The sequence below is a fragment of the Planococcus versutus genome (genome assembly GCF_001186155.3).
Classification (GTDB): Bacteria; Bacillota; Bacilli; order Bacillales_A; family Planococcaceae; genus Planococcus; species Planococcus versutus.
In genome coordinates, this window is sequence record NZ_CP016540.2 from 2,524,168 (window position 1) to 2,754,853 (window position 230,686).

Here is a 230,686-nt window from a genome sequence, read left to right on the forward strand (position 1 = left end):
ATCAATATGGGCATTTAACGGGAGTTCATCTAAATTCAACATGGCTTGTGCCGATTGGTTCATCGACGTGATTCTGCCATCTTGGTCAATCGCCACCACGCCTTCAATAATAGAAGCCAATAGCGCTTCGCGATCGCGAAACAACGCCGCAATTTCTCTCGGTTCTAGCCCCATCGTTTCTTTTCGAATGTTTTTGGCTAGTAAAAAACTGCCGATAACCCCGACGATTAAAGCCAACAACGCAAAAAGAACCAGTTCAGCGATGTTCTTTAAAATCACGGCGTAAATATCGTCGCTCATATACCCGACCGAAACAATTCCAATTCGTTCGCCTGTGTTGTTATAAATCGGAGCCTTTCCTCTTAAACTCCGTCCCATTGAACCGGTAGCTTCCGAAACGTAGCTTTCACCATGCAGCAGTGCGCGGTCGTTGTCTCCACCTACCATTTTTTTGCCGATTTTAGCGGGATTGGGGTGAGAATACCGAATGCTGTCCATATTACCAACCACAATAAATTCTGCTTCTAGCTGACTACTTATGTACTTGGCAATAGGTTGGATGATGTCTTCAGGATGCTCATCGTCCATGGCATCGACAATGCTCGGCATATTCGCGATGGTCACTGCCGTCTCCAATGCGCGTATTCCAATCGCTTCTTTTGTTTCGGTTACTTCTTTATAAGCCAAAATCGAGCCATACATGGTGGTGCTCACCAAAATGACAAACGTACCAAACAACAAAATTTTTGTGCGAAGAGATAAAATTCGAGCCATCCTCGTCTCAACTCCCATAACAAGTTATACTTCAACTTTAGCACAGAAACTTTACGTTTTGAGAATAATTAGAACATTTGACCTATTCTCTTACCGATACAAAAAAGCCTTCTCAGAAATCCTAGGATTTCTGAGAAGGCTTTTTTAACATTCTTTCTTACCGCTCACACGCAATCAAATCTTTGTCGCGGTCGCTTTTTTTGTTGGCATCGTATAACGCTTTTGAAACAAATGGCTTGTATTTGGTTTTGCCGCCTTTGTTTTTTACGGTTGATGTGCGGGCAATGCCGCCTTTGTACACTTTATTGATTGCTGTACAGTTGGCATATGTTTTTGCTTTTACTGCTGCCGCATCTGTTGGCATTGGGGCTGCGCTAACGGTAAAACTAATAACGACCATCAACGACATGATGGCCACACCCATTTTTTTCATCTTTATTTCCTCCTCGTCCCAATTATTCGCGCTGAACCCTCTCGTTGAACACCATCACCCACCGAGCTAATTCATCCAAATATTGTTAGTTAGCTTAGTTTAGCAGGTAATCACATTCTTGAATATAGTAGTTTTCAGTGCTTTTTATTATTTTTCATACGTTCAGTCATTACATCCCCTGCAATCCGGTCGTGAAGCGATTAGAGATAGAGCCGCTGGTGATAGAATGACTATTACCACTCATCATACATATAAAAATGCCATCTTCGAAATCAATTGATTTCACAGAAGATGGCATGTTCGATATGCAAATTTCTTGTGTAGACGGAATTGTGTTGTCCAAAGGGTATGATTACCTGTTTTGAATCTCCGGATACAGCTTCTTTTGTATAGGATTGCTATGCATCACTTGCGTTATTCTTGACCTAGAGCTCTATTTCAATGAATGACATCGAATGAAAAAGAACTGCCCTGATCTAATACGTTTCTTTCACACCTACATAATTCAAATCTTTTTTCCCTTTCGTCAAATGATACCCAATACCAGACTCCACCACTTGCCCTTCAAACCGCATCGTTTGCGCTTGCATTTTGTAGCGCAGTTCGTAGGCCCGCTGGATTTTCTTGTTGAACGTGTGGAAGCTGACATCGAGGCGAATGGTGCTGCCGTTGCTCAGTTCGACTCGAGTATGGCTAGCTCCTGAACGCTTGTAAGTTCTGACGTGCCTGAGCGACAACCAAACACAGTCTTCTCGGAACGGCGACTTGCTGGGAAACAAAATAATGTCGCGTTCATTATCGAGAATCACTGGGTTCATGTACGCTTTATCCAAGAGAGTCCGAGCTCCATCCAATGCCCCTCTCATGCTAGAACCGCGAAACCGTAAATTGGTGTCGATCAAGTTGAAAGGACTCAAGCCAGCCTGCGTAATTCCATCTTTCTTGCAAATCAATGCGTTCAAAAATCCATTTTCATCAAAATCCGGCAAGATGACAATCGTCTCGGAACTGATGGCATACTCGGCTTTCATTTCACTGTTTTTAGTTGTTCTCTGTCTCACTTGTAGTCCTCCTTTTAATTTAACCCTTAAAGTTTAAAGTCTTTTGGAGTATACTAACAAGTAGTTGGTATACTCCAGCTATTCTCCCTCGGGTGACCGTTGTCCAGACTGTCACACCCGGGGGTTTTCTATTGACGTTACTCTTTTCTTCACATCTTCCTCACCTCCTTCGAGTTGCAGCCAAGCATGGTTGTCATGTGGTTGTCTTGCTGGATGAAATACAGACGCCGATCGGCTAATGAACGATGGTCTGTTTTTCCGTAAAACCTTCGTCTACCTTCTCGCAGCATCGAAAAACAAAGTTGTGTGGATAATTTCTCTTACCCAACTGACTATAGCTAGATCTTTTGATGGTCGTTCCTACTCCATTCCGCTAACATGCCTTTCTTCCTATTTGCCACTCAATTTATTATATATTTATACCCATTAAAAAGTCTAACTATTTTAAATACTTTTTTAATAACTTTTTGGTGCTATTTTACTATTTGTTGCATATACTCGGTTTTTCACTTACATCTTTACAGATTTTCTTTTAATCGAATAAAATAAGGTGCTTTTCCGCTCAACAATCGCCATCATCTTTCGTTGATCAAACAGAGAAGGCCCTTCCGATTTTCATCGGAAGGGCCTTCTCTGTTATTTCGTCTCCATTTTGTTTCTTACTCCCAGCGAACTGCATAATTCACAATCGTATAAAACTCTTCCTTTCCTGAGACACCATCTCTTACAACCATGCTACATTCCATCCGCTTTCACCCACTGACACCTGGACTTCTCGGGCAACTCCCCAGCGGCCTTTGTCTTTCTTAAAATCGTTCAACTTGATCTCTAGATTTGCTTGAATCCATTCAGTGGCCCGTGTGACATGCCAGTTGAACGGAAAGCCACCAAGCATCTCGTCCCCTTCAACTGCTATGTAAGGAATGAAGTCCGGATTCTCTTTTAGTTTCTTCATGAACGGTATGGGCATGTCGGACAGATTTACCAGAAACGCTATTTTGCTAAAGAAGTCGATTCGCGGCTTGGATTGCTGACTGTCAGCAGCTATATTCAACGCAATCCGATTCAAACCAAAAACCGATGGTCGAGCGATTGGAGCTGTATCCGTATATTTCGTTTCCACTGTATTGGGACGATACGCTTCCTGCTCCCGCTTTTTTAGACCGGGAGTTGTTGCGGGGCTTGCTGCCAGAGCCGTTTGAGAAAAACAATATAGCCTATTGCATGTATTATCCAATTGTTACCTGTGTATGGCTCAGTTATGACTATTTATCCTTCTCCATAAATAAACAAAAGCCAGTTTCGAAATCGATTGATTTCACTGAAGGTGGCATTTTCTTTATATATTTTTTTGTATGGGTAGAATTGTTTCGCATACAGGGACGCGGTTTATGGAAAATATTCTCCAGATGGCCCCTGTGTACGGTTCAATTATGACTATTTATCAATCTCACTAAATATACAAATACCACCTTCGAAATCTATTGATTTCACTGAAGATGGTATTTTCTCTATTCAATCTGTTTGTATAATTGAGTTGTTTCGCTCACAGGGGCGCGATTCACAGGGGCGCGATTTCCGGGTGTCCGGATGCCTCTCACTTATAAAATTACATTTCCCCGCTTAATTCAACGAGAATTTTTGATTGGGATTTGTCATTAGTCAGTGCTTCGAACCCTTTTTCCACGATGTCGTCCAATTCAATCTGGGAAGTGATGACACCTTGTGGTTTCAACTGTCCTGTACCGATCAAATCAACCGTTTGCTGGAATGTTGTAGGCGTGTAGGCAATAGACGATGTCACTTTTACGCCTGTACTGGTCAATTGCATAGGATTCCATTCGATCGGGCGTGCAAAAATCGATACAATGACCATTGTGCCCCGTGCACGCGTTACATCAATAGCCTGTTTAAATGTCGGTGCGACACCGGCCACTTCGAAAGTTACGTCCACACCTTCAGGGATTACATTTTTCAACGCTTCTACAGGATCCACCTGGCCTGAATTGAAGACGTGGGTAGCTCCCAGTTCTTTGGCTTTTTGCAAGCGCTCTTCAGACAGATCGAATGAGAAGATTTTGCTTGCGCCAGCCGCTTTAGCAGCAATAATGGTAAGCAAACCAATCGGACCTGCACCGAATACTGCGACGGTGTCACCAAATTGCATATTGCCTTCTTTAACGGCTTGTACAGCCACCGCTGTCGGTTCGACCAACGCGCCATCCTGCAATGTCATACCTTCTGGCAATTTATAGACAAAACTCTCACCGGCGTTTACATACTTGGCAAATCCACCATCAGAGCCCAAACCGATGAATTGGAAACCATCATAGGCATCCACATCTTCCGGCTTGTTGCCGAATGTGTACATAGGGTTAATCGCAACACGGTCTCCTTCTTTGACAGATGTCACGTCTTTCCCAACTTTTTCGACTACCCCCGCAAATTCATGTCCCATTGTGAGAGGAGCCTGTTGGCCAGTCAACTCATTATTTTCCTCAACAGGGATGATAACAGGACCTTCCTGATATTCATGCAGATCCGAACCGCAAATGCCAGCCCACGCTACACGCACAGTTACTTCATTGTCCTGCAAAACTTTTAGTTCACGTTCTTCCACCCGGATGTCTTTTTCTCCATACCATACTGCTGCTTTCATTTTCCTACCTCCCAGTTTTTATAATCCGATTCACTATTCTTTCAGTAAAATAGTAGCATTAATATATTTAATTCAAGATAATTGTAACACTATGTATTTTACCATCCCAGGAATATGCTCGACCAGCGACAAAAATATTTGCAGTATTCAATGAAAACACCTTATCTTAAAGCTCTTCCTGTGATTTTTTTATGTTTTTACTTGTAGGAGAATTGCTGTAAACGCTAAACTGGATTGGTTCTTACACTCTTTTGAGGATGCTTTTTTTGAATGCTTTTCGGATATAGAAATACCAAAAACCTGAAAGGTCGTTGAACGAAATGAGTATCCCGATGGCAGACGTGATTTCCCATTTAGATGGAAACCTTCATCTTCTTTATCAGGAATAGACCGAGGAACACTTATTTTTCATCGTCGAAGTCCGTTCCTCTTCAGCCTGATGTCCTTCTTGTCACTACATTTCGCATCGTGCCCACAGCCGGTACTATCGGAACGTGGATGATTTGCCCGTTTCGGACCGGCATGTTCATCTTCAAGTCCTTCTTCACGAATGGTTTTGTGATGACTCGGATTGCCCAGTGAAAGTTTTTACAGAATGAAGAAAAATGATGGAAGCGAATCCAGCAGGTGCAGTCACTATTCAAAGAAGGGTACTCCGTCACCGCCATGGCACGAAAACTTCATCTTTCGCCTGGAACGATTTACTGTGACCTTCGACAAACCGAAAAACCGAACCACCAGCGGGCTTCGCCTTATAATCGATTTCGTTTTCTCATTCGCTCATTAATCTAAGAAGAACAGATTTTCTGCTCCCAGGGAACCGCACAATTCATGACAATTCCACTTCCTGCATAAATAGCAAAACTCCATTTCCTAGAACCTTTTGTTCACAGGAATGGAGTTTCTCTTTCATGCAATTGTCGTGAATTGTCAAAACCGTTTAGAATTTTTTCTTCCCCAGGGACGCGAAATGTTTTTCCCAGGGACTTAAATTTAAATTTTATAAGGATTACAACGCATTCAAATCATCAGGGTAGCTACGTCACACGCGAAGCATTCTAGGAAGTCGTCTGCCACTAAAGCTTCAATTAGCTCATGGCTGCCGGCAATCACGGAAAAATCCAGGTCCGTGTCTGTATAAACACACCACGCTTTATTCGCTGGCCACCAATAAGTCGGCGTCCCTCGCAAGCCGGCACGTGTTGACAACTCCATGACTTCACTCAACTTGCCATGAAACAAAGCAGCAGCATACTCCTCCATCTTCAACCCTTCATACCAAAAACAACAGCTCTCTTTTCCACTGAACTGGTGCAGCACCCGAACCAAGGCGTTCAAACTGTCCGGCTCGATTTCCCCTTCATCGCCTGTAATCAAATAACGGGGAACTGCGTTTAACTTCTGCATCAGTGACGCCGCTGACAACTCTTTTGAGCAGTCTACCTCATACTTTTTAGCAAGCGCTGCAAGTCTCACCCGTTCACCAAGTTGAATGGCCTCCGCTTGTTTCGGTGTGCATTCGCTCCATAATAGGTGTTCATCTTGAATTTGTGGATCTCGGTACAAAGGATGGATCATCTTGCAATAATGCGTGAAACGATTGGGCAGGAAGTTCTCCACTCGGATTCCTTGCCGCTTATCCAATAACATCTCTACCGTTTCTTCACGAATCCATTCGTACTCTTCCTGACTGCTCAGCTTCTTCATCGTTTCACCTCTTTCCCATCAACTGGCAACAGGGTATGTTGCTTCTTCCTACTTTTTCTATCCATCGCAGGCGCCCACTCAAACCCGGACTTCCCCGACAACTCCCCAACGCCCTTTGTCTTTCTTAAAATCTTTCAACTTGCCATTCCAATACTCCACGTAGCGCTTGTTCATCTCCATGGATGTGAAAAACTGGGGGTGTTGTTCTTGCGTTAAGTAATAGGCCGGCAGTTCTTTTACGCCTTCTCGCCTCGCTTTTGCTACGCGGTGGTTGCCGTCGATCAATCGGAAAAATTCTGGACGCATACGAACCATGATGATTGGACGGGTGAGGTTTGCTTTTGGCAAGAACTCTTCATCCAACTTTGATGAATCCGCTCCTATCCCCGGTGGACCAATCTGTACGACCGACCGTTCGACTTGTTCTAAATTATTTTGAATCCGTTCAATGGCACGAGTGACATGCCAGTTGAATGGAAAGCCGCCGAGCATCTCGTCGCCTTGAACTGCTATGCAAGGAATAAAATCCGGATTCTCTTTTAGTTTCTTCATGCAGCGCACCTCATTTTTTCTGTAATCATTTCACTTTAGCATATTTCATAAATGAGCAGATAAACCTGTTCAGAGTCTACTCTCTATAATTTCAGATTATTTAGACAACCGCATTATCTTCTACTATACTGAAACAGTAAACAACTATTCCAAAGAAAAGAGGGATTCTCATAAGTAATTACATTTACAGTGTCGGCATGAGCGGATTAACCGGTCAGGTCATTCGCGTTGAAGCGACCGTGCGAGAAGACAAAGAACAATGCATCATCATCGGCTTGCCGGATGCGTCGATCAAAGAATCGAAAGAACGGATTCTGAATTGCTTGCACGCTCTCAAAAAAGACATTGATATGAAGAAAATCACCATTCACTTGTCGCCTGCCGATGTGAAAAAGCAAGGCACTTCTTATGACGCGGCGATGCTACTAGCCGTGTTGCAAGCGATGACCAAAAAACCGTTCGACATACCCGATAAGACTTGTTTTATTGCCGCGCTTACGTTGAACGGTGAACTGACCACGTTTCACAGCATGATTCCAACGATTCACCAAGCCATATTGCTCGGCTTTAAACGCATTTACATTCCTCCCATTGAAATTTCTCTTTTTGCGCAAGCTGCGGATGTTGACTTGATTCGTATGCCGGACATGCCTTCTTTACTTTCCCACTTAAGCGGAAAACCTTCCTTGTTTGATGAAGACCTCACGCTATTAGCACCCGAAATAGTTTACGAAGATCATGAAAGGGTTCCTCACGTGTGTTTCTCTGCAATTCGTGGTCACGACGAGGCGAAGCGCGCGCTGTTGCTTGCGGCGGCTGGTGGTCATCACGTATTGATGAGCGGTCCCCCAGGATGCGGGAAAAGCTTACTCGCGAATGCCTTTCACACGATTCTGCCTGACTTGGCGCATGATGAAATGTTAGAAGTTTATAGCATTTACCAGTTGGCCAAACAAGCACGATCACTATCAGAACGTCCGCCTTTTCGCAGTCCGCATCATTCATCTTCTGAAGGGGCAATTATTGGCGGTGGCCGGTATCCGAAGCCCGGCGAAATGTCGCTGGCGCACCGGGGAGTCCTGTTTTTAGATGAGTTGGGACATTTTCCGCGTCGTGTGATTGATACGTTACGTCAGCCCCTCGAAAGCGGGTTTGCCGTTGTCAATCGTGTGGAAGGATCCGACCAGTTTCCGGCAGCGATCAACTTAATCGCCGCGACCAATCCATGTCCGTGCGGTTATTACGGCTCTCTCGAAAAATATTGCACGTGCGGAGATAAAGCACGGTTGAAGTACATGCAGAAAATCACCGGTCCTATCATCGACCGGGTGGATTTTGTGCTGGAGATGAAAAATCAGGGTGTGTTGGCACAACCAACTGCCGTTACGTCAGAAGAACTACGCAAGCTGACAGCATCTGCACGTACTTGTCAACGCATCCGTTACGGGGCCAATTACACCAATGCCATTGTGCCGATCAAGCTGTTTGAAGAAAAGACCCATTTCAGCACAGCACAGCTGGCACGAATTGAGACAGTCAGTTTCCAAGAAAAACTAAGCAGTCGTGCCACGATGAAAATCCTGCGGCTGGCACGGACGATTTCGGACGTCGCAGGCGACGATCAGGTCACGGACACGGCGGTCGATGAAGCGCTCGAGTGGAAAATCAGTGCTTCGCATACCCACAGTTCGCTGATGAGGTGAGCCATGACACGAAAACGAGAATTTAATCCTCATTCTTATTACCATGTCATCATGCGCGGCAATAACCGGCAACCGATTTTCAAAACAAAAGAAGACATGTTCGAACTGAAACGCGCCTTTCAGCACATTTATATGGATTACCCATTTAAGATTCTCGCTTATTGTTTTATGACCAACCATTACCACATGTTGATTAAAGCCGAGCGTGATCCTCTTCACAAAATCATGAGTCTGGTCAATCGCCGGTATTCCATGTCCTATGCCAAGCGTTATCGCCACATCGGACGGATTTATCAAAAACGCTATTTTGCGAAAGAAGTCGATTCACGTCTTGGCCTTCTCACGGTCAGTAGTTATATCCACCGCAATCCGATTCAAACCCAAAAACCGATGGTGGAGCGATTAGAGCTGTATCCGTACAGTTCGTTTCCACTGTATTGGGACGATACGCTTCCTGCTCCCGCTTTTTTAGACCGGGAGTTGTTGAAGGGATTGTTGCCGGAGCCGTTTGAGAAAAATAATACAGCCTATTGCATGTATTGCCTGACTTATGCACAGAATGCGGAAGAAGATCCGCATGTGGAAGATATGAAGCCGCCGGTGATGTAACATTGATTATTTGCTCTTCTAATGGCTTTACTGGAAAAAATCACCCATTTACTCCCTGTGTACGGTTAAATTATGACTATTTATCAACCTCAATAAATATACGAATGCCATCTTCGAAATCTGTTGATTTCACTGAAGATGGCCTTTTCGATATGTAAATTCTTTGTATAGAGTGAATTGTCTCACTCACAGGGGCGCGATTTTGAGCGTTATCGCCACATCGGACGGATTTATCAAAAACGCTATTTTGCGAAAGAAGTCGATTCACGTCTTGGCCTGCTCACGGTCAGTAGTTATATCCACCGCAATCCGATTCAAACCCAAAAACCGATGGTGGAGCGATTAGAGCTGTATCCGTACAGTTCGTTTCCACTGTATTGGGACGATACGCTTCCTGCTCCCGCTTTTTTAGACCGGGAGTTGTTGAAGGGATTGTTGCCGGAGCCGTTTGAGAAAAATAATACAGCCTATTGCATGTATTGCCTGACTTATGCACAGAATGCGGAAGAAGATCCGCATGTGGAAGATATGGAGCCGCCGTTGATGTAACATTGATTATTTGCTCTTCTAATGGCTTTACTGGAAAAAATCACCCATTTACTCCCTGTGTACGGTTAAATTATGACTATTTATCAACCTCAATAAATATACGAATGCCATCTTCGAAATCTGTTGATTTCACTGAAGATGGCCTTTTCGATATGTAAATTCTTTGTATAGAGTGAATTGTCTCACTCACAGGGGCGCGATTTTGAGAGTAATTGCTTGTTAAAGAGCTGAAAATTCGTTAATATCGTTATAATAAATAGAATTAGTTATAACTATTGAGTTAAAATGTGAGGAGGACTTCTAATGACTGTTACAGAAAGACGTATCACACAAATCGGCAACTCACTGGGTCTGACGCTTCCACATGAAACATTAAAGGCTTTGAACGTAAAAAAAGGCGATAGAGTACAGATTAAATTGGTTGGCAATCAGGTGATTATTAAAAAGGTTCCTCAAATGATTGAGTTGCCGGATGGCATCCCCAACGATTTTTTCACGTTGCTTGAAGAAGAGATGGAAGCTCATCACAAAGCGTTGAAAGGACTCGTTGATCGATGAGTCCTTTTTTTCTTACTGCTGAAATGGCGATTCTCATTAATCATAAAGTCATATTGGAACATTCCGCAGATGAACAAACAGGCGTGAAAGATCATACTTTACTGGATTCCGCGTTAAAAAGACCGCAACAATCGTTGTTTGGCGAGGACGCTTACCCTTCCGTTCATGGGAAAGCGGCTTCTTTGCTGGAATCACTCGCTCAAAATCACGCGTTTTACAATGCCAATAAACGAACCGCACTTATGTGCACTGCCGTTTTTTTCCGATACAATGGCTACCACATGCGTTTTTCGTCTCCTCAAGTGGAAGAGGATTTCATAGTAGATGTGGTGAACCATCGCTATTCTCTGGATGAGATTGCTGCACTATTAGAACAGAATACCTTCATACCATAAGTTATCCCTTGGCTAGACAATCGGCCGAACAAAATCGGTGCACACATTGAATTCCCAGCCGTTCCCAGATGGTCCCTGTGCACGGTTCAATTATGACTATTTATCAACCTCAATAAATATACGAATGCCATCTTCGAAATCGATTGATTTCAATGAGGATGGTATTTTCTCTAGTCAATCTGTTTGTATAAATTGAATTGTTTCGTTCACAGGGGCGCGTTTTTTTCTCAATTTTAGTGTACAGGTTCGAAGCATCGTTTCCAACCCAGGGTGACACACCAGATCCGGTTTTATTTATAAGAGGGAACGTTTTTTTCCAGCAGTTCCCAAGTGGTCCCTGTGTACGGTTCAATTATGACTATTTATTAATCTCAATAAATATACGAATGCCATCTTCGAAATCTGTTCATTTCATTGAAGATGGCATTTTCTCTATTCAACTTCTTTGTATAGACAGAATTGTTTCGCTCACAGGGGCACGTTTTTGTGATTCAATTTCTTTGTATAAATTGAATTGTTCCGCTCACAGAGGCGCTATTTTTTAAAAATAACCTGGTAAGTTCTCACAGATGAAAGTATTATATTTACTAACTAACTCCATAGAAAGGAGAATTTTATGCATAACATAAATAAAGATACAAAAGCAGCCATATTATGGTTTATTATCCTATGCAGTTTTATTTTCTTTATCCCAGCATTTGCTCTTTTAGTTAGGAATGGTTTTGAAGCTGGCGGAATTTTACTCTTTGGATTTTTCTTCTACGATCCATTTTGGCTCGCATCAGTAATTATCTTCTCAATGCTTGTAGACCATGCAATATCTAGCACATTTATTAAAAATAAGTCAAAAATTGTTATTATTACGCGTGAACTTATTAGAGGTGGATTTTTGACTTTCACAATTCTATTATTTTTTCTTATTTTTATTTCTTCGAAAATGATTATAATATTCGGTGAGGAAGCCACTTTCACAAAGATTTCTTTTGTTGGTTTATTTTTCTTTTCATTTCTCGGCACCCTATTATTCTATTTTTTCTATGAGAAATTTAATTATCAAAGAAAAGCTTTTAAACTTGCTAAAAAAAGTGATGAAATCGAACTTATACTACGAAGAAAAATTCGCAGAAAGTCAAGAAAACAATTAAAATGGATGTTCCGAAAAAAAGGATTTTGGGTGGTTAGATATTTCTTCGGTTATGTAAAACCAATAAAAATTAATGAAATTCCTGATTTAAGGGAATATAAAAAATATAGAAAAGAACTATTGAATATATATGAAATCTTAGGAACCGTCACAACAGCAGCACTTTTATTTACATCTATTTATACCTCTTTTAACACAAACAGCTTTGAATACGTAGATGATTTTTCCAACGAGTTAGAGTTTTTACTTCTATTAATATTTATGCCTGTTTATATACAAACAGTCTATTACAAACTGCCTCTTAATTTTTTAGATAAACAAAAAGAAAAATCTGAATAATTATAAAGCAAATTTTATCATGAACATTAATTATACGAATATTATCTGAAAAATACATCGGTTTTATTGAAATAGCTTTTCTCTATATAGTTCTCTCGCTACCAGGGAACCGTACACTATGCCAAGCGTTATCGCCACATTGGATGAATATACCAAAAGCGCTATTTTGCGAAAGAAGTCGATTCACGTCTTGGCCTTCTCACGGTCAGTAGTTATATCCACCGCAATCCGATTCAAACCCAAAAACCGATGGTGGAGCGATTGGAGCTGTATCCGTATTGTTCGTTTCCACTTTACTGGAACGATACTCTCCCTGCTCCGGCTTTTCTAGATAGGGAGTTGCTTCGGGACTTGCTGCCAGAGCCGTTCGAGAAAAACAACACAGCCTATTGTATGTATTGCCTGACTTATGCACAGAACGCAGAAGAAGATCCGCATGTGGAGGATATGGAACCGCCGGTGATGTAGCGTTTATCATTTGCTCTTCTTATGGATTTACTGGAAAACATTCTCCAGTTGTTCCCTGTGTACGGCTCAGTTATGACTATTTATCAACCTCAATAAATATACGAATGCCATCTTCGAAATCGGTTGATTTCATTAAAGATGGCATTTTCTCTATTCAACTTCTTTGTATAGACTGAATTATTCCGCTCACAGGGGCGCGGTTTGATCAATCAATTGAAGGAAAGCCGGTCCGAACGGACCTTACGCTCTTTCGAATTGCGATTTGAGAAGTACGACCTCGTCACCATTGATGAATTGGGCTACATTTCCTTCGATAAAGAAGGAGCTGAATTACTCTTTACGCATTTGTCATTGCGCGCGGGTCGATCTTCGACCATTATCACGAGTAATCTGTCGTTTGCGAAATGGGAAGAAGTGTTTCATGATCCCATTTTGACTGCCGCATTAACGGATCGCCTAACGCATAAATCGCATGTGGTAAATATGGTCGGTCCTTCTTATCGAATGAGAGAAACGCAAAAATGGCTCGAAAACAGCCATTCATAAGTGGCTCAAAATTAAATTGCGTTGTGGCTCAGTTTTCAGTTGCGAAATACAGTTTTCGTTATTCAACTTCTTTGTATAGACTGAATTGTCTCGCTCACAGGGGCGCGATTTCTACTTGTTGCGCCAGCCAGTGTTCATCAAACGCTTCGAATTCCATGATCCATTCCCCGACAAAAAAGCCTCCACCGTATTCATAGACGAACCGGTTCTGAAGCGCCGCTTTTGCTAGTCCTCCTGCAAATGGATCTTGAATCCACGCCTTGATTTCCTCAACTGCTATGCTCTCTTTATTTTGGCTTGAAATCACGTTCGCCACTTGCTCAAAGGGCACAATGCCATATAAATTAACCATCGCTGAGATATAATCCACCCAGGTTTTACTATCCATGTTCCCACTCCGTTCCTGTCGGTTCTATTTTATTTTAGTGTACAGGTTCGAAGCATCGTTTCCAACCCGGGGTGACACACCAGATCCAGTTTTTATTTATAAGAGGGAACGTTTTCTTTTTTCCAGCAGTTCCCAAATGGTCCCTGTGCACGGTTCAATTATGACTATTTATTAATCTCAATAAATATACGAATGCCATCTTCGAAATCTGTCGATTTCATTGAAGATGGCATTTTTTTTATTCAACTTCTTTGTATAGACTGAATTGTTTCGCTCACAGGGGCGCGTTTTTTTCCATGCTCTCTTTATTTTGGCTTGAAATCACGTTCGCCACTTGCTCAAAGGGCACAATGCCATATAAATTAACCATCGCTGAGATATAATCCACCCAGGTTTTACTATCCATGTTGCCACTCCGTTCCTGCCGGTTCTGTTTTATTTTAGTGTACAGGTTCGAAGCATCGTTTCCAACCCAGGGTGACACACCAGATCCGGTTTTTATTTATAAGAGGGAACGTTTTTTTCCAGCAGTTCCCAAATGGTCCCTGTGCACGGTTCAATTATGACTATTTATCAACCTCAATAAATATACGAATGCCATCTTCGAAATCGGTTGATTTCATTGAAGATGGCGTTTTCGTTATTCAACTTCTTTGTATAGACTGAATTTTTTCGCTCACAGGGGCGCGGTTTCTCATCTTCTGTTCTCAGTTTGAACCAGGCGGTTGGTATGAACAAATTGGCGAAGCAACATTGGCCGATGCGATTCTCGATCGGGTAATTCATAGTTCACATTCCATTTTCATTGACGGAAAGATTTCCATGCGTGAAAGACTAGGGATTCACTCATAAGAATAAAAAGCCGCCCTCGGGCGGCCTTCTTATTCTTATGAGTGGTTCTCTGATGTCCGAATTGGTTCTCAAACGTGTCCGCCTTGGTTCTATTTTATGGCACGACTGGTTCTCGAGCTTGTCCTTCTTCATACATATCGAGACAGATCATTGCATCATTACGAAACTACCAGTGTTTTCATCTAGAGGATTTGAATGCGCGGATCTTTGAAAAGTTGGAAGAAATCAATACGATGAACTTTCAGAAGCGCGAAGGTTCTCGATTCAAAGTGTTTGAAGAAGAGGAGAAGAGCCACCTTCATCCTCTGCCCCTAACAAGGTTCAAGATGACGGAATGGGCAACTGCCAAAGTCCAGCCGAATTACCATGTTCAAGTGGACTATAAGTTTTATTCCGTCCCTTATGAATACGTCCGCGAGGATGTCGATGTCCGAATCACTGCGGATGTAATTGAATTGTACTTTAAAGATGTGCGCATTGCATCACATCCTCGTAAAAAGAAATCAGAGGATCCATATGCCACAAATCCCGATCACATGCCAGACCACCATCGACTTTACCTTGATCATAATCCAGAAAACAACCGGAAATGGGCGAGGAATATTGGACCGAATATGGAGCGACTGGTTGAACATATCCTGAAAACGAATGTCGAAAAGAAGGCGTTGAACATATTAAACGGATTGAGAAGTACGGCTTCTAAAAGAACTGACACAGAGCTTGAGGCAGCGTCTAAGACCTTACTCGAGATATCCTCGCATCCAACCGTTGCCGTTTTGAAAAGCATCTTGGAGAGACAAAAGAAAAAGCAAGCGGATAAACAGCTAGTTCGGGAACCACAGAAAGAGGACTATGGTTTCACCAGAGGCGCTACCTATTTTGGGAGGGATAAAAAATGATCAATCAAGAAACCTTACGAAAGTTAATGGACATGAAGATGAGTGGAATGGCGGATTTATATCAACTACAGAATGAAAATAAAGACTTCCAAGGCATGGATTTTGATGACCGCTTTAACCTATTGGTGGATACAGAATATGATCGCAGAAGGTCCAATAAACTGGAGCGTCTGATCAAACAGGCGACGCTTGATGACTCGAGCGCAGCCGTTGAACTGATCGAGTATCACGCTGACCGTAAGTTGGATAAGCAGCTAATCTTAGAGCTGGCATCCGGCTCCTATCTTCAGAAGCATCATAACATTATCCTTATGGGCGCTTCAGGAAACGGGAAGACGTGGATATCAAATGCCTTCGGCATTCAGGCCTGTCGGCAGTTCTACAAGGTGAAATATATTCGCTTGCCCGAATTATTGGATGAACTCGCAGTTGCCAAACATGAGGCAGATGGAAGTTTTCGCAAACTGATTCAAAAATACAGATCCATCGATTTATTGATATTGGATGAATGGCTTCTGAGTGAGCTATCTCAAGATCAAGTACTCCATGTTTTAGAAATAATCGATGCGAGGCTCAAACGGACTTCTACCATCTTCTGTTCACAGTTCTCACCCGAAGGGTGGCATTCCAAACTTGGTCAAGCCCAGGTGGCCGATGCGATTCTTGATCGGATTGTCCACGACTCCTATAAGATATTGATCGATGGCGAGATCTCAATGCGTGAACGACATAGTCTAGTCGCTCCTCGCTGACCATATAAAAGAAGAGAGTCACTGGCAAAATCTAGCCGGTGGCTCTCTTCTATGCATTCAATGGCCACATTTTCCGCAATTGGTGGCTCAAATCTCCGCACACGTGGCTTTTTCGTTCCGCAATACTCAGATGCAAAAGAACGATTGAAAATACGACAAAAAGACAGTCAGCCTGTGCTGGATGCTTATTTGGTATGGCTAACTGAACAAAAAGAAATCATGCGCCGCAATCGGCAACCGGCAAAGCCATCACTTACTCGTTGAATCAATGGAACAAGTTGACAACGTTCATGAAAGACGGACGTATCGAGATCGACAACAATCGCGCGGAACGGTCGATTAAACCGTTCGTCATAGGACGAAAGAATTGGCTGTTTGCCGTATCGACGAATGGGGCGAAATCAAGTGCCATCATCTACAGTCTCGTAGAGACAGCCAAAGAGAATGGCTTGAATCCATTTTTCTACCTTCAATTTCTTTTCGAAGAACTTCCGCAGTTGGATATGACGGCGGACCTGAACATCGATCATCTCATGCCCTGGTCGAAGGAACTTCCAAAAGATTGTTATATCCAAAAGAAAAAATAACAAAAATGCCTTTCCGACAAAAAATCGGAAAGGCATTTTCTTTTCGAAGAAACTAGGTGTTCGATATTGGACGCTTACCATTGAAGATGGCGTTTTCGTTATTCAACTTCTTTGTATAGACTGAATTGTCTCGCTCACAGGGGCGCGATTTCATTAAGACTTATTTTGAATATTGATTTTCGAAATAATTCTGATATTCTCCAGAAATAATTCTTTCCCACCAGCCCTTATTATCAAGATACCATTGAATTGTCTGTGCAATTCCTGTTTCAAATTTATAAGTGGGCTGCCAGCCTAAGCTTTCTAACTTGCTTGGGTCTATTGCATAGCGTTTATCGTGACCTAAGCGATCTTTCACATATTCAATCAAATCTTCTGATTTACCTAATGTATTAATAATTGTTTTTACAACTTCTAAATTCGTTCGTTCGTTATGACCGCCTACATTATATACTTCGCCATTTTCACCTTTATGCATTACCAAGTCGATAGCTATACAATGATCAATTACATGAAGCCAATCACGAATATTCTTACCGTCTCCATAAACCGGTACTTTTTGATCATTTAACACTCGAGAAATAGTCAAAGGTATAAGTTTTTCTGGGAAGTGATAAGGACCATAGTTATTAGAACATCGTGTAATATTAACCGGTAAATTGAATGTTTCATGATATGCGCGAACTAATAAGTCAGATGATGCCTTACTAGCACTATATGGACTATTCGGTTGGATAGGGGTATCTTCCGTAAAAAATGTAGTAGGATCGAAATCTAATTCACCATAAACTTCGTCAGTTGATACATGCACAAATTTAGTTATTCCAAATTCTTTAGCTGCCTCTAACAATACCTGTGTACCTAAAACATTCGTTTGCACAAAAATACCAGGATCAGTTATTGAACGATCCACATGACTTTCGGCTGCAAAATGAATGACATAGTCAAAGTTATGAACACTAAATAATTCATTAATTATCTTCTCGTCAGCAATATCAGCTTTTAAAAAATGGTAATTAGATTTTTTTTCGATTTCTTTATGTTTAGTTAAATCTCCAGCATAAGTTAGTAAATCCAAATTATAAATTTCATAATCAGGATATTTTTCTACCATATATTGAACAAAGTTCCCACCGATAAATCCAGCTCCACCCGTTACTAAAACTTCTGTCCCCATTAACTTTTCACCTCTAATTGAAGTTCTGCAACATACCTCTTCACGGCATCCTGCCAAGGAGGTAATTGCTTAAAACCGTTATCTAGTAGTTTTTGTTTGGACATGCGTGAATTTTTGGGACGTACAGCAGGTGTCGGATACTCTTCAGTATTAATAGCATTCACTTTGATTTCTTTTCCTGCTTGTTTAAATGACTCTGTAGCCAAATCTGACCAACTACAGAACCCTTCGTTAGAGGCATGATATAATCCGTACTTTTCACTTTGAATCATATCAATTAAAAGAACTGCTAAATCGTATGTGTAGGTAGGTGAACCAATCTGATCTCCCACTACGTTTAATTCATTTCTTGTTTCCGCTAGCTTGAGCATTGTTTTAATAAAATTTTGGCCGTTCATTCCAAAAACCCAAGATGTCCGAATGATAAAGTGTTTTTCAATTAATTCTCTTACTTTTTTCTCGCCTTCATACTTGGTTACTCCATAATAACCTTGCGGATTAGGTGTATCAGTTTCAACAAAAGGTGTTTGACCTTCTCCGTCATACACATAGTCTGTGCTGATGTAAATGAATTTCGCATCTATTTCTTTCGCAATAGCTGCTAAATACTCAGTCCCGCTCACATTCACGTTCCAACAACTCTCGCGATCTTCCTCAGACTTGTCAACGGCTGTATATGCTGCACAATGAATGATTGCATCTGGATGCATTTCGCGAACAAAAGTTTCAACATCCGTATTAATTGTTAAATCTAAGTCTTCTCTATCGATGCCAACCATAGTTAATCCTTGTTTTAATCCCTCTTGAACTACATCGTATCCAAGCTGCCCATTATAACCTGTAACTAAGATTTTCATTTACTCAACTCCATACGTAAAATTATTATCTGCATCTTTTAACAAGGGGGCTTTTTCATCTTTTCCTGAAAGAATTGGCATTAAGTTTAATGGCCACTCCACACTTATTGTTGGATCATTCCAAATAATTCCACGATCATTTTCTGGTGAATACAATTCATCTACTTTATATTGAACTTCCACATTATCTTCTAAAGTCATGAAAGCATGCGCAAAACCCTTAGGTACTAGCAATTGTTTTTTATTTTCCGCTGTGAGCTCAATGCCAAACCACTCGCCATAAGTGGCGCTTCCTTTTCTTATATCAACAGCCACATCAAAAATCGAACCTTTTGTACATCTCACTAATTTGGTTTGAGATTTAGGTGCTAATTGATAGTGCAAACCTCTTAAAGTACCTTTAGATGCTGAAAACGAGTGATTATCTTGAACAAAATCTAAATTCAATCCAGCTTTTTTAAAGCTTTCTTTATTATATGTCTCAGTAAACCACCCGCGGTGATCGCCAAAAAGGTTTGGTTCAATAATGAAGACTCCATCTAATTTTGTTTTAATAAAATTCACCCTAATACCTCTTCTCTCTTTAATATATCCACATGTTGGTCAGCTAGTCTAAGTAAATATTGGCCATACTCATTTTTCTTTAATGGTTCTGCAAGAGTGATTAACTGTTCTTTAGTTATATAACCTTTTCGATATGCGATTTCTTCAAGACAAGCTATTTTTAGACTTTGACGCTTTTCAATCATTTCAATATATGAAGATGCTTCAAGAAGTGTTTCGTGAGTTCCTGTATCTAACCATGCAAAACCTCTGCCTAATAATTCAACATGTAAATCATCCAACTGAAGATACTCTTTATTGATATCTGTTATTTCTAATTCACCACGTGCTGAAGGTTTAATTTTCTTCGCAATATCAATTACACGATTGTCATAAAAATATAGCCCAGTTATTGCGTAAGTTGAAATTGGAAATTCAGGTTTTTCTTCTATAGATTTAACTTTTCCATTCTCATCAAATTCTACTACTCCGAACCTCTCTGGATCTTTTACGTTATACCCAAAAATTGTAGCTCCACCTTTTCTTGACGCTGCATTTTCTAATAGGCTAGTAAATCCATGTCCATAAAAAATATTATCACCCAGGATTAAAGCAACACTATCATTACCAATAAAATTCTCTCCAATAATAAAAGCTTGTGCTAAGCCATCTGGAGAATCTTGAACTGCATAGTTTAATTTAATTCCAATACTTTTCCCATCACCTAATAAATCTTTATAATTCGGAATATCTTGAGGAGTTGAAATAATTAAAATATCTTCAATTCCAGCTAACATTAATACTGATAATGGATAATAAATCATGGGTTTATCATATATCGGCAACAATTGCTTAGATATAGTTTTTGTAAGAGGATACAGCCTTGTTCCACTACCTCCAGCTAATATTATACCTTTCATCTTTAAACCTCTTTTCCTTATATCTCTGAGATTACAGAAAAAACTTAACTTACTTATATTTTATTCTAAATATATAGAACAACGAACACGCCATAAACACGTTTACAAACACACTAGTTATTGCTAGTCCACTTATTCCAAATGTAGGAATTGCAAATATATTGATGCTCACCTGCAAGAGTATCCCTACAATTGATATATACAAATTATATTTTATTTGGCCCATAGACGATAAAAGGTGGGCTGTGGTAAAACGAAAAGTAGCATTTATAAGGGAAGAAAATATTAGTATTCTCATTATTGGAACAGTACTTATATATTCAGAACCATATAATCCGCTTACTATTTGAGGGGCAAAAATAAATAAAAACAATGCAATTGGAGCTATCAATGAAAAAACAATAAATAAAACTTTTTTATAATTTTTCCATACCCATGTTTTATCATTTTCATGTTTTATAAAGTAGGGGCCAATAAAAATACCTATGGCAGTACTTATAATTGCCAAGTTAGCTGGAAGAACATAAGCAACTTTAAAATCAGCTACTAATAATGCACTTCCTGACAATATTCCTAACAACATTATGTCATTCAGCATAAATATTGACCATGCACCGCTGGTAAACATGTACTGAATAGAATATATGTTTATTTCTTTTTTTTCCTTTTTCTCTAATTTAGTCTTTTTTATTCCCTTAAAATAATAATTATAAGAAAAATAGCATACTCCCAATCCCATAATTATATTTGCTGTGATTTTTAAAAAAACTACTCCTTCTAAATCAAATAGCACAGCTCCAGCATATTGGAAGATAATTAATAAAATCGAAAAAGTTAGTCCCACTCCAGCATATAATTTATTGTCGAACATCGCTCTAAAATTTAAAGTGTTTTCTATGAATAAGTATTCAAATGGTAATGTAAAAATAACCATTATTATTAGCATTATCCTAATTGATTCAAATTCTGCTGGATGGGGATATATAGTTAACACTAAAATTATTATAGCAACATAAAAAAAGTTATAAATTGAAGCTGCTTTGACTGTGTACAAATAATAAGTAAATTTCTCATGAATATTTTTCCCTAATATAACATACCGTAAAAGGCCATTACCCAAGCCCATTCCAGCAAATATAAATAGGTAACCATAAATATTTTCCATATAACTTAGTAGACCATAGGATTCTTTAGACATTACTCTAATGAGAAATATTGTCCCAAAAAAAGACACAAATTTTGTTACGAAGCTTCCTATGATTATATGAAATGCACCTTTATTCCACAGATCAGCCAGCTTTTTTATCAATATTTTAAAATATCTAGACAGAAGAATACCTCTTTCCAATCTATAATGTTAATTAAAGACTCCAATATTCAAACTCGTTATCAAGAAATGAATCTTTGTCAAAAATCCCTTTAACGTCTATTAAGATTTTATTTGCATCATTTTTGTTCTCTGTCATACTCTTCAGTTCTTGAATTTTTAAAGCCTTAAATTCTTCATGACCTACAGCAAATACTAAACAATCCGCTTCTCTTATATCTTCTTTTTTCACTAAATTGATTCCATATATGTCTTTTGCTTCTTTTATATTTGCATGAGGATCTACAAATATAGGCTCAATTCCATATTCATTTAGCCTTTTTATAATATCAAATACTTTAGAATTTCTAATATCAGGACAATTTTCCTTAAAAGTAATACCAAAAACCACTACTTTAGCTTTTTTTACAATTTTGTTTGCTAAAATTAACTTTTTAATTACAGAGTCTGCTACAAATTCCCCCATGCTATCATTAATTTTTCTTCCTGAGAGAATAATTTGACTATGATAACCTAATCTTTCAGCCTCATATAGAAAGTAGTAAGGATCTACTCCAATGCAATGTCCTCCAACTAATCCTGGAGAAAATTTTAGTGCATTCCACTTTGTATTCATAGCCTCTAGTACCTCATTAGTATCTATCCCCATTCTATCAAATACCATAGCTAGCTCATTCATAAAAGCAATATTTATATCTCTTTGACTATTCTCTACAACTTTAGCAGCTTCAGCTACTTTAATCGATTTAGCTTTATGTACTCCTGCTTTGATAACTATCTCATATACTTTTGCAATCTCATCAAGACTTTCTAAATCCATACTCGATACAATTTTCACTATATTTTCTAACTTATGTTCCTTATCTCCTGGATTAATTCTTTCGGGAGAATAACCAACTTTAAAATCTATTCCACAAGTTAAACCAGATTCTCTTTCTAGTATAGGTATACAAATATCTTCAGTAACGCCAGGGTATACTGTAGATTCATATACTACTATAGATCCTTTTGTAAGGTGTCTTCCAATTAATTTACTTGCTCCTTCAACTGGTGAAAGATTAGGTGTTTTGTCGCTATTTATTGGAGTTGGAACTGCTACTATATGGAACTTAGATTCCTTTAACTTTGTTTCATCAAAAGTAAAGTCTAACGTTGTGTTTTGAATAGCATAATTTCCAACTTCATTGGTAACATCTATTCCACTTTTATATAAGTTAATTTTTTCTTCATTAACATCAAATCCGATAACGTCAATTTTTTCAGCAAATGCAACTGCTAGGGGCATACCTACATAACCCAATCCAATTACTGATAATTTTTCCTGTTTATTTAACAAACGCTCATAGGCGTACAACTTTTCCATCAAATCACTCCTAGAAATTTTTAATAAAGTATCTCTTTCCAGTAGTTAAATTCCACAACTCTCATTCTGACTAATTTAAATTCAATATATTGATAAAATTAGACAATTACTCGAATCCAATATAATACTAGTTATTCAAACAGCAAGCAACCTTCACAGTACACTACCTCAGTCCTTTTCAAACGAGGTAGACTACTTAGCGAATATTAGTCTTTCAAGTTTAATATTCGCTATCTAGTAAATCCCGTTTATTGACATTGTAAGTGACTATGATATGGGATACTCTTGAGAAACAGAATATCAATATCTCCAGTACATTACAGCGTACATTCTCAACATCTAGATGGATACCATATAAGCTAACCAAATTATGCTATTGTACTAAAAACTAAATAATATAAATTCACAATACATAGACAAACACCTTTATTTTCTCTACTTCATCATATAAAACTTGACGAAGTAGAGCACATAGATGAAAGTTTAGAAGATTTAGAATTTAAATAAACTATTCATGTAAACAAACGATTACAGCTTTATAGAAACTATGATCCTTTAGAATAATTCAAATTTTCTCTTTAAAGTAATCAGTAACATTTTTCATCGCTGAATTCATACCGCAAGTTTTTTCAGCAAACTCTCTTATCTCTGTTATTATTTCTAAAGGAGACTTTTCTTGAGAATATATGTCATCATAAAAATCAAAAATACTTTCTAAAGGTACTTTAGAAGAATCGTTTGAAAATTCTTTGAAATATTTAATATTATGATTCTCAAATAAATCTATTTTACATCCAGAAATTATAGGCAATCCCTTTGCTAGATACTCTCTACTTTTTAAAGAATACGAAATTGTATTATTTTTTCTATACATCCCAAATACATCTACAGCTATATCCGATTTATCGTATACTCTATCTAACTCCTCACCTGACATTTCTCCATAGAATATTACATTTTTTTCAATATTGTATTTTTTTACAATTGTTTTATATTTTTGAGTCTCACTCCCGTTACCCACTAAATGAAAAACTACTTCTCTTTTACCACCACTACTGTAGTATTGGCCAATACTTTCAAGAATTCGATCGTATCCATGCCATTCAGCATACATAGCTACCGCTATTAAATTTACTGTACCATTTTTAACTGTAGGTTTCTTCATACTTATCGAAGACAAGTCGACACCATTTTCAAATTTTAAAGTTGGTATATCAAACAACTCTTTATCACCAGTCAAAGTTGCTATTCTATCGACAATTCCAGCTAACTTTTTTCGGTTGTGTCTATCTTTAATTAACAACGGAATATTTTTTTTATTAATAGTTAATTCTTTATCATATGGATAGGTAGGAATTTCTAAAACAATTTTTATACTTGGATTCCTTTTCTTGATTAACTTTAAAACGTTTATCGTATATTTTGTAAAAGCTGCAGGACGTCTAAGATACAAATAATCAATATTATCGTACTCATTTTTATATTCCCATTTTTGAAATGTATTAAAAAATGGGAATCTATAGAGCAACTTCTCTATTGCTCCACCACTAGAGGAGTTGATAGAAAATGAAAAATTTAATTTTTCTTGATTAAAAACATTTATTTGAGATTTTACTTTTTTATCTATACCTGAGACCTTGCTTTTACTAATATCTTTATAATATATAAAAAGCCCTTTCAATTATCAAAACTCCTTTTAATTAAAATTTAAACATTAAATTATTTTCTAAAATGGGTTTTATCGTACTGCTAAAAAACGGATATTGCAATATCATGTAAATTATCGCCATATAAACGACGACGATTAAAAAATATATTTTACTTTCTGCTTTATTTTTTATTGAATAACTCGTTATAGCTATCACAATATAATTCAAAATCATTAAGTTCCTCATAATTCTTGTGAAGTTTGAATTTAAGAGATAAAGAGGAAAATAAATGAATCCTAATACATTAATCCAATATACTAAATTAATAAATTGAAATTTAATATCTTTTCTAAGATCATTTATTTCGAACTTCCTATAAAGTTTTTTAGATAAAATAATCATAGAAAAAGTTAAAATATGAACAAACCAGTATAAAAGAAAGCCATAGTTAGTAGTTGTTTCAAAATAGAATGACAACTTATCACTCTGAGTTAAATCTGTTATTTTTTCTAAATAAGGAATTTCTTTATTGTTTAACAAAAGTATAATTGAAATCGAAATACTAATTAAAAAGATTATTCCAATTCCATAGTTTTTCTTTTTAGTATTAATAATCATAAACGGTAGAAAAGCTAAAGCTGATATTTGTATAGTACTTGCAATTATAATCAATATTAAATATTTGATTTTTTTACTTTCTACTAAAAATCTTACCGAATATATGAAAATAGCCATCATTAAAAAATTTCTGATTTGTACTATATCGAAAAATAAAGGGAATATGAAATACAATGAATATACGAAATTGTAATTTCCAGTAAATAACTTAACGGTTGAATGTATAAGATAGAAAGACAATAATGAGATTGTCATTAAAAACATTTCATAATTGAAACCAATAATGTTGAATAGCTTTATCAAAGTAATAAAGCCATATTCCAGACTATCGGTTGTATATTCTCCTTTTGAATTGTAAATAGATTGATACACACTGTAATCGGGATTATTATAGCTTCCCCAAAATAAAATCCATGCTAGGAGCATTAATCCGAAAGATAGACTATTCTTCTTCTTTTTGACAAATGCGTATAGAAGATTTATCAAAACTAAAACTATAGAGAGAATATATAACATTTTCTACCCCACTTCATTTCTAATAGTTATTTATTGTAACTTTCTAATATTTTAATAGATTTTTTTAAATTTCTAACATCATTTCTAAATAAATTGTATACTACAGTCTTTAATCTCAAATAATTAATTTCTTTTTCTAAATATTCGCTAAAGTTTTGATCATACTTCATACAATAATATTTTAATGAATTCATTCTTCTTTCGAGTGCATTGAAATTATTGTTAGATGATTTTCCTTCCAAATGTATTATGCGCTTTTCTTTAAAGTATGCAGTTTTATAGCCTTTATTTCTTAATCTTTTAATAAGATCACTTTCTTCGTAATACATGAAAATTTCTTCATCGAACATACCTATTTCAAAAAAGATATCTTTTAAAATAAAAATGTTCGCTCCGGAAATAAACATTTTCCCATCTATAAATATATCTAATTTATTACAGATTTTATTTATTTGAGATGGTACAAAACCAGCGCTATCTATTAAATAATATGACATATTTCTTTTAAATTTTTTATCAATTAATTTGAGACCAAATAATGCCACTTCTCTAGATTCGTCAAATTTTTCTAAGGCAAATGAAAATAACGGTTCCACTAATATTGTGTCTGGGTTTAAGAATAAAATTACATTACCACGAGCTATTCTGGCTCCAACGTTATTAGCTTCACCAAAACCGTTATTCTCATTCTTCACCACAATTACACTTTCCCACTCTTTCTTCACATAATTAATAATTGTATTTTCAGGACTATTATCTACTATAATAACTTCAAGTTCATTCCCAATATCGTTAAATTTATAAATAGAGCTTAAACAATCTTTTATTATATTTAAATTCATGTAGCTAACTATAATTACAGAAATTTTCTTCCCCAAAAAATTCTCTCCTTAATCTAAGTATTATTCGTAATTCTAGTTCTCCCTTCATCTTTAATAATTTCACAAACATCTTTCCAACTGTCAGTCTCTAATATGTCTTTATTCTCAAAAGTTTCTTTTCGAGTTATCTCTCCGGAAATAACTTTACTCATTAGTTTGGCCAACTGTGCAGGTTTGTGTGGATTAAAATAATAGGCGTTTTCATAATTTTTTAAAACCTCTTTTGAAAAAGGCATATCTGAAGCAAGTATAATAGAACTGTATTGTTTTGCTTCTAACAACGGCAATCCCAACGTCTCAATGTAAGAAGGAAAAATTAATGTTGAATATTGATATTTCTCATTAACCTTTTCACGAGAAATTTCGTTTAGAAAATTAATATTTTGAGTATCAGATTCTTTTTTAATTGTTAAATCTATATTATAATCTGTTATCCCTTCATTTTGAAGTATCCGTGTAGCCTCATATATACATCCATGGTTTTTATAAATACTTTTAGCGGCAGGATAGAAAAAATTTGTATAACTTTTTTCATTTCTTTTTATTTTTTTTATTTCTGGCAGCTTTTCAATATTTGGGAGAACTACAGAAATACTAGAGAGGTCAATGCCACATTTACTGACAACTTCTCTTTTAATCCAATCTGTTTGAACTATAGTATGGTTGGCTCGTTTTATAGAGCTAATAATTACACGTCCAATAACATGTTGATATAAAGCAAAAGTTCTTTCATCTTTTTTAAAAAAAGAAAAATTTTTCTCCTGCTGAAATGGTATTGCTTGATGCATATATAAGACTTGAGGTATTTTAAGTCCAAAAGAAATTGTATTTTGTAAAGAAAAAACTACATCTGGATTATACTTTGAGATATAAGTTTTGCCTTTTATAAAGTCAAAGTACAATCTTCTTAAAGGACTTTGCTTTCCTTTGTTAACTATTATTACTTTAATATTATCTGTTTCTTCAATATATTTATCATTAAGTAAAAATATCCATTCATTTTCTTTTTCTTCCTTCGAATTTTTTATATGATTATAGAAATTAGTTAAAATCGAAAGTGCTCCACCTTTACTGGTAGCTAAACAATTAACTAATATTCTCATTTTTCATCCACACAATTCTATTTATATAGTCCGTATATGAAATTATTATTCTAAGAACTTTTTCTGAAACGTTTGGCATTTTATAATCTTCTACTTTTCTGAGAGTGTTTCTTTTTTGCGTATTTAAAATTTGTAAACCTTGTAATACTCTCTCTTTTCCTAACCCTACCATCATTACAGAAGCCTCTTCCATCGCTTCTGGTCGCTCATGAGATTGTCTAATATTAAGAGCTTTAAAACCCAAAATAGAAGATTCTTCACTAATCGTCCCACTATCACTAAGAACTGCTTTAGATTTCATTTGCAACTTCACATAATCATTAAATCCAAGCGGCTTCATCGTTTGAATTAATGAATTGAATTTGATACCTTTTTCATCAATCATCTTTTGAGTTCTAGGATGAGTACTAATAATAATCGGCATCTCGTATTTTTCTGCAATTGCATTTAAACTATCACAAAGATCCAAGAAATTCTTTTCTGAACTAATATTTTCCTCGCGATGTGCAGATACCACAAAGTATTTATCTTCTTTCAAATTTAATCTTTCAACGATTTCTGATTTCTCAATGTCTTCTTTTCTTGAGTTCAGAACTTCAAACATTGGACTTCCTGTTTTAATGATCCGATCTGCTGGAAGGCCTTCTCTTAACAAATATTCTCGTGCAATGTCGCTATACGTTAAGTTAATGTCTGCTGTATGATCTACAATTTTACGATTCGTTTCTTCTGGAACACGTTGATCGAAGCAGCGGTTTCCGGCTTCCATATGGAAGATTGGGATTTGTCTTCTTTTCGCTGCAATTGCACATAGGCAGCTATTTGTATCGCCCAGAACAAGTAACGCTTCTGGTTTTACCTCTTCTAAAATCGGATCGATTTTCACAAGAATATTACCAATTGTTTCAACAGCCGTACCGTTAGCAGCGTTCAAGAAATAATCAGGTTTTCTTAAGTTAAAGTCTTCAAAGAACACTTCATTCAATTCATAATCATAGTTTTGTCCTGTATGTACAAGTATATGTTCAATCGCATTCGACTCTTCTAATTTATTGATAACTGCTGACAGTCTAATGATTTCCGGTCTTGTTCCTACAACCGTCATGACTTTTAATTTTTTCATCTTTATACCTCCAAATAATGAGTGTCCGGCTTTTCTGGATCAAAGCTCTCGTTTACCCACATGACTGTTACTAAGTCTGTTTTTCCTACATTCACTATTGAATGCGTATAGCCTGTTGGAATATCAACCACTTGAAGTTGATCCCCATTTACGTAGTATTCAATGATCTCTTCTGAGTCAATATTTCTAAATCTAATTAACCCATTTCCACTAACTACTAAAAACTTTTCGTTTTTTGTATGGTGCCAGTGATTGCCTTTTGTGATTCCAGGTTTAGAAATATTCACGGACACTTGTCCACGATCTGGTGTGCGCAGAAATTCAGTAAAAGACCCGCGGTTATCGACATTCATTTTTAAATCATATGAAAATTTATCTTCTGGCAAGAAACTTAAATACGTGCTATACAGTTTTTTTGTCAATTCATCACTCATCGTAAGCACCGCTAAAGACTTTCTACTTTCTTTAAAGCTTCTAATCCTGTCTGCCAAGTCGCCAAGTGTAACTTTGTACGTAACTGGAACAACACAGAAATTCTCTACGATAGTTGGATTCCCATTTAAAGCATTAAGGAATTCTTCCATCACATCATCAATATAAGCTAATTCTAAAAGTGCTTCCGAGTTATTCACTTGGATGTCTAAATCTCTCGCGATGTTGTAACAATATGTAGCTACAACTGTATTGTAATTTGGCTTACTCCATTTCCCAAATAAGTTTGGTAATCTGTAGACAAATACATTAGCCCCTGTTTCTTTAGCGTATGACAATAATTCTTCTTCTCCGGCTTTCTTACTCTTCCCGTAAGGATTATCTTTCTCGGCTTGAATAGATGAAGTAATTAGCACTGGAGCTTTATTGGCATTATTGATAAGAAGCTGAAGTAATTTTGATGTTAAGCCTTGATTTCCTTCCATGAATTCACTTTCATTTTGGGTTCGGTTAACACCTGCTAAATGAAAGACAAAGTCACAGTCTTTTGTAAATCGCTCAAGGTCTTCAAAAGAGTTATCTCTGCTAAAAAGATAGATCTCTTCATGACCTTGATTTTTTAGTTCTGTTACTAAGTTTTTACCGACAAATCCGTTGGCACCTGTCACTAAAATCTTGGTCATTGTGTAACACCCATTTTTGCTAATTCTTCTTGAACTACATATAGACTCAGTAAAAGTTCTTTAATTTCTTGAAGGTTTAGGCGATGTGTATTGTGTGAGTTATACTCCCAACCTTCTGATACTTCTTCTTCACCTTCAGTAAAGTATTTATTGTAGTTTAAATCACGGTTGTCAGCTGGAATACGGTAGTATCCGCCCATATCTGTCGCCACGGCCATTTCTTCTCTCGTCAGAAGCGTTTCATATAATTTTTCACCGTGACGCGTTCCAATAACTTCAATCGGATTATCCACTTTAAATAACTCTTTAAGCGCTTGTGCAAGTTCGCCAATAGTAGAAGCTGGTGCTTTTTGCACGAAAATATCGCCTTGGTTTGAGTTTTGGAAAGCAAACAGTACTAGTTCTACTGCATCTTCAAGAGACATTAAGTATCTCGTCATTTCAGGATCAGTGATTGTTAATGGTTTACCAGCTTTAATCTGCTCAATAAACAAAGGGATAACGGATCCACGAGAAGCCATAACATTCCCATAGCGAGTCCCTGTAATGTTGGTATCAGTTACATCAACAGTTCGAGATTTAGCTACCGTGACTTTTTCCATCATGGCTTTAGAAATTCCCATTGCGTTAATTGGGTATACGGCTTTATCAGTAGAAAGACAAATAACTTTTTTTACATCATTTTGAATAGCTGAATTGAGTACATTTTCAGTTCCTAATACATTTGTTTTTACTGCTTCCATAGGGAAAAACTCGCATGAAGGTACTTGTTTAAGTGCAGCTGCATGGAATACGTAATCCACATTTTTCATCGCTGTGTTAATACTATTGATATCTCTTACATCGCCAATATAGTATTTTACTTTTGAATTATTAAGTCTCTTACGAATATCTTCTTGTTTTTTTTCGTCTCTTGAGAAGATACGAATTTCTTTAATATCTGTGTCTAGAAATCTGTTTAATACTGCATTACCGAATGATCCAGTGCCACCTGTAATCAATAAAATCTTATCTTTAAACATAAAATAGCCTCTTTTCAATTCATTTAAAATGTCTCATGATTATTTCATAAGAATGTTTTGCAGTATAATTATTCTCTAAATACTGTCTAGCATTCTTACCAAGTATATCTCTTGCTTCTTTTTGATAAAAACACTCAATTTTCTGGTTAAATATTTCAACATTATTACTTTCACACCAATAACCGAATTGACCTTCTTCGATTACTTCACCTATATCTGTATTAACATCAGTTGTTGCCAAAACCGGCATTGACGCCTGCATGTACGAAAGTAACCTTGATGGGAAATTAGGTATTGTAAATCGCTTATCCAAAAATATTAACCCAACATCACAGGAATTGGCTAACACCTCATAATCTGTTTTAGGCATCTGACTAAACAACTGTGCGTTCTGTAGTTTATTTACTTCAAAGTATTTTTCTAACTTATAATATTCTGTTCCAGAACCTACAATTATAAAGTGAGCATCTCTGTTTTTTTTGTTAGATTCTAAACACTCAATTAAAAAATCTACACCTTGAGGCTTCCCTAAATTTCCACCATATATAAAAATAGTTTTATTATTTGGTATTTTATATTTCTCTCTAATTTTTTCTTTAGCACTTTCACTAATTTCTGTATAAGAAGGGTCAATTGAATTAGGACAAAGCTCTATCCTCTCATTTTGAAGATATGGATTGTGTTTCAATAAAAACACCTTATTAGCTTCGGACATGCAGCCGATATAATCTGAGGTCATATACAATTTTTTTTCTTTATTTCTAAGAACTGAATAAAGAATACGATGAATACCATTCTTTTTTATAATTCCAAGATCTACGGCATTTTGAGGAAAAATATCTTTTAACAATAAATAAGATAAAGCATTATCTCTTTTTTTGACGTACTCTACTGCTTTTTGCAACGTTATAGGTGGTGTAGAATAAAGAACTAAATCAAATTTGATCTGTCTAAAGTATTTATCAATGGCAGTAGTATATTTTTTTTCTAGAGTAAATGTACTAATACCCTTCTCAATTAAATTTGTTTTTTGTATATTTCCAATTTGCAATTTAAGTATTGTGCAATTCTCATCATATATTAAATGTGTTTTTTCATTTTTTCTCTTTTCGGTAGGAGAAATTATGTAGACGTTATGATCAGATTTAATGAATTCTCTCATTAAATCTGTATATATCCCATTTTCTTCAACTGTTTTGAAATCCAAAAGTGTTAAAAATAAAACATTCATTTAAAGTCTCCTTACTGGAACACCTACATACACTCCAGAATCATTTAAATCATTTATAACTGTAGCTCCAGCGCCAATTATGATATCTTTCGAAATATTCAAGTTGTTGTTTACGCTGCTACCAATTCCTATCCAAGTACTCTTTCCAATCTTAACTGTACCTGCAAGATTTGCTCCAGGAGAAATATGAACATAATCGCCTATTAGATTATCGTGATCCACAGTAGAACCAGTATTAATAATGCAACACTTACCAATTTTTGTAGAACAGTTTATGACAACCCCAGCCATGACTACAGTGCCCTCAGATATCTCGACTTCTTCTCCAATAACAGCATTTGGGTGTATTAACACTGGAATATTTGCATTCTGAGCTTCTAATTTTTCTTGAACTTTTTCTCTTATAGAATTATTGCCTATAGCAACAAAAACATCCCACTCATCAATATATATCTTCAAATCTTTTGAATCTCCAATCACATCAAGACCAAGAGATTTTTTTAAAGTTTTGTCATCATCTAGAAAAGCAACGCGTTGCCATTTTTTCATCTTAAGAGCTACATCAGCTACAACTTTCCCATGACCACTTGCTCCAATTATAAGGAGTTTGTCTTTTATAGATTTACTCATGCTTTTCAGATCCTCTAAACGCTTCCATTGTAACAGACGTATTTGAACTAATACCTTCTTTAATAAAAACTTTTTTCAATGTAAGAAAAATTATTTTCCAATCAACAATGAAGCTAATTTGATTAACATATTCTACATCTAGTTCAAATTTTTCTTCCCAACTAATCGCATTTCGCCCATTCACCTGTGCTAACCCAGATAAACCAGGCCTTACATCATGACGCTTTTTTTGTTGATCATTATATAAAGGTAAATACTGAACTAACAAAGGTCTTGGACCAATAATAGACATATCACCATTTAAGATATTAAACAGTCCTGGTAATTCATCTAAAGATGTAGATCTTAAGAATCGACCAAACTTAGTCAACCGAATGTTATCAGGCAACAAATTTCCTTCAGCATCTTTTTCATCCGTCATCGAACGAAACTTATACATCGAAAAAATCTTTTCGTTCAATCCAGGACGCTGTTGCTTAAACAAAACTGGACTTCCTAGTTTTGTTCGAACTAAAATAGCAACTACGACTAACACTGGACTTAGAAAAATAATCGCTATTAACGAAAGGACAAAGTCCATAGGTCGTTTAAAAAATCGTTGATATAGTCCGGCTTTAGATTTGCTCATCCTTATTCCCACAACCCTCGTATAATCTTTACAACTCTTTCTAACTGTTCATCAGTAATCTTCGAATCACTCGGCAAACAAATCCCATTCTCAAATAACTTCTCAGAAACATCTGTACCTACACAATCGTACTTTTCAAAATAAGGCTGCAAATGCATCGGCTTCCAAACTGGACGAGACTCAATATTCTCTTTTTCTAATGCTTCCATTACTTCAATCGGGCGAATCTTTCCGGTCAACGTCATAGCACTTAACCAATGGTTCGGTTGGTCCCATTCATTATTCGGCATGAATTCTACGCCTTCAAGATCGCTTAAATTGTCTTTGTAAAAATTATAGATGTAATTTTTCTTCGCCACTCGATCGTCTAATACTTTAAGCTGTCCTCTGCCAATTCCAGCAACTACATTGCTCATGCGATAGTTGAAACCTAATTCACTGTGCTGATAATGTCTCGCTTGATCTCTAGATTGAGTCGCCCAAAATCTAGCCTTTGCAATGCGCTCTTCATTGTTAGAGACAAGCATACCGCCACCAGAAGTGGTGATGATCTTATTGCCATTGAAAGAAAAGATCCCATAATCACCAAAAGTGCCTGTGTGCTGGCCTTTATAGTAAGTTCCTAGGGATTCTGCAGCATCTTCAATTAAAGCAACATTGTGTTTTTTACATAACGCAACGATTTCATCTAGATTTGCAGATGCACCATATAGATGAACTAATAAGACTGCTTTCACTTGCGGATATTTTTCAAAAGCTTCTTCTAACGCTTTCGGAGACATGTTCCATGTTTCGTAATCACTGTCGATAAATACTGGAATGGCATTTTGATAAATGATTGGATTTGCTGTTGCTGAAAAGGTTAGTGTTGAACAAAAAACAATATCGTCTTTTTTCACTCCGGCCGCAATTAGCGCAAGATGAATCGCTGCAGTACCTGATGATAACGCAGCTGCGGATTTCGAACCAACCTTCGCTGCTAATTCCTCTTCAAAGCCATTGACGTTTGAACCAAGTGGTGCAATCCAATTGGTGTCGAATGCTTCTTTTACAAATTCCTGTTCAAAGCCTTCATCGCTCATATGAGGGGATGAAAGTAAAATTCGTTCTGCCATTTTCTTGCATCCTTCCTTGACTTACTAATATCTACGCTAGCTTAATTGCTGACATTAAGTAGTTCTTTATCTTTCAAATCGATATTCTTTCTATTTGCTAAAGAAACCAAAACATCTTTCACTTCATCATTCCGCATCTCAGGCAACTTCTCCAACAAGTAAGTCAACTCACCCTCACTAACCGGATTCGCCTTCCCAATATAAATCTTCGGAAACACTTGCTCTGTCTGGATCTCGTTGTCATTCAACAATTCCTCAAACAACTTCTCTCCCGGACGAATGCCCGAAAAGTTAATGCCAATTTCGCCTTCTGCGTAACCCGACAAGCGGATTAAGTTTTGCGCAAGATCCACAATTTTCACTGGCTCTCCCATATCGAGCACAAACACTTCGCCACCTTCAGCGAGTGTACCCGCTTGAATGACTAACCGAGAAGCTTCTGGAATGGTCATGAAATAACGTGTCATGCGCGGATCGGTTACCGTAACCGGGCCGCCTGCTGCGATTTGTTTTTTAAATAATGGAATGACCGAGCCGCGAGAGCCGAGTACATTCCCGAAGCGCACCGCTGCGAATTTCGTCTCGCTACGTTTGGCTAAATTTTGAACAATCATTTCGGCAAAGCGTTTCGTCGCGCCCATAACGTTCGGCGGGTTGACGGCTTTGTCTGTTGACACCATGACGAAATTACCGACGCCGCTCATGTGCGCTGCTTCTGCGACGTTTTTCGTCCCGTAGACATTGTTTTTGACCGCTTCCATCGGATTGCTTTCCATTAACGGGACGTGTTTATGTGCCGCCGCGTGGTACACAACGTCTGGTTTGTATGTATTCATAATGTCTAAAATGCGTTCGCGGTCTTGAACGTCCGCGATAATCGGAATGATTTCAGTGTCCGGTGCTACGGTTTGACGCAGCTCCATGTCGATCAAGTAAATCGAATTTTCACCGTGTCCGAGAAGCAAGAGCTTTTTCGGTCCAAAACGCGCGATTTGACGTGAAATTTCAGAACCTATCGAACCACCCGCGCCTGTGACCAAAATGGTTTTACTCGTCAGTTGACTGGCGATTTTGTCCATATCCAGCTTGACTTCATCGCGACCTAACAAGTCTTCGATTTTGACGTCTTGAATATCCGTTACCGACACTTTACCGGTCATGATGTCTTCAATCAGTGGAATGGTTTGCGTACGGACACCTGAGTCCATGCACGTTTGAATCAGTTCGGCGGTTTCTTGCTTGCCGAGTGACGGAATGGCGATAATGATGGTGTCAATTTTGTTGTCGACAGCGATGTCGGCAATGTTTTTTGTATTGCCGTGCACCACACGGACGCCGTAAATATCAAGTCCTTGTTTGTTTTTGTCATCATCTACGTACAAGACTGGCAACAAACCGTTTTCTGGATTGGCGAGTAGTTGACGCGTAACCAAGCTGCCTGCTTTTCCAGCGCCAACGATTAACGTACGTTTCAAGTCTGTGTTTTTAGGTTTAATCTTATTATCACGAAGCAACCGCCACGACAAACGCGATCCCCCGATTAACAGCAAGTGCAACATCCACGTGATGATGAGTGCACGTACTAATACATCGCCTCGGTACAAATATTGGACTAGACCAATCGCGATAATGGACCACGTGACGGCTCTAAAGATAGAAGTTAGTTCACCAATAGAAGCGTATTCCCATACTTTTCGGTATAAGCCGTAGTACATAGCGAGTGCGTGATGCGCGATAAAAATGGTCAACGCACTCGCTAACAAGAATTTGTTTTGCAAGACATCGTTATACGGGTACAACACATAATAGCCGACAAAAATCGAGAAAAAGACGATTAAGGAATCGACGACGATTAATAACGAAACACGATTTTTCAGTGACATGGGGGTCAATCCTTTCGGTATCCAGTACTTTTGACTCAACTGGTTTAAAATCTTCCCTCATTTTAACATAGTAATTACTGGAAATGGAAGGATTTTATAAACAAATTAATACTTTTATGTTAGTTATCAAGTGAAAATTTTCCACCATTTCCCTTTAGAGATGTCTTCTGGCTCTAGAACGTGGAAATGTTCATCTCGTATGATTCGTTCATTGTTTTCTAAGAAAATGTCTACCATGTCGTGCTGGTTTTTCTTTTCTAAGTAATCGAGTCCTTCATTGAAAAGAAATGGTCGTTTATCTAAGCTGTGTACATCCGATCCGTAGACGTGGATCAAGTTGGCATCGATCAAACTCATCGCTGTGCGTTGAATGGCTTTGCCAAAACTTCCTGCGACAGACCCTGCCGTTACTTGCGCCATGGCACCGTGAACAAGCAATTTTTTCAAGCGTTCTGGTTTTTCGATAATGCCTTGGTTGCGTTCGGCATGCGCAATAATCGGTACGTAGTTTTTCATAATGAGTTGCTGAATGATAGGAACGGTATAGGCTGGAATACCGGATGATGGCAGTTCTAACAAGACATACCGTGACCCCGCTAGCGTTAATGCTTCTCCATTTACTAGTTTTTCAGGCAACTTTTCACCGAGACGGCATTCTTGGCCGCTGTAGATGGTAATGGGCAATTGTTCTTCTGCTATGTAACTGGTAACCAGCTCTACTTGTCTGTTTAATGCTGCGAGGTTTGTTTGAAAGTTTGGATGAAAGGCATGTGGCGTTGCGATAATGCCGGTTAACTGTTCGTCAATGGCTTTTTCTAACAGTCGTTTTGTTTGCTCTATCGTCTCTGCACCGTCGTCTAGTCCAGGCAAAATATGAGCGTGTGTGTCGATCATGAATTCGTCCTCCTTGTGCGCGTTAAAAAAAGTAAAAAGGAGAGCCTTTTTACTCTGTGTTTCCGTAATATTGGTAGTAATAGCTGTCTTTTGGCAAGGCGAAATTGTTCAAGACGGCACCGATCAAGCGACTATTTGACGATTCAATCGCTTCTTTTGCTTTGACCGCCATGTCTTTTTCCGTATTGCCTGAGCTGACAACCAAAATCGTGCCTTCGCATTTGTTTGCCAAAATCTGTCCGTCAGTTACGGACAGTACAGGCGGTGCATCGAAAATGATTAAATCATACATGTTTTTTAGTTGACCGATTAGCGTATTCATCGATTGAGACGCTAAGAGTTCTGCAGGGTTGGGTGGAATCGGTCCACACGTCATTAAGTCTAGACGTTCAACCGCTGTCGGGCGAATCACTTCTTGAATCGAGCTTTGACGGGTCAAAACACTTGATAAGCCGATGGTATTTCCCATACGAAATGTGTAATGAGTGGTTGGTTTACGCATGTCGCCATCGACTAACAACACTTTTTTGCCTTCTTGTGCAAACACCACTGCTAAGTTAGCTGACGTGGTCGACTTACCTTCTGATGGCGCTGCAGACGTGACAACGATTGTGCGGATTTCTGCATCGGGTGACGAGAAGTTGATATTGGTGCGCAATGTGCGAAATTGCTCGGATACAACTGAACGTGGTGTGGTAAATGTGATTAGTTTACGTGCAGTTTCCTGCAGTACTTTTTTCTTTCTCGCCATCGGTTAGCCCGCCCTTCTTTTAGATGATTTGTTTTCTTCTAGTTTGGCTTCTTCTTTGATCGGCGAAATCACGCCGAGTAACGGCACACCTAAAATGTCTTCAATGTCTTGTTGGTCTTTGATCGATGTATCTAAATACTCCAGTAAGAATGCAATCCCCACTCCAAGCATCAAGCCAATCACAGCGGCAATCGCCATGTTGAGCATTGGATTAGGTGCAACCGGTGACGGATTTTCTTTTAATACGGCCGGTGACAAAATCGATACGTTGTCGACATTCATCAATTCTTTGATCTCGCCTTCAAACACTTTCGCGGTGGTGTTGGCAATGTCCACAGCGAGCGCTGGGTCTTCGTCTTGTACGGTCACATTGACCACTTGCGAATTTTCAGCCGTTGCTACCGTGATTTTACTGTTTAACGCTTCGACAGACATATCAAGACCCAACTGACTGGATACTTGGTCTAGTATCGCTGGGCTTTTGATAATAACGGAATATGTATTGATCAATTGAAGATCAGTTTGAATGTTTTGGTTGGTCAGTTGAGACGCTTCCGTTTGTTCTTGGTTGACTAAGATTTGTGTCGAAGTCTCATACATCGGGGTCAATACTAAAAACGATACGACGCCTGCGATGGTGATCGCTAAAATGGTCAACAGTGCAATTAACCCAACGCGCTTTTTCAGCGTTTTAACTAAGTCTTGTAAGCTGATGGTTTCTTCCATATGGTAATGTGCTCCTTTTATTTTCATATTCTTATCATAGATGTGTCATAAACAACATAAAATAGTATAGCATAGGAAAGAGTCGAAAGAACTTCCATTTTTAAAATGTTTAATAGGCTATTAGGATGATTTATGCTATCTTTATTGATAGATTAATTGCTTTTGAGAGGAGTATCTTCATGAAACTGACTAAAATTGCAGCGATTGCGGCTGTTATTATTTGTATGATCGTCCTAGTATTTAGTTATTTAACGTGGCAAGACAAGCTCGAAAATGTACTAGAGCCTTCTGATTCCGCACAAGCTAAGACAGAGAAAAAAAGTACATCCGAAGAAAAAGAAGATCCAGCTCGAAAAGAAAGTGTCGATTTGATGAACATCGAAAAGTTGACCGCGAATATGGATCAAGACGTTCAAGACTTGTTTAGTGCGAGAGCTGACAGTGGCGAGAACGTGAAACTGCTCATTGCCGGTTCTGCTGCGCTCGAGTCGGGTGATCCGGGATATGCTGAACTATTGAAAACGTCGTTAGAAAGTGCCTATGCCGATTTTATCGAAGTGGACGTGCTTTCTATTGAAGGAACTTCTGATTCACTGAAACGCGCGGATCTTTCCAAAGGCTACGACGTCGTGTTACTCGAGCCGATGACATTGATGAACAATGACCGCATTGCTATTGAGCAAGAACGTGAACACATCAAAGCGTTTGAAGACAATCTTCAACGTGAAGTAAACGATGCGATTGTCATTCTTCATCCCCCGCAGCCAATATTCGGTGCTGGGTATTATTTAGCGCAAGTGTCTGCGTTAAGAGAATTTTCAACCATTTACAGCTATGATTATATTGACCACTGGTCGGCATGGCCGGATACAGATGATGACAAGTTAAAAGACTATTTGACTGAAGACGGTTTGCCTAATGACAAAGGCGCAGAACTATGGGCAACTGAATTGGAAACGTATTTTATCGCTAACTAAAGGGGATATCGCAAATGGCTAGAAGAGAAAAAAAGAGTAAAAAGAAAAAATGGCCGTGGGTCCTTGGCATATTGGCTCTTATCGTTATTGGTGTAGGTGTATATTTGTTTACCGTTTACACGAGTTTTACCAACACGTTAGAAGAAATGCACGAACCGATCGAACGCGAAGTGTCAGAAAAACGCGCAACGGACCAAAAAGTAACATTGAGCGAACAAGATCCGTTTTCTGTATTGCTGCTGGGAGTCGATGAACGCGAAGACGATCGAGGGCGTTCGGATACGGTGGTCGTGATGACAGTTAACCCAGCAGACAAGTCAACGAAAATGGTATCCATTCCGCGTGATACGTATACCGAAATTGTCGGACGTGGCACGACAGACAAGATCAACCACGCCTATGCATTTGGCGGCATTGAAATGTCGATGGCAACCGTTGAAAACTTATTGGATATTCCGATTGACTACGTGATGCAAGTGAACATGGAAGGTTTCCAAGATATTGTGGATGCTGTTGGTGGTGTGGAAGTAAACAACACATTGGCTTTTGACGGTTTTCAAAAAGGCACAATCCAGTTAGATGGCCATGATGCGTTAGGCTATGTCAGAATGCGCAAACAAGATCCGGAAGGTGATTTTGGACGACAAAATCGCCAAAAGCAAGTGATTCAAGGGATTATGAAAAAAGGGGCTTCGGTGAATAGTTTGTTGAATTACAAGCAAATTTTCACGGCGCTTGGCGATAACGTGCGGACGAACATGACGTTTGACGAAATGATGGATGTGCAGTCGAATTACCGGGATGCGATTGGTACGGTTGACCAGCTGATGGTAGAAGATGGTGTGGGCGAGACGATCAATGGCATTTGGTATTACATGATGGACGATGCGGAGTTAGCAGAGATTCAGTCGACGTTGAAAACGCATTTGAATATGTGAGAAAGATGAGCATGCCTTTGAGGGGTGTGCTTTTTTTGTTTGATCGTTTTGGTGGAGCTTCTATAGATTACGTGCTGACGAGTGTTGTTGTAATAGTTTGTTGTGGAGTACTAAGTCGCTTCGGGCGCTTTGGAGTGGACTCCCACAATAAGACGAGCAGCTGAGATGCGCTGCTCGTCTTATTGCTTCGCTCACTCCTTTTACGCGCCGAAGCTGGGGAGTGCTGTGATACTCAACAACATTATTAGTTCCGGTTGATAGTTTTTGGGGTAGGTTCTACAAACGCTTGGCGCGGTGTAAAAATAAGTGAAGCTTATATAGATTACGTGCTGACGAGTGTTGTTGTAATAGTTTGTTGTGGAGTACTAAGTCGCCTTCGAGCGCTTTGGAGTGGACTCCCACAATAAGACGAGCAGCTGAGATGCGCTGCTCGTCTTATTGCTTCGCTCACTCCTTTTACGCGCCGAAGCTGTGGAGTGCTGTAATACTCAACAACATTATTAGTTCCGGTTGATAGTTTTTTTGGGGGTTCTACAAACGCTTGGCGCGGTGGTGCACGCGCTTTCGCTGAGGGTAAAATGAGTGGATGGTGAGTTTTACCCGGGTATTTTGTGTTTCAATCCGTGTGTTGGCTTTTTATACATAGATCACGAGATGTCAGTCATTCAAAATTATATTATAAAGGTAGTGGCCCACTCTCCCACTACTAAAACTAAAACCTTTAGAAAGAGCGAAAGGTGGCGAAGTGCAAGGATGTGCTCCTGTATCGCTACGCTAGCTTCGTCGCAAAGACATTGCACGAACTTCATTCGTTCAACGTCTTTCCCGCGGAACAACGGAGTGATGAGACCCCGCAGGAGCTTGCGACGAGGAGGCTCAGCGCTGCGTCCGCAGGAAAGCGTCCACCTGCAGCGATTTCTGAACTTACAATCTTTTTTTAATCTCTCACCTTGCAAGCCCTTGGCAGCTAGCACCGCGACGTCCTGTCGCGCTAGCTGCATGACCCGCATCCTGTGGGCCCGAAAGCGTCTACCTGCAGCGATTTCTGAACTTACAATTTCTTTTTTTAATCTCTCACCCTGCAAGCCCTTGGCAGCTAGCACCGCGACGTCCTGTCGCGCTAGCTGCATGACCCGCATCCTGCGGGCCCGAAAGCGTCCACCTGCAGCGATTTCTGAACTTACAACTTCTTTTTTTAATCTCTCACCCTGCAAGCCCTTGGCAGCTAGCACCGCGACGTCCTGTCGCGCTAGCTGCATAGACCCGCATCCTGCGGGCCCGAAAGCGTCCGCCTAGAGCGATTTCTTCATTTCCCCCTTCTCAATTTGCCCATATAAAAAACCTATTCTTAAATTTCAAGAACAGGTTTTCACACAATCGTTTATTGAATCATTTGGCTATTCATTAAATTACTCATTTTTTTTTTATAATCGTCAAACTTGAGCTTTTTGAGCTCGTATTGATTTACAAAATAGACGAACACTCTTCGTGGAATTCCCAGTTCCTTCGCACTCACTGAAGGTCCCAAGTCTTTGCTCACGTAAAGCTCTTCCATCACATCGATTAAGGGTTTGTTGTACCGTTTTTCAACTTTCACTTTATAAGACTCGTATGCTGTCATAGGCTATAAACCCTTCCTTCCCCTAGATTCGCTAGGCATTTTACACATGTATTCTATGTCGTTGTTACTAGTATATTCTCTTTGTATAACAATTACTAGTCCAAATTACACTTTTTTTCACGTTTTATAGGTTACATGTACTCAGTGACAATGATTCAACTTTCTAAAAACTCCAAGTACAACTACCTACTGACTGCTAATGCAGCCGACTAACCGAATACGGATCAATTTCCGCTTGCTTGATGAAGTTTTCCATTACGTGATCACTTTCAAATTCGTTTGCTTTTAAACGACCTATTTGAGAAATTTTTTGGTACTCGATTTCACTTTCTAGCAAATGCTCAATTCGGTTTTCAACTGTAAACAGTTCTGTTTGCATAGAAAACGAATCCCCGCTTTCAAACGGTGGCAAGTCGTGAAGATAACCTTCTGTTAATCCCGTAGAATCATTAACTTTGCTGACGATGGCAGGAATTCCACTGCCCGCCGCTTCAATCAACGGGACACCGGTTCCCACAAAACAAAACGTATTTTGCAGCGCGTTTTTCTTTTCTCTATTCGAAATCTTGCCGTGCATGAAAATATGTGTACGTGCTGGGGAGTCCGCGATTTTCTTACGTAAGCTTGTTTCGCCTTGTCCTGTGCCGTAAATGTGATACGTAAATTCTGGATCAATTTGAATCAGTTTTTCCATAATGTCGACCATGTAATAATTATAAGTGCGAAATTGAGCAAGTAGCCCCATCGAAACGATGCGACGCGACTGGTGATTACCGAGTGTCTTTGTTGATTCGAGAAAGTCTAATGGCAATGGGAAGATTTTGTTGCCCAGTGATTCACCAATTGCTTTTTCTGTTCTAGTTTTAATCGTTGGATTCATAAACAGCAGCTTTTTGTAAAATGTGCGATCAATCAACTTCAAGGTTTTGTGTGCACTCAGCAAGCCTTTTGTTGAATAACTCTCCGGATGATAGACACCAGACAACCGCTTTTTGGCTGGCAATAAATACGACATCAAAAATGCATGGGGATCAAACGAGTACACCAAATCGAATTTTTGATCCCATCGTTTTCTCACCATTTTCGTCGCCATCCACATATTGATGGTTGGATCAGACGTGTCTTCATCAACAATAATGGTGACTCCTTTAACAGACTCCAAATGGCGCAGCATGGGACCTCCACTGCTGTATAAAAACAAGGTTACTTCGTAATCATGTGCACTTAACCACTGCGCCATGCGCACGATTAAGGTTTCGATGCCACCTGGCTTCATGTTTTTATGAACAAGCGCGATCGATTTGATCGGAGCTTGCGGCTTTTCAAAATCAAAAAAACGACCACTTGTTGATGTAAGCATGTCTTCACCTCACCTATCTCACTGTCTGCTACAGATTTAAGAACGCTTGTGATTTGTTTTTTGTGACGTACCAATCAAATGTGATGCGCAATCCTTTTTCAAACGATGTGGTTGGAGTGAGTCCTGGAAATTGTGCACCTGATGTTGGTTTTTGAGAGAAAAACGATGGATCTTCTTTCTTGTTGGTTCTTCCCAGCTTATTTCCCAGGAAATAGTCTTGAAGTATAGATGCGAGTTCCACGTTACTCATCCGCGCAGTTGATGCTAGCTCATATCGCTCACCAGGTTCTCCTAAGTGAAACACCGCATCGATGGCTTCGCATAAATCGCGGACAAACAACCAATTATGTTTGTGACTGTGGGTTCTTTTTTCGCTCACGGATTCGCCGTTTAAAATTTGCTGGATAAGTGCGGGAACCAGTCCGGTTTCTTTTTGCATTGGACCGAAAATTTCTGGACTGACGGTTGTCACAATGTTCAGCCCTGTTGACGTCTGGAATGCGCGCACCGCAGCGTCTGCTCTCCTTTTACTATCGGTATAAAGCGAAGGCATTGTACGATCGTCTAACGCAATTTGATGAAACCGAGAATTTACATATTGAGGTTTGGGTTGGTTATTTGACGTCATCCACGCCTGTTGTGCTGCTTGCAGTACATTGAGCTTGCCGAGCACATTGGTTTGTTCGTACAACCGAATTTCTCCAACGCTATCTGTATTGCGCGTTTCTGCTGCAAAATGAATGATGTCGGTGATGTCGTATCGCTCAAACAAATGACTGATTGCATAGGCATTGCGAATATCAATGCGGTAGAACGAATAGCGCGCTTTTTGCTGTGGACACGAGATGTTCTCAGGGCTTGCAGCCTCGGTGTTGTAATCAATATTCACAATTTGGTAATCCGGATATTTGTTTAAGTAATAATGAATAAAGTTCGAACCAATAAAGCCATGCCCTCCAGTGACCAATATGGTTTTTCCACTCACAACTGCTCACCTCTCTTATCCACCTTCTAACCAACACGTTTCTTCTAAGTATTTTTTCCTATAGACAACTGTATTTTGAACTAGTTATTCTCTTTACCATAAGTCGGCTGTGTTAAATCTAGGTTAAAAGATTTTATTTTCTAAATATTTACTCATTGTAACTCAAATATAGCTAATAAGCATCAGAAATCCTTATTTTTTTAGTAATTTGGTCTAGTTTCTTTATAAATAGTTAGGATTATTTATATATATGTAAAATATTTGATGTAAAATATCCTGGTTTTGACATGAATTGAGCCAAATTGAAACAGCTTGCATGTTCGATAGCAGGAGTGAAAAGTCTTTTATAGAAGAAGGTTTTGGAAAAACAAAAACCCCGTCTTCTTTTTAGAAGACAGGGTTTACGGAATAAGTCGGTTCATAAGTGGCAGTTTTTGCATAGCCAAAATAATAACAAACGAAATCACGAAGATCAATATCCACATAACTGGCACACCCACAAGTGGCGTGAGTGTCGTTTCGTTTAGTCCAAAAAGCTTGTTTAAATACGTTTGGATCAGTGGATGAATAATGTAAATGCCGAATGTGGCGGTACTGATTCGCGTGATGAGCGCGTTGGGTTTTATCTTTTTGGCCATGTGCTGGAAGCTGATAAAGATGAATAACGTGATCAGCACGTTGTTCGGGCGGTAATGCTCGTAGAAAAAATCATCAAATTCGTCTGCGGGTACGCCGATGTTCAACTGATATGTTCCCCACAATGTTGCGAAATACGCGAGCACAGCGAGTATTCCAAGTGGCCGCACGTATTTTTTGGGCACGGGATACAACACAAGATAGGCACCGAGCAAAAAGTAACCGATATACGGTTCGAACAAACCAGCTGCTAAAGCCATTTCAAAATCGAAAAACTTCGGAAGAAACGGCAAAAAGCTCGAGAATGCAATCCAAAACAACAAAAAAGCTTGGAAAGTTTTCTTATCCATGTGCTGAACGAGCAATTTCAAAAATGGCGCCATCAGGTAAAGACCTGTGATGGTGTAGAGAAACCACAAGTGGTAATAGATGTCGTCCGTTAGGAACTGAACAACAATTTCATAGGCGGTATAAGATTCGCCAAGTTCGTAAATATTGTAAAGCGTATAGATGAAACTCCAAAAAATTAACGGAATGACGACTTTGGCTAGACGTTTTTTTAGAAATTCCCAGACGCTTTCTTCTTTATCACGCGTTAATAACAATGCGCCACTCAACATGAAAAAAACCGGCACGCACCAGCGCAAGCCGGCATCAAAGACGTTGGCAAAATGCCAAATCCAGTCATCTGTCGTGGAGTTGTTGATGATTTTCGATACTATATGGATGCCGACAACGACAAAAATGGACAAGACCCGCAACCAATCCATATAGTCATATCTTCTAGTCATGATGGTCGCTCCTTCTTGTTGGTTATGAAAAAAACGTTCCGAGCGGACGCTTTCGGGCCTGCAGGATGTAGGTCATGCAACTGGCGCGACAGGACGTCGCGGTGCCAGTTGCCGCTCTCCACGTTTTCATCTAAGTTTGTTATTAATAGAAGTGCGTAATTGAAATTTGGTTATATAGAAGGAAAATTTTATATGAGTGCAATTTTTAGTGTTTGTGCTCTTATATCTTAGCTTGTTGGCGGGGTTTGAGCCACTACAAATTGATTGCAGTTGTGTTACTTTTTTAGTTGGTAACACAGCTGGCGGATTTGTGTGCTGTTGGTGTCGATGAGTTGTTGGCCGAGTTGTGCGAGTTTGGCGATGTTTTGAGGTGAGCCATCGTCTAGTTTTTCTGTGCCTTTTTCGAGTAGCTCGATTTGAAAACGGTAGTAGCGTTTGGCGTGTTGCCGGTCGGGTAAGACGTATTTGAGTTGGTAGTCGACGACATCGGAGCTGCCGTCCATTAATACGTACCAGAGAGGACGCGCCCAACTCAGCAAGCCCCACGTTCTGAACTTTTCAAACTTGAGAGTCAACTGCGGATTGCCAGTACCGAGTGAAACGATCAAGATGTCATCGTCTTCTGGAAACACTTCTGTTGCTTCGGCATAAGCACACATCGCGGGATTATTAGCGAATACGCCGCCATCGATAAAACGTGCGCCTGGGTACGCTTGTATTTTTTTCGGACTAAAATAAGTAGGTGCTGCCGACGCTGCGCGTGCCACATCGCTCATTAAGACATTTTTCTCTATTTTTTTCGTATTCACATCGCTGCTTTTAAAAAATGAGGTGTACCGGCCGTTTAGTTCGTAGCTCGGTACCACAACGTTAACAATCGCTTGCGAGATTAATATGTCTCCAAAATACGTTTGAAGTACCTTTTCAAGTGCTTGCGCGTGGTAGCGACTTGTAAAAAGACCCCGTGTAATTTTATAAAACCAGCTTTTATCAAAAATTGCGTGCGATTCATTTTGATAAAACCCGAGAAATTGTTCGGCTGTGTAACGCGGCTCTTTTTTGTTTTGGTGATGAGGTGCGACAAGGCCCAATGCTAATATGCCGCCCGTTGATGCCCCAACAACTAAATCAAATAGCTCAGAGATCGGTTTGCCGCTTTGTTTTTCCAGTTCTGCTAAAACCATTGCCGGGATAATGCCACGTACGCCTCCACCATCAATTGATAACACTCTTTTCATGACGACACCTCATTTCCAAACTATTCAGACTTTCAGTCATTGTATAAATTCTACCTCTTCTTGTCAAAATCCATAAGCCAACTATTATTGTAATCTCATTTACCGTGTAATTAAGAATAAGAATTTATTTTTTTGATAACTTATTGACTTAACTATAAGCCTCTTTCCGATTGCCTAGTAACAGGAACAGAAATTGTATTTTTTCGTTTTGTATCGGCAAAATAGAGCTGGTTTATTTTTAAAATATGTATTTATTAGGAGATTAGTTGTAACAATTCAACTACATTTTTCATATTTTCATGAATTTAAACCTTTTTTGCCGTTTTTTTTGATTTTTAAAACCTTGCTGTTACAAGGTTTTAGAGGCTTTTTTCACTTTGTTATACAACTGTAATATAACTGCAATTGAATTGACGTTGTTTTTAAACAGGTCTGTCTATATAGTAAATGACAGAGCAAAATATTATTAATTCATATTCTTGAATAATAAAAACTTGGAGGAACCAACAACAATGAAAAAACTATTTTTTACGCTACTAACAGCCGGATCATTGCTATTTGCTAACTCAACTGCAGACGTACAAGCTTCTCAACCTATTCAATCCCAAACCGCTTCATCATATGAAACAACCGATTCAACTGTGGTTCAAGTGGCTGCAAGCAAAGCTACTAAGAAATCAGGTACGTTCAAAATGAAATACAACTCAAATGTTCGCGCTGATGCGGGCACACGCAACAAAATTGTCACAATGGCTAAAAAAGGGTCTGTGGCGAAAGCGTCTTACCAAAAGAAAGTCGGCAAATCGACTTGGTACAAAGTATCGGTTAACGGCAAATCCGGTTGGGTGCTTAGCACATTGCTAACAGCGACTTCCGCTAAGAAAACATCGGTTAAACAACTGGCTTCAAGTAAAGCAACTAAGAAATCAGGTACGTTTAAAACAAAGTACAACTCAAATGTTCGTTCTGATGCAGGTACGAAAAACAAAGTTGTGACTATGGCTAAAAAAGGATCGATCGCTACTGCCACTCACCAAAAGAAAGTTGGCGGCACGACTTGGTACAAAGTAAAAGTTAACGGCAAAACGGGCTGGATTTCAGCTTCATTGCTAACGGCAACTACAGTGAAAAAAGCATCTGTTAAAAAAGCTTCTACTTCTTCTGTTGTTTCAGAAGCATTGTCATTACAAGGCATTCCTTACAAATTTGGCGGCACGACACGCGCTGGGTTTGACTGCAGTGGATTTGTGCAATACGCTTACAACCAAGCTGGTAAGAATGTGTCACGTACAACTGGTTCACAGTATGCTGAAACGTATAAAGTTAGCAGCCCACAACCAGGCGACTTGGTCTTCTTCGCAAACACGTACAAAGCTGGCATCTCGCACGTTGGAATTTACATTGGCAACAACCAATTTGTCCATTCAGGCGGATCTAAAGCAGAAGTGAAAAGCATGAACGACCCGTACTGGGGCAAGAAATTCCACAGCTACAAGCGCTACTAATCCCATCTTGAATTCCAAAAGGGCGACCCGAAAGTTTGCTAATAGCAGATTTTTGCCGGTCCCCTTTTTTGTTTGTCATTTTTTATTGGGCTTCGAAATCGCTGCAGGTGGACGCTTTCGGGCCCGCAGTAGGTGGGTCATGCATATCTAGGCTAGGTAGTTTTAACTGAAAAAGGAGAGTAGGTTCATAGAAATCACTACAGGTGGACGCTTTCCTGCGGGCTTGCGCCGAACTAACTCGGGCTCTGGCCCGAGTGGATTTCGACACTTCGCTTTCCCGCGGGAGTCGCCACCTTCCGCTCTTTCTTATGGTTTTCAGCTTAATAGGTGTTGAGTGGCGTTTATGCTTTTCAAAGTTGATGAATGGGTGATAGAGAGTGAGTTGTGTTTTTCACTTGCGAAAAACGGGCAACAGGACGTCGCGGTGCTAGCTGCCAAGGGCTGGCAGCGCTGAGCCTCCTCTTCGCAAGCTCCTGCGGGGTCTCATCACTCCGTTGTTCCGCGGGAGTCGCCACCTTCCGCTCTTTCTTATGGTTTTTAGCTTAATAGGAAGAGTGGCGTTTGTGTTTTTCACCGTTTATGAATGGGTGATTGATAGTGAGTTGTGCTTGTGCTTTGTTCTTGTGAAAAGTGGGCAACTTAAAGATTTAGATTTTGAGTTTCTTCTATAGAAAGTGTAAGTGTAAGTGTGGGCTAGTTAACAGAAATGTTGGTCTCTTTATCAGTACTCTACTCTTTTATATGGGTAAAGGGCCTGTAGCAGAGGCTTTTTGCGTGGTGAATAGTTTAATCTAGTTGTTATTCGCATTTCATCTTTCTTCGCTCACAGCGTCTTTGTGAGCTTTTTTTGAGTTTTTATATAAAAACTGTCTGTTAGGGAAAGAATGTAAAATTACGTTAAGAGCAGACTCTTTCGCTCTATCTATAAAATGGAAACATGTGCACAACTGGCATTCTATTCTAGAAGCACTCTCTTACCTATCCTTACTAACTTAAGATGTCGATTTTCTTCGCCGAGCCGCGTCCTCGGGCTAGGCGAAGTACTGAGACGAGTGTTTTTCTCGGCTTAGTGTGGGAGCCATGCCCAAAGCGGTCGAAAGCGGTTTTTAGAACTTTATTAAAATATTCACCCGCAAAAAAACAGGCTCTCACAAGAGCCTGCTCTTTATTGATTTATCATGTCTTCGATTTGGTAGTCACCGTACTGATTGATGGTGACTGTATAGACGCCTTGATGCGTGACACTTGATGACGTGTCGTTCTTTTCATCTTGGTAAGTGAGTTCGGCATCTGCTTCGATGGTGGCGCTGGTTTCATTGATATCAATGGCATTGATGGTTGTTTCGATGGTTTCGTAAGTGCGATCTGGTTGAGTGTATTCTTCGTCCATTTCGCTCGCTTTGGTTTCGGCTTTGCTACTCGGTGCGACGTATGGTGAGTAGTCGGAAGCAATTTCGTCGTTGAATGTATACGGAAGCATTTCGAAATAATCGGTGATGAAATTTGCTAATAGGTCTTCTTCAAAATAAGGATCTCGGATGTCTTGTAAGATGATTTCCTGTTCTTCGGTAACGAGCGGGTTGTTGATCCACTCGATTAGTTGCTCCCAGATGGTATACATGGGAATAGCGTAGCCGGATTCTGGTTTTTCTTGCAAAATGATGGAATTGATGCCAAGAATTTTCCCTGTGTTGGCAGAAATGAGTGGTCCACCGCTTGAGCCTTGTGCGATTTCAGCGGTCATTTCGTATAACTCGGTGTATTCGTATTCGTCCGAGAACTCGATGTTGGTGGCGGCGATTTCACCCGTGGTTACGGTATTGCTTTCGTCGTTGGGACTGCCAATTGCGATAACCGGCGTACCCACATCGACGGGTTCCATTTCTATTTCTAATGGCTCTTTGCCAGCTAACCGATCTACGCGAACTATGGCCAAATCTTCGGTTTCTGACATGCCGATGACCACGCCATTAAATTCTTGGCCGTCGCTGTTTTTAACGGTGATAAACGACCCGTCCAACACGACGTGTGCATTGGTTAAAATGTCCCCTTTGTTGTTGATGAGAAAGCCCGATCCTTGTTCAAGATCGGTGTACAACGTGTAGGCTTGCGTTTTTGCCTGGGCGACGATGGCTTCTAGTTGAGTCTCTGCTACTGTTTCTTCAGAGGCTGCACTTGATGGCGATGTCGCATTATTGTCTGGACTGAGGAACCAATAAAGTCCCCAAGCAACGACTACCAGTAGGAGCACTGTTAACACGGCGATGATTTGATTGGTTTTTGTAATTTTGGCTGTTGTTTTTGGGGTCATTGCACATCCACTCACTTTTTTTATGTCATTGGGTTTGGGTGTTGAAAAGCATTTTTTTTGAAGGTAAGTCTTTTTCTCTTATTATATACATATGTGAAACTAAAAGTTGAAAGAAATTTTAGTTTGGGTGGAGGGAATTTTTGGAGAGTGGTGATAGTTAGAAGACGGCTTTAGAAGTCGCCTTCGAGCGGGATGGATAGTCAGGTTCTAGAAGTCGCTTCGGGCGCTTTGGAGTGGACTCCCACAATAAGACGAGCAGCTGAGATACGCTGCTCGTCTTATTGCTTCGCTCACTCCTTTTACGCGCCGAAGCTAGGGATTGCTGTGATACTTAGTCATATTATGAGTTCTGATAGAAAAATTTTTTGGGGGTTCTACAAACGCTTGGCGCAGTGGAACACGCGCCTTCGCTTTTGGAATGAAAAATTACAGCGTTGTGGTTATACCCGGGTGTTCGCTTTTTATACATAAATCACGAGATGTCAGGCATTCAAAATTATGCTCCACAAGGAGTAGCCCACTCTCTCACTACTAAAACTAAAACCTTTAGAAAGAGCGAAAGGTGGCGACTCCCGCGGAACAACGGAGTGATGAGACCCCGCAGGAGCTTGCGACGAGGAGGCTCAACGCTGCGTCCGCAGGAAAGCGTCCACCTGTAGCGATTTCTGTGAACCTAAGATTTTTTTTACTACTATGCAAGCCCTTGGCAGCTAGCACCGCGACGTCCTGTCATACTAGCTGCATAACCTGCATTTTGCGTGACCGAAAGCGTCCACTTGCAGCGATTTCGCTTTTATTCCAATAAAACAAGCAAGCAATCCACTTTCTGACTGCTTGCTTGTTCGGTTTATTTCAGTAGCTTCATTTTGTCGAGGGCGCGGTAAAGCACGGCTGCGGTTTCGCCTCTTGTGATATTGGCTTTCGGATCGAAGATGTTGCCTTCGCGTCCGGTGATCAAGCCAAGTGCGTAGGCTTGTGACACAGCTGTTTCTGCGTAAGGACTGATATTCGAACTGTCCGCGAATTGATGCGTTGTGTCTAAGTCTTCGAGCAATTGAGCTTGCTGGTATTCGACTGCACGTATCATCATCACTGCTGTGTCTTGGCGAGAAATCGGCGCTTTTGGATCGAACGTATTTTTCGTCATTCCGAAAACGATGCCTGCACGCGCAGCGGCTTCAATTTCTAGTGAAGCCCATGTTTGGCTTGGTCCCGCGTCTTTGAAACGGCCTTCGGATTCTTTTAATGGCAATTTGAGTGTGCGCACGAGCAAGGCTGCAAATTCAGCACGTGTCAGTTGGGCTTGTGGGGCAAAAAGAAGAGCGGTTTTTCCTTTGATGATGTTTTGTGAAGCCAACACTTCAATTTGTTTTTTTGCCCAATGTGATTGAATGTCTGTAAATGCTGGGTTTGCTTTTTTCATCAAGGTAAATGGTTTTTTTGTGACGTTGCCGGCTGCATCCACAACTTTCAAAGTGAATTCGTGATCTCCTGGATCTTGAACCGGAACGTTGATGGTGATGTCTTTACTGAATGCGACTTCGCCATAAGGCTCACTCAAGTCATGGCTGTATACTTCACTGTCGGTCAAGTAGACTTTGATGGCGTCCATATTGTCTTTGACGTTGAATTTAACTGTTGCCGTGTCTTTAGTGGCTTCTAGTATGTCGGGCGCTTGTAAAATCTTCAATGTGGCAGGACTTGTGTCGATTAGTACTTGACTGCGCACTTCAAGCGCATTACCCGCTTCGTCTATTGCTTTGACAACAATATCGTGGCGGCCATCTTCCATTATCAACCTATGTTCGAAAAATCGACCGTCAAAGCGAAGTGCTTTTTCTTTGTTTACTGTGACAGAAGTGATGCGAGATGCATCTTCCACACTCCCGAATACTTGTACATTCTTGTTACTCAGTACTTCAAGAAGCATGGGTGAGAAAATGGAAATGGCTGGTTTTTGCGTATCAACGACAGCTCCTGTCAAAGGCACCATGGTTCTATTGTCCGCAGTGTCATAGAAAACAGCTGTTAACTCATCGCTTTTTTTGAGGTCATTTAGCAATACGTAAAGTGCTGTGCTTGGTGCCAACGTTTCGCTTTCATACGTTTCTGGATCGTCCGTTATCGAGGCACCGTTCAACCAAATTTCCCAACGGTCTGTTCCACTGCCACTTGCATTGTCTTTAAAATTTGTGACGGTCACTGTCTTACCTTTTAGGCTTGCTTTTGCAGTAGGCGCTACAGTATCGACTAAGATGGGTAGTGCTAGCGACTGCCATTCGGCATTTGGATAATCGATGACAGCGCGCAGTTGAATTTGGTACTTGCCGTCTTTGACTGCTTTGCCGAGCACTTCCCCGTTCCACTCATTCAACAAGTCGTAATAATAAGCAAACGAGTCATTGAAATTTTTCACTAAATTTTTTCCGGTTTGTAACGTTCGCAGTTTCTTGCCTTTTTCATCTAGTACATTAACCTCCATTTTTTTGGCATTGCGCAGCAATGAAAACACCGGAATCACTGACTCACGACTGCCATCGCCGTTGGGTGAAAAAGCAAAACGCGCTGGAACAAAGCCTTGCTGATGGCTGCCTCCGTTGATGATTAAGCCAAATTCGTCCGTTAAGAATGTCGAAGCGTAAAACGTTCCAGGGTCCCACGCCACATCGTCAAAAATAGACGCTTTGTCCCATTTTCCATTAAAACCGAAATACGGAACAACGAGCGGCGTGTTGCCAGTGACGTCTACTTTGGGATCTGTCAGCGTGATAAATCCATCAATGAAAAACCCATTGGTGAAAGCCGCAAATTCTGGACGTCCTGTTAATGTCGAGGCATCGATGGTGACGCTAATTTTCGTTACACCATTTGCTGGCACTGTCACAGTTTTAGGTGAGTTGATGTTGACAAGGTTTGTCACGACTGTCGCACCTGATAGATTGGGATCGGTGACGTTTGTTTTGCGTTCTTTGTGTTTGGTAACTGCATCTGCTTGAACATCGACTTTTACGGCATACGTCGCTGCTTTGTTTGAGAAGTTTTTGGCTTGCAATGTCATTGTGATTTTGTTGTTTTTTATTTCTTTTAACGCTATTTTGGCGTCGCCGCTCGTTTGGTCTGTCAACATGACATTGGTTGATAACGCATCATGCAGTTGCATCAGACCCGCTCCTTGACGACGTGGCGACACGTATTGCCCTTTTTTGAATTCAACTGGATTGGCTGTGTTCAACAGTATATTTTTTGCGAACGTTACACGGTCTCTGCCATCTAGTCCCAGTTCTTTAACTCGTTGGAACATCAACGCGGCACCACCTGCTACATGCGGTGCTGCCATCGATGTCCCACTCATCAAGCCGTAGCCGTTATTGTTTAGTGTGGAGAAGATATTGCCACCCGGCGCTGTGAGTTCTGGCTTAAAATCCAAATTGGGTGTAGGGCCCCAAGAGGTAAATTCGCTCATTTTGCCGGCATTTGAATTGGGTGTATCGAGCTTTTCTCCATCAAAGACGACCGTTACTTTTTTGCCTGCCTGTAATCCTGCCTTCATAGCAAGGCCATCTTTTTGCAGTGTCGACAAGTACGGAATTGTTAGAAATGGATCGTATTCCATGTTGACCGGACCTGCAACGTTATTGTAAATAATGACACCGGCAGCACCCGCGGCTTCAGCCTCATATGCTGCGTCGATAAAAGGAACAGCTCCTCGCACAATCAATGCAAATTTCCCGTTTACTTCTTTCCCTACAAAATCTTGAGGACGTCCTTGCCCCGCGTCTACGATTTGATAAGATTCATTGAGCACGGGCTTTACGTTGTTTGCTGGCAAGTAAATTGCGCGTCCCGCTTTTACGTTATTTAAGTTGTATACAAAGCTGTCCGCTGTAATGATGTCGTTTTCAAATGAAGCCACACCTAGCGAATCAACTGCCAGTCCCGGCGTCTCAATCAAGCCATAATCTTGATTTTCCGCGAATGGTGCTAAGTAGCCAGCGCCTAGTTTGTCTTCGTTGCCAGCAGAAATCGCGACCAATACTCCATTATTTGTGGCACGTTCTACTGCTTGTTGCTCGGGGTTTGCTGGATCTACAAATCCTGCTGTTGCCCCAAATGACAAATTGATAACGTCTGCGTCTAATTTGATAGCATCATCCATAGCTTTAATGTAAATATCGCCAAAAGTTGTTGCTGCATAAGCATCGTTGCCGAATACTTTTAACGCTAATAATTGTGCTTCAGGAGCAACACCTTTAATGCCGCCTTTTTCTTCGTTGCCATTGGCGCCAATCGTTCCTGCTACGTGCATGCCGTGCATCGACGCACTTGGTGCCACGTCACGAATTTCCGTATTGGCGTCCATGTAGTTATAGCCGAACGGTACTTTTGATGTGAAAAACGCACCTTTTTCAATGGTTTGACTCGAAACAACTGCTTCGACTTGCGCTTTTGTTAGTGCGGCTGTCTTGTTGTTGCTCAACACCATATCTCGGTGTCCTGGATCAATTCCTGTGTCAATAACTCCAATGATCATGCCTTCCCCTTTAAAGCCATAGTCGCGCCAAGCTTGTTGCGCTTGAACCAACTTTTTAGAATGTTTCATCAGCGGCTTTACTTCAGGCCGTTTGTACTCTGTCGCTTCGTATATGGCTTTGACGTTCGGCAGCTCAGCAATTTTAGCCACTTGTCGCGCTTCGACTTCTGCTGAGAAACCGTTGAATACTGCTGTGAAGGTTTGGAGATAGTTGATTTTTGGTGCCACTTTGGCGATGGCCGCTTGAACAGATTGTTGCTCTTCGGTGGCAGCGGCTTCCATTTGCGTCTTTTGTTTTTTGGATAGCTCTTTGTAGAGAATTCCTTTTTCAGTAGCGGCTTCAATTGTTGGCTCATCCGTTAGTTCGATGATGACCCGCACTTTCTCTTTTGGTGTTTGTGGCTTTAACAGTGTTTCTGTTAGTTTTCCTGTCGGATTGATCGCTCCCGACGCGTTGGTGCTTGTAAAACCGGTAAAACTGCTTACTAGTAACAACAAGCATAACCAGACACAAAACTTCTTCATGCGTGCTCCCCCTCTTATATTAACTAAATTTTCAGATAATAATATTAGCTCTATTTTTCCAGTATATTAACGAAAAGTCCATGGTTCCAAAGATACTGTTTTATGGATTTCTTGAGGTATTTGAAAAATTGGAATGGTTTTAGAAGTTGTCTCTGAATGGGGGACTTTTTGGGAGTGGGTTAGCGGATTTTAGAAGTCGCTTCGGGCGCTTTGGCAGAGGAGCGGGTTCTAGAGATCGCTTCGGGCGCTTTGGAGTGGACTCCCGCGCTAAGACTCGCAGCCGAGGGACGCTGCGGGTCTTAGTGCTCCGCTCACTCCTTTTACGCGCCGAAGCTAGGGATTGCTGTGATACTTAGTCATATTATGAGTTCTGATAGAAAGATTTTTTAGGGGTTCTACAAACACTTAGCGCAGTGGAACACGCGCCTTCGCTTAAGTTTCTTTTGAGAGAGTAGTGGGAGCTGTTATGTGGGATGAGAAGTCGCCTTCGAGCGCTTTGGAGTGGGCTCTCGCGCTAAGCCGGGCGCGCCTCGGCTGAGTATGGATTGACCGGATGCGTCTATAAATTGGTTGAAATAGATAGATGGAGAGATATTCTGAAGTCGCTTGGCGGCGATGGGACACGCGCCTTCGCTTCTAGAATGAAAAATTACAACGTTGTGGTTTCACCCGGGTGTTTTGTGTTTTAACCCGGGTGTTTGCTTTTTATACCCAGGTGTTCGCTTTTTATACATAAATCACGAGATGTCAGTCATTCAAAATTATGCTCCACAAGGAGTAGCCTACTCTCCCACTACTAAAACTAAAACCTTTAGAAAGAGCGAAAGGTGCGACTCCCGCGGGAAAGCGAAGTGTCGAACTAACTCGGGCCAGAGCCCGAGTTAGTTCGACGCAAGTCCTTGGCAGCTAGCACCGCGACGTCCTGTCGCGCTAGCTGCATAACCCGCCTCCTGCGGGCCCGAAAGCGTCCGCCTGCAGCGATTTCTGTGAACCTAAGATTTTTTTTACTACTATGCAAGCCCTTGGCAGCTAGCATCGCGACGTCCTGTCGCGCTAGCTGCATGACCCGCCTCCTGCGGGCCCGAAAGCGTCCACCTGCAGCGATTTCTGAACCTCCTCCTCTTTCGTTCCAACACAAAAACAAGCCAGCAATCAACTTTCTGATTGCTGGCTTGTTCGGTTTTTAGAAGAACTTTTGACTTTTCTTCTAGTGTACAGCGTGTTTTATTTCAATAGATCCATCTTGTCGAGGGCACGGTAGATCACTGCCGCTGTTTCACCTCTTGTGATTTTCGCTTTTGGATCGAAGACGTTGCCGCTGCGTCCAGTGATCAACTCTAGTGCTTCTGCTTGTGCTACGTCTTTCGCTGCATAAGGACTGATTTTCGAGCTGTCTTTGAATTTGTGCGATGCGTCTAAGCCTTCAAGCAATGATGCTTCTTGATACTTAACAGCACGAATGATCATTACCGCTGCGTCTTGACGAGAAATCGACGCTTTTGGATCAAATGTTCCGCCTGGCAATCCTTGAACGATGCCTGCGCGAGCTGCTGCTTCAATTTCTTTTGTTGCCCATGTCGTTTTCTTGTTTACATCTTCGAACATGCCTTCTTCTGCTGTCAAAGGTAACTTCAGTGAACGCACAAGCATTGTTGCGTATTCAGCGCGTGTTACATCCGCTTTTGGTGCAAATAGGTCATCAGTTTTACCTAAGATGATTCCTTTTGAAGCCAATGCTTCAATTTGAGTTTTTGCCCAGTAGTTTTGGATGTCGCTGAATGTTACTTTTGATGCTTTCGTGATGGTGAATGTTTTCTCAGTGATGTTACCCGCTGCGTCTTCAACCATGACTGTATAGTTGTTAGCACCAATTTTCTTCACTGGAATTTTCACTTTGATGTTTTTGTTAAAGCTGGCTTTGCCGTATGGCTCGCCTAGCTCTTGTTTGAAGATTTCGTTGCCATCAATAGACGCCGTGATTTGGTCCAAGTTGTCTTTGATGTTCACTGTAGCTTCAATTTCAGTTGTGTTGGCACCCACTGTTTTCGCAGTGTTGACGATTGTGATAGTTGCAGGTGTTGTGTCTACTAAAATTTGGCGGCGAATTTCTGATTCGTTGCCGAATTCATCTACAGCTTTTACAGTTACGTATTGTGAACCGTCTTTAAATGTAAGGCTGTGCTTGAATGTTTTGCCGTCAAATGATTTTGCTTTGACGCCGTTTACTGTCAATGAAACAATTTTCGAATCATCTTCTACAGTTCCGGAAACTTCTACTGTTTTCGTGTCGTATACGTTTAATACTTGCGGTGAATCAAACAAGATCACTGGTGCTGTCGTTTCTTTGTTTGATGAAGCGGTAAGATTTACTTCTGTTACGTTGCCTGCGATGTCATAGAAAACTGCAACTAATTCGTCGCCTGTTTTGATGTTCGCTTCCACTTTGTAAGAAGTCATTGTTGGTGCAAGCGATTCGTCTGCTGGCGTTTTGTCGTTTTCTGTCAATTCCTTGCCGTTCAAGTAAACTTCCCAACGATCTACGCCAACGCCAGAAGCGTTATCCGCAAATTTTGATACATTTACTGTTTTTGTTGAAGCTGCATATGTTGCTGCTGCTTCAGGTGCTACTGTGTCTACAATGATTGGGAATGTCAGTGTTTGCCATTCTGCACCTTTGTAGTCGATTACTGCGCGAAGTTGGATTTGGTACTTGCCATCTTTGGCAGGTTTGCCATCAATCATTCCATCCCATCCGTTAAGTGGGTTGAATGTGTATTGTGGATTTGTTGCTGATGCTGCATAGTTTTTCGTTAAGTTTGAAGCTGAACGAATGGTGCGAAGCTCTTTGCCTTTTGCATCCAATACGTTTACTTCAAATTGTTTTGCGTTTCTCATTAATGAGTAAACCGGAACGGCCATGTCTTGCAAGCCATCATCATTTGGTGAGAAAGCAAAGCGTTCAGGTACATAGTCTTCTGATGCATGAGTTCCGCCTGTAATGTCGTTACCTTCGTCATCAGCTAGTAATGTGATGCCGTAAAACGTATCTTTGGCCCATGTGAATGTATCAAAGATGTTGGCATCGTCCCATCCGCCATTAAAGCCGAAGAACGGAACAACTAGTTCAGGGTTACCTGTTACTTCTTCGTTTTTGTCTGTCATTGTCACAAACCCATCAACGAAGAATCCGTTCACAAATGCCGCATATTCCGGCATGCCTTTAAGTGCTGAAACATCAACAGTGACAGCAATTTCTGCTGTTCCTTTTGCAGGTACTGTGATGGTTTTCGGAGCGTTTACTGTAACGTCTTCTGTAACCACGTAAGATCCTGTAAGGTTTGGTGCTGTTACTTCAAAGTCGCCCACTTTCGCCGTATTGTCCGTTTGAACATTTACGCCTACATCGTATGTTGCTGCTGTGTCTGAGTAGTTCTGAGCTTTCAATGTGAACGTGAATTTATCGTTCGCAATTTCTTTCAATGCTACTTTCGCATCACCAGTTGCTTTGTTTGTTACCATTACATCTGTTGATAATGCATCGTGCAATTGCATTAAGCCAGCACCTTGACGGCGTGGTGAAATGTATTGGTCTTTTTTGAACTCAACTGGAGCAGCTGTGTTCATCATTAAGTTTTTCGCGAAAGTTACACGATCGCGACCTGTTAGGCCAAGCTCTTCAATGCGTTGGAACATTAATGCTGTACCACCCGCAACGTGAGGAGCCGCCATTGACGTACCGCTCATAATGCCGTACTTATCGTCATTCAATGTCGAGAAGATGTTGCCACCTGGAGCTGTGATTTCAGGTTTGAAATCAAGGTTTGGTGTTGGACCCCATGACGTGAAATCACTCATTTCACCTGCTGATGGGTTTGGTGTTTCCAGGTATGCGCCGTCAAATGAAACGGATACTTTTTTGCCTGCATCTAAAGCTGTTTTCATTGCCACGCCGTCAGCTTGTAGCGCTGACATGTATGGAATTTTAATCGCTGGGTCAGATGCCATATTGATCGTGCCTGTTGTGTTGTTGTAAATAATTACGCCAATCGCACCAGCTGCTTGAGCTGCTAATCCTTTGTCGGTAAAGCCGATTTCTCCGCGTGAAATCAATGCGAATTTACCGGTAAAATCTTTGCCTGTAAAGTCTGCTGGTTTCCCAAGACCTGCTGCTACTACGTCATAGCTCGCGTTCGGCAATGCTTCTGGATCTGCATCATTTGATAAAATGTACAATGCGCGTCCTGCTGCTTGACCGTCCACTTGGTAGCCTAAGCTTTTCGCTGTGATAAAATCATTTTCAAATGACGCAACGCCAAATGAATCGATTGATGTACTTGGTGAACCTGTTAAACCGTAATCCTGGTTATTCGCACGCGGGTATGGAGAAGTTGCTACGCCTGATGCGAACATATCCGAGTTACCTGCTGAAATGGCAACTAAGAGTCCGTTGTTTGTTGCTCTTTCTACTGCTTTTTGTTCAGGGTTTGAAGAATCTACAAATCCTGCAGTGGATCCTAGTGACATGTTGATCACGTCTGCACCCAATTTGATCGAATCATCGATCGCTTTGATGTAAATGTCTCCGTATGTTGATGGGTAACGTGGATCGTTGCCGAATACTTTCAGCGCCAATAATTGGGCTTCTGGTGCAACGCCTTTGATCCCGCCATTTTCTTCGTTGCCATTTGCTCCAACTGTTCCGGCAACGTGCATGCCGTGCATAGAAGCTTCTGGTCCTAGGTCAAGAATTTCGTTGTTGCCATCCATGTAGTTATAGCCGAATGGCACTTTTGCTGTGTAAAACTTACCGTTTTCGATTGATTTGTCAGCTACTAACGCTGCCACATCTGATTTCGTGATGTCGCCTGTCGTGTTGTCTGTCAAAATCATGTCTTTGTGGCTTGGGTCAATTCCAGTGTCAATAACACCGACAACTAGTCCTTCACCGCGGTAACCGTAATCTGTCCACGCTTGTTGCGCTTGTACTAATTCTTTCGAATATTTCATTTCTGGTTGAGCTTCTGGACGTTGATACTCAGTTGATTCGTAAACCGCTTTAACACCTTCTAATTTCGCGATGTCTTCAACTAGTCCCGCTTCAACTTGAGCAGAAAACCCGTTAAATACCGTTGTGAAATTTTCAAGATATGTAATGCGTGGAGCAATAGAAGCGATTGACATTTGAACAGATTCTTGACCTGTCACAACTGCTGCTTCTAGTGATTCTTTTTGCTTACCAGGTAAACTCTTGTAGAGTACCCCTTTATTTGTAGCGCTTTCAATCGCCGGCGCTTTTTCAAGCTCGATGATCACTCGCACTTCTTTCTTCGGATCTTCTGGATTTACTAACGTTTCAGGAATTTTAACTTCCTGCTGTTTCAGTTCAACGTTTGGTACGTCCGCTGAGTTCACTGCGGCTGAAACATCTGTCAGTCCGAAGAGAGCCGAACTGAATGTCATTACGAAGACCAAGGCCAACAATAAAAACGGTTTAAACTTCGTCAATTTTTTTCCCCCTTTGATTCTATTTCGCAATTATAAAGAATTATTACAATTGCACAACAACTTAAATTTACCATAAATTTTCAGACTTGCAAATTATATTTGTGAGTATTTTCATATAATTGTCACCTTTTTAAGAGGTATTTACTAGCAAAGCCTTGATATTATTTAGTTTGTCGAACTAAAAAAAGAATTTAAATAATTTAAAAATATTTTTAGAATGTGCTTTTGAGACTCAGAATTGTAAAATGCGACCGAGCCAGCGACCGATTTGTCTAGTTATGTCGGTCTTTCGAGCTATTTATTTTTTTAGACAATTGCTGTGAGAGAATTTTTTTAGTATGGATAGCTAGTTAAGGATGAGTAATTTTATGTAAAAGGTATTGGTTTAGAAATCGCTACAGGTGGACGCTTTCGGGCCGCAGGAAGCGGGTTATGCAGCTAACGCGACAGGTCGCGGTGCTGGCTGCCAAGGGCTTGCAGAGTGAGAGATTAAAAAAGAAATTGTAGGTTCAGAAATCGCTGCAGGTGGACGCTTTCCTGCGGGCTTGCGTCGAACTAACTCGGGCTCTGGCCCGAGTGGATTTCGACACTTCGCTTTCCCGCGGGAGTCGCCACCTTTCGCTCTTTCTGAAGGTTTTGGTATTAGTAGTGAGAGAGTGGGCTACTATTTGTGAAGCATAATTTTGAATGACTGACATCTCGTGATTTGTACTTTCGCTTTTCGTAAGCGAAAAGCCGGCATTAGATGAGTTATGCTTTTTTGTGTGATTCATGTATAAAAAGCGAACACCCGGGTATAACCGCAACGCTGTAATTTTTCACGCCAAAAGCGAAGGCGCGTGGTCTATCGCCGTCAAGCGATTTCAGAATATCTCTCCATCTATTTATTTCAAACAATTTATAGACGCATCCTATCAATCCACGCCTAGCCGAGGCGCGTCATGGAGTGGACGAAGCGGTAAGACTGGCGAGCACAGCGACGCCCGGCTTAGCGCGAGAGTCCACTCCCAAGCGCCCGAAGGCGAATTCTCAACCCACACAACAGCTCCCACTACTCTCCCAAAAGATACTTAAGCGAAGGCGCGTGGTCTATCGCCGTCAAGCGATTTCAGAATATCTCTCCATCTATTTATTTCAAACAATTTATAGACGCATCCTATCGATCCACGCCTAGCCAAGGCGCGCCCCGGAGTGGACGAAGCGGTAAGACTGGCAAGCACAGCGACGCCCGGCTTAGCGCGAGAGTCCCCGCCAAAGCGCTCGAAGGCGATTTCTCGAACCACATAAAAACTCTCTTACTACTCTCCCAAAAAGACTCCAAGCGAAGGCGCGTACACCATCGCCGCCGAGCAACTCTAGAATATCTCTCCATCTATCTATTTCAAACAATTTATAGACGCATCCTATCGATCCACGCCCAGCCGAGGCGCGCCCCGGAGTGGACGAAGCGGTAAGACTGGCAAGCACAGCGACGCCCGGCTTAGCGCGAGAGTCCACGCCAAAGCGCTCGAAGGCGATTTCTCGAACCACATAAAAACTCTTATTACTCTCCCAAAAAAACTCCAAGCGAAGGCGCGTGCACCATCGCCGCCGAGCAACTCTAGAATATCTCTCCATCTATCTATTTCAAACAACTTATAGACGCATCCTATCAATCCACGCCTAGCCGAGGCGCGCCCGAGTGGACGAAGCGGTAAGACTGGCAAGCACAGCGACGCCCGGCTTAGCGCGAGAGTCCCCTCCAAAGCGCCCGAAGGCGACTTCTCGAACCACATAAAAACTCCTACTACCCTCTAACAGGTTTCATTCATAAACCACATTTCATTCATAAACCACAAAAAAGCTCGATCAGAAAATCTGATCGAGCTGAGTGGTGCCATGATTACTTAACGAGATATGAACGGAACAGCGAGAACATTTTCGCTGTTTCTTCGCGTGTCGTGAACTTCTTCGGCATGTATTTGCCGTTGTAGCCTTCGACTACTTCAAAATCGTATAGCATTGTGATGGCTTTTTTCGTTTCATTATTGAATCTTTCGTAATCCGTGAATGGTGCATACGTGCTTACTTTGTAAGTGCCGTTTTTCATTTCGTAAACACGGTTTAGCATCAATGCGAATTGTGCGCGCGTGATGAATTCAGTTGGCTTGAATTCTGTTGTCGTAACGCCGTTAACAATTCCTGCTTGGTAGGCAGCATTGATTTGGTTGCGGTAAAGTTCTGGAAGTTTGGAGATGTCTTTAAATGGTGACTTCTCATTTCCAGTGATTTCAAGATCCATGATGCGTGTCAAGATGGTAACAGCTTGCATACGTGTCAAGTTGTCTTTAGGAGCATACAGAGTATCTGTTTTTCCTTTGATCAAATTGCGGTCAAACAAATCTTTAATGTACGGGTACGCCCAATCTTTTTTGCTAACATCTGTGAACGGGAATTCTTTTGCAGGTACTTCTTCTTTTTCAAATTCGATTTGCGCAAGCAATGGATCGTGATCCGATGCACGGCCTTGTTCTTCCATGAACATCGAGTTGATGTGAACCATGTCCATTTCTGTGCGTTTTGCCAAGTTGTTTGTCACCAGCAAGTGATCTAGAACTTGCGAGTTTCCTTGGTAATAATACGAGTAACGATCTTCTAGTGGCACATCTTCTACTTTATTGGTCAAGATGTCGCCTTTTAATGCTTTTAGTGCAGGTGTGAATTCAAAGTCGTTCATGTCTCCAGCAACAATCACATTCAAATCAGGGTTTTGTTTCAAGCCGTCTTGAATAAAGCCATTGATAGCTGTTGCTAATTGGATGCGTTCTGCTACAGAGCCAAGAAACGGTGGCTGGTTCTTGCCGTATAAGGGCTGGTCTCCGCCTTTAGAGTTTAAGTGTGCGCCAATAACTACAACTTGTTCGCCTTGGAATTCAAATTGTGCAGCAATCGGTTTACGTGTGTTTGGCATTGCGATTGGCTGAACGCGTCCTGGATTTAATGCCAGTTCGCCGTCTACCCATGTGTTGTCTTGTGTCGCTGTACCTTTTGTTCCTTCAGAAAGCGTTACACGTTCTGGGTTGTAAAGATAGCCCACGCGAATGTTTCCACCTGGTTGTCCGCCGTCTTTGTTGTATTCAGGTGCGATGTCTGTCCATGCGTACGTTGGACCTCCTGCAGTTTTGATGTCTTTGATCAGACGCTCATAGCTTGCTGTTGCGTCACTGTTGCCTGACGTAATCGGACCGTCGTTGTCTTGGACTTCTACCATCACAATAACGTCAGGTGAGTTTAAGTCGTTAACAAATGATTCTGCAATGCGCTGCGCTTTAGCATCTGTCGTGTGGCTTGGGTCTGCAGAATAGTTCTCCACGTTGTAAGCCGCAACTGTCAGTTTTTTATCGTCTTTAACGATCCATGTTTTTTCTGGTTTTGTGCCGCCATCTACTAGTTTAGGTAAGTTGCTTTCGGCAGTCCACAGTTTGTAGTTGCCAAAACCAAAGCCCATTACACCGATGATGTCGCCATCGAATAAGTCGCCCGCTTTAGCTATGAATTTTTCATTGTCAAAATCGACTACGATGCGTTCTGGATTGTAATCATTTTCCGAGATGAGTATTCCACCTTGTTTGTGGAATTCTGTGTTCGGTGAGTTTTCTGCTACTACCACTACTTCTCCGTAGTTTTGAGGACCTACTACTTTTCCTTGCGGTACTGCTAAACGCATCAATTCAAGAGATTCCCAGAAATCAATGCCGTCTTCTTTTGGATCAAACGAAGTCAACCCGTCATTATCGATAATTTCAGATGGTGGCTGAACATCTTCTCCAACAACAATCGGTTCTGGAAGTGGAGCTGTTCCTGTTTTCACTGCTTCTGTTGCGCGAATGCGCGTAATTGGCAGGTCATTGTCTTTGGCATCTGAATATCCTTCTTGGAAATGCTCTTCTACCGTGCCGTTAACCGTAACAAGATCTCCAACTTGAAGGCCGTTTGATGCTTTGTTAACCATCAATGCTTCTGAAGTTGTTACGTCATCGTCTTGGTTTGTATCTTGAATAACAAAGTTTGCTGAATTGTATAGATGCGTAACTACACCCACAATTTCGTTGACTACTGCGCCTTGGTAATCCGAGTAATGGCCATCTCCTTGGATGTCACGGATGCGAAGGTCACCTGTTTTTAATACTGTGTACGTAAATGTGAAAATCTCTGACGTTTCGTCAGCGATTGCAATTGCTTTAATCGTTGTGTCTTTTGTTAATACGATTGGTGCTGTGTATTTTGTGCTTGATGCTGTTGGCTTTGAACCATCAAGCGTAAAGTAAATGGTTGCATCGTCCATGCCAGAAGCTAGTGTAATGCTAGTGCCTTCTGAAACGACACCTGGGAAAATATCTGCATAAACGCCTGGTTTGTTTACTAATTCAAAGCTTTCGAACCCTAGTGTCTTAACTTGGTAGCTATCGTTAAATTTCGAAGCGATGCCCGTTACATGGATTAAATCGCCTTCTTTGTATTGTTTCGTGAACTCTTCAAGACTCAATCCATTGCGGTTATCGTTGCGGATTGTTACAGCTTCGCCATTTTCAGCTTTTGCCGAAAACTCAAATGTTCCGTATTCGTTCACGGATTGCAAGCCTGTAATTGTTACGTTTTTTAGTTCAATGCGCTCACCTTGCGTGTCTTCAGCGACACCTGCTGGCGTAACGGTTTGAACTGCTGGTAATGGATTTGTTGAAGAAAGAACTTCTACCGTATTGGGTTGAAGTTGCAGTTCGCCACCGTATTCAGAAATCCCGCCCGTTAAACGAACAATGTCTCCTGGTGAAACGTCTGCACTTGAAGTAAAGACATACATGCCAGCTGTATCATCTTGAACGTAAAATGCATTTCCGCCCCAGATGCCTGTTCTAGTGGTTACAGTTGCATCGACTTGGATCAACTCGCCTTGCATTGTACGTGCTTTTGCAAGAGAATCAACGATCACGGCTTCAGGTGGTGCTTCGCCTCCTGAAAGAATCGTGAAGTCTGTTGGAGATTTAAGACCTGGCACTTGGAAATAACCCTCCAATGTTCCTGTGATGGTAACTTCTGCTTTAAAATTTGTTGGATTATCTACTAGGTTTAAACCTGCGCGGATTTTTCCTGTTGGTAATTGTACCGGCATGATTTTCGTTGGATCTGTTTCATCCGCGGAATCTGCAATGCCTAAATTTGTCGAAGATGCAAAAGGTGCTTCTTGATCATAGTTGGTCCCGCTAGTTGCTGTTCCAACTACAAAGCCTTTTACTGTTGCTTTACCTGTGTTGTTTGCAATGGCTTCAGCTACCGTAATGGGTTCTGCCGCGCTTGCAGTTGTTGCCAGATAAGGCAATGCTACTGATAAAACTAAAACAAAGCTTAAAAGAATTTTACTCAAAGCATGTTTGGTCAAGTTTTTCACTCCTAATTCAAATTTTCCTTACTAATTTAGTATACATGATAAATGGAAGCGCTTTATATTATTTTTGTAAATTTTCTATCAATTCCCTTTTTTTATTGCTTTTCACAAAAAAAATCCTCATTTATCGATCGCGTCGATAAATGAGGTAGGTCTATTGGAGATCATTTAGAATGAGCGCTGCTAAATAATAGCCTTCTGCACCAGTTAGCTTTTTGTTTTCGTTTAGTTTTTCGTAGATTGTGTCATCTGTCATGTTAAGTTCGACTAAATAATCCCAAGCTGCTCCATTTTCTCTTTCTAAGCCCTGTAAAGCGAGAATCATCTGTGCAGCTTTGTCTCTTGTTAGTTGCTGATCTTCTGTCACAAGTGAACGAAGTGCAGCGATATTTTCAGTTAGTTTTTCAGCTTCTGAAGAATTGATTCGTTGAATGCCATTACTCAATATGTTCGCAAATGATACTTCCATCAATGGTTTATCGACAGGCAATTGGTTTTCGTATCCCCCGACGATTAACCCATAATTCAATAAAGTTTTTATACCAGGATAAAACCATTCGCCTTCATACGGAAAAGCTTCTGAAAAGGCATAAAGATTAGCCCCTTGTTCTTTTAGTTTTTCTTGAAGTTGCGCAATCGCGGCTTTGTCTTCTGCTAATTCACGAAAGTTCTGTTCTGCGTTTATGGAAATAGCGGAAGCAGCACCCGCTGCTTGTCCAGTTGTCATTCCTACGGGTAATACGCGTGCGCTTGCCGCAGCGAGTGAACTATAACCCGATGCTTTACTGGCGACTAGTAAATTATCCACTTCTAGCGGTACTAATGAGCGGAATGGAATTGCGTATTGTACCGGTTTGCCATAAACGTAGCCGTAATCACTTGGTGAAGTGGCTTGCACATCTACTGGATAAGCGCCAAACCCGATACTGTCCCAATGATCTTTGTTTTCCCATACATCGCTAAGGGGCAATTGATATTCTGCTTGCACATGAACCGTTTCTCTTACATACAACTGATCGGGGAAACTTTCGATTTCTGCATTTTCAAATCCTGGAAAATTTTGTTGTAAATACGTTAAAATGTACTTGGTTTCTTCTTTTCCAATTTCAATGGCTTGTTGTTTTTCGGCTTCGTCTAATCCATCTACACCAAAAATTTGAAGCGCATTAACGATAACACTGCCGTCGTTTTCTTTTACAATATTCAAGCCGCGAAGTCGTGTCAACTCCGCGTAATGAGGTTTGTATGTGTCATGCAATTCACTAAAGCCCCATGCCACATTGCCATTAACACCGCCACCTCCAAAGACACCCTCTTTAGCTGCTTTAGTCACTTGATCCCAATCGACGTTATTGAAATGGAACATTAACGTAACCGCCATTTTCTTGTCTTCTAATCCGATATCGCGCCCACCAATAAAGTACGGCGCTCCTGCTGCGATTGCCAAGTCAGCATCTTTGGAGCTATCGATAAATCGTTTAGCTGTGATGGTTTGCTCATCACCTGACTCATTTGTGATTTCAATTGCTGTTAAAGCTTTTCCATTTTTTACTGCGTCGGACAATTCGACACCTTCACGTAAAGTTAGGTTTTTTTCGCTGTCGATCATTTCCATGAAGGCCGCGCGTGCTTCGCCAATATCAAAGCCAATTGTGCCGCCTACTTTTTCATGCCATTCTTGAAAAATCCCAGCATTGGCCGGATTGCCTTTTTGATCTGAGCTGACGTCTAGGAAATTCAGCATACCTGAAGTCATCAATCCACCAATGTCTTCTTCGCCAACGATCAACACGGTCTCCATTCCATTGCGTGCAGCGGAAACGGCTGCGGCAATGCCTTCCGGTTCTCCACTGAGAACGGCTACATCAAAGTTTGTTTTGGCCTCTTCTTTTTTATCTGCGAATATCGTAACCGCAAGAACTCCTACTATGATCACGGCAAGAATCGCAATTCCCATTAATACTCTTTTCATATTTTCACTCTCTCATTCTTTTTTGCATAGATGCTCATAACGATATCAAAGTCGTCTGTTAGTTTCAATGCTTTCCTTTGGAACAATTGACTTTCTGCGGAATTCCCATAGAATATACAGTAGTCTTACACTCCTTCACTCCTTGTTTCTACGTCTTTTATAGAAGAAAATCAAAAATACGAATACATTAGGTGGTCCTTCATGAAAAAATCTTTTCTCTTAAACTTGTCTAAAAGCCATTTCTTTATTTTTACTGGCATTCTCTTTCTCAAAGTACTTTTTTTGCGGTATTTGTTGTTTCAAGATATTGAATTTACACAAACCATCGTTTTAGAATTAAGTTATATTTTAATTTTTACTTCGTTGTTTGAATTGGCTAAACCGAGTTGGAAACCCGTTCTTTACTTTTTATTGAACACATTGTTTTCCATTCTCTTTTTAGCAGTGATTCTGTACTACTCGTTTTTCGGCAGAATTGTTACATATTTTGCGCTTTTCCAACTTGGTCAAGTTGGCACTATTAATGAAAGTGTATCCGCATTACTACAGCCTATATATTTGTTGTTCTTCCTAGACTTGATTTTCATTTTGGTATTAATGGTTTTCAGAAAATATCCGTTACCGCCACTACAGCTTAACAAAAAAATGATGATGGGTGTTTTACTGTTCTTGGGCTTGGGTGTATCGGCATTGAATTTCAACCTTCACAAAGACGAAGCCATTTCAAATAACGTTATTGCGGCACAAGAAAAAGGCATCTTGAACTACGAGGCACTGGAAATCTATTATGGTCCTGACAGTTTAACGGGTGTCGAAACCAACGTATCTGTCGAAAACGTAGCCGAACTAAAAGAAGAAATTAACCGCATTAAAGGATTGGAAATTGTTCCAGAAAGCGAGCGGAATTATTTTAGTGATGCCAAAGGACGAAATTTGATCGTTATTCAAGTAGAATCCATGCAAAATTTCCCGGTTGGTTTGGAACTTGATGGCGAAGAAGTGACGCCTCATTTGAATAAGTTGATCGATGACAGTTTTTACTTTCCGAACACCGCTCAACAAACAGGACCGGGCAATACGTCCGACGCAGAGTTTATTTTGAACACCTCTCTTTACCCAGTGGCGTTCAATCCCACTTCACAAACGTATGGCCAGAAAAAATTCCCGAGCTTGCCGCGTTTGCTTGCAGCTGAGGATTACAATTCCTTAACGTTCCACGCAGACGATATTAGCTTTTGGAACCGTGATGAATTGTACCCGGCTCTTGGCATTGGCAGTTATTATTATGGTGACTTTTTCGGCAAAGAAGATGTCATCGGCATTGGTCCATCTGATCGCGTGATGTTTGAAAAAGCAATGCCAATTTTGCGTGAACACCATAAACGGGACAAACCGTTTTATGCACAACTTATTGGGTTAACCAGTCATCATCCTTTCACACTGCCAGAAGCTGACCGAAAGTTCCCGCTTCCAGAGCGTTTTGAGGATTCGTTAACGGGTGATTACTTAGTATCAATCAATTACATGGATACGGTGATCAATGATTTCATCGAAGAGTTAAAACGAGAAGGCATTTACGAAAACTCTGTAATTGCGATTTACGGTGATCATTTTGGTCTTCAGCAAAGCGCCATTAGTCCAAACGATGTCGACTTGGTGAGTGAAATACTGGGCCGCGAATATGGCACATTGGATCGGTTAAATGTACCGTTTATTGTCCATGCACCCGGCATTTCAGATGACGGCGAGACATTCGAGAAAACGAGCGGCCAGCTGGATATGATGCCGACGCTTGCGAATTTACTAGGTGTTTCGCTTGATGACCAAATTGTTTTTGGTCAAGATTTGTTAAATCACGACAGCAACTTGCTCGGTGCTCGTTATTACTTGCCTATCGGTTCTTTTTGGAATGATGACATTTTGTTTATTCCTGAAAAAGATTTTAACGATGGCACTGCTTACGATTTAAAGACCGATCAAAAACTTGATGCATACGATCAATACCGCGAAGATTACGACCGCGTGTTGCAGCTTGAAAAGTTATCAGATGAGTATATGGAAAGTTTGCCTGAACAGTGACAAACAAAGCGCCTATATGTACTGTAGACAACTCGAATAAATCGAGCTTGTCTACAGTTTTTTTTTGTTGGAAACCGATCGCTCTGGTCGCTTTGGGGAGACGTAATAAAAACGTATAGATGAAGTGTCAAAAAATAGAGAGGGATTCCGGTAGCTTTTTATCTGTAGTTTTTTTGTTGGAAACCAATCGCTCTGGTCGCTTTGGGGATGGCTCTTGCGAGAAGCCAGGAAGACCACCTGTCTTCTCGCTTCGCCTACCCCGTGGACGCGCCTTCGCTAGTATAAGGTTCTTTTTTTATGATTGGCAAGTGGTTTTGGTTTTGTTGGAGACGTGATAAGAACGTATAAATCAAGTATCAAAAAGTAGAGGGATTCCGGTAGCTTTTTATCTGCAGTTTTTTGTTGGAAACCAATCGCTCCGGTCGCTTTGGGGATGGCTCTTGCGAGAAGCCAGGAAAACCACCTGTCTTCTCGCTTCGCCTACCCGCAGACGCGCCTTCGCTAGTGTGAGGTTCTTTTTTTATGATTGGCAAGTGGTTTTGGTTTTAGTTAGGGTGTTATTGGAGACATGATAAGAACGTATAGATAAAATATCGAAAAATAGAGAGGGATTCTGATAGCTTTTTATCTGTAGTTTTTTTGTTGGAAACCAATCGCTCCGGTCGCTTTGGGGATGGCTCTTGCGAAAAGCCAGGAAAACCACCTGTCTTCTCGCTTCGCCTACCCCGTAGACGCGCCTTCGCTAGTGTGAGGTTCTTTTTTTATGATTGGCAAGTGGTTTTGGTTTTGTTGGAGACGTGATAAGAACGTATAGATGAAGTGTCGAAAAATAGAGAGGGATTCCGGTAGCTTTTTATCTGCAGTTTTTTTTAGAAACCAATCGCTCCGGTCGCTTTGGGGATGGCTCTTGCGAGAAGCCAGGAAGATCACCTGTCTTCTCGCTTCGCCTACCCCGTGGACGCGCCTTCGCTAGTGTGATGTTCTTTTTTTATGATTGGAAATTCGTTTTGTTTTTGTCGGATATATAGTAAGAACACATACATTAAGTATTGAAAAATAGAGAGGGATTCCGTTTTTTGTCTGTACGCTGAAACGAATATATGCTTTTTTTTGCTTAATTGATAGAGTATCACTCGTGATACGCCATCAACCAACAATCTTGATATTGCTCTTCGTGGAGCTCGTGGTTTGGAAGTAATTTCACTTTGCTGAATCCACATTTTTCATAGCATCTTATCGCTCTGGTGTTTTTTGTTTGAGGATCCATAACGATTCGGTCTGCATGTTTTTCTTCTGTTAAAAATCGAATCATGGAGCTAACTAGCAAAGTACCAATTCCTTTATTCCAATACTCTACTTCTCCAATAAATTGGTCTGTTCCATATACATTTTCGCCAAAATATCCGTATTTTTTTTTCGTTTCATTATCTAATTGATAGAATTGAATGTAGCCAACTGCGTACCCATCGTATTCAACAATGCATTTGCTTTTTTCCTCTCCAAAAGCATAAAACAATTTATTCACTTTTTCTAAATCAAAAGCGTTATCTCTTCCTTCATAAAACTCAAGAACAGTTGGATTTGAAAGCCACTTTGCCAATAGAACGTTATCTTCTTTTTCTAATTTCCGAACCTTCAATTCCCCATTATGGATCACCTTTATAACTCCCCCTGAAATTTTTTCTATTCAATCGTTTAACCACTTTACAAGTTCAATTTGAGTTTACCTCTTAATCTTGAATATGTATCAAATGATTTCTATTAACAGCCTGATATTAGCTTGTAGTGCAGGCGCTCGACTCCTGCGGAAACAGTGCGGGCCGGAGCCACTGGACTGAGCGGAGCGAAGGAAGCGGCAGAGGCTGCACCCGCGGAAAGCGTGCACCGGAACGGAAAGCGATAGCTTAAACTAGTTCTTTATTGTCTTCCATTCCTCTCCTGCTTTTCCATTAGAAATGCATTCCTAGCTTGTAGTGCAGGCGCTCGACTCCTGCGGAAACAGTGCGGGCCTGAGCCACTGGACTGAGCAGAGCGAAGGAAGCGGCAGAGGCTGCACCCGCGGAAAGCGAGCACCGGAACGGAAAGCGTCAGCTTAAACTAGTTCTTTATTGTCTTTCGTTCCTCTCCTGCTCTTCCATTAGAAATGCATTCCTAGCTTGTAGTGCAGGCGCTCGACTCCTGCGGAAACAGTGTGGGCCTGAGCCACTGGACTGAGCAGAGCGAAGGAACCGGCAGAGGCTGCACCCGCGGAAAGCGAGCACCGGAACGGAAAGCGATTTTCTAAACCTCTTTCTATTCTCTTACCTTTTATCTTTTTTTGTTCTAACACAAGCCTATTACCAGTTTATAGTGACCACAGAACTGAGTGAAGCGATTAGTTAACCTAGCCGTCAACACTGATTTTATTCATAAAAAAACCTCCTTTTCCCGCTACAAACTGCAGGGAAAGGAGGTTACTTGTTGCTTATTTTGTTGTGTGTGGTGCGAATAGAGACATTATTTTAGCTGTTTCTTCACGCGATGTGAATTTAGAAGGCATGAATTTGCCGTTGTAGCCTTGAACGATTCCAAGGTCATCTAATAGCGTGATGGCTTCTTTTGTTTCCGCATTGTGCTTGCCGTAATCAGAGTACGAAGCGTATTCGTCAACTTTGTATTCACCGTTTGTTTTTTCGTAAACACGGTTAAGCATCAACGCGAAGTGAGCACGTGTAATTTTTTCTCTTGGGTTAAACGTTGTGTTTGTTTTCCCCATTACATAGCCTGCATTGTAAACTGCGTTAATTTCTTTTTGACGCTCTAGAGGCATATCCGAGATATCCGTAAATGGTGATTTTGAAGCGGTATCTGTCTCCAACTTCATGATACGTGAAATGATTGTTGCTGCTTCCCAGCGCGTTAATTCGCGTTTAGGTGCGAATGTTGTGTCGTTTATTCCTTTGAAAATGCCTCTGTAGTAGACATCGTTGATGAATGGGTATGACCAGCTATCTGTCGCTACATCCGTTAACGGTGTGATCGCGTTGATACGGTTTTCAAGCATTGGTTTTACTTGATCTAATGATTTAGCGTGATCGATAAACATTTCATAATCGATGTTGCCTGGCTCACTTACGCGGCCTTCTTTGTACGCTTTTCCAAATGACTCAAACCCATCTCCGCCTCCAGCAGTAAATGTGTTTGTTGCGACTTTGTATGATTTTTTCAGATCAAGTGGTGTTAATCCATTCTCGTTTTTAACGTTTACTTCTGTCACACGTGATCCTGCTGGTTTTGTTGCATCAAACGAAAACTGCAAACCTGATACGTGTAAGAATCCTCCGTTTTCAGCTGGGAATTGACGAACACTGTGTTCAAGAGCTGATTTCAATTCTTCGCCCGTGATGTTCATGATTGCCAATGCGTTACCAAATGGCATTGTTGTTAACACTTCACCAACTGTAATATCGCCCACGTTGATAGAAGCGCGAATTCCGCCGCCGTTTTGAACAGCCATGACTGTATCTGAATCGATTTTCTTAGCTGTTGCTAACATGCCATCTGTAATTAAGTTTCCAAGATTTGTTTCAGAAGCACGAACGCCCCCCGCATTACGTCCGCCGTTTAAGAAAACTTCTGCGCTTGCTTCTGTTGATTGGTTTTTAACTTCTTCTACCTCTTTTGCAAAAGGCGCAAGAATGGCAGTGGCTTCTTCATCTGGTACGATTGCTTTATCATTCACATCAAGCAATTGACCTGTTTGTTCTGTAATGACACCATTTTCATCAAATGTCACATCTAGTTGGCCTAAAAATTTATTGTATTCATTTGCTTGCACAATCACTGTTGGGTCTGTATTCCCTTTGAAAACAAATGGTTCCACTAGTTTCTTGTGTGTATGCCCGCCGACAATAACATCAATGCCTTCAACAGCTTCTGCTAATAGTTGATCGTTATCAAATTCAGCAGAATCATCAAAGCCGATATGTGTTAATGCGACAATTTTGTTTACGCCTTCTTTTTCAAATGCAGCAACTGCTTCTTGTGCGGCATCGATGTAATTCGAAAATTTGATTTCGCCCGGGCTTGAAATGGAAGCGGTCTCTTCTGTTGTCAAACCGAAAATGCCTACTTGTTCTCCATCAATTTCTTTAATCACGCCATTGTAGATTTCGCCGTTATTGTAATCTGCTGTGTATACTTTGTTTTGGAATCCAGCCATATCTGTATCGCCAGAAAAATCAACGTTAGCTGATACTAACGGAAACTCAGCGCCTGCAACAAATTCAGCAAGTGATTTATGACCACGTTCGCTTGCGCCTAAGTCGAATTCATGGTTACCAAAAGTCATTGCATCGTATTTCATCAAATTCATTAATGGCAAATCGGCTTGGCCTTCAAAGGTATTAAAGTAAAGTGTGCCAGAAAAAACGTCTCCTGCATCAAGTAGTAAGTTATTTGGATTTTCACTACGAATTTGCTTGATGAGCGTTGCACGGTTTGGTGCTTTGTCCAAGTTTGCGTGCGTGTCGTTCGTGTGCATAATCGTTAGTTCAAAATCTCCTGCCGCTGCGTCTGTTGGTGTTGGCGACTGAATAGCCACTACGCTTGCAGTCAAAGCAACTGCAACTGCTGATTTAAACATTTTCCCCTTCATTTGGCACCATCCTTAAAATTTTTTTGAACGTTAGCGCCTGATAGCTGCATGAATAATATGACCTAAGACTATTAGAATATAAAAATTAGGAGTTGCAGCTACTTACCGAGCGAAGTCATTCAGTTTCAGTGTAGCACGATAGAATTTTTTCAACAATAGCATTATTATAACTATAACAATTTCGCTACAAATTCTTTACATTTTTTACAGTGGCATAAACTCTCATCTCTAACTGGGTACTATGTTCATAAGCATGGTAGAATTGACAAAGACTGTTTACTACCAGGCTGTTAATTGTGCGGAAAGAATGGTGACTTATGAAACCACTAGCTAGAAAGCATTTGGATGAAGTTCAATATGCTCGTGTGCTTGCTTTATTAGGAGTGTTTGCGGTTCATTCAACTTCTACAGGGGTTGTTGAATCCAATCCCGAATCCTTCACGTTTATTATTTATAATTTCTTTAATATCGCTGGAAAGATCGGCACACCTGTTTTTATTTTTTTGAGCAGCTTTGTTCTTTTTTATACGTACTACCCGAGGCAATTGACCTTTAGCTTGTTTCAGCGTTTTTATAAAAAACGATTATTGTATATTTTAGTTCCTTATGTGGTTTTCTCAGCGTTTTACTTTTTATTTAGAGCTTATTTAGGTCAGAACTTTGAAACCTTTCCTGCAATGGTGAAACGCTTTCTGATCGATTTGTCTGCTGGAAATGCACAATATCATCTTTACTTTGTTTTTGTGAGCGTTCAATTTTATCTAATGTTTCCGATTATTCTTTATTTGTTTAAACGGTTTGAATTTATTCGAAAATACGCAATTCCGCTTGGTATTATTATTCAATGGACATGGGTTGTTTTGAATTCGCTCTACATTCAAGTGCCATCTAAAGGATCTGTGTCCTTGTCGTACTTCATGTTTTACTTTTTTGGGGCTTTTCTCGGCGTTTACTACGAACAAGTGGTGGCGTGGATTCGCAATTGGCGCAAGATTTGGCCTGCGATCGCAGCCATTGTGCTTGGCTATGTCTTTATGATTTATCTGTATGTCACGATTTATTACGATATTCGAACAGGGCAATGGACGGGTCATAATAAATGGGTTGAATTTGCGTGGAGTACACACGCGTTCTTCGCTGCAGCTGTGATTTTCATTTTTGTTCATTATTTAGAAACGTGGAATTTTCCACGCATCAAAAAATTTATGATTGAAATTGGGGCTGTGTCTTTTGGTATGTACTTGATTCACCCATTTTTCTTAACCAGCTTAAGATTGAACGCGCCTCTTAGTGGTGAGCCACTGATTTTCCATTCTTGGCAGTTGCTCACTTTGATTTTGACGTTCTTTAGTAGTTGGCTGGTGGTTCGCTTGTTTTATGATTTTGTGCCGCATAGTTGGATTTTCTTTGGAAATGGCAATCGTGTTTTCAATAAGCCAAAGAAATCGAAAGTAAAAGATAAAAAAGAAGTCAACGTGTAAGCAAGTTTTGCACAAAGAGCATAGAAAAAGGCTAGCCAAAAAGTTTATTTTGGCTAGCCTTTTTTCTATTTTCATGCTTGTACAGCGTCAATAACGGTTTGTGCGGTTTGATTGGCTTTGCTTTGGAGCGGCTCGACTGCTTGTATAAATGCAGTGACGCGAGCCGGGTAGTTAGCAAAAACTTGTTCTATTTTATCGACAAGGTCGTCATGATTCCAGTCACTCGATTCGATGTGACCCACAACAGGCTGATCGACAATTTTGGCAAATGAATCAATTTTCGGATCGTATGATAGTGCAACAAAAGGTGTATGGCCGACAGCTGCAAAGATTAACGCGTGTAACCGCATGCCGAACAGCAAGTCCGATTCTTTGATGATGGCCATTTTTTCTTGAATGGTGCTGTCATATGGTGCGATGGCAGCAGTTGTTATCATTAAGTCTTGTACTTGCTGAGATGTTTGAGCATCGTTTTTTCCGTGCATTGGCACAAATACAATGTGATATCCGGCATTTGCTAATTGGTCGAGTGCTTTCGCAATTTCTGGAAAAGCTTGATGATCGTTTGGCCAGTTCCGGACGGAAACCGTAATGACTTTGCCTTGAAACTTTTGTTGACCGAGCCAACTGCTGTGAAACTCGTTTGCATCAATTCCCATGACAGGATCTGGCACGAGGTGAATGGGTTCAGCAACACCGATTTCTTTTAACAATTGCTCGGATTGACTATCACGTACGGTTAGAAGTGTTGCTCTGTTTAACACATGCTTAACGATTAGTTGATTGAGCTTGCTTTTGATAGGACCCATGCCTTGTGCGTAAATAAATACCGGTTTTTTCAATTGTTGTGCAATTTTTATAATGCCTGCATAGTACGGGATACTTTTGCGACCGGTTTCGTCTTGCAACAAGCTTCCCCCACCACTGATCAATCCGTCAGAAGCTTTGAGTGTAGCGCGAACTTCTTTCAAACTCCATCTGTTTACAGCTTTGACACGGTATGTTTCTGCTGTTTTTTCCGGCTTGTTGGACAACACCACAATGTCAATTTTCGGATTGTATTCTTTTAACGAATGGATAATGGCATAGAGGATCGCTTCATCTCCCACATTGTCAAAACCATAGTATCCAGATAACACCAATCTCACGTCTGCCACCTCATCTTTATGATAGTCACTACTTTTTTCCACACTTTTTCATATAGCCAAATAAGAACAAGTCCAATCAAGAAGCCTAAGACGATACTGTAACCACTTCTGAGTAGTGAAATCAATAGTGGAATATGAAGATGAGTAAAAGTATTGACCATTGATAAAAAGCCAATTACTCCAGGAATGAGCAAGAAGTAATATGCTTTCGGATACGATTTTGCAACATGAAGCGCTAAGATAAACAACGGAAAGCCAATTAAAAATTCTTTTGTCCGTGGTCTTACATATAAAATTTGCTCTAACAACAAACGCGCTTGAAGTTCAAAGTTCGATACTTGTCCTGCATTTCCAGTACGTGTGTAATAGTAAAATGCAATACCTGCAACGAATACACCAACTGCTATGTGCCAATAAACCACGTTCATAGTTAACAGATTTTTGATATTTCCCCATACCGCATAAATCAAAATAAAAGCAATTGGCACAATGTAAACCAGTGATACCCCTCTAAACAAATCAATGCCCAAAATGTATTGATTGCCGCTTAGCAAAATGACGATTAGCCAAATGCCAATGGCCGCAATACCGACAGCTTGTGCAAAAGATTTTAAAAGATACGCTTTTTTCTGCGGTTCTTTTTTCACCAACACAGCCCAAATAGGTGCCGTGATTGCGACTGCGAGCGCAAAAGTTTTCAATAGTATACTTTGCTGTACCACTAAATACAAAACAGCAAACAAAAGAGATCCAAAAAATGCAATATAGGTCAATTTTTTATTTTTAAAGACAGATTGTGCTGCGAGCGTTAAAAATGCGACAGCTCCAAGTAATGCCAATGCAGTTTGCCATAGCGGGACGCTATATGGCTCAAACGTTTTTGCAACGCCTCGTTTAAAGCTTGCTGGCAAAGTGTTGTCTACTTGCTTTTGTAATTCTGTTAGTGCGGGTAGTGCTTGTTCATATTCTTTTTGGGACATATTTAAGAAAAATGCTCGGAAATTTCGTTCTTTTGCTGCGCGTACAATTTTATCCGAGCTTTCGCTCATATTTTCATCTGTGACGCCGAGACTGTGAAGACGCACTAGATTTAAATCCGTCATATAAGCCAACTGATTCAAGCCATCTTGAAGAGCAAATTCGATGCTCAACAACGTGTAACCAGCTGTTTTGAGTTGCTCACCAAATTCTTTTAAACGAACGGGATCTGAAAAAGCCGGTACTTTGTCTCCAATAAACAAGACTTTTTCGACACCTGGCTGTTTAATGGCAATAAGTTCGTTGATCATTTGATCAAGCTGTTTTTCATCGGAATACGCTCTTAGTCGTGGAACTATTGATAAACCTGAATCTAAAACAGCTGCAATGACTTCTCGATCATACGCAATGGGCGTAGATTGAATCGCCGCTGAATCACCAGGGACAAACAAATAGTCTGTTCCGTCTAAGCTAAATTCAAACTGCTCTTCGAACAAACCTTTTGTCACTTTCTCAAAGTCAAACAAACCGGTTGAATGAATAAACAAGCCTGGTTTATCAAAAGGTGCTTCTAACGGCTCTTTTTGCGTGAGCAATATGTTTTCGTGCATACGCGACGCACTCACTGTCGTAATCAGCCTTTTTCGTTCTAGTGAACTGACAGTATCTGGTTCTAAACTAACGCTTTGAATGCCAGTTTCTTTAAAATCTTTTAAGATTTCATCAACTGTTAAATTTGGGTCTTCAATCATCCAACCAATTGCCGATTGATACGGGACTATGGTTTCGATGGTTTTGTTTGACTCTTCTATTTGTACGCGCTGAACTGCCGTTGGAATGGTTAGTAGCAATGCGGCCAGAAGGATTCCGATTAATACTTTCTTCACGTAAGTACACACCCTTAACTTTTCTTGGTATTGCCTGACTTGCCGGCCATTATTTTTTGGCGATCCATTTGTTTATGACAGGAATGCGTTGCAATACGCTTTGGTCAACTGCTTTGGTTATCAACAACAAACTAAAGTAAATCACTCCGCCAATTGCTACAGCTGCTGCTATATACAGTAAAGCAAATCCTCTCGATAGCTCTTCAAAATCTACCAAGAAACTTGGCAACCAAATCACTGCTCCCATGACAAGTGAAGCACCCACGATAAGACCCGTCTTTTCGGGGAAATAACTAACTCCAGTAAACTTCCGAATCGCTATCGCGTTGACAATAAATAAAAAGACATAAATCGCGACGGTTGAAATTGCCGCTCCTTCTAATCCATATAAGTTGACTAAAATCATATTAAGAACTAGTTTGATCGTCACACCTATTACAATAATCCAAGCACCGAGACGTGCTTTGTTGATGCCTTGCAATACACCCGTTCCAAGTACGGTTAATGACGTGAATAATGAACTAAACGATACGATAGCTAACACGGTACTGCCTTGTAAATCCGTAAACAATCCCAGGTTGATTGGCAACGTCAAAACGACAAGTCCCACGGCTGCGGGAACAGACAATAAATAAGTTAAGAAAAATGTATTATTGATCAGCTTCTTGGCACCTATTTTGTCATTTTTCATTAGTTTCTCAGAAATCGATGGAATTAATGGCAAAATCACCGATGTTGCAAAAACGGTTACAATTTGAACCAGTGCCAAGCCACGTCCATAAATTCCGTAAAGCAAATTAATGTCTTGTTGAGCTTCGCCATGCATTTTTAATGCTGTTGGAATAGTCACTGAATCAATCAAATTCAATAATGCCATTGTAATGGCTCCAATTGCAATAGGGATCGAAATTTTTAAAATAGGTTTGAATGTCGTTTTAAAATCGGCTAACTTAAACTGCGATTGCTTTGCCACTCGGACAGCTGAACGAGTGTACAACAAGCGTAAGTAAACAAATGAGCCTATTGCTCCTATAAGCGAACCGATCATGATACCACCCGCAATTTGTTCGTCGCTATAGAGACGATCGACCATGAAAATGGCAACGAGCAAAATCAAGCCCACACGAATAAACTGTTCGATTACTTGCGATACTGCAGTAGGTGTCATATGTTGATGACCTTGAAAATAACCTCGGTAAACGGCCATATAAGGGGCAACAAGCAATGTACATGCCACAATAATTAATGCCAAACGCGTCGATTCACCGCCAAGAACAGCTGCGATTTGATGCGAAAATCCATAAAGAAGCAAGAAACTTGTGATGCCAAAAATGACCGCTAGTATACTTGAAGTGAAAAAAAGGTTTTTGACTTGCTGCTCGTCGTTGATAGCACGAGCTTCTGAAATCAGTTTCGAAATGGCAATGGGAATGCCGGCAACCGACAACGTCAACGCGACCATGTAGACAGGATACACTAACGTAAAGATTCCAAGCACTTCGTCTCCTGCTATATTTTGGAGCGGAATCCGGAACAAACTGCCGAGTATTTTTGATAACAACGCGGCGATGGATAATATTAAGGTGCTTTTGACTAAAGTGTTTTTCATCCTTTACGGAAAGCCTTTCGTCCAATTACTGTTGCTGCAAATTTCGGCAATACCAGCATTCGTTTCCACCTCGAAGGCTGTTTGACTAACCGGTAAAACCATTCAAGGTTCATTTTCTGCCACATTTCCGGCGCTCGTTTTACAGAACCTGAAAACACATCAAAACTTCCACCAATGCCAATAAACACTCCTTTATCAAATTGGTCAATATGAGTACCAATCCATTGTTCTTGTCTTGGGAAGCCAAGTGCAACAAACACAATATCTGGTTTCATGTTTTGGATTTGTTGAGGCAGTTGGTGGTCATTCCAATCGAAAAAGCCATTTTGACTGCCAACAACTTTTATACCGGGATAATCGGTTTTTGCTTTTTTGACGGTGGCTTGCAATACGGCTTCTGACGCTCCTAAAAAAAACACACGCGCATGTGTTTTGTTTGCTGATTCCAACAAATCGAGCATCACATCGTAGCCACTCACGCGCTCTGGTAGCGGTTCTCCGATAATTGCGGCTGCTTTAACGATACCGATGCCGTCTGCTGTAATGTATGTAGCTTTTGCTAATAGCTTTTTGTATGGCTGGTCTTTTAACGAATGCATAACAATTTCAGGATTAGCCGTTACAACAAAAGTTTTTTCCTGTTTGTCGATGCGCTCTTCCAATGTAGCAATAAAATCTTTCTGGTTCGTGTGAACAAACGGCACTCCCAGTATATGAACGAATTTTAAAGTCATGATTTATCTCCTCTTCAGGCAAAATATCTTAAGCTAGTATAACATAAAGAAGAGCCCCATGTTCAAGCTCTCAAGGCTCTTACATGGGACTCTTCTTTTAAGTTTTATCAAGTTTATTACTGTGCAAGAGGTAACATTTTAATGTAAGCACCGTGTACATAAGCTTTCGTATAAGCTTTGTTTTCAGAGGCTACTTCGTACCACATGGCATTGTTTGAAGCTTTAACTTCGTTCATGATGACAACCGGAACTTTTTCCGTTTTCAATGTATAAATTTGCGCGACGTTCGTGCTTGGATCTTGTCTGAAGTTTAATGGCGTTGTTGTTGTGTAGCCCAGTTTGTTTTGGTTTAAATCTTTGCTGCCAAGGTGAAGATCGGTGCGGTACATATGCCCCGCAATTTTTTCTCCCCAGTAAGCGTCTGATGCGTAGCGAACATTCATACCGATTCCTTTATTGCCTAAGACTGAACCATTATAGTAACTTCCTGTTGGAGAATGGTAGCCTTTGTTAATACGATCCGCTGCATCTTTAATAGATTCTCTAAACGAATAATACGAATAAGCTCCGTTGTAAGCATTGCCATCAACCGCTCCGTAACCAAAAAGATTGTATTTGTCTTGTGCAATTTTACTCGTTCCCCACTGACTTTCGTGAATCGCATGAGACATCAAGTAAAGCGCATTAATTTTATGCGTTTTTTCCATTTCTTTAAAAAACTTACCCGCACCAACAAGTGGACTGGTTTTCCATTTCTTGCCGTAAAGCGTTTGGTTATAGTACGGGAATTTATCCGCTAAATACTGGTCCAGCTCTTGGGCTGTGTAATTGGTTTCCGATTGAAGAGGCAGCATATTGAAATACTGATAGCTTTCTGTTATTTCTGCACCCGATTCGTTCGTGAAAGTCGCACCGTCCCAGCTATAGTATTTCATGCCTGCAACAAATTCTTTTGGCGCTTTGCCTACAATGCCTGTTGAAGCATAGCTTCTAGTCGCGTGATTGAAAATTTTGTGGACTAAACTACTGCCCGACACTTCATAATACGATCGACCTTTTTGCAATTGCTCAGGAATTAACCGAACTACTTTTGAACTTACATACCCGACTTTTCCTGCGAGTTCCACTTTAACTGTTGTCGCTGTCGCATCGATGTATTTCATCTCTGTATTAGATGGTAAGTAAGGACGGAATGTGCCGTTGCTTGCTTTCAAGCTTTCTGTTGGATAAATTTCTGTAAAAGCATTGTTCGTCACAATTCCTTGTTTCATCCAAAGAATTTGGTTGCTGCGCTCTACAACTTGTGCTGCCGTGTGTTTTTGTGCATATTCTTTTGCTTTGGCAAAAGAATCAAAATGTTTTAAGACTTTTGTTTGATCAGCTGTAATGGCTGACACTTGAAACTCGAGGTTTTGAGGCGGGAAAACTTCAGCTCGTGCTCTTAGCATAACAATCGCCACCATCCATCGTGTTGAGCTGTCTTTAGGTTTGAATGTTTGGTCTTTGTTTCCTGTAATGATGCCCAAGTGAGAAAGAATTTGAACATCTTCTTGATGGTCTTTTCTAATCTCTGAGACATCGGTAAAGTCTAAGCTATTTGTTTCTGAAGCTTTAATGACAATTCCTTTTGCTGTCAATGCACGCGACACCATTGTCGACATTTGTTCACGGTTGATCAATTCATTGGGTTTGAATGTATTGTCAGGATACCCTTTAATAATACCTGCATCTACAGCTGCTGTAATTACTTCATAATACCATTCTCCCGATTGAACATCTTTAAATCCTGCAATGGCAGTTGTTGCAGCATTTGTAAATCCGGCATTTTCAACCGAAGCTCCTTTTACGGTTGCTCCAAGTTCAAATGAGTTGACAATCATCTTGGCAAACTCTGCACGTGTCACTTCTGTATTCGGGCGAATGGTTCCATCTTTATACCCTTGAATAACACCTAAATCCATTAATTCTCTTATTTCAGCTTCATATGCATGACCTGTTAAATCATCCGCTGCTTTGGCAGTTTCTTGTGTAAAGGCCGTTACTAATAAGAACAACGTTAAAAACACTACTACTACTTTTTTCATCTTTACTAAATCCCCCTCATTGTTAAAAAAACCCTTTTATTTTAATATCTCTTTTAATATTTACTCTAGACAACCGCAACGTATACCAAATAATTTTTTAGGGTATAGGGAATTGTTAATTATCCATCTTTATACAGTTAATAGTGCATAAATAGTTATCACTTTTTTGAGTGTACCATTAACCTTCTGCCAGTAGTAAAGAATTTTTTTTATTTTTAACAATTTTTTTCAAAAATATTTATTAATATAACAGTTCTTGTTGCATAAAGTAGGTATTAATAACTAAAATAAAAGTCCCGTTTCGAAAATTTAATTTTTAAACAAGTCTTTTCACTCATTTATTTATAAAACCCATTAATTTGCATAAATATCTGCTATTATCACTAACAGATAGAAATTATTAGGGGGAAATGACAAATTTATGAAAAATGCATTATCGAAAGTTTTTTTGTTTCTAGTTGCTGCTGTTTTTGTGATTACGAGTTTTGGTGCACAACCCGCTTCTGCTGCAAGTAATCCGTTTAAGGATGTTTCATCTTCAGACAAGGAAATTCTTTATTTATGGAACAAAAAATTGATTAATGGCATTGATTCAATTACATTTGGCCCGACTGATGCAGTTACTCGCGAACAAGCTGCCACTTTAATCGGTCGCGCGATCGGGTTAAAAGGTGATTTGCGGAATACAACATTCCCAGATGTGAACCCGAAACGGTATAGCTCAGGATACATTCAATCAGCTTATGAAAAAGGCATCATTACTGGAAATCCGGACGGTAGTTTCCGCCCACAAGATACAATGACTCGTGGAGAAATGGCTTTTCTGTTAAGCCGCGCATTTAACTATACTTCTACTGGTAATGTGTTCTTCGATGATATTAAATCTGATACTAGCAGCACCAGCTTGTATACAGCAGTTAGCAAAATTGCTACTGCAGGTGTTTCAAACGGTACTGGAACTGGTACATATACACCTACCAAAGAATTGGTTCGCGGTGAATTTGCTGTTTTCTTAGCTCGCGCACTCAACTCAAACTTTAAAGTTGCTTATAAAAATACGGTGTCAGAAAACTTAACCGTTATTGTCGACAACTTGAATGTGCGAACTGGACCAAGCACAGGCTACCGCGCAATTGGCAAAGTAAATACCGGTGCAGAATTCCAAGTTTACGGCTATAAAGGTGTATGGGCATACGGTAAAAGCGGCAATGTCACAGGTTATGTGCATTCTGAATTTATCGGCAAATCTGTACCAGCTGCTGCCAATAACCGGTTTATCACAATTGATCCGGGACATGGCGGTCACGACCCAGGCGCTACAGGGAATGGCTTGCGTGAAAAAGACATCAACCTTGATGTATCAAAACGCGTCGAAGCAAAACTAAAAGCAAAAGGCATTAAAGTTTATATGACGAGATCAACAGACGTATTCCATTCGTTAAGTGCTCGCGTTGACAAAGGAGTTGCTAGTGGATCAGATGCTTTCCTAAGCATCCACACAAATGCAGCTTCTCCTGGTGCAAGTGGATCGGAAACTTTCTATTCTGCTTCTGTTGGTAATGACAGCAAGCAATTAGCGACTTTCATTCAAAACAGACTCTATAAAGCAATGGATCATCCAAACCGAGGTGTAAAAAACTACGGTTTCCAAGTAATCCGCACAAATCCACTTCCAGCAGCATTGGTGGAATTAGGTTTTATTACGAACAAGTACGATTCAGCTAAATTAGCATCGGGTACTTACAAAGACCGCGCTGCTACAGCGATTGCTGATGGTATCGAAGATTACTATAATTGGAAAGCAAAATAATAATTTCTAAAACGGACTTTTTAGTCCGTTTTTTTGTTGTATACTACAGGGAACTTACTGTTTCTAGGAGGGATTCTATTGAAGAAAATAGTCATTTTAGCTAGTTTTATACTTTTTTTTGGTGGATTGGCTAGTCATGCAGCCGCCACTGAAGGCACTGATGCTTCAGACCACCTCATTATTTCTTTTAAAGACACCATCGATTATGCACTTTTAGAAGAAATGGGTGCAGTCATTCATGAAGAATTTGACGCAATTTCTGCTGTTTCTGTCACGTTGCCAAGCGAACAAATGGTTCAAGCTGCAAGCAACCATTCATCGATCGAATATATAGAAGAAAACGCGATTGTAAAAGCGGCAGCCCAAACAACCACTTGGGGTTATAAAGCCATTAAAGCCAATACAGCTACAAGTCTCGGTTATACCGGTAAAGGCGTAAAAATTGCCATTATCGATTCGGGAATCAACTCAAAGCATCCCGATTTAAAAGTAGCTGGGGGTGTCTCCAAAATCGAAAATTCAAGCGCTTTTACGGATGGTAATGGACACGGCACACATGTTGCCGGTGTTATTGGTGCACAAAACAACTCTATTGGCACAGTCGGCGTTGCGCCAAGTGCTTCACTTTACTCAGTAAAAGTGCTTTCTGCCAATGGTATTGGCACATTAGAAGGTGTCGTTGCAGGCATTCAATGGGCAATCGACCAAAAAGTAGACATCATCAATATGAGTTTAACCATCGATAATGACAAACAATCGCTGCGCAATATTACGAAAAAAGCCTATGACGCTGGCATCGTAGTGGTAGCAGCTGCTGGAAATGAACGAGAAAAAGGATTGTTCAAGGATGTTTTGTTTCCCGCGCGTTACTCTTCAGTTGTTGCTGTAGGGTCGGTATCTAAGCTCAACAAGCTGTCTTATTTCTCAAATTACGGAGCTTCACAAGAACTGGTTGCACCGGGTGAAGGTATTTTGAGCAGCTTTACTAATGCTAAAACCACAACTCAAGATGATTACGCAATTTCAGAAGGAACGTCAGTTGCTGCACCTTTTGTAGCTGGCACATTTGCACAATACATGGAAGCTTATCCGCATCTTTCAAATAAACAATTACGTGAAACAGTCAAACGTGCCACCATCGATTTGGGGCAAAAGGCCGTGACAATTTGTACGGTCACGGGCTGGTGCAATCATTAAAAACCAAAGCTGCACTATTTCCAGACTTGAAAAACAAGGTTTGGTATTCCGAACCGATTAAGCAAGTGTTTGATCGCAAAATTGTCAAGGGCTTCCCAGACGGCACGTATCGTCCAAACGCTACCATCACGCGTGCTGAAGCCGTGACGTTTATCGGACGCGCATTAACACTGGATGGCGAAAATCCGAATGGCAAGTTCCGTGACGTGCCAAAAGATTCGTTTGCGGCGGGTTATATTAACAGCGCGTTTGAAAAAGGCTATATCAAAGGCGTTACCGCCAAAGATTTCCGTCCAAACGAGCCGATTAAACGAGGCGACATGGCACTTATAATGAAGCGTGCCTTCAACTTGTCAGGCACTCAACAACTGTCTTTTACAGATGTTCCTAAAACCAAGTACTATTACGAAGCTGTACAAGCGGCCTACGCAAGCAATGTCGTTAAAGGATATAAAGACAACACGTTCCGCCCGGAGAAGTCGATTACACGTGCTGAAAGCGCTGAATTTTTAACCAATGCCTTGACGCAGTGAATAAAAGCAAAAGCCCAACCGATCGACTCGGTTGGGCTTTTGCTTTTTAAATTGGAGATAAAAATTTCAGACTTTGTGCGTACGTGATCTCGTTCTTTACAAAGATCCAACTAGATTTGATTTCTCGCACGATAAGACTTTACTTTACTTTACTTTTCTCCTCTCTACAAAATTATATCGTTACATTGAAGGATTTATTCGTAAACAAAAACCAGCAAACTCTAAAGAGGTTGCTGGTTTCAGCTCGTAGACAAAGTCTTATTAAACTGAATAGTGACGTATAACCTCCAACTGGGCTGGCCACTTCGCTTTCCAGTGGGCTCAGCTTCAGCCTCCTCGTCACTGACGTTCCTGCGGGGTCTTCAGCTTTCGCTGTCCCACAGGAGTCTTCGTGGACCAGCCCAGTTGGAGGGTTCCAGCTTCAATCAAAGTGAGACTATTTAGTCCATTTCACAATAAAAATACATGATCAAGCCTTTTCATCTACTCACTTAAGGATTCGGAGCACCAAGTGGTGAAGGGCAAAGATATGCTCCTGCATCGCTGCGCTAGCTTCGTCGCAAAGCCACTGCCCAAATTTCCTTCGGTCACTGACTTTCCTGCGGAAAAACGAAGGGATGAGACCCCGCAGGAGCTTGCGACGAGGAGGCTCAGCGCGGAGTCCTTGGCAGCTGGCACCGCGACGTCCTATCGCGCCAGTTGCATGACCCACATCCTGTGGGCCCAAAGCGTCCGCTTGGTGTGGAGAATCATAGATGCATACAAAAAAAACGAATAATCATTCTTTTGTCTACAGTCTAAAACCAGCAACCTCTAAAGAGTTTGCTGGTTTTTGTGTACGTTATTTTGCAAGTGCTCTGTGTACGAATGCTGTGTACTCTGCTCGTTTGGCATTAGCGTTTGGTTGGAATGAGCCGTCTTTATGGCCAGTTGCTAGTTCGTGAGCGGCGATTGTGTTGATTGAACTTTCAGCCCAGTGGCCGCTAATGTCTGTGAACGATGATGACGGTTTTGCAGCTGACAATGCAAATGCGTTCGTCAGCAGTTTGCTGATTTCAGCGCGTGTGATGCTCTCGTTTGGCGCAAATCGGTCAGCTGAACGTCCTTGCACAATTCCCGCTTTTTGAACAGCGTTAATGTTGCCAGCTGCCCAGTGCGAAGCGGGAACATCTGTAAATGCTGAGCTTTTTACTTTTTCTAATTTTAATGCACGTGCAATGATGGTTGCCGCTTCTGCACGTGAAACATTAGAATTTGGCTCAAAAAGGCCATTGCCTTTTCCTGTGATGATTTCTGTAACGGTTAAGTCTTTGATTTCATCGGCTGCCCAAAATCCTTTTGGTACATCGTGGTACTGACCTACCGAAAGATTTGGTTTCGAGACGGGTTTTGCTTGTTCGCTTATTCCGTCTAGACGACGCGCGCCTGTGTATTTAGGTCCCCAATATGGGTTGGTGTTCAAATTGGCGATTGTAACTCCTCCGCTTGTTGCTGAAAGGAAATTACCATCTCCTATGTATATTCCTGAATGTGAAATTCCGCGTTTGTATGTGTTTGAAAAGAAAACCAAGTCGCCTTCTTTCAGGTTACTTTTGCTGACGCTCGTACCAATTTGGTATTGTTGCGCAGAGGTACGTGGAATTGCAATATCAAATTCATCGTACACATAGCGTAAGTATCCTGAACAATCAAATCCTGACGGTGTTGTTCCGCCGAATTTATAAGGCGTTCCTAAAAATTTCTTAGCGTATGTTGTTAACTCGTTTGGTGTCGCTGCACTCGCTGAGTTGGCATTGAATGGACTAATTGATAGCACTAAGACCGCAATTATCATAAGTAGTAGACGTTTTTTCACTCGGCACCTCTTCGTTTGAATTTCGGGATGGTGATCACTCATCGACCGTTAGTTGTTTCTTTAATATAATTTTGATTGTAACAGTAAAAACATACTTTAAACGTTACATTTGTGTTACAAGTGTGTAACAAAGACTATTCTACTGTTTAATTTTAGGAGAAAAACATATATAAGTACTTATATTTAAGAAAGATAATAAGGAAATAAAAACCAAAAAAGACCATTTTGCAAAAAGCAAAATGGTCTTTCGATTCCTTTATTAGTGACGATTTTCGTTTTCGCCCCAGCATTCTGTGTTTTTCAGGCCAGGTATGTTTTTTGCGAAAAACTCAGGATTTTTTCCAGCTTTGCGCTGGCTTGTGTAGTCATCAAGCACTTTGAAAGCCGTTTTGCCGAGCAAAGCAATAACCACTAAGTTGAGTACGGCCATGGTGCCCATAAACAAATCTGCCATGTTCCAAACGAGTTGAACTTGTGCTAATGCACCAAACATAACCATTCCAAGTACTCCAAAACGATAAGCTGTTAACCAAGCGCTGTGCGCGTTGATAAATTCAATGTTTGTTTCACCGTAATAGTAGTTTCCAATAATTGAACTAAATGCGAAGAACAAGATGGCGATTGCCAAAAAGTAAGGCGCCCAGCTGCCAAGATGAACATCTAATGAAGCTTGTGTCAGTAAAATTCCAACTTTTTCACTTGTTGAATACAAACCAGCCAAGATAATGATAAAAGCAGTTGCTGAACAAATGACGATCGTATCGAAGAAAACGCCTAAACTTTGTACTAAGCCTTGTTTAGCAGGATGCGAAACGTTGGCCGATGCTGCTGCGTTTGGCACAGAACCCATACCAGCTTCGTTTGAGAACAATCCACGACGAACTCCTTGCATAATCGCAGCACCAATTCCGCCGCCGATTGCTTCTTCTAAGCCAAAGGCACTTTTCACAATCAGCATGAAAACTGCAGGAATTTCAGTGAAGTTCATAATGACAATGTACAATGCCACAATGATGTAGATCGTTGCCATAATCGGTACAACGATTTGTGTCACGCTAGCAATTCGTTTAACGCCTCCAAAAATAACAATTGCAGTTAAGACGACAAGTCCTAAACCAACAGACCAATCTGGAATATTGAAGACATCTTCAAACGATTGCGCAATTGTATTTGATTGAACCGAGTTAAAAATAAAACCAAAGGCTAATGTTAAAAGAACAGCGAAGACGATTCCTAGTTTGCGATTTCCTAAAGCTTTTTCCATGTAGTAAGCAGGGCCTCCGCGGAATTGTTCGCCGTCACGAACTTTGTAAACTTGCGCTAACGTACTTTCAACAAAAGCGGTCGCCATTCCGATAATCGCAACCATCCACATCCAGAAAACCGCTCCAGGTCCACCGATGGCAATTGCCAAAGCAACCCCGGTAATGTTCCCCGTACCGACGCGTGATGCTGTTGAAATCGTAAAGGCTTGGAAAGCTGAAATTCCGCTATCACCATCCTTTTTTTCTGTGATGACACGAAACATCTCACCAAACAGACGAACTTGAACGAATCGCGTGCGAATCGTAAAATAAAGGCCAAGGCCCATAAGAAGTGCAATTAGTATGTATGTCCATAATAACGTATTGATGTTATCCACGAACCACGTGATTCCGTCTATAAAAGCATCCATTCGCTTTCCCCCATTTCATAAACTTAACTTTGTGTCTATACCCCATTTGCAGTAACAGAAAACGTTGATCGAACTCAAATAGAAAAATGAGACCCTCTAGTAAAAGAGGATCTCGGATGTCGGCATTATTATTTTATCACGTGTTTTTCTTATAGAAGAATTTTTAGTGTTTTAAAGTTATTTCCCGGGAAATGTTGCATCATGTTGCTTTTAATATATTGGCCAACACTCGTGCTCCTATATCAAGCGCATCATGATTAAAGTCCATATCGGGGTGATGTAGCCCCGGCGACAAGTCTGCGCCAATGCCAATCATAGCAGCATGCAATTCTGGTTTTTTGATTGTGTAAAAATGAAAATCGTCCGCACCGGTTGTATGAACGGGCGCTGCCGTTGCCGCGTCTCCCAGTGTTTTGCGAATCGCTGCATCGGCAATTTGCATCGCTGTTTCTGAAACTTCTGCAGCAGGCGTGTAATCAGTCCATTCAAACGTAATGTCAACATCGTGTAAAGAGGCTATCGCTCCTAAGCCGTCGCCGATTTTCTGCTGAAGCTCTTTCATGAGTTCATTTGATTGAGAACGCACATCCATCGAGAAGTGTGCACTTCCGGGAATGATGTTCAAACTATCGCCACCCGTTTGGATATGTGTGAGTTTTGCCGAATACGACTCAAATGGTGAAAAGTAAATCGATTTCATGAATTGATGGATAGCGGCGATTACATCAATTGCGTTTTTCCCTTGATGTGGACGCGCTCCGTGTGCGTCCACTCCTGTAATTTTTCCTCTTAAAAAAATTCCCGACCCGTGATGGAGTGCTGGTGTTACTTGCCCAAACGGCAATTCTTCGATTGGACGTAAATGAACACCGTATAAATGCGACACTCCATCCATCGCGCCGCGCGCTATCATCGATAACGAACCATTGCCCAATTCTTCTGCTGGCTGAAAAATAAAACGTACACGTTTTGTCAGTGGTTCGTCTTTTAAATACAACAACGCACCGAGTACCATAGCCATGTTGGCATCATGTCCGCACGAATGATTGGCCTGCAATATACCATCGACTTCTTGCCAAAGCGCATCCATATCCGCACGCACCGCAACCACTTCGTCTCCTTGTCCAATTTCGGCAATCACTCCGGTAACGTCCGAAAAGGTATGATGCTTAACGCCAAGATCCGTCATAATCGCGGCTAGTTTTTTAGTGGTCTCGGTTTCTTTCCAACTCACTTCTGGATGTGTATGAAAATGATTAAAATACGCCAGCGTTTGTTGCTTGATGTTCATGTGACCCTCTCCTTTTGTATTAGGATTCCCGTTGATAGTTTGATTGTACACGAGCGGAGTTGAGAGTTAAATGGGTGTGGTGTGGATGGTTACCCGGGTGTTCGCACTTTATACTAGCGAAATTACCAGTTATACATAAAGGTGAGTTTATTTGTGGAGTGGGTGGTAGATGTATTTACGATATTTGCGTCCGCCTACGGGTTGGCAGTGGTTATTGAGTAGAAAGCGTTTAGCTGTGTCTAGACTTTTGAGTCCGATGAAATCGCGGCATTCCACTGTGTTGATAGCGGGTTTTATTAGCATAAACCAATCGTGTAGCGCTTCGATGTGGGCATTTCTACTGACGAGTCTGCATGTCTCGCATTCCCATGCAACCTGAGTTCTATGCATTTTGCCAAATTGGCAACGTGGGCAAAAGACGCCTGTTTCAATTTCAGTTTGCTGAATTTGAAATTTAGGAGCGAGTGGAAATGGTTGGTAGTCTTGATGTGCTGCGAGGAATTTTTCGCTTAGCTGGTTGAGTTCTTCTATAGACAGAATCGACTTTGGCAGGTTTAATTCGGTTAAATAAAAATTTACTTCGCTCGCTGCTAAAATGCGCGAGTTTGGTGGCGTGTCTTCAACAGTTTGGGAAGGATGCGCAATGACTATGATGCTGAAAATTGGTAAATGAGAACCTATTTTTTCCAGAAATTTACACATTCGCATCGTTGTTTCGTTCATTTGCGTGATAGGGCTTTTATAGCTCCGAATTTCTCCATCCGCCAATGTGGAATAAAGCGCGCTCGGGTTTTGCTTGAATTGTAGCTTGCCGGTAATGTTTTTGACTTCTAGCAAAAAAATAGCGCTTTGTGTAATCAAAACGGTATCCACTTGGATTTTGAATGGCTCGGGCAAGGAAAAATCTTGGATGATTTGATGAGCATACGGCGGATCGAAAAAAAAGAGCGCTTCATCTAACCGTTCTTCTCCACTGAAACCTGCTCTCGCATTATTGAGACTATTTTTAACAGCCGCTCGTTTCGGATGAGTAGGTGACAATCTTTTCAATAAAGCTTCGTACCCCGCAATTTTCACTGGTTTTCCTCTGTATTTAATGATCATAAGTTTCCTCCTTTTTAACTAGCTTAGCAGGTCTTTTAACCGCTTGCCATTTATATCCAAATTTGATTTTTGATTGGCCTATGAGGGTCGTATATGAGATTTGGTGGATAAGGAGGTCTCATTTCTATATAAGCTTTTCGCAGGCGAAAAGTTTATCTTCTTTGCCTAATTTTCTACAAGTATTCTGTGTACGCATCAAAAAAAAGCCGCCTTAATGGCGACTTTTTATGGGTATAGATAGGATCATGTCTTCTAAAAGCATGGGCATTTCTTCAAATGTGTTTTTGATGTGCAAGCGCTCTGTTCGTCTGTGTGCGTCTTTGCCGTAAGGGCCGACATTTAGAACAGGAGCGGTTAGTTGTTTCATTGCTTGGAACGGGATACTGTATGGATCGCCATATACGGGTGTATTGTTTTCGTAGGCGATCCAGCCGTCATTTTGGTCGTTGTAACTGACGTAGCTTAAGTCTGAGATGCCGTTGAAGAAATGGCTTTGTTTGACATCAAGGTCAAATTTTTCTTTTGCGTTTTTTGTGACTTGTTCAACGCACCGTTTAACTAGTTCGTTTTCGGTCGAGTTTACAGATGGGTAATATGGCGGCGCGAACATCAGTACTATCGCAGGCGTTAGCTCTTGGCAGTTGATCAGCAAGATGTCTGTGACGTGCATCGATTTTTCACGGATGTCTAAATCTGGAAGTGCTAACGTGTCATGCAGCAAATCGGTAATGTAGTCATGGCCGAATTTAGTGCGTGCGTATTCCATAAGTTCTTCGTAGCGTAACACCTTTATGCCGCCGACAGGTTCAATATTTTCGCGTTCACACATAGCAAAGTAGTCGCGTTCGCAATGCGCTGCCGCTTCTTTTGCGACCGTTTCGAAAATCTCAAACACTTCTTCTGCAGTTCGTTTCATAGTAAAGACATTGTACATTGCTGACGTGCGGTACGGCGTTTGTGCTGAGTATTCTAATTTCATATCACGTTGCGTGAGAGTTACCGGCAGCGGCGTGGATTCTCCGTAAACCACTTCTTTAAAGCTCGTATTCCATTCCATACGATGGGTTAAGTAAGTTGAGATATAACTTGATGTAATGCCTGATAGCGGTTCGCCCACATGCGTTTCTTTGCCATAAAATAAAGCAGACGGCATGATTTTGCCGATAGATCCGGTGTATACATAATGTGCAGTATCTCCGGGTTTGCTCGCGAAGACAGGCTCTCCGTTTAAGAACAATATAAATTCTAAGTTGTGCTCGCGTTCGATATCGAGCAGTCGCGATACACCATAACGCATACCTGCAGAGTTTACTTCTTCGTCTGGTACGGTCATCAATAGTAAGTTGATGTTCCACTTTTCGATCGACGCTTTCTCGATTAATGCCATGTGCAGTGCGAGTCCTGCTTTCATGTCCATTGTTCCGCGACCAAAAAGATATTCTCCTGAGTCAAGGTCTCGCAATGTATCTTCATCTAACTCTTCACGAATTTGTTTAAAAGCTTCACCAAGCAATTCTGGATTGCCTGCTAATGGTTCCAAATCGCCGTATTCGCCCGTATGAACGGTATCGAAATGGCTAATTAACACAATCGTATCGACTGCCTCTGGATGTTTGTAAAGAGCCGTCACATTTTGGCGTCCCCAGTTGACTTCTCCCATTCCAATATAATCTGGATGTTCTTGAAAATAAGGCAGTTCCATTAATTTATCTTTTAACTTATACGCAAACTCCACTTCTCCATCAGTTAAAGTTAAGCTTTTCCAACTGACAAGTTCACATAATAATGCTTGTAATTTTTCTGGTGTTCCCCATAATGCGGTCACGGCTCTACACTCCCTAATTATTCTTTACTTTTCTTCATTATAATGAATTTTTTGTTAAATAAAAAGAAGATGACTCTAAAATATTTTTGCAACAAAAAACGACTCATGAAAAAAGCCGTTTTTTACGTTTTTTCATTAAATCTTCAGCAGCCCCTGATCCAAATAGCACACCAATAACGATGAGCACCAATCCATAAATATGGCCAGAGGTAATTTTTTCATTTAAAATCACACTAGCGCCAACTAATGAAAATAATGTATTCAAGTTCATAAAAATTGCAGCTTTTGTTGGGCCAGCTTGCCCTATCGAATAATTGTAAAGCATATGACCGACTGCGGTTCCGAGCATTGCAGAAAAGAAAAAAGCGACCCAAAAAGATGTGGGTGCATCAGCAAAAGCTGCAATTTCACCCGGTTCTTGTAGCAGCGAAATGACAAACAACACGACCGAGCCGATGATAAACATATAACCTGTTAGTAAGCGTGGATCCAAGGTACGGGCGGCATTGGCGATAACAATATAACTTAGCACTTGCGCCAAAATCGACAAGAATACGTAAACGTCTCCAATGTTCAAACCCGTTGATGCTCCACTGCCCACCATAACCGTAGCGGCCACACCCGCAAATCCAACAACAACTCCAAACCATTGAAGCTTAGATGGGTAATTGCGCATAATTAATGACACCAGCACCGCCGTTAACATCGGTCCTGTCCCGAGAATCAATCCAGCATTTGAGCCGGTTGTTACGGCTAAGCCATTTGACAAGAAATAATGATGTCCTACGACATTGAGTAGCGAGCCAAGAAAAATAAATTTCCATTCTTTTTTAGCTGGCCACCGCAACAGTTTGAACCTTGTGAGAATTGCCATCACAGACAAGCCTGCCAAAAAAATACGAAATGCGGTTAAAGTGACAGGATCGACAAATGACAACATGTATTTAACCGCGGACAAGTTAAAGCCCCAGACAATCATCACAGCCGTTAAAATGCCATAAATTTTCCATTGATTCAAATCCAAAGACCTTCTTTCGCCTTTCTGTAGAAAAGCCCTTATTTTTGATTTTTTTGGAACAGTTTACTTAGGTGTTTGGATAGTGTATTGATATGCTTTTCGATCGATCAATAAACTGAAAGCGATAAAAGCAGCAAGCGATAATAACACGGGTACTGTAACGGTATGAACACCGAACAAATTACCGTTTGCCAGGTTGTAAAAATGCAAAGCGATATAGCTACTAATTCCTGTCATCATCGATGCAATGGCGCCGTATTTATTGCCCCATTTCCAATACAACCCCAGCACAATCGGCCAAATAAAGGCCGCTTCCAACCCACCAAACGCAAACAAATTCAAGAAAATGAGCAGTTCAGGTGGATTTAATGCGAGCAAAAAGACAATTATGCCGAGTACGCCCGTCACACCAAACGAAATGCGTTTAATGGTTTTAAGTGTGGCATCTGGTTTTACATAATTCAAATACACGTCTTTCACAATCGATGAACTAACTAGTAATAACAACGAATCGACGGTCGACATAATCGCAGCCATTGGCGCGGCGAGGACGATTCCAGCGACCCACGGCGGCAAAGTTTCAAGCGCAATTAGCGGAATGACTTTATCCCCAATTTCAATGCCTGGCATAACAGGACGTGCAAAAACGCCGATCAAATGCATATTCAGCATGATAAAACCAGTTACAAACGTGCCAATAATTAACGCCCTGTGCATGGCACGCGAATTTTTATAAGACATAGCACGTACTGCAATTTGTGGCAAGCCAACAACGCCAACGCCGACTAAAATCCAAAAAGAAGAAACGTAAGCAGCGGTTAAATCACCGTTTGCACCATATGGCGTGACTAAATTTGGGTTTTCAGCAATCAAATCATTGACGATGTTTGGAATGCCCCCTCCTGCAACAATGACCGCAATCAGTAACACAAGTGTACCGATAAGCATGACGGCTCCTTGTACAGCATCGGTCAAGGCAACGGCACGAAACCCACCAATCGTCACATACACAAGCACACTAACAGCAAATAAAAACAACGCTGAATTATAAGATAATCCTGTCAGTGATTCCACAAGACGCGCACCGCCAATCCATTGTGCGGCCATTGCGGAAAATAAGAAAACAATAATGCTAAAAGCTGACAGCAAGACAACGAAAGTGCTATTGTAACGAGCTTTCAAAAAATCAATCATGGTAATTGCTTTATAGCGCCGTGCCATAATGGCGTATTTTTTACCAAGAATCATTAACACAAAATAACCTGTAACCACTTGTGCCATGGCAAGCAACACCCAACCAAACCCTAACGTATAGGCGGTTCCAGGACCTCCAAGAAAACTTGACGCACTGCCGTAAGTCGCAACCATCGTCATAGCGAGTACAAAGCCACCTAGTTCACGGCCACCTAAAAAATAATCGCTAATAAAATTGGAAGAACTCGCTAATTTACGGCTTGACCAATAACCGATAAAAAAGATGATCAGTAAAAACACGAGCATGGGTACTAATACGGCGTAATTCATCATTCCTCCTCCTCTTCATCAAACGGGACTTCGACAAAGAAGAATTTAACGACAATGACAACCAATACCGAAATTAATAGGAATCCTACCACACAGCTATAAAAAAACCAATCCGGCAAGCCGAAAACGTAACGGTACTCTTCAACAGGACGTGAGCCTAAGCCGTAAGCAAAGCCAAACCACCACAAAAAATTGAACAAGGCTAAGCCAAGCCCAATCCATGCTTCTCGGTGCGCTATTTTAAAACGCCAATCCAATTCCTCCATCACATACACTCCGATCGTTGTCTTTTTATGGCTATTTCTCGCGTTGTTCTTTTTCTTCATCTATCGTACACCATTGACGAGTTTTGATTAACCCCTACGTGTGCTTTTTAAGCAGGTAAAAACCCGAAAGCTTAAACTTCCGGGTTTGAGTTTTAACGAGCTAGTAAATATTCTACATATGCACGCCAATAGGTATTTTTCGCTTCTTCGAAATCTGGTTGGCGGCTCGGGAAAGGCATAAACACTTTCGGTGGCACAACAAATTTCTCCAGTTTTTCTTCGTGGATTATAACCGTTCCAACTTCAGGAGCTTCAGATAATACCGCTTTTGTGCCATCTTCAAAATTGGTCGTCACTGACACTGTTTTGGGTCGTCCGTTTATATGTAACGAATGCGCTTTGCCGGTAACACCGTCATAATCAAAAAGCCAAGAAATCGGCAAGGCTACTGCATCACTAGCTGACTTTAACGTAATGGCGGTGTTGACATTGGCGCCATAAGGCAATGGATTTTCGATCGGTGCATCAGCGACGATGCGTATTTCATAATACGCCAACGGATTGTTTTGTTGTTTTGGATCTAATTGATGATAAGCTTCTAGCCATTTCGATTCTTCGGCAGGCATTTCAGAAATACGTTGAACCGTTCCTGTGACGATGCCATCGATGCCTTCACCTTGAATTTGAACAGGATCTGTCACTTGTACCGATGGCCACTCGTCTTCTAATACATAACTCAAAAACACTTTTTCTGTTGAATAAATTTCGATGCTTAATGGTTCTGTATCACGATTGATTTTCGAAACTGTTCCATCAACGGGACTAATTACCGAAGGACTTGATAAATTTTGTGCAAGCTGCGCATTTAAAACCGCTAATTGTGAGTCTAGTGCAGCTAATTGTTGCTCAGCTTGCGCAATTCCTGCAGCGTATGAACCGTCTTGTGGTACTGCAACACCCACAGAAACGTTAACATCAAATTTTATAACTTCGTCTTCTTCATTGGTGATTTCGGAATTATTGGATGCATCTCGTGACACCGCACCCCCTTGTGCAGCTTTTGCTTGTTCCAATGTTGCAAGTGAAGCTTTCACTTCGGTGCGTTGACTTTCTAATGCTATTTTTTGGGTTTCCCATACAGCTCGTTGGTCCTCTGTTTCCGCTTCATTTAAAATGGCCAACTCAGATCCAGCAGTAACCGCGTCTCCTTCGTTAACTGTCCATTGCTGCAATGCTTCGTTGTCTTGAATATAAATTTCGACCGTATCTTCAGGGACCGTTAAGGCTTCTTTAAACAAATTGGTCGTGTAAGCATGCGCATATGTTTGTTCATAATCATCGACGTAAACGCTTTTTGGCAAAATGCTTTTCTCACCGAACAGTAATAACGCATTGGCAGTCAAAAAAGCGACAATCGCTACGGATAACCCAACAAAATAGAATTTATTCAAAGGGATTCCCGCCTTCCATAAAACCGCCTAGTATATCGTCCACTGGGATTAAACTAACTGACGCAACAATCAAGGCCGACACTATGTGAAGAATGATCAAACCAAACAAAATCAGTGCCGGATTTATCTTCGTAAAGCTCCGAATAAATCGGTATTGCACCGCAATGATTAGCGACGTAAACAACGTTAGCTGATTAAAAAAATAAATCAAAAACGAATGGTCCAAAAACGTATAAGCAATCGGACCGAACGAGAAAATAGAGACCGACATCGTATAGCCAGTCACTGCAAACAACAGACTAATCAATCCCTTTTCAATGATCAGTAAAGCCGTCACATAAATTTGCATAATGAGCGCTGCACGCCACGGCAACCGTAAGAGTTTGCTGTACAAAAATGCTGTTCCGTAAACATGAAAAGCTACATAAAAACCACCCCATAGAAGCGTTCCCATAAGTGATGTCCAACGCGCGACTGTATATGCATCCCACATACCTGCTGCGAGAAGAGGTGTCAGTGATTCTGTATTCATGCCCCAAACTTCACTAACGGCAAAAACCAAAAGACCCATTAGAAAAATCCAAGCAATGCGTTTACTAACGTTCCGCATTTCGGTTGTTTGTATATTATGTATAAGCTGCCCTTGTCTCGGGAAAAAGTGCCAAAATCTAAAGTCTGATATCATGCGTATGATTCCTTTCAAGGCAATTGACGTTCTGCTTCACTTTACTTTACCAAAAAAGCGCTCTCTTTGAAACGTATTCGCTGACACATTTTACAATATATGAGCTGTTTGAGTCAAAAGACATAGAAATACGGTCGAATGGCGTGGGTTTGTTTGCGACTTGCCCAGTGTTTGCTTGGCTTACTCCAAAACAAAAAGGCTGTTCACAAGGAACAGCCTCAGACTGTAGACAAAGTCTTATTAAACTGAATAGTGATGTATAATCTCCAACTGGGCTGACCACTCCGCTTTCCGGTGGGCTCAGCTTCAGCCTCCTCGTCACTGACGTTCCTGCGGGGTCTTCAGCTTTCGCTGTCCCACAGGAGTCTTCGTGGACCAGCCCAGTTGGAGGGTTCCAGCTCTAATCAAAGTGAGATTATTTAGTACATTTCACAATAAAAATACATGATCAAGCCTTTTCATCTACTCACTTAAGGATTCTTTTGTCTACAAGCCGAGGCTGTTCACAAGGAACAGCCTTTTTTTCTAGTTAGTTTATGATTCAATAATACGGTATTTCTTATGTGAAATTACGGTCATGTTAGATGCCGCACCAATTTCTTTTGCGTCTTCTGGTGAGATTTCTACAATCACTGAGTTGTCCATAATCTTGAAAATCGTTCCATTAACATCCACATCGTTACGAGTGAAAGATATCCATTCACCGATGTAGCGCGCCGCTACGAATTCTGATACTTCTTTTTCATGGGGTTGGAAAGCCATCAATACCACGCCTCTCTTTTTAAAACGCTATCTGTCTATTATACCACAAACTGACTTCTATTTCATCTTTGACGACAAGGCATTCTTGAATGTTTTTATTCAATACTTTTTTTATTCGTGGTCTTCTTTTTCCATAAAGCGACGAACTGCGCATAGTTCCACTTCGTGCTTAGTGCCAGCCAATTCAATAATTTCTACTGATTTCCCTGGTGTCGGTGAATGCAACATGAGTCCATTGCCGTAATAAACTCCGACGTGATGCAGTTTGCCTTTGCCTTCTTCGTACGCAAAGAACAATAAATCGCCGATGTGCCAAGAACTTTCATCGTGCTGGTCAATTTCTGTTCCTTCTACCGCTTGATCAACTGCATCGCGCGAAATGATGACGCCACTTGCTTTCATTAAGTTGTAAGTAAACCCCGAACAATCAAAGCCGTAGCTCGACATGCCTGCCCATAAATACGGCAAATCTAAAAAGGATGCACCGAGTGCAGCAATGTCTAAACCGGTCGCTTGAGAACTTTGGTTATGAGTTGCAACAATTTCTACTGCATCTTTCATGATTAACGCATTGCCATCAGGAGTTTGTAGACGAACAAAGTCACCCAGTCCTTTGATGGGAAGCATCGTATTAAACGGCACTACTGTTAACGGATGAAACTCTTCTGTCCACAGTTGTGCTTTGTCGTGCATGACGCGTGCATAGCCCAGTTCTGCCAAAGTCTCCACTTCTTGCAATTGACTCATTGGCACCCAGCCGGGGTAGCCACGCTCATCTTTTTGACACGGTTGCCAAAGCGCAATAATTTTTGCCCAGCCGTCAACCACTTCATCAATCAAAACCGGTTCGCCGTAAAGAAGCTGTGTTTGGATGCGGTTCCCATCGACCAAGTCTTGCGTATCGTCTCGGCTCATTTCTTGTAGCCATTTATTGATGTTTGGGTTTTCTGCAATGCCATCTGCATCGATTGGACGCACTTTTTCAGGTGCCGTCCAAACAGTTGCAACAGGTACACTACATACCCATGCCGTAGATTCGGTCTGCAACAAATCCTTCACTCCGTTTCTTTTGAATTATTGAACACCCGGAAGAATCGTCAAGGTTTTTGCATCTCCATCTAGTCGAGCAAGAGCACCTAAAGGAACGGAGAAATGCGGTTCGCAATGTCCAATTTTAAAGCCTTTGACTATCGGAATTTTTAATCCGCTGAAATAATCAGCCAATACTTGTTCTAGCGAAAACGAAGGCTTGCGTTTATTTGGCTCAGCGTTTTTAAAGTCACCAATCACAATTCCCGCAGCTTCATCGAATTTGCGTGCCATGCGTAAATGATTGAGGATTTCGTCCACTTCAGCCGGCTCTTCATCGATATCTTCGATCAATAAAATCTTGCCCTTTACGTCTAGATCAAACTTCGTACCAATCGCGCTACGAATCAACGATAAATTTCCGCCAACTAGCTGGCCTTGTGCCACTCCGCTCACGATGGTTTCGAGTGGTGACACTTCCTCGGTGTAATGCAGTTCAAACGGTTCGAACAATTGGCCAAACATGCGACGGCTGCGCTCGTGAAATTCAGGTTTGCCTACATCTGAAGCAAGCATTGACCCGTGGAACGTCACCATTTCCGCATATTCGCCCAGTGCAGTATGTAAAAAGGTAATATCCGAATAGCCCCAAAATACTTTTGGGTTTTCTTTAATCATGGCGTAATCGATTTGGTCAGCATACCGTGCAGCACCATATCCTCCACCTGCACAAAAAATACCAGCGATTTCTGGGTCTCTAAACATCGCATGCAAATCAGCTAATCGTTCTTTATCGGTTCCTGCTAAATAGCCCTTTTCTTCATATACCGATTTGCCAAGCTTAACATTTAACCCAAGCTCTTCTAAAAACGGCAATGCTTTTTTCAAATTTTCTTGATCTGGAGGACTTGAAGGTGAAATCACACCGACGGTATCCCCTTTTTTCAATCGTTTTGGTAATGTTCTCAAACTTATCTACTCCTTTAGACTCTAGTCAATCTGTATTCAGTATAAACGAAATGCGCCATAATCTATCAACTCAAAATTTAACAGAATTTTGCTTGCATCGCGAGTTCAGTCATTACTAACATCGCTCGGTAAGCTTCTAACATATCTTTTGCTTGAAACTGAACAACGGGTGCGTCTTTTTGCAGCTCGCAACCTGGCATCATCGCAGCTAGTTCCGCTTCACCGTAATTAGTAAATTCGATTTTCAATAATGGTTTTTCTGGTGGTCTTAATGGTTTCACATTGGCACGGTTTTCAATCGCTCGAATGGTTTGTTCTTGCAACAACTTTTGTGCTTTTTTTGGGTGTAATGTACGAACCGTCGAACGAGTTACTGACTGTTTTACTGCAACGGTCGTCACATTTGGAATTAATGCCTCCGCTTCCTTACAGGCACAGTCATCTCCTGCTACCAATAAAACCGGCACTCCGTGGTAACCCGCAACATAGGCGTTCAATCCCAGTTCACCTACTTCTACTTCATTGATCCACATCGAACGGACGGCAAAAATCATAGAATGTGCCATCACACCTTTTTGTCCAGCACGAGCATGATAACCCGCAAACAAAGCACCCGTATAACTTTGATCTAGACCTTCTACCATCGAATACGTTTTTACTCCGCCTGTAATCAACTCAGCTTCTTCATGCAAATCTTCTGCAATTAAATTATTCATCTTTGAATGACTGTCGTTTACGAGAAACGTTTTTGCTTCTGCCATAAAAGCGCCGCGAATAATCGCGTTGGCGTCTTCTGTCATTAAGCGGCGGCCGCGTTCGTAATTGGCTTCAGTTGAATCGACATATGTATAATCGGGTAGCGCCGTGACCCCTTCCATATCCATAGACAAATAAAATTTCATTTAAAAACTCCTTTTCATTCTTATCCAGCTACTTTATATCATTCAATGTACCAATCTCCAACAGATAGTTCAATCTAAGAGGTGTTCATTTTTATGCAAAACTGGGCTTAATCTATTCATTTTATTTTATATTTTAGAATTTTTAGTTAATTTGTATGATGTTTATTAGAAATCATTCATTTATACTAAAAACAAGTTAGCAAACAGCTTAACTTACCAGTGATATCTTCCACTAATATACATTTAAAAGGAGCGGATGAAAATGATGAATTTCGACAAAATACTTGAACTGGGCTGGGAAGATCTTGCAATTGGAATAGCTGGTTCGGCAGCTGTTATGTTGTTTATCAATTTTTATACATTGATGTAAGGGGTGACATATGAAGAACCTAGACACGTAAAAGCTCTTTTCCCGATAATGCGGAAAAGAGCTTTTACTATGGCGTTTTTTCCTATTCAAAAACGCCTTTCCCCATATTCCGGAAAGACGTTTCTTTATCCATAGGCTGCTGTTTCCACTTTACAAACCTCCATATAGTTGCTGTGATTGGCGTTGTTGAGACAATAACGCATCAAACATCGCTCGATTTCCTGCACTTAAGGCTTCATCAATCATTCGACTGTAATTTTCCTGCTCCAAAAAGTAAATTGCATCTGTAGCTTCTTGTCGCGTTTGTTCATTGACTTCAATCAATTCATTTCGTTCTTCTTGCAAAATCGTTTGCAAATGCCTGTGAATGTCCGACACCAATAACAATTGATACAAGGGCAAGCGAATAAACCGGTTGCCTTTTTGAAAAACAAACACTTCTGAGAGATTTTCTACTTGAAAAGTATTCAGGTTAACAATAATTTCTTTACCTTCCACCGGGATAAAGTGAAACAGCTCATCATCTTTCATGATGGAAAAATACTGATAAGCAAACACAAACTTTACCAGATGCCCTTCTTTCTTCGTATAGAATGGCTTCATGAGCTTTACATGCAACATTGTAATCACCCCTTTTCTTATTTATCATAATATTCTGACTAAATTAATTATACCATAGAAACTTCTTTTCGAAAATAGATGTGGTTAAAAATTCCCTTATCTAGTAGACGTTTCAAAATTTATTTGTCACAAAATTCACACATTTTTCGAAAAGTATCATTTTCAATGATTTCTTTACTTAACTTTCCCATTCGAATCTTGAAAAATTGTGTGACTCCATTCTACAGCGTCCAAAGGCGACTCTCAAAATCTTCGAAAACTACTTACTGTTCACTAAAAAAGCATTTATTCGCTGTACACCCCTGTTAACTTCTAAACAATAGAAAAAGTCCACCATCCACCTATGTCGGTAGCCAACGGACCGCTAAAAAAGTCTATTATTTTTTTGAACATGTTCGTTGATGTCGATGTTGGGGAGGCACCACCATAAAATGCATTTCGTTCGAGTTGATGTAAATGGATACCTTTTCCATAATATAAGCTACCAAACTATGAAATTCTTCATTAGACATTTCGCGTTTGTAGAAAACGATTCGGTTCATTTTGAAATCAACTTGCACTTGCTTCAGGTAATCTGGAAACAGTCGGGGATTTTGAACACTGTAACGATCACCATCTGCTGAAATTTGCCAACTAATCTGGCTAAACACTAACTCAGCTTTTGCATAGACTACTTCCCAAGCCAAAACGTCTTTGGGATGCAACACCAAACGCAAGTCAGGAATTTCTAAAACAAACGAATTAAACAACGATCATTCTCCTGTCTAGATTGATTTAATCGGGCCTTTATAACTCTTATAATACCATTTATTTTACATAAAAAGATGACTTATAAAAAATAAAAAGAGTAGGGATCGAGCTTATTGCCATCAACTTACTCTTCATCGTTTACGGAGCAGTCGATAAGTCGTATAATAGAAGGAAAGTTTTATTTTGGGGCGATGCATATGGCTACGGTTCAATCCCTGGCGAAAAGATTCGAAGATACAATACACAATTATATGGCTGCTATCGACAAATCACTTCTACCAACGCGTGCGTTGGATGAGGAAATGGTTCGAAAAGCAGTCTTTTTAGTGCGACATGACGGTGTTCAAATTCAGTCGTTCAATGAAGAACGTTTATTGCTTGAAGCTGTCGTTAAAGATGCACACGCAGTTAAGGTGATTCTTAACTTCGATAAAATGACCGCGATCTGTGCCTGCCCGCAAGAACAAATGTGTCGACACCGGTTGGCTGTTATTTTTGCGCTTTATCAAAAAATTGGATCTCTCTCTGAATGGGTTGCCACTTGGCGTGAACCCGAAAGCAAACAGATGGCTTTGTTATCTGAAAAACGTTCTCCCGAGCAATGGACAAAACTCATTCGCAGTATTTGGCGTGACGCCATTCCAGAATACACGACTCGCAATTATTTTTATTTTGAACAAATGTATGATGGTCGGTTTAAAAACGCATTATCGTATGTTCCATTAGAACGTGAATGGAAAGTGCTTTATCGCACGTATGCTTATTTGATTTCATTAACAGAAGTATGGTCAACTTTTGTCTCAGGCTCCCAAGAAGTTCATCATTCGTTCTTTAAAACTTGGTTTGATGATAGACTGCATGAATTGCGTGAGTTAATGGGACAACTTCGCGTGCAACATCGTACATTTGAAACAGATGCTTTTTTTGAACACTTAAAACAATTAATTCGCGAATTTATTGCAGTGAAAGACGCTTCATTTTCACAACGTTTTTCACTGTATCAATTGTTTTGGACAACGTTATTTACGACAAATAGATTGCGCGAAGAAGAACTTCTTGCTTTACAAAATCCAGATGAACGATTAAAAGCCTTTTTCTACATTTTATTGCAGAAAGATCTTGATGTTAAAAAAATACTCCCACATGAAACACCGGACTGGGTCGCGTTGGCAGTTCTTGCTGAAAACGAGCAGCACCCGCAAGCCTTAACGAATATTTTAATGGCTGTTAAGCCGCATGTGAAAACGTTCCTATTTGAAGGACTTTATACACAATACCGTCATCAGTATGTTCGAACACTTAGTCGTTTGTTTTCACAAATCGAATTAAGCGAACTGGATTGGGAAGATTTGTTCAAGCAATTTGGTCATTACGGCTTGCCAGCATATTCCGCTTATTTGATCGAAAAGGAAATGTTTAAACAATGGGCAGAATTGCATCATCTTCATAATTCACCTTTGTATTTTGCGGAAGAATGCGGTCTTAAAGAAGTGCAAAATGCAGCACCTGATTACGTGCTTCCCCTTTTGCATCGATATGCGCTTTCTTATCTAGAAGAACGCAACCGTCCAAGCTACAAACAAGCTGTGCGTATTTGGAAAAAGATGAAAGCAGCCTGTAAAAAAAGCGGTCAAATGGAGTTCTGGACTGCGTACATCACTGAAATCCGCACACAGAACAAACGCCTGCGTGCATTGCAGGAAGAGATCGAGAAAGGAAATCTTATATGAATCAATTCCAACCTGAAGCAAGTCGTCTCTACTATTTAACCATTTCGCGTGGAGAACTATTTCGTATCCAAGCATCCAATGAAGCCGGCAATCGAATTCCACCAGAAATTTGGAAGCAGTATTTATATTTCTTGGATAAAGATAGCTTTTACGGCTTGACCGCACAACTGGATGGATTGGATTTGGTCTTGACTCCTGCTGATTTTGTTCGCTTGTTTCAAAGTGAACCTCATCATTACGTGACATTTGCTGGACAGCGCGCTGAAGATGAAGAGTGGTTGAAACTGGCTGAGAAAGTCGCCGATTCCTTAAATGATGCTGATTTGTGGAATCATGTATCTAGTAAAGAAAACAACATTGTTATAGATGAGCATTATGGTGATCAAGAAATCCGAACATTCATCGCCGATACCATACAGCACCAATTGCGCCAAAAAGGCTTGTCTGTTGCTCAATTGCCGTTTATTCGAGACTTTGTCCAACAAGTCGGTTGGGATGGTCTAGCTGATGCCTCAGACTATGTAATGGCGGTTCAATTGAGTGAGCCTGATGCTACTGACTTTTGGTCATTCAAGGTAGTCATGCGCGCTAAACGAGGCAGCGTTTACTGGTCTCCTTCTAAGCGTCGTGCAGATGAACCTATTCCAACAGCTTTACCAGAGAAATGGCGCGCTTTTGCACCTGATATAAAAAATCGACAATCACTCATGTTGAGCTTATGTCCGTCTATTGACAGCTTTGACGAAACTCGCTTTTATCATACTGAATGGACAGATGCTGAAATTCTCGAATTTTTGCGAAACGATGCTGAGATTTTACAAGCTTTTGGAGTTGAAGTATCGATTCCCTCTTGGCTAAAAGCGGTTCAAGAATCAAAAATTCGTGTAAAAGCGAATGTCAATTCAACAATCAAAAAAGCTTCTGTTGTAGGACTTGATCAAATCATTAACTTTGACTGGCAGTTTTCGTTAAATGGGCACGACCTTAGCATGCAAGATTTCCAGCGTTTAGTTTCTGAGAATAAAGAATTTATTCGTATTGGGAATGAATGGGTCCGAGTTGACTCAAACTTGTTGATGCAATTGCGAAAAATGATTGAAGAAGCAGAAGATGCTGATTGGACCATTAAGGATATGCTATTCCAAAATGTTCCAGAAATAATGTTAGAAGAAACAGCTGAAGAAGACGATCCACTTGTGGAATTTCATTTAACTAGATCGCTGAAGACATTGCTCGACAAGTTATTGGATAAACGTGACTTACCGGAAACTCCACTGCCACAGAATTTGTTGACGGAGCTACGTCCTTATCAAAAAGTTGGTTTTGACTATTTGGTATTTATGCGCGAAGAGGGATTTGGTCTTTGTTTAGCAGATGATATGGGACTTGGTAAAACCGTTCAGTTGATTACTTATTTACTGCATGTTCATGGAAAAAAACCTGATCAGCCATCGCTAATTGTCTGTCCGACTTCTGTTCTCGGCAACTGGCAAAAAGAAATAGAGCGTTTTGCGCCTGATTTGAAAGTAGTCACTCATTACGGCAGTGTTCGTCCAAAAGGCCAAGAATTTAATGCCTTTTTAGCTGAAGAAAAACCTGACGTTGTGTTATCAACTTATGGCATTGTTTCTTCTGATGGAGATGAAATGCAAAGTCTTCACTGGACGAGTATTACGCTTGATGAAGCGCAAAACATTAAAAATATGTACACGAAACAATCAAGAACAATTCGAAAATTCAAAGGTGACCACCACATTGCCTTAACGGGAACACCGATTGAAAACCGGTTGTCTGAATTGTGGTCAATATTTGACTTTATCAATAAAGGGTATTTGTATCGCATTAAGCAATTTCAAGAAAACTTTATGATTCCGATTGAACGTGACAACTCGGAAGAACATAAGGAAAAATTACGTCAGCGGATTCAGCCGTTCTTGCTTCGTCGGACGAAAAAAGATCCCGATTTGCAGTTAAACTTGCCTGAAAAACAAGAACAGCTGGAGTATTGCCCACTGACTCCTGAACAAGCCGCTTTGTACGAAGGGCTGGTTCAAGATACGGTGCAGAAAATGGAGACGCTCACAGGTTTTGAGAAAAAAGGACTTGTATTGAAAATGCTGAGCAAACTAAAGCAGCTATGTAATCATCCGTCTCTTTACTTGAAAGAGCCGTATACGAACGCCGCTGAAGTTCTTCCTCGTTCTCAAAAACTCGAACGCATTGTGACCTTAGCCGGGGAAATTGCGGAACGCGGGAACAATGTTTGATTTTTACACAATATATCGGTATGGGACATTTACTTCAACAAGCCATCAATGAGTTATATGGTCATGAAGTACCGTTCTTAACGGGGAGCATGCCAAAACAGCAACGAGATACGTTGGTTGCTCAGTTTCAAGCCGGGAAATTCCCGATTTTCATCTTGTCTTTAAAAGCAGGCGGTACCGGTCTTAACTTAACGGCTGCCACGCACGTATTACATGCCGACAGATGGTGGAATCCAGCAGTCGAAAACCAAGCAACGGATCGTGCTTACCGAATTGGACAAACCCAATTTGTTCATGTCCATAAATTTGTGACAATTGGAACGATTGAAGAAAAAATCGATTCGTTATTGGTTCAAAAGCAATCCATGTCCGAGGAATTTATCCAATCCAGTCAATGGATGACCGATCTTTCGGATAACGATTTGAAAGAACTCTTTACGTATTCCTTATAGCTCGTTCCAAATAATCCGGTCAGGTCCCCACCTGGCCGGATTTCCCCTTTTAGACATGAATACTTACCCTTTTTGAACAGAGCAAAAGTTTAATTTTAATTCACTTAATTCCCGCTCTGCTTTAACCAAACGTTGATGGAGCAAAGCGGTTAGTTTGATTAATTGCTCCATATGCACTTCCAATTGCAGTTGCACATCATTTGACATTGCTAAGTGTCTCCTTTCTTTCAAGTTGTTACGCGTTTACTCGCTCGGTTCCTGGCGGTTGGAAATCGAAGTCTGCATCAGTTTGTGGCATTTCTTGTTGAGGTGTGACTTCTTCTTGTGCTTTTCGTTTATCGAGGAAGCGGATTTGATCGCCGAGCACTTCTGTAACATACATACGCGTTCCATCTTCTTTGTCGTACGAGCGCGATTGCAAATGGCCTGTAACAGCGACGAGGGATCCTTTTACACAGTATTTCGAGACATTGTGTGCAGGTCTTCCCCAAGTGGAGCACAGAACAAAATCTGTTTCGGTTTCTCCTTTCTGATTTTTGTAGTTTCGTGACACTGCAACAACAAAGGAAGTATGTACCCGTCCTTCATTCATTACGCGCATCGTTGGATCTTTTGTGAGACGTCCGACAATTCCAACTTGATTCATTTTCTCACCTCCTTTTGCATACTTAGAGCATACTAAGAAGATTGAATTCTTTGCAAAACCGAAAAAATTAAATTTCATGCACTATCAGCGTTCATATTTCATTTTTGAAGAGTTTCAAAAATATTTTTTAGAGATAAGTACTTGAATTACACAAGTTCTAGTTAAATTTCAATCTAAATCAAAACTGGCATTTGGCAATAAATTGTTATTTTTGCATCAGCTGTTTCGATACACCGACAAAATCTTCTGTATGCTATACTAAAACAAAGCAAGTATTGGAGGCATCATCATATGAAAACATTTAAAATGCTGTCACTGGGTATTGAAAAAAACGATCAAGTAACAGATTACCCTGTATTCGACGGGATTATTATTAACCAAGAAAACGATGAACGTTCGTGGATTCTTGAAATGCTGATTGATTTACCGTATCAAGAATTTTTTGATCATTTATTGGGAACGAAAGAAGTCGTAGCTGTTCAAGTAGTGATTTCCTATCCTGGAAACGAACCCGCTCCTTTTGAAGTTATCGTTCAAGATGTAAAAGTTATGGGCGAGCAAGTTTCGGTATTGATGAAAGGGACATTAATACGGGCTCGTCGAAAATACGCAGAAACATTGCTGTCTGAGCTGTTAGAAGATGGACTGGAAGGACAACAACTTCTTGAACGGTTCGAAACTGATATGCGTACACGTCCAGGCCTTCGGATAGACGACGAAGTTTAACCCGAAATTTCACGATCAAAAAAGCTGTTCACGAAAGTCAGAAACGATGACTTTCGTGAACAGCTTTTGTTGTTTGAGATTGCTTATGCTTCTACTACCGGCCCTAATGCAAAGAGAATATCACATTCACAAGCAATTTCTCCGTCTACTGTCGCAATGGCATGACCTTTGCCCATCGATCCGCGCAATTTTGTCAAGACCACTTCTAAGCGCAATTGATCACCTGGCACAACTTGTCGTTTAAAGCGGCAATTATCAATTCCTGTAAAAAACGCCAGCCGTCCTTTATTCGCTTCTAGTTGCAACACTGCTGCTGCACCGACTTGTGCTAAAGCTTCAACGATTAACACACCCGGCATTACTGAATATCCAGGGAAATGACCGTTAAAAAATTGTTCGTTTGCGGATACATTTTTTAAGCCAACTGCTTTTTTGCCTGCTTCTATTTCCACCATACGATCTACCATTAAAAATGGGTAGCGATGCGGTAAAATTGCTTGAATTTGCTCTGTTGTCAACAATCCATCCATCTCCTTTAATCTTGTTTTCACACTTGAACTTACTTTTTATTTACCTGTCATAATATCAATAATGTGTTGCCACGTTTCCCATTTTAATGCATCGGCTGGTTTTCCATCTCCGACAACACCAAAACCAACCATTACGCCAAAGGCGACGGCCAAAGCCAGCAAAGCGATGACAATAATGATGCGCAACCAGATTGGAAATAAACGAATTTGAACCCACCACGTTTTTTTAGGGGCTTCTGTGTCTGTCACTTGTCGTTCTGATTTTTTTCGAAAGAAAGCATTTTTCTTTAGTTCAGCCATTCATGCCGTCAACCTCTCTATTTACTGCATTCCCTTAGTTTGGGCATTGCTACATTTACTATCGTTTATTGCCAATTTATTATGAGGTTACTAGTAAGATAGGCTTTTAAGATAAGATTTTGCACATATCTAGCAAGCTATCATTACTTTAAATTATAACTAGAATGTGCTCATTTTGCTATCAGCTGTTTTAATTTTTTTTATTCTTGAAGATGCTTTCTTTTGCTTCTAGCATCAAACCTGTTCCTAACACGACACATTCTAATGGATCATCTGCAATGGAAACCGGTATACCTAATCTTTCCGAAAGGAGTTGATCCAGCCCATCAAGCAAAGCGCCTCCACCTGTCAAAATAGCGCCGCTTTCACTAATATCGGAAGACAATTCAGGTGGCGTTTTTTCCAAAACCAATCGACTGGTTTCTACAATAGCCTCTACTGAATCTCTCAATGCTTGTTCAATTTCAACTGAACTGATCCATAAGGTTTTCGGAAAAGACGTTAAAATATCACGACCACGAACTTCCATCTTTTTTTCTTCGCTTTGTTTTAAGGCTGTTCCAATTTCTTGTTTAATATATTGAGCCGTTTTTTCACCGATCAGTAATTTATGCTGTTGCTTTACATACTTCATAATTTGCTGGTCAAAACGATCTCCTGCAATTTTAACCGTCTCACTCGATACGAGATCCCCCATAGACAGAACGGCGACATCGGTCGTACCGCCACCAATATCTATAACCATAGACGCCTTAGGACGATAAATGGCCAAACCTGCACCAATAGCTGCTACTTTGGGCTCGACTTCTATATACACTTTTCTAGCTCCTGCTTTTTCTGCAACTTCACGAATGGCGTTTTTCTCGATACTTGTCACATTGGTCGGACAGCAAATGAGTATGCGCGGCTTAGACATAAAGCCTTTTAATTTTAGTTCATTCATATAATGCTTTAACATCGCTTCGGTAACGTCAAAATCATAAATGACGCCATCTTTTAACGGCCTAATCGATTCAATATGCTTTGGCGTTCTGCCGATCATGTTATAGGCATCTTGACCAATTGCCAGTATTTCATTGGTTTTGCGATCTCTTGCTACTACTGATGGTTCATTTAACACAATTCCTGTTCCTTTTACATAAATTAATATGTTCGCTGTTCCAAGATCGATTCCGATATCTTTAGAAAATATCAAACCGCTCACTCCTTTTAAACCATTTATGTAACCTACGTTTACTCACTGCACGGAATACAGCTCCGAGTAATTCGATATTGTCTATGTAGAAATTGATATTTAGTCGTTCTAGTAAGTGCATTATCATGCGAAAAAACTTTCTTATCTGCATATTTTATCATAATGAAGAACACGTTGACAAAAAAGCTTCTCTCTATTTCGAGTAACTAAAAAAAGCTTACGGAACTGATACTCAGCACCGCAAGCCTATTAGGAATGGATTAAACCAATTGCTCAACTTTTTGTTCAACTTCTTTAGTTGTTACACGCTCAATGTCGGCGCCTAAAGCAGCTAGTTTCAAGTGAAAGTCTACATAACCGCGATCTAAATGATAAAGTTCGTTTACTCGAGTAATGCCATCTGCAGCGAGTCCTGCAAGAATAAGTGCAGCTGCAGCGCGTAAGTCTGTCGCAGCAACTTCTGCGCCTTGTAATTTGGATGGACCTTCCATGATTACTGAACGACCTTCAATTTTAACAGAAGCATTCATGCGACGGAATTCTTCCACGTGCATAAAGCGATTTTCAAAAACCGTTTCCGTCAATAACCCGTTGCCAGTTGCAGTTAACATAAGAGACATCATTTGTGACTGCATATCCGTTGGGAATCCTGGATGAGGCATTGTTTTGATATCGATCGAACGGAGAGGGCGAGTTGCACGAATACGCAATCCTTCTTCTGTTTCTTGAATATCGACACCCATTTCACCCATTTTAGAAATTAACGCTGCCATGTGTTCAGGAACAGCGTTTTCGATAATTACATCGCCTTCTGTTATTGCCGCAGCTACCATAAACGTTCCAGCTTCTACACGATCTGGAATAATGTAATGTTCAGCACCATGCATTTCTTCAACGCCTTCAATGCGCATAGTATCTGTACCTGCACCAATAACACGGCCACCCATTTCGTTGATGTAATTTGCCACATCCACAATTTCAGGCTCTTTTGCAGCGTTTTCGATAATTGTTGTGCCATCTGCTAGAGCAGCAGCCATCATAATATTTTCTGTTGCCCCAACACTTGGAAAATCTAAATAAATTTTTGCTCCACGTAAACGACCCGTCGTTCTTGCTTCAACAAAGCCGTTTCCGAAAGTAATGTTTGCACCCATCGCTTCGAACCCTTTTAAGTGTTGGTCGATTGGACGTGACCCAATTGCGCAGCCTCCTGGTAAAGCAACACGAGCAAAACCATTACGTGCCAGTACGGGTCCCATCACTAAAATTGAAGCACGCATTTTACGTACATATTCGAATTGAGCTTCACTTGATAATGTTGCTGAAGAATCAATCACCATTTCATTTTTTTCCGGTGAATATTCAACCGTTACGTTTAAGCTTCTTAACACTTCTTGAATTGTATAAACATCTGCTAAATTTGGTACTTCTTTAATGACACTTTTCCCTTTTGAAGCTAGTAACGCACCAGCCAATACGGGTAAGACTGCATTTTTAGCCCCTTCAACCCGTACCTTTCCTGTTAACTTTTGGCCGCCTTTTACAATGATTTGATCCACTACTATGCCCTCCATGTGTTTAATAATTATTTATAATTTTTCCTTTATATACATTTTTAACGTTCTTTGTCATTCTCAATAAACAAAACCTTATTCATATTACCTTTTTTTTTAACAAAAAACAAGGAACTTTGTCCTCAACTTGTTTTTATTTTGTTTTTGTCCCACTTATTGGTCAATTAATAATCTTTTTTTGCACCTATCAGGGCAAAAAGTCACACATTAAAATTACTTATATTAGTTCTTTTCCCCTTGAATATTCCTTTAAACCTCTTACATAAATTATTTCCCACGAAAAGATGTTTTTGCCGTTTTGCCATAACCATGAGCTTCAAAGACATGGCAAAACGGCAATTTTAAAATAAGTAAGGTAGTTGCTTAGACCAGGATGAAATATTTAGGAAAAAAGTAGATACCATAGTACCGATTGCAATGCTTAAGAAAATATAAAGTATTTGTGCTTGTAGCACATGATGTTTGTGTATGATTTTCTCAATCATTAATGCGCGCAACGCATAAAAAGCAACTCCTGTAAAAAAGATATGACTCACTATTGATATTAAAGCATTTTGACCAATCATGTTTTCCATGTGATGCCTCCTTTCGAATGTAGTTTTTGGATTTAGCGCTATGTGTAACATCTGTGATTACAATATTTGAATGGTATAAATAAAAAACGAACAAAAGTCAATTTCCCTTTTGTCCGTTTTCGCTTTTCTTTCTGTGCGGCAAAGAACGCCGCTTCGCCAAAGCGTCTTATGCCCGTCGAATCTACACGGGCTCTTACGCTTTTCTTGCTGTCTAGCTTCAACGGCCAACTCCTCGGGTCATAAGTCAACAGCTATGTGGCAAAGAACGCCACACTGCTGGTCTGTCTTATGCCTGTCGGAGCTGTGCCGCCGTTTTGGCTTTTCTTACTGTCTAGTTCCAACGGCCAACTCCTCGGGCCATAAGTCAACCCACCTGCGTGGCAAAGTGCGCCACACTGTTGGTCTGCCTTATGCCTGTCGGAGCTGAACGGCCGTTTTCACTTTTCTTTTAAACATTACCCTCATAAACGTTGATACGATTCATCGCACGTTTTAACGCCAATTCTGCACGTTTAAAGTCGATTTCATCTTTATTTGCCTGCAAAAGTTCTTCTGCACGTTTCGCGGATTCCTGAGCACGCGCTAGATCAATTTCTGTTGCGCGTTCAGCCGACTGTGCAAGAATTGTTACTTTTTCAGGACGGATTTCAAGAAATCCGCCGTTTACAGCAACTAATTCTGTCGAGTTCTCTTTCTTCAATCGGACTGCACCGATTCCAAGAGGAGCCACTGTTGGAATATGACCTGGTAAAATCCCCATCTCACCTGTTGCTGTAACTGCAATAACCATAGATACTTCTGAATCGTATACCGGGCCGTCGGGAGTGACAATATTGACTGTAATGGTCTTCATTTTTTTCCCTCCTGGTCCCTGGTTTTAGACTTCTACGCCCATGCCTTTTGCTTTTGCAATAACATCTTCAATGCGTCCAACTAAACGGAAAGCATCTTCTGGCAAGTGGTCATATTTTCCATCAAGAATGCCTCTGAATCCTTTGATCGTTTCTTGAACTGGAACATAAGAACCTTTTTGGCCTGTGAACTGTTCAGCAACGTGGAAGTTTTGAGAAAGGAAGTTTTGAACGCGGCGTGCACGGTTAACCGTCAGCTTGTCTTCATCACTTAACTCATCCATACCAAGGATTGCAATAATATCTTGTAATTCTCTGTAACGCTGTAACGTTTCTTGAACTTCACGTGAGATGCCGTAATGTTCTTCGCCAACAATTTCAGGTGACAATGCACGAGAAGTTGATGCCAAAGGATCTACTGCTGGGTAAATACCCATCTCAGAAAGTTTACGCTCAAGGTTAGTGGTTGCATCTAAGTGAGCGAAAGTTGTAGCCGGAGCCGGATCCGTATAGTCATCAGCTGGTACATAAATTGCTTGGATCGATGTTACTGACCCTCTACTTGTAGTTGTGATGCGCTCTTGTAATTGACCCATTTCTGTAGCAAGTGTTGGTTGGTAACCAACTGCTGACGGCATGCGGCCTAGTAATGCTGATACTTCAGATCCTGCTTGTGTGAAACGGTAGATGTTATCGATGAATAGAAGAACGTCTGCGCCTTGTTCATCACGGAAGTATTCTGCCATTGTCAAACCAGTCAAAGCAACACGCATACGTGCACCCGGTGGCTCGTTCATTTGACCGAAGACCATTGCCGTTTTCTTAATAACACCAGAATCGCTCATTTCATAGTACAAGTCATTTCCTTCACGTGTACGTTCACCAACACCAGCGAATACAGATAAACCACCGTGTTCTTGTGCAATGTTGTTGATCAATTCTTGGATAAGAACTGTTTTACCTACACCGGCACCACCGAAGAGACCGATTTTACCACCTTTAATGTAAGGCGCAAGCAAGTCGACAACTTTAATACCTGTTTCAAGAATTTCAACTTCTGTGGAAAGATGTTCGAATGTAGGTGCTAAACGGTGAATCGGATCACGACGCACTGAATCTGGAATTTCTTCTCCTAAATCGATAACTTCACCAAGCACGTTAAATACACGGCCCAATGTTACATCTCCAACTGGAACAGAAATTGCTCTGCCTAAGTCAGTTACTACTGAACCACGTTGTAATCCATCAGTGGATTCTAGCGCGATTGTGCGGACTGAATCATCACCTAGATGAAGAGCCACTTCAAGCGTTAAAACGACTTGATCTTGGCCGGGACGATCAATATTTACAGTTAGGGCATTATAAATAGCTGGAAGTTGACCATCGGAAAACTTGATATCTACAACTGGTCCCATAACCTGAAGAACGTATCCTGTGTTCATGCTGTTCCCTCCTGTCTTACTTTTTTATAAAATTCCCTTTTAGGGATGCTCGTAATTTTTATTGTTCAACCTTCAGCACCCGGATTCTCGAGGTCTTAAGTCAGCCTACTACGAAAATTATATTTTCTTCGTGTTCTACCTTAAGCCCGTCGAATCTACTTGGGCACCTCTGCTGTTCTTACTCTAAAGCAGATGCTCCGCCGACAATCTCAGTAATTTCTTGTGTGATTGCTGCTTGGCGCGCACGGTTGTATTGAAGTGTCAATCCAGTTATCAAATCAGACGCATTATCGGTCGCGCTCTTCATTGCTGTCATGGATGCAGCATGTTCACTCGCTTTGCCATCAAGAACGGCCCCAAAGATTAAGCTTTCTGCGTATTGAGGAAGAAGAACTTCCAAAATTGCTTCTGCTGAAGGATCGAACTCGTATGATGCAGTTGATCCGGTCGGTTGAATGTCCGTCAGCGGCAAGACTTTTTTCTCTGTGACTTCTTGTTGAATTGCTGAAACAAAGTGATTGTAATACATATAAACTTCGTCATATGTACCATCTGAGAACATACCAACAGCTTTGCGCGTTATTTCTTTAATATCCGCAAACGTCGGATGATCGGGTAGTGCAATTGCACTTTCAAGAATCGTCATTCCTTGCTTCGCAAAGAATTCTTTTCCTTTCCGGCCAACGCTTAGGATAACAAAGTCATCATTAGATGTATGTCGTTCACGGATTTTTGTCATAACGGTACGAAGAATATTACTGTTATATCCGCCTACAAGTCCACGATCTGATGTAATCACTAAATAAGCTGTTTTCTTTACAGGGCGAGCAATCATCATCGGGTTGCTCGTATCCGAAGATCCTGCAGCGATGGACGCGACAACATCCTGAATTTTGTGCATGTATGGAACGAACGCTTTCGCGTTTACTTCCGCACGGCTTAATTTAGATGCAGAAACCATTTGCATGGCTTTTGTGATTTGACTTGTTTTCTTAGTTGACGTAATTCGGCTTTTTATATCGCGTAATGATGCCACTGGTATTTCACCACCTTATTATTTTTTCTTCGTATTCGAACTCAGTACTACTCTGATTTTGCAAATGTGCGTTTGAATTCATTGATCGCTGCACCAAATGCGTCATCAGCAGGTAATCCTTTAGTTGTGCGAATCGTATCCAAAATTTCTGTGTGGTTAGAATCCAACCAGCTTGTCAATTCAGCTTCAAAACGAGAAATGTCTTTAATCGCGATGTCGTCAAGGAATCCACGAGTTAACGCGTAGAAAATAACCACTTGTTTTTCAACTTTGATTGGATTGTTCAAGTCTTGTTTCAAGACTTCAACCGTACGTTTCCCACGCTCAAGTTTCGCAGCAGTTGCAGCATCAAGATCTGAACCAAACTGAGAGAATGACTCAAGTTCACGGAAAGCCGCTAAGTCTAAACGCAATGTACCTGCAACTTTTTTCATTGCTTTGATCTGAGCTGAACCACCAACACGTGATACAGAAAGACCTGCGTTGATCGCTGGGCGTACACCCGAGAAGAATAGATCCGACTGAAGGAAAATCTGACCATCTGTAATCGAGATAACGTTTGTAGGAATATATGCAGCGATATCGCCAGCTTGCGTTTCAACGAACGGCAATGCTGTGATGGATCCTGCTCCAAGAGTTTCGTTTAACTTCGCAGCACGTTCAAGTAAACGTGAGTGCAAGTAGAAAACGTCACCTGGATAAGCTTCACGGCCTGGTGGACGACGAAGCAATAGTGAAAGTTCGCGGTAAGCAGATGCTTGTTTTGTTAGATCATCATAGACGATCAACACATGTTTGCCTTCAAACATGAATTCTTCAGCCATTGTAATACCAGCGTAAGGAGCCAAGTACAGCAAAGGAGCAGGTTGTGAAGCTGAAGCCGTTACAACGATTGTGTAATCAAGAGCTCCGTTTTTACGGAAAGTTTCTACTACGTTACGAACAGTAGATTCTTTTTGTCCAATTGCCACATAGATACAAATCATATCTTCGCCAGCTTGGTTTAAAATCGTATCGATAGCGACAGAAGTTTTACCCGTCTGGCGGTCACCGATGATCAATTCACGTTGTCCACGACCGATTGGTACAAGTGCATCAATCGCTTTAATTCCTGTTTGAAGTGGCTCATGAACCGATTTCCGGGCCATAACGCCTTGTGCAGGGCTTTCAATTGGACGCGTTTTTGTCGTGTTGATTGGGCCAAGACCGTCAACAGGCTCTCCAAGTGGATTTACTACACGTCCGATAAGTTCATGTCCTACTGGTACTTCCATAATACGGCCAGTTCGACGTACTTCATCGCCTTCTTTGATGTCTGTGTATGGACCAAGGATAATGATACCAACGTTGTTGGCTTCCAAGTTTTGCGCCATACCAATAGCACCAGTTGCGAACTCTACAAGTTCTCCAGCCATGACATTGTCGAGGCCATGAGCGCGCGCGATACCATCACCAATGGTAATTACTGTACCAACGTCGTCAACTTTCATCTCTGATTGATAATTTTCAATCTGTTGTTTAATCAGACCGCTGATTTCTTCAGCTTTGATGCTCATGTATGTCACCCTCTCATAATTTCATAATTAACCGATTAATTGACGTTTTAGACGTGCCATTTTCGTGCTCACGCTGCTGTCATAAATGCGATTTCCGATTTGAATACGCAACCCACCGAGTAACGACGGATCGAGAATGTTTTCAATTCGTAACGATTGTTTACCCATTTTTTTAGCGAATACAGAAGAGACAGATGCGCGTTCTTCTTCAGTCAATGGACGTGTAGAATAAACTATTGCATCTTCAATTCCTTGTGCTGTATTAGACAAAGCCACAAACTCATCAGCCATAGAGCCAACTTCGTTCAATCGTTTGCGCTCTGCCATTAGTTGAAGTGTGTTGACAACAAACGGATTTGCGCCATTAAACACTTGATTGATTAAATTTGTTCGTTTATCAGCTGATAGTTTTGGAGAAACAATCAAGTTGTAAAGTTCCGGAGTCATGTCGAAGACTTTTTTCACTTCACGCAAATCTTGTTCAATAGCCAAAGACAAATCATGCTTTTGAGCAACTTGGAACAATGCTAAAGCGTAGCGTTCTGAAACTTGGCTCACTGAACTTCGCCTGCCTTCGCAATCGTTTCGTTAATCAACTGACGGTTGTCTTCCTCAGAGATTTCTTTTTCAAGCACTTTCGTAGCAGCAAGTAATGACAATGCCACAACTTCTTCACGAACAGCTGAAATCGCTTTATCTCTTTCGTTAGCAATTTCCTGAACTGCTGCTTCTTTCATGCGACCAGATTCAGCACGTGCTGTTGTAATGATTTCCTCACGCGAAACTTCGCCTTGCTTTTTAGCGTTTTCAACGATTTCTTGTGCTTGTGTACGCGCATCTTTAAGAAGGCTGCGCTGTTCTTCAAGCAATTTGTGTGATTCTAGACGGCTGTTTTCAGCAGTTTCGATCTCACTTTTAATCAAATCTTCACGTTGCTGCATTACGCCCATCAAAGGACCCCATGCGAATTTCTTCAATAGCAACATGAGCAAAATGAAGATGACAAATGTTGCGAGAATGTCTCCAATATTTAAAAACTCCCCGGTTGCACCGAGTACGAGGTGATCAAAAAACACGATTGTTTCACTCCCTTCAAGAGCCTAAAATGCAATTTCTTCTATATCGTAAAATCTTTTATTGTCATTATTTGTGTTCTAAAAAAATAGTTGCTACAAGTTTAAATGGTGAAAACCGTGTCGAAGCATCCCCACCATTTAACTTTTGCATAGAAATGCTATTGGTTCATAACGATGAACGCGATAACTACAGCGATGATTGGCAATGCTTCAACCAATGCAACACCGATAAACATAGTTGTTTGTAATACGCCACGTGCTTCTGGTTGGCGAGCGATACCTTCAACTGTTTTTGAAACGATAAGACCGTTACCAATACCTGCACCTAGTGCTGCTAAACCTACTGCGATTGCTGCTGCTAATAAACCTAATGAACCTGTCATTGTGATATGTCCTCCTCAGGATAGTTGTTTTTTTTTGCTCGATGAGCGGTTTTATACTTAATGATCGTCGGCAACTTTATGCGACATGTAGACCATCGTTAACATAACGAAAATAAACGCTTGGATTGCCCCGATAAAAATCGAGAATCCTTGCCATGCCATCATCGGCACGATTGCGGATGCGAATCCAAATGCACCTGCTGATGCGAGGCCTGCTAACAAAGTCAGCAAGATTTCCCCCGCATAGATGTTCCCGTAAAGACGCAGACCGAGTGTCAGCGTATTTGCAAATTCCTCAATGATGTTTAATGGGAACAAGAATTTCATCGGCTTGGTGTAGCCTCCGGCATATGATTTGAACCCTTTTAACTTAATACCATAGTAATGGCTTAAGATAAGCACCATTGCGGCTAATGTCATCGTTACCGTTGGATCAGCTGTTGGTGATTTCCACCAAAGTTCCCCGTAGACAACTATTGAAAATGGAAGCCCTAACATGTTCGATACAAAAATGAACATGATCAGGGTGATTCCAAGAACGTGGAATCGGCCACCATCTTTCCAGTCCATATTGCTTTTAATAATCCCTTTAACGAAATCCATGATCCATTCCATGAAGTTTTGCATACCTGTTGGTTTGAGTTGCAAATTACGTGTGGAGATAAAAGCAATTAGGAAAACGATAAGAGCGGCTACAAGGAGCATCATAACGTTTGATAGGTTGAACCAGATCCCGAGCACCTTAAGCATAGGAGCGCTGTGATCCACGATAGTTTCACCTCTCTTTCCACATTGTTAATGGTGTTTCACGTGATAAACAATCCGCTCTGTTAATAACAGAGCATAAGGGACCATCAACCCTATTACTGTACTGACCAAGTGAACGTGCTCTGCGAACAAAATCGCAATCGCGACAGCTGCAACACCTGATGCAAACCGTAATGCCGTTCCAAGAGAACGAACTTTCGAGCCTTCTGCCACCGCACGATCGAATTTCTCCATCCGCCGAACCAAAATCCACATATTGTAAATGCCGAACAAAGTTCCGATGATGAGACCTAAGAACACCTCTTGATAAGGAGTAAACCCCCAACCAATAACGTAGAACGCCAAGATGAAGAAAATCATCTTTTTCAGTCTTGTGTATATCTCCCTAAGTCCTTCCATTTTCTACATGTCTCCTGATTCGAATTTGCGGACAGTCTGAAGCATTGCCCAAACACCGACAGTGATGCCCATGAAAAGGCAAATGATCATAAAAAACGGTGCGGTTCCGATCCTTTCATCGAGCCACTTTCCAGTGAAAATACCGATGAGAACGGACCCGACAAGTTGTGTCAGGATGGCACTATAAATGGCCATCGCTTGTAAGGGACTTTTTGTTGGGCGCATGATAACCCCCTCGAACTTCGTTGATTTGACATTACGCTCTAAAAAAGAGCAGTCGCATCAGGCTTCCAAATCACATAATCTATGTAAGAAAACCTTCTCATGCATACCCTTTGTAAGCATACATTAGGGGTAAAATCATGTCAATTAGTAGAAGTGAAAAACTTCACAAGCGATTTTTCTCCGACATATTGTCGACAAATTTTAATTAGAAAAGTGAAATCGGCCATTATAGCTCCGACGGGCTTAAGGCAGAATGGCGAAGCGGCGTTTTTTCAGTCGCACAGCCAGGCTGACTTAAGACCCCGAGGAGCTGGCCGGTGCAACTAGACAACCCGAAAAGTGAAAGTGCCTGTTTAGCTCTGACAGGTGTAAGACGATCTGGCGAAGCGGCGTTTTTTGCCGCACAGCCAGAGTGACTTACATCCCGAAGAGCTAGGCACTTGCAACTAGACAACCCGAAAAGTGAAATCGGCCATTATAGCTCCGACGGGCTTAAGGCAGAATGGCGAAGCGGCGTTTTTTCAGTCGCACAGCCAGGCTGACTTAAGACCCCGAGGAGCTGGCCGGTGCAACTAGACAACCCGAAAAGTGAAAGTGCCTGTTTAGCTCTGACAGGTGTAAGACGATCTGGCGAAGCGGCGTTTTTTGCCGCACAGCCAGAGTGACTTACATCTCGCAAAGTAAGTAAATCACTCACTCTTCTGCAACTTTAAAAAATACGCATGCAGCGCTTCAACAATTCGTTCAGATGCTTTGCCATCTCCGTACGGATTGGATGCTTGGGACATCGCTGTATATGCATCTTCATCTGTTAGCAACTCTTTCGCCAACGTATAAATCGTTTCTTCATCGGTTCCCGCAAGCTTCAACGTTCCTGCAGTAATTCCTTCAGGACGCTCTGTCGTATCACGCAAAACGAGTACCGGTTTCCCCAGCGAAGGCGCTTCTTCTTGAATTCCGCCCGAATCGGTCAAAATAAAGAATGAACGCGCAGCAAAGTTATGGAAATCGAGAACTTCTAGCGGTTCAATTAAATGAATGCGCGGATCGCGACCTAATACTTCGTCTGCAACTTCACGGACAGCTGGATTCATATGAACTGGATAAACCACTTGAATGTCATCGTGCTCTTCGATCAAGCGTTTAATCGCACGGAACATATTGCGCATTGGCTGTCCTAGATTTTCACGACGATGCGCTGTCAGCAAAATCATTCGATCGGTACCGATTTTCTCTAAAATCGGATGCGAATACGTTTCACGAACTGTTGTTTGAAGTGCATCAATCGCTGTATTGCCTGTAATGTAAATCGTTTCGGCTTTTTTGTTTTCATCAAGCAAATTTTGAGCTGATTTTTCAGTTGGTGAAAAATGAATATCTGCCATGACTCCCGTCAATTGACGGTTCATCTCTTCAGGATAAGGCGAGTACTTGTTGTGCGTACGTAAGCCCGCTTCGACGTGACCGATGGCTACATGATTGTAAAAAGCAGCAAGACTCGCAGCAAAAGTTGTTGACGTATCCCCATGTACCAAAACGATATCTGGTTTTGCTTCTTTCATAATAGTATCGAGTCCTTGCATAGCGCGCATGGTCACATCCGTCAACGTTTGACGTTCCTTCATGATGTTCAAATCAAAATCAGGCGTAATTTTGAATGTCTCTAACACTTGATCCAGCATTTCTCTATGCTGTGCCGTAACAGTCACCAATGGTTCAATCGTGTCCGGATGTTTTTGAAGTTCTAACACAAGTGGTGCCATTTTGATGGCTTCTGGTCGTGTACCAAATATCGTCATTACTTTCCATTTTTTCGTCAAGCTGATTTACCTCACTCTCTTATTTTGTCCCAAATAACCGATCGCCAGCATCTCCAAGACCTGGAACGATATATCCTTTTTCGTTTAACTTTTCATCTAAAGCGGCAATAAAGATATCGACATCAGGATGCGCTGCTTGTAGAGCCTCTACACCTTCTGGAGCTGCAATGATACACATGAATCGAATTTTTTTAGCGCCTCTTTTTTTCATCGAGTTAACTGCTTCGATTGCTGATCCGCCTGTAGCAAGCATTGGATCAACTACAATAAATTCACGCTCTTCAACATCGGAAGGCAATTTCAAATAATATTCGACTGGCTGTAACGTGACTGGGTCACGATATAAACCGATATGACCTACTTTAGCGGCTGGAATCAATTTCAAAATTCCATCTACCATGCCAATGCCCGCACGCAAAATAGGCACAACACCTAATTTTTTTCCTGCAAGTACTTTTGATTTTGCCATTTGAACTGGTGTTTCAACATCAATTTCTTCTAACGGCAAGTCGCGTGTAATTTCAAAAGCCATCAACGTAGCAATTTCATCTACCAATTCACGGAACTCTTTCGTACCTGTAGACTTATCACGGATGTATGTTACTTTATGCTGGATCAATGGATGATCGAAAACGTATACTTTTCCCACTGCCTATCTCTCCTTTTCAAACTTAATCTTAAATAGTATAACAGAAAACCCACGATTCAAGTGGTTGAATTCTGCTTTACTGGGATTCAGTTATTTTCACCTACAAACATTTCTCCACAAAAAAAACGAGAAAACTTCTCTCGATTTTTTGAAAAACACAGTAAAATCCTGCTAAACTGCTTGCGTCTAACTTACTTTAGTTGAAACGCTTCACTAAGCGGCATCGGTTTGTAAAACAAATACCCTTGCCCAACTTTACATCCAATGGTTAACAAAGTTTGACGTTGTTTTTCTGTTTCGATGCCTTCAGCAACCGCATACATATTCAGATTTTCTGCAAGCTGAATAATTGTGCGAATGATTGCCAACGTACCCGGTTCATTCATATTTGAAATAAATGAGCGATCAATTTTTAGTTCTTCTATCGGGAGCTTTTGCAAATAACTTAGTGAAGAATATCCTGTACCGAAATCATCAATTGAAGTAGTAAATCCACATTGTTTTAAATGCTTAAATACTTTATTTGCGATTTCGATATCGACAAAGCCAATGCGCTCCGTAATTTCCAACTGAATCCACTGCGGGTCAATGCCATACGCTGCGGTCATATCCATTAAATTCGGAACAAAAGAATGATGGAAAAAGTGATCCGCTGAAATATTGATTGCGACTTGTCGCAAATTTAAGCCTTTATCCACTCTCTTTTTCATCCATGTCAACACTTGCCGCAAAATATTTTGTTCTAACAATTGAATTTTCCCATTTTTTTCAGCAGCCGGAATAAAAACATCTGGCGGAATTGTCCCAAGCTGCGGCGATGTCCAACGAGCTAATGCTTCAAAACTTAAAATTTTACCAGATTTCAAATCTACTTTTGGTTGCAAATAGACGCCTACTTCATTGCGTCTAAGTGCTGCCGTCAACTCGTTCGCGACACGTAAGTCTTTCATCATAAATTCATCTAGTTCACTTTCAAAATACGAAATGGTTTCACCTGTGCGGAGTTTTGCTTGAGACAATGCACTATCTGCACATCGGATCAACTCTTCGGAATCTTTTTGGTGAGGCATGACAATCGCGACACCTATTTTTAAAGTAAGAAACAATTCCATGTCTCCTATAGTGACTGGTTCTAAAAACCCATGCAACAGCTGTTCTAAATACTCAGGAATTTTAGTGAAGGGAGTCATACTGTACATCGAAATTGTAGAATCCGAAAAACGCGCAACCAAATCATTGGAATGATTTTGCATCTTGTTTAATCGTTTGCCCATTTCGTGCATAATTGTATCGCCTGCACGATGACCATATTGATCAACCACTTTTATGTACTCATCCGATGAAATAAAAGCAATAAACCCTTCTTTGTCTTCACTCAACATTTCACCAATTTCACTTCTGAAATAGTTTTGATTTGGAAGCTCTGTATTGCTATCCACATAAGCAAGTCGTAAAATTTCTTCTTGTTGTTGAGAATATTTAATTACCAATGAAGCAATTGAAGCTACTTGTTCCATAAATACTAGATCTTCTGCATCCGGAGTTAATGGCACCGGAAAATAAATTCCAAACGTTCCAATGATGGATTCTTCCACACTAAATATAGGGATAGACCAACTTGACACCAGTCCATACTCTTTTACTAACGGCTGATGATTTCGCCACAAATAGTCTGTATTCATATTTTCAACGACTACTGGCTGTCCTCGATGATACGCTGCTCCACAAGTACCGATATCCGCTTCTACACGCAATCCGCTAATCGCTTCTTGAAAGCCAATTGGCATCGAACTGGCTGCACCAATTTTGTAAACTTCCGCGTCTCCAACTAAAAGAACAGTGCATTTTGCACCATCAATAAAGAACGATTCGCAAACACGGCAAATGTCCTGTAGAAGTACGCTTAGCATATAGCCTTTTTCAATTCCTCGATAAGTCTCTTTTTGCAGTTTAATCAACGCTTCTGAACGTTTACGATCCGTGATATCATGCTGCAACATCAATGTGAATTTAACGTTTTTCTCAGGGAACGATAACGGTTGGATAGCTATTTCATTCCAAAAAGGGACTCCGTTTTTGCGGTAATTCACCACTTCAATAATGTCGTCTTTGCTTGCATCTACACAAGCGCGCACTTTTTTGACCGCTTCTTTTTCTGTTTTCATACCGTGTAAAAATCGTCCATTCCGCCCGATTGTCTCCGCTTCACTATACCCAGTCATCTTAAAGAAGGCATTATTTGCGTAGACAATTGGTTGATCTTCTAGTTCGGTATTGAGGATTAAGAAGGGTGTGTGAAATTCTATACCAAGGCGACGTAGCCATTCCATAATCACTCTTTTATCTCGCTTTAACTCATCCCTATACATGTGTTTCCCCTCCCGCCGTTAGAATAGCTAGTTACGTGTAAGGATTGGTTTTTTTGCATTCCGATTTTCACTATTGTCTTATGTCATAAAACCGACAGACATCTTCCCTTTTTATGTATAAGCCAAAATAAGTACATTTATTTGTATATTTCTACTATACGTTGCCCGTTCAATAAGCTCAACTGTTATTATAATACAAAAATACAGCTATCGAGTCCCTTTCCTCGACAGCTGTAAAAATTATTTATATAGAGAATGTGCAGCAGTCAATTTTGCGGTACGTTCTGTTGCGTCTTTTTTTACTGTCTCATCTTCTGGATTTTTCAAAAGCATCGCCATAATAGAAGCAATTTCTTTCATCGACTCTTCTTTGAACCCACGAGACGTAACAGCTGCTGTTCCTAAACGAATTCCTGATGTAACAAATGGACTTTCCGGGTCAAATGGAATCGTGTTTTTATTTGTGGTAATACCCACTTCATCAAGAATATGTTCTGCTACTTTCCCCGTTAAATTTAACGAACGAAGATCGAGTAGTAGTAAATGATTGTCTGTGCCGCCCGATACGATGTTAACGCCTTCTGCGATCAATGCTTCGGCTAATACGTTGGCATTTTTTACAACTTGGTCAATATAAGTTTTAAATTCAGGTTGCTGTGCTTCGCCAAATGCAATGGCTTTTGCTGCAATCACATGCATAAGCGGCCCACCTTGAATTCCTGGGAAAATTGTTTTATCAATTTTTTTCGCAAATTCTGCGTTGCAGAGAATTAATCCGCCACGCGGCCCACGCAACGTTTTATGTGTAGTGGATGTAACAAAATGTGCATGAGGAACAGGATTAGAATGAGCACCAGTCGCAACTAGACCCGCAATGTGAGCCATGTCGACCATCAAGTATGCCCCTACTTCATCAGCAATTTCACGAAATTTAGCGAAATCCAATTGACGTGAATAAGCGCTTGCACCAGCAACAATCATTTTCGGTTTATGCTCTAAAGCCGCTTGACGAACAGTTTCATAATCAATTAATTGCTCATCTTCCGTAACACCATACTCCACAAAATTATACTGCATGCCACTGAAATTCACTTTACTGCCATGTGTTAAATGTCCACCATGATTTAAGTTCATTCCAAGAATGGTATCGCCTTTTTCTAAAACTGCTGTGTAAACAGCCATGTTCGCTTGAGATCCAGAATGAGGTTGCACGTTCGCATGATCTGCACCGAAAATTTCTTTCAGGCGGTCACGCGCGATGTTCTCGACAATATCCACGTATTCACAGCCACCGTAATAGCGTTTGCCCGGGTAGCCTTCTGCATATTTGTTTGTTAACACGGATCCTTGTGCATCCATAACAGCTTGTGAAACAAAGTTTTCAGAAGCAATCAATTCGATATTCGCTTCTTGTCTTTCTTTCTCTGCATTCATCGCTTCATATACTGCTGGGTCTTGCGCTTTAATCAATTCCATCCGTATACCCCTCCTGTGATTGAACAAGCTCTCGATTATACACTGCCCGCTCACCGCCAATAAGTTTTGGTCGTGTGGTGGCCGTGGCTACAATTGCTTCACCTACTAGTTTAACAGATGTCCGCAATGGAACGGCAACTCTTTTTAAATGCATGCCAATCATTGTTTGTCCAATATCGATTCCTGCATGCGCCTGGATTTCTTCTACTACAACAGGGTCGATCATGTTACTAAATGCATACGCACTCATAGAGCCCCCAGCTTTGGAAACCGGAATCACAGAAACGGGTTCCCAGCCATACTTTTCAGCTGCTTTGCGCTCGACAGTTAAGGCGCGGTTAATGTGTTCGCAACTTTGAAAAGCCAAAAACAACTGATGGCGTGACGCAAATTTCACTAGCGGTGTAAACAAACCTTCTGCAATATCAAGTCCCCCGCCCGTTCCAATTCGTTTTCCAGCTACTTCTGAGGTCGAACAGCCGACTACAAACACTTGGCCTTTCCTGAATGTGATCTGTTGCTCTAATTCGCTTAAAACCTCTTCAAGTTGCAATTGCCATAAAGTTTGCATGCCGACTCCTCCTTATTTCTCGAGATCCGTAATTTTTTGGATGCGTTTTTCGTGTCTACCGCCTTCAAACTCTTCAGTTAACCACGTTTGCGCGATTTCTCGTGCAAGTCCTGGACCGATAACACGTTCGCCCATTGCTAAAATATTGGAATCATTATGTCCTCTTGTTGCTTTCGCACTAAAGACATCATGAACTAATGCACAACGGATTCCTTTGACTTTATTCGCTGAAATGGACATACCAATGCCTGTACCACAAATCAAAATGCCACGATCAAATTCCCCACTTGCTACAAGGTCAGCTACTGGCTTAGCGTAATCTGGGTAATCTACCGAATCGTCTGTATGAGGACCAAAATCCTTATATTCAATCCCGATTTCGTTCATAAGGTTAACGATTTCTTTACGTAAATTATTGCCACCGTGATCTGATGAAATTGCTACTTTCATGATACTCCCTCTTTTCTTTAGATCAAATTTATCAATCAGCAAAAGCGCCTTTGTTGAATCTTACTAAACTACTTTCACGCTTTTAATCAATTCTACCATTTTTACGCTAAAAAGACAGACTCGGCTTTTATAGCTCTGTCTGTCTTTCGTCTTTCATGTCAGTTTTACGATAATTTTATCAATTAAAGATTGAAGTTCGTCAAATGTTTTTTTATAAAGTGCCAAAGAGCCGCCATAAGGGTCGCTAATGTCTTTAGTTGAACCATCAGCAAATTCTGCTATTGTATAAATTTTTGTGGCAGCTTCCGGATAAACTTGCAAAACCGTCATTTTATGCGAATGCGTCATTGTTAAAATCAACTCTGCCCATTTTAAAGACTCTATATCTAAAGGATTGGACATATGATCAAACGATATTCCTTGTTGTACTAATACCGTCTGTGCATTTTTAGTTAGCGGCTCTATTCCTGCATATATCCCTGCCGAACGCGCTTCTATTTTATCTCCTTGTTTTGCGGATAGGATAGCTTCAGCCATCGGACTGCGACATGTATTGCCTGTACAAACAAAAAGAATGTTCATCATCCATCTCCTATTAGCTAAACCATTTATGATCTGCTGCTTTTTCAAGTCTATTCATCAAGGCGTCATTGCCTTTTTCGTCACATTCAACAGAAGCCAAAATTAAATCAGCATCCGATAAATCACATTTCCGCAAACTAGCATACAAATTTTCCATCGACAATGGAAAATTAAAATCGGCAAATGGATATTGTGTTTCGCTAATAACAGCGACGCGTTTTCCTTTTTGTTGAACATACTGAATCGCTTTTTCAATCAACGCTTTTTCATTCTCTATCAAGTATAAAGGAGCGGTAGGCGCATAATGCATGTACTTCATGCCTGGCGATTTTGGTATATTGCCTTTGTTTCCAGAAGACGTGCGAACTGTTCCAATCACATGTTCGATTTGTTCTTTCGAAACATTTCCTGGACGCAAAATAACAGGCGGTTCACTCGTCATATCCAATACCGTTGACTCGATGCCAATTTCTGTAGCTCCACCGTCTAAAATTAATGGAATTTTCCCATTCAAATCGTGATCAACATGCTCAGCTAATGTCGGACTTGGTTTACCACTAGTATTAGCACTTGGAGCAGCTAAAGGCAATTGTAATTTTTTCAACAACGTTAACGCAACTGGGTGGTTCGGAACGCGTATTCCTACCGTTTGAAGATTGGCCGTTACATTACTCGCAAAAGTATCAGGCTTGGCTTGTAAGATTAACGTCAACGCACCTGGCCAAAACGCGTCCATGCACTGGAGCGCTTTTGATGACACTTTCTGCACATAACTCAACGCTGCATCTTTCGAATCGACGTGAACAATTAAAGGATTGTCTGCTGGACGTCCTTTTGCTTCAAAAATTTTGTTGACGGCTTTAAAGTTGGTCGCATCTGCTCCTAATCCGTAAACCGTTTCTGTCGGAAAGGCAACAACTTCACCTGATTTCAGGATTTCCACAGCTTGTGCATAACTATTTTCTTCATCCACATTCTTATCCACAAAAATCATTTTTGTTTTCACACGAACAACTCCTATTTTTAAGGGTTTCTGTGTTTTTATCCACAATATGTGGATAAAAACAGGTATATTGTGCGTAACTTGTGTACAACTTACTCGATTATCGCAAAAACCATTCGGTCATTTTTGTTGATATCTTTTTTACAATAGACAAAAGCGCTCGGAAAAGCATCTTTCACCATTTTTTGGACTGCTTCACTTTGTTGATAACCTATTTCAAAACCAATAATTCCTGGGTTATGCAGCAATTTCGGAAATTGAATCGCCATCTTTTCATACAGCGCTAATCCTTCGTTCTCTGCGAACAGCGCGTCGTCTGGCTCAAAATCACGAACACTATCCGATAATCCAGAAGCTTCTGCATAGGCAATATAAGGCGGATTGGATAAAATAACATCCCATTTTTCATGTTCAATTGGCTGGGTTAAATCACCTAAACGAAAGTCAATTTCAACACCTAGAGCTTCTGCATTTTGAGTTGCTACACGAAGCGCAGGTTGCGAGATATCTGTTGCAGTGACTTGCGCTTGTGGCAATTCGCATTTCATAGTGATTGCAATTACACCGCTTCCCGTGCCGATGTCTGCAATCATAGGTTGTTTTTTAACCAGATGGCGTTCGATCAACTTTAATGCTTCTTCTACTAGCTCTTCTGTTTCTGGCCTCGGAATCAATACATCCGCATTTACGTGAAACGTTCTGCCATAAAATTCTTCAGTACCAGTCAAATGCTGGACAGGAACTCCTTTTGCGTGTAGCTCAACATTCGACCAGAAATTTTCTACTTGTTGTTCACTTATTTCATCTCGCATTGCAGCGATCAATCCCGAATACGAAAGACCCAGTTCATGCTGAAGAAGAATTCGCGCTGCTCCTTCTTCACGGCCATGATCCAGTAAAAAAGAAGAAGCCCTCTTCAGGGCCTCATAAACAAACTTATGCTTGGTCATTATTTAAACTTTCCATGCGAGCCGATTGCTCTTCGATGATCAAGGCATCGATAATTTCGTCCATTTTCCCTTGCAAAATCTGATCTAGTTTTTGAATTGTTAGTCCAATTCGATGATCAGTTACACGGTTTTGCGGGAAATTATATGTGCGAATTCGTTCAGAACGATCTCCTGTCCCAACTGCTGATTTACGGACGGCATCGTATTCAGCTTGTGCTTCTTGTTGGAATTTTTCATATACACGTGCACGCAATACTTTCATTGCACTGGCTTTGTTTTTAATTTGTGATTTCTCATCTTGACACGTTACCACTGTATTTGTCGGAATATGCGTTAAGCGAACAGCTGACATTGTCGTGTTAACCGACTGTCCACCAGCTCCAGAAGAAGCATACGTATCTGTACGAATGTCATTTTCATGTATATCAACTTCCACTTCTTCTACTTCTGGCAAACAAGCAACTGTTGCAGTTGATGTATGAATACGACCGCCTGATTCTGTTTCTGGAACACGTTGTACGCGGTGTGCACCATTTTCATATTTCATTTTTGAATAGGCACCTTTTCCTGTAATCATAAAGACGATTTCTTTAAAGCCACCAAGTCCAGTGGGATTTGAGTCCATGACTTGAACTTTCCAGCCATTGGCTTCAGCAAAACGAGTATACATGCGGTATAAATCTCCAGCAAACAAAGCCGCTTCGTCTCCACCCGCAGCGCCACGAATTTCCATAATTACGTTTTTGTCATCATTAGGATCTTTTGGAATCAATAGCTTGTGAAGACGTTCTTCGACAACAGTAAGCTGCTGTTCCAATTCGTTAACTTCTTCTTTTACCATTTCGCGCATGTCTGCATCCATTTTATCGTCAAACATAGCTTTTGCTTCTGCTAATTGAGTGGTTAACTCTTTGTATTCACGATAAGCCGTAACGGTTTCTTGAAGATCCGATTGCTCTTTTGAATACTCGCGTAGTTTATTGGTATCGCTAATAATATCAGGATCACTCAATAATTCATTTAAACGGTCATACCGATCTTCTACTGATTGTAATCGATCAAACATAGGTGTCACCTCAAGTTCTAATTTTTGGTTATTTATACTAATGAAGAAATCGCTCCAGGCGGACGCTTTCGGGCTCACAGGATGTGAGTCATGCAGCAGGTGCGACAGGACGTCGCGGTTTCAGCTGCCAGGGGGCCGGCTTCAGCCGCTTCCCTCGCTTCGCTCAGTCCAGGGTCTTCAGCTCGTCCTGATCCCCTAGGAAAGTCATTGAACGAATGCAATTCGGCCAATGGCTTTGCGACGAAGCTAGCGAAGCGATGCAGGAGCATATCTTCGCACTTCGCCACCTTCCGCTTTTTCTTCTAAATATGTTGTAAAAATTTATAAACAACAATTAATTGTAGCCAAAGTATATTTGGGATATAGAGCAAATTAGCAGCGTCCCTTCTAGTTTGTTCCATACCTCACTAAATAAATACTATTAAAAATTGCTGATAATTATTAGATAGTAAGCTTTTAGAACCTATTCGCTAATAGTTACGCCTGTAGGTACTTCGTGATGGTGGCGGCAGCGTGGTTCGTAAGCTTCTGATGCGCCTACTAAAATAGTCGGGTCGTCTGAGCCTGCTGGTTTTCCATCAATCAGTCGTTGCGTTCGGCTAGCGGGAGAACCACAAACTGTGCATACTGCTTGCAGCTTTGTGACTTGTTCAGCAATTGCGAGCAGTGCGGGCATCGGTCCAAATGGACGCCCTCTAAAATCTTGGTCAAGTCCCGCAACAATTACACGAAAACCGTGATCAGCTAGCTTTTGAACATTGGTGATAATGTCTTCATCGAAAAATTGCGCTTCATCTATTGCAATAACATCGAATTCGTCTGAAATGTATTCCCATAATTCAGTTGAGCGGGTAATTGGTAAAGCAATCACAGTGGCACCATTATGCGAGACCACTTCTTCTTTGCTGTACCGATCATCAATTTTTGGTTTAAATACGGCGATTTTTTGTTTAGCGAATTGGGCGCGGCGAACACGACGAATCAGCTCTTCTGATTTCCCGGAAAACATGCTGCCACAAATCAATTCAACCCATCCCGTTTGTTTCATAACATACATAGGTGAGACCCCTTTCAAACACGTTGTTGTTTTATCTGATTTCATAAAGCACGCTTTTTTTAATCATACCAAAATAATGATGAATTCCACGTTTTTTTTAGAATATGTAAGACTTTTTCAACAATAAAACGAAAAAAAATACCCGCCAAGCGTTTTCGCGCTCAGCAGGTATATTTTAATGGATACGAGAAAGCAAAAAACCGGAAGATGAAAATTTACTAATTGAAAATCTCCAGTTTCAGCTTGTTGCTAACCACGTATTACTCGTTGATTTCTTCTTTTAAGCCATATTTTTTGTTGAAGCGATCTACGCGGCCGTCTGCTGCTGCGAATTTCTGACGTCCAGTATAGAATGGATGACACTCGCTGCATAGCTCAACGCTGATGTTTTCTTTTACAGAACCTGTAGTGAAAGAATTCCCACATGAGCAAGTTACTGTAGCTTGTTTGTACTCTGGATGAATACCTGTTTTCATATTATTTTTCTCCTCTCGCCCTGAACCATCTGGAACAGAGTTTACTCTATTTTACTATTGCCTTACACGGTTCTTCAGACCGTATATGCAATAGCTTTTATTTTGATCATTGGAACAAGTATATCAAATTATCGTGTGTTTTGCAAGTAGTTAGATCATCTTCTTGTTGTTTCGATGAGTTTTCATTTCCGTAGTTAATTGTTCAAAAAATTCCTCGTTGGTATCTGTTTGGCTCAATTTCTTTAAGAAACGTTCGCCAAAGTCATGCGAATCTGAAAAGGTTTTTCGAATCGACCAAAGCTTTTCAAGTTGCTTAGGTTCAATTAACAATTCTTCTTTACGTGTACCCGAACGGCGAATATCCAGTGCTGGGAAAATTCGACGTTCTGCCAAAGAGCGATCCAGATGCAATTCCATATTACCCGTTCCTTTAAACTCCTCGTAAATAACTTCGTCCATACGTGATCCTGTTTCAACTAAAGCAGTAGCTAAAATTGTTAAGCTTCCGCCTTCTTCAATGTTACGCGCTGCACCGAAAAAACGTTTTGGTCGGTGGAAAGCAGCTGGGTCAATTCCTCCTGACAGAGTACGACCACTTGGCGGAATTACTAAATTATACGCTCGCGCTAAACGCGTGATCGAGTCCATCAAAATAACAACATCGCGTTTGTGTTCAACAAGGCGCATAGCGCGTTCTAGAACAAGCTCTGCTACTTTTACATGATTTTCAGGCACTTCATCAAAAGTGGATGAAACGACATCAGCGTTAACAGAACGCTCGATGTCCGTTACTTCTTCTGGACGTTCATCAATTAGTAAAACAATTAATTCCGCTTCTGGATGATTGGTTGTAATGGAGTTAGCGATTTCTTTTAACAACATCGTTTTGCCTGCTTTGGGTGGCGCAACGATCAAGCCGCGCTGGCCAAATCCAACAGGTGCCACTAAATCCATAATGCGTGTGGATAAATGAGCAGGTGTGGTTTCTAAACGAATGTGTCGATCTGGATAAAGTGGTGTAAGTCCTGGAAAGTGAACACGTTCTTTTGCTACTTCTGGGTCTTCTCCATTTACCGCTTCCACTTGAAGCAAGCCAAAGTAGCGTTCGTTTTCTTTTGGCGGACGCACTTTTCCTGAAACTTTGTCACCGTTTCTCAAATCAAAACGACGAATTTGAGAAGCCGAAATGTAAATATCTTGCGAGCTTGGCGAGTAGTTAATTGGTCGTAAAAAACCAAAACCTTCAGATTGAATAATTTCAAGTACACCTTCCATAAAGAAAAAACCTTCTTGTTCTGCGCGTGTTTTTAAAATCGCAAAAATTAGTTCTTTTTTTGAAAGCTTGCTGTAGTTTGTTAGTTTGTATTCTTTCGCTAAATTATAAAGTTCTTTTAATGTCATATTCTCCAATGCGGAGATTGTTATCGTTGCCATGTATCGAACACCACTCTTATTTGTTTTATTTTTGGTTTGTAACGTTGTTGAGGATCGGTCGTGAATGCTTAAGAAGATCTGTAAAGAAGAAGTCCGGCAAGATGCCGGACTCATTTTATGAAGTAAGTTCGTTAATCGTTCATGACAAGATTCGGCTTTTTTGCCAAGCTGTGACGGCCTTCGATAAAGCGAATTGTTCCAGATTTTGCACGCATCACCAATGTATGGCTTTCTGCAAAACCACCTTTTAGTTGAACACCTTTTAACAGCTCTCCGTCTGTAACGCCGGTAGCCGCGAAAATAGCGTCATCGCCTTTAACGAGATCGTCCATCATCAACACTTGGTTTACATCAATGCCCATATCCAGACAGCGCTGTGCTTCTTCTTGGTTTTGTGGTTTAAGCTTTCCTTGAATTTCACCGCCAAGGCATTTTAAGCCTACTGCAGCGATAACGCCTTCAGGTGCTCCACCAGTACCAAATAAAATATCAACGCCGGTTTGATCAAAAGCTGTATTGATAGCTCCAGCTACATCACCATCAGATATCAGTTTGATACGAGCGCCTGCTTCACGAATTTGATCGATAATAGCTTGGTGACGGGGTCGATCCATAACTGTGGCAACGACTTCTTCGATGTTTTTATTTTTGGCTTTTGCTACTGCACGAAGGTTATCGATAACTGGCGCATTAATGTCGATTTTGCCTACTGACTCTGGCCCAACCGCAATTTTTTCCATATACATATCCGGTGCGTTTAGAAGATTGCCTCGATCGGCGATTGCGAGAACTGCTAATGCATTCCAGCCACCCGCGGCCACGATGTTTGTTCCTTCTAAAGGATCAACAGCAACGTCCACTTCTGGACCGTTGCCTGTTCCTAATTCTTCACCGATATAAAGCATAGGCGCTTCGTCCATTTCTCCTTCACCAATAACCACAACTCCACGCATTGGAATGGTATCAAATACCGTTCTCATAGCGGTTGTTGCTGCGTCATCTGCTTCGTTTTTCAAGCCGCGGCCCATCCATTTTGAAGAAGCAATTGCTGCCGCTTCAGTAATGCGCACTAATTCCATCGATAGACTTCGTTCCATACAATCAGTTCCTCTCGTTCAACATTCACTTTTTGGTAATAATTATAGCATATGTTTCCAGCCTAAAAGAAGGTCAATTTACGTCTTGGCTAAAGTCGGATTTCATGCTTGTCACGGGATCAATCGTTTCTCTTCGAATATCCGCGCCTAAGCCTTGCAATTTCTCAATAATAGAAGAGTATCCGCGTTCAATATGGTAAATTTCACGAATTTCAGTTTCACCTTCTGCAAGTAACCCTGCGATTACTAACGCTGCCCCTGCACGTAAGTCAGATGCTACTACGGTTGTAGCTGTCAATGGTGTCGGCCCTGTAATAATTGCTGCTCTTCCTTCGACACGGCCACTTGCATTCATACGACGAAGTTCATCAATATGCTTAAAGCGAGCAGAATAAATCGTATCCGTTATCATAGAAGATCCTTCAGCTTGCGTCATCAGCACTGAAAATGGCTGTTGAAGATCTGTTGCAAACCCGGGGTAAACCAAAGTTTTCACATCAATGGCTTTTAGATTTTCAGATTTTGGAATGTAAATAGATTCTTCACCTTCTTGAACATCAACGCCCATTTCACGTAATTTAGCAGTTAATGCTTCCATGTGGAACGGAATCACGTTATCAATGGTTACGCCATCTCCAGCTGCAGCAGCCATAATCATGAACGTACCCGCTTCGATGCGGTCAGGAATAATCGTGTGATTTGTGCCGTGTAGTTCTTCTACGCCATCAATTCGAATTACATTTGTTCCTGCACCTTTGATTTTCGCACCCATATTAGTCAGTAACGTAGCAACATCAATAATTTCTGGCTCTTTTGCAGCATTTTCAATCGTTGTTTGGCCTTTAGCCATAACAGCAGCAAGCATAATATTGATTGTGGCTCCAACACTCACAACATCCAAATAAATTTTTGCTCCGCGAAGTTCATCAGCACGTAAATAGATAGCACCGTGCTCGTTTGTTACTTTTGCACCAAGTGCTTCAAAGCCTTTAATGTGTTGATCAATAGGACGTGGTCCTAAGAAACAACCACCTGGCAAACCGATTGCAGCGTGCTTAAAGCGACCAAGCATTGCGCCCATCATGTAATACGATGCACGTAATTTTTTCACGTTACCGTTTGGCAAAGGCATGTCAATCATTTTTGTTGGATCAATATTCATCGTTCCATCTTCAAATGTAACTTCTCCACCAATTTCTTCCAAAATGTTCTTTAATGTCCATGCATCAGAAATTCCCGGTAATCCTTCAATCGTTACAGGCGAATTTGCCAAAATCGATGCAGGAATTAAAGCAACTGCACTATTTTTTGCGCCGTTGACTTTAATTGTTCCGGAAAGACGGTTACCGCCCTTTATTTTATAAACATCCATTGAATTTCTCCTTTATCAACTTTTGGGACTGTTTGGTTAATCCGAAAAGTTTCATTGGTTCGACTTGTAAAATGAAATGTCGATCACAACTTGCAGTTCTCTTTTTTTATAATAAGTGACTCGCTTTAATAGCGAGAAATTCCACTCATTTTTGTTTTATTCTGTACGTTTTTCCCAATCTGCTAAGAATGCTTCGATTCCTTGGTCAGTTAACGGGTGCTTGAACATTTGGTGCATCACTTTAATCGGCATTGTGGCAATATGAGCACCGTTTAATGCAGCTTCTGTTACGTGTTGTGGGTGGCGGATTGATGCTGCAATAATTTCTGAAGAAATATCATGAATCGCGAAAATTTCAGCAATTGTCGCAATCAAGTCCATACCATTGTGACCGATATCATCAAGACGTCCAAGGAATGGTGACACGTATGCTGCTCCTGCACGTGCTGCAAGCAATGCTTGGTTTGCGCTAAAAATTAAAGTAACGTTAACTTTTTTGCCTTCTGAAGCAAGAACGGCACAAGCTTTCAAGCCTTCTGGTGTCATCGGCAATTTCACAGTGATGTTTGGAGCAAGATCAGCCAGTTCACGACCTTCTTTAATCATACCTTCTGCATCAAGTGCAATAACTTCTCCACTAATGGAACCGTCCACAAGTGCTGCAATTTCTTTTAAGCGATCATGAAATGAAACATTTTTCTCTTTTGCAACTAATGATGGATTTGTTGTAACACCTGAAAGAATTCCCCAGGCATGTGCTTCTTTGATTTCGTCAAAATTGGCTGTATCGATAAAGAATTTCATATTTTTTTCCTCCAGTATGATGGGAAAAAGAGAAAACGTCTGTTGACGCTTCTCTTCCCTCTTTTTTATTGACTATGCTTTTTGAGAACTTCCAAACTCACGCATTTTACCAGTTACTGTCTTTTTGATTGCTTCACGAGCTGGTCCCATGTATTTACGTGGATCGTAAACGTCCGGGTCGTTGTTCAATGCATCACGAACAGCTTGTGTTGAAGTAATTTGACTTTCTGTATTGACGTTGATTTTTGCTGTACCTAAAGATACTGAACGTTGAATGTCTTTTAACGGAATTCCTGTTCCTCCGTGCAAAACAAGTGGTACGTCGCATAGCTGAGAAATTTCTTCCATTTCTTTAAAGCCTAAATTCGGTTCACCTTTATACGGACCATGAACTGAACCAAGAGCTGGCGCTAAGCAATCAATGCCTGTTTGATCAACCATTTTTTTGCATTCTTGCGGATCTGCATAAATAACGCCGTCTGCAATGATGTCGTCTTCTTGTCCACCAACAGTTCCTAATTCAGCTTCAACCGAAACATTGTGCTGGCGAGCATATTCGACAACTTGTTTTGTAATTTCAATATTTTCTTCAAATGGATGATGAGAAGCATCGATCATGACTGAAGTAAATCCTGCATCAATCGCCTCTTTACACTTTTCAAAGCTCGAACCATGGTCTAAATGAATCGCCACAGGAACTGTAATTTTGTAATCATGCATTAACCCTTTAACCATATGAACAACTGTTGTAAATCCACCCATGTACCGAGCAGCACCTTCAGAAACTCCACAAATTACCGGGGAATTCTCTTCTTGAGCGGCTTGCAGAATCGCTTGCGTGAACTCCAAGTTGTTTAAGTTGAATTGACCAATTGCATAGCCTTCTTTTTTTCCTTTTATCATCATTTCTTTCATTGAAACTAACGGCATTCTGAATTCCTCCTTGGCAATGTTTAAAGCGAATATCTTTTATACTATATCAAAAACCCACTATTTACGCTACTTCTTGTGTTGCTACTATTCTACTAATCGCTTTACAGCATCACGTACTTCAAATACATCAAAAGGCTTTGTAAAGTAAAGTTCCGCTCCCCAATTCATGGATTCTCGAATAAGATCCAGTTCTCCGTATGCTGTCATCATCACAACGTGTATAGACGGGTTACTTTTTTTCAAACGCTTTAAAATTTCGATTCCGTCCATTCCTGGAATCTTCATATCTAAAAGAACAAGATTTGGAGAATTTTCCTTTACTTTTTCAAATGCCTCTACGCCACTCCCCGCCGTGATTACTTGATAGCCTTCTTTACTGAATACTTCTTTCAATAAAAGCCGAATTCCTGGTTGGTCATCTACTACCAAAATGGTTTTCAAGAAGAGCCACTCCTTTATCTGCTATACTTTTTACGAGGTGAAGCTTATGGATTTGTTTACTAATCAATTAAAACACGTATTTGATCGTTTATCGTACCAGCATGACGCTTTTGATCGTATTGCCACCGTATTGGCACAAGCTGCGATTGCAGAAGGCACCATCTTTATCGCAGCTTTTGGTGAGATGAAAGCTGTTACTGCTGTTGCTTTAAATGGTACGCAACTATTGCCTGCTGTCGCCGAATGGTCTCCCGCTAGCATTGTTACTCATATTGATCGTGTTTGGATTTTGGCGGCTCATGAAGAAGGCGATGAACTTGCTGGTAGACTCTCCGATGCTGGTATCCCATTTGCTGTTGTTTCGGCTCAATCAACTAACGGTAAGCTGGCTGATGCTTTTCTTTTTTTAAACGACCAAGAAAACACCTTCACAACAGACGAAAACAATCCCCGTGTTGTTCCGTACGCCATGACAGCACTGTATATTTACTATGCTGTTGCACAACGAATACATTCTCTTTTACTTGATTGAATAAATGATGCACAAAAGCCTTCCTTGTTTCTCAAAAGGAAGGCTTTTGCTATTTATTTGTTAGCAATAGACGCTTTAATAAACTCGCGGAACAACGGCTGTGGTCGATTTGGACGTGAAATAAACTCCGGGTGGAATTGACAAGCAACAAACCATGGGTGGTCAGTTACTTCAATAATTTCCACTAAGCGACCATCTGGGCTCGTGCCTGTAAATTTAAATCCAGCTTTTTCGAATGCTTCACGGTATTCATTGTTAAACTCATAACGATGACGGTGTCTTTCGTATACTAGCTCTTCACCATATGCTTCGTGGGCTCTTGACCCTTTTTCAAGTTTCGCAGGATATAATCCAAGACGAAGCGTTCCGCCTAAATCCTCAATGTCTTTTTGTTCTGGTAATAAATCGATTACTGGATACGGCGTTCTAGCATTTAGTTCAGATGAATGTGCATCTTCAAATTTCATGATGTTGCGAGCAAATTCTACAGAAGCCAATTGCATGCCTAAGCAAATACCAAAGAATGGCACCTTGTTTTCGCGTGCATACTGAGTGGCAGCAATTTTCCCTTCGACGCCACGATCACCAAATCCACCTGGCACCAAAATGCCGTCACAGTCTTTCAACAATTCTGCTACGTTGTCAGCAGTGACGTGCTCCGCGTTGATCCAGTCTACTGCGATTTCAGAATCGAATGCAAAGCCGGCATGTTTTAGCGCTTCTACTACAGAGATATAAGCATCTTGCAATTCTACGTATTTACCAACAAGTCCAATACGAACGCTCTTTGTAAGAGATTGCACTTTTTCAACAAGCGCTTTCCAATCCGTCATATCCGCTTCAGGGGCATCGATTTTAAAATGATCTAAAACAATTTGGTCCATGTGCTGCTCTTGCAAACGAAGCGGCATTTCGTAAATTACGTCTACATCGCGTGATTCGATTACTTCTTCTGGCTTAATGTCGCAAAATAGCGCAATTTTGTCTTTCATGTCTTGTGGTACGGGATGTTCTGTGCGCACAACAATTAGGTTCGGTTGAATTCCAAGACCCCGAAGCTCTTTCACACTATGTTGTGTCGGTTTTGTTTTCATTTCTTTTGCTGCGCCCAAGTATGGAATTAACGTGCAGTGGATGTACATAACTTCTTCGCGACCAAGGTCTGATTTCATTTGACGAATCGCTTCTAAGAACGGCAATGACTCGATGTCGCCAACGGTTCCACCGATTTCGGTAATCACTACATCTGCATTCGCTGTTTTCGCAGCGCGCAACAAGCGATCTTTGATTTCATTTGTGATGTGTGGAATAACTTGGACCGTTCCACCCAAATAATCACCGCGTCGTTCTTTTTGAATCACCGTCGAATATACTTTCCCTGTTGTTACGTTTGAGTATTTGTTTAAGTTAATATCGATAAACCGCTCGTAATGACCAAGATCCAAATCGGTTTCTGCGCCATCATCTGTTACGAAAACTTCCCCGTGCTGATATGGACTCATTGTTCCTGGGTCAATATTAATGTACGGATCGAATTTTTGAATCGTTACGTTTAATCCTCTGTTCTTCAATAATCGCCCTAAAGATGCAGCTGTAATGCCTTTACCTAGTGATGAAACAACGCCACCGGTTACAAAAATATACTTTGTCACGACTGTTTCCTCCTCGAATGATAAAAATAAAAAGCGCTCCTCCTGCTATATGCAGGGGGAGCGCGTAAACTGTACGAATCATCTCTCCTATTTTAAGGAGCCCAAATAAAACCTTATCCAGTCTTGCCTCATAAGTCAAGGTAAAAAAATGTTCAGTTTACTTCAAGTCGTCCTCATCTTCATCTTCGTCGTCGTCTTCTTCATCGATGATATTGCCATCCATGTCTTCGACGAGTACATCTTCGTCTTCTTTGTCATCATCCGCATCAAAATCAAGAATTTCAACAGGTGATTTAACCACTTCATCTTCGTCGTCGTCTTCATCGTCTTCACCGAAATCTTCAAATTCCAATTCGTCTTCTAACGCTAACTCATCCAAATCGTCAAAACCTTCATCATCTGCAACTTTCGCTTTTTTCTTACGCGCTTTCACAGTTGGTGCGGACTCTTCTTCAATCTGATCAACCGGGTACCACTCGCGTAGACCCCAACGGTTTTCGCCTAAGATTAAAAAACGGCCATCAATGTTCAAGTCTGTATAGAATTGAACTAACCGATTTTTCATATCTTCTTTTGCTAGTCCTAATAATTTCTCAATTTCTGCAACTAATTCTGCATACGTTTTTGTTTCATGTGTTTCTTCCAACATTGCATATGTCAAGTCAACAAATGACTCTTCTATTAGCTCTTCTTTAGATAATTCACGAATTTTCATTCCGTGCACGTCCCTTCTTCTTTCTTAACTTAATTCATTATATACAAACAAACTAGTCTCCGCTACCTTGCATTCTTATTTTTTGGATCTATTTGTTGCCAACCAAAATAAAACAAATAGATGGCCAAAATCATAAATGGAATTGACCCCAAAGCTTTATTGTACAGGAAGAAAATGAGTATGACACAGATTATGATAATACTATAATGGACAGCTTTGTGCATAGGATCCATCCTTCTTAGTCTCAGTTGTTAAGTATTCTCCTAGTATACAGAAAATCGATGCGAATATCGACTGGTTATTATGCTGAAAAGATGAGCAGGTGATTAATAGCAACTTACTTTACGATAATTTCTTCTTTTATGATCTCATTTTGGATTTAATTACTTTATTTCTTGATTTTCTTGCCGAACGTGCGTATTTTTTCTTGAACGTGCACATTTTTGTTTGAGCGTGCGTATTCTGGTCTAAACGTGCGTATTTATATTTAAACGTGCGTATTTTTGAACGCCGAAAGAATGATCCTTCTTTTTACAAATTAAACCTGCTATTTCATTTCACTCTATAAAAAAAACACAAAATCCGTCTTTCAACGGATTTTGTGTTTTTTATCGTTCTTTGTCCAGCTTCAGCAACTTACTTTTGGGGTCGTAAGCTATTTAGGCTACGCGAGAAACGCCACTTCGCCTTATGTCTGTCAGAGCTGAACAGGCACGTTCACTTTTCTACTTACATATTGCGTCTATACTGCCCGCCTACTTCGTACAAAGCTGTTGTGATTTGACCGAGGCTGGCGACTTTTACGGTTTCCATCAATTCTTCGAAGATGTTGCCGCCAGTTTTTGCTACTTGCTTCAGGCGGTTTAATGCCTCAATTGAATTATTGCGTTCTTGGAAAGCGCGTAAATTACCAATTTGTGTTTCTTTTTCTTCTGTTGTGGCACGAGCGATTTCCATTGCATTGATGTCGTCATCCGTTTGTGGATTCGGATTTAAATACGTATTGACTCCGATAATCGGCAATTCACCTGTGTGTTTTTTCATTTCGTAATGCATGGACTCTTCTTGGATTTTACCGCGCTGGTATTGCGTTTCCATTGCGCCCAAGACGCCTCCGCGGTCGTTGATGCGGTCAAACTCTGTCATTACCGCGTCTTCTACCAATTGTGTCATTTCTTCAATGATAAACGCACCTTGTAGTGGGTTCTCGTTTTTCGAAAGACCATGTTCTTTAGTGATGATCATTTGAATGGCCATTGCGCGGCGAACTGATTCTTCCGTTGGCGTCGTGATGGCTTCATCGTATGCGTTTGTGTGCAACGAGTTGCAGTTGTCTTGCAAAGCCATCAGCGCTTGCAACGTTGTGCGGATATCGTTGAAATCGATTTCTTGTGCGTGCAAGCTGCGTCCTGAAGTTTGCACATGGTATTTCAGTTTTTGACTGCGTTCATTAGCACCGTATTTATCGCGCATAACAATCGCCCAAATGCGACGTGCTACACGTCCAATAACCGTATACTCTGGGTCTAGTCCGTTCGAGAAAAAGAACGACAAGTTGGGCGCAAAGTCATCAATGTTCATGCCGCGGCTCAAGTAATATTCCACGTACGTGAAACCGTTAGACAGCGTGAACGCCAATTGTGAAATTGGGTTCGCACCTGCTTCTGCAATGTGGTAGCCGGAAATTGATACTGAATAGTAATTACGCACTTTATGATCGATAAAGTATTGCTGAATATCACCCATCATACGCAAGGCAAATTCAGTCGAGAAGATACACGTGTTTTGTCCTTGGTCTTCTTTTAAAATATCTGCTTGCACGGTTCCACGTACCACTTGCAACGTACCTTCACGAACTTCTGTGAATTCTTCGACCGTCAATGTACGGCCCAGCTTTTCTTCGTTAATTTTTACTTGCTGATCAATCGCTGTGTTCATAAACATCGCCAAAATGATTGGCGCGGGTCCGTTGATCGTCATTGATACAGAAGTCGATGGTGCACAAAGATCAAAGCCTTCGTACAATTTTTTCATATCATCCAGTGTACAAATCGATACACCTGATTCCCCGACTTTGCCGTAAATATCTGGGCGGTGATCCGGGTCTTCGCCGTAAAGCGTTACCGAGTCAAACGCCGTCGATAAGCGTTTTGCATCATCATCTTTCGATAAATAATGGAAACGACGATTTGTGCGTTCAGGTGTTCCTTCGCCCGCAAATTGACGTTTTGGGTCTTCTCCTGCACGTTTGAACGGGAATACGCCTGCTGTATAAGGAAATGAACCTGGAGCGTTCTCCAAATAAACCCATGACAAAATTTCACCATAATCAACGAATTTCGGCAATACGACGCGAGGCACTTTGATGCCAGACAAGCTTTCTGTTCGCAAAATAGTGCGGATTTCTTTGTCACGTACCGTTGTCACAAATTCGTCACCCGCATACATTTCTTTTAACGCATCCCAGTTGTTTAAAATGCGTTTCGATTCAGCTGTTAGTTCATCACGAACGCCTTCTGCAAGAGACTCGAGTGAAGCCACTAATGCATCATCCGGCGCTTTTTCTTTTACTGCTTCGATTGCGCCTTCTAATTGGAACAGTCGACGTGCAAAAGCAGCTTGTTCTTTCGTTTTCGCGTGATAACCCCGAACTGTATCCGTTAGTTCACGTAAATAATAGCGACGGTCGTTTGGAATAATGAGATTTTCTTTTTGTGTTTTTACGAATTTATCGTAATCCGTTTCCCAATCCGTACCACATTTTTCGTTAACTGTTCCAACTAATGCTGCAAACAGCGAATTGGTTCCTTTGTCGTTAAACTGGCTAGCGATGGTGCCGTAAACCGGCATTTCTTCTAGCTCCTTATCCCATGACAGGCGGCTGCGCTGATACTGCTTTTGGACTTGACGAAGTGCATCTTGTGAACCACTACGTTCGAATTTGTTGATACAAATCAAATCTGCATAATCAATCATATCGATTTTTTCAAGCTGTGACGGTGCACCAAATTCGCTCGTCATTACATACATTGAAACGTCTGAGAAATTCGCAATTTCTGCATCACCTTGACCAATTCCGCTCGTTTCAACGATAATCAAGTCAAAATCTGCTGCTTTCACAACATCTAAAACGTCGCCAATTGCGCCTGATAACTCAGAACGTGAGCCGCGTGTTGCAAGACTTCTCATAAAGACACGCTTGTTGAAAATTGCGTTCATGCGGATACGGTCACCAAGAAGTGCGCCCCCGTTTTTTGCTTTGTTGGATCAATAGATAAAATCGCGATTTTTTTGTCTGGAAGTTCGGACAAGAAACGTCGAATCAATTCATCTGTTAACGAACTTTTACCAGCTCCACCAGTTCCTGTAATCCCAAGAATCGGTGTATTTTTTGTTTGTGCACGAACCGTTTTCAACAGTTCAGCTGTATCTGTGTCACGTGTATGAGCTTCTTCTGCTGCTGTAATGGCGTTTGCCAATACAACGGGTTCAGCAGTTGTTAAGTTTTCAAAAGACTGATCTGCTATAACTGTTGAAAAATCACATTCTTCAACAATTTCCGTAATCATGCCTTGTAACCCCTTTTTACGGCCATCTTCTGGCGAGAAAATACCCGCAATGCCGTATGCTTCAAGTTCTTTGATTTCACGAGGTAAAATAACACCGCCACCGCCGCCATAAATGCGAATATGCGAAGCACCTTTTTCTTTTAATAAGTCGTACATATACTTAAAGTATTCCATATGACCGCCTTGATAAGAAGAAATACAAATTCCTTGAACATCTTCTTGGATGGCCGCATTGACTACTTCTTCAACTGAACGGTTATGACCTAAGTGAATCACTTCGGCTCCGCTTCCTTGTAAAATGCGGCGCATGATATTAATCGACGCATCGTGTCCGTCAAAAAGACTAGACGCTGTAACAAAACGGATGTGATTTTTTGGCTGATAGGTTTTCGCTTCTTCAATGATCGCCATTATGTTTTAGCCCCCTGTACTGAGATTTTTTCTCCTGCCATCCCTTGCAAAAGAAATCGAGTTTGGATATCGATAAATTCTTGAATCGTGAAGTTGTCTAATGCCCATCGTCTAAATGCCCACATTTGACCTTGAACAAACAAATGATGAGAAGCCATTCTTACTTCTTTTGGAGTCATTTGAATTTCACCATTTTCAACACATTGTGATAGCAACCGTTCGAAAATCGCGACCATTTCAAGTTCTTTTTTCAACACATATCGCAATGCGTCTTTTGGCAATGCTTTGGATTCTTGATACATGACCACAAACTCATCTTGCATATCATCGATTAATGTATAGTAATGCTCAATTGCCATAGTCAAGACGCTAATAGAGCCGCGTTCCAAGTCAAGATGGTCAAGACGCGCGTGAACTTCGTCATAAATAGCGTCACAGACAAGATAAAGCACATCTTCTTTTGTTCGAATGTATTCATATAAAGTGCCGATGCTAAAACCGGCAGCTTTTGCAATTTCTCTTGTCGTCGTCCGGTGAAAGCCTTTTTCTTTAAAAAGCGTGACAGCACCGCGAATCATTTGTTCGCGGCGCTTTTCGATCAAGCTTTCATCTTTTACGGAAGTCTCAATTTCACGCTTTTTGTTCATAAGACAACCCTCCGCTTATTTCGTAACCATCCGAGAAATAACCAAACGTTGAACTTCTTGCGTACCTTCATAAATTTGCGTGATTTTCGCGTCGCGCATATAACGCTCCACTGGGTAATCTTTCGTATAACCGTAACCACCGAATACTTGTACAGCTTCAACGGTCACTTTCATCGCTGTGTCGCCAGCCATCAATTTTGCCATAGCTGATTCTTTACTATAAGACATTTTGTTCGATTCAAGCCATGCAGCTTGATAAGTTAACAAGCGAGAAGCTTCGATTGAAGTTGCCATGTCTGCTAATTTAAACGAGACTCCTTGGTTCACCAAGATTGGCTTACCGAATTGCTCACGCTCTTTCGCGTAATCGATTGATGCATCAAGTGCACCTTGTGCGATTCCGACTGCTTGAGCTGCAATTCCGTTACGTCCACCATCAAGTGTTTGCATAGCAATTTTAAAGCCTTGACCCAGTTCACCTAAGACGTTTTCTTTTGGCACGCGGCAATTATCGAAGATAATTTCCGTTGTTGGACTTGAACGAATCCCTAGCTTGCGTTCTTTTTTACCAACCGAAAAGCCTTCAAAGTCTTTTTCAACGATAAATGCAGTTGTTCCTTTGTGTTTTGATTCTGGATCCGTCACTGCGAAAACGACATAAATATCTGCAATGCCACCGTTTGTAATAAAAATTTTCGAACCGTTTAGTACGTAATGATCGCCATCTTCTCTTGCGGATGTACGCATAGATCCTGCATCAGATCCTGCAGATGGTTCTGTTAAACCGTATGCGCCGATTTTTGTTCCTTCCGCCATTGGACGAAGGTATTTTTGCTTTTGTTCTTCTGTTCCGAATGTGTATACGGGCCATCCAGCAAGTGACGTGTGTGCTGAAAGAGTAACGCCTGTTGATGCACACACGCGTGATAATTCTTCAACTGCGATACAATATGCTAAATAATCCGAGCCGATGCCGCCGTATTCTTCTGGCCATGGAATTCCGGTGAGTCCAAGTTCGGCCATTTTATCGAAAATTTCACGATCAAAACGCTCTTCTTCGTCACGCTCTTCTGCTGTTGGTGCTACTTCTTTGTTGGCGAAATCTCTTACCATTTTGCGGATCATTTCATGTTCTTCAGATAGTTGGAAATTCATTTTTTCATTCCTCCGATTATTTGGTTAGTTGTTTGCTAATAACAATGCGTTGAATCTCACTGGTGCCTTCATAAATTTCCGTTACTTTCGCGTCGCGGAACAAACGCTCGACTGGATAATCCTTCGTGTATCCGTAACCGCCAAATACTTGAATGGCTTCAATCGTCACGTCCATTGCTGTTTTCGAAGCAAAAAGTTTTGCCATTGAAGCTTGTTTATTGCAATCTTTGCCTTGCGCATACAAGTCAGCTGCATTATAAACGAGTAATTTCGCTGCTTCTACTTGCGTAGCCATATCTGCTAGTTTAAAACCAACACCTTGTTGATGAGCAATTGGTTTTCCAAACTGTACGCGTTCTTTTGCATAAGCTACTGCGTATTCATAAGCCGCTTCAGCAATACCAAGTGCCTGTGCTGCGATGCCAATACGCCCAACGTTCAAATTCGCCATTGCGATGCTGAATCCTTTATTTTCCTCGCCTAACAGGTTTTCAGCTGGAACGCGCATGTTTTCGAATGTTAGTTGAACGGTTTTCGAACCATGCATTCCCATTTTCTTTTCGTTTTTCCCAATGATTAATCCCGGTGTGTCTTTTTCAACGATAAACGCTGAAATTCCACGAGATCCGGCAGCGGGTTTTGTAGAAGCAAAGACAATATACGTATCAGCTGCACCACCGTTTGTAATAAACACTTTCGAGCCGTTTAATACATAGTCATCGCCGTCTAAAACAGCTTTTGTTTTAAGACTTCCAGCGTCAGATCCTGCAGCAGGTTCTGTTAAACAAAAAGCTCCAAGATATTCACCACTTGCTAATTTTGGTACATATTTTTCAATTTGCTGCTGCGATCCGAAATTTAGAATCGGGTTTGTGCCGACAGATGTGTGAACGGATAAAATGACTCCAACCACACCGCTAACTTTTGATAATTCATGAATCGCCGTAATATAAGAAGTGAAATCCATTTCTGATCCGCCGTATTTTTCCGGAGCGGTAATTCCCATTAATCCAAGCTTGCCCATTTTTTTTATGATTTCTGTAGGAAATTCATCATTTTCCATATTTTCAATAAAAGGTGCAATTTCTTCTTTGGCGAAATCTCGTACCATATTGCGCATCATCAGCTGCTCGTCTGTAAAGTTCAAATCCATTCTGGTTCCTCCTAATTGTTATGCGTAGCTATAGAAACCACGTCCGGTTTTCTTGCCAAGCCATCCTGCCTTCACATATTGACGCAATAACGGGCTTGGACGATATTTGCTGTCACCAAATCCTTCATGCAGTACTTCCATAATGTAAAGACACGTATCCAGTCCAATAAAATCCGCTAATTCAAGTGGGCCCATTGGATGATTCATGCCCATTTTCATAATGTCATCAATGGCTTCTTTTGTTGCCACACCTTCTTGAAGCGTAAAAATCGCTTCGTTGATCATCGGCATCAAAATACGATTTGCGACAAACCCAGGAAAGTCATTTACTTCTACAGGCGTTTTTGATAATTGCACAGTCATTTCTTCTACTTTTTTATACACTTCATCTGAAGTAGCTAGTCCGCGAATAATTTCTACTAATTTCATGACTGGTACTGGATTCATGAAATGCATCCCAATTACTTGTTCTGGACGATTTGTTACTGCCGCGATTTCTGTAATAGGCAGTGATGATGTATTGGTTGCTAAAATTGTGTGTGCTGGTGTTACTTCGTCTAGTGTTTTAAAAATACTATGTTTAATTGCCATGTTTTCAACCGCTGCTTCAATGACGATATCAACATCGTGTGCATCTTTTAAATCTAGTGATGGTGTGATGCGTCCAAGAACTGCTATTTTTTCATCTTCTGTCATCCGGCCTTTTTCAACATTGCGCGTTAAATTTTTTGTAATTGTGACAATGCCTTTGTCGTAGGCTTCTTGTTTCATATCATTTAATTTAACGTTTAGTCCTGCTTGCGCACAAACTTGTGCGATGCCTGAACCCATTTGGCCAGCGCCTATAACCATCACGTTTTGAATCGTCATCTTTAGTTTGCCTCCTTTGGAACTTCAATCATAATTGCATCACCTTGTCCGCCACCTGAGCAGATTGCCGCGATGCCGATGCCGCCTCCACGACGTCTTAGTTCGTAAGCAAGTGTGAGGATAATACGTGAACCACTTGCTCCAATTGGGTGTCCAAGTGCAACTGATCCGCCATTAACGTTTACTTTTTCAGCATCGAGTCCTGCAATTTCCGAGCTTGCTAATGCAACTGCAGCAAATGCTTCATTGATTTCGAATAAATCGATTTCTTCTAATGATTTACCTGTTTTCTTTAATAGCTCATTGATTACGATTCCTGGAGTTTCTGGGAAACGATGAGGTTCAATGGCTATTTCTGTATGAGAAAGGATATGAGCCAGTATGTTTTTGCCTTCTTTTTGTGCACGCTCTTCATTCATTAACACAAGTGCTGCTGCTCCGTCATTAATGCCAGGTGCGTTTCCGGCCGTGATTGTGCCGTCTTTACCAAATGCCGGCTTTAATTTCGCTAATGCTTCCACGGTCGAATTGGCGCGAGGCGCTTCGTCGGTATCCACGGTAATAGGATCACCTTTACGCTGTGGAATATCGATTGCAACAATTTCTTCTGCGAATAAATCTTTCGCTTTGATTGCACGTTCATGTGAGCGGGCTGACCAGTTGTCTTGCTCTTCGCGCGTTAAGTCAAAATCTTCAGCTGTTGAGTTGCCGTAAGTTCCCATGTGAACGCGGTCTGGATGGAATGAGCATGATAATCCATCGTGGACCATGCCATCAATTACTTGTGCATCGCCCATGCGAAGACCCCAACGTGCTTTTGGTAAATAATAAGGTGCATTCGACATGGACTCCATGCCACCTGCTACAATTACTTCTTCATCACCTAAACGAATAATTTGGTCTGCCAATGTAACACTGCGCATGCCCGATGCACATACTTTGTTAATTGTTTCAGATTTTACGTTATATGGAATTCCTGCCTTAACAGCTGCTTGGCGAGAAGGGATTTGTCCTTGTCCAGCTTGCAACACGTTACCCATAATCACTTCTTGAACATCTGCTGGTTGAATACCTGCACGGCTCATTGCAGCTTTGATAGCTGCTGCTCCAAGATCGCTTGCTGTCAACGTGCTCAAGTTTCCACCGAACTTACCAAATACTGTACGTGCTCCATCAATGATGACTGTTTTTGCCATGATAATTTCCTCCCCTTAATGTGTTTCGTTGTAAACGGTTTCAATTATTTTAAAAAGAAAAAATATTTTTTATGCTTGCTTGAGTATCCCGCAAAAAGTATGCGTCAAGCGTGATTTCTTCATTTGTTAATTCGATTGTTTAGTGACTGAACGCTCGCTCGATTTTTACCAAAAAGAAAAGGGAGCATTATACTCCCTTGTGTGTTTATTGCTTATTCTATTATTCTACTCAGTTTCCTCGTAATAAGCAATTATTTCTTACTGCATATTTGTTTGCTTATTGGACAATTGCTTCTGGCTCTGGTGTTGCATTTCCAAGAACAGCCATCTCCAATAATTCCGCTACATCGTACGTGCCCACTTGTTCTTCCACTTCTTTTGCTTTAGTGCCGTCTGACAACATCGTCAAGCAGTACGGGCAACCAGAAGAAATCATAGTCGGACTAACTTCAAGTGCTTGTTCTGTACGAGCAACATTGACGCGGTGACCTGCATTTTCTTCCATCCACATCATTCCGCCACCGGCTCCACAGCACATACCATCTTCGCGGTTACGAGCCATTTCAACTAGTTCTACACCTTGAATCGCTTTTAATATCTCGCGCGGTGCATCGTAGACATCGTTATACCGACCAAGGTAACAAGAATCGTGGAATGTGATGCGTTCGTTTACTGGGAATTGCGGTTTTAATCGACCTTCTTGAACGAGATCAAATAGCATTTCCGTATGGTGATACACTTCTACTTTAAAACCAAAATCCGGGTATTCGTTTTTGAAAATGTTGTAAGCATGCGGATCAATCGTAACAATTTTCTTGACTTCTGCTTTTTCAAATTCTTTAATATTAGCGGTTGCTAGTTCTTGGAACAAGAATTCGTTTCCGAGACGACGTGGTGTATCGCCTGAGTTTTTTTCTTTGTTTCCGAGAATCGCGAATTTCACGCCTGCTTCATTCATTAAACGTGCAAACGATAAAGCAATTTTTTGTGAACGACTATCAAACGATCCCATTGAACCAACCCAGAACAAGAATTCGAACTCTTCTCCTGCTTTGTTTGCTTCTTTTACAGTAGGGATATGAATATCTGGACGTGCATCTCTCCAGTTTTCTTTTTCTTTACGGTTAAGCCCCCATGGATTTCCTTGACGTTCGATGTTGGTCATCGCGCGCTGTGCATCTGGATCCATTTTGCCTTCTGTCATTACTAGGTAACGACGAAGATCGATAATTTTGTCTACATGCTCGTTCATAACTGGACATTGATCTTCACAGTTACGGCAAGTTGTACATGCCCAAATTTCTTCTTCTGTAATAACGTCTCCAATTAGGCTCGGGCTGTAAAGTTCGTCGATGGTAATGCCTTCAGCGCCAGCGGCCATTGCCAACTGGTTTCCTTGTGTATTGTTAAATGCCATCGCTGGTACCCACGGTTTTTTCTGAGTCATCACCGCACCTGTATTTGTCAGGTTGTCGCGAAGTTTTGTGATCAAGTCCATCGGAGACAGCATTTTACCTGTTCCTGTTGCTGGACACATATTCGTACAACGTCCACATTCTACGCAAGCGTAGAAATCGATCATTTGGCTTTGTGAGAAATCAGTGATTTTCCCGACACCGAACGAAGGCATCGCATCTGGATCTTCTTCGTCTTCCATTTCTTCAAAGTTGATTGGCTTTAAACGGCCAACATGGTCAACTCTATGGAACCACGTGTTAACTGGTCCAAACACCAAGTGAGCGTGTTTTGATTGTGGTACATAAACTAGGAATGATAGGAGGAATAGTAAATGCGCCCACCACATAATGTAGAAAATTGTTATGGCTGCAGTTTCAGGCAACCAAGCAAATGCACCTGCTACTAGAGAAGCAACGGGCTCTGTCCAAGCAGCTTCGTGGCCGTGCCAAATCATGCCCATTCCGTTACCAACAAGCACCGTAACCATCAAGCCACCAATGAAAATCAACACAAGCCCTGATTTCCATCCACGTTTCAAGCGAACCAGTTTTTCAATATAACGTCTGTAAAACGCCCAAATTACTGCCACTAGAATCGTTAATGTTACGATTTCTTGAAAAAAAGTAAATGCTGGATAAAGTGGACCCAGCGGCAAATGTGAACCTGGTGATAACCCTTTAATAATAAAATCAATAGCACTTGCTTGAACTAATAAAAATCCATAAAAGAACATAACGTGAATCGTTCCGCTCTTCTTGTCTTTCAATAACTTTTTCTGACCAAATACGTTGACCATTACTTTGCGCACACGCTCGTTGAAATTTTCTTCAAACTCTACTTTCTTTCCGAGTTTAATAAAATCATATCTCGACTTTAATAAGTAGATGAAGAGATAAATTGCGTAAGCGGTTACAGCTATAAATAAAACCCAGTTTGCAATTAACAATGGCTCCATCGCGATATCCCCCTTATTATGTGTATTCTAAAAATAACTTACTCAAAGTTTACGTGAATGAGTGCAACTTGTCGATACTATGTTCTATATTAAAATATGAATGAGCATTCAGTCAACCTTAACTTAAAAGAGTTTTCAAGTTAACCCCTTATGATTTAACCTTTGAGAAATAAATGGCAGAAATATGTATTTTATTCTAATAAAAAAAGAAGTCTCCCACTACAGGATTCTTCTTTTACGTTACGAAGTGCTAATGGAATAAAGGTGTTTTCCGAAATCGCGTTGAATGCGTTCTAAATTTCGCGGTAGCACACCAACTAACACACAAGTAGCTGGTCCGCCTGAACAATTTACATCAAGTGCTGTGGAAATTTCTACGGGTCGATCCATTAACGATTGAAATTCTTGTTGGATGCCTTTTGAACCAACTGGCCAAATACGTTCGATTAAAGATGAGTCAAGCGCTTTTTTTAAGAGTTTCATATTAGCAACTTGCTCTGCATTAACTATGACTTGTTCTCCAACTAATGGAACGCCGTAAACAGACCAACAAAGCAATTCGGCATTTATTGGCTTTTTTTGTTGTTTGCCAATCATTGTGATAGCGATACCCGACTGCTGCGTCAGCATATTGGTTTCCGTGCTTCCTGAAATAGAAGGAAGCGTTGTTTGTGCTTCAGTGAATAACTCAGTGATCCCCGCAACATAAGCGTCCCAACTAGAAGCTCCGCTAAAATTATGCACAAGTACAGCTTGCGGCGTACTTCCCGCAGCCCATTGTTCGAGCAAGGCAACACGTGCTGCAAATTTCGCAGTGAGCGTGTTAGATACGTAGATCACATCTTGCTCTTTTTCGCCGATGCCTGCTGAATTATCTGACGTAATAATAAAATCATCAATTGCTACTTCATGACGCATGTCGTGCACCTCCACTTGCTTTTAACACATAAGGCATTAAAAGAGCGGCTACTACAGCATTGATAGAAGCTGCGATTAACAGTCCTGGAACTGACGCGTAAAAAAAAGCAGGTGACAATAAAAAGTAAAATGGAACTGCCGCTACTATTCCATTGCCAATTATAAAAGCTGGCCATTTTAACCAGTGTTTACCTGCTTGATGCAATTTTGCGAATAGCCATACTGCTGCCCACATTTCAACGGCAATGATCAAGTGGAATGGGCCAAGTGGCATGCCACCAAACAATGCCGAAATCAAATGACCAAATGCGGCAATGATTCCTGCGATTGGCGCTGAAAAAAACAATACCGCTACAAGCGCTGGCAAGGCATCAAGCGCAATAGATGTAATGCCGAGCGGTATTTTGATCATGCCCCAATGGCAGACAAACTAATAAACAAAGCAGCAAGCGCTAGTTTTTTCGTTTCCATCTTATTTTTCCGTTTTCTTGCTACGTCCGCCATTCTTAAAAACTTTTGCACTACGCACATACTCATTATCTGGAACATTCGCACGCGAATTAACTACTCGTGAAGCCGCAAATAAATAATCGGACAGGCGGTTTAAATAACGTTGAACAACTTGTGGGAACTCTTCGCCTGACTTCATCAACGTAACGGTTTGTCTTTCAGCACGGCGCGTAATCGTACGCGCTATGTGAAGTGTCGCAGCTGCTGGTGTTCCTCCTGGCAAAATAAAACGTTCAAGTAATGGAGGTTCTTCCATCAATTCGTCGATGCGCTTTTCTAAAACCTCTACTGGCTCTTCTGTCATTTTAAAATTTGGTTCTTTTCGTACATCTGCTAAATCTCCACCGCAATCAAATAATTCATTTTGAATTGCTTCTAAGTCTTCTAGTAAATCCGCATATTTTTCTGGAGCTAATTCCGTCATTGCTTTGCCGATAAACGAATTGACTTCATCGATTGTGCCGTATGCTTCTACGCGTGGCGCGTCTTTGTCTGCACGTGCTCCGATTAAACTTGTTTGACCTTTATCCCCTGTTTTTGTGTAAATTTTCATCTTGATCCGCTCCTTTGATTGTTTGTGGAATACCGTACCAAATGCGTGTAACTTGTTTTGCTTCGTTAAATAAAAACTGATATAACCGGCCAATGACGTCGCGCATTTCGCGCTCGATCCGTTCAGTTGGCACGATGCCACGATTCAAATCGGTTAAAATCCAAATTTGTTGCACTTGTCTGTTGTGCAGTATTTTTTTTACTTGTTCTATTATTTGTTGTTCCGACCATTCTTGTTCGAGTTGTTTTTTCACCCAATGTTCGAGTCCAGCAATAACTGCGATCGAACCACTAGGCAATGCTTGTGGCAAAACGCCTTCATGCCAGCAAGCCTCTTTGTTGTGTAGTTGATCTTTTACATAATGTCGTTTGCCGTTAAAGGCTCCACCGAAAACGATGTGCATAATGTTCGCTCCTCAAACGCTTGTCGACTTTGCCACGTTAACCGATGACAGCCGCCGTGTAGCGCAACTTGATCTTGAAAATTTTCTCCTAATGCCTTTGCTAGTAAATAGCGAATCGGTCCTCCGTGAAGAACTAACGTAACTTCATTGCCACTCGGCAATTTGCGCATGGCTTGTTCAACACGTTCGGCCATGTCTTTTAAACTTTCACCATCAGGCGGAGTAATGTTCCATGGGTCTTTTATCCAGTCGCGATACAGTTGATTGTCTTTTAGTTCTTGATAGGTTTTCATTTCCCATTGACCGAAATGACATTCTCGCAAGTTTCGGTTGGCACGGTACACAGCATTCGGAAACAACATGGCAGCCGTTTCTCGACAACGCCTTAAATCGCTGCCCATGACGCTTTGCAATTGTAAATCAGCTTTAGCATCAAATGGCAAGATCGATTCATCAGTCCAACCAATATACCGTTTTTGTTCATTGCCTCGCGTAGGCGCGTGACGAATTAAAGAAAGAACAAAAGGCTCATCCATAATAAAATTTCGACTCCTTCCACATAAGCACCAAACAAATCACCGGTTACACCGCCAAAATTGCGCAAACACCAAGCCCGATAACGCCATGAAAATAGCACTAACATAACAAAGAATACGAACGCGGTCCAAAAAGTGGTCATTATGCTCAATGTCCCTAAGCTAATAATGACTGTTAGAATCGCTACAAGTCGCAATTTTTTATGGCTAGCTCGCTGTTGAAAAAAAGCGGCTATGCCATCTGGCTTTGCTGAATGTGTGGAACTAAATAATGCCAGCAAGCCAATTCTCGAAAGGACAGGGATTAATACAAGCCATACGAGCGATAACCCATTTATTGATTCTGCTACTAGTATAATTTTACCAACAATCGCAAGCAATAACACCATCGTACCAAAAGCACCAATTTGCGGATCTCCCATAATTGCCAAGCGTTTTTCACGATCTTGGTAAGAAAAGTAGGCATCTCCTGCGTCTGCTAAGCCATCCATATGCAATCCACCAGTCAGTACCATGCCAACCAAAACGACCATAAAGCCAATTAATAAAAAACTGACATCTGTTGCATCACGCAAAATCCATACAGTACTTGCTAAAATACAGCCAACTAATAGTCCTAGTACAGGTAACATCGCATACATTGCTGTGATATGGACTTTTTCCATCGGCAATTGTTTTTTGACAGGAATCACTGAAAAAAATTGAAGCGCCAATAAAAATCCTGTTGCTACTTGCCGGATCATTGAAACGCCTCCATTATTTCTGTTGTTTTTTGCCAGTCTAAATGATTTTTTACATGCGTTGCCCAGCGATCAATTGGATCGGTTGTTGTTTCAACTGCTGGCAATGGTAAGTTTTTCTGTTTACGAATAGATGACAAAAATGCAGTCCGGCAAGATCGATCTCGGAAAAATCCATGTAAATGCGTTCCAATGAGACGGTTGTGAAAATACCCTTCAGTTGATTCTTCGGAATCTATCAAGGGATAGTTTATACCTGTTACTCGGCCATGGTGAATTTCATAGCCGCTCACTGCAATATCATCCTCCCTAAATCTCACCATTCCTTGTTGCCGTCGAACTATTTTTTCTTCTACAAAATCAACATGCATTTTCGAAACTAAACCAAATCCAGCTTCGGACTCTACACTAACCCCGTCGTGCCCTTGAGGATCTGATAAAGTTTCTGCAAACATTTGAAAGCCGCCACATAAACCCACAATCCACGTGTCTTTTTGTAACGATTTTAACTTTTCTCCAAGTTGTTGCTGTTTCCAATACCGTAAATCAGCGATAGTACTTTTTGTACCTGGTAACACTAAAATGTCAGGATGTCCGATATCATCAACCGTTTCTGCCCAGCGAACCGAAACATCCGCTTCTGTTAAGAATGGTTCAATATCTGTAAAGTTTGATAAATAAGGATGTTTGCAAACAACCAAGTCGATTGCATTTTCAACAAGAGAAAGTTGACGCACCGCTCTAACGCCAAGTGAATCCTCTTGTTCAATTTCGTGATGATCCAAGTATGGTATGACACCAAGCACTGGAATACCGGTATACGATTCTAAAAAACGCACGCCGTCTTCAAAAAGCTTAACGTCTCCTCTGAATTTGTTGATGATTAGGCCTTTTACTCGTTCTTTTTCTGGTATCAACGCCAGTGTCCCAACAATCGATGCAAATACACCGCCACGCTCGATGTCCGCCACAAGAATTACTGGAACGTCTGCTCGTTTGGCAACCGTCATATTCACTAGCTCACGGTCGTTCAAATTCATTTCGGTTGGACTGCCTGCACCTTCAATGACGATATGAGTAAAATTTTTTGCTAAATTGGCTAATGCATGATCGATTGCTTGAAGGCCTTTTTTGTAAAATCGAGCGCGGTAGTCCATGCCATCCATGGTTTCGATTTTTTTACCAAACAAAATCACTTGTGATTTCATACCACTCTCGGGTTTCAACAAGATCGGGTTCATGTCGACAGTTGCTATAGTGCGAGCTGCTTCTGCTTGGACACCTTGAGAGCGACCAATTTCCTCACCCCAAACTGTCACATACGAATTATTAGACATATTTTGTGATTTAAAAGGAGCGACTTTGATTTTTTGATCAGAAAGTATACGGCACAAAGCGGCACAAATCATACTTTTCCCAACGTCTGAAGCAGTTCCTTGAATCATTATTCCGCGCATTTTTTCACTTCCTTTTAAATGCCAACCCATTTTCCATTTCGATAGCTTGATCGGCTTGTTGCACGAGCCAAATATGAATGCGTCCAAGCCAAGCTTGATAATGCTCATCACGCACAAAGTCATCTAGCACTTCATTTGAAACAATGGTCAATAAATCTACAGTGCCTAGCATTTTGATAAGGGTTTCTTGCAATTTGGTCCACTTGGCTTCCATGCAGCCTTCAATTTCAGAACACATTTTGCCTGTTTCCCATCCTTCGTATAATTCATTAGCTAGCCAAGTTGTTACACAATCCCACAACACTAAGTCACGCGGTTGCAATATTTTTGTCACGTTCTCCAGCTCATATGCTTGTTCGATTGTCAGCCAATTATCTTCGAGCCGATCTAAACGATGACGTTCGATGCGTTCTTTCATTTCCTCATCGTTTACTTGGCCGCTAGCTAAATAAATTTTGCGAGCATTGCTAAAATTACGGACAATCGATTCTGCATAAGCACTTTTTCCACTGCGAACTCCTCCGCTGATGAAAACTAGTTGACCTCGAGCCATTCGGCAATCGCCTCCCGCAGTTTTTCCATGTTCTCAGCTGACTTCATCCCAATTCGAAACCACTTTCCATCCATGCCACGGAACGTTTCCGTATGACGCAACACAATCCCCGCCTTCAAAAGATCTGTTAAAAATAAGTTACCATTTTTTGATACGGGTAGTTGAAATGATAGGAAATTTACTGCCGAATTTGTTGTCTTGCAGCCATATGATGTTAAAAATTGTTGCATTTTCATACGTTCTATTGTTGCAGCTGCAATTACGTTATGACGATAATCCGTTTGCTTTAAACAATCCGCGCCAATTGCAGCCGACAGCGCATTGACGTTCCAATGGGCTGCACCTTGTTTTAACTGTTGAATCGTTTTTTCTTGACTGACAACATAACCAAGACGCAATCCCGGAATAGCATACATTTTGGTCATTGAACGCACAATAATAGTGTTGGGGAAGTCGTTCAAAAACGGCAAAAACGATGCTTTTTCACCAATAAAATCGATAAATGCTTCGTCTACTATTAGTTCACACTCTTGTGTTAAACACAGTTTCGCAATAGACTGCAGTACATTCATATTCACCAACACACCTGTTGGGTTGTGCGGATTGCATATGTAAATCGCCGCACAGTCTTGAATGGTATTTGCAACATGTTCTTCTGTTAATACCCAATCGTTTGCTGCATGCAATTGAATTTCTTCTATTTGAACATTTTCTGCTTCTAGCGTTTGACGGTATTCAGAAAATGCCGGTTCAATTAGTACGACTTTTTGGTTTCGATACCTCCTAGCCAACCAAGTAAACACTTCAGCAGCACCGTTTGCTGTAGCTACTTGCGCTACTTTCACACCGTGAAATTCAGCGGCAGCGGTACGAAACGGTTCACCGTCTGGGTCAGGATAAGAACCAATTAATGGCAACATTTCTGACCATTTTTTCGAAAGAAATGTTGGTGGACCGAATGGATGAACATTTTCACTAAAATCTATCACTTGTTGTGGTGGAGTGATTCCCAGTTGTTTATATAAACGCAATGGATTGGCTCCGTGATTAGGCAATTCCAAGCAAAATTCCCCCTAAAGCAAATAAGAGAAAAAATCCAATTGTCACTATTTGCATATGTTTGACAGTTTCTTTAATATGACGTGCTTCTAATTGATAAACTGGTGTCCCCATAAACGCACGATGCGACTCAACACCTTGGTAACGATTCACCCCACCTAATCTAACGCCTAATTGCACAGCCGTTGCTGCTTCTAGCCAGCCACTATTCGGACTTGGGTGTTTTGGTGCATCTTGTAGCCAAGTTTTAAGACGCTGACTAAAGGATAGGTTTTGGTGATTTTTTGTCACGAAGATTAGTAAACAACCGGTTATCCGACTGGGAATAAAATTCAAGATATCGTCTGCTTTTGCTGAAGCAAATCCAAACTTCTTGAACTCCTTAGTTTTGTAACCGACCATAGAATCGAGTGTGTTGACAGCTTTGTATAACCACAAACCTGGTGCACCTAGTAAAAATGCCCAAAACAACGGTGCTGTCACTCCATCACTGGTATTTTCAGATACTGTTTCCACTACGCCACGCGTAATTTCACTTTCATCCAAATTTTCTGTATCTCTTCCGACAATCCACGATAATTTTTCACGTGCCCGTTCGAAATCGTTGGTTACTAGCGGGTCATAAACATCCATCGCTGCGTCTTTCAAGCTTTTTTGTGCAAGTCCTGAAGCAATTAGCAACGCTTCTACAGCAATACCGATTATCGGGTTGATGGAATAAGCTAAAAAGACAATGCCGTAAACTAGTATAAAAACTACCGTCACTATTGTGCCAAGAAGTACAAATCCATTTTGAAAAGTGTTAGTTCCGCGATTCCAGCGATTGGTTAATTTTTTTATGGCGGTACCGATCCAGCGCACTGGATGCGGCCAATTGGGTGGGTCGCCTACAATGCGGTCGATGATTACTCCTAAAGCAATGGCTACAATATGCGCCATCATAAATTTTTCGCTTTCGCTAATTCGTATAAATCGAGCGCTTTAATGGTACATTCAAAAACACCCACGCCAATTAATTTCCCAAGTTCTGTAATTGGACCTGCATATGGCAAACTCTCACCTTGTTGCGTGGCTGCAACTAAGCAGCTATCCGTAGAAGTACCTGTTGCAATTGTCCCCGTTAAAGGATCTCGAACTTCTCGAACTTGAAGTGCTTTTGTTTTGGCTTCAGTTGCTGTGATCATCGCTTGAATAAATGCTTCATTTGATAATACCCCGTTAACCAAAATCCACGTATTAATTGTACCGACACGCACTGAACGTTCTACCGCTTTTGAAACGTCCACTCCGTTACCAACTCCTGCTGTTACGGCAATAACAACCGATCCAAAAAGACTTTCGTACTCTTTGACGATAGCATCTTGTGTTTGAACAGCTGTCATCATCCCTACCGTATCCGTCGTTTTTAAACCACTTTTTTCAATAAAATCAGTCATTTCCTGGACACTGTCGTCCACATTATAGGACGCATCTACATGACGATTCATGAAATTACGAAACCACCCTGAACCTGCATTCACAACAGCGGAAGAAACTGTTTTTAATGGTGTTGCGCTCCGATATAACACCATTCCGTTAGAAATTTCAAAGTCTTCTGCACAAATTTGGTGAGTTGCTATTTTATTTTTAACGCCTGGCAATAACGTAATTTGTGGCTTTGGTAATTCCGGATGGGGATGATTGCTAATTCGGGTTTTGTAGACACTTTTTATGTCTTTTTCTCGGACAACTTCATGCGGTTCGCCAATTCGGACTACAGATCCTTTGTCTAAGAGCAACAATTGATCACAATACATAGACGCCAAATTAATATCGTGAAAAATCGAAACAATGGTTAACTCTTTTTCTATAGCTTGTTTTTTTATTGTATCGAGCAATTCTTTCTGATGGTTGATGTCCAAATGGTTGGTTGGTTCATCTAACAATAAAATTCCTGCGTCTTGCGCTAATGCTTGTGCTACAAAAACACGCTGTTGCTCGCCACCGGACATCTGGTCAATTTGCGTTTTTTCGTAATGGCGAATATCCATTAAGCTCATGGCCTCTAAAACAGCACGTTCATCTTCTGCTGACCATGAAGAAAACCAGCCTTCTTGATGTGGATAACGGCCAAGTGACACGGTTTCCCGAACGGTATGAGCAAAAGAATGCGTATGAAGTTGTGGCAATACCGCCATTTTCCGTGCCAGTTGTTTTGGCGGAAAAGTCGAAATCGAACTACCTTCGATCTGAACTTCACCACTTTCCGCTGGCAATACGCCACTGATTAGCTTCATTAGCGTGGACTTCCCACTACCGTTCGGTCCTAAAATTCCGAGTATAGAGCCCTTATTCACTGTAAATGATACATCTTTAACGATTTTTTTATCGCCATAGCCACCTGTTAATCCAATTACGTTAAGCATACTCAAGCCACTCCTTTGCGCTGACGGAAAAAGATAAAGGCAAATACTGGTGCTCCAATAAACGCAGTAATAACGCCAATGGGTAGTTCTGTTGGTGAAATGATAGTTCTCGACACTAAATCACAGACGATTAACAATGCCGCTCCGTTAATAAAAGACAAAGGTAACACATGACGATGATCTGATCCCCACAATAAACGAGTCATATGAGGCACAACTAATCCAACAAAGCCGATAGTTCCAGACACCGAAACTGCCGCTCCTGTTAAAACCGATCCGCCAATTAATACCGTTAGTTTACTTTTCTTCACATCTACACCAAGATGCTGCGCACGTTCTTCGCCAAACAACATCGCATTTAATTCACGACGCTTAAGCCATAAGATGAACGAACCAATTAGCACAAATGGCAACGCCATCCGGACATAAGGCCAACCGCGCATTGACACGCTGCCAAGTAACCAGCCAATAATTTGGCGCAACTCTTCACCCGTTAAGGCAATCATCAAGGAAATAATAGAACCCAGAAACGAACTAAAAATAATTCCTGTCAAAATGACCGTTTCCATTTTCATCGAACGATCCACTAATTTTGCGAAGCTCATTACTGCAAACATAGTGAGTAATGCGCCCATCATGCTCATCACGGGTAGTGTAAACGGTCCTAAATATGGGATGGAAATACCAAAAAAAAGCGTCATCACAGCGCCAACGGAGGCACCGGAAGACACTCCCAAGGTGTAAGGATCGGCCAATGGATTTTTTAAAAGCCCTTGGAATGCAGCACCAGCAATTGCCAGTGCTGCTCCAACAAGTCCCGCCAAAATTACACGCGGCATACGGATATTCCATAAAATATTGGCTGCCGCTTCATCGGAGGCAGGATTCCACAACACGGATGGTGATATCGATACCGTTCCAACCGTTACTCCTAATAAAATTGTTGCTACTAAAGTTAGTAGAGAAACCCCGTAAGCTATAACGTTTTTACTCATTGAAAACATCAGGGTAAACTGCCTGCGCCATTTCCATCAATCCGGCTGTTAATCGTGGACCTGAACGAGTGAGCATGTCCGAGTCTAGACTATAGATAGCGTCTTCTTTCACAGCTGTTACTTCTGCAAAGCCGCCACGTGTTTTAATTTGACCCACTGCATCTTCAACATACCCGCCTTCAGTCGTGATGATCACGTCTGGATTAGCTGCAACGATTGCTTCTGGGTCCATGCTGATCCAGCCTTCCAAATCGCCAGCTACGTTTTTAGCATTGATTATTGATAGCATTTCATCCATGAATGTGCCGCTTCCTGTCGTGAAGATGTCCGGCTGACTGCCGACTTCCAAAAAGACAGTTTTTGGTTCTTCAATCGTTGCTGCTAGTTTTTCAATTTCAGCTACTTGTACTTCCATTTCGGATACAATTTTTTCTGCTTCTTCCATTGCACCTGTCGCTTGTGCGATAGTTGAAATGGAATCATATACTTCATCAAAGCTCTCTGCGTTTTGAACAACAAACACTTCAAGACCTGCATCACGCAATTGTTGCAACCCAGCATCGCCCACACCCAGTCCTGATTCATGTGCGAGTACTAAGTCTGGTTGAAGACTAATAATTTTTTCCACATTAAATTCTTGCCCACCAATTTTTTCAACGTCTGCTGTTGCTTCTGGATAATTATCAAAATCCGAGACCCCTACAATTTTCTCATCTAATCCAAGTTCGTAAGCAATTTCTGTATTCGACGGAATCATTGAAACGATTGCTTCAGGTTCTTCTTCAATGACAATTTCATCGCCAACGGCGTCTACCAATGTTACTGGAAATTCAACTTCTGCTACTTCTGTCGGTGGTTCTGCTGGTGTTTCAATATCTTTTTCAGGTGTTGTTGTCTCCCCGCACCCTGCCAGTATAATGGCTGCTACTCCTGCTGTTGCGCCAAACTTCCAAAACTTTTTCATACATATAATCCCCTTTAGTTGTCATTTTTATGCACTAACAAATGCGTTCAATTGTTCCTGTCATCAGAATAAGAAAAATCCCCCGCAACATTCTGCGAGAGATTAAAAGGACGCCATAAAAAAGCATGCGCATCCAGCCTTTCCTCGCAGGCATATGGGTTTGTTGTCATAAAGGCAGGTCTCCTGGCTTGTGATCACGGGTTTTTTGCACCTTCCCAAAGCGTTGCTTCAGTGGCATGTTGCAAATTCCTCTCACATACAGTGGCGGGACCGCGCCGGAATGGAACCGGCTTCCCTTTTAACTCATGTTCTTAGACATAAGCACCTTTATGAATCGCTATTAAGTTTTGTTTCTGGGTTTCATTATACACGCAAATGATCGGTTTTCGCTTACATTTTTTCAGGAGCTTTGACGCCCACTGTTTTTAATGCATTGGCTAAAGTTGTTTTTACAGCTGTGATTAACGCTAAACGCGCACTTGTCATTTCCACATTTGTCGCATCCAATACTTTATTGGCGTTATAGAAGCTGTGGAAATGGGACGCCAATTCATGAATGTACGTCGTAATACGGTGAGGTGCACGCTGTTTAGCAGCATCTGCAATCACTTGCGGAAAATCACCGATTTTCTTCAAGACATCAATTTCTTTTTCCGAAGTCAATAAATTCAAGTGCTCTTCTGATGCCAACAAGCCTTGTTCTTCTGCTTGACGTAAAATCGAACTAATACGAGCATGCGCATATTGGGAGTAATACACCGGATTTTCGTTTGACTGTGAAACAGCCAAGTCCAAATCAAAATCCATATGGGAATCCCCTGAACGCATTGCGAAGAAATAACGCACAGCATCCAAGCCAACTAATTCTACTAGCTCACGCATGGTTACAGCTTTACCGGTACGTTTACTCATTTTCATTTTTTCGCCGTCTTTGTACAATTGCACCATTTGAATAACGCTCACTTCAAGCGTATCACGGTCATAGCCAAGCGCTTCTATTGCTGCTTTCATGCGCGGAATATACCCGTGATGATCAGCTCCCCATACATTGATTAGCTTATTGAATCCACGCTGCAACTTATCTTCATGGTACGCAATATCCGGCATTAAATACGTATACGTACCGTCGTTTTTAATTAATACACGGTCTTTGTCGTCACCGAATGTTGTTGAGCGGAACCAAGTTGCACCTTCTTCTTCGAATACGTGACCATTTGCGCGCAATTTAGCCAATGCTTCGTCAATTTTGCCATTTTTGTAAAGAGCTGATTCTGGATACCACTCGTCAAATTCAACACGAAAATCAGCTAAATCTTGTTGCAATTTAGCAAGCTCTACTTTTAAGCCATGTTGACGGAACGCTTCAAAACGCGCTTCGTGTGTCATGTCGCTAAATTTGTCACCATGCTCTTGCACTAATGCTTGCGCGATGTCTTTAATGTCTTGTCCGCGATAGCCATTTTCTGGCATGCTGTCGCCTTTACCCAGTGCTTCAAAATAACGTGCTTCAATCGACAACGCCAAATTATTGATTTGATTGCCAGCATCATTGATGTAATATTCACGTGATACATTATATCCTGCAAAATCCAATACGTTGCATAAAGAATCACCGACTGAAGATCCACGAGCATGACCTAGGTGTAAGTCGCCAGTGGGATTAGCCGATACGAACTCTACTTGAATGCGTTCGCCGGCGCCAGCAGTGGAACGGCCATATTCAGCTTTTTGTTCAAGTACTGTTTTGATGACAGTTTGTAAATAATCTTTTTTGATCGTGATGTTGATAAATCCAGGTCCTGCGATTTCTACCGTCTCAATGTTTGCCATATCTTTATCCAGGTTCGCTACGATAGCTTCTGCGATTGCACGAGGTGCTTTTTTAGCCAACCGCGTTAATTGCATGGCAATATTGGTCGCGTAATCCCCATTTGTTTTGTCTCTAGGTGATTCTAATTGCACTTCCACAGTTTCTGTTGTTAACTCTGCTTTTTCAATTGCTTCTGCAAATGCAGTTTTGATCGAATGTTGTACTTTTTCTACTGCGTTCATCATTTAGCCTCCATAAACTGTATTTCCATTTCGTATTCACCAGCATAATCCGCGCCCAGCGAGAGATCGTATCGGACCATAAATCGCGTATCGCTAACGAACAGCTCGTGCACTTTCGTCGTCAACATAAATGACCCTTGTTCGTTTGTTAGATTGCCCGTTTGTTCTTTATGTAATAAAAAAGGTAGCCGCATCTGCAAGCCCCCACTTCTCATAATCACCGCTTCATCTTCTTGAAGTTTAACCGTCGTTCGAATATGCAGATCATCCTGCTGCTCTGCATATTGAAGATAGCGCAGTTGGTTTTTCTCCGTCAACGTGCCACTAGATTCTAATCTCATCACTTGGTCTTCTGCATCCGGCTGGCGGATCGTCGTCGTCAGTTTTATTATTACTGTCTTTTGCATGTCTTTCCGCTCCCCGTCAACTAATAACCTTCTCATTATAGCCCGATTCACTTGGTTTTTTCAATACGACGTCCATTGTTTGCACCAGTTCTTTTAATCTTTAGGCGGTAAGTTCAAACTTTCCCCCCTTTCATAACAAAACCGACCCCACTATTTTCAGGATCGGCTCGACTTTACTCTATTTTTTATTTTTCTTGAAGACCTAATTTTTTAATTAGCGGTTTGATCGTTAAGCCTTGAATTACTAACGAAAACAAAACAACAGCAAACGTCAGTAACAAGATCGTTTCACGGCCTTCAAAACTTATCGGAAGACTTAAAGCTAGAGCAATTGATAAACTGCCTTTTAATCCACCCCAATTTAGTAAAATCCGTTCTTTGCGATCTAACTCTTTGGCCGGCATCGTACTCAAGAAAAGCGCAATCACTCGTGCACCCAGAACAATCACAATGGCCAATAAAATAATCATCCATTGACCATCAAAATCAATATTGCGTATTTCGAGTCCAATAATTAAAAAGATAAGTGAATTTGCGATTAAAGTGATAACGTCCCAAAACGAATTGATGTTGCTTTTTGTTGTTTCAGACATTCCAATTTTGCCACCGTAATCGTTAAAAACAAAGCCACCTGCGACGACAGCAATGATACCTGATACATGTAGATGTTCAGCGATAAAGTAACTACCAAAAAACAGCAAGGCAGATATGGCGATTTCAAAAGGATAGTCGTCATAAAAACGAATAACTTGTGAAAAAAGAAAGCCGAGAATGACTCCAACTAGAATGCCACCTACTGCAAAACGAAGAAATAATAAAACACCGCTTCCTAAGCCTGCCCACCCCATATCAATATAGGTCAATAAATAAACAGAAGATATTTGAAACAAAACGATGGCGATTCCATCATTAAATAGGGATTCCCCTTCCATAATCGTTGAAATTTTTTCCGAAACGCCTGCTGATTTAAAAATCGACAAAACACTAATAGGGTCAGTAGCACTCATTAACGCGGCAAATGTAAAGGCTACCGCTAGTGGTAACCCAATCAAAAAATGCGTAGCAAATCCGATCAGAATAAACGATAAAAAAGTTCCACCTAAAGCAAGACCGATGACGGTTTCCTTGCGCTTATATAAATGATGAAACGGAAGCTTTAACGTCGCATCTCCAAGCAATATGGGCAAGAATAAAGAAATGATAATCACTTGAAAAACTTCCGACTGGGTAATAAATTCTTCCGCATGGTCAATAAAAGGAAAAGGTAAGCTAGTCGTGCCAAGTAAAAGTCCTACCAAAACTAGCGCGATGGTATCTGGCTGTTTGATCTTTCTCGCGATGCCAACGACTGTTATCGCAATGGCTAATAATACCAGTATTTGGATAAATACCTCATCAAACTCATTCATAAGCCATTTTCCTTTCTGATTGAACGCTTTCTTCATCTATATCTCTTTTTGGAATTCGGTAAACGTAGTATCTAAACATGCCGTGCAAATTCAACAGCTTTGAAATCTAAAGCAGCCAGAAAAGAACGCTACTGGCTGCTTTAGATTGATATTACTTTGTATACGTTGTGACAAAAGAAGGACGTGGGAAGATATTGGGACGTTTGTCGATGCCTTCTGTTGTGCCACGTTTCGCATGTGCCTGTCCATATGCTTGTGACTCTTGCCAATCTTTGAACGATTGCTCGTCTTTCCACAAAGTTAAAATGGTGTATGTATCCGATTGCAACGGACGCAGTACACGGATAGCTGCAAAGCCAGGTTCTTTTTCAACCATGCCTGCTCGATTTTGGAAACGCGATTCGAACAGTTCACGTCCTTCATCTGTTACGGGAATGTTGTTAAAAACCGCGTAGCCACCGTCCTTAATGTGACCCACTGCATTTAACACTTCATACACTTCTGCGTTCTGTAAAATTGTTTCATCCTCTACTTCGTAAAGCACAACTGCTTCTTCTTCATTTTGTAACTGTATCGTGCCCGCGCTTGCTTGGTCTGCCTTCATTTGTGTTGCTTGATCGTGTGGCCCTGTCCATTTATACAATTTCATGCTGCGCACCTCTTCTACTGGATTCTTTTTTTCATTTTACCGTTTTCAAGAGAATTTTTCTAATTTGGGCGCTCGCCACCATAGGAAAACCCGCCTGAAAACATTCCAGACGGGTTTAACTGTGTATATAATTGGCTGGAAAAACGCCGCTTCGCCAGAGCGTCTTACGCCCGTCGAATCTACACGGCCGCTTACGCTTTTCTTATTGGCTAGCTCTAGCGCACAGCTCTTTGGGTCATAAGCCATCTCGGCTGTGCGGCAAAGAACGCCGCTTCGCCGATCCGTCTTATGCCCAGCAGAGCTACATGTGCGCTTTCGCTTTTCTTATTGGCTAGCTCTAGCGGCTAGTCCCTCGGGGTCTTAAGTCAGCCCACTGCGGAAATCAAGATTTCCTGCGTGTTCTGTCTTAAGCCTGTCGGGACTGAACAGCCGCTTGCGCTTTTCTTATTTCACCCAGCCTAAAATCATTTCGCGCATTAATTTGCTTGCTGTGTTCGCTGTTTGGTCGGAATGATCGTAAACGGGTGCTAGTTCTACAAGATCAAAACCAACAACGTTCACGCCCGATGCCGCAATAGCGTGGATGGATGCAAGTAATTCACGAGACGTGATACCGCCTGCGTCAACTGTTCCGGTACCTGGTGCGTGTGCAGGGTCTAATACGTCCATATCAATCGTGACATAAACGTTGCGTCCTTCAAGGGTCGGCAATACTTTTTTTAAAGGCTCAAGTACTTCAAACTTTGAAATGTGCATGCCATTTTCTTTTGCCCACTCGAATTCTTCTTTCATTCCTGAACGAATACCGAATGAATAAACATTTTTCGGTCCGATGTGGTCTGCAATTTTCCGGATTGGTGTTGAATGCGAATATTCTTCACCTTCATAGTTTTCACGAAGGTCGGTATGCGCATCAAAGTGGATGATCGCCAAGTCGTCGTATTTGCTCGCGACTGCTTTCATCACCGGCAAGGACACTAAATGTTCGCCCCCCATCCCCATTGGAATTTTTTCGTCTGCTAAAAGTGTGTGTACATACGTTTCGATTTCCGCTAAGCTTTTTTCCGGATTGCCGAATGGTAACGGAATGTCGCCTGCATCAAAAAACTTAACGTCTCCTAGCTCACGATCAAGGTACGGGCTATATTCTTCTAGTCCAATGGAAACTTCGCGAATTTTGTTCGGACCAAAACGAGAACCTGGACGGTAGCTAACGGTCCAGTCCATCGGCATGCCGTAAAGAACCGCTTTGGATTCTTCGTAATTCGGGTGACTTTTGATAAATACTTTTCCTGAATACGTTTCGTCAAATCTCATGTGTTATTCTCCTGTCAAATCTTTCACGAATTTCGGTAACACAAACGCAGCGTTATGTAACTCTGGCGTGTAGTATTTCGTGTCGATTTCGTGGAACCGTTCTGCTGGTACTTCTAATGGGTTGTACTTTTTCGAGCCGATTGTGAACGCCCATAAACCACTTGGGTATGTCGGGATGTTCGCCAAATACATACTAGTGATTGGGAAAATTTCTTTTACATCACTTTGCACTTGTTTGATCAAATCTGCTTTAAACCATGGGTTGTCTGATTGGGCAACAAAAATTCCGTCTTCTTTTAAGGCTTTTGAAATTCCTGCATAAAAACCTTTAGAGAATAAGTTTACAGCGGGTCCAACAGGCTCTGTTGAATCTACCATGATGACGTCAAATTCGTTGTCTGATTCTGCGATGTGCATAAATCCGTCTCCAACGATCACTTCTACGCGTGAATCTTCCAATCCTGACGCAATTGTCGGTAAGAATTTTTTCGAATACTCAATCACTTTCCCATCAATATCGACAAGCGTCGCTTTTTTAACAGATGGGTGCTTTAAAATCTCACGAATTACGCCGCCATCACCACCGCCAACAACTAACACGTTCTCTGGGTGTGGATGCGTAAACAATGGAACGTGCGCCACCATTTCATGATAAACAAATTCGTCTTTTTCAGAAGTCATAACCATGCCATCTAAAAACAACATATTGCCCCATTCCGCTGTTTCTGCCATTTCCAAGTACTGAAATTCTGTTTGTTCTGTATGAAGGGTTTTATTGATTTTCATCGTAATCCCGAAATTCTCTGTTTGTTTTTCTGTATACCAAAATCCTGCCATCTCACATCAAGCTCCTTTTCAATATGAATAAAATCCACTTAAAAAAGTATAAGTGTTTTCACTAAAAGTGCAATAATTTTTTCTGCCCTTTTCTTTTAATAAAAGTAAAAAGGTTTTCTGCACAGGGAATCTTTTCCCTTCACAGAAAACCTTTTTAAATCCTGACGGTGCAGAGCAAGAGACATGAGGCATTGGGCTTGGGTTTTATCGCAATGGCTCATAGCACTCGCTCGCTATCAGGTGTCCTAGCTTTCTATTGAAAAGCTGTAAGTCTAGTGTACTGCCTTTTATACACAACTTCAACCATCTATTGGAAGCAACTTCAAATGTCACATTCTGTTCATATGGCTATTTTTATTAAATAACCGCATTTATTTATCATTCAGTCAAATCTGTATGCAGTTGTTTTGAGCTATTATTCCACATCTCTGAGTTGTGAGTCTCTAAATACTCAGCTAATAAACGCTTCGATGGCTCGTCCATATGGTCAACGAGAATTTTGCGTTTCATCGACTTGTCCATGCGGTTCACATGATCAGCTAATATCTTATAGCCTCTCCGTTTTTCACGATTGATAACCATTTCACACGCTGCAACGCCTGCATAATAAGGACCTTCTGGATTAAAATCAATTGTAATCCAGACAAGCCAATAATCTTTACCGCCTGCAGAATCTTCCGGGTTTGTAGTAAATTTGATGCCTCGCTCAACTTCGCTACGCGCGTGCATCGCACCAATGTCAATAAACGCTTCTTCTTCTTTTACATCGATAAATAAGGGAGAAACGTTTTCCAACGATAACGACCCGATGCCGTATCCTTTATGACCGCCTGTTGGGTCATTTTTTATAATAGTAAATCCCACTTTTTGTTTTGGTTTTTCTTCGTTCGCCATTGTTTGAATCCTCCGTTCTGCTATGATGATACTATTCTTAAGAAAAGGAGCTGTATCCATTATGCCATACGTCACTGTAAAAATGCTCGAAGGGCGCACAGAAGACCAAAAACGCGCACTTGTTGAAAAAGTATCTGAAGCTGTCTCTGAAACAACAGGCGCGCCAATCGAAAACGTAACCGTCTTTATCGAAGACTTAAAGAAAACCAATTACGGCACAAAAGGCAAACTCTTTAGCGATCAATAATGAAAAGTGAAAGTGCCTGTTCAGCTCCGACAGGCATAAGACAGACCAGCAGTGTGGCGCTTTTTGCCACGCAGCTGGGTTGGCTTATGTCCCGAGGAGCTAGGCACTTGCAACTGGATCTACGAAAAGTGAAAGCAGCCGTTTAGATTTGACGGGCGTAAGACGCTCTGGCGAAGCGGCGTGTTTTCAGCCGCACAGTTAGAGTGGCTTACGACCCAAGAATCTGGCTACTGGAACTGGACAATGAAAAGTGAAAGTGCCTGGTCAGCTCCGACAGACCAGCAGTGTAGCGTTTTTTGCCAAACGGCTGAGTTGACTTATGTCCCGAGGAGCTAGGCACTGGCAACTGGACAACTAGAAAAACGAAAATGGCCATTCTATCAATCACTCGAAAAACTCCCGTAACGGGAGTTTTTTATTGCGACTTTAATTCTTTAATAAAAGCGAAAGATTCTTCAATTTCTACTGCAGTAAAGTTTAGTTTTCCTTTAACTACGTGTAACTTAGCCAGTTGTTCTTGACGATTTAAGTTATCAAAATACAAAAGTGTTGCAGTCAATTCCAAGAATCGACCACTTTTAGAATTTAATTTTCCAGCAGTTAAAGGATTTTCTAAAATGGATTTGCCCAAAACTTTACGGAACTCTTGACCTTCTGTCGTTACGTCATACTTATATTGAACGTAAGACCCCTTGTCTTCTAAGGCCTCAGATAAAAACCCCATATCGCATAACTCTTCTACACGAGCAGTTAATTCTTCTGAATATGGTCCATAAATATGAAACTCATACTTTTCTTGAAATGGAATATCTAGTTTTTTCATTATGTAAATCATTTTTTGCAGCTTTTTCCGGCCAGTCACACCTTCAGCTGTGGCAATAAAGTCTACGATTTTTGCGTGTTCTTGGAGCAACTATACCCCTCCTTCTCGAAGCATTTCCAAAATTTTATGCTTGATGGCTGTTTTCTTGCCATCAATTAATAACTCTGCTGGAAAATACAATTTGTAATCGGTTCTGCGTTTGCCTGAAATGGCGTCTACGATTTGGGACAAACGAGACAGTTCTTTAATATCGCCATTGGGCATTAATAAATGAATTGGCAGCCGTTCTTCTTCTTCACCGGGACGGTAAAAATCATATGGTAAGTCAGACGTTGAATCGTCAATCAAGTAATATTCTGGATCAATGCCGGCAGAGCGGAACAGCTCAGCTAGTTCACCTAGTTTTTTATAGTCTTTGCCTGGATCGAAATCAACATACTGAAACAAGTGCCGATTGACGAATCGGTCACAAAGATCCGCTAAAATCAAATCTCGCTCGGTCATCCACAATTGGAAATACGTCATCAAAACGCCTTCGTCGAGCGCTAAATATTCTTTCAGCGTAAAGCTTTGATCGAAAAACGATAAAAAATGCGTGGGCGGCTGTTCAAACTTATAGCCCCTTTCACTCAGTTCTTTTGCACGTTGCAAAATTTTACGCAAAATGACTTCTGCGCTCCGGGCAACTGGATGAAAATACACTTGCCAATACATTTGGTAACGACTCATGATGTAATCTTCAACCGCATGCATCCCGCTAGATTTGATTACGACTTGATCATCTAATGGACGCATGACACGAAGAATTCGCTCCATATCAAAATGGCCATAAGAAACTCCTGTATAATAGGCATCTCGTTGGAGATAGTCCATGCGATCTGCATCAATTTGACTTGAAATCAACGATACCACTTGTTTGTTTGAATACGTTTTAGCAATTACTTCTGCTACTTTCATCGGAAAGTTTTCTGATACTTTGAGGAGAATTTTATTGACCTCGGTGTCTCCTAACAAAATTTTACGCGTGAATTCTTCGTGATCGAGCGCAAATACTTTTTCAAATGAATGTGAAAACGGGCCATGTCCTAAATCATGAAGAAGAGCTGCACATAATACGACAAGACGTTCCCCTTCATCCCATTCTGGACGCCCATGAAAAATATCATCTGATATTCTACGGACAATTTCGTAAACGCCAAGCGAGTGATTAAAGCGGCTATGTTCTGCACCGTGAAATACTAAATAAGAGGTGCCCAATTGCTTAATTCTGCGCAAACGCTGAACTTCACGCGAGTTGACAAGATCCCAAATTACTTGGTCACGCACGTGAATATACCGGTGAACAGGATCTTTAAAGACTTTTTCTTCAGCTAGTTTTTGTGTTGCGTAGCTCACTTGTGCACCTCCATTTTTTCATGTAACAGTTATTCTACACTAGCGTTACTCTTCTATTCAAGAGGATGTTCGAGCATTTTTTGATTGCGTTCGACAACTCGATTTAAATAAAACGCGTATAAATCGGTTTCGTCTGGTTGCAACGGCATGGGTGCTGGTGCGCCCATTAAAGCATGAAGATCTAGAACCACTTCTTGAACTGTCATTTGTCTTTCTAATAGTTCACTAAGCGATGCCATCGTCTCGGGTTTTATCTCCGGGTAGGCGAATTTGGTTTTTTCCCCTTGCAGTCCGGCATTGTAAAAATCACGAATGATGTTGGCACGTTCTGAACCGCTGCCTTCAACACATAAATACACTTGCACGGCAATTCCTCGTCGAATGCGTCGTTGTGAAATACCAGCGAATTTCCGGCCGTTAATGCTAAGATCATACGAACCCGGGCAATACGAGCCAACAATTTCGTATGCTTCGATCGTGGCTTCCGGGAAAAGTTCCCGCACTAAATTGAGCATCAAGTCGTAGCCTACTGAAATGTCGATCGCGTTGTCTTTTTCCGATAGTACTAGCGAAATGTTTAAGACACCTGCATCTAAAACAACGGCGAGTCCACCAGAATTTCGCACAATTGGTGTGAAGCCGTGCTCTTTTAACACTTCCATGCCGCGTTCAATATGCGGCAACCGATGATCTTGTATTCCTAACACCACCGTGTCATCATGAACCCACGTTCGAACGATGGGCGCACTTTTTCCTGATCCCACCAATTCGCATAATGTATCGTCCGCTGCAAACGACTCCAGCGCTGAGCGGTGTTTCGCGCTTATTGATTGATCCCAAAAACGCCAAGCGGTTTCTTCAAAAAATAACGGCATGCTCTCTTCTCCTCTTTTTCCAATTCCTTAGTTTTAGTCTACCCTTTATATCGTTTGCTGAAAAGCCATGTCCGCTATGTCAAATTCGTGACAGCCGGTAGTTTTAAAGGAAGTTGCATGCGTGTTGTGCTAAACTGAAAAGTGAGAGATTCATATTAAAAGGAGTGTTTGAATAATGAATGAAGCAGCAATTACTTTAGACGGCTGGTACGTTCTCCATGATTTCCGCTCAATGGATTGGGTAACGTGGAAAATGCTGACGGATGAAGAGCGCCAATTCGCAATCGACGAATTCCAAGCATTTATGAACAAGATTAACCAAGCTGACGAAAATAAAACCGGTGCACATGCCTTGTATTCAATTGTTGGCCAAAAAGCTGATTTGATGCTTATGATGTTACGCGAAACAATGGACGAATTAAATGAGCTTGAAACAGAATACAACAAGCTGACCTTGATTGCTTATACCGTTCCTACGTATTCGTACGTATCTGTTGTAGAGCTTTCCAACTACCTTGCTGGGAAGTCTGATGAAGATCCTTACCAAAATCCGCACATCCGTTCGCGCCTATACCCAGAACTTCAACGTTCGCAGTATATTTGCTTTTATCCAATGGACAAACGTCGCGACGGCGATGATAACTGGTACATGCTGCCAATGGATACGCGTAAAGAATTAATGCTATCTCACGGAAAAATTGGCCGTAGCTACGCTGGCAAAGTAAAACAGATCATTTCTGGTTCTGTCGGCTTTGACGACTACGAATGGGGCGTTACACTGTTCGCAGATGACGTTCTTCAATTCAAAAAATTGATCTACGAAATGCGTTTTGACGAAGTCAGCGCACGTTACGCAGAATTCGGTTCATTCTATGTAGGTACACGCCTAGATGCTGAACGAACTGCTAAAATGTTAGAAGTTTGATTGATCAAAGTCGCCTTTTAGGTGGCTTTTTTGATTGCTATGCATGTATAAAAATCCTTTTTCTGGATATACTGTCGACATTGGATGAAATACTGTCCGATTCACAGCAAATACTGTCTACATTAAGTAGAATACTGTCCAAATTTAAAAAATACTGTCCAAACGATAAAAAGAGGCAATCCGCACACCATGCGGATTGCCTCTTTTCTTCCTGCTTACAATGCTTTTGCAGCAGCGATAATGACCATAACCCAAGCAGCGATAAACGCAACGCCGCCAATTGGTGTAATGGCACCAAGAATGCCAATACCCGTTAAGCTTAGTACGTATAAGCTGCCTGAAAAAATGACGATTCCTGCAAGCATCAAATAACCAGCCCAACTTAATGAACCAAGTGAGCCCAGTAAAGACGAACTCATGAGTACCGCAACAACGATCAAGCCGATTGAATGGAACATTTGATATTGAACAGCCGTTTGCCATGTATCCAAATACTTGTCAGCGACGCGACCTTCTAGGAGGTGCGCTCCAAATGCTCCGAATGCAACAGATAATAAAGCGTTAACTGCTCCGGCAATTAAGAAAAATTTCATAGTCGACTTCCTCTTTCCATTTAAAATTCAAACAGCGAATCGCCATTTGCATCGTCTTCTTTCAGCTTGTTGACGGCAGTTACCGTCTGTGACTGAAGAGAAGAGCGCGGCACGGCACGTGGTGCTGGAATATCGTTCAATGACTGTTCATCTTCTAGTAGCAAATCGCATAATGCACGGATCGCTACAACCGAGTCCCGAGTTTTTGCTGCATCACCGTTTCGAGCGCGCTTGGTGTGCTTGTCGATTTCGTTTAAAATTCGTGTCGTGTCGATGGCCATGCGACAGTCTCCTCTCCGCTTTTTGTTTACTTTCAGTTTAACACGCCTGGCTTCACAAGTTCAGCTTAAACAAAAATCGATCGGCGCTTGCCCGCGGCTTTGTAACAGACTGTTCACTTTTGAATAAGGCTGACTGCCAAAAAATCCACGATGTGCACTAAGTGGACTCGGGTGAGGTGCTTCAAGTACGTCGTGTTTATCTAAATCAATTAAGCGTTTTTTGGTTTGTGCAGGTTTTCCCCATAGGACAAAAACAATCGGCTCGTCGCGTTCAGATAATTTGCGAATCACGGCATCAGTAAACGTTTCCCAGCCTTTGTTGCGGTGCGAATGTGCTTCGCCAGCTCTAACCGTCAAAACGGTATTCATCATCAAAACTCCTTGGTCTGCCCACTTGGTTAACGTACCAGCTGCTGGTGGACTACAACCGATATCTTCTTGTAATTCTTTCAATATATTCCGTAAACTTGGCGGGTGCGGGACACCGGGCAGCACAGAAAAACTAAGTCCGTGCGCTTGGTTGAGACCATGATATGGGTCTTGACCGAGAACAATCACTTGGACATCGCGATATGCGGTATGTTCAAAAGCTGACCACATGTTTTCCATCGCCGGGTAAACCGTGTGCTCAGCATATTCGGTTTTGAGAAACTTGCGTAGTTCTTTGTAATACGGTTTTTCAAACTCTTCGCCGACGACTTGTTGCCAGTCGTTATGGAAAATCCGTTTTTCCACATCGATCACTCCTTAAATTTAACAGTCACGTCGTAATCGACCAATCCAAACATTTCTTGAACCGAACGCGCTGCATTGGTTTCAGCTGTTTTGAGTACGCCTTGACCTTCTGTTTCTTTTAACATCATTTTTTTGGCTTCATCAGCCAATTCATAGGCTTCCGAAATATCGGTACCGCTACGTAACAGTCCGTCATACGAAAAGACTTCGACTTGGTCCATGAACAATTCAGGTCCACCCAAAAATTCAGCCGGTGGCAATGTTAAAGTAGCCGTTTTGGCTTCTTCATCTAACTTGATATCCTCTTTTGACACTTTAGAGAAATCAATACCGGCACGGACTGACCCTGGAATCACTACCAGTAATTGACGTTTCGTTCCTGGCAAATCGAGTCCGATTTCTTTTCCGAAAATAGCATTGTCTTCACGCTCAATAATCACTTTCGAAAACGCTTCTGCCGTTGATAACTCATTGAGATCTTGAATTTGTTCTAAAAAGACACCTTTGCTTTCTGTAAATGTGCTGCCTTGAATCATCCAAAAGGCGCCTAATGGCAGCGCAACAATAACGAGCAACAATATCACAATCAACACAAGGAAAGAATTTCGCCAAACACTCAGCATTACTTTAATGCTTTTCCAGAAGCCAGATTCTTTCGTTTCCCCTTGTTCTTTCATTTCTTCTAATAGCCGCTCTATCTCTGTTAATTTCGGGTCTTTTGCCATGATTCCCCCTACTTTCTTGTATTTTATTCATTCCCACTTCATGGTACGATTGCTTAAAGGAGCGATTGCGATGGCCGATTGGCGTGGAAAAATTACCAGTGTTTCAAAAACAAAAGGCACCACAGCTCCTGAAAGCGCAAAACGCGCTGGATTGGGTTGTTTAGGTGTAATCATCGCCGTTGTTTCCATTCTAACATTACTTATTACGATTGGTCTTTTCAAAAGCGGCTTTGTATTAATGGGGATTTTTGCGACGGCTTTTTTGCTTATTTGTATCGCCACGACGGCTTTGTTGTTGGTACCGAATAAGCGCAATCCGTTGTAAATACTCGAATTTTTGTTAAAATAGGTGCAAAGACATTCCAATTAGAGGAGCTAAGCAAATGACACTCAAAAAAACCTTAACCATCGCTGGATCTGATACTTCTGGTGGTGCCGGCATACAAGCAGATTTAAAAACGTTTCAAGAACACGGGACATATGGCATGAACGCATTAACTGTCATTGTGACAATGGATCCTGAAAACGGCTGGAGTCATGGAATTCACCCAATTGCTTTGGATACGCTAGATGCCCAGTTAAAAACAGCCTTTTCAACAGGCATTGACGCACTGAAAACAGGCATGCTTCCAACAGTTGATATTATCCAAATGGCCGGCAAAGCCATTGCTGATTCTGGCATCAAAGATGTTGTCATCGATCCAGTTATGGCTTGCAAAGGGGAAAACGAAGTGTTGTTCCCTGAAAACGTGGACGCGATGATTAAGTATTTATTGCCGAACGCGAAAGTCGTGACGCCAAACTTGGTAGAAGCAGGCAATTTATCTGGAATGGGCGTATTGAAAACAGTTGAAGACATGCAAGCGGCTGCTGAAAAAATTCACGCACACGGCGCTGAATTTGTGGTCATTAAAGGCGGCAAACAACTCGAGCATGAGAAAGCCGCTGACTTATTATTTGATGGAACAAAACATTATTTGCTGACATCTGACAAAACAGACACAACCTTTAATCACGGTGCAGGCTGCACATTTGCAGCAGCTATTACAGCGAACTTGGCAAACGGCCAATCTGTTAAAGACGCTGTGTTGAATGCGAAGATTTTTGTTGCAACTGCGATCGAACATGGCTGGAAACTGAACGAATACGTTGGCCCCATTATGCACGGTGCGGCATCGAAATTTACAAAACCCGAAGTTGTTGTAACAGAATTATAAAAATAGGGAAGGAGAAGTCACAAAAGTGGCTTCTCCTTTGTTTTATTCGTTCTCGTTTCAAGAAGGTTCATTTTTTTTATGCGCTTTTAATAACACCATTTTTTCGCGCAATTGTTCTCGATTCCACTCGACCACCGCATCTTTCTTCTTCGCTTGCATTCGTTTTTTCACTTTCGGATTTTTCGAACGCACATACTCCTCCATCATAAACGACACAGCTAAAATCGACAGCGAGATAAATAACACCGGCGTTAAAGGCAACCAGGGACTGCCAAGTAAGTAGCGGAAACTAGAACCAAATAACCCCGCCCATTCATAAGCAATCGACATAGGCGGATCTCCAAACATGGGGTCGTAACTAACTTTCGTACCTCCGAGAAACAAATTCAATAAGCCAAGATGAGCCAGTATCACAAACGTTTCGATTACTTGCTGTCCATACAAAACGACGATTTTCTCTCGCATTTGTGGCAATAGATGAAAGCGAATGATTCGGAAACGTCCAGCTCCAAGCGTTTTAGAGGCTAACACATATTCCTTTTTATAAAGTAACGCTGACTCATTAGCGATCAGTACTGAAACAATTGGCATCGTCAATAAAGCCATAATGACCACTTGAATAAAGATGCGTTCCCACATTGTTGTTGAAAATCCTTCTTCGGGCATCCACAATACAGGCGTCAACACAAAATAAGCAAGTAAAGTTAATGGAATATAATGCATAGAATCGATAAATCCGCTAATCCAGTTTTGATGACGACGCAAATAAGTGCTGAGTAAAAAACCTAGGGGAATCGCAAGCAATATGCGAAGTGCTGCGATAGCTAAAGTCGCCATGATCGTATATTTAGCACCAATCATTATTTTCCCTAACATGTCATATCCATATTGATCCGTGCCAAATGGATATGTCCATTTTGGCGATATCGGCAGCCCCTCTACTACACGACCGTTTTCTTTAATAAAAAACACTTGCCTTGGCACGTTCCCAAATAGCCACTCGTAGGCAAAACTACCAAAAAGAAAAAAAGCCAACATACTAAATCCGACAACAAACAGCGGTTGCTTCCACATTTACACCACTTCCTTTCCACGGAAATGACGAAGAAACAGCCATTCACCAAAGCTATAAAGCAAAAACATTGGAAAGAAAAAACTTAAGACAGTTAGCAGAAAAATCGTTGGTGATAAATTGTCTCGAAGAAACAACATAATTCCTGGCAAATTAAACATCAACTCCAGGACAAATAAGTTGGAAAGCATAAACCACATGGTTTTTTTAGATTGAAAAAAAACACTGATAATTGCGTTGCGGAACATATGAACTAATAAAATATAAACCTTTGAAAAACCTAGTGACTTTGCTAATTCAACATACATTTGGCGCTCTTCCTCTTGAAATGTCAGCATGCATAGTCGATACAATTGTATCATGGGCAAAATCAGTAGGCATATTACGGGCAACCAATAGATGCGCTCTCCATTAACCACGGCTATTTTTGAAATCAATATCCCGCTCTTTTGAAAAAAGGCAATCACGGCAAACTGCACAAGCATGATCACCAGTAAGTCCGGAAGAGACTCAAGAAAGTACAAGCTCATTTTAATTCGCTCACGGATAGGTTCTGGCAAAAGCATCGTGAGAATCGTCAAAATTACCGCGAGCAAAATTGCTGATGTTAGCGCTAGAAAAAGGATTTGAAGAGAATAACTTATGTACTCAAAAATTTGTGGAAAAACCGGTACTTCACGACCGATTCGGTAATTTTCTACTGATAGTTCTTGGATTGGCCATAAACTGGCTAAAGCATCGCGAATCGACTGAATATATTCCAAGAACCTTACTTCTCCTTTGACTAATCCCGAGATTAATACAGGAAAACCACTAACTGCAATGATACCAAGAAGAGAAAACACAAATTTTATACTAATTTTCACGGAGTTCATCCTTTTTTAAGACTATTCTTACTTTTATCTTAGCATTTTTTAGTCAGACACGTGAAATCACATAGATACTTGCAACACCCCATATAATTGTTTTTATCACAAGGACTTTATGGAGCACTTTCCTAAAGTAGCAGAAATCCAACAAGTAATCATCCGTTCAAGTGTTTTGTATATCGGCATAGTTGCCGTGTTGTTGTTTGCCTTTTTTTAAAACTGAAAACTAGCCACTTGAAAATTTTCTAGTTCTTAGTGTATTGGAGGATAACCACTCTTAGTTAGAGCAACCTAATCGCATTCTCTACGCGAATTGCCTATACTGAAAGAATACCGATTTTATAGGAGGAACATCATGGAATTAGTTGAAGTAAAAAAATTACAAGTCCAGTTGGATGCATTTGCAGGCAAAGATGTATACCTTCATTTGGAAACAACCAACGGCTCTTATGCCTCACATTTTAACGAAGGCTTTTTTAACGCCGGCGCATTTATCCGGAATGTTGTCATCAACTACGAACTTGGAAAAGTTGTCGGAGACAGCCCGCACCGTGTCGGATTGAAATTGCCACATGGCTGGGTTTATGCGCAAGGCATTACACATTACGAATTAGACGAAGACGGTCGGCTGTTGCTTGCCGGACACGCTGGAGACGGAAAACTAGCGGTGGCGCTTGAAATTAGCGAAACACCGTTTAGTTATTAAAGGAGGAACACATAATGACAATTCCACATGAACGTCATGTGCTGGTCGTCTTTCCTCACCCAGATGACGAAGCATTTGGTGTTTCTGGAACGATCACGACACATATCCAACAAGGCACACCTGTTACATACGCCTGCCTAACACTTGGCGAAATGGGACGCAACCTGGGCAATCCGCCATTTGCTACGAGAGAATCGCTCCCTGCAGTCCGCAAAAAAGAGCTTCAAGCTTCTGCGGACGCAATGGGATTAACCGATCTTCAAATGATGGGCTTGCGTGATAAAACCATTGAATTTGAAGATGATGAAAAAATGGTTACCATGATGACAGAATTGATTGAAGAACTCAATCCTTCAAAAATCATCACCTTTTACCCAGACTTTGCCGTCCATCCGGACCACGAAGCGACAGCGCGTGCCGTTGTTCGTGCTGTTCGTCGAATGAAAGACCGTCCTACGCTTCACGGGGTGGCGTTTGCGAACGATACGTTAGAAAACTTAGGCGCTCCCGATATCGTGTACGACATTCGTGAAGTTCGCGAACAAAAAATGAATTCGATGAAAGCACATATATCTCAAACCGCGTGGATGCTTGAGGAAATGGAACATAAGCTTCAAAACGGCGATACTGAAACTGAAAATTGGCTGACAAAAGAACGTTTTTATAATTATCGTTGGCATGAAGATTTCGAAAAGTCCTTTTAAAAACACCCCTTCAACTTTTTTTAGTTGAAGGGGTGTTTTTTTCGATCTTTTTCAGATAATATAAACATTGGTAATAAAGCGCTTTCAAAGAGAGAAACGCTGTATAATCAGTTAGTATCATGTGTATTCATACACGGAGAAAAGGGGAATTCGTTATGAAAAAGTTTCATCTTTCAACCTGGTTATTGTTCTTGATTCCTTCTTTGCTCGGAATCTTACTGTTCTTGGTTCCTATTCCAACTGAAGAAGGCTGGATGGTCACAATAGCCGTTCTCGCTAACTTAATGGCTGGCGCGATCGAATCCATTGTACCGTGGATTATGATGGGGATTTTAATTATAGCCGCTTTGGGTTCGCTCTTCTTTATTACAAAAAAAGTGAACGAAACCGACTATGTTTCATTTACCGACAAGCTTTTTAATGTTAATCTTTTTTGGACCATCGTACGAATTTTGGGTGCGGTGTTCTCTATTATGGTGTTGTTCCAAATTGGTCCTGAACCCATATGGAACGAAAATACGGGTGGACTGCTTCTTGCAGGCGACGGCTTACTTTCCTTCCTATTCACCATTTTCTTGTTTGCAGGACTTTTCCTTCCACTCTTAATGAACTTTGGATTACTCGAATTTTTCGGAACGATGATGGTCAAAATTATGCGTCCTCTTTTCCGTTTACCTGGCCGTTCATCGATTGATGCGTTAGCATCTTGGGTAGGAGATGGCACGATTGGTGTCTTATTAACAAGCAAACAATACGAAGCCAATAAATACACGCAACGTGAAGCAGCAATTATTGGAACAACTTTTTCTGTAGTTTCGATTACATTTGCAATTGTGGTAATTCAAGAAATTGGTCTTGGTACTTACTTTTTGCCTTATTACGCAACAGTAATCTTAGCAGGTGTGGTATTAGCTTTAATCATGCCACGCATTTACCCGTTAACAAGTAAACCAACTACATTTTTGGATGGAACTCCTCAGGAATCTCAAACAGAAGAAGTTCCAGAAGGTTACAATGTAGCAACACATGGTATTGAAAATGCATTAGAAAAAGCAGAAAGCAACCGCTCGATCAGTAAATTCTTTGAAGATGGCTTTAAAAACGTCTTGGATATGTGGATTGGCGTTGCACCTGTTGTTATGGCATTTGGTACAGTCGCGTTAATTTTAGCTGAATATACGCCTGTGTTTACTGTTCTCGGTATGCCCTTTGTTCCTTATTTAAACTTACTGGGTGTTCCAGAAGCGGCTGAAGCGGCTCAATTGATGGTTGTTGGCTTTGCAGATATGTTCTTACCAGCTATTCTCGGAGCAAGTATTGAGTCGGAACTGACACGTTTTGTTGTGGCTACGTTGTCGGTTACACAATTGATTTATATGTCAGAAGTTGGCGGATTATTGCTTGGTTCTAAAATTCCTGTAAATATTTTAGATTTGATCATTATCTTCTTGCTTCGTACAGTTATTGCGTTGCCAATTATTGTAGGTGTAGCGCATTTATTATTCTAATTCACACAAAAGCCATCCGCAGACTGCGGATGGCTTTTAGATTAGATTAAGCTAGTTGAAGTTTTTTTTTTAGTTTTTCTAACATATCAACAGTCATAGCATCTAAATCATATGACGTGTTAAAGCCCCATTCCTCTTTCGCTGCCGATGCATCAATATTGTCTGGCCAGCTGTCCGCAATTTCTTGTCTTACAGGATCAACTGCGTAAGACATCTTAAATTCCGGAATGTGCTTTTGAATAGATGCTGCAATTTCTTCAGGCGTAAAACTCATTGCAGTTACGTTAAATGCATTGCGATGAACTAATTTATCGGCATCTGCTTCCATCAAGTCGACGATTGCTTGCAACGCATCTGGCATATACATCATGTCCATCGCTGTACCTTCTGCAATATAAGAGGTATAGCTGCCTTTTTCAATCGCTTGGTAATAAATATCGACTGCATAATCCGTCGTTCCGCCACCTGGTTGTGCTACGTTGGAAATTAATCCTGGGAAACGAACACCGCGTGTATCGACGCCAAATTTGGTGTGGTAATAATCACATAATAATTCTCCAGCAACTTTATTGACGCCATACATGGTTGTTGGGCGCTGTAATGTATCTTGTGGCGTATTTTTCTTTGGTGTAGAAGGACCAAATGCTCCAATGGAACTAGGTGTGAAAAATTGCATATCCAATTTACGTGATGCTTCAAGTGCATTAACCAAACCGCCCATATTTAAGTTCCATGCCAGTAACGGTTTTTCTTCTGCAGTTGCTGATAGCAAAGCGGCCATGTGAACCATTGTATCTGCACCAAAACCTTCTGCCAAGTCATGCATTCTTTGTGCATCTGTTACATCTAAAATTTCAAAAGGACCTGATTGATCATCAGACTGACGAATATCTGTAGCTAATACGTTTTCATTCCCGTAAATGCTGCGCATTTTCCCGACAAGCTCTGATCCTATTTGTCCTAAAGCACCTGTAATCATAATTCGTTTCATTTTCAACACTCCTTTTCCACAAAACATTTGTCCTCTGCATAAAAACAAAAGATACTCTACAAACCTTGTTTTCTTTAGCTTTATTATTAGTTCATTATAAGTTGTTCTTTTTAAAAACACAAACAAATTTTACTAAAACGACCTGTAAGAATTTATTATCGCAGATATTTCTCATAAACTCCTCTGTATTCAATACTTATGCAATTTTTATCATTTTCTAGTCAATGCAATTGAGCGTTAGCAATAAGCATGCTATAATTAGTCAGCTTTAAGATTTTATTGCATTTAACAAACTTCCATATTTTTTTGCTCATTAAACCAACTAAACAAGTTGGTAATGTAGTGTATAATGTTTGTACTGTAAATGTACTCTTATGCTCAGCTAGTTAGGAAGTAAAAATCAAAAAAAAGAAAAGAATTGAGGAGATTGTATATGAAGAAAGTTAGTTTACTGTTTTTATTCGCATTGGTGTTAGGGGTGTTAGCAGCATGCAGTGGTTCTCAAGAAAAAGATCCAACAACAGATGACGCAACGAGCTCTGAAGATGTATTAGCAAAAGTAAAAGATGAAGGCACGCTAATGATTGGAACAGAAGGTACATATCCTCCTTTCACATTTCATGACGCTTCTGGAGAATTAACGGGCTTTGACGTTGAAATCGCGCGTGAAGTTGCAAGTCGTTTAGGCGTTAAAGCAGAATTCCTTGAAACCCAATGGGATGCAATGTTTGCCGGATTGGATGCTGGCCGCTTTGACATGGTCGCAAACCAAGTCGGTATCAATCCCGATCGTCAAGAAAGCTACGAGTTTTCAGATCCTTATATTACGTCTACAGCTGTTTTAGTCGTAGCTGAAGATAATACAGAAATCGAGAGCTTTGAAGACTTAAAAGGAAAACTTTCTGCACAATCCTTGACGAGCAACTATGGCGCAACGGCTACTTCATTTGGAGCTGAACTTGAAGGTGTCGAAGGATTTAACCAAGCCATTGAATTGTTAAATTCCGGTCGAGTTGATGCAACGGTAAATGATAATTTAACCGTTTTGGATTTCATGAAACAACGTCCAGATGCAGAAGTAAAAGTCGTAGATAAATCAGAAGATGCTGCACAAAGTGCATTATTGTTCCGCAAAGGCAGTGGCGCACTTGTAGATGAAGCGAGCAAGGCTTTAGCAGATATGATCGACGACGGCACATACGATAAAATTTCAGAAAAATGGTTTGGTGAAAATGTACTTGAGTAGTATTTTTTCAGATCCGGTTAGATTGGAACGGCTTGTAGATATTGCGCAATCCTCATTTCTTCCATTGATCGAAGCCACGCTTCAATTTACTTTGCCTCTATCGATCATTTCGTTTATTTTCGGATTGGCATTAGCCGTTTTGACAGCATTAGCAAGAATTTCGACGGTTACATTCCTTCAAATTATTGCTCGTGTTTATGTATCTATTATTCGCGGTACTCCCTTACTCGTTCAATTGTTTATTTTGTTTTATGGATTGCCAACACTCGGCGTGACCATCGATCCATTTCCAGCAGCGGTAATTGGTTTTTCCTTGAACGTTGGGGCTTACGCTTCTGAAGTGATTCGAGCAGCCATTTTGTCGATTCCAAAAGGACAATGGGAAGCAGCTGGCACCATCGGCATGTCATACACACAATCGTTGCGACGCGTGATTTTGCCACAAGCCTCCCGTGTTTCTTTGCCACCGTTGTCGAATACGTTTATTAGTTTAATTAAAGACACTTCGCTCGCGTCACTGATTCTCGTGACCGAGATGTTCCGCGTTGCCCAACAAATTGCCGCGACCAATTATGAGTTCTTGTTATTATATGGACAAGCTGCATTGTTGTACTGGGTCATTTGCTTTGCCTTGTCATTAGTTCAAGGCCGCCTTGAACACCGCTTTGATCGGTACGTTTCTCGATAATAAAAGCAATTCACTTATTGCAGTAAGGAGTTTGACATGATTTCCATCAAAAATTTGCACAAGCAATTTGGCACACTAGAAGTATTAAAAGGCATTGATACAGAAGTTCAGAAAGGCCAAGCCATTGTCGTAATTGGTCCATCGGGTTCTGGCAAAACAACTTTTCTTCGCTGCTTAAACACACTGGAAACCCCAACTTCGGGTTCTGTGACAATTGATGAACAAACCGTCGATTTTTCAAAACCCTTATCAAAAAAACAACTTCTGTCGTTTCGCAAACAATCGGCTATGGTGTTTCAACATTATAATTTATTTCCTCACATGACGGCACTCGAAAACGTTATGGAAGGCCCCGTTGTTGTCCAAAAGCAAGATAAACAACAGGCTAAACAAAAAGCAGAGCAATTGCTGACAAAAGTGGGATTGGCAGATAAAATGAATGACTACCCATTTCAACTGAGCGGAGGTCAGCAGCAACGTGTCGGCATCGCACGTGCTTTAGCACTCGAACCAAAAGTTATGTTATTCGATGAACCGACTTCGGCACTCGACCCTGAACTGGTCGGCGAAGTGCTGCAAGTCATGAAAGAGTTAGCTGCTGAAGGCATGACCATGGTTGTGGTGACACACGAAATGCGCTTTGCTAAAGGCGTGGCAGACGAAGTGTTGTTTATGGACGAAGGACGCATCGTTGAACGTGGCACACCCGAAGACATTTTCAACAACCCTACAGAAGATCGCACTCGACAGTTTTTGAGTTTGATTCAAGAAACAGAAGTGTGAACAAAGTAGAAGTTGCCGTTTAGCAGCTTTTACTTTGTTTGGCACTAGTTTTCCAACCAAAAACCTCGCATTCCTTTTTAGGAATACGAGGTTTTTTTCAATTTCTACTGGATGACACATGACTTCACAGTTAGCTTATCTAGTTGTGCCTGGTCTACTTCTACCCCTAACCCTGGCTTGCCCGATAATAAGACATACGGATGATCATAAGTTAAATCCCCTATCTCTTCGCTGAATAAGAGTGGTCCTGTTAGTTCTGTGCTTTCGATATTGATGCGTGACATGGCTACATGATACCCTGCTGCTGAACCGACGGACGATTCCACCATAGAACCGATTTGACACAACATGCCTGCGGCTTCAGCGGTTTTCGCCATTTGGATTGCGTGAAAAATGCCGGCGCATTTCATGAGTTTGATGTTCAAGACATCAGCTGCTTGCAGACGAATGATTTCGAGCAAATCTTCCATGGATTGAATGCTTTCGTCAGCCATAATCGGAACAGCTGTTTTTGAGCGGATTTCAGCTAAGCCCCGAATATCCCCCATACGGATTGGCTGTTCAATCCAAGCAATGTTTGCGTTTTCTAGCTGTTTGATCGCGGCGACGGCAATTCCCGGTGATTTCCAGCCTTGGTTGACGTCTACACGAATGGGCAGTTCTTTCCCAACTGCTTCACGAACCGCTAAAATACGATCTACATCTTCTTGCGCTTGCCCTTTTCCTACTTTTAGTTTTAAAGAAGCGTAACCGAGCTCTACGGCTTTTTTTGCTTTCTCCGCCATGATTTTAGGTGCTTCAATGCTCAATACTTTCGGGTAATCCAAATGAGGCGTTGCTTGTCCACCAATTAAATTATAAATGGGCTGGCCAACCGCTTTCCCCATCAAGTCATAGCAAGCAATATCCACAGCGGCTTTTGCAGCTGAATTTCTAGCCATCAATGCATTCATTTTTGAATGAATGCGTTCAATATCAAATGGACTCATTCCGATAATAGCCGGAAGAAATTTTTCTTTCAAAATTTCATAAGCCGCAGTAAAATATTCTCCTGTTACATGTTCGTCTGGTACAGCTTCTCCATATCCAATAAGTCCTGCATCGGTTTCCAACACAATGATTAATGCAGGCATATCTGGATAAGTGGCATAGGAAATAATAAAAGGTTCGTTAAGAGGAAATCTAACCGCATGCAATGACGCTTTTGTAATTTTCATTTAAGGGCCTCCAATGGATTTAACTTGGTGTATACTTACACTATAGTGAACTTTATGAATAATTGATATTTTATTTGATAGTCAAAGGAGTTTTGAAAATGATCATCACACAAAAAATCGATTCATTGTACGAAGAAATGGTAGAAATCAGAAGACACCTACATATGAATCCTGAGTTGTCGCATCAAGAAATCGCGACTCCTGCTTTTATTGCAGAGCAACTAGAAGCAATGGGCGTTGAAGTTCGTCGTAATGTTGGTGGACGTGGGGTCGTCGGTACAATTCGCGGTGGCAAACCGGGCAAAACGATCGCGTTCCGCGCCGATTTCGATGCGTTGCCGATTGATGATCAAAAAGACGTCTCTTATAAATCTACGGTTCCTGGTGTTATGCACGCTTGTGGACATGACGGACATACCGCTGCGTTACTTGGTTTTGCTAAAGCGATGGTCGCGATCCAAAAAGATTTGCCTGGAACCATCGTGTTGATCCATCAATTTGGTGAGGAACTATCACCAGGCGGGGCACGTGCCATGATTGAAGATGGTTGCTTAGACGGAGTCGATGCAATTTTCGGTGCTCATTTGCAGAGCAAATTGGATGCAGGCCGCGTTTATTTGCGAGATGGCTTTTTGCAAGCTTCTGAAGATGCCATCAAAATTATTGTCCGTGGCTCTGGAACTCACGGCGCAGAACCTCATCAAGGGATCGATCCGATTTTAGTAGCGAGCCATATTATGGTGGCACTTCAATCCATTGTTAGCCGCAATGCGGATCCATTGAAAGAACTGGTTGTCTCTATCGGTAAATTCCAAGCGGGTGATGCTGATAACGTTATTTCAAGCAAAGCTGTTTTAGAAGGCACTATTCGTGTGTTTGATCCTGAGCTTCGCATACTTGCAGGACAACGTTTGCGGACGATTGTGGAAAATGTCGCCAGTGCGATGGGTGCTACTGCTGAATTGATCATCGAAACGGGCTACGATTCGCTTTGGAATCATCCCACTGAAACAGACATTGTTCGGGCCGCCGCACGCGAAGTGCTGGGAGACGAATATGTAATGGAAATTGATCCAATTATGCCAGTGGAAGATTTCACATATTATACGCAAGCTAAGCCAGGTGCTTTTTTCTTCGTCGGTGCAAAAATGGATGACGAGAACGTTGTTTATCCACATCATCACGAAAGCTTTGATTTTAATGAAAATGCCATGTTGGTGACGACAAAAGTGTTTGCTGCGATTTATTTTGAAGCTCAAGAATGTACTGCGGACAGTATTCCGGTTGATTTGGACAGTATTTGAGAAATTCGGACAGTATTCCACACGATTCGGACAGTATTTCATTCCATCTCGACAGTATCGCCTTTATTTGGAAATAAAAACAAGCCAAGCGGCGTGCCGCTTGGCTTGTTTTGTATTTTTTAGTTGATTACGCCTAATTCTTTACCTACTTTTTCGTAAGTCGCAATGGCTTCATCTAACATTTCTTTCGTATGCGCCGCTGTTGGCATATTGCGTACGCGCCCCGTGCCTTTTGGAACCGTTGGGAAAACGATTGATTTTGCATACACGCCTTCTTCAAACAAACGCTTCGAGAACTGTTGTGTTAACTTCTCGTCGCCGATAATGCAAGGTGTGATTGGTGTTTCGGAATGACCAATATTAAACCCTAAAGCGTCTAATCCTTTTTTCAAGTAATCGCCGTTGTCCCAGAGCTTATCGTGCAATTCTGTTGAGTCGATAATCATTTGAACTGCTGCTGTGATCGCTGCAACGTCGCCTGGAGTTACCGCTGTTGAGAATAAGAATGGACGTGAACGCACTTTCAACCAGTCGATTAAGTTTTTCTTACCTGCTACATAACCGCCGACAACGCCGACTGCTTTAGACAACGTTCCCATTTGCATATCGATTTCTTTTTCAAGACCGAAATGTTTTACCGTTCCTTTTCCTTTACCCGTTACGCCTGATCCGTGTGCATCATCCACATACGTAATCAAATCAAATTCTTTTGCGATTTCTACGATTTCTGGAAGCTTAGCTATATCGCCGTCCATCGAGAAGACGCCGTCTGTGATGACCATGACTTTATTGTACTGGCCAGATTCTGTCGCTTCTTTTGCTTTCATGCGCAAATCTTCCATATCCGAGTGTTTGAAAGCGATGATTTTCGCTTTCGATAAACGGCAACCATCAATGATTGACGCGTGGTTTAACTGATCCGAAAGAATGGCATCGTTTTTGTCCATTACTGCTGAAATGGCTGCCATGTTGCAGTTAAAACCAGATTGATACGAAATAGCTGCTTCTGTTCCTTTAAATTCAGCAAGCTTTTCTTCTAGTTTCACGTGTAGGTCAAGCGTTCCGTTGATTGTACGAACCGCGCCTGCTCCAACGCCATATTTATCAATTGCATCTTTTGCTACTTGCTTCAAGTCTTCGTTTGTTGCAAGACCTAAATAGTTATTTGAAGAAAGGTTGATCAGATCTTTGCCGCGCACTTTGATGATTGCGCCGTTTGGTCCTTGAACTGGGTCAATTTCATTGTAAAGACCTTGCTCTTTTAATTCTGTTAAGTTCTCATCTAAAAATGCATCTAATTTTTTTGACAATGTCCTCTTCCTTTCAAAACGAAATTCTGTATCTATCTTAACATACAGTTATTTTTTCCAAAAGAAAAAGCAGACCGCGGCCTACTTTCCACTTATTTCAACGCATGCTCTAAATCTTCTATCAAATCTTCTACATCTTCAATACCCACTGAAATTCGAACTAACCCTTCAACAATGCCCAGTTCTGCACGACGCTCGATTGGAATCGACGCATGTGTCATTTGTGCGGGTACAGAAATTAAACTCTCAACGGCGCCTAAGCTTTCGGCCAAGGTAAAGTATTTTAATTTTGCGAGCAATTCTCCTGCTTTTTCTTTACTGCCGACATCAAACGAAATCATGCCACCAAAGCCAGTTGCTTGTTTTTGCATTAAGTCGCGTCTGGGATGACTTTCAAGACCTGGATAAATGACTTTGCCAACAGCGTCATGCCCTTCTAAAAATTCCGCAATTTTTTGTGCATTGGCATTTGCTTCTTCCATGCGCAATCCTAACGTTTTCAGTCCGCGAATGAGCAACCAGGAATCTTGTGGTCCTAAAATTGCGCCAATTGAATTTTGCACAAAATGAACTTCTTCAGCAAGCTCTGCGGAATTCACAACGACTAGTCCTGCCACAACATCACTGTGTCCACCAATGTATTTTGTCGCACTATGCAAGACGATATCTGCACCTAATTTAATTGGGTTTTGCAAATAAGGTGTCATAAATGTGTTATCGACAATTGTCAGCAAGTTTTTCGATTTTGCAAAAGCTGCGACTGCTACAATGTCTGTCACTTTCAACAATGGATTCGTTGGTGTTTCAATAAAAATCGCTTTCGTATTTTCTTTCACAGCAGCTTCTACTTCCGCTAAGTTCCCAGTATCGACAAAAGTAAATTCCAGGCCGAAGCGATTTAAAACTTTATTGATGACACGATACGTCCCGCCGTAGACATCGTCGGTCAACACGACATGGTCGCCGGCAGAAAACAACATCATGACAGATGAAATAGCCGCCATTCCTGAACCAAATGCAAAGCCAGCATGACCGAACTCGATATCTGCAATCAATTCTTCAAGTGCGTGACGAGTTGGATTTCCCGTACGAGAATATTCATAGCCTTTAAATTTTCCGACTGCTTCTTGCTTGTAGGTGCTCACTTGGTAAATCGGTGTCGATACAGCGCCTGTTGCTTCGTCGCCGACAATACCACCGTGGATTAATCTTGTTTTTGGTTTCATGCTTGGTCCTCCTCAAAAATTCTATCGTAAATTTGTTGACTCATATAGCGTTCACTCGAGTCAGCGAAGACAGTAACAATGTGGCTTCCTGGTTTGGCCGTTTCAGCTTCTCGCAATGCCGCTACGTACGCTGCACCTGACGAGCTCCCGACTAGCAATCCTTCGTTTTTCGCCAGTTCTCGAACCGCCATGAACGCTTCTTTATCAGTGATTGTGTGGATGGCTTCAAAATAACGTTTATCCATATAAGCTGGTAAAAATTCCATACCGATGCCTTCAGTCAAATGAGCTCCTGAAGGACCCCCGTTCAAAATTGAGCCTTTCGGTTCCACAATGACTGTTTTGACCGATGGCTTTTTGGATTTTAAATACTGTGCAGTCCCCATAAAGGTCCCACCAGACCCTGCACCCGCAACAAAAATATCAATTTCTCCGTTTAAAGCAGTCCAAACTTCCGGACCAAGTGTTTGAACATAAGTTTGTGGATTGGCCGGATTGGAAAATTGAGAAGGTGAGAAGGCGTTTTGCTCTCTAACCAATTGCTCGGCTTTTTTTATCGCACCTTTGATGCCTTTTTCAGTCGGCGTGTTGATCACTTCCGCGCCTAATGCCTTCATCAAACTTTGTTTTTCTTGGCTGAATTTTTCGGGTACTACAAATTTCACGTGATAGCCTTTGCCAATTGCGGCGATAGCTAGGCCAATGCCCGTATTCCCCGCTGTCGGTTCGATGATTGTGCCGCCTTGCTTGAGGACTCCTCGTTTTTCTGCGTCTTCAATAAGCGACACGCCTAAACGATCTTTAACGCTGCCACCAGGATTAAAATATTCCAGTTTGGCAAAAATACGGCAATCGTTTGGTATTTCACTGTGCGTTAGTTCCAGTAATGGTGTGTTGCCAATTAGCTGCTGAATTTTAGTCACGTAGTTCATCGTTATTCTCCTTAAATTGCTTTATCTGCAAAGACTTGAGTCCATTGGTCTTTTTTCTCCAGCATTTCACGCGCTAACTCTTTTGCTCCTTCTAAACTATGACTTGCAGCCCAACCGCATTGCACTTCATTGCATGCTGGCACTTCGTCTGCTTCTAACACGTCGTTTAAGGTATTTTCTAAAATAAGAAGAATTTCATCATAATCATCCAGATTTATAACCGACAAATAAAAGCCGGTTTGGCAACCCATCGGCCCAATATCAACGATGTTATCAGAATGATTGCGACTGTGTTCAGCCATCATATGTTCAAGAGAATGAAGTCCAGGCATGTCCATATGCTCTTTGTTTGGCTGCTTGAAACGGATATCGTATTTGCGAATCGTATCGCCTTTAGCTCCTGTTTTTTCTCCTGCTAAACGGACATACGGTGCTACCACTTTTGTGTGATCTAAGTTAAAGCTTTCGACATTCATTTTTTTCATCTCTATCGCTCCTTATTGTTTAGTTGCTTCTATCAAATAAACGTACGTATTCATTTTTGATAATTTCACAGCAAGCCCTGCTTGCGTGATGAGTTCTTCTATTTTAGGAACAGTTGTGTAATGTTCTCGATTCAAGTCTTCTACAAGATTCACATGACCTCGCGCTTGTTCAAATTCAATCATTTTTTTCTTGCTTTGTTCTGAATCAAAGACCGTGTCTGCAAAAATCACTTTGCCTCCGGCAGGTAATTTTTTAGCGTATAGTTGGAAAGCTTGTGCTTTTTCTGCATCGGTTAAATGATGAAATGCATAAGAACTAACAAAACTAGTCGGTGAACTTGCTGTTTCAAATTCAAGGAAATCTCCGTCTACTACTTCTAAATTCGGTAGTTTTTGAGCTGTTACTTTTCTCATAGCTTGATTGGGTTCGACGCCAACGACCGCTAAATCACGCTTAAGCAGTTTTTCGGCCAAGTTGCCCGTCCCAATACCAAATTCCACTACCGGACTGGTTGCCGCATCTGCAACAGCTTGCAAAATTTCATTATAGTTAAAGAACACATCTTTATATTCTTCGTCTTTTCCATTTACCGAGTCATCGTATGTATGCACCCAGTCATCAAATATTTCTACAAATTCACGCCCCATAAAATGCCTCCTCAGCCCATTTTTAAAAACCAATAGACTTACTAGGTTTAATTTATATCACATTGTCCAGAAGGTTTCAAGTAATGGGAGGCTAACTTTTAATTTTATCGATAAAAAAAGCCAGACAGCTTTGTCCGGCTTTTCCTTTTGCTTTGGTATGAATGCACGGATGCATTTCTAAACTTTAAGCACTGGGGGTAATTTTTTTTTATCACCAATCAGTGTCACTAATAATCGCTCGAATTGCGGCAAGGATTGCTGGACAATTCGACCGGTCAGTAGCGCAACAGCAATCGTTCCAATGCCCACAGGTCCACCTAGCAGCCACCCTAGTAATGCGACGCCCACTTCAATTCCTGCGCGAACAATACTTATGCTGAGCCCCGTTTTATCAACCAGTAGCATCATCAAGCTGTCACGTGGCCCCGCTCCAATCTTAGGAGATACATATAAACCAACGCCATAACCTGAAATCACAATTCCTGCCGACAAGATTAACACTTGTCCAACTAAGGTCGTGATGTCTGGAATTAAAAAATTAAAGATATCAATAAAAAGACCGATTAATACCATATTCAAGAAAGTACCAATTTGTGGTATTTTTCGTGTAAAAAATGCTGTTATGGCAATGAGGGTAAATCCGGCAATAACAGACCAGGTTCCAATGGTCCATCCAAAATTCAAGTATAGACCGACATGCAAAACATCCCATGGCCCGATGCCCAACCTGCTGCCTTTAATGGTCATCGCAAACCCAAGAGCCAAAACAATCAATCCCACGATAAAAAATAACCATCGGAAAAAAAATGCACGCTTCATCCAAATCCTCTTTTCTAAAAATTGATATGAAAAATCCATCCACTCAAAGAGAATGGATGGATGCTTTATTGACTGGTCGTGGTCAATTCAGCAAACTGGCCTTTTGTGACAAACAGAAGTTCTGATGGTGCCAGTTTTAGTTGCATGCCGATTTTACCGGCTGACACAATTAACTCAGACAATCGCTCTGCTTCGATGGAAACAAAAGTTGGAAAAGGCTTTTTCATTCCAACAGGCGAACATCCGCCTCGAACATAGCCGGTTAACGATAAAATTTCTTTTACAGAAACCATTTCCATTTTCTTTTCGCTAGCTGCTTTTGCTGCTTTTTTTAAGTCGAGCTCTTCTGCTACGGGAATGACGAAAACATATGCTTGTTTAGATGCACCAGAAGCGACAAGTGTTTTATAGACACGTTCTGGAGGATAACCGATTTTACCAGCTACAGACACTCCATCTACTTTGCCGTCTTCGATTGTGTAATAGAGCAACTCGTAAGGAATTTTTTCTTTATCGAGTATGCGTGCAGCATTTGTTTTCGCGATTTTCTTCGCCATGACCTCTCCCCTTGCCTTGAAAAGATTCTTTAGTCACAGCATATCATCATCAGCTACGGGATTCTATTCGGTTTGACCTAATAATTTTTTTAATGCGTCTGCCATCGCTGTATTTTGTGGTGCTTCGTCTTGTTGATTCATGTATTTATTGACGTCTTTTTTATTCGCTTTTGATTGGCCGGACTTTTTACGTTTTTCAAATGCTGACAGTTTTTCACGGTGACCGCATTTGCAAACAAAAATTTTGCCATCGCCTTCGCCTTGCATTTCTAACTTCTTATGGCAATTCGGACAACGTGCATTGGTTTGCATCGCGATTTGTTTTTTGTAGCCACATTCGCGGTCTTGGCAGACGTTCATCTTGCCACGCTTACCGTTGACTTCAAGCAGTGGCTTGCCGCAATCTGGGCACATTTTGCCAGTGATGTTATCGTGTTTGAATTTCTTATCGCTCTTTTTAATAGCTGACACTGAATTCTCGGAAAAAGCGATCATTTCTTTCATAAATTGTTCTTTTTTCATTTGACCTTTCGCAATTTTCGTTAGTTGCTGTTCCCAATCAGCAGTAAGTTTCGGTGACTTTAAGTCTTCAGGAACAAGCTCCAACAATTGGCGTCCTTTTGACGTAATCGTCAAATCCTTGCCTTTTTTCTCGATCAGGAACGTATTGAATAATTTATCAATGACATCAGCTCGTGTGGCTACTGTACCAAGTCCCCCAACTTCGCCCAAAGTTTGAATGACTTCTTTAGTTTCACCACTCATAAACTGTGCCGGATTTTCCATGGCACCAAGTAACGTTCCTTCATTGAAAAATGCAGGTGGCTTGGTTTTGCCATCGGTTAATGCAATGCCTTTGAGCGTCAGCTTTTGGTTTTTTTCAAACGCAGGCAACGTCGTGTCGCTACTATCATCTTCATCTTTATAAATGCGTTTCCAGCCTTCGTTGCGAACGGTATTGCCTTTCGCTTGGAACGTTTCGCCTCCAGCCGTTAGCTTGACCGTCGTTTGATCAAATTCGTATTGCGGATAAAATACTGCAAGGAAACGTTTAACGATCATGTCGTATAATTTATGCTCTTTGTCGGATAAATCGTGTAGTGGCGGCGTTTCTTCTGTCGGAATAATGGCGTGGTGATCAGACACTTTCGCGTCATCAATAATGCCTTTTTGCGGTGCCACTGGATTTTTCAAAATCATTGCCGACAAACTGCGGTACGGTCCGACTTGCACCGCTTTCACACGATCTTTTAACGTATCGCGCATATCACTCGTCAAATGCTTCGAGTCCGTCCGCGGATACGTGACGATTTTATAGCGCTCATATAACCCTTGAAGCGTGTTAAGTGTTTCTTTCGCCGACCAGCTATAGCGCTTATAAGCTTCTTTTTGCAGTTCAGTCAAGTCGAATAAAGGTGGTGCCGGCTGACGTTTCGGCGTGATTTTAATGTCCGTCACTGTGCCTTCGTGTGTGTTTTCAAGTTTGGTGAATAGCTTGTCGATTTTTTCTTTATCAAAAGACTGTGTGGAGTTGCCGTCTGTCCATGTAAATGCTGCTTGGTCCGTAACTGCTTGCATGCCGTAGTAAGGTTTCGGCTGAAAGTTGCGAATTTGTTTTTCACGTTCTGCAATCATGGCAAGCGTTGGCGTTTGTACGCGCCCTGTTGATAATTGCGCATTGTATTTAACAGTTAGTGCGCGTGTTGCGTTAATGCCGACAACCCAATCCGCTTCTGCGCGTGCTACAGCTGCTGCGTAAAGATTTTCGTAGACGCGTCCGTCTTTTAAGTTATTAAAACCGTCTTTGATGGCTTTGTCGGTAACCGATGAAATCCATAACCGTTTAACGGGTTTGTGTGTATTGGTTTTTTCTAAAATCCAACGGGCGACAAGTTCACCTTCGCGGCCAGCATCTGTTGCGATGATGATTTCTTTGACATCGCCGCGCTGCAATTGAGATTTAACGGCATTAAATTGTTTCATCGATTGTTTGATTGGCACCAATTTAAATGGTTTTGGAATAATCGGCAAAGTATCCATTTTCCATTCTTTAAAATCGTTGTTGTATTGCTCTGGCTGCGCATGCGTCACCAAATGGCCGAGTGCCCACGTGACGATATACTGTTTGCCTTCTAAATAGCCGTTGCCTTTTTGTTCGCACCCTAATACACGCGCAATGTCACGTGCGACGGATGGCTTTTCTGCTAAAACGATTGATTTCATTTATATTCACCCTCATTTCTATTGTGATTAGTGTAACATTTTCTGTTGGGACTGGCTTTTCAGAAGTGTTTTTGGGGGAGACAGTATTTCTCGAATTTAGACAGTATTTGGTCGAATCTGGACAGTATTCTAGTGTATTTGGACAGTATTCCAATCCACTCCGACAGTACTTCCAATAACTTCAAATTCCACTTGCACAACACGCACATTCTAGCTATATTAAAAGTAATTTCACATAAAGGAGAGGATCGATTGATCATTAAAACGCGCACCAAGCCCCCTGAAATTTTCCAACTGGAAAGTTTGCTTCAACGAACACCCACTAGTCATCCACAACATGCCCACTGGACAGAAAAACTTCGACGCATTACAGCCGGATACCACGGTGAATTGCGCGTAGACTCCTTTTGGCACGAAATTGAGCTCTCGTTGCCGCATTATTTCATCCACGACTTATTCATCCAAAAAGAGAAGTCTTCCCATCAAATTGATAGTGTTCTTGTGACTAGTCGATTTGTATTGGCTTTGGAAATCAAAAGCATTTCCGGCTTACTCAATTTCGATCCTACCTTAAGGCAATTTTCTCGAACCAATAAAGACGGCACCATTGACGGCATGCACAATCCAGACGATCAATTGCGCCGCCACGAAAAGTGGCTGGAACAATTTTTACGCAAGCAACGCATCCAGCTGCCTGTTGTCGGCGCCATCATTTTTACGTACCCATCGTCTGTGATTCAATCTCGCGCAGGCAGTCGCATCATGATTCAGTCTTCTGGACTGCCACATCTCATGGAACAATTAGCGATTCGCTACCCACGCGATATATTGTCCAAGAAAAAAACTGAGACACTTGCACAAAACATACTGACGCTTCACTCAATAAAACCATTTATCTCACTCGGACTGACAGATTCGTTTTCGCCTGGCGTATTGTGTCCCAACTGTCCACGTTGCGTATTGCATTATCGTGGTGGAAAGTGGCGTTGTCAGGATTGTCAGCATTTTGATCTTATCGCGCATCTGGATGCGCTCAGGCAATACCGCAGTTTGGTCAAACCGACGATCAGCAACCGAGAGTTTCGCGATTTTACCGGAATTACGTCGCCATCGATTGCTTCAAAGCTATTAACCAGCACGAAAATGCCGTATCACGGTAGTTTTAAAGATCGGCAGTATGTGATTCCGGAGGTGTTTTAGCGTTTCGACAGTATTTTTGTGATTTGGACAGTATGTGATCGAATTCGGACAGTATTCCGGTACATTCCGACAGTATTTCGCTTTACCTCGACAGTAAGTCCAATAAATGGAATAAATTATTAATCTATTTCAAGTAAAATCCAAAAAGAAGAAACCTCCCACACCCGGGAGGTTTCGTTTAATGATTATCTAATGTTTCTTTCGACAAATGCTTACTCATCTCGGCGTATTGCACAAAAACGCGTGCCAATTCACGCAAGCGGTTGTGAACATCTTCGCTAATAATCGCATTGGTTTCATCAAAATGGCTAGTATGTGTGTATACATAATTTGGCGTCACCAGGCAACGGAAATAATCAAGAATTGGCTTGAGCTGATTTTCGATGACCAAGTGATGTTGGTACGTACCGCCGTTTGCTACGATAGATACCGGTTTGTAACGCATCGCACGCGGATGCAACATGTCAAATGTATTTTTCAAAACGCCTGGAATCGATCCTTGGAAAATAGGAGTTGCGATAATGTAGCCATCTGCCTCTTCAAAGCGATGAACCATTTCTTGCATACTTTCATTGTATTCTTCAAGCTTTCGACCATCGACGAATTGGTGATCGTAGTCGGCCAGCTTCAATAGTTTTAATTCCATTTCTGGATTTGCTTTGTTGATGTAAATTTGAACTTGTTCTAAGATGGCACCAGTTTTGCTGCCGATAATTGTTCCGTCTACTAATAAAACCTTCATAATTTGATGTCCTCCTTAAAATACGTAAGTGCCAAGCTGGCAATCTACATTTATGTAGGCAACGTTAAAACATTCGTTTGTCTTCATCATAACAAACCCTGTTTGACAATACGTACCAAACTTACTTTTAAGAGAAAAACTTCATTCTTTAGTCTGAGTTCCATTTTTAGAGCGTTTGTTTTCTATGCGTTCTTTTGTCCGGTCAGACTCAGGAGCAGCAGCGGTAAAGCTTACAATTGTATCGCCCGCTTTTGGCTCGAGTTTGTTGTTTTGTGCGAAAAACTCAATTTTGCCTTGTGCGAAATGAACAAACAATGGAATCGTATCATCTGCCCATTTCACTTTAAAGTCTTCGTACGTAAATTGCTCCGTCAATTGTGTTTTACGCATCGTGTAGCCTTCTGCTGCTTTCATTTCCAACTCGTAAATGCTCCAATCTTCCCCGAACAAAGTTCGACCACTTAGCGAAGAGTGAAAGTCGTTTGGATCTCCTTCTTGAATCGCAGTTTGGTAAAGATTCGCACGACCCATCTCTGGAACAAAGTTATTAACGACCAATGCGTTATAAGCATCTGTTTCTGTCGCGACTAGCATTGTTTCATAAGGCGTTAAATCTACTTCGTAATCTGTGTGTTCAGACAAAATTTCTCCTGTATACGTTTTTAATCCAACGTGACGTGCTTCTTGCAAGCGCCCCCACGAAGAATCAATAATCAACACGCTTTTTTCAAAATCCGATAAGACTTTTCCAAGAAGTGTCGCAAAACGGCTTGCCCCAATGATGATGACACCTGGGTCAACTGCTGCTACAAGTCCTAATTTTTTGCCTACCCAGCCGATCGTAAAACCGTGAACAATTACAGTAGAAAACACTAAAGCGAAGGTCAGTGCTGTTAGCAATTCCGCATCTTGAAATCCAGCGTCCAAAAGAACACCTGCGAAATAACCCGAAACTGTTAACGCCACAATGCCGCGCGGTGCAATCCAACCAACCAGCGTTTTTTCTTGAATTGTCAAGTCGGTGCCAATCGTCGACAGCCAAATAGAAAGTGGGCGAACGACAAACAACATTGCTAGTACAAAAGCCACTACTTGCCAATTGAATATACTAACTAACACTTCGATCGTTAACGAAGCGGTCAACATGACGAAAATACTGGAAATAAGCAAGACGGAAATATTTTCTTTAAAATGACGCATATCGTTAATTGAAGCAATGTTCATATTAGCCATGATCATCCCCATGGCTGTCACTGCTAACAGCCCTGTTTCGTGCATAACAATATCCGAAACAACAAAAGTCAGTAACACGACGCCAAAAACCATTGGCGCTTTTAAGAATTCAGGAACTTGTCCTTTTTCAAACATCATTCCCATCAACGCACCAGCCCCAGCTCCAAGTGCAACAGCAAATAGAGAAGCTAAGAAAAACAGTCCAAAAGCACCGGCTGTTTCAGCTCCAATAGCAAACAATACAAACTGAAACGCGAACAAAGCAAGTAATGCACCAAAAGGATCGACGATAATGCCCTCCCATTTCAAAATGGCTGCAGGACGCGACTTTAACTTGGCTTGTCGAAGCATGGGCAAAATAACAGTCGGTCCTGTCACAATAAATAATCCACCAATGACAAATGCGACACCAAGTGAAAGACCTGCAATATAATGTGCTGCAAGCGACCCAGCAATCCAAGCAATAAACGCGCCGATTGTCACAATCCGTAAGATGGGTTTATTGAAAGTGCGGATTTCTTTAAAATTTAAATTTAAACTACCTTCAAACAAGATGATGGCAACTGCTAGTGAAACGAATGGATCAAATAATTCTCCAAAACTTTTAGCAGGATCAATCACACCAAAAACAGGTCCCACAAGAAGTCCAGCAATGGACATCAAAACAATCGCAGGAAGCTGAAGACGCCAAGCAACCCATTGGGAAAGCACTCCTAAGAAAATAATGAGCATTAAATCGAATAACAAAGTATCAATAACAGGTCACTTCCTTTTTGTTCTTTTTGGCAGTATACAAGTATTATATACTGAATGAAAATCGTCATGCATTCAACTTTTCTGCTTTTGTGTTACAATGGTAGAAAAATAAGGGTGATTTTGTGAACAAGCGGGAATTGGAATATGCAATTGCTGAGCTGAAGATGGATTATGTTCGTCATCAAGGCGATATCGAAAAGCTAGAGACGACTGGACACGACGGCATGGTAGAGAAGGCAGAATTACGTTTAGAAAAAATGGAACTACAACTTGCGGAATTAAACAAAAAACTCGCGGATCTGTAACCGCGTTTTTTTTTATGATGATAATGGAGGAATTTATTAAATGAGTTTATTAACAGTAGAAAATTTGAGCCACACGTTCGGTGACCGGACCCTATTTAACGATGTATCCTTTCGATTGGTCGAAGGTGAACATGTAGGGTTAGTCGGAGCCAATGGTGTCGGTAAATCGACAATGATGAATATTTTAACAGGAAAAATCATTCATGATGATGGACGCGTTGAATGGCAGCCACGCACGCATTATGGTTACTTAGATCAACATACGCAATTACAACCAGGACGGTCAATTCGCGAAACGCTCCAAGACGCTTTTTTGCCTCTGTATAAGAAAGAAGCAGAACTGAATGACGTTGCGATGCAAATGGGCGATGCAGATCCTGAACGATTAGAAGAATTGCTTGAGCAAATGGCTGAAGCACAAGATGCATTGGATGCTGGTGATTTCTATACACTCGACGGCAAAGTGGAAGACATCGCACGTGGTTTGGGTCTGGATGCAATTGGACTTGATCGCAACGTGGAAGCTCTTTCTGGTGGGCAGCGCACAAAACTGTTGCTTGCCAAACTGCTTCTTGAAAAGCCAAAAGTTTTGCTATTAGATGAGCCGACCAACTATCTCGACGAGGAGCATATTCAATGGCTTGTTAACTATTTAAAAAACTACCCACATGCCTTCCTATTGATTTCACATGATACGGAATTTATGAGCAGTGTTACGAGCGTCATTTTCCACTTGGAATTTTCACGTTTAACTCGCTATACAGCAACTTATGAGAAATTTATTGAACTTGCAGAACTAAGCAAGCAACAGCATTTGGATGCTTATGAAAGACAAGAAGACATGATCAAAAAAACCGAGACCTTTATTGCGAAAAACAAAGCACGTGCTTCTACAACGGGTCGTGCTAAGTCGCGTCAGAAACAACTTGATCGTATGGATCGCATTGATAAGCCTGAAGTTGCAGCAAAACCGCAATTTGCTTTTAAAGAAACACGCAGCCCGAGTCGTTACGTTGTAGAAGCAGAAGCGCTATCGATTGGCTATGACAAAGCACTTCTGCCACCATTGACGTTTATGATCGAACGTGGCGAAAAAATTGCGCTTGTCGGCATGAACGGTGTCGGTAAATCGACGCTACTCAAAACAATGCTCGGCAAAATCAAACCGCTAGATGGCGATGTTCTGCGCGGAGAATATTTGACGCCAAGTTATTTCGAACAGGAAGTCAAAGCGCCAACTCATACGCCGCTGGACGAAATTTGGTCAGCTTACCCAAGTATGGACCAAGGCCAAGTACGTGGCGCACTTGCCCGTACTGGCTTGAAAAATGAGCATATCTCACGTCCAATGACGCAGTTGAGCGGTGGCGAACAAGCTAAAGTTCGTCTTTGCAAACTAATGATGGAAGAAAGCAATTGGCTCATTTTCGATGAGCCTACGAATCACTTGGACATCGATGCAAAAGCTGAATTGAAACGTGCCATGCAAGCCTATAAAGGAACAATCGTACTTGTTAGTCACGAGCCTGAATTTTACGAAGGACTGGCAACAAAAGTCTGGGATGTTGAAGAATGGATTTCTGCGGGTAAACCGGAAGAAGTTTAAGAACCGAAAAAATGCCTCTTCTGGTTTTCCAGAAGAGGCATTTTTTCAATAAGTCGTTAACTTAAACAGTTTTTGAAAGCCATAAATTCCACGTTGCCAAAAGTTGAAATCATCTTGATATTCTTCGACATCGAGTGTATAAAGCGCATCCTCGTTATTCCATAGCCGATCGAAATACTGAGTCATTTCTGTAGTTAGTTCACTGTCATTCGGCGCTTCGATGCGTAACGTGCTTTCAAGGTTGTAGTCATTGAATGCTCGTTCCGTGTAGTTTGTCGAACCGCCCATGACGATGGTTTCATCTTGTTTTTGAATCATGATAGATTTGGTGTGGAACTGACCAACAACTGCATTGTACCAACGCACTTCTATACGATTTTCCGATTCCGCCAGCATTTCGTTTACAACAGGTCGGTTTGGTAATCCCGTTTTTTCATTTCCAAACGCATTGGCATTGGCATCTAGTATTAAACGAACAGTCACTCCACGGTTCGCTGCATCTGTCAATGCACGCACCACACTGCTTTCTGAAATATAGAACATGGCAAGTTGAACGGTGTCGCCTTTTGCTGTTTTTTCAATATCTGAAAGTACTGCATCTAATACTTTTCGCTCTGTTAAGTATTGAACCTCGTACTGACCTTGTTGTTCAGTTGCTTCGATTCTTGGAAAATCTGGTCCGTCTGAAAAACGAGACACGGCTTCCTCGGCCTGCAAAACATCATTGATCACGGGTCCGCTTACTTTAAACGCCATATTGCCATGTAAACCGCTGGCATTATGCGGATTTGCGGAGCTGATGATTGCTTCTTTTTCAGTAATGACAGCTTTTCGATGGTTTGCCTTAATGTTCATCATTTTTAAATAAGACGATACAGTTAAGTCCGGTGCATCACTCGACATGCCGTTCGGCACCCATCCTTGTCCCCCTGCATCAAACCACTGGAAAACCACACGATAAAGTCCAGAATAAAGCGGTGTTGAATCACGCAATTTATCGAGGTCAGTAATAATTACTTCGACTCCCTCATCTTCTAATGTGCTTAAAAACTGGCTCTCATAAGAACCATATCCACTATTTAACGGGTCGGTTATAAAATAAATTGGAAAGTCTGGATTTTCTGCTTTTTTATCCAGTAGATGATCAGTTAAAGTCTCTGCTACTGCTGGAAAGTCTATTTTTTCATCATTATAATTATCAAATAGAAAAAGGTCGATGACGATAAATTCTTCAGCTTGGTCAATCATGTCATAGATTTCATTGAATATTCGCAGCTCACTTTCTGTTTTTCTTCCTTCTTTGTCTTGAGCATAAGACAAGTCATAAATCATTTCCACACTATCTACTCGGTGGAGCTCGCCGGCACTTGAAATTCCTTCAGGCAAAGGCTTGAATGTTTGCCAGACGATGACTGCAATATACAGAAATGCAAGAATTCCCATACTGCCCATCACAATTCGTTTTCTTTTGCTCCATTGTCGTAACTTTCTTTTTTTCATAAATTTCCCACCTCTAATCTATTATAACCAGTAAGCAGGAAAAACTCTCACTCATTTTCATAAAAAAAACAACCGAAAACTCGGTTGTTTTAAATCGCTACTACGTATTCACGCGTTCGGTCATCGTCCATTAACATATCCTTCAAACGTTGTTTGCCTCGGAACAATCGAGATTTCACAGTACCAATAGACACTTTCATCACATCCGCAATTTCAATTAATGAATATTGGTGTACATAGAAATACAAGATTGTTGTGCGGTAAATCGCATCCAGCTCTGAAATTTTATGACGAATCATTGTAGACACGTCTTGTTTTTCCAGAAGTTCAGCTATGCTTGTTGAGTCTGAAGCGATCAAATCAAGCAAAGATACATCTAAACCTTCAGGCTGTTGAATCATATGCTTGCTGCGTCGCACGTTTTTGCGGTAACGATCACGGAATGTATTCATACAGATGGTCGTCAGCCATGCTTTTACATGATCTACTTCAGCAATAGAAGATTCGTAGCGGACTACTTTTAACCAAACTTCTTGCATCAAATCTTCGGCTTCGGCTTTATTGCGTGTCAGTTTTAAACATAAATGATAAATGTATCGATTGTATTCTGTATATAAATTTTCCATGATCGTGCCCCCGTCTGTCATATTTGTCGAGCGAAGCTTTTGTTGCTTCCGCTTTCTCTTATAACCTTATATTGACGGAGTTTTACCTTTCGCTCTATCGGTTCTACTTTCATTCTCCTTACAATTGTGTAATAAAGGGAACTTTTTTTGCGACTAAAAAATCCCTATCCCTAGACAGGGAAAGAGAGTTTTCTAGGCTAGCACTTCTTGCTCTTTTTTATCTTTTTTCGTAATTGTTAAACGGACGATCCGATTTCTGTCCATTTCATTGATTTCCACGTGAAGGTTTTCGTATGTGAACTGCTCGCCTTCTTCTGGCACATGCCCTAGCTGTTGCATGACAAAACCAGCGATGGTATCGTGATCGTTTGGTACTTCCACTTGGAACATATCGTTCACATCTTCAATTTCAAGACGACCATGACACGATAAAACGTCATCTGTCATATCAAAAACCAATTCATCATCATCTTCATCTGTTTCATCTTCAATATCTTGACCAATCATTTCTTCAATAATGTCTTCATGTGTCACAATGCCTAGTGTTCCACCGTATTCGTCTAAAATAACTGCCATGTGTTTTTTCTTCGACATCATCATTTTAAAGACAGTTTCTACACTAACCGATTGAACAACAAACAACGGATTATCATCCATCAGTTCTTCTAACGTCAAATTTGGATTCATCGACCATTCAATTAATTTTTTTGCATAAAATAATCCAACTACATTATCCATGCTTTCTTCATACACGGGATAACGCGTATAAGACGAATCTAAGATCAAATCGCGAACTTCTTCATAGCTTGAGTCAATAGCAATTCCCACAGTATCGGTTCGATGCGTTGACATAACATCTGACACGTCTTTGTGAGGAAAATCGAGAACGCCTTTAATCCGCTCAGACTCATCTTCTTCAAACGTACCTTCTGTAGACGCAATGTCAACCATCGTACGCAATTCCTCTTTTGTCATAGTTGCTTCTTTTACAGTGCCTTTTGAAATGATGCGAATGAAAATATTCGTGAATTGCGCTAGCAACCAAGTAAGTGGCATTAAAAAAACCACCATAATACTGATTACAGGAAACACCATATAAGCGACTTTATCAGCAAACGTAGCTGAAATTGTTTTTGGCAATACTTCACCGAAAATAATAAGGATCACAGTTAAAATGGCCGTCGCAACTCCGACTTCCCAGCCTCTTGTAATCGCGATGGTTGTTACCAATGTTGGCAGCATGATGTTCGCGATATTATTACCAATTAAAATAGTCGTAATCATTCGGTCCGGCTTCGCAATTAGTTTCTGCAGTTTTTGTGACTTTGCATCTCCCTGCTCTGCGCGAAGATGGACCTTCATCCTATTTATTGCAGTTAATGCCGTTTCGCTTCCTGATAAGAAAAACGACATAAACAAAAAGATAACTAATGCTATAAACAAATTTACTTCCTCCAGTGTTATGAACACATAATTTTACGAACTCTTTCCATGTTTAACACTATACCATAGCCAATTTCCTCTTGTCGAAAACCAAAACTTGGTATGTTATAATTTTTCTATACGAAAATCTAACAAAGCGAGGGATCTTGATGAATGCACAAGCAGTAGACCAATACTTTAAAGACCACCGAGAAACACATTTGGATGAGTTAAAATCATTTTTACGTATTCCTTCTATTAGTGCGCTGTCTGAACACAAAGAAGATATGCAACAAGCTGCCGAATGGCTAATTGCTGCATTTGAACATGCAGGTTTAGAAAATGCTAAAATTGATGCGACAGAAGGCCATCCAGTTGTTTATGCAGACTGGCTTCACGCAGAAGGCAAGCCAACTGTACTAGTATATGGTCATTACGACGTTCAACCTGTAGACCCTCTTCACTTGTGGGAGACAGCTCCTTTTGAACCGCAAGTACGCGATAACAAATTGTACGCTCGTGGCGCAAGTGACGATAAGGGACAAGTATTTATGCACGTTAAAGCAATTGAAGCTTTATTGAAATTAGAAGGCGAGTTGCCAGTTAATGTTAAATTTATCATCGAAGGTGAAGAAGAAATAGGCAGTCCGAATCTTCCGAAATATGTGGAAGAAAACCAAGACTTATTAGCGTCTGATATTATCGTCATTTCAGATACAGGGATGCAAGGTCCAGGTCGTCCAGCTGTCTGTTACGGATTGCGCGGTCTTGCAGGCATTCAAATTGATGTCAATGGCCCTAAAGGCGATTTACACTCCGGCATTTATGGAGGCGCTGTTCAAAACCCGCTTCATGCAATTGTAGAAATTTTGCAATCGTTCCGTGACCAAGAAGGATTGATTCAAGTAGAAGGTTTTTATGATGATGTACTTGAAGTTTCCGACAAAGAACGCGAAGAGTTTGCGGCACTCCATTTTGATTTAGAGCACGAGAAAAAAGAAATTGGTATTTCTGAAGACTTTGGCGAGAAAGACTATTCGTTTGTTGAGCGCACTTGGATTCGTCCAACACTTGAAGTAAATGGCATCACGGGAGGCTTTTCAGGAGAAGGTATTAAAACCGTGTTACCTGCAGAAGCCAGCGCAAAAATCACTTGCCGTCTAGTACCCGACCAAGACCCAGATGATATTGTAGCCAAACTCAAAGCACACGTAGAATCCCATAAACCGGCAGGCGTAACGGTTGAGATAACTGAATTCGATAAAGGTAAACCGTTCTTAACACCTTATGACCACCCTGCGATTCAAGCAGCTGGACGTTCATACGAAAAAGTTTACGGTGTACCCACTGCCTTTACACGAATGGGTGGATCGATTCCTATTGTTGCTGCATTTGACGAAATTTTAGGTTTACCGGTTGTATTGATGGGCTTTGGACTAGCATCTGAAAATTTCCATGCTCCTAATGAACATTTCCACCTTGAGAATTTTGATAAAGGACTTCGTGTCATTAGCGACTATCTCTTCGAAGTAGCTGAGTTAGACTAATCTTTTTATAAAGGCCTTCCCTAAGTGCAGGGAAGGCCTTTATAGTTAAGTTAAAAATTTTTTCATAACCACTTTCTTGCTATTCTACTTAATCGCTTTAAATCGGAGGTTCGCTATGATCGTTTACTGGTTAGTATCCTATGTGGTTGGTAATTTCCTCACCGCTTGGTGGATTGGCAAGTGGAAAGGTGTCGACTTGCGCCAAGAACGCAGCGGCAATCTCGGGGCCAGAAATGCGGGAGCTATTCTTGGAAAAGCAGCTTTTGTATTAACTTTTCTTGGAGACGCAGGAAAAGGGGCATTCGTGGTATGGATTGGCTTCTTTTTCGATTTCCCTATTTGGACGATTGCTGTAGCAGGTTTAGCTGTAATCTTAGGCCATCTCTTTCCTTTCTGGCTCAACTACCGAGGTGGCAAAGGAATTGCGGCTTTTGTCGGTGTGACATTTTGTTTAACACCCGACCTCTTTCTCGCAATGTTTATTTTATTTGTTGCTTTTTATCCTTGGTTTAAAAGTGCCACATTGTGCATGCTCGCAAGTTTTGCTGGCTTTGTTGCCATGACGGTTATTCTTCAAGTATGGATTGTTGTTTGGCCATTAATTATAGCCATTGTTATTATTGTTATTAAACACAAAACAGATATTGAAAAATCCTTTAAAAGTCGTTTCCGCTAATCCGTTCGTGTAAATCGTTTGTTTTAGAGCTATTGCTACCGTCCAAATATTATCCATGATATAGTTTCTGTATTCTAATTATTCTAAATAGATTGGAGTTTTTTTATGAAAAAGCCAATTGCGTGGATTATGGATACCACAGGATTTGTTACAGAAGAATTTAAAGCTCATCCAGATGTGTATATCGTTCCATTAACTATTCATTTCGGTGCAGAAGAATTTATCGATGATGGTGTGGATTTGACGAATGATGATCTTTATAAGCGCATTAAAGAAGCGACTAGTTTACCCAAAACGTCGCAACCTTCTGCTGGAAAATTTGCAGAGCTGTATAACAAACTACAAGAACAATACGAATGTGCTATAGCCGTACATGCTTCAGCAAAGCTTAGCGGAACGATTGCATCTTCTACTGCAGGTGCTGAGATGAGTGGGTTTAAAGTATATGCTATTGACTCATTAGCGCTCTCTTATGGTTTGTCCGGCTTAGTAGAGCGAGGATTCGAGCTCGAAGAACAAGGTCTCAAAGCAGAAGAAATTGCGCAACGATTAGAAAAAGAAACAACAAATTTTCGCAATTATATTTTAATCGGCAATTTATCACAGTTATATAAAGGTGGCCGGATGAGTGGCGCTCACTATTATTTGGGTAGTTTATTACAAATCAAACCAATCGTGCAGCTTACAGCTGACGGTGAACTAAAACCGATTGATAAAGTTCGGTCTCATAATAAAGCCATTCAGTATTTAATTAAACATGCTCAAAAAGATCACGAAGATTATGGCGTTCGACGTTTTCAAATCATGCACGGTCACACTATGAAAGAAGCAGAAAGCTTAAAACAAGAAGTATTAAAAATAATTCCTGATGCGGATATTTTAATCGGCGACTTGAGTTCTTCACTGGCCGTTCATGCAGGAGAAGAAACACTTGCTTTGCTGTGGCGAAAAGATGATTTGTAAAACACTATAATGACTAAAGTCTTATGTCCTGTTTTATTTCAAAGACTTTCCGACTAGACAAGACTTTTTCAAAAGGATATTTTTTTCGTGTTCTGCTACAATAAAAGTAGAAGAATACGGATGAGGTGGATTTAATGCAACATGTAGAACGAGAGCTTACTGAACTTGTAAAACTTTGTGATGCAAAAGGCCAATTAAATCCAAAAGCTATCGGCTATGCAAAGCAGCCTTTAGTAGAAAGTAATTTACGTGGGAATTTTATGCGTAAGAAGAAATGGAATTATTGGTGCATCTTTGGAGATGAAATTTTGTTTTCAGCAACAATTTCTCACTTGGACTATGCAACCGTCTGCTTTATCTATTTCCTAAATTATGAAACACAGCGTTTTTTTGAAAAAACCATTATTCTCCCATTTGCGCGTCATGTGAAATTGCCCGAAAATGTATTAGATCCCTGTTATTTCCGCAGCGATTTAATGACTATCGAATCAATTTACAGCCAAGGAGCAACGCACTTAACCGTTCGTGCAAAAGAATTTGACGGAGAAGATTTAGAAGCAATTCTAGTTATTTCTCACCCTACAGATTATGAATCATTAAATGTTGTTATTCCATGGAATCGGCAAACCTTTCAATTTACCGGCAAGCACACGTCACTTCCTGCAAGTGGCATGGTGAAAATTGGCAATGATCAATTTAAATTCGATAAACTAGATAGCTTTGCGGTATTGGATTACGGTCGTGGCGTTTGGCCAAGAGAATCTCATTGGAATTGGGGTATGGCTTCTCAGCGATCACTTGGGAAAGTAATCGGCTTAAATTTAGGTGGCAAATGGACCGACGGTACAGGTATGACAGAAAATGCATTTTTTGTAAACGGCAAAATGACTAAAATTCATGAAGATGTCTTGTTTCATTACGACCGGGAAGATTACAAAAAACCATGGCTTATTCATAGTAAGTTTTCTGATGACATCCGACTAACCTTTTCTCCCTTTTTTGAGAGAGAAACTAAAACCGATATGCGACTGGTTAAATCTGAAGTCCATCAACTATTTGGCTATTATAATGGCTATGTTCGGTACACGGATGGAAAAAAACTAAAAATCACGCAGCTTCTTGGATCTATTGAAGATCATTATGCTAAATGGTAAGTCAAAAAAGGTGTTGGAATGCGTGCATTCCAACACCTTTTTTTAGTTTTACTAACAACTTTTTTCAGCTTAAATATGCCAGCATTTTTTCTGGATAATCGGTAAAAATTCCATGAACCCCAATTTTTTGTAGTTCTTCTGCGTAGCTAATATCGTTTACCGTATAGGTATAGACAATTGCACCTTTTCTTAAAGCATCTGTTGTCATTCTTCTAAAAGCAGATGGCAGCGAAACGTGAATTCGCTTTGTGCCAATAACACGTGCGTAATCATAGACGTCCACTAACACTTCAAAAGTTAGAATGGCGCTTTCTACTTTTTTACCTTGTACCACGGATTGAATGTCTTCGTGATTAAAAGAAGAAATGAGAATGCGATTGATAAATCCACGCTTTGTTGCCAAATCAATCACTTTATCGGCCAAGCCATCGTATGGAAATACATCCGATTTTAACTCAATATTAAGTCGGTGGGTTGTGTTTTCAAAAATATCGAATACTTCATCTAGTGTTGGAATTTTTTCATCGCTCCACTCTTCTGCATACCAAGAGCCACAATCAAGTTCTTTTACTTCTTTTAAAGTCATTTCTTTAATATAACCTCGACCATTGGTTGTGCGGTTGACTTTCTCGTCATGAATAACAACAATTTCGTTGTCTTTTGTTAAATGCACATCGATTTCCACACCCGTAATTGGCAATTCAGCCGCCGCACGAAATGCAGCTAATGTATTTTCAGGACATGTTCCTGAGCACCCTCTATGTGCATAAATCTTCATAATACTCCTCCTAAATATCTGTTCGAATTTCCCATAATTCAGGGAAAAAATATTGATCCAACACTTTCTTTAAATAATTAACGCCTGATGAGCCGCCCGTTCCTTGTTTAAATCCAATGATGCGTTCTACTGTCTTCATGTGACGGAAGCGCCATTGCTGAAGCCAATCTTCAATATCAACTAGTTTTTCAGCCAGCTGATACAATTCCCAATGGGTTTCTACATCGCGATAAACGGTCTTCCATGCCTCACGCACACTTTCATTAGATTCATAAACCATGCTAACATCTCGCTGCAAAAAATCTTCATCAATAACAAATCCACTTCTCGCCAGTTTTTGAATCGCTGCATCATACAACCCTGGTGCATTAAATGCTGTTTCAAGCTTTGCATGTAGTGGTTCATCTTTTTCATAAATTTTCAAAACATGCTTCGTTTTATAACCAAGAGCAAATTCGATCATTCGGTATTGATAAGACTGAAATCCACTCGCATTGCCTAAGTCATCACGGAACTCCATATACTCGGCCGGTGTTAATGTCGATAATACGTCCCATCCTTGAATAATTTGAGCTTGAATGCGCGATACTCTCGCTAATTGTTTAAATGCTGTTTGCAAATCGTCTTTATTGATATGATCGATTGCCGATTGCAATTCATGCAAAATTAACTTCATCCACAATTCCGATACTTGGTGAATAATAATAAATAAGGTCTCATCGTGATGTCCACTAACGCCATCTTGTGCTGTTAAGAGCTTATCTAAATGAAGATAATCACCATAAGTCATGCTTTCTTTAAAATCAGTACGTATGTTTTTTTCAGATGCCGCAGCGATGTTTTGGCCATTTTCATAGTTAGTCATCCATATCACTCCATTAGTTCTCAGCTTTAGCTCGGCTAGTCTCACTTATAACCTATTCTGTAATTGCTTCGCAAATATAAACTTCTGTTTTATGAATGCGTTTTCGGTTTCCAATAAGAAACGGTTTGTACTCGTACAAATCCAGATTTCTCATAAACATGTACTGCTTGATCGTTCGTTTCTACATCAAGATACACTCCATTTAGTTCTCGCTTAAATGCCAATTCTCTACACCATTTCAATAGTTGGTTGTCGTACCCTTTGCCTTGATGATCGGGGTGAACTGCAAATGCGGTTATCCATAAAGCATCTTCTTCTGTCACTAACGTAACCATTGCCAGTAATTGTTGATTTTTTTGAAGCATCCATATTTCTTTTTCTGGATCTTTCTTATTATGCTCTAAAATCAAATCATCAAATGCGGAAGTTACAAGCTCAATTAGTTTTTTAGCTTGAGCTTGTCCTGTGTAAGTTGTGATGGTTAAATCTTCTGGCAGTTGGCTTTGCGGTAACGGCTCTGCTGACAAAAGAATTTCGTTAAAATCGAGTTGATACGCTAAACTTTCCATAAATCCAGCAATTTCAACTTCGTTTGCGAACGCGACCAACTCACTTTCGACCTGACGTTGCGCTAAGCCGTGTGAGATACCATCTGCTAATGCAGTGCCCAGCGATAACTTTCTATAATCCGGATGCACGTACAGTGACCATTCGTAATGATGCAAGCCCATCATATCTGCTGCGGCCGCAATACCCACTAATTCATCTTGTTCAGTATATGCAAGAACAGTGAATCCTCGTGTATCTGCTGCTCTCCACAAATTGGGATGAAGTACTGTTATGGATTGTGCTGGTAGTCCTTCAAGCAGTTTCGCCATATCACCGGCAGTTTGTTCATCTACTGGAAACGAACTAATTGATACTGACAAATCCATTTTGCCGCCTCCTCTCAACTTTAATTTATTCGAATACGCTAGTAGAAATAGTCACGATCTCGGAAAATTATTCGTTATTTTCATCCTATCATACCGCATGAAACAGTGGCGCTATGAAAATAAAGAAAAAGAGCTACTCCTTATAAACTGGAGTAACTCATTTTCTATAATTTAGCTTCGGACAACATGGTAGCGTAAAGACCTCTTTCACTTATTAGTTCTTGCTGTGTACCTGATTCTACTAACCTTCCCATTTCCATCACAAGTACCAAATCGGCTTTTCGAATGGTATTCAGTCGATGCGCAATGACAAAGCTTGTACGTCCTGCCATAAGTCGTTCTAAGGCTTCTTGGATTTTCAACTCTGTTACGGTATCAATGCTACTGGTTGCTTCATCAAGTAACAAAATAACTGGATCGGCAATAAGCGCACGAGCAATTGACAACAATTGTTTTTGACCTTGACTAATCATTGAACCGTCGCCTGTCAAAATGGTATTATAGCCTTCTGGCAATTTCTCGATAAATTCATGAGCATTCGCGCCTTTTGCGGCTTTTATGACTTCTTCATCAGTTGCATCTAGTTTGCCGTATCGAATGTTTTCACTCACCGTAGCTTCAAACAAAAACGGATCTTGCAGTACGAAAGCAATTTGTTTACGCAATGTTTCGCGCGGCATCTTGGCGATGGGCGTGCCATCTAAACGAATTTCACCTTCATTGGCATCATAAAAACGTGCTAATAATTGCATAATCGTTGTTTTTCCTGCTCCCGTTGCTCCAACCAATGCAGTTGTTTGACCAATCCCTACTGTAAAACTTACATCACGGATGGTCCAACCTTCTTCTGAACCTTCATATTTAAAAGAAACACGGTCGAAAACTACCTCACCTTCTAGTCGTTTTTCCACATTGAAAACGTGATCGTCTTTTTCTTCAGTTTCATCCATAATTGAAAAAACTCTCTCGGCTCCAGCAATAGCTGATAGTACGGTATTAAATTGGTTTGCTAAGTCGTTTAACGGACGCGTAAATTGACGAGCATACTCAGTGAAAATAACGATTACGCCAATTGTTACTGAGCCGTTTAAAGCAAGAATTCCCCCAACACCCGCTACAATCGCGAAACTGCCGTTATTTAGAACGTTCATCACTTTTGGTATAAATCCCGCATATGTCCACGCCCAAAATCCAGCTTGGCGAAGATTTTCACTTTTTTCGCGAAACTCTTCCATCACACGTGGTTCTTGTGAGAATGCTTTAACAATTTTTTGGCCAGAAATGGTTTCTTCAATCATGCCATTTAATTCACCGATAGCTTTTTGTTGTTCTTTGTAGAGCCTCCCCGTGCGCTTTGTAATCCATTGAACAGAGACATACATGAGCGGAATGATGATTAAAGTTAGTAGAGTCAGTAAAGGGCTGAGCGTCAACATAACGACAGCCGTACCAGTTAACGTTAAAATGCTAGAAAATACTTGAATAAACGATGTATTCAAAGTAGAAGAAACGGTTTCAATATCATTGGTCATCCGACTCATCAATTCACCGTGTTGCCGTTTATCAAAAAAACTAACAGGTAACCGCTGAAGATGTGAAAAAAGTCGCGTTCGCAAACGATAGATAACTTGCTGAGCAATTCCTACCATCCAAAAATTTTGCAAATACAAAGAAATAGAATGACCAACATAGACAACTATGAGCCACAATACGACGATTCCCATTCCATCAAAATTTTGCGGCACAATATACTCATCAATGATAAAGCCGATTAAGTAAGGTCCAAGTAAAGCCATAGCGGAACTGACAAATACCAGTGCCAATACGACAAATAATAACAACCGTTGCTCATCGACTAGTTTCCAAATTTTCAAAAGTGTCGATTTCCAGTTTTGTGGACGTTCATCTTTCTTGCCTTTTTTTTTCATTAAGTCTTCTTTTGTCAAAATCGGTTCATAGCCAAAAGGTCGGCGAATGGCATCAAACATATTCATCAACCTCTTCTTCCTGTTGAGACATTGCAATCTGACGATATAGTTCTGATTTAGTCATAAGCTGTTCGTGTGTGCCATACGAAGAGATGCGACCTTCTTCTAGCAATAAGATTCGGTCTGCTCGCATCGCCGTTCGGATTTTTTGTGTGACGACAAGCATTGTGGCTTGTTCTTGTTCGAGCTCTTCCCACAACGCACCTTCGGTTTTAACATCCAAGGCACTCGTGCTATCATCCAAAATTAAAATTGAGGGATTACGAACTAGCGCTCGTGCAATAGAAAGACGCTGTTTTTGGCCACCCGATAAGTTAACGCCTTTTTGTCCAACACGTGTGTAATAGCCTTTCGGAAAACGCTCGACGGTTTCGTGAATTTGCGCTTTGATCGCGGCATCTGCCAGCTCGTCTTGTGCGACTTCATCTTTTCCCCATGATAAGTTATTGGAAATAGTTCCTGTAAATAGCAATGATTGTTGAGGAACAATGCCAATGGTTTTACGCAGTTCACGCAACGACCACTTTAAGACATCCCGACCATGTAAAGAAACAACGCCATCCGTTGTGTCATAAAAACGAGGAAGCAATTGCAATAAAGTCGTTTTTCCTGATCCTGTAGCACCCATAATTGCTAGTTTTTCATTGGGGTTTAGTTTGAAAGAAATGTTTTTCAGTACAGGCTCTTCTGTTCCAGGATATGTAAACGATACGTTATCAAAACAAATCTCTCCAAGGCGAATCGGCTGGTCTTCTCCAACGTCTTCTTGTTCATGTCCATCTTCTGCTAATAGCACTTCTTCTAATCGCTCAGAAGACGCTTTCGCTCGTACAAAAATCATGATAATGAAAGAAAACATAGAAAAAGCCCCAGTCATGCGCATGGCATAGTTGACGATTGCGACCAGTTCACCGATTTGCGCTCCACCTGCTTGGATTTCAAAAGCACCAAACCACAATACAGCGAGTAACGATAAGTTCATTCCAAATAATAGAATGGGTAAAATAATTTCCATAATACGAAACGCTTTAACTGTATCAAATTTCAAATCGCCTGCTACTTTGGAAAAGCGCTGGGTTTCGTATTTCCCACGCAAATAAGCTTTGATTAAGCGGACCGCTTGTAAATTTTCTTGAACAATGCGATTGACACGATCTAATCGTTTTTGAACAAAGCCAAAATACGCAACACCTTTTTTAACCATAACGTAAAGAAATACAAGTAAAAACGGAAAAACAATAACCAAATACAAAGCTAGTTTTGGATTGACCACAAATGCCATAATCATACTTCCGACAACAAGCAAAGGTGCGCGCAGCATGATTCGCAATCCCATATATAATACTTGTTGAACTAGCGTAACATCACTCGTGAGTCGCGTAATTAAACCAGAAGCTGGGAATTTATTGAACATGGCTAACGAAAATGATTGAATACGCCCATAAACAGCTTGTCTTAAATCAAAAGAAAAACTATGAGATGCATGAGCTGCAAAATACGAGTTGACAATTCCTGAAACAAACGCAATCACTGACAGAGCCATTAGCACAATCCCTAATTGAATGATGACATCTTGGTCTCTTTCTACAATTCCTTTGTCAATAATGCTAGCAATTACAAGTGGCTGCATTAATTCCACTACTAATTCTAGTAACATTAAAACAAGTGCAATGGCTATATAAAATTTATAGGGTTTTGCATAAGAAAAAACTGTTTTCACGGGAGTTCCTCCTAAACGTTTCGAAACCCGAAACTTTATACTAAATAGTATGCCACAATTTTCAGATATCGAATAGTCATTTCTATTATAAAAAAGCGATGCCTGATGAGGCATCGCTTTCTAAACTGTTGATTGCTTTAGTTGATTGGTTTAGGAAACTTGTTTTTCCTTTTCTTCTTTTTCGGATTGCCAGCAAGAGAAAGCCACGCGACAAACACTAACATAGCCAGTGCCCCTACTAGTTGAATCGCTGACAACACTTGTCCAAACCAAAAAATTGAAATCACCATAGCTGTTAGTGGCTCAAACGATGATAAAATACTTGTTTCGACTGGAGTAATGTAACGCATGCTACTCAAGAATAATACAAAAGCGGCTGTTCCAAAAATAATGATTGCCACTATAGACCCGCTAACAGCAGGCTTAGCTAATACTGCCCATTCATCAGATAAGAATATTGGATTTACCACACCTAGGAAAATCCCACCAAACAACATGGACCACGCCACAATGACTAAGACACCCCATTCTTGCATGAGACGGGCGGGATATAGCGTGTAGAACGTAAAAGCCAATCCCACTAAAACGCCCCAAAACAACGCTTCTCCGCTAATGATCAATTGATCTGGCTTGCCATTGGTCAACAATAAAAACAATCCTGCTAAAGTTCCTAGCATTCCAACAACTTGGTAGGCAGGAGGCAATTTTTTATGAGTTATAGAGACAAAGACAATAATGTATACAGGAGCTAAAAACTGCATCAACGTCGCCACAACTGCGTTACTGGCGTTAATTGCTGCTACAAAACTGTATTGAACTCCTAGCATTCCTAGCACGGAGAATATAAGCAAGGGACGAACCCAATATTTATTACGAAAAATAGCGGTAATGTGAACGCCTTTTATCTTCAAAAAAAGAAGCAATACAATGCCTGCAACCGTCAACCGAATTGTGATAATAAAAGGGACAGAAATAGCATAGTTATCCATCACCCATTCCATTAAAGGACCCGTTGCTCCCCATAAAATAGCGCCAACTAATATCATGGAAATTCCTTTCAAACGTTCCATACCTGCACCCCCTTTCCTCACAGAAAAACCAATCTTAAAAGATTGGCTGATTTGTATTTAAAATGAAAGATTCATCATTAACCCTATATAAAAACAACCAATAAACCCAACGCCCCAAAATAAAGAGAGCCACGTGTTTAACTGTCGATAAAAACTTACAAGCATTAAGCTCAATAATAGCAAACTGAGTCCAATTAGCAATACGCCATTCAAAGTCCAATCCAACTGAGCTGCAATTGGTATGTATAAAGGACCTGATATCTTTTCAATCAACCAGCCTCCCCCTTCAATCCGCAATGTATCATTGACGTCATGAGGTGGAGCTTGTTTGCTCATAAAAGCAGTGAAAACGAAAACACAAAGCAAAAGCAAACTCTCTACTTTTAACCAAGCTTGCTGAAAAACTTTTTTCTTATTTAAAAAGCCATTTAGTAAAGCTGCTAAGAGTACCGGAATAATACTGATGTGTTTGAGCAAAAGCAGTTGACCATAAGGCAATGCCCACGAATTGGTATAATCTGCTGGCGCGACAAAAAAGAACATGATGACAACACCACTAGCAATGACACCAGCAACACAGACTAAAGCAACTGGAGTAAACCAACTCAAAAATCGACGCCAGTTTTTTCCGTTTTCCGCGAACCAAGCTACATGGAGCAATATGCCTGTCCAAACTGACATGAGTAAAATATGACTTGAGTGAAGAGCAAAGCCTGCCCATAAATCAAGTGTGGAGATATGACTATAGAAACCCACGGTTAGTATAAGTAAGAATGTATACAAGGCTTGAATATAACGGTTGCCATCCACATAAATCGTAATCGCTAAAACAACACTGAGCAACACTGTGACAAGCCATCCTTGACCAATGCGAAATTGAGTAATAGCCGTTTGAAAGGCTTCTGCAGTGCTTTGTGTACTTTGAAGAAACACAACCAATTCATAGACAGGAACAAACGATAAAAAAATGATCGCTAGTGTGCTAATAAGTAACAACATTTTTGAAGTAGACAAGCTTGGCTTCTTGTTCTCCGGTACAAATTTCAAAATAATCGCGCCGGCAAGATAAGAAAAAGCAGTATATAAGAAAACATCCGCAATGGCTGTAAAAAAAATCATTTCTTTTTCAACAACAATCTATAGATTCCATATATCGTTAAAACTGCTGCTAGTGCCATTACAATAAGGATAGATGAGTTGCTGCCATTTTCTGTTTGTGTATTTTCGCCTTTACTTGTAGCGGCTTTGGATTTGTTTGGTGTCTGTTCATCATTTTGACTTGAAGTTGACTTGTTTACTCCACTTGGTCGTTCGCTAGTTTCGTTCGAAATACCGATTGGAATCTCACCTTCGATGGGATGTTCATCTTCTCCAATAATAGTCCAAAGAATTTGATACGATCCACTTGGCAATGTTTTGTTGAAAGTTCCGACTAAACGATTTTCTTGAATTTCGATACTTTTAAATTCGAAAGAATCATTTTCACCTTCAACACTCATTGTGCTACCTTCTTGAATATCTGAATCAAAAACTAGCTCAACATTATTCAATGTCTTAAAATTTTCACCTTCTATAGGTGTCGAAGAAAGCAAACCTGTATGTGCTTGTACTGAAACAGGAATAAGTACTAGTGCGAAAAATAATATCAAAAACTTCATATACATTTTTTTACCTCTATTTTCATGTGATTTAAGCCTATTCTCTCACGATTTTTACAGAAAGGATAGAAAAATTCAATAATTCCCTTTAGAGATTGTTTTTAAAAGGATGACGATGAAGCTTTTCTTCTCTATAATGAAAGTAAACTACGGTTAAGGAGCGTCAAAGAATGACTGAACTGCAACAAACTTTATCTGACACCCTCGTTTTTAACCAAATTCCTTTCCCGATCATCATTATCGATAAAGATGGTTTAATTACATGGTGCAACCATAACGCTGAACGTATTTTCCAAATAGACTCTGAAGCTATTAAAGGACAAGCTTCTTCTTATATGAATCCTGAGAAAGCAGCTTTACATAAGCACTCATGGGAAAAATTATTACATACAGAAGAACCCGTAAGATTTGAACACATCGAAGTCGAATTAGCTGAAGGCGTAAAGGCCTATACAACTGTCGTAGCCAAATCTTATACATTCGACGGCGAGCCTTTTGTCATGACGATTTATGAAATTGATGAATTAGATACAGAAGGCTCTTCTGCTATCGAGTTAAATCATTTACGGAATGGGTTAGATGATTCGTTTATGCTGCTTTATTTTGATCATGAATTTTTAATTACGTACGCAAATCCGTTGTTTTTAAAACTAAGTAAATGGACACCTAAACGAATTTTAGGAAAACCAATTTGGCATATGTTTGGAGATGGCGAAGCGGAAGTCCAATTTGTCGACTCTATTTTATCGACTTTGCGCCAAGGACTTGCTTGGAACGGCGAAGCCAAAAAAGTTAAAAAAGATGGTGAAGTATACTGGGTAGAACTGACAGCGATTCCAATGCAACTGTCGAGTGAAGATACGTACTACGTTTTCCTCGAAAGAGATATCACAGCGAACAAACTAGCACAACAACATCTTGAAGAAATTGCTTTTATTGATCCCGTAACTGGTTTAGAAAATCGTCATCGACTTGAACAAGTTGTTAACGAATATATAACAGAAGAACGGAGTTTTTCTTTTATATTTCTAGATATTGATCATTTCTACACATTACGTGATGTATCCGATACAGATACGGAAAACGAATTGCTTATCGAATTCACGAAACGATTGCGTATGTATTTCTCTGATTCTATTATCACGCGTGCTGGATTGCATGAATTTGCTTTAGTAACGCCGTTAAGCAACTGGTTTATCGAAGGGTTTCTTCATTATTTGCAGCAACACCCTATTTATCTGCAAGGCACAGCAGTGCCAATGACTGTCAGCGGTGCGATTACAAAATTTCCAGAAGACCAGCAAAGTTTCACACATTTGATCAAAGCATCTTATGCAACAATTCGAAAAGTAAAAGATCGCGGTGGCAGCGCAATTTCAGCACTAACATCGGGCGATCACGAACGTTTAAGTCGAAAAGCAGCGATTGAAAAACGGCTGATTTGTGCATTGGATAGTAAAAACCTACAACTTTTATATCAACCACAAGTCAACTTAGTAAACGGAAAAGTAGAACGAGTAGAGGCATTTGTGCGCTGGACCGATCCTGAAATCGGTGTCGTTACGCCTGATGAACTCATACCAATCGCTGAAGAAAATGGCCTCATCAATAAAATCGGGAGTTTTGTCGTTGAAACAGCTTGCCGGCAATTAAGTGATTGGAAATCCAAAAACATCGATTTGCATATCAGCATAAACTCCTCCATTCATGAATTTAGAGATAAAGACATGGCCAAAATGATCTTGAATCAATTAAAGATAAACAATTGCGAACCAAGTTCTTTAATGATTGAGATAACCGAAAAATTCGCACTCGAAGCTGAAGCTGAACGCTCTATCATGACACAAATGAAAAGTCTCAACCAAGAAGGCATAAGCTTTGCGCTAGATGACTTTGGAACCGGCTACGCATCGTTCCGCTACATGCTAATGTTGCCAATTTCTTCAATTAAAATAGACCAAATGATTATACAATCTATTACTAAACAAGAGAAAATGCAAAAACTCATTAACGGCATGATTCAATTCGGCAAATCACTAGATTTCCAAGTAACCGCTGAAGGCGTCGAAACCAATGAACAATTTGAACTGTTACGCGCTATGGGATGCGACAGCCTACAAGGTTTCTTCATCGGCCACCCAATGACAGCATCAGACCTAGAAAAATGGCTAGGGTAACAAGAAAAGCGTAAGCACCCGTGTAGCTCTGCCGGGCATAAGGCAGACCGGCAGAGCGGCGTTCTTTGCCGCACAGTCGGGTTGACTTATGACCCAAAGAGCTGGGCGTTGGAGCTAGACATCAAGAAAAGCGTAAGCGCCCATGTAGCTCTGCCGGGCATAAGGCAGACCGGCAGAGCGGCGTTCTTTGCCGCACAGTCGGGTTGACTTATGATCCAAAGAGCTGGGCGTTGGAGCTAGATACCAAGAAAAGCGTAAGCGCCCGTGTAGCTCTGCCGGGCTTAAGACGCTCTGGCGAAGTGGCGTATTTCAGCCGCACAGCAAAATTAAAAAACCCCGAAAAATGGGACTGACCAACAAGATTCAATCTTGTGTCAGCCCCATTTTTTTCTGTATTCTTTTTGCTTGTCGCTTAAAGAACAATTGCATTAACACTTCAGCAAATACCAATCCCATTGCTACAGCACCTGAAATCATCATAGCTTCTGAAGCAAATGCGATGGCTTCTAAATAGTTATTTTCAACGATGTTGCGCATAGCATTGTATGCTTTACTTCCCGGAACCAATGGAATGATTCCAGCAACACTAAAAATAATCATGGGCATCCGAAATTTTTTAGCAAGTAAGTGCGCTACAAATGAGACGGCAAAAGCTCCAGCAAAAGAAGCTTGTACGGGATCGTCGAACGCCAAAAAGAATATGCGGTAAATTAGCCAGCCGCTCATGCCAACTAATCCGCAGCTAATTAATGTTCGCTGTGGTGCATTAAACATCACACCGAATGCGCCTGCTGCTAAAAAGCTAAGCAATGCTTCCAAAGGCCAGTTCATCGAAACTCCTCCTTAAAATGATAAAACCACTGCAATTCCTGCGCCAATTGCAAAAGCTGTTAAAAATGCCTCTGCCCCTTTAGACAAACCAGACATAAAATGACCTGCCATTAAATCACGAACTGCATTGGTAATGAGCAACCCAGGAACAAGTGGCATAATTGAACCAATAATCAAGGTATCTAGATCTGTTGAAAATCCTGTATATACAGTAATCGATGCCAGAATCCCAATAACAAAAGCCCCAATAAATTCAGCGAATATTTTTACTCGCGTTTCTAGTAGAATGGTTTCCACAATGATAAATCCAGTACCTCCAAAAACAAAAGCGAACGGCAGATCGTGCCAAGTGCCTCCTAACAAAATAAAGAAACAGCCACTTGCTAAAGCAGCAGCTAAAATTTGTAGCCACATATTAAAGCGATAATTAGTTTGATCAATAATTAGCATTTCATCATAAGCTTGCTGTAATGTAAACTCTCCCGCTACCAACCTGCGGGAAACGGAATTGATTAACGCCACTCGCTCAAGGTCAGTACTTCGATTGTTGATACGAACAAAGCGCGTAGCTAGCTCCTCGCTTGGAGAAAACATAATGCCTGATGGCGTCACGAAACAATGGGAGTTCACCATATTTTGTGACACAGCCATTCGGATCATCGTATCTTCAACGCGGTATGTCTCCGCTCCACTTTCCATCATAATTCTACCGGCCAGCAGAAAACAATCCAAGGCAAGTTCGCGTCTTGTTTCACCTATTTGCGTCACATGTTTTTCTCCTCTCCCAGTCGATACCCTTCCCATCATATCGCAACTACGCAAAAAACTAAACGTCTCAATAAATTGAGACGTTTAGTAGATCATGATTTATAGGTGTATTTTCAACTATGGCTTTAAAATGACTTTTGTACAATTGTCTTGGTGGTCATTAAAAATTTGATAAGCTTCACCAGCATTTTCCAAAGGCATAATGTGAGAAATAATTTCACGTGGGTCAAATTCCCCGTTCTCAATTTTTTTATAAAGCATTGGCATCAAATGGACAACAGGTGCTTGCCCCATTTTCATCGTTACGTTGCGCTCAAAAATATTGCCAAGTGGGAATTGATTGTAAGTCAATCCATAAACTCCAGTCAATTGAATAGTGCCGAATTTGCTGACAGCATCTTTAGCGATATTAATTGCGCTCAGTGTACCACCTTGAAGCATTAGTTTTTGCTGTGCAGCTTCTGCTGGAGATTTCTTACCGTCCATTCCCACACAGTCAATTACGACACGTGCTCCACCTTGTGTGATCTCATGAATTAAAGCACCTGTGTTGTCATGTTTACTAAAATCAACAATTTCCACATTGTTGATTTTCTTAGCAAGTTCCATTCTGTAGGGAATTTCATCTACAGCTATTACGCGACTAGCGCCTTGCATCCAAGCAAACTTTTGTGTCATTAGTCCAATAGGTCCACACCCGAGAACGACAACAGTATCTCCTTTTTTAACTCCTGCATTTTCAACACTCCACCAAGCTGTTGGCAAGACATCTGATAAGAACAATAGCGATTCATCTTCTAGTTCAGAGGATTCCGGAATTACAAGTGGCATAAAGTTTCCGTAAGGCACGCGCAAATACTCTGCTTGTCCGCCTGAATAATCACCATACCGCTCTGTCAAACCAAAGTATCCGCCTGTATCGAAATGAGGATTGCCGTTGGAGTTATCACACTGACTTTCCATTTCGTTGCTACAATAAAAACACTTGCCGCAGCTGACGTTAAACGGAAGCACAATGCGATCTCCTTTTTTTACTTTAGTTACATCTGATCCTACTTCTTCCACAATTCCCATCGGTTCGTGTCCAATGACCGTATCTTTTGTTGTAGGTAGAGCTCCTTGATAAATATGTAAATCTGTTCCACAAATAGCTGTAGCCGTTATTTTTACGAT

201 protein-coding genes, 4 pseudogenes and 1 riboswitch (2 of these 206 running past the window's edge) are annotated in these 230,686 nt (G+C 41.0%); of the genes and pseudogenes, 43 read left to right on the forward strand and 162 right to left on the reverse strand.

Going from position 1 to position 230,686, the window contains the following annotated elements:
* The 7 genes from I858_RS12810 to I858_RS12845 all read right to left on the reverse strand — a co-directional run.
* Positions 1–774 carry the start of an ATP-binding protein gene (locus I858_RS12810; RefSeq protein WP_049694656.1) on the reverse strand. Its footprint begins 807 nt before the window's first position, so the window shows 774 of its 1,581 coding nt (coding positions 1–774); its start codon is at positions 772–774; its stop codon lies off the left edge, out of view.
* A gap of 157 nt (positions 775–931) precedes the next feature.
* Positions 932–1,207: an excalibur calcium-binding domain-containing protein gene (locus I858_RS12815; RefSeq protein WP_049694655.1), complete on the reverse strand. Its 276-nt coding sequence runs from the start codon at positions 1,205–1,207 to the stop codon at positions 932–934.
* A gap of 476 nt (positions 1,208–1,683) precedes the next feature.
* Positions 1,684–2,268 (reverse strand): competence protein ComK, encoded by a 585-nt coding sequence (locus I858_RS12820; protein WP_049694654.1) that lies wholly within the window; start codon positions 2,266–2,268, stop codon positions 1,684–1,686.
* A 724-nt stretch (positions 2,269–2,992) separates the two neighbouring features.
* Positions 2,993–3,391 carry a hypothetical protein gene (locus I858_RS17065; RefSeq protein WP_065524448.1) on the reverse strand — a complete coding sequence of 133 codons (399 nt, stop codon included), beginning with the start codon at positions 3,389–3,391 and terminating at the stop codon, positions 2,993–2,995.
* 486 nt (positions 3,392–3,877) lie between these two features.
* Positions 3,878–4,927, reverse strand: coding sequence for a 2,3-butanediol dehydrogenase (locus I858_RS12835; protein WP_049694652.1), 1,050 nt, complete (start codon positions 4,925–4,927; stop codon positions 3,878–3,880).
* 1,020 nt (positions 4,928–5,947) lie between these two features.
* The gene (locus I858_RS12840; protein ID WP_049694651.1) at positions 5,948–6,634 is read right to left on the reverse strand and encodes a hypothetical protein; all 687 of its coding nucleotides are present in this window, start codon (positions 6,632–6,634) and stop codon (positions 5,948–5,950) included.
* A gap of 78 nt (positions 6,635–6,712) precedes the next feature.
* Complete coding sequence (locus I858_RS12845) at positions 6,713–7,186, reverse strand: ParB N-terminal domain-containing protein (protein ID WP_049694650.1); 474 nt, start codon at positions 7,184–7,186, stop codon at positions 6,713–6,715.
* Positions 7,187–7,368: 182 nt separating this feature from the next.
* Here I858_RS12845 and I858_RS12850 point away from each other — a divergent pair, with 182 nt between their 5' ends.
* The 7 genes and pseudogenes from I858_RS12850 to istB (I858_RS12885) all read left to right on the forward strand — a co-directional run.
* Entirely contained in the window at positions 7,369–8,889 is a 1,521-nt protein-coding gene (locus I858_RS12850; protein ID WP_275425625.1) for a YifB family Mg chelatase-like AAA ATPase, read from the forward strand.
* A gap of 3 nt (positions 8,890–8,892) precedes the next feature.
* Complete coding sequence (locus I858_RS12855; RefSeq protein ID WP_065524446.1) at positions 8,893–9,498, forward strand: transposase; 606 nt, start codon at positions 8,893–8,895, stop codon at positions 9,496–9,498.
* A gap of 177 nt (positions 9,499–9,675) precedes the next feature.
* Positions 9,676–10,047 (forward strand): hypothetical protein, encoded by a 372-nt coding sequence (locus tag I858_RS12860; RefSeq protein ID WP_239457163.1) that lies wholly within the window; start codon positions 9,676–9,678, stop codon positions 10,045–10,047.
* 303 nt (positions 10,048–10,350) lie between these two features.
* On the forward strand, positions 10,351–10,605 hold the full coding sequence (locus I858_RS12865; RefSeq protein WP_049695197.1) for an AbrB/MazE/SpoVT family DNA-binding domain-containing protein: 255 nt from the start codon (positions 10,351–10,353) through the stop codon (positions 10,603–10,605).
* Positions 10,602–11,000, forward strand: a complete 399-nt coding sequence (locus I858_RS12870) for a type II toxin-antitoxin system death-on-curing family toxin (RefSeq protein WP_049695196.1) — start codon at positions 10,602–10,604, stop codon at positions 10,998–11,000. The genes I858_RS12865 and I858_RS12870 overlap by 4 nt, the downstream gene beginning before the upstream one ends.
* Positions 11,001–11,616: 616 nt before the next feature.
* Positions 11,617–12,483: a hypothetical protein gene (locus tag I858_RS12875; protein WP_049695195.1), complete on the forward strand. Its 867-nt coding sequence runs from the start codon at positions 11,617–11,619 to the stop codon at positions 12,481–12,483.
* Between the two features lie 669 nt (positions 12,484–13,152).
* Positions 13,153–13,497: pseudogene (gene istB, locus I858_RS12885) on the forward strand (IS21-like element ISSau9 family helper ATPase IstB); the annotation flags it as partial.
* Between the two features lie 94 nt (positions 13,498–13,591).
* Here istB (I858_RS12885) and I858_RS12890 read toward each other — a convergent pair.
* Together I858_RS12890 and I858_RS17550 are read right to left on the reverse strand one after the other, a co-directional pair.
* Positions 13,592–13,885, reverse strand: coding sequence for a hypothetical protein (locus I858_RS12890; RefSeq protein WP_049695193.1), 294 nt, complete (start codon positions 13,883–13,885; stop codon positions 13,592–13,594).
* A gap of 274 nt (positions 13,886–14,159) precedes the next feature.
* Positions 14,160–14,291: a hypothetical protein gene (locus I858_RS17550; protein ID WP_275425614.1), complete on the reverse strand. Its 132-nt coding sequence runs from the start codon at positions 14,289–14,291 to the stop codon at positions 14,160–14,162.
* Between the two features lie 290 nt (positions 14,292–14,581).
* Here I858_RS17550 and I858_RS12895 point away from each other — a divergent pair.
* From I858_RS12895 to I858_RS12915, 4 genes and pseudogenes are all read left to right on the forward strand, one after another.
* A pseudogene (locus I858_RS12895) lies at positions 14,582–14,737 on the forward strand (ATP-binding protein); the annotation flags it as partial.
* A 215-nt stretch (positions 14,738–14,952) separates the two neighbouring features.
* Positions 14,953–15,636, forward strand: a complete 684-nt coding sequence (locus tag I858_RS12900; protein ID WP_157886523.1) for a Mu transposase domain-containing protein — start codon at positions 14,953–14,955, stop codon at positions 15,634–15,636.
* The gene (istB, locus tag I858_RS12905) at positions 15,633–16,388 is read left to right on the forward strand and encodes an IS21-like element helper ATPase IstB (protein WP_049695192.1); all 756 of its coding nucleotides are present in this window, start codon (positions 15,633–15,635) and stop codon (positions 16,386–16,388) included. The genes I858_RS12900 and istB (I858_RS12905) overlap by 4 nt, the downstream gene beginning before the upstream one ends.
* 135 nt (positions 16,389–16,523) lie before the next feature.
* A pseudogene (locus I858_RS12915) lies at positions 16,524–16,975 on the forward strand (IS66 family transposase); the annotation flags it as partial.
* Positions 16,976–17,135: 160 nt separating this feature from the next.
* Here the strand turns inward: I858_RS12915 and rfbB are convergent.
* The 21 genes from rfbB to I858_RS13020 all read right to left on the reverse strand — a co-directional run bounded on the left by rfbB (position 17,136) and on the right by I858_RS13020 (position 39,047).
* On the reverse strand, positions 17,136–18,152 hold the full coding sequence (gene rfbB, locus I858_RS12920) for a dTDP-glucose 4,6-dehydratase (protein ID WP_049695191.1): 1,017 nt from the start codon (positions 18,150–18,152) through the stop codon (positions 17,136–17,138).
* Positions 18,152–19,009, reverse strand: coding sequence for a dTDP-4-dehydrorhamnose reductase (gene rfbD, locus I858_RS12925; RefSeq protein WP_049695190.1), 858 nt, complete (start codon positions 19,007–19,009; stop codon positions 18,152–18,154). The genes rfbB and rfbD overlap by 1 nt, the downstream gene beginning before the upstream one ends.
* Positions 19,010–19,573: a dTDP-4-dehydrorhamnose 3,5-epimerase gene (gene rfbC, locus I858_RS12930; protein WP_049695189.1), complete on the reverse strand. Its 564-nt coding sequence runs from the start codon at positions 19,571–19,573 to the stop codon at positions 19,010–19,012. It lies immediately after the preceding gene.
* On the reverse strand, positions 19,570–20,472 hold the full coding sequence (gene rfbA, locus I858_RS12935; RefSeq protein WP_049695188.1) for a glucose-1-phosphate thymidylyltransferase RfbA: 903 nt from the start codon (positions 20,470–20,472) through the stop codon (positions 19,570–19,572). Before rfbA ends, rfbC begins: the two co-directional genes overlap by 4 nt.
* Positions 20,473–20,521: 49 nt before the next feature.
* Positions 20,522–21,820 carry an oligosaccharide flippase family protein gene (locus I858_RS12940; RefSeq protein ID WP_083553713.1) on the reverse strand — a complete coding sequence of 433 codons (1,299 nt, stop codon included), beginning with the start codon at positions 21,818–21,820 and terminating at the stop codon, positions 20,522–20,524.
* 13 nt (positions 21,821–21,833) lie between these two features.
* Positions 21,834–23,153 carry a nucleotide sugar dehydrogenase gene (locus I858_RS12945; protein WP_157886548.1) on the reverse strand — a complete coding sequence of 440 codons (1,320 nt, stop codon included), beginning with the start codon at positions 23,151–23,153 and terminating at the stop codon, positions 21,834–21,836.
* Between the two features lie 574 nt (positions 23,154–23,727).
* Positions 23,728–24,843: a glycosyltransferase gene (locus tag I858_RS12950; protein ID WP_049695185.1), complete on the reverse strand. Its 1,116-nt coding sequence runs from the start codon at positions 24,841–24,843 to the stop codon at positions 23,728–23,730.
* Between the two features lie 19 nt (positions 24,844–24,862).
* Entirely contained in the window at positions 24,863–25,945 is a 1,083-nt protein-coding gene (locus I858_RS12955) for an EpsG family protein (RefSeq protein ID WP_049695184.1), read from the reverse strand.
* A gap of 26 nt (positions 25,946–25,971) precedes the next feature.
* Positions 25,972–26,823, reverse strand: a complete 852-nt coding sequence (locus I858_RS12960; RefSeq protein WP_049695183.1) for a glycosyltransferase family 2 protein — start codon at positions 26,821–26,823, stop codon at positions 25,972–25,974.
* A 17-nt stretch (positions 26,824–26,840) separates the two neighbouring features.
* Positions 26,841–27,929, reverse strand: a complete 1,089-nt coding sequence (locus tag I858_RS12965; RefSeq protein ID WP_049695182.1) for a glycosyltransferase — start codon at positions 27,927–27,929, stop codon at positions 26,841–26,843.
* Positions 27,913–29,052: a non-hydrolyzing UDP-N-acetylglucosamine 2-epimerase gene (gene wecB / locus I858_RS12970; protein WP_049695181.1), complete on the reverse strand. Its 1,140-nt coding sequence runs from the start codon at positions 29,050–29,052 to the stop codon at positions 27,913–27,915. The genes I858_RS12965 and wecB (I858_RS12970) overlap by 17 nt, the downstream gene beginning before the upstream one ends.
* Positions 29,053–29,054: 2 nt before the next feature.
* On the reverse strand, positions 29,055–30,167 hold the full coding sequence (locus I858_RS12975) for a capsular polysaccharide biosynthesis protein CapF (RefSeq protein WP_049695180.1): 1,113 nt from the start codon (positions 30,165–30,167) through the stop codon (positions 29,055–29,057).
* On the reverse strand, positions 30,164–31,189 hold the full coding sequence (locus tag I858_RS12980; protein ID WP_049695179.1) for a polysaccharide biosynthesis protein: 1,026 nt from the start codon (positions 31,187–31,189) through the stop codon (positions 30,164–30,166). The genes I858_RS12975 and I858_RS12980 overlap by 4 nt, the downstream gene beginning before the upstream one ends.
* Before the next feature lie 19 nt (positions 31,190–31,208).
* Positions 31,209–32,420 (reverse strand): glycosyltransferase family 4 protein, encoded by a 1,212-nt coding sequence (locus I858_RS12985; RefSeq protein ID WP_049695178.1) that lies wholly within the window; start codon positions 32,418–32,420, stop codon positions 31,209–31,211.
* A complete protein-coding gene (locus I858_RS12990) occupies positions 32,421–33,038 on the reverse strand; it encodes an acetyltransferase (RefSeq protein ID WP_049695198.1) in 618 nt (205 codons plus the stop codon).
* Between the two features lie 4 nt (positions 33,039–33,042).
* Positions 33,043–33,678 (reverse strand): sugar transferase, encoded by a 636-nt coding sequence (locus tag I858_RS12995; RefSeq protein WP_049695177.1) that lies wholly within the window; start codon positions 33,676–33,678, stop codon positions 33,043–33,045.
* A 2-nt stretch (positions 33,679–33,680) separates the two neighbouring features.
* Positions 33,681–34,793, reverse strand: a complete 1,113-nt coding sequence (locus I858_RS13000) for a DegT/DnrJ/EryC1/StrS family aminotransferase (RefSeq protein WP_049695176.1) — start codon at positions 34,791–34,793, stop codon at positions 33,681–33,683.
* Positions 34,794–34,834: 41 nt separating this feature from the next.
* On the reverse strand, positions 34,835–36,676 hold the full coding sequence (locus I858_RS13005) for a polysaccharide biosynthesis protein (protein WP_049695175.1): 1,842 nt from the start codon (positions 36,674–36,676) through the stop codon (positions 34,835–34,837).
* A gap of 126 nt (positions 36,677–36,802) precedes the next feature.
* Complete coding sequence (locus I858_RS13010) at positions 36,803–37,570, reverse strand: tyrosine-protein phosphatase (protein WP_049695174.1); 768 nt, start codon at positions 37,568–37,570, stop codon at positions 36,803–36,805.
* A 49-nt stretch (positions 37,571–37,619) separates the two neighbouring features.
* On the reverse strand, positions 37,620–38,321 hold the full coding sequence (locus tag I858_RS13015; protein ID WP_049695173.1) for a CpsD/CapB family tyrosine-protein kinase: 702 nt from the start codon (positions 38,319–38,321) through the stop codon (positions 37,620–37,622).
* 3 nt (positions 38,322–38,324) lie between these two features.
* The gene (locus I858_RS13020) at positions 38,325–39,047 is read right to left on the reverse strand and encodes a YveK family protein (RefSeq protein ID WP_049695172.1); all 723 of its coding nucleotides are present in this window, start codon (positions 39,045–39,047) and stop codon (positions 38,325–38,327) included.
* Positions 39,048–39,226: 179 nt separating this feature from the next.
* On the opposite strand from I858_RS13020, the gene I858_RS13025 reads away from it, so the two are divergent.
* Together I858_RS13025 and I858_RS13030 are read left to right on the forward strand one after the other, a co-directional pair.
* Positions 39,227–40,024, forward strand: a complete 798-nt coding sequence (locus I858_RS13025) for an SGNH/GDSL hydrolase family protein (RefSeq protein WP_049695171.1) — start codon at positions 39,227–39,229, stop codon at positions 40,022–40,024.
* A gap of 14 nt (positions 40,025–40,038) precedes the next feature.
* Positions 40,039–40,962, forward strand: coding sequence for an LCP family glycopolymer transferase (locus I858_RS13030; RefSeq protein WP_049695170.1), 924 nt, complete (start codon positions 40,039–40,041; stop codon positions 40,960–40,962).
* Between the two features lie 1,381 nt (positions 40,963–42,343).
* Here I858_RS13030 and I858_RS13040 read toward each other — a convergent pair.
* The 5 genes from I858_RS13040 to I858_RS13060 all read right to left on the reverse strand — a co-directional run bounded on the left by I858_RS13040 (position 42,344) and on the right by I858_RS13060 (position 47,593).
* A complete protein-coding gene (locus tag I858_RS13040; protein ID WP_049694174.1) occupies positions 42,344–42,583 on the reverse strand; it encodes a hypothetical protein in 240 nt (79 codons plus the stop codon).
* Between the two features lie 196 nt (positions 42,584–42,779).
* Positions 42,780–43,943: a glycosyltransferase gene (locus I858_RS13045; protein ID WP_049694175.1), complete on the reverse strand. Its 1,164-nt coding sequence runs from the start codon at positions 43,941–43,943 to the stop codon at positions 42,780–42,782.
* A gap of 28 nt (positions 43,944–43,971) precedes the next feature.
* Complete coding sequence (locus I858_RS13050) at positions 43,972–44,928, reverse strand: GDP-mannose 4,6-dehydratase (RefSeq protein WP_049694176.1); 957 nt, start codon at positions 44,926–44,928, stop codon at positions 43,972–43,974.
* A gap of 401 nt (positions 44,929–45,329) precedes the next feature.
* Positions 45,330–46,355 carry an acyltransferase gene (locus I858_RS13055; protein ID WP_049694177.1) on the reverse strand — a complete coding sequence of 342 codons (1,026 nt, stop codon included), beginning with the start codon at positions 46,353–46,355 and terminating at the stop codon, positions 45,330–45,332.
* A 275-nt stretch (positions 46,356–46,630) separates the two neighbouring features.
* Positions 46,631–47,593: a CBASS cGAMP-activated phospholipase gene (locus I858_RS13060; protein ID WP_049694178.1), complete on the reverse strand. Its 963-nt coding sequence runs from the start codon at positions 47,591–47,593 to the stop codon at positions 46,631–46,633.
* 512 nt (positions 47,594–48,105) lie between these two features.
* Here I858_RS13060 and I858_RS13065 point away from each other — a divergent pair.
* Positions 48,106–49,098 carry a C40 family peptidase gene (locus tag I858_RS13065; protein WP_157886524.1) on the forward strand — a complete coding sequence of 331 codons (993 nt, stop codon included), beginning with the start codon at positions 48,106–48,108 and terminating at the stop codon, positions 49,096–49,098.
* A gap of 1,165 nt (positions 49,099–50,263) precedes the next feature.
* Here the strand turns inward: I858_RS13065 and I858_RS13070 are convergent.
* The 5 genes from I858_RS13070 to I858_RS13105 form a co-directional block, all read right to left on the reverse strand.
* Positions 50,264–51,409, reverse strand: a complete 1,146-nt coding sequence (locus tag I858_RS13070) for a S1C family serine protease (RefSeq protein WP_049695232.1) — start codon at positions 51,407–51,409, stop codon at positions 50,264–50,266.
* 847 nt (positions 51,410–52,256) lie between these two features.
* A complete protein-coding gene (locus I858_RS13075; RefSeq protein ID WP_049695230.1) occupies positions 52,257–56,465 on the reverse strand; it encodes a S8 family serine peptidase in 4,209 nt (1,402 codons plus the stop codon).
* A 1,224-nt stretch (positions 56,466–57,689) separates the two neighbouring features.
* Complete coding sequence (locus tag I858_RS13085) at positions 57,690–61,970, reverse strand: S8 family serine peptidase (protein ID WP_049693937.1); 4,281 nt, start codon at positions 61,968–61,970, stop codon at positions 57,690–57,692.
* Positions 61,971–63,852: 1,882 nt separating this feature from the next.
* Positions 63,853–67,395: a DUF6359 domain-containing protein gene (locus I858_RS13100; protein WP_338046063.1), complete on the reverse strand. Its 3,543-nt coding sequence runs from the start codon at positions 67,393–67,395 to the stop codon at positions 63,853–63,855.
* A 151-nt stretch (positions 67,396–67,546) separates the two neighbouring features.
* Complete coding sequence (locus I858_RS13105; protein WP_049695201.1) at positions 67,547–69,364, reverse strand: FAD-dependent oxidoreductase; 1,818 nt, start codon at positions 69,362–69,364, stop codon at positions 67,547–67,549.
* A 201-nt stretch (positions 69,365–69,565) separates the two neighbouring features.
* Between I858_RS13105 and I858_RS13110 the strand changes: the two genes are divergently transcribed.
* Entirely contained in the window at positions 69,566–71,443 is a 1,878-nt protein-coding gene (locus I858_RS13110; protein ID WP_049695200.1) for an LTA synthase family protein, read from the forward strand.
* A 1,129-nt stretch (positions 71,444–72,572) separates the two neighbouring features.
* Here I858_RS13110 and I858_RS13115 read toward each other — a convergent pair.
* Both I858_RS13115 and I858_RS13120 read right to left on the reverse strand, forming a co-directional pair.
* Positions 72,573–73,106: a GNAT family N-acetyltransferase gene (locus I858_RS13115; RefSeq protein ID WP_049694139.1), complete on the reverse strand. Its 534-nt coding sequence runs from the start codon at positions 73,104–73,106 to the stop codon at positions 72,573–72,575.
* An 801-nt stretch (positions 73,107–73,907) separates the two neighbouring features.
* A complete protein-coding gene (locus I858_RS13120) occupies positions 73,908–76,079 on the reverse strand; it encodes a 5'-nucleotidase C-terminal domain-containing protein (protein WP_049694138.1) in 2,172 nt (723 codons plus the stop codon).
* Positions 76,080–76,396: 317 nt separating this feature from the next.
* Between I858_RS13120 and I858_RS13125 the strand changes: the two genes are divergently transcribed.
* Positions 76,397–77,560 carry an acyltransferase gene (locus I858_RS13125; protein WP_049694137.1) on the forward strand — a complete coding sequence of 388 codons (1,164 nt, stop codon included), beginning with the start codon at positions 76,397–76,399 and terminating at the stop codon, positions 77,558–77,560.
* Between the two features lie 71 nt (positions 77,561–77,631).
* On the opposite strand, the gene csaB is transcribed toward I858_RS13125, so the two are convergent.
* The 5 genes from csaB to I858_RS13150 form a co-directional block, all read right to left on the reverse strand.
* A complete protein-coding gene (csaB, locus tag I858_RS13130; protein WP_049694136.1) occupies positions 77,632–78,708 on the reverse strand; it encodes a polysaccharide pyruvyl transferase CsaB in 1,077 nt (358 codons plus the stop codon).
* Positions 78,705–80,573: a DUF5693 family protein gene (locus I858_RS13135; protein ID WP_049694135.1), complete on the reverse strand. Its 1,869-nt coding sequence runs from the start codon at positions 80,571–80,573 to the stop codon at positions 78,705–78,707. Before I858_RS13135 ends, csaB begins: the two co-directional genes overlap by 4 nt.
* A 49-nt stretch (positions 80,574–80,622) precedes the next feature.
* Positions 80,623–82,182, reverse strand: coding sequence for a putative polysaccharide biosynthesis protein (locus tag I858_RS13140; RefSeq protein ID WP_049694134.1), 1,560 nt, complete (start codon positions 82,180–82,182; stop codon positions 80,623–80,625).
* Positions 82,179–82,916 (reverse strand): WecB/TagA/CpsF family glycosyltransferase, encoded by a 738-nt coding sequence (locus tag I858_RS13145; protein WP_049694133.1) that lies wholly within the window; start codon positions 82,914–82,916, stop codon positions 82,179–82,181. Before I858_RS13145 ends, I858_RS13140 begins: the two co-directional genes overlap by 4 nt.
* Before the next feature lie 116 nt (positions 82,917–83,032).
* On the reverse strand, positions 83,033–85,000 hold the full coding sequence (locus I858_RS13150) for an S-layer homology domain-containing protein (protein WP_049694132.1): 1,968 nt from the start codon (positions 84,998–85,000) through the stop codon (positions 83,033–83,035).
* 421 nt (positions 85,001–85,421) lie between these two features.
* On the opposite strand from I858_RS13150, the gene I858_RS13155 reads away from it, so the two are divergent.
* The 3 genes from I858_RS13155 to I858_RS17380 all read left to right on the forward strand — a co-directional run bounded on the left by I858_RS13155 (position 85,422) and on the right by I858_RS17380 (position 88,540).
* Positions 85,422–86,810 (forward strand): N-acetylmuramoyl-L-alanine amidase, encoded by a 1,389-nt coding sequence (locus I858_RS13155; RefSeq protein WP_049694131.1) that lies wholly within the window; start codon positions 85,422–85,424, stop codon positions 86,808–86,810.
* 78 nt (positions 86,811–86,888) lie between these two features.
* Positions 86,889–88,007, forward strand: a complete 1,119-nt coding sequence (locus tag I858_RS13160) for a S8 family peptidase (RefSeq protein ID WP_239457166.1) — start codon at positions 86,889–86,891, stop codon at positions 88,005–88,007.
* Complete coding sequence (locus tag I858_RS17380) at positions 87,995–88,540, forward strand: S-layer homology domain-containing protein (RefSeq protein WP_239457168.1); 546 nt, start codon at positions 87,995–87,997, stop codon at positions 88,538–88,540. The genes I858_RS13160 and I858_RS17380 overlap by 13 nt, the downstream gene beginning before the upstream one ends.
* Before the next feature lie 841 nt (positions 88,541–89,381).
* On the opposite strand, the gene I858_RS13170 is transcribed toward I858_RS17380, so the two are convergent.
* The 16 genes from I858_RS13170 to I858_RS13245 form a co-directional block, all read right to left on the reverse strand.
* Positions 89,382–90,395 (reverse strand): C40 family peptidase, encoded by a 1,014-nt coding sequence (locus tag I858_RS13170; RefSeq protein WP_065524439.1) that lies wholly within the window; start codon positions 90,393–90,395, stop codon positions 89,382–89,384.
* 259 nt (positions 90,396–90,654) lie between these two features.
* Positions 90,655–92,070, reverse strand: a complete 1,416-nt coding sequence (locus I858_RS13175; RefSeq protein ID WP_204249427.1) for an alanine/glycine:cation symporter family protein — start codon at positions 92,068–92,070, stop codon at positions 90,655–90,657.
* 199 nt (positions 92,071–92,269) lie between these two features.
* Entirely contained in the window at positions 92,270–93,361 is a 1,092-nt protein-coding gene (locus I858_RS13180) for an amidohydrolase (RefSeq protein WP_049694128.1), read from the reverse strand.
* 147 nt (positions 93,362–93,508) lie between these two features.
* The gene (locus tag I858_RS13185; protein WP_049694127.1) at positions 93,509–94,465 is read right to left on the reverse strand and encodes a nuclease-related domain-containing protein; all 957 of its coding nucleotides are present in this window, start codon (positions 94,463–94,465) and stop codon (positions 93,509–93,511) included.
* 211 nt (positions 94,466–94,676) lie between these two features.
* Positions 94,677–96,290: a M20/M25/M40 family metallo-hydrolase gene (locus I858_RS13190; protein ID WP_049694126.1), complete on the reverse strand. Its 1,614-nt coding sequence runs from the start codon at positions 96,288–96,290 to the stop codon at positions 94,677–94,679.
* A gap of 103 nt (positions 96,291–96,393) precedes the next feature.
* Positions 96,394–97,308 carry a DMT family transporter gene (locus I858_RS13195; RefSeq protein ID WP_049694125.1) on the reverse strand — a complete coding sequence of 305 codons (915 nt, stop codon included), beginning with the start codon at positions 97,306–97,308 and terminating at the stop codon, positions 96,394–96,396.
* Between the two features lie 63 nt (positions 97,309–97,371).
* Positions 97,372–98,832, reverse strand: a complete 1,461-nt coding sequence (gene panF / locus I858_RS13200) for a sodium/pantothenate symporter (protein ID WP_049694124.1) — start codon at positions 98,830–98,832, stop codon at positions 97,372–97,374.
* On the reverse strand, positions 98,832–99,098 hold the full coding sequence (locus I858_RS13205; RefSeq protein ID WP_049694123.1) for a DUF997 family protein: 267 nt from the start codon (positions 99,096–99,098) through the stop codon (positions 98,832–98,834). Before I858_RS13205 ends, panF begins: the two co-directional genes overlap by 1 nt.
* Positions 99,099–99,250: 152 nt before the next feature.
* Positions 99,251–100,549, reverse strand: a complete 1,299-nt coding sequence (locus tag I858_RS13210) for an HlyD family secretion protein (RefSeq protein ID WP_049694122.1) — start codon at positions 100,547–100,549, stop codon at positions 99,251–99,253.
* Positions 100,542–101,159 (reverse strand): hypothetical protein, encoded by a 618-nt coding sequence (locus tag I858_RS13215; RefSeq protein ID WP_049694142.1) that lies wholly within the window; start codon positions 101,157–101,159, stop codon positions 100,542–100,544. Before I858_RS13215 ends, I858_RS13210 begins: the two co-directional genes overlap by 8 nt.
* Positions 101,160–101,768: 609 nt before the next feature.
* Positions 101,769–101,996: a DUF2187 family protein gene (locus I858_RS13220; RefSeq protein ID WP_049694121.1), complete on the reverse strand. Its 228-nt coding sequence runs from the start codon at positions 101,994–101,996 to the stop codon at positions 101,769–101,771.
* Positions 101,997–102,107: 111 nt separating this feature from the next.
* The gene (locus tag I858_RS13225; protein WP_338046064.1) at positions 102,108–103,055 is read right to left on the reverse strand and encodes a C40 family peptidase; all 948 of its coding nucleotides are present in this window, start codon (positions 103,053–103,055) and stop codon (positions 102,108–102,110) included.
* 15 nt (positions 103,056–103,070) lie between these two features.
* Positions 103,071–103,994, reverse strand: a complete 924-nt coding sequence (locus I858_RS13230; protein WP_049694119.1) for a S66 peptidase family protein — start codon at positions 103,992–103,994, stop codon at positions 103,071–103,073.
* Between the two features lie 77 nt (positions 103,995–104,071).
* Positions 104,072–104,896, reverse strand: coding sequence for a M55 family metallopeptidase (locus I858_RS13235; RefSeq protein WP_049694118.1), 825 nt, complete (start codon positions 104,894–104,896; stop codon positions 104,072–104,074).
* A gap of 520 nt (positions 104,897–105,416) precedes the next feature.
* On the reverse strand, positions 105,417–105,887 hold the full coding sequence (locus tag I858_RS13240) for a hypothetical protein (RefSeq protein WP_049694117.1): 471 nt from the start codon (positions 105,885–105,887) through the stop codon (positions 105,417–105,419).
* A 377-nt stretch (positions 105,888–106,264) separates the two neighbouring features.
* Positions 106,265–106,636 (reverse strand): hypothetical protein, encoded by a 372-nt coding sequence (locus tag I858_RS13245; protein ID WP_049694116.1) that lies wholly within the window; start codon positions 106,634–106,636, stop codon positions 106,265–106,267.
* A gap of 198 nt (positions 106,637–106,834) precedes the next feature.
* Between I858_RS13245 and I858_RS13250 the strand changes: the two genes are divergently transcribed.
* From I858_RS13250 to I858_RS17385, 3 genes are read left to right on the forward strand one after another with little or no spacing between them, the layout of a single operon-like run.
* Positions 106,835–108,367 (forward strand): hypothetical protein, encoded by a 1,533-nt coding sequence (locus tag I858_RS13250; RefSeq protein ID WP_049694115.1) that lies wholly within the window; start codon positions 106,835–106,837, stop codon positions 108,365–108,367.
* Positions 108,364–110,634, forward strand: a complete 2,271-nt coding sequence (locus I858_RS13255; protein ID WP_239457170.1) for a DEAD/DEAH box helicase — start codon at positions 108,364–108,366, stop codon at positions 110,632–110,634. Before I858_RS13250 ends, I858_RS13255 begins: the two co-directional genes overlap by 4 nt.
* A complete protein-coding gene (locus tag I858_RS17385; RefSeq protein ID WP_239457171.1) occupies positions 110,631–111,086 on the forward strand; it encodes a DEAD/DEAH box helicase in 456 nt (151 codons plus the stop codon). Before I858_RS13255 ends, I858_RS17385 begins: the two co-directional genes overlap by 4 nt.
* A gap of 63 nt (positions 111,087–111,149) precedes the next feature.
* Here I858_RS17385 and I858_RS17230 read toward each other — a convergent pair whose 3' ends face one another.
* Both I858_RS17230 and I858_RS13260 read right to left on the reverse strand, forming a co-directional pair.
* Positions 111,150–111,293, reverse strand: a complete 144-nt coding sequence (locus I858_RS17230; RefSeq protein WP_204249428.1) for a hypothetical protein — start codon at positions 111,291–111,293, stop codon at positions 111,150–111,152.
* A gap of 28 nt (positions 111,294–111,321) precedes the next feature.
* Positions 111,322–111,732 (reverse strand): single-stranded DNA-binding protein, encoded by a 411-nt coding sequence (locus I858_RS13260; RefSeq protein WP_065524437.1) that lies wholly within the window; start codon positions 111,730–111,732, stop codon positions 111,322–111,324.
* A 291-nt stretch (positions 111,733–112,023) separates the two neighbouring features.
* Between I858_RS13260 and I858_RS13265 the strand changes: the two genes are divergently transcribed.
* Positions 112,024–112,458, forward strand: coding sequence for a YwpF family protein (locus tag I858_RS13265; protein WP_049694113.1), 435 nt, complete (start codon positions 112,024–112,026; stop codon positions 112,456–112,458).
* A gap of 83 nt (positions 112,459–112,541) precedes the next feature.
* On the opposite strand, the gene fabZ is transcribed toward I858_RS13265, so the two are convergent.
* From fabZ to I858_RS13430, 33 genes are all read right to left on the reverse strand, one after another.
* Entirely contained in the window at positions 112,542–112,979 is a 438-nt protein-coding gene (fabZ, locus tag I858_RS13270; RefSeq protein ID WP_049694112.1) for a 3-hydroxyacyl-ACP dehydratase FabZ, read from the reverse strand.
* A 45-nt stretch (positions 112,980–113,024) separates the two neighbouring features.
* The gene (locus I858_RS13275; RefSeq protein ID WP_049694111.1) at positions 113,025–113,288 is read right to left on the reverse strand and encodes a DNA-directed RNA polymerase subunit beta; all 264 of its coding nucleotides are present in this window, start codon (positions 113,286–113,288) and stop codon (positions 113,025–113,027) included.
* A gap of 190 nt (positions 113,289–113,478) precedes the next feature.
* Positions 113,479–114,480, reverse strand: coding sequence for a rod shape-determining protein (gene mreB, locus I858_RS13280; RefSeq protein WP_049694140.1), 1,002 nt, complete (start codon positions 114,478–114,480; stop codon positions 113,479–113,481).
* A 263-nt stretch (positions 114,481–114,743) separates the two neighbouring features.
* Complete coding sequence (gene murA, locus I858_RS13285) at positions 114,744–116,042, reverse strand: UDP-N-acetylglucosamine 1-carboxyvinyltransferase (RefSeq protein WP_049694110.1); 1,299 nt, start codon at positions 116,040–116,042, stop codon at positions 114,744–114,746.
* Between the two features lie 356 nt (positions 116,043–116,398).
* On the reverse strand, positions 116,399–116,632 hold the full coding sequence (locus tag I858_RS13290; protein WP_049694109.1) for a DUF1146 family protein: 234 nt from the start codon (positions 116,630–116,632) through the stop codon (positions 116,399–116,401).
* Between the two features lie 448 nt (positions 116,633–117,080).
* A complete protein-coding gene (locus I858_RS13295; protein WP_049694108.1) occupies positions 117,081–117,485 on the reverse strand; it encodes a F0F1 ATP synthase subunit epsilon in 405 nt (134 codons plus the stop codon).
* A 24-nt stretch (positions 117,486–117,509) separates the two neighbouring features.
* Positions 117,510–118,925 (reverse strand): F0F1 ATP synthase subunit beta, encoded by a 1,416-nt coding sequence (atpD, locus tag I858_RS13300; protein ID WP_049694107.1) that lies wholly within the window; start codon positions 118,923–118,925, stop codon positions 117,510–117,512.
* 178 nt (positions 118,926–119,103) lie between these two features.
* Positions 119,104–119,961 (reverse strand): ATP synthase F1 subunit gamma, encoded by an 858-nt coding sequence (atpG, locus tag I858_RS13305; RefSeq protein ID WP_049694106.1) that lies wholly within the window; start codon positions 119,959–119,961, stop codon positions 119,104–119,106.
* 47 nt (positions 119,962–120,008) lie between these two features.
* The gene (gene atpA, locus I858_RS13310; RefSeq protein ID WP_049694105.1) at positions 120,009–121,517 is read right to left on the reverse strand and encodes a F0F1 ATP synthase subunit alpha; all 1,509 of its coding nucleotides are present in this window, start codon (positions 121,515–121,517) and stop codon (positions 120,009–120,011) included.
* A 27-nt stretch (positions 121,518–121,544) separates the two neighbouring features.
* Positions 121,545–122,075 carry a F0F1 ATP synthase subunit delta gene (locus I858_RS13315; protein WP_049694104.1) on the reverse strand — a complete coding sequence of 177 codons (531 nt, stop codon included), beginning with the start codon at positions 122,073–122,075 and terminating at the stop codon, positions 121,545–121,547.
* A complete protein-coding gene (gene atpF, locus I858_RS13320; protein ID WP_049694103.1) occupies positions 122,072–122,593 on the reverse strand; it encodes a F0F1 ATP synthase subunit B in 522 nt (173 codons plus the stop codon). The genes I858_RS13315 and atpF overlap by 4 nt, the downstream gene beginning before the upstream one ends.
* 158 nt (positions 122,594–122,751) lie before the next feature.
* Entirely contained in the window at positions 122,752–122,976 is a 225-nt protein-coding gene (gene atpE / locus I858_RS13325; protein WP_006829234.1) for a F0F1 ATP synthase subunit C, read from the reverse strand.
* A gap of 57 nt (positions 122,977–123,033) precedes the next feature.
* A complete protein-coding gene (atpB, locus tag I858_RS13330) occupies positions 123,034–123,744 on the reverse strand; it encodes a F0F1 ATP synthase subunit A (protein WP_049694102.1) in 711 nt (236 codons plus the stop codon).
* 27 nt (positions 123,745–123,771) lie between these two features.
* A complete protein-coding gene (locus I858_RS13335) occupies positions 123,772–124,143 on the reverse strand; it encodes an ATP synthase subunit I (protein ID WP_049694101.1) in 372 nt (123 codons plus the stop codon).
* 3 nt (positions 124,144–124,146) lie between these two features.
* Positions 124,147–124,368 (reverse strand): AtpZ/AtpI family protein, encoded by a 222-nt coding sequence (locus I858_RS13340; RefSeq protein WP_049694100.1) that lies wholly within the window; start codon positions 124,366–124,368, stop codon positions 124,147–124,149.
* Between the two features lie 689 nt (positions 124,369–125,057).
* On the reverse strand, positions 125,058–126,188 hold the full coding sequence (wecB, locus tag I858_RS13345; RefSeq protein WP_049695226.1) for a non-hydrolyzing UDP-N-acetylglucosamine 2-epimerase: 1,131 nt from the start codon (positions 126,186–126,188) through the stop codon (positions 125,058–125,060).
* Positions 126,189–126,207: 19 nt separating this feature from the next.
* A complete protein-coding gene (upp, locus tag I858_RS13350; RefSeq protein ID WP_049695227.1) occupies positions 126,208–126,837 on the reverse strand; it encodes a uracil phosphoribosyltransferase in 630 nt (209 codons plus the stop codon).
* Between the two features lie 191 nt (positions 126,838–127,028).
* A complete protein-coding gene (locus tag I858_RS13355; RefSeq protein WP_049695228.1) occupies positions 127,029–129,206 on the reverse strand; it encodes an EAL domain-containing protein in 2,178 nt (725 codons plus the stop codon).
* Between the two features lie 240 nt (positions 129,207–129,446).
* Positions 129,447–130,682: a serine hydroxymethyltransferase gene (glyA, locus tag I858_RS13360; RefSeq protein ID WP_049695229.1), complete on the reverse strand. Its 1,236-nt coding sequence runs from the start codon at positions 130,680–130,682 to the stop codon at positions 129,447–129,449.
* Entirely contained in the window at positions 130,669–131,253 is a 585-nt protein-coding gene (locus I858_RS13365; RefSeq protein ID WP_065524436.1) for a TIGR01440 family protein, read from the reverse strand. Before I858_RS13365 ends, glyA begins: the two co-directional genes overlap by 14 nt.
* Positions 131,254–131,265: 12 nt before the next feature.
* The gene (rpiB, locus tag I858_RS13370; protein WP_049692925.1) at positions 131,266–131,703 is read right to left on the reverse strand and encodes a ribose 5-phosphate isomerase B; all 438 of its coding nucleotides are present in this window, start codon (positions 131,701–131,703) and stop codon (positions 131,266–131,268) included.
* Between the two features lie 153 nt (positions 131,704–131,856).
* On the reverse strand, positions 131,857–132,285 hold the full coding sequence (locus tag I858_RS13375; protein WP_049692926.1) for a low molecular weight protein arginine phosphatase: 429 nt from the start codon (positions 132,283–132,285) through the stop codon (positions 131,857–131,859).
* A 13-nt stretch (positions 132,286–132,298) separates the two neighbouring features.
* Positions 132,299–133,291, reverse strand: coding sequence for an L-threonylcarbamoyladenylate synthase (locus I858_RS13380; protein ID WP_049692927.1), 993 nt, complete (start codon positions 133,289–133,291; stop codon positions 132,299–132,301).
* An 89-nt stretch (positions 133,292–133,380) separates the two neighbouring features.
* Positions 133,381–134,238: a peptide chain release factor N(5)-glutamine methyltransferase gene (gene prmC, locus I858_RS13385; protein WP_049692928.1), complete on the reverse strand. Its 858-nt coding sequence runs from the start codon at positions 134,236–134,238 to the stop codon at positions 133,381–133,383.
* The gene (prfA, locus tag I858_RS13390; RefSeq protein WP_049692929.1) at positions 134,225–135,304 is read right to left on the reverse strand and encodes a peptide chain release factor 1; all 1,080 of its coding nucleotides are present in this window, start codon (positions 135,302–135,304) and stop codon (positions 134,225–134,227) included. Before prfA ends, prmC begins: the two co-directional genes overlap by 14 nt.
* A gap of 463 nt (positions 135,305–135,767) precedes the next feature.
* On the reverse strand, positions 135,768–136,361 hold the full coding sequence (locus tag I858_RS13395) for a thymidine kinase (protein WP_049692930.1): 594 nt from the start codon (positions 136,359–136,361) through the stop codon (positions 135,768–135,770).
* Between the two features lie 260 nt (positions 136,362–136,621).
* Positions 136,622–136,837, reverse strand: a complete 216-nt coding sequence (gene rpmE, locus I858_RS13400) for a 50S ribosomal protein L31 (RefSeq protein ID WP_049692931.1) — start codon at positions 136,835–136,837, stop codon at positions 136,622–136,624.
* Between the two features lie 150 nt (positions 136,838–136,987).
* The gene (gene rho / locus I858_RS13405) at positions 136,988–138,271 is read right to left on the reverse strand and encodes a transcription termination factor Rho (RefSeq protein WP_049692932.1); all 1,284 of its coding nucleotides are present in this window, start codon (positions 138,269–138,271) and stop codon (positions 136,988–136,990) included.
* Between the two features lie 131 nt (positions 138,272–138,402).
* Positions 138,403–139,368 carry a class II fructose-bisphosphatase gene (gene glpX / locus I858_RS13410; protein ID WP_049692933.1) on the reverse strand — a complete coding sequence of 322 codons (966 nt, stop codon included), beginning with the start codon at positions 139,366–139,368 and terminating at the stop codon, positions 138,403–138,405.
* Positions 139,369–139,441: 73 nt separating this feature from the next.
* Positions 139,442–140,740, reverse strand: coding sequence for a UDP-N-acetylglucosamine 1-carboxyvinyltransferase (locus I858_RS13415; RefSeq protein WP_049692934.1), 1,299 nt, complete (start codon positions 140,738–140,740; stop codon positions 139,442–139,444).
* 156 nt (positions 140,741–140,896) lie between these two features.
* The gene (fsa, locus tag I858_RS13420) at positions 140,897–141,544 is read right to left on the reverse strand and encodes a fructose-6-phosphate aldolase (RefSeq protein WP_049692935.1); all 648 of its coding nucleotides are present in this window, start codon (positions 141,542–141,544) and stop codon (positions 140,897–140,899) included.
* A gap of 72 nt (positions 141,545–141,616) precedes the next feature.
* The gene (locus I858_RS13425) at positions 141,617–142,474 is read right to left on the reverse strand and encodes a class II fructose-bisphosphate aldolase (RefSeq protein ID WP_049692936.1); all 858 of its coding nucleotides are present in this window, start codon (positions 142,472–142,474) and stop codon (positions 141,617–141,619) included.
* 87 nt (positions 142,475–142,561) lie between these two features.
* A complete protein-coding gene (locus tag I858_RS13430; protein WP_049692937.1) occupies positions 142,562–142,918 on the reverse strand; it encodes a response regulator in 357 nt (118 codons plus the stop codon).
* Between the two features lie 46 nt (positions 142,919–142,964).
* Between I858_RS13430 and I858_RS13435 the strand changes: the two genes are divergently transcribed.
* On the forward strand, positions 142,965–143,450 hold the full coding sequence (locus I858_RS13435; RefSeq protein ID WP_049692938.1) for a DUF2529 family protein: 486 nt from the start codon (positions 142,965–142,967) through the stop codon (positions 143,448–143,450).
* 53 nt (positions 143,451–143,503) lie between these two features.
* Here the strand turns inward: I858_RS13435 and I858_RS13440 are convergent, their stop codons facing one another.
* The 29 genes and pseudogenes from I858_RS13440 to I858_RS13580 all read right to left on the reverse strand — a co-directional run bounded on the left by I858_RS13440 (position 143,504) and on the right by I858_RS13580 (position 175,889).
* Complete coding sequence (locus I858_RS13440) at positions 143,504–145,102, reverse strand: CTP synthase (protein WP_049692939.1); 1,599 nt, start codon at positions 145,100–145,102, stop codon at positions 143,504–143,506.
* A gap of 157 nt (positions 145,103–145,259) precedes the next feature.
* Complete coding sequence (rpoE, locus tag I858_RS13445; protein ID WP_049692940.1) at positions 145,260–145,817, reverse strand: DNA-directed RNA polymerase subunit delta; 558 nt, start codon at positions 145,815–145,817, stop codon at positions 145,260–145,262.
* Between the two features lie 729 nt (positions 145,818–146,546).
* Positions 146,547–149,797, reverse strand: a pseudogene (gene icmF, locus I858_RS13450) (fused isobutyryl-CoA mutase/GTPase IcmF).
* Complete coding sequence (locus I858_RS13455) at positions 149,797–150,444, reverse strand: TetR/AcrR family transcriptional regulator (RefSeq protein ID WP_049692942.1); 648 nt, start codon at positions 150,442–150,444, stop codon at positions 149,797–149,799. Before I858_RS13455 ends, icmF begins: the two are co-directional and overlap by 1 nt.
* A gap of 15 nt (positions 150,445–150,459) precedes the next feature.
* Positions 150,460–151,599 carry an acyl-CoA dehydrogenase gene (locus I858_RS13460; protein WP_049692943.1) on the reverse strand — a complete coding sequence of 380 codons (1,140 nt, stop codon included), beginning with the start codon at positions 151,597–151,599 and terminating at the stop codon, positions 150,460–150,462.
* 16 nt (positions 151,600–151,615) lie between these two features.
* Positions 151,616–152,752 (reverse strand): acyl-CoA dehydrogenase, encoded by a 1,137-nt coding sequence (locus tag I858_RS13465; protein ID WP_049692944.1) that lies wholly within the window; start codon positions 152,750–152,752, stop codon positions 151,616–151,618.
* An 18-nt stretch (positions 152,753–152,770) separates the two neighbouring features.
* Positions 152,771–153,622, reverse strand: coding sequence for a 3-hydroxybutyryl-CoA dehydrogenase (locus I858_RS13470; protein WP_049692945.1), 852 nt, complete (start codon positions 153,620–153,622; stop codon positions 152,771–152,773).
* A 2-nt stretch (positions 153,623–153,624) separates the two neighbouring features.
* Positions 153,625–154,818 carry an acetyl-CoA C-acetyltransferase gene (locus I858_RS13475; RefSeq protein WP_049692946.1) on the reverse strand — a complete coding sequence of 398 codons (1,194 nt, stop codon included), beginning with the start codon at positions 154,816–154,818 and terminating at the stop codon, positions 153,625–153,627.
* Positions 154,819–155,095: 277 nt separating this feature from the next.
* On the reverse strand, positions 155,096–157,231 hold the full coding sequence (locus I858_RS13480) for a (Fe-S)-binding protein (protein WP_049692947.1): 2,136 nt from the start codon (positions 157,229–157,231) through the stop codon (positions 155,096–155,098).
* Positions 157,232–157,471: 240 nt separating this feature from the next.
* Complete coding sequence (locus I858_RS13485; RefSeq protein WP_049692948.1) at positions 157,472–158,149, reverse strand: hypothetical protein; 678 nt, start codon at positions 158,147–158,149, stop codon at positions 157,472–157,474.
* Positions 158,139–158,561, reverse strand: a complete 423-nt coding sequence (locus I858_RS13490) for an ECF transporter S component (RefSeq protein WP_239457173.1) — start codon at positions 158,559–158,561, stop codon at positions 158,139–158,141. The genes I858_RS13485 and I858_RS13490 overlap by 11 nt, the downstream gene beginning before the upstream one ends.
* A 60-nt stretch (positions 158,562–158,621) precedes the next feature.
* Positions 158,622–159,212: a cob(I)yrinic acid a,c-diamide adenosyltransferase gene (locus I858_RS13495; protein ID WP_049692950.1), complete on the reverse strand. Its 591-nt coding sequence runs from the start codon at positions 159,210–159,212 to the stop codon at positions 158,622–158,624.
* Entirely contained in the window at positions 159,184–159,615 is a 432-nt protein-coding gene (locus I858_RS13500; protein ID WP_049692951.1) for a bifunctional adenosylcobinamide kinase/adenosylcobinamide-phosphate guanylyltransferase, read from the reverse strand. The genes I858_RS13495 and I858_RS13500 overlap by 29 nt, the downstream gene beginning before the upstream one ends.
* Entirely contained in the window at positions 159,567–160,151 is a 585-nt protein-coding gene (locus tag I858_RS13505; protein ID WP_049692952.1) for a histidine phosphatase family protein, read from the reverse strand. Before I858_RS13505 ends, I858_RS13500 begins: the two co-directional genes overlap by 49 nt.
* Entirely contained in the window at positions 160,124–160,894 is a 771-nt protein-coding gene (gene cobS / locus I858_RS13510) for an adenosylcobinamide-GDP ribazoletransferase (RefSeq protein ID WP_049692953.1), read from the reverse strand. The genes I858_RS13505 and cobS overlap by 28 nt, the downstream gene beginning before the upstream one ends.
* On the reverse strand, positions 160,891–162,348 hold the full coding sequence (locus I858_RS13515; protein ID WP_049692954.1) for a cobyric acid synthase: 1,458 nt from the start codon (positions 162,346–162,348) through the stop codon (positions 160,891–160,893). Before I858_RS13515 ends, cobS begins: the two co-directional genes overlap by 4 nt.
* Positions 162,349–162,352: 4 nt before the next feature.
* Positions 162,353–162,901: a bifunctional adenosylcobinamide kinase/adenosylcobinamide-phosphate guanylyltransferase gene (locus I858_RS13520; protein ID WP_049692955.1), complete on the reverse strand. Its 549-nt coding sequence runs from the start codon at positions 162,899–162,901 to the stop codon at positions 162,353–162,355.
* Entirely contained in the window at positions 162,883–163,962 is a 1,080-nt protein-coding gene (locus I858_RS13525) for a pyridoxal phosphate-dependent aminotransferase (RefSeq protein ID WP_049692956.1), read from the reverse strand. Before I858_RS13525 ends, I858_RS13520 begins: the two co-directional genes overlap by 19 nt.
* Entirely contained in the window at positions 163,949–164,902 is a 954-nt protein-coding gene (cbiB, locus tag I858_RS13530; protein WP_049692957.1) for an adenosylcobinamide-phosphate synthase CbiB, read from the reverse strand. Before cbiB ends, I858_RS13525 begins: the two co-directional genes overlap by 14 nt.
* A complete protein-coding gene (locus I858_RS13535) occupies positions 164,899–166,365 on the reverse strand; it encodes an adenosylcobinamide amidohydrolase (protein WP_049692958.1) in 1,467 nt (488 codons plus the stop codon). Before I858_RS13535 ends, cbiB begins: the two co-directional genes overlap by 4 nt.
* Positions 166,366–166,367: 2 nt before the next feature.
* Positions 166,368–167,360, reverse strand: coding sequence for a FecCD family ABC transporter permease (locus tag I858_RS13540; RefSeq protein ID WP_049693174.1), 993 nt, complete (start codon positions 167,358–167,360; stop codon positions 166,368–166,370).
* Positions 167,353–168,324: an ABC transporter substrate-binding protein gene (locus tag I858_RS13545; RefSeq protein ID WP_049692959.1), complete on the reverse strand. Its 972-nt coding sequence runs from the start codon at positions 168,322–168,324 to the stop codon at positions 167,353–167,355. Before I858_RS13545 ends, I858_RS13540 begins: the two co-directional genes overlap by 8 nt.
* Before the next feature lie 156 nt (positions 168,325–168,480).
* A riboswitch (cobalamin riboswitch) is annotated at positions 168,481–168,668 on the reverse strand.
* 46 nt (positions 168,669–168,714) lie between these two features.
* Positions 168,715–170,376, reverse strand: coding sequence for an arginine--tRNA ligase (gene argS / locus I858_RS13550; RefSeq protein WP_049692960.1), 1,662 nt, complete (start codon positions 170,374–170,376; stop codon positions 168,715–168,717).
* A complete protein-coding gene (locus tag I858_RS13555) occupies positions 170,376–170,783 on the reverse strand; it encodes a YwiB family protein (RefSeq protein WP_049692961.1) in 408 nt (135 codons plus the stop codon). Before I858_RS13555 ends, argS begins: the two co-directional genes overlap by 1 nt.
* Positions 170,784–170,968: 185 nt before the next feature.
* On the reverse strand, positions 170,969–172,192 hold the full coding sequence (locus I858_RS13560) for a cation:proton antiporter (RefSeq protein ID WP_049693175.1): 1,224 nt from the start codon (positions 172,190–172,192) through the stop codon (positions 170,969–170,971).
* Between the two features lie 151 nt (positions 172,193–172,343).
* On the reverse strand, positions 172,344–172,841 hold the full coding sequence (locus tag I858_RS13565) for an antibiotic biosynthesis monooxygenase family protein (RefSeq protein ID WP_049692962.1): 498 nt from the start codon (positions 172,839–172,841) through the stop codon (positions 172,344–172,346).
* 444 nt (positions 172,842–173,285) lie between these two features.
* Positions 173,286–174,158: an agmatinase gene (gene speB, locus I858_RS13570; RefSeq protein ID WP_049692963.1), complete on the reverse strand. Its 873-nt coding sequence runs from the start codon at positions 174,156–174,158 to the stop codon at positions 173,286–173,288.
* Positions 174,159–174,161: 3 nt separating this feature from the next.
* Positions 174,162–174,995, reverse strand: a complete 834-nt coding sequence (speE, locus tag I858_RS13575) for a spermidine synthase (protein WP_049692964.1) — start codon at positions 174,993–174,995, stop codon at positions 174,162–174,164.
* 378 nt (positions 174,996–175,373) lie between these two features.
* Complete coding sequence (locus I858_RS13580; protein WP_049692965.1) at positions 175,374–175,889, reverse strand: YwhD family protein; 516 nt, start codon at positions 175,887–175,889, stop codon at positions 175,374–175,376.
* A 61-nt stretch (positions 175,890–175,950) separates the two neighbouring features.
* On the opposite strand from I858_RS13580, the gene I858_RS13585 reads away from it, so the two are divergent.
* Positions 175,951–176,136: a 2-hydroxymuconate tautomerase gene (locus I858_RS13585; RefSeq protein WP_049692966.1), complete on the forward strand. Its 186-nt coding sequence runs from the start codon at positions 175,951–175,953 to the stop codon at positions 176,134–176,136.
* Between the two features lie 415 nt (positions 176,137–176,551).
* Here I858_RS13585 and I858_RS13590 read toward each other — a convergent pair whose 3' ends face one another.
* The 3 genes from I858_RS13590 to lipL are packed head-to-tail and all read right to left on the reverse strand — an operon-like array spanning position 176,552 to position 179,229.
* Complete coding sequence (locus I858_RS13590; protein ID WP_049692967.1) at positions 176,552–177,049, reverse strand: YwgA family protein; 498 nt, start codon at positions 177,047–177,049, stop codon at positions 176,552–176,554.
* A complete protein-coding gene (locus tag I858_RS13595; protein ID WP_049692968.1) occupies positions 177,050–178,354 on the reverse strand; it encodes an HD domain-containing protein in 1,305 nt (434 codons plus the stop codon). It lies immediately after the preceding gene.
* Between the two features lie 53 nt (positions 178,355–178,407).
* The gene (gene lipL / locus I858_RS13600; RefSeq protein ID WP_049692969.1) at positions 178,408–179,229 is read right to left on the reverse strand and encodes an octanoyl-[GcvH]:protein N-octanoyltransferase; all 822 of its coding nucleotides are present in this window, start codon (positions 179,227–179,229) and stop codon (positions 178,408–178,410) included.
* Between the two features lie 175 nt (positions 179,230–179,404).
* On the opposite strand from lipL, the gene hemQ reads away from it, so the two are divergent.
* A complete protein-coding gene (hemQ, locus tag I858_RS13605; protein ID WP_049692970.1) occupies positions 179,405–180,154 on the forward strand; it encodes a hydrogen peroxide-dependent heme synthase in 750 nt (249 codons plus the stop codon).
* Positions 180,155–180,369: 215 nt separating this feature from the next.
* Here the strand turns inward: hemQ and I858_RS13610 are convergent, their stop codons facing one another.
* Genes I858_RS13610 through I858_RS13625 form a run of 4 tightly spaced genes read right to left on the reverse strand, consistent with a single transcriptional unit; the run spans position 180,370 to position 182,488 of the window.
* Positions 180,370–180,747 carry a DUF423 domain-containing protein gene (locus I858_RS13610; protein ID WP_049692971.1) on the reverse strand — a complete coding sequence of 126 codons (378 nt, stop codon included), beginning with the start codon at positions 180,745–180,747 and terminating at the stop codon, positions 180,370–180,372.
* Positions 180,748–180,767: 20 nt separating this feature from the next.
* The gene (locus I858_RS13615; RefSeq protein ID WP_049692972.1) at positions 180,768–181,028 is read right to left on the reverse strand and encodes a YwdI family protein; all 261 of its coding nucleotides are present in this window, start codon (positions 181,026–181,028) and stop codon (positions 180,768–180,770) included.
* Between the two features lie 60 nt (positions 181,029–181,088).
* On the reverse strand, positions 181,089–181,763 hold the full coding sequence (locus I858_RS13620) for a uracil-DNA glycosylase (protein ID WP_049692973.1): 675 nt from the start codon (positions 181,761–181,763) through the stop codon (positions 181,089–181,091).
* A 5-nt stretch (positions 181,764–181,768) separates the two neighbouring features.
* Positions 181,769–182,488, reverse strand: a complete 720-nt coding sequence (locus tag I858_RS13625) for a DUF4230 domain-containing protein (protein WP_049692974.1) — start codon at positions 182,486–182,488, stop codon at positions 181,769–181,771.
* Between the two features lie 70 nt (positions 182,489–182,558).
* Here I858_RS13625 and I858_RS13630 point away from each other — a divergent pair, with 70 nt between their 5' ends.
* The gene (locus I858_RS13630; RefSeq protein ID WP_049692975.1) at positions 182,559–182,813 is read left to right on the forward strand and encodes a hypothetical protein; all 255 of its coding nucleotides are present in this window, start codon (positions 182,559–182,561) and stop codon (positions 182,811–182,813) included.
* Positions 182,814–182,871: 58 nt separating this feature from the next.
* Positions 182,872–183,705 carry a bifunctional hydroxymethylpyrimidine kinase/phosphomethylpyrimidine kinase gene (thiD, locus tag I858_RS13635; protein ID WP_049692976.1) on the forward strand — a complete coding sequence of 278 codons (834 nt, stop codon included), beginning with the start codon at positions 182,872–182,874 and terminating at the stop codon, positions 183,703–183,705.
* Between the two features lie 57 nt (positions 183,706–183,762).
* On the opposite strand, the gene I858_RS13640 is transcribed toward thiD, so the two are convergent.
* A complete protein-coding gene (locus tag I858_RS13640) occupies positions 183,763–184,779 on the reverse strand; it encodes an ABC transporter permease (protein ID WP_049692977.1) in 1,017 nt (338 codons plus the stop codon).
* Positions 184,780–185,652, reverse strand: coding sequence for an ABC transporter permease subunit (locus tag I858_RS17235; protein WP_049692978.1), 873 nt, complete (start codon positions 185,650–185,652; stop codon positions 184,780–184,782).
* A 349-nt stretch (positions 185,653–186,001) separates the two neighbouring features.
* Here I858_RS17235 and I858_RS13650 point away from each other — a divergent pair, with 349 nt between their 5' ends.
* The 3 genes from I858_RS13650 (at position 186,002) to I858_RS13660 (ending at position 188,564) form a co-directional block, all read left to right on the forward strand.
* The gene (locus I858_RS13650) at positions 186,002–186,352 is read left to right on the forward strand and encodes a YojF family protein (protein WP_038704772.1); all 351 of its coding nucleotides are present in this window, start codon (positions 186,002–186,004) and stop codon (positions 186,350–186,352) included.
* 14 nt (positions 186,353–186,366) lie between these two features.
* On the forward strand, positions 186,367–187,056 hold the full coding sequence (gene bshB2, locus I858_RS13655) for a bacillithiol biosynthesis deacetylase BshB2 (RefSeq protein WP_049692979.1): 690 nt from the start codon (positions 186,367–186,369) through the stop codon (positions 187,054–187,056).
* A 155-nt stretch (positions 187,057–187,211) separates the two neighbouring features.
* Positions 187,212–188,564: a YjiH family protein gene (locus I858_RS13660; RefSeq protein WP_049692980.1), complete on the forward strand. Its 1,353-nt coding sequence runs from the start codon at positions 187,212–187,214 to the stop codon at positions 188,562–188,564.
* A 46-nt stretch (positions 188,565–188,610) separates the two neighbouring features.
* Here I858_RS13660 and I858_RS13665 read toward each other — a convergent pair whose 3' ends face one another.
* A complete protein-coding gene (locus I858_RS13665) occupies positions 188,611–189,555 on the reverse strand; it encodes an L-threonine 3-dehydrogenase (protein ID WP_049692981.1) in 945 nt (314 codons plus the stop codon).
* A gap of 433 nt (positions 189,556–189,988) precedes the next feature.
* Between I858_RS13665 and I858_RS13670 the strand changes: the two genes are divergently transcribed.
* From I858_RS13670 to I858_RS13680, 3 genes are read left to right on the forward strand one after another with little or no spacing between them, the layout of a single operon-like run.
* Positions 189,989–190,801, forward strand: coding sequence for an amino acid ABC transporter substrate-binding protein (locus tag I858_RS13670; protein WP_049692982.1), 813 nt, complete (start codon positions 189,989–189,991; stop codon positions 190,799–190,801).
* Entirely contained in the window at positions 190,788–191,489 is a 702-nt protein-coding gene (locus I858_RS13675) for an amino acid ABC transporter permease (RefSeq protein WP_049692983.1), read from the forward strand. The genes I858_RS13670 and I858_RS13675 overlap by 14 nt, the downstream gene beginning before the upstream one ends.
* 36 nt (positions 191,490–191,525) lie before the next feature.
* A complete protein-coding gene (locus I858_RS13680; protein WP_049692984.1) occupies positions 191,526–192,272 on the forward strand; it encodes an amino acid ABC transporter ATP-binding protein in 747 nt (248 codons plus the stop codon).
* 104 nt (positions 192,273–192,376) lie between these two features.
* Here the strand turns inward: I858_RS13680 and I858_RS13685 are convergent, their stop codons facing one another.
* Positions 192,377–193,489, reverse strand: a complete 1,113-nt coding sequence (locus I858_RS13685) for a mandelate racemase/muconate lactonizing enzyme family protein (RefSeq protein ID WP_049692985.1) — start codon at positions 193,487–193,489, stop codon at positions 192,377–192,379.
* Between the two features lie 98 nt (positions 193,490–193,587).
* Here I858_RS13685 and I858_RS13690 point away from each other — a divergent pair, with 98 nt between their 5' ends.
* The gene (locus tag I858_RS13690) at positions 193,588–194,793 is read left to right on the forward strand and encodes a M20 metallopeptidase family protein (RefSeq protein WP_049692986.1); all 1,206 of its coding nucleotides are present in this window, start codon (positions 193,588–193,590) and stop codon (positions 194,791–194,793) included.
* A gap of 119 nt (positions 194,794–194,912) precedes the next feature.
* On the opposite strand, the gene I858_RS13695 is transcribed toward I858_RS13690, so the two are convergent.
* The 8 genes from I858_RS13695 to I858_RS13730 form a co-directional block, all read right to left on the reverse strand.
* Positions 194,913–196,103 carry a glycine C-acetyltransferase gene (locus I858_RS13695; protein ID WP_049692987.1) on the reverse strand — a complete coding sequence of 397 codons (1,191 nt, stop codon included), beginning with the start codon at positions 196,101–196,103 and terminating at the stop codon, positions 194,913–194,915.
* A 92-nt stretch (positions 196,104–196,195) separates the two neighbouring features.
* Positions 196,196–197,329, reverse strand: a complete 1,134-nt coding sequence (locus tag I858_RS13700; RefSeq protein WP_049692988.1) for a bifunctional cystathionine gamma-lyase/homocysteine desulfhydrase — start codon at positions 197,327–197,329, stop codon at positions 196,196–196,198.
* Positions 197,326–198,261 carry a PLP-dependent cysteine synthase family protein gene (locus I858_RS13705; RefSeq protein ID WP_049692989.1) on the reverse strand — a complete coding sequence of 312 codons (936 nt, stop codon included), beginning with the start codon at positions 198,259–198,261 and terminating at the stop codon, positions 197,326–197,328. Before I858_RS13705 ends, I858_RS13700 begins: the two co-directional genes overlap by 4 nt.
* Before the next feature lie 11 nt (positions 198,262–198,272).
* Positions 198,273–198,746 carry an S-ribosylhomocysteine lyase gene (locus I858_RS13710; RefSeq protein WP_049692990.1) on the reverse strand — a complete coding sequence of 158 codons (474 nt, stop codon included), beginning with the start codon at positions 198,744–198,746 and terminating at the stop codon, positions 198,273–198,275.
* Positions 198,747–198,758: 12 nt separating this feature from the next.
* Positions 198,759–199,394: a class I SAM-dependent methyltransferase gene (locus I858_RS13715; RefSeq protein WP_049692991.1), complete on the reverse strand. Its 636-nt coding sequence runs from the start codon at positions 199,392–199,394 to the stop codon at positions 198,759–198,761.
* 177 nt (positions 199,395–199,571) lie between these two features.
* Positions 199,572–200,213, reverse strand: a complete 642-nt coding sequence (locus I858_RS13720) for a YczE/YyaS/YitT family protein (protein WP_049692992.1) — start codon at positions 200,211–200,213, stop codon at positions 199,572–199,574.
* 65 nt (positions 200,214–200,278) lie between these two features.
* Positions 200,279–200,770, reverse strand: a complete 492-nt coding sequence (ybaK, locus tag I858_RS13725; protein ID WP_049692993.1) for a Cys-tRNA(Pro) deacylase — start codon at positions 200,768–200,770, stop codon at positions 200,279–200,281.
* Positions 200,771–200,833: 63 nt separating this feature from the next.
* Positions 200,834–202,993 carry a DNA topoisomerase III gene (locus I858_RS13730; protein ID WP_049692994.1) on the reverse strand — a complete coding sequence of 720 codons (2,160 nt, stop codon included), beginning with the start codon at positions 202,991–202,993 and terminating at the stop codon, positions 200,834–200,836.
* 132 nt (positions 202,994–203,125) lie between these two features.
* Here I858_RS13730 and I858_RS13735 point away from each other — a divergent pair, with 132 nt between their 5' ends.
* Positions 203,126–204,193 (forward strand): nuclease-related domain-containing protein, encoded by a 1,068-nt coding sequence (locus I858_RS13735; protein WP_239457175.1) that lies wholly within the window; start codon positions 203,126–203,128, stop codon positions 204,191–204,193.
* Between the two features lie 178 nt (positions 204,194–204,371).
* Here I858_RS13735 and I858_RS13740 read toward each other — a convergent pair whose 3' ends face one another.
* Positions 204,372–204,935 (reverse strand): NADPH-dependent FMN reductase, encoded by a 564-nt coding sequence (locus I858_RS13740; protein ID WP_049692996.1) that lies wholly within the window; start codon positions 204,933–204,935, stop codon positions 204,372–204,374.
* A 141-nt stretch (positions 204,936–205,076) separates the two neighbouring features.
* The gene (locus tag I858_RS13745; protein WP_049692997.1) at positions 205,077–206,900 is read right to left on the reverse strand and encodes a cation:proton antiporter; all 1,824 of its coding nucleotides are present in this window, start codon (positions 206,898–206,900) and stop codon (positions 205,077–205,079) included.
* A 146-nt stretch (positions 206,901–207,046) separates the two neighbouring features.
* On the opposite strand from I858_RS13745, the gene I858_RS13750 reads away from it, so the two are divergent.
* Together I858_RS13750 and I858_RS13755 are read left to right on the forward strand one after the other, a co-directional pair.
* Entirely contained in the window at positions 207,047–207,229 is a 183-nt protein-coding gene (locus I858_RS13750; protein ID WP_049692998.1) for an SE1832 family protein, read from the forward strand.
* Between the two features lie 40 nt (positions 207,230–207,269).
* Positions 207,270–208,835 (forward strand): ABC-F family ATP-binding cassette domain-containing protein, encoded by a 1,566-nt coding sequence (locus I858_RS13755; RefSeq protein WP_049692999.1) that lies wholly within the window; start codon positions 207,270–207,272, stop codon positions 208,833–208,835.
* 45 nt (positions 208,836–208,880) lie between these two features.
* Here the strand turns inward: I858_RS13755 and I858_RS13760 are convergent, their stop codons facing one another.
* The 3 genes from I858_RS13760 to I858_RS13770 all read right to left on the reverse strand — a co-directional run bounded on the left by I858_RS13760 (position 208,881) and on the right by I858_RS13770 (position 212,404).
* Complete coding sequence (locus I858_RS13760; RefSeq protein ID WP_049693000.1) at positions 208,881–210,335, reverse strand: phospholipase D family protein; 1,455 nt, start codon at positions 210,333–210,335, stop codon at positions 208,881–208,883.
* Between the two features lie 89 nt (positions 210,336–210,424).
* A complete protein-coding gene (locus I858_RS13765; protein ID WP_049693001.1) occupies positions 210,425–210,961 on the reverse strand; it encodes an RNA polymerase sigma factor in 537 nt (178 codons plus the stop codon).
* Positions 210,962–211,153: 192 nt separating this feature from the next.
* Positions 211,154–212,404 carry a CNNM domain-containing protein gene (locus I858_RS13770; protein WP_049693002.1) on the reverse strand — a complete coding sequence of 417 codons (1,251 nt, stop codon included), beginning with the start codon at positions 212,402–212,404 and terminating at the stop codon, positions 211,154–211,156.
* A gap of 149 nt (positions 212,405–212,553) precedes the next feature.
* Between I858_RS13770 and I858_RS13775 the strand changes: the two genes are divergently transcribed.
* The 4 genes from I858_RS13775 to I858_RS13790 all read left to right on the forward strand — a co-directional run bounded on the left by I858_RS13775 (position 212,554) and on the right by I858_RS13790 (position 216,723).
* Positions 212,554–213,930 carry a dipeptidase gene (locus I858_RS13775; protein WP_049693003.1) on the forward strand — a complete coding sequence of 459 codons (1,377 nt, stop codon included), beginning with the start codon at positions 212,554–212,556 and terminating at the stop codon, positions 213,928–213,930.
* 115 nt (positions 213,931–214,045) lie between these two features.
* Positions 214,046–214,606 (forward strand): glycerol-3-phosphate acyltransferase, encoded by a 561-nt coding sequence (locus tag I858_RS13780; protein WP_049693004.1) that lies wholly within the window; start codon positions 214,046–214,048, stop codon positions 214,604–214,606.
* 105 nt (positions 214,607–214,711) lie between these two features.
* Complete coding sequence (locus I858_RS13785) at positions 214,712–215,569, forward strand: DegV family protein (RefSeq protein WP_049693005.1); 858 nt, start codon at positions 214,712–214,714, stop codon at positions 215,567–215,569.
* Between the two features lie 134 nt (positions 215,570–215,703).
* Positions 215,704–216,723, forward strand: coding sequence for a DUF2804 domain-containing protein (locus I858_RS13790; protein ID WP_049693006.1), 1,020 nt, complete (start codon positions 215,704–215,706; stop codon positions 216,721–216,723).
* Between the two features lie 64 nt (positions 216,724–216,787).
* On the opposite strand, the gene I858_RS13795 is transcribed toward I858_RS13790, so the two are convergent.
* The 8 genes from I858_RS13795 to I858_RS13830 form a co-directional block, all read right to left on the reverse strand.
* Positions 216,788–217,501, reverse strand: coding sequence for a glycerophosphodiester phosphodiesterase family protein (locus I858_RS13795; RefSeq protein ID WP_049693007.1), 714 nt, complete (start codon positions 217,499–217,501; stop codon positions 216,788–216,790).
* 10 nt (positions 217,502–217,511) lie between these two features.
* Entirely contained in the window at positions 217,512–218,366 is an 855-nt protein-coding gene (gene kynA, locus I858_RS13800; protein ID WP_049693008.1) for a tryptophan 2,3-dioxygenase, read from the reverse strand.
* 89 nt (positions 218,367–218,455) lie between these two features.
* Positions 218,456–219,301 carry a GNAT family N-acetyltransferase gene (locus tag I858_RS13805; protein ID WP_049693009.1) on the reverse strand — a complete coding sequence of 282 codons (846 nt, stop codon included), beginning with the start codon at positions 219,299–219,301 and terminating at the stop codon, positions 218,456–218,458.
* Positions 219,302–219,465: 164 nt separating this feature from the next.
* Positions 219,466–221,289: an ABC transporter ATP-binding protein gene (locus I858_RS13810; RefSeq protein WP_157886550.1), complete on the reverse strand. Its 1,824-nt coding sequence runs from the start codon at positions 221,287–221,289 to the stop codon at positions 219,466–219,468.
* Positions 221,282–223,009 carry an ABC transporter ATP-binding protein gene (locus tag I858_RS13815; RefSeq protein WP_049693011.1) on the reverse strand — a complete coding sequence of 576 codons (1,728 nt, stop codon included), beginning with the start codon at positions 223,007–223,009 and terminating at the stop codon, positions 221,282–221,284. Before I858_RS13815 ends, I858_RS13810 begins: the two co-directional genes overlap by 8 nt.
* Positions 223,010–223,146: 137 nt before the next feature.
* Positions 223,147–224,079 (reverse strand): DMT family transporter, encoded by a 933-nt coding sequence (locus tag I858_RS13820; RefSeq protein ID WP_049693012.1) that lies wholly within the window; start codon positions 224,077–224,079, stop codon positions 223,147–223,149.
* A 57-nt stretch (positions 224,080–224,136) separates the two neighbouring features.
* A complete protein-coding gene (locus I858_RS13825; protein WP_049693013.1) occupies positions 224,137–225,198 on the reverse strand; it encodes a copper resistance D family protein in 1,062 nt (353 codons plus the stop codon).
* A complete protein-coding gene (locus I858_RS13830) occupies positions 225,195–225,743 on the reverse strand; it encodes a copper resistance CopC family protein (RefSeq protein ID WP_049693014.1) in 549 nt (182 codons plus the stop codon). Before I858_RS13830 ends, I858_RS13825 begins: the two co-directional genes overlap by 4 nt.
* Positions 225,744–225,907: 164 nt before the next feature.
* Between I858_RS13830 and I858_RS13835 the strand changes: the two genes are divergently transcribed.
* A complete protein-coding gene (locus I858_RS13835; RefSeq protein ID WP_049693015.1) occupies positions 225,908–227,914 on the forward strand; it encodes a sensor domain-containing protein in 2,007 nt (668 codons plus the stop codon).
* A gap of 363 nt (positions 227,915–228,277) precedes the next feature.
* Here I858_RS13835 and I858_RS13840 read toward each other — a convergent pair whose 3' ends face one another.
* The 3 genes from I858_RS13840 to I858_RS13850 form a co-directional block, all read right to left on the reverse strand.
* Positions 228,278–228,745 carry a threonine/serine exporter family protein gene (locus tag I858_RS13840; RefSeq protein WP_049693016.1) on the reverse strand — a complete coding sequence of 156 codons (468 nt, stop codon included), beginning with the start codon at positions 228,743–228,745 and terminating at the stop codon, positions 228,278–228,280.
* Positions 228,746–228,757: 12 nt separating this feature from the next.
* Positions 228,758–229,513 (reverse strand): threonine/serine exporter family protein, encoded by a 756-nt coding sequence (locus I858_RS13845; RefSeq protein WP_083553715.1) that lies wholly within the window; start codon positions 229,511–229,513, stop codon positions 228,758–228,760.
* Positions 229,514–229,630: 117 nt separating this feature from the next.
* Positions 229,631–230,686, reverse strand: the 3' portion of a protein-coding gene (locus I858_RS13850; protein ID WP_049693018.1) for a zinc-dependent alcohol dehydrogenase. The gene runs 84 nt beyond the window's last position; only the last 1,056 of its 1,140 coding nucleotides appear in the window; the start codon falls outside the window, past its right edge; its stop codon occupies positions 229,631–229,633.

What these genes read in the sequence shown, in the direction of transcription:
- I858_RS12815 (WP_049694655.1), bottom strand. Translation starts at nt 1,207, where the DNA reads ATGAAAAAAATGGGTGTGGCCATCATGTCGTTGATGGTCGTTATTAGT.
- I858_RS12835 (WP_049694652.1), bottom strand. Translation starts at nt 4,927, where the DNA reads ATGAAAGCAGCAGTATGGTATGGAGAAAAAGACATCCGGGTGGAAGAA.
- I858_RS12840 (WP_049694651.1), bottom strand. Translation starts at nt 6,634, where the DNA reads ATGAAGAAGCTGAGCAGTCAGGAAGAGTACGAATGGATTCGTGAAGAA.
- I858_RS12845 (WP_049694650.1), bottom strand. Translation starts at nt 7,186, where the DNA reads ATGAAGAAACTAAAAGAGAATCCGGATTTTATTCCTTGCATAGCAGTT.
- I858_RS12855 (WP_065524446.1), top strand. Translation starts at nt 8,893, where the DNA reads ATGACACGAAAACGAGAATTTAATCCTCATTCTTATTACCATGTCATC.
- I858_RS12865 (WP_049695197.1), top strand. Translation starts at nt 10,351, where the DNA reads ATGACTGTTACAGAAAGACGTATCACACAAATCGGCAACTCACTGGGT.
- I858_RS12870 (WP_049695196.1), top strand. Translation starts at nt 10,602, where the DNA reads ATGAGTCCTTTTTTTCTTACTGCTGAAATGGCGATTCTCATTAATCAT.
- I858_RS12875 (WP_049695195.1), top strand. Translation starts at nt 11,617, where the DNA reads ATGCATAACATAAATAAAGATACAAAAGCAGCCATATTATGGTTTATT.
- I858_RS12890 (WP_049695193.1), bottom strand. Translation starts at nt 13,885, where the DNA reads ATGGATAGTAAAACCTGGGTGGATTATATCTCAGCGATGGTTAATTTA.
- I858_RS17550 (WP_275425614.1), bottom strand. Translation starts at nt 14,291, where the DNA reads ATGGATAGTAAAACCTGGGTGGATTATATCTCAGCGATGGTTAATTTA.
- istB (WP_049695192.1), top strand. Translation starts at nt 15,633, where the DNA reads ATGATCAATCAAGAAACCTTACGAAAGTTAATGGACATGAAGATGAGT.
- rfbB (WP_049695191.1), bottom strand. Translation starts at nt 18,152, where the DNA reads ATGGGGACAGAAGTTTTAGTAACGGGTGGAGCTGGATTTATCGGTGGG.
- rfbD (WP_049695190.1), bottom strand. Translation starts at nt 19,009, where the DNA reads ATGAAAATCTTAGTTACAGGTTATAATGGGCAGCTTGGATACGATGTA.
- rfbA (WP_049695188.1), bottom strand. Translation starts at nt 20,472, where the DNA reads ATGAAAGGTATAATATTAGCTGGAGGTAGTGGAACAAGGCTGTATCCT.
- I858_RS12955 (WP_049695184.1), bottom strand. Translation starts at nt 25,945, where the DNA reads ATGTTATATATTCTCTCTATAGTTTTAGTTTTGATAAATCTTCTATAC.
- I858_RS12965 (WP_049695182.1), bottom strand. Translation starts at nt 27,929, where the DNA reads ATGAGAATATTAGTTAATTGTTTAGCTACCAGTAAAGGTGGAGCACTT.
- wecB (WP_049695181.1), bottom strand. Translation starts at nt 29,052, where the DNA reads ATGAAAAAATTAAAAGTCATGACGGTTGTAGGAACAAGACCGGAAATC.
- I858_RS12975 (WP_049695180.1), bottom strand. Translation starts at nt 30,167, where the DNA reads ATGACCAAGATTTTAGTGACAGGTGCCAACGGATTTGTCGGTAAAAAC.
- I858_RS12980 (WP_049695179.1), bottom strand. Translation starts at nt 31,189, where the DNA reads ATGTTTAAAGATAAGATTTTATTGATTACAGGTGGCACTGGATCATTC.
- I858_RS12985 (WP_049695178.1), bottom strand. Translation starts at nt 32,420, where the DNA reads ATGAATGTTTTATTTTTAACACTTTTGGATTTCAAAACAGTTGAAGAA.
- I858_RS12995 (WP_049695177.1), bottom strand. Translation starts at nt 33,678, where the DNA reads ATGAGCAAATCTAAAGCCGGACTATATCAACGATTTTTTAAACGACCT.
- I858_RS13000 (WP_049695176.1), bottom strand. Translation starts at nt 34,793, where the DNA reads ATGGCAGAACGAATTTTACTTTCATCCCCTCATATGAGCGATGAAGGC.
- I858_RS13005 (WP_049695175.1), bottom strand. Translation starts at nt 36,676, where the DNA reads ATGTCACTGAAAAATCGTGTTTCGTTATTAATCGTCGTCGATTCCTTA.
- I858_RS13010 (WP_049695174.1), bottom strand. Translation starts at nt 37,570, where the DNA reads ATGATCGACACACACGCTCATATTTTGCCTGGACTAGACGACGGTGCA.
- I858_RS13015 (WP_049695173.1), bottom strand. Translation starts at nt 38,321, where the DNA reads ATGGCGAGAAAGAAAAAAGTACTGCAGGAAACTGCACGTAAACTAATC.
- I858_RS13020 (WP_049695172.1), bottom strand. Translation starts at nt 39,047, where the DNA reads ATGGAAGAAACCATCAGCTTACAAGACTTAGTTAAAACGCTGAAAAAG.
- I858_RS13025 (WP_049695171.1), top strand. Translation starts at nt 39,227, where the DNA reads ATGAAACTGACTAAAATTGCAGCGATTGCGGCTGTTATTATTTGTATG.
- I858_RS13030 (WP_049695170.1), top strand. Translation starts at nt 40,039, where the DNA reads ATGGCTAGAAGAGAAAAAAAGAGTAAAAAGAAAAAATGGCCGTGGGTC.
- I858_RS13040 (WP_049694174.1), bottom strand. Translation starts at nt 42,583, where the DNA reads ATGACAGCATACGAGTCTTATAAAGTGAAAGTTGAAAAACGGTACAAC.
- I858_RS13045 (WP_049694175.1), bottom strand. Translation starts at nt 43,943, where the DNA reads ATGCTTACATCAACAAGTGGTCGTTTTTTTGATTTTGAAAAGCCGCAA.
- I858_RS13055 (WP_049694177.1), bottom strand. Translation starts at nt 46,355, where the DNA reads ATGACTAGAAGATATGACTATATGGATTGGTTGCGGGTCTTGTCCATT.
- I858_RS13060 (WP_049694178.1), bottom strand. Translation starts at nt 47,593, where the DNA reads ATGAAAAGAGTGTTATCAATTGATGGTGGAGGCGTACGTGGCATTATC.
- I858_RS13065 (WP_157886524.1), top strand. Translation starts at nt 48,106, where the DNA reads ATGAAAAAACTATTTTTTACGCTACTAACAGCCGGATCATTGCTATTT.
- I858_RS13070 (WP_049695232.1), bottom strand. Translation starts at nt 51,409, where the DNA reads ATGACCCCAAAAACAACAGCCAAAATTACAAAAACCAATCAAATCATC.
- I858_RS13075 (WP_049695230.1), bottom strand. Translation starts at nt 56,465, where the DNA reads ATGAAGAAGTTTTGTGTCTGGTTATGCTTGTTGTTACTAGTAAGCAGT.
- I858_RS13105 (WP_049695201.1), bottom strand. Translation starts at nt 69,364, where the DNA reads ATGAAAAGAGTATTAATGGGAATTGCGATTCTTGCCGTGATCATAGTA.
- I858_RS13110 (WP_049695200.1), top strand. Translation starts at nt 69,566, where the DNA reads ATGAAAAAATCTTTTCTCTTAAACTTGTCTAAAAGCCATTTCTTTATT.
- I858_RS13120 (WP_049694138.1), bottom strand. Translation starts at nt 76,079, where the DNA reads ATGAAGGGGAAAATGTTTAAATCAGCAGTTGCAGTTGCTTTGACTGCA.
- I858_RS13125 (WP_049694137.1), top strand. Translation starts at nt 76,397, where the DNA reads ATGAAACCACTAGCTAGAAAGCATTTGGATGAAGTTCAATATGCTCGT.
- I858_RS13140 (WP_049694134.1), bottom strand. Translation starts at nt 82,182, where the DNA reads ATGAAAAACACTTTAGTCAAAAGCACCTTAATATTATCCATCGCCGCG.
- I858_RS13145 (WP_049694133.1), bottom strand. Translation starts at nt 82,916, where the DNA reads ATGACTTTAAAATTCGTTCATATACTGGGAGTGCCGTTTGTTCACACG.
- I858_RS13150 (WP_049694132.1), bottom strand. Translation starts at nt 85,000, where the DNA reads ATGAAAAAAGTAGTAGTAGTGTTTTTAACGTTGTTCTTATTAGTAACG.
- I858_RS13155 (WP_049694131.1), top strand. Translation starts at nt 85,422, where the DNA reads ATGAAAAATGCATTATCGAAAGTTTTTTTGTTTCTAGTTGCTGCTGTT.
- I858_RS13175 (WP_204249427.1), bottom strand. Translation starts at nt 92,070, where the DNA reads ATGGATGCTTTTATAGACGGAATCACGTGGTTCGTGGATAACATCAAT.
- I858_RS13180 (WP_049694128.1), bottom strand. Translation starts at nt 93,361, where the DNA reads ATGAACATCAAGCAACAAACGCTGGCGTATTTTAATCATTTTCATACA.
- I858_RS13185 (WP_049694127.1), bottom strand. Translation starts at nt 94,465, where the DNA reads ATGATCATTAAATACAGAGGAAAACCAGTGAAAATTGCGGGGTACGAA.
- panF (WP_049694124.1), bottom strand. Translation starts at nt 98,832, where the DNA reads ATGAATTACGCCGTATTAGTACCCATGCTCGTGTTTTTACTGATCATC.
- I858_RS13205 (WP_049694123.1), bottom strand. Translation starts at nt 99,098, where the DNA reads ATGGAGGAATTGGATTGGCGTTTTAAAATAGCGCACCGAGAAGCATGG.
- I858_RS13215 (WP_049694142.1), bottom strand. Translation starts at nt 101,159, where the DNA reads ATGCGGAACGTTAGTAAACGCATTGCTTGGATTTTTCTAATGGGTCTT.
- I858_RS13220 (WP_049694121.1), bottom strand. Translation starts at nt 101,996, where the DNA reads ATGGCTTTCCAACCCCATGAAAAAGAAGTATCAGAATTCGTAGCGGCG.
- I858_RS13235 (WP_049694118.1), bottom strand. Translation starts at nt 104,896, where the DNA reads ATGAAATTTTATTTGTCTATGGATATGGAAGGGGTCACGGCGCTACCC.
- I858_RS13240 (WP_049694117.1), bottom strand. Translation starts at nt 105,887, where the DNA reads ATGTTGCATGTAAAGCTCATGAAGCCATTCTATACGAAGAAAGAAGGG.
- I858_RS13250 (WP_049694115.1), top strand. Translation starts at nt 106,835, where the DNA reads ATGGCTACGGTTCAATCCCTGGCGAAAAGATTCGAAGATACAATACAC.
- I858_RS13255 (WP_239457170.1), top strand. Translation starts at nt 108,364, where the DNA reads ATGAATCAATTCCAACCTGAAGCAAGTCGTCTCTACTATTTAACCATT.
- I858_RS17230 (WP_204249428.1), bottom strand. Translation starts at nt 111,293, where the DNA reads ATGTCAAATGATGTGCAACTGCAATTGGAAGTGCATATGGAGCAATTA.
- I858_RS13260 (WP_065524437.1), bottom strand. Translation starts at nt 111,732, where the DNA reads ATGAATCAAGTTGGAATTGTCGGACGTCTCACAAAAGATCCAACGATG.
- I858_RS13265 (WP_049694113.1), top strand. Translation starts at nt 112,024, where the DNA reads ATGAAAACATTTAAAATGCTGTCACTGGGTATTGAAAAAAACGATCAA.
- I858_RS13275 (WP_049694111.1), bottom strand. Translation starts at nt 113,288, where the DNA reads ATGGCTGAACTAAAGAAAAATGCTTTCTTTCGAAAAAAATCAGAACGA.
- I858_RS13290 (WP_049694109.1), bottom strand. Translation starts at nt 116,632, where the DNA reads ATGGAAAACATGATTGGTCAAAATGCTTTAATATCAATAGTGAGTCAT.
- I858_RS13295 (WP_049694108.1), bottom strand. Translation starts at nt 117,485, where the DNA reads ATGAAGACCATTACAGTCAATATTGTCACTCCCGACGGCCCGGTATAC.
- atpD (WP_049694107.1), bottom strand. Translation starts at nt 118,925, where the DNA reads ATGAACACAGGATACGTTCTTCAGGTTATGGGACCAGTTGTAGATATC.
- atpA (WP_049694105.1), bottom strand. Translation starts at nt 121,517, where the DNA reads ATGAGCATCAAAGCTGAAGAAATCAGCGGTCTGATTAAACAACAGATT.
- atpE (WP_006829234.1), bottom strand. Translation starts at nt 122,976, where the DNA reads ATGACAGGTTCATTAGGTTTATTAGCAGCAGCAATCGCAGTAGGTTTA.
- I858_RS13335 (WP_049694101.1), bottom strand. Translation starts at nt 124,143, where the DNA reads ATGGAAGGACTTAGGGAGATATACACAAGACTGAAAAAGATGATTTTC.
- I858_RS13340 (WP_049694100.1), bottom strand. Translation starts at nt 124,368, where the DNA reads ATGCGCCCAACAAAAAGTCCCTTACAAGCGATGGCCATTTATAGTGCC.
- I858_RS13355 (WP_049695228.1), bottom strand. Translation starts at nt 129,206, where the DNA reads ATGTATAGGGATGAGTTAAAGCGAGATAAAAGAGTGATTATGGAATGG.
- glyA (WP_049695229.1), bottom strand. Translation starts at nt 130,682, where the DNA reads ATGGAATTGATTAAAGCGCAAGACCCAGCAGTATATGAAGCGATGAAT.
- I858_RS13365 (WP_065524436.1), bottom strand. Translation starts at nt 131,253, where the DNA reads ATGCAAACTTTATGGCAATTGCAACTTGAAGAGGTTTTAAGCGAATTA.
- rpiB (WP_049692925.1), bottom strand. Translation starts at nt 131,703, where the DNA reads ATGAAAGTAGCAATTTCATCAGATCACGGTGGCAATAATTTACGTAAA.
- I858_RS13375 (WP_049692926.1), bottom strand. Translation starts at nt 132,285, where the DNA reads ATGAACATTCTTTTTGTTTGTACAGGCAATACATGTCGCAGTCCGATG.
- prmC (WP_049692928.1), bottom strand. Translation starts at nt 134,238, where the DNA reads ATGACCAAGCATAAGTTTGTTTATGAGGCCCTGAAGAGGGCTTCTTCT.
- prfA (WP_049692929.1), bottom strand. Translation starts at nt 135,304, where the DNA reads ATGTTTGATCGATTACAATCAGTAGAAGATCGGTATGACCGTTTAAAT.
- I858_RS13395 (WP_049692930.1), bottom strand. Translation starts at nt 136,361, where the DNA reads ATGTATGTTATGAAACAAACGGGATGGGTTGAATTGATTTGTGGCAGC.
- rpmE (WP_049692931.1), bottom strand. Translation starts at nt 136,837, where the DNA reads ATGAAAACAGGTATTCATCCAGAGTACAAACAAGCTACAGTAACTTGC.
- rho (WP_049692932.1), bottom strand. Translation starts at nt 138,271, where the DNA reads ATGGCAACGATAACAATCTCCGCATTGGAGAATATGACATTAAAAGAA.
- glpX (WP_049692933.1), bottom strand. Translation starts at nt 139,368, where the DNA reads ATGGAACGAAGTCTATCGATGGAATTAGTGCGCATTACTGAAGCGGCA.
- I858_RS13415 (WP_049692934.1), bottom strand. Translation starts at nt 140,740, where the DNA reads ATGGATGTTTATAAAATAAAGGGCGGTAACCGTCTTTCCGGAACAATT.
- fsa (WP_049692935.1), bottom strand. Translation starts at nt 141,544, where the DNA reads ATGAAATTCTTTATCGATACAGCCAATTTTGACGAAATCAAAGAAGCA.
- I858_RS13425 (WP_049692936.1), bottom strand. Translation starts at nt 142,474, where the DNA reads ATGCCGTTAGTTTCAATGAAAGAAATGATGATAAAAGGAAAAAAAGAA.
- I858_RS13435 (WP_049692938.1), top strand. Translation starts at nt 142,965, where the DNA reads ATGGATTTGTTTACTAATCAATTAAAACACGTATTTGATCGTTTATCG.
- rpoE (WP_049692940.1), bottom strand. Translation starts at nt 145,817, where the DNA reads ATGAAAATTCGTGAATTATCTAAAGAAGAGCTAATAGAAGAGTCATTT.
- I858_RS13455 (WP_049692942.1), bottom strand. Translation starts at nt 150,444, where the DNA reads ATGAACAAAAAGCGTGAAATTGAGACTTCCGTAAAAGATGAAAGCTTG.
- I858_RS13460 (WP_049692943.1), bottom strand. Translation starts at nt 151,599, where the DNA reads ATGAATTTCCAACTATCTGAAGAACATGAAATGATCCGCAAAATGGTA.
- I858_RS13465 (WP_049692944.1), bottom strand. Translation starts at nt 152,752, where the DNA reads ATGGATTTGAACTTTACAGACGAGCAGCTGATGATGCGCAATATGGTA.
- I858_RS13470 (WP_049692945.1), bottom strand. Translation starts at nt 153,622, where the DNA reads ATGACGATTCAAAACGTGATGGTTATAGGCGCTGGCCAAATGGGTTCA.
- I858_RS13475 (WP_049692946.1), bottom strand. Translation starts at nt 154,818, where the DNA reads ATGGCAAAAACAGTCATCATTGATGGAGCACGTACAGTATTTGGTAAG.
- I858_RS13480 (WP_049692947.1), bottom strand. Translation starts at nt 157,231, where the DNA reads ATGGAGCCATTGTTAATTGCAAACTGGGTTTTATTTATAGCTGTAACC.
- I858_RS13485 (WP_049692948.1), bottom strand. Translation starts at nt 158,149, where the DNA reads ATGCGTCATGAAGTAGCAATTGATGATTTTATTATTACGTCAGATAAT.
- I858_RS13490 (WP_239457173.1), bottom strand. Translation starts at nt 158,561, where the DNA reads ATGATCAAAATACCGCTCGGCATTACATCTATTGCGCTTGATGCCTTG.
- I858_RS13495 (WP_049692950.1), bottom strand. Translation starts at nt 159,212, where the DNA reads ATGAAAATTTACACAAAAACAGGGGATAAAGGTCAAACAAGTTTAATC.
- I858_RS13500 (WP_049692951.1), bottom strand. Translation starts at nt 159,615, where the DNA reads ATGCACATCGTTTTCGGTGGAGCCTTTAACGGCAAACGACATTATGTA.
- I858_RS13505 (WP_049692952.1), bottom strand. Translation starts at nt 160,151, where the DNA reads ATGGATGAGCCTTTTGTTCTTTCTTTAATTCGTCACGCGCCTACGCGA.
- cobS (WP_049692953.1), bottom strand. Translation starts at nt 160,894, where the DNA reads ATGATCCGGCAAGTAGCAACAGGATTTTTATTGGCGCTTCAATTTTTT.
- I858_RS13515 (WP_049692954.1), bottom strand. Translation starts at nt 162,348, where the DNA reads ATGCGCGGAATAATGATTCAAGGAACTGCTTCAGACGTTGGGAAAAGT.
- I858_RS13520 (WP_049692955.1), bottom strand. Translation starts at nt 162,901, where the DNA reads ATGGCTCGAGGTCAACTAGTTTTCATCAGCGGAGGAGTTCGCAGTGGA.
- cbiB (WP_049692957.1), bottom strand. Translation starts at nt 164,902, where the DNA reads ATGATGGCGCATATTGTAGCCATTGCTTTAGGAGTAATCATCGACCGC.
- I858_RS13535 (WP_049692958.1), bottom strand. Translation starts at nt 166,365, where the DNA reads ATGCTTAACGTAATTGGATTAACAGGTGGCTATGGCGATAAAAAAATC.
- I858_RS13540 (WP_049693174.1), bottom strand. Translation starts at nt 167,360, where the DNA reads ATGAGTAAAAACGTTATAGCTTACGGGGTTTCTCTACTAACTTTAGTA.
- I858_RS13545 (WP_049692959.1), bottom strand. Translation starts at nt 168,324, where the DNA reads ATGAAAAAGTTTTGGAAGTTTGGCGCAACAGCAGGAGTAGCAGCCATT.
- argS (WP_049692960.1), bottom strand. Translation starts at nt 170,376, where the DNA reads ATGAACGCAGTAGAAAAAGTACAACATTCGATCAAAACTGCATTTGCA.
- I858_RS13555 (WP_049692961.1), bottom strand. Translation starts at nt 170,783, where the DNA reads ATGCAAAAGACAGTAATAATAAAACTGACGACGACGATCCGCCAGCCG.
- I858_RS13560 (WP_049693175.1), bottom strand. Translation starts at nt 172,192, where the DNA reads ATGAATGAGTTTGATGAGGTATTTATCCAAATACTGGTATTATTAGCC.
- I858_RS13565 (WP_049692962.1), bottom strand. Translation starts at nt 172,841, where the DNA reads ATGAAATTGTATAAATGGACAGGGCCACACGATCAAGCAACACAAATG.
- speB (WP_049692963.1), bottom strand. Translation starts at nt 174,158, where the DNA reads ATGAGATTTGACGAAACGTATTCAGGAAAAGTATTTATCAAAAGTCAC.
- speE (WP_049692964.1), bottom strand. Translation starts at nt 174,995, where the DNA reads ATGGCAGGATTTTGGTATACAGAAAAACAAACAGAGAATTTCGGGATT.
- I858_RS13580 (WP_049692965.1), bottom strand. Translation starts at nt 175,889, where the DNA reads ATGGCGAACGAAGAAAAACCAAAACAAAAAGTGGGATTTACTATTATA.
- I858_RS13585 (WP_049692966.1), top strand. Translation starts at nt 175,951, where the DNA reads ATGCCATACGTCACTGTAAAAATGCTCGAAGGGCGCACAGAAGACCAA.
- lipL (WP_049692969.1), bottom strand. Translation starts at nt 179,229, where the DNA reads ATGCCGTTATTTTTTGAAGAAACCGCTTGGCGTTTTTGGGATCAATCA.
- hemQ (WP_049692970.1), top strand. Translation starts at nt 179,405, where the DNA reads ATGAATGAAGCAGCAATTACTTTAGACGGCTGGTACGTTCTCCATGAT.
- I858_RS13610 (WP_049692971.1), bottom strand. Translation starts at nt 180,747, where the DNA reads ATGAAATTTTTCTTAATTGCCGGAGCAGTTAACGCTTTATTATCTGTT.
- I858_RS13615 (WP_049692972.1), bottom strand. Translation starts at nt 181,028, where the DNA reads ATGGCCATCGACACGACACGAATTTTAAACGAAATCGACAAGCACACC.
- I858_RS13625 (WP_049692974.1), bottom strand. Translation starts at nt 182,488, where the DNA reads ATGGCAAAAGACCCGAAATTAACAGAGATAGAGCGGCTATTAGAAGAA.
- I858_RS13630 (WP_049692975.1), top strand. Translation starts at nt 182,559, where the DNA reads ATGGCCGATTGGCGTGGAAAAATTACCAGTGTTTCAAAAACAAAAGGC.
- thiD (WP_049692976.1), top strand. Translation starts at nt 182,872, where the DNA reads ATGACACTCAAAAAAACCTTAACCATCGCTGGATCTGATACTTCTGGT.
- I858_RS13640 (WP_049692977.1), bottom strand. Translation starts at nt 184,779, where the DNA reads ATGTGGAAGCAACCGCTGTTTGTTGTCGGATTTAGTATGTTGGCTTTT.
- I858_RS17235 (WP_049692978.1), bottom strand. Translation starts at nt 185,652, where the DNA reads ATGAACTCCGTGAAAATTAGTATAAAATTTGTGTTTTCTCTTCTTGGT.
- I858_RS13650 (WP_038704772.1), top strand. Translation starts at nt 186,002, where the DNA reads ATGGAATTAGTTGAAGTAAAAAAATTACAAGTCCAGTTGGATGCATTT.
- bshB2 (WP_049692979.1), top strand. Translation starts at nt 186,367, where the DNA reads ATGACAATTCCACATGAACGTCATGTGCTGGTCGTCTTTCCTCACCCA.
- I858_RS13660 (WP_049692980.1), top strand. Translation starts at nt 187,212, where the DNA reads ATGAAAAAGTTTCATCTTTCAACCTGGTTATTGTTCTTGATTCCTTCT.
- I858_RS13665 (WP_049692981.1), bottom strand. Translation starts at nt 189,555, where the DNA reads ATGAAACGAATTATGATTACAGGTGCTTTAGGACAAATAGGATCAGAG.
- I858_RS13670 (WP_049692982.1), top strand. Translation starts at nt 189,989, where the DNA reads ATGAAGAAAGTTAGTTTACTGTTTTTATTCGCATTGGTGTTAGGGGTG.
- I858_RS13675 (WP_049692983.1), top strand. Translation starts at nt 190,788, where the DNA reads ATGTACTTGAGTAGTATTTTTTCAGATCCGGTTAGATTGGAACGGCTT.
- I858_RS13680 (WP_049692984.1), top strand. Translation starts at nt 191,526, where the DNA reads ATGATTTCCATCAAAAATTTGCACAAGCAATTTGGCACACTAGAAGTA.
- I858_RS13685 (WP_049692985.1), bottom strand. Translation starts at nt 193,489, where the DNA reads ATGAAAATTACAAAAGCGTCATTGCATGCGGTTAGATTTCCTCTTAAC.
- I858_RS13690 (WP_049692986.1), top strand. Translation starts at nt 193,588, where the DNA reads ATGATCATCACACAAAAAATCGATTCATTGTACGAAGAAATGGTAGAA.
- I858_RS13700 (WP_049692988.1), bottom strand. Translation starts at nt 197,329, where the DNA reads ATGAAACCAAAAACAAGATTAATCCACGGTGGTATTGTCGGCGACGAA.
- I858_RS13705 (WP_049692989.1), bottom strand. Translation starts at nt 198,261, where the DNA reads ATGAACTACGTGACTAAAATTCAGCAGCTAATTGGCAACACACCATTA.
- I858_RS13710 (WP_049692990.1), bottom strand. Translation starts at nt 198,746, where the DNA reads ATGAAAAAAATGAATGTCGAAAGCTTTAACTTAGATCACACAAAAGTG.
- I858_RS13715 (WP_049692991.1), bottom strand. Translation starts at nt 199,394, where the DNA reads ATGGGGCGTGAATTTGTAGAAATATTTGATGACTGGGTGCATACATAC.
- I858_RS13720 (WP_049692992.1), bottom strand. Translation starts at nt 200,213, where the DNA reads ATGAAGCGTGCATTTTTTTTCCGATGGTTATTTTTTATCGTGGGATTG.
- ybaK (WP_049692993.1), bottom strand. Translation starts at nt 200,770, where the DNA reads ATGGCGAAGAAAATCGCGAAAACAAATGCTGCACGCATACTCGATAAA.
- I858_RS13730 (WP_049692994.1), bottom strand. Translation starts at nt 202,993, where the DNA reads ATGAAATCAATCGTTTTAGCAGAAAAGCCATCCGTCGCACGTGACATT.
- I858_RS13740 (WP_049692996.1), bottom strand. Translation starts at nt 204,935, where the DNA reads ATGAAGGTTTTATTAGTAGACGGAACAATTATCGGCAGCAAAACTGGT.
- I858_RS13745 (WP_049692997.1), bottom strand. Translation starts at nt 206,900, where the DNA reads ATGCTCATTATTTTCTTAGGAGTGCTTTCCCAATGGGTTGCTTGGCGT.
- I858_RS13755 (WP_049692999.1), top strand. Translation starts at nt 207,270, where the DNA reads ATGAGTTTATTAACAGTAGAAAATTTGAGCCACACGTTCGGTGACCGG.
- I858_RS13760 (WP_049693000.1), bottom strand. Translation starts at nt 210,335, where the DNA reads ATGAAAAAAAGAAAGTTACGACAATGGAGCAAAAGAAAACGAATTGTG.
- I858_RS13765 (WP_049693001.1), bottom strand. Translation starts at nt 210,961, where the DNA reads ATGGAAAATTTATATACAGAATACAATCGATACATTTATCATTTATGT.
- I858_RS13775 (WP_049693003.1), top strand. Translation starts at nt 212,554, where the DNA reads ATGAATGCACAAGCAGTAGACCAATACTTTAAAGACCACCGAGAAACA.
- I858_RS13780 (WP_049693004.1), top strand. Translation starts at nt 214,046, where the DNA reads ATGATCGTTTACTGGTTAGTATCCTATGTGGTTGGTAATTTCCTCACC.
- I858_RS13785 (WP_049693005.1), top strand. Translation starts at nt 214,712, where the DNA reads ATGAAAAAGCCAATTGCGTGGATTATGGATACCACAGGATTTGTTACA.
- I858_RS13790 (WP_049693006.1), top strand. Translation starts at nt 215,704, where the DNA reads ATGCAACATGTAGAACGAGAGCTTACTGAACTTGTAAAACTTTGTGAT.
- I858_RS13795 (WP_049693007.1), bottom strand. Translation starts at nt 217,501, where the DNA reads ATGAAGATTTATGCACATAGAGGGTGCTCAGGAACATGTCCTGAAAAT.
- kynA (WP_049693008.1), bottom strand. Translation starts at nt 218,366, where the DNA reads ATGACTAACTATGAAAATGGCCAAAACATCGCTGCGGCATCTGAAAAA.
- I858_RS13805 (WP_049693009.1), bottom strand. Translation starts at nt 219,301, where the DNA reads ATGGATTTGTCAGTATCAATTAGTTCGTTTCCAGTAGATGAACAAACT.
- I858_RS13810 (WP_157886550.1), bottom strand. Translation starts at nt 221,289, where the DNA reads ATGTTTGATGCCATTCGCCGACCTTTTGGCTATGAACCGATTTTGACA.
- I858_RS13820 (WP_049693012.1), bottom strand. Translation starts at nt 224,079, where the DNA reads ATGGAACGTTTGAAAGGAATTTCCATGATATTAGTTGGCGCTATTTTA.
- I858_RS13825 (WP_049693013.1), bottom strand. Translation starts at nt 225,198, where the DNA reads ATGATTTTTTTTACAGCCATTGCGGATGTTTTCTTATATACTGCTTTT.
- I858_RS13830 (WP_049693014.1), bottom strand. Translation starts at nt 225,743, where the DNA reads ATGTATATGAAGTTTTTGATATTATTTTTCGCACTAGTACTTATTCCT.
- I858_RS13835 (WP_049693015.1), top strand. Translation starts at nt 225,908, where the DNA reads ATGACTGAACTGCAACAAACTTTATCTGACACCCTCGTTTTTAACCAA.
- I858_RS13840 (WP_049693016.1), bottom strand. Translation starts at nt 228,745, where the DNA reads ATGAACTGGCCTTTGGAAGCATTGCTTAGCTTTTTAGCAGCAGGCGCA.